This window comes from Pseudomonas viridiflava, from assembly GCF_003702045.1.
GTDB classification, from domain to species: domain Bacteria; phylum Pseudomonadota; class Gammaproteobacteria; order Pseudomonadales; family Pseudomonadaceae; genus Aquipseudomonas; species Aquipseudomonas viridiflava_C.
Window position 1 is genome coordinate 632,023 of the sequence record NZ_RBTP01000012.1, and the last position, 230,686, is coordinate 862,708.

The following is a 230,686-nucleotide window of genomic DNA, read 5'->3' on the forward strand; positions in this document are numbered from 1 at the left end:
TCGGCGTCGCGGCCGGTGAAGTATTCGGACAGGTGGACACGGTCGTAGGCACGCTGGGCCTCTTCACCGAATACATGAATACGATATCGCTCAAGCGCGCCGCCTGCGATCAATTGCTCGACGCAGTGGTGACCGACCATGCCATTACCGACGACGATCAGGGTTTTTACATCGTTGTGGGAGAAGACTGTGGTGTTCATAGCGAGTCCCGGCCGAGGCCAATCAGGTTTTTTAAGCAAAAAAAAGCGCCCGGAACCTTTCGGTTCCAGGCGCCTTTGCCTGTTCTCTTATGGGTGTTCCAGGGTGCGGATCGAGCCTCGTTGCCGGATGCACCTGAGTACCCCGTGGTCTCTCTGAGACTGGCGATCTGCGTCGATCGACCGGGGCAGCCCGACCACATTGAAGGTGGGGTTGTAGAGGCTAATGCAGGGGTTGTGCCAGCTTGGTGTCGATCACTGCTGAGTGACCGCGCGCCTCTTGTTTCCGGGCGTTTGGCGCGGCATCAGGGCTCGGGAGCGTGTGTCAGTGTGGTCGGGCAGGCTGCATTGCAATGGTGCGCAGCGGACGGATTGCGCTGTAAAGGTGTGCATGGAGGAGGATGGATGGCGGACGTGGAGCGTCCAGGCGCTCGGCTTACTGAGTCCGAGTTGCCCTTTGTAACGCGGAGCGTCACGGGATGTATGCCCACGCGGAGCGATGGGCACAATCATTACCTCTATGAAGCTGGCGCAGCTTTTGTATTACCCTGCGCTTTCATTTCTAAGGTCCGTTGCCATGAGCCTCACTATCCAGGAAGTCACCCGCGCCGAAATCCCAGAAACCATCGAGTTTGCCATGCATGCCCGGGCCGAGATTTTCCCCATGCTCGACGCTTCAGTGCTCCCCGCCGATCTCGCTGCATTTGAACAGGTGTACCTGAATGGCAACAGAGGCAAGTTCCTCACTGCCCGTCATGATGGGGAAATCATCGCTGCCGTCGGCTATCTGCCGTTCGATCATCGCTTCCCACAACTGGACTACACCGGTCGCGACACCGTTGAAATCGTGCGCCTTTATGTAATGCCCGATTTTCGCGGCGACGGTCTGGCCAGTCGCCTGTGTGAAGCGCTTTGGGCGCACGCCGACACCAGTGGGATAGAGGTGCTTTACCTGCACACCCATCCATTTCTGCCCGGCGCGATTCGTTTTTGGGAAAAGCAGGGTTTTGCAGTGACCGACATTGAAACCGATCCAGTGTGGAGCACCACGCATATGGAGTGCATTCGTCGGGAATAACCATCCGTATGCGTGGTGCGGGCAAGGAACGTGCATGATGAGTCGAGCGGGTGATGGCCAAATGGAATCTTGTGGATTCGCCTATTGGCCTGACGCAGGCGACACGGTTACGCAAATGCGTGACGGCCATGAACGAGGCTTGAAGGATTATGCTCAGAAATGCTCCGCTGCGAATCAAACTGCTGATGATATTGCTGTTCCCGCTGCTGGGTTTTTTGACGCTTGCGTCGGTGAATGTGTACGACAGTTACAAAACGCTGACGCAGATGAACCGGGCGGTGTCAGCCAGCACGGATGCACAGACGCTGAGTCGGCTCATTACCGATCTGCAACGCGAGCGCGGCGCGAGTGGCGTGTTTCTGGGTAGCCAGGGCAGGTCGATGCGTGACCGGCTTGCCGTCATGCGCCAGGACAGTGATCAGTCAGCCACGGCAGTGCGTGCGATCCCCGTGACGGGCAATCCTCAGGTCGAAAAGGTGCTGACCGCGCTGGAGCGTTTGAAGGCCACACGCGATCAGGTCGATCAGTTGACGATCACCAGCACCGAGTCCGGTGCGCGTTATACCGACATGATTCAGGCGCTGGTCGGTTACACGCACTCACTGGAAGCCAGCGTCGATGACGCTGCGCTGGTTCACGCACTGTCGGCACTCAATCAGTTTATCGAGATGAAAGAGCGCGCCGGACGGGAGCGCTTCATTCTGGGCATCGCATTCACCCAGGACCGTTTCGATGCGGCACTGTTATCAAGGTTCAGTCGTAACCTGGGCGAGTTCTTGGCGTATTCGGACGGGTTTCGCCGCAAGGCTTCCGAACGCTTCCTGCAATTGCTCGACAGCAAGATGCAGGACGCTTCGGCGTTGGAAGTCGGCAGGCTGCAGAGGCTGGCGGTCGAACGACCGATCGGCGATGCGCTGGGCGTGAAGCCTGAGGCCTGGTTTGAGGTCGCCACTCGCCGTATCGACCTGATGGGCGAAGTGGAAAGCGAGCTCAGTGGTAACGTTGCTTATCTGGCAGCACAGGCACGTGATGCCGCCAGCAGCAATCTATGGTTGACCCTGGGGTCGACTGTGGCTTCTTTGCTGATTGTTTTCGCGCTGGTCTGGATGATCGTGCGCAACATCAACTTTGCTGTGGGCGAGGTCAATCGGACCCTGTTGTCCCTGTCGCGCCGCGACCTGACCGCTCGCGCCGATTATGAGGGTCGTGACGAGTTCGGGCAGATCGTGAAGAACCTCAATGCCATGAGCAGCGAAATCAGGGGCATCGTGGAAGAGATCGGCAACGCCACAGCGCAGGTGGCGACGGCCGCGGAGCAATGTTCGGCAGTGACCCTGCAGACCAGCAAGAGCGTCGAGCAGCAGCGTCAGGGCACCGAGCAGGTGGCGACGGCTATCAACGAGATGAGCGCGACCGTCAAAGACGTTGCCCGCAGCACCACAGATGCTTCGCTGGCCTCCCAGCAGGTAAACCAGAGCACTCGCGAGGGGCGGACTGAAATCGACAACACCATCGAGTTGATTCAACAGCTTTCCGGTCAGGCCGAGCAGACCTCCGGGATCATTGCCGAACTCAAGCATGAAAGCGATGCGATTTCCTCGGTCCTGGAAGTCATTCGCGGTATCGCCGAGCAGACCAACTTGCTGGCCCTGAACGCGGCCATCGAAGCGGCCAGGGCAGGTGATCATGGTCGGGGGTTTGCGGTGGTGGCCTCCGAGGTGCGCACACTGGCGCAGAAGACTCAGGAGTCCACTGGCAATATCCAGCAGATGATCAGCACTCTACAGTCCGGCTCGGACCGTGCCACGGTTTCCATGCAGCTGACCCTCGACAAGGCCAAGGCTGGCGCACGTAATATCGTACGTGCTGGCACGCTGCTTTCAGACATAGCGGAAGGGGTTGCTAACATCAACGACCGCAATATCCAGATCGCAACCGCCGCAGAAGAGCAGACTTCGGTGGCGGAGGACATCAGTCGCAACGTCACCCACATCAATGACCTGGTAATTCAGGTCAGTGCCGGTGCCGAGCAGACGGCGATGACCAGTCTGGAGCTGGCGCGGTTGGCCGAGCATCAGCAGCAACTGGTCGGCCGTTTCAAGGTGGCGTGAGGGGGGGTTCTGGGCGCAACACGCTGCACGCTTTAATGGGCCTCACTGAGGGAGGCCCCACTACGATTTCGACGCAGCGCTCTCGCGCGGCAAGCTCCGGCCTGTGGGAGCAGACGTGTCCGCGAAAAAAAGCGGCTTGCCGGTGATACATCTATCAAGGCGACTGTTCGGTGGCTGATTCGATGTCGTCACCGAAAAGCCGCTCATGACAAACGGTGCTTCGTCAGCAAACGAGGTGCTTCATGAAGCGTCAGCGTGGCGCGCGTTGACGGGCGGTTTTCATCAGGTCTTCCGGCGTGATGTGCCCCACGACTGCTTTGGCCGCCGCACTGCCCGGCAGGGGCAGGTCCAGAATGTGGCCTTTCATCTTGCCCACCACATGCATTTCACACGGCTTGCAGTCGAACTTCAGGGTCAGCACTTCGTCGCCCTGAATCAGTTGCATCGGTGCCACCTTAGTGCGCACGCCGGTCACGCCCTTTGCCTGTTTCGGGCACAGGTTGAACGAGAAACGCAGGCAGTGCTTGGTGATCATGACCGGCACTTCGCCGGTTTCTTCGTGTGCTTCGTAGGCCGCATCGATCAGTTGCACGCCGTGACGATGATAGAAGTCACGTGCCTTCTGGTTGTAGACGTTGGCCAGGAATGACAGGTGCGACTCTGGGTAAACCGGTGGAGGGGTGGTTTCAGCCTTGCGACCGCCCTGCGGATGTGCTTTGAGGCGCGCTTCGGTCAGCGCTTCGATGGTGTCACGGCGCAGGGTCTTGAGCTGGGAGTTGGGCACGAAGAAAGCCTGCGGGGCGTCCAGCTTGATGTCCTGAGCGTGATACATCGTGGTGCCCAGTTGGGAGAGCAGATCGCGCAACTGATCCAACGCCTGTTCCGGCTTGTTCGCGGCGCCAAACGGGCCATCCAGATGAGTCGTGACACTGACGCCTTCTTCACTGGTTGCGGTCAGGTTCAGGCGCTCTTCATGCAATTCGACCTGCCATTGAATACCGATCCGGCGTTCGGCCGAAGTCTTCAACAGGGCTTGCTGCCAGTTATGGTCCAGGTTGCGGTTCAACGGGTGATTCGGACGAAGGCGGGAGAGGGCGGCCGGCATTTCGTTGGGCTCGACGCGATAGCGCCAGCGCTTCTCGCCGTCTTCCTCGAATTCGCCTTTGAGTTCGGCGACGTTGGCGCGGAAACCCACCACTTCACGTTTGATCAGCACGTTCAGGCCGTCACCATTGGACAGCGGCTCGTGAGTGACGGCAATCAGGTCGCGCTTGCCCAGCTTCTCGACGCTGCCTACCGACAGGCCGGTGAAGGTCGGCGTGTCGAATGCACCGATGTCGATCTTGCGGTCGCTGACGAAGTAATCGGTGCTGCCACGGTTAAAGGTCTTTTCCGGGTCCGGCACGAAGAAGTGCGCAGTACGTCCGCTGGAGGCGCGCGCCAGATCCGGGCGGTCTTCCAGAATGTCGTCCAGACGCTGGCGGTAGTACGCAGTGATGTTCTTGACGTAGCCCGCATCCTTGTAACGGCCCTCGATCTTGAACGAGCGCACACCCGCTTCAACCAGCGCACGCAGGTTGGCGCTCTGGTTGTTGTCTTTCATCGACAGCAGGTGTTTTTCGAAGGCCACGACGCGGCCCTGATCGTCCTTGAGGGTGTAGGGCAGGCGACAGGCCTGAGAGCAGTCGCCCCGGTTGGCGCTGCGGCCGTTCTGCGCATGGGAAATGTTGCACTGTCCGGAGAACGCCACGCACAGCGCGCCGTGGATGAAGAACTCGATGGCCGCGTCGGTTTCGTCGGCAATCTCGCGGATTTCCTGCAGGTTCAGCTCACGTGCCAGCACCAACTGCGAGAAACCGGCCTGATCGAGAAACTTTGCCCGGCCCAGCGTGCGGATGTCGGTCTGGGTACTGGCATGCAGTTCGATGGGTGGAATGTCCATGTCCAGGACGCCCAGGTCCTGCACGATCAGCGCGTCCACGCCCGCGTCGTAGAGCTGGTGGATCAGCTTGCGGGCCGGCTCCAGCTCATCGTCATGCAGGATGGTGTTGATTGTGGTGAAGATGCGCGCATGGTAGCGATGGGCGAACTTCACCAGTTCGGCGATATCGCTGACTTCGTTACAGGCGTTGTGTCGTGCGCCGAAGCTTGGCCCGCCAATGTACACCGCGTCGGCCCCATGCAGGATGGCTTCACGGGCGATGCTCGTGTCCCGTGCGGGGCTGAGCAATTCCAGGTGGTGTTTGGGTAGGGACATGGCTGCGGCATCCGGCGGCGGGCAAAGCGCGCATTGTAGTGCGCTGGGCCGCGCAGCGCACCTGCAGTGATCGCCAGGGCGCCAATTACTGACTGTCGGTGGGCGAGGGGCGTGTGTCAGCGTGAGCGCAGACGCAGAATGCGAGAGCCGTCGAACGGGTCGGTCAGCCAGCGGGCGATGACGCCGAAAGTGTCCAGCAGACGCTCGGGCGTCAGCACATCGGCCGGTGCGCCCAAGGCAACCATGCGGCCTTTTTCCATGACCGCCACCCGGTCGCAGTCCAACGCCTGATTCAGGTCATGCAGGGCGATGACGGTGGTCACCGGCAGTGCCTTGACCAGGCCAAGGATGGTCAACTGGTGCTGGATATCCAGATGATTGGTCGGCTCGTCCAGCAACAGGATCTCCGGCCTTTGTGCCAGCGCCCGGGCAATATGCCCCCGTTGCCGCTCGCCGCCCGACAACGTGTGCCAGGCGCGTTTGATGAAGGGCAGCATGTCCACATCCAGCAGTGCCTGCCGGACGATCCGGTCATCCGTGTCGCTCCAGGGTGCCAGTGCCGACAGCCAGGGCGTGCGGCCCAGTTCCACAGCGTCCAGTACCGTGATCGCGTCACTGGTTTCCGCCTGCTGCTCGACCACCGCCAGCGCACGGGCGATGTCGCGTCGGTTCAGGCTCGTCAGAGGGCGTTCGCCGAGCACGACCTGACCGCGTGAGGGTTTGTGGATACCGGACAGCAATTTGAGCAGCGTCGACTTGCCCGAGCCGTTCGGCCCCACGATGCCGAGTGTTTCGCCTTGGACGATGTTCAGGTCCACATCCTGCAGCAGTGTCGCGCCGCGAACCGAATAGCCAAGGCCTGTGCAGCGGAGCACTGACGTACCGACGCTCGGCGTGCAGGCGTTCATCGAGTCCTGTTCCCCTGAATGAGGATCAGCGCAAATACCGGTGCGCCGATCAGGGCGGTGATTACCCCGATGGGCAGCGCCTGGCCCTTGATCAGGGTGCGAGAAAGAATGTCGGCGGCAATCAGAAACAGCGCCCCGCTAAGGGCGCTCAGCGGCACCAGCCGGGCATGGCGCACACCCGTGAGCATGCGCACGGCGTGAGGAATGACCAGGCCGACAAAACCGATGGACCCGACAATCGAGACCATCACCGCCGTGACCAGTGCCGCCGTGGCGATCAGCACGATCTGCACCCGCCTAACGGCGATGCCGAGGGAGGCGGCCGAGTCGCTGCCAAAGGTGAACGCATCCAGCGCGCGCCGATGCCAGAGGCACACCAGCAAACCGAACAGTGCCGCCGGGACCGCCAGCCACACCGAGGGCCAGCGTACCCCGCTCAGATTGCCCAGCAACCAGAACATGATGCCGCGTGCCTGTTCGGAGCTGGCCGACTTGGTGATCAGGAACGAGGTGAGGGCGTTGAACAGTTGCGAGCCGGCGATTCCGGCCAGGATGATCTGCCCGGCTGCGGTGTTTCCCCGCGATGAATGGGCGAGCAGGGCGACCAGAGAGAACGCCACCAGCGCGCCGACGAACGCGCCGGCGGACATGGAAATGACGCCGGCACCGAAACCCAGTATCGCCACCATGACCGCGCCGGTCGAAGCACCGGCGGAAATGCCCAGCAGGTAGGGATCGGCCAACGGGTTGCGCAACAGCGATTGCAGCACCACGCCGCAGATCGCCAGGCCTGAACCGCAGGCAGCGGCGACGATGGCGCGGGTCAGCCGGTAATTCCAGACGATGCCCTCATCGATAGGATCAAGCGCGTAGCCTGCCGCCCACACTTTGTTGGCGAGCACCTGAAACACCACCTGCAGGCTGATCGAGGTTTCGCCAATGGCAGCGCCGACGATGATCGCCAGCACCAGCACCGCTGATACCCAGATCACATGGCCGAGCGCGACGGGCAATCTCATGGCGTGGCGTTGAAACGGTTGGCGGCGGCGGACAGCTCTTCGATGCCGGTGAAAAGGCGCAAGCTGGCCTGCATGCCTTCGGCATCAATGATCACAATACGGTCGTGCTTCACCGCGTCCATGTTGCGGGTCACCGGATCAGACTTGAGGAATTCGATTTTCTTGCGGTAATCGTCGGCCGGGAAGCGGCGGCGGTCCATGCGGGCGATCACCAAAATGCTCGGGTTGGCCTTGGCGATGGTTTCCCAGCCAACCGTGGGCCATTCTTCATCGGACTGGACGATGTTGCGCATCCCCAGGTTATTGAGCATGAAGTCCGGTATGCCCTTGCGGCCCGCGACGAACGGATCGGCCGCAAGGTCTGAACTGGAGAACCAGAACACTGCCGACACGTCTTTGTCGTGGTTCTGCCTGACGTTGGCAACCGCCGCGTTCAGGCGGGCCTTGAGGTCGGCAACCAGTTTGTCGCCGCGATCCTGCACGTCAAAGATCTGCGCCAGTTGCTCGATGCTCTTGTAGATGGTCTCGATGCGGAACGCCTCAAGGCGCGTGCCATCGGCGCCGACCAGATTGTCCTTGCCTTCACAGTCGGACGGCATCAGGTAGGTCGGAATTTTCAGGTCGTGGAACTGCTCACGGGTGCCGACTGCGCCTTGTTTGCCGACCATCCATTCCAGTTGCACGGCAACCAGTTCAGGGCGTTTGCCGATCACTGCCTCAAAGCTGGGTTCGTTGCTGGCCAGGCGCTCGACCTTGTCGTTCTGTTCCTTGAAGCGCGGCAGCACGTCGTTGAACCACAGCGAGGTGCCGACCAGTCTGTCGCCCAGGCCCAGCTCATAGAGCATTTCGGTGCCCGACTGGCCGATGGTCACGGCCTTGCCCGGCGCGTGGGCGAAGGTCAGCGAGTAGCCACAGTTTTCGAGGGTCAACGGGTATTGGGTCGGCGCGGCGAATGCCACACCGGACATGCAGAAACCGACAAGGAGTGAAGCAAGTGCAAGGCGGGGCAATGTCATGAGATGCGACCTCGGTTCAAACGTGTGTCAGGGCGCAAGCACAACAGGAAAATACATCCAGGCTCACCAACGGCGGCGGAGCGCGACGCAATAAGGCCTTGCGCGCAGATGTCCTTCCCGGACACCCCGCCGGTTAGTGATGGTTTCAGGTCGGCAGGTCTCCTGACTGGCACGTCATCGCCTGGCTCCGGCCTTCCCGGGTATCACCCAGTGGCAGTCGTGGAGCAGGCTCGATGCCTACAGTTGCGGGGGCAGTTTCGTTTTTGCTTCATGAGCCGAAGCGTGCGAATTCCCTGTTAGTTCCTCTCGGAAACCGACGGGGCGGCATGGTAAACGATAAGGCAGGGACCTGCTATGGCTTTGCGCGCAGGCGTTGCAGGCTGTTGATAAGGTGCAGTCGCATCGCCGCCCGCGCTGCGTCACGATCCTGATGGGCGATGGCATCGAAGATCTGCTCCTGCTCGCGCTGCTGGGCGTCCGGATCATCTTCGACCTGCATCGACACGATATTGCCAAACCCACTGCGTGAGCGCGGCAGAATGCTACTGCCCAACTGGTTCATGACATCGGTGAAGAAGCTGTTGGCCGTGCAGAGGGAAATGCACCGATGGAACTCATAATCGGCTTGCAGGGTGTCGCGACCGGTGCGTACGCAGCGGTGCAGGGCGTCGAGCGCCTGACGAATTGCATCCAGTTGCTCCGGGGTACGGCGCTGCGCAGCCAGCGCTGCGGCTTCAGGCTCAAGGCTCAGACGCAATTCGATGATCGCCACGGCATCGCCGGGCGTGCCGATTGACGGCCCATCCGGCTGGGCCGCATTAGAGGCGTAAGCATCGACCACGAAAGTGCCGATCCCGTGCCGGGTTTCGACCAGCCCTTCGGCTTGCAGGCGAGACATGGCCTCGCGGACGACGGTGCGGCTGACCCCGGTTTCACGAATGATCACCTGCTCGGTGGGCAGCTTTTCACCGCTCTGGATCTCGCCTTCGCGAATTCTGCGGGCGAATTCGGCAACCAGTTGCTGGGTCAGGCTGGAACGGCGGCCTTTCGGAGGTGCGGTAGGTTCCATAGCGGGATGATCAGGTCCGTGTCGGGGCGCTGAGTATAACCGCACTCAGGGCGTGTTTTGTGCGGGGATCGCAGCCTATACTCGGGTATTCGATAAAAATGAGGCTGCAATGTCGGACAACGCGCTTTCCTCGCAAAAGAATCATCGCCGCCTGGCTGAAACCCTGGTTGACCGCTTTGCCCAGCGCATGCGTGACGGTGTGCTTCAGCGCGGTGAAAAGCTGCCTTCGGAGTTGCACATCATGGAGGCCGAGGGCGTCAGCCGCACGGTGGTGCGTGATGCGTTGTCGAGGATGCAGGCGGCGGGGCTGGTTGAAACGCGTCATGGTGTCGGAACCTTTGTACTCGATATGCCGCCGCCGGAAGGGTTTTCCGTCGGGCCTGCCACCATTGCCACGGTGGCGGATGTCTTGAACTTGCTGGAGTTTCGTCTGAGCCTTGAGGTAGAGGCGGCAGGACTGGCTGCAGAGCGGCGCAGTCCCGAAGCGCTCCTGGAGCTCAAGCGTGCCTTCGATGCGTTGCTGGAAGGTCCGCAGAAATCCGGGACCACCATCAACGCCGATTTTCAATTTCACCTCAAGATCGCCAAGGCGTCGGGCAATGCCTACCTGATCGACATCATGAAGCACCTGGGGACCAAGCTGATTCCCCGCACCCGGATGAACTCGGCCTACACCGGGCAGAGCGACCGAAGTGCGTATCTGGCTGGCATCAACGCCGAGCACCGGCAGATCTACAACGCCATCGCCGAAGGCAACGTCGACGCCGCCCGTGCTGCGATGTACCTGCACCTCAACGGCAGCCGCATGCGCCTGCGCAGGACACAGGCCTTGTACAGCGACTGACATCGAAGGGACGCATGCCGACGCGGAGCATCGGCACAATCAGCTTTGTCAGCCCCACCCTGATCGTTCCTCACGCTCCAGCGTGGGAATGCCTCTTGGGACGCTCCGCGTCCCGGCAATCTAGGGCAGTGCCAGGCCAACCCTCAAAGAAAGTTGTACTGCACACCCACCCGCAACCTCAGTTGGCGTTTGTCATCCTCGGCGTTGACCTTGATGTCGCCCACTTCAAAAAACGGCACCCAGTTCTTGTCCCATTTGTACTTGAAGGCCGCGTTCTGTTCATAGTCGGTCTTGTCGTTGTCGTAGCGGATGTAGTCGGCGTCGAAATAGGTGAACTGATACTCGTATGACCAAGGACCTTTGGTGGCGTAGTTGACCCAGACGTCGTAGCGGTTGACCGACTGGTCGTTCATCTGATTGTCGGGCATGTCCCGGTCGACCCTGTCGCGATCCAGCTTGATCGAGTCGTAGCGGTAGCGACCGGAAATCGTCAGTTGATCGGAAACTTTGTAACCGAGCTTGAGGCCCATTTTGTAGGCGGTGGATTTTTCGATGCTTTCCAGCGCGAAGGAGGGCGTCAGCAGCCATTTGTCATTGAGCTTGTGTTGGTAACTGACCGTCAGTTCGTGCCCGTTGCCCACGGTGTTGTCGAACGCGACGTCCTGCCGGTCACCCGCTGTCTTGTATTTCAGTTCGCCTTCAAACCCCCAGCCGCTGTCCAGCCGCGTGCCGAACTTCACCCGGTCGGCGTGCATCCGCGTGCTTTCCGCGTATTGATGCCGATAGTTGATATACGCGCTGTCGGCATGGGTCCATGCGCTTGGAAACAGGGCGGTCAGGGAAAGCAATACGATTGATTTTTTCATTTTTTTATTCTTGTTCGTGTGAGAAAAAAGGTGTTTGAGGCAAATCGCACGCAGCCGGATCCGATGGCCGTTTCGGCCAGGGATCACGCTGTCAGCTGGGTTTGGTTGTGAGCAGGACCTTCAGCGGTCAGCCGCTCGGGCGCACGTCCATGTCGCGACTGGCCTGGATCAGCAGTCGGGAGTAGTCGTGCTGCGCCTGATCGTTGCTCAACTGGCTACTTTCCAAGGTTTCCACAACCTGACCTTGTTGCATGACCGCGACCCGGTCGCACAGGTGCGCGACTACGCCCAGGTCGTGGGTCACCATCAGGTAGGTCAGGCCCTGCTGCTGACGAAGGTCCGCCAGCAGATTGAGGATTTCAGCCTGAACCGAGACGTCAAGCGCCGAGGTCGGTTCGTCCAGCAGCAACACGCGCGGCTCCAGAATCAGCGCTCTGGCAATCGCAACGCGCTGACGCTGGCCGCCGGACAACTGATGCGGGTAGCGGAAGCGGAAACTCTCGTTGAGGCCGACGCGGTTCAACACGTCGCAGACGCGTCGGTCACGCTGGTCGATCTTGTGGATGCTCAGCGGTTCCTTGAGGGCCGCGTCAATGGTGTGACGCGGGTGTAACGATGCGTAGGGGTCCTGAAAGACCATCTGCACGGTGCGGTAATGGCTGGCATCGAGCTTGCGACCGACCTTCTGGCCCGCGATGCTCAACGCGCCGGTCCAGTGATGATATTGCCCGGCCAGACAACGCAGGACAGTGGTCTTGCCGGACCCCGACTCGCCGACCAGCCCGAACGACTGGCCCTGCTCGACCTGCAGGTTGACGTCGCGCAGCACCTGATTCAACGCAGCGCCTGTGCCGAAGCTCAGGTTCAGTGAATTGACTTCAATCATTGCCATGGGAGCGTTCTCAGTGAGTGAGCCAGAGGGGATCGCGCTGCAATACCGGCAGGCTGGCGCGTGGGCGGTCAAGGCTGGGCAGTGCCGCCAGCAGGCCTTGGGTATAGGGGTGACAGGCCTGATCCAGTTCGTCGGCCTTGAGCGATTCCACGACGCGTCCGGCGTACATCACCAGCACGCGATCACAGAAATGCCGCACCATGTTCAAGTCATGGCTGATAAAGATCAGCCCCAGATCCCGCTCGCTGACCAGCTCTTCGAGCACATTGAGGACCTGGCGTCGCACCGATACGTCCAGCGCGGACGTTGGCTCGTCGGCGATGATCACCTGCGGATCGGTGATCACCATCATGGCGATCATGATGCGCTGGCCCATGCCGCCCGACACCTCGTGCGGGTACAGCTCGTAGACCCGGGCGGGTTCGCGGATATGCACCTTGGCGAGCATGTCCAGCGTGCGTTCGCGGGCTTCCTTGCGCGATACCCTGTGATGTGCCAGATAAGCCTCGGCGATCTGCTCGCCGACTTTGATCACCGGATTGAGCGAGTATTTCGGGTCCTGCATGATCATCGACATGCGACGCCCGCGAATGCCCTGGATCTGTTTTTCACTGCAATCGAGCAAATTGATGTCGCCGAAACGCAGGGTTTTTGCAGTGATCCGCGCGCTGGCCGGGTGCAGGCGCAACAGGCTGCGCCCGACGGTCGACTTGCCCGAGCCGGACTCGCCGACAATCGCCAGCTTTTCGCGGCCCAAGGTGAACGATACGTCGCGAACCGCCGCCGTGGTCTTGCCAGCGTTATGGAACTCGACCCGCAAATCTTCTACCGCAAGCTTTATCTGAGACATGGTGATCGTCCTTGTTATTGTCATTCGCTGCGTGGATCGAGTACATCGCGCAGGCCGTCACCCAGCAGGTTGAACGCCAGGCTGACCAGCATGATCGTGGCGCCGGGTGCTGCCACCAGCCACCAGCTTTCCAGCATGTAGCGGCGACCGCTGGAGATCATCGCGCCCCATTCCGGCAGCGGTGCCTGCGCACCCAGGCCCAGGAAGCCCAGTGCGGCGGCCGTGAGGATGATGCTGGCCATGTTCATGGTCAGGCGAATGATTACCGAAGACAGGCACATCGGGATGATGTGGCGGCCGATGACCCTTGCCGACGAGGCGCCTTGCAGCTTCACGGCGACGACGAAATCGGCGTTGCGCAGCGACAGGGTTTCGGCCCGCGCCAGACGGGCGATGGGTGGCCAGGCGGTGAGGGCGATGGCGATCACTGCATGCTCAAGCCCTGGGCCCAGTGCGGCGATGAAGGCCAGTGCCAGCACCAGGCTCGGGAACGAGATAAAGATGTCGGTGATGCGCATGAACAGGCTGTCGACCCAGCCACCGAAGTAGCCCGACACCGTGCCGATCAGCAGGCCGATGGGGCCGACGATTACCGTTACCAGCATCACGATGTAGAGCGTGATGCGCGAGCCGTACACCAGACGGCTGAACACATCACGGCCGTACTCGTCGGTGCCGAACCAGTTTTGCGCACCAGGGCTGCGCAACGCAGCGGACAGGTCCTGAGCGAGCGGATCGTGGGTCGCGATCCAGGGGGCGAACAGGGCGACGATCATCAGCGTGCTGATCACGATCAGTCCCGCCAGGGTCATCGGATTACGCAGCAGGAAGCGCATCAGCTTGGCGCTGCTATTGGCGAAGGCCGCAAGGCTTGAAGTCGGGGCCTGGAACGTCGATTTGGCGCTGCTTGTCATGGAAGTCGTCATCAGCGGGTTCTCGGGTCGAAGACTTTGTAGAGGGCGTCACTGATCTGGTTCAGGACCACGAAGATCAGCCCGATCAACAGCACGCAGGCCATCACCGCATTCATGTCGCCCAGCAGGAGGCTGCTGGTCAGGTACTGGCCGAAGCCGGGCCAGGCGAAGACGGTTTCGATCAGCACCGCACCTTCCAGCAGGCCGCCGTAGGCGAGGGCGACGATGGTCAGCAACTGCACGCGAATGTTGCGAAACGCGTGGCCCCAAACGATGCGCCGTTGCGACAGGCCCTTTACCCGAGCGGTGATGATGTATTCCTGCGACAGCTGTTCGAGCATAAAGCTGCGGGTCATGCGGCTGATATAGGCCACGGAGTTGAAGCTCAGGATCACTGCGGGCAGCAGGATGTGGCGCAGCGCACTGCGAAACGCCTCCCAGTCGCCGGACAGTGCGGTGTCGATCAGTAACAGGCCGGTGCGGGTTTCGATCAGACCGTCGTAGGCCAGGCCGATGCGTCCCACGCCGCCTGCCCAGCCCAGCCAGGCGTAGAACACCAGAAACGCCATCATGCCCAACCAGAAGATCGGCGTTGAGTAACCGAACAGGGTGATGACCCGAGCGACGTGGTCCCCGGCGCGGCCCTGATGGGTCGCGGCGTACACGCCCAGCGGCAGGCCGATCAGCACGCCGAACAGGATGGCCAGGGTGGCCAGCTCCAGCGTGGCCGGGAACACCCGCACGATGTCGTCGATCACCGGGTGGCCGGTCAGCAGTGCCTTGCCCAGATCGCCGTGCAGCAGGTCCTTGAGGTACATGCCGAACTGGGTGATCAGTGGTTTATCCAGTCCCAGTTCCTGATAAGCCTGAGCGTAGGCGGCAGCGTCTGCGTCCGGTCCGACGATGGCCAGTACCGGGTCCAGCGGCATCACCCGGCCAATGAAGAAAGTGAGCAACAGCAAGCCGAACAGGGTCGCCGCCACTGATCCGCTGCGACGGGTGCCGTGGGCGACCCGACTGCTCCAAAATGAAATCGATGCACTCGACATGGTGTATTCCTGCCTTGGCTTGAGCGATTGAACGCGTGTGTTCAGCGTTGCTTGTAGACGTCACGCAGTCGCGTAGTGGCGGCGCTGTGCCCCAGGTATTCGCGCACATCGGCGTGAATCACCACCTCGTCGGTCATCTGCGACACCGGCATGATCGGCCCGGCTTTCTGGTCGTAGAGGGTCTGAATGCGCTGGTAATCCGCCAGCTGTTGCCTGGCATCGCGTTCACGCTCGGCCTGCTCGATCAATTGATTGATCTCGGCGTCGTAGAACGAGGTGCGCCAGCCCTGAAAGTTGCTCAGCTTGGCTTCTTCGCGGTTGTCGGGGTTGTAGATCAGTGCGCGCAGGCTGGAGTGAGGATGACGTTCGGCACCGCCGCCACCGCGACCGACCAGAATGTCGAAGCGCCGGTCGCGCATCGCACCGTAGATCTGGTTGCCGGTGCCCGTGATGATGTTGGCGTGAATGCCGGCCTGAGCGAGGGTCGATTGCAGACTGGTGGCGATGTTGATGAACGGCGAGTCGGTCAGCGAGCGGATAGTGATCTTGAAGCCGTCCGGATACCCGGCCTCGGCCAGCAGGCGTTTGGCGTTCGCAACGTTCAGCGTGTAGCCCGGATCGTCGAGGCGTGCAGGCAGGCCCAATTGCAACGGGCGCTGGTTGATCACGCCGTAATGCGGCATGACCACGTTATTGATGCCTTGATAGTCGATCAGCGAGCGAATCGCCTGGCGTACGCGGATGTCTTTGAACAGCGGCTGTTCCATGCTCAGTGCGATGTAGTAAATCGTGCCACGCGGGATGGTCTGCACATCGACCTCGTCCGAGCGGGTCAGGGCCTTGATGTCGGTGGCGGCCATGCCGCGAGCCACGTCCAGATCACCTCGCTCGACCATCAGGCGCAGGGCCTGGGACTCGGTCATGTTGCGCATGATCACCCGGCGCATCTTGGCCGGACCGCGCCAGTACGGCTCGAAGCGGCTCATCAGAATCACGTCGTTGGCGCGCCAGATGTCGAGCTTGAACGCGCCGGAACCTGCGGTGTTGGTGGTCAGCCAGCCTGCGCCGAGGTCATCGCCTTTGGCGTGTTGCAGGGCGGTGAGACGATCAATGATGAAGGCGCTTGGCGAGGTCGCCAGGGTGTTGAGCACCAGCATCGGGTCGGTGGCTTTGGGCAGATCGAGCACGAACGTCGACGGGCCTTCGGCGCGCATCAGTTCACCTACGTTGCTGGCGGTGTAGCCGTAAGCTTTCCAGGTCGAAGCCAGCGCCTTGTTCAGGATTACCACGCGTTGCAGCGACCAGGCGACATCCTGAGCGGTCAACGGGTTGCCGGAGTGAAACATCACGCCAGGGCGCAGGTGAAAAGTCAGGCGCATGCGGTCGGGACTGATTTCCCAACGCTCGGCCAGTGCGGGAATCAACTGGTCGGGTTTGGCCGCGTCCTGCTCCAGCAGCATGTCGTAGACGTTGGAATTGACCTCGGCCACTTCAAGGCCGGTCGCACCGGCCGGGTCAAGTGACAGCAGGTTGATCATGCTCATGCCGACCACCAGTTGATCCACCGGTGTTTCGCCCCGAGCCAGGGCGGGCGGGGTGTGCATGAGTGTCGCCGTCATGGCGACGCAAAGCAGCCAGGGCAGGTGCTTGGGCCAGAGCTTCATGAGTGCGGTCCTTTTTTATAGTTATTCAGACGCTTGTTTGTCGAAACGCTTTAGCGAGGGGGCCTTGAGACCCCTCGTCACGCCACCTGTCAGTAGCGCTGTTCGGTGTGGGTCTCGATGTAGCTGAAGTTGATGTCTTCGCCCAGACCCGGTTTCTCGCTAAGGTGCACGAAGCCGTCTTTGTCCATTGGGTCGACCAGGGTGTTGAGGTAGGCTGGCACGTCATCGTAGTCGAGAAAAGGATGCAGCAGGCCGCGTTCGTACCAGCGACAGTTGCTGATCGCACCGACCACGGCGAGGTTGGCAGCTCCGTTGCCGTGGACTTCGCAATCCATGCCGAACGACTCGGCCAGGTGCGCGACTTTCAGGCATGGCCCGATACCACCGACACCGGCCACGCCTGCACGCAGGATGTCACAGGCTTTATTGGCGACCCAGCTGGCGCGGCTGTGGTACTTGCCCGAAATGCTTTCCGGGCCAAGAACCGGAATGTCCAGGTTGGCTGCCAGCCAGGCATAGGATTCGGCGGAGTCTTCCATCATCGGCTCTTCGAACCAGGCAAAGTCGAGCTTTTGCAGTTCGCGCCCGATGTACAGCGCATCGGTGCGGCTGTACCAGTGATAACCGTCGAGCATCAGGGCGATGTCCGGGCCGACGGCTTCACGTACGGCGGCGCAGGCCTGAACGTCCATGCGTGGATCGGGGGCGAAGGAGATAGGCGGCATCCAGGTGTGTAGCTTGATGCCTTTATAGCCGCGCTGGACCAGTTTCTCGGCGAACTGGCCGTATTCATCCGGGGTAGACAGGCCGCCTGCCAGGTCATCGCCGCACATGGTTGAACCGTAGGCCAACACCTTGTCGCGATAACCGCCCAGCAGTTTGTGTACGGGCTGTTTCAGTACACGTCCCGCCAGATCCCACAGTGCCTGTTCCACCAGCGCCAGTGCACGGTCGGTGAACTGACTGGCGCTGCCGCGTTGCCAGTGGGCCAGTTCCTGCCAGATCTTTTCCCGGTTCATCGGGTTCTGGCCGACCAGTACCTTTTTGACGAACGACTCAATGATGTGAGGGCGAATCAGCTCGGGAGGACCGAAGGCAAAACCTTCACTGCCGTCGTCGCAGGCGATGCGCAGCATGGCCATCCTGACCGGTTTTTCTTCGCCGGGATGGGCGTGGCCTGCGCTGTCTACAGCACGTCGCGAGGGGAAGGTAAAGACGTCGACACTGACCGAGGTGATGTTCATGAGAGCCTTTAGATATATTGTCGTTATTTGAAATTCTAGTATGTCGTCATACAACGTTGGGCCGAGTATTCGTGCTTTTGTCGAACGATGTCAAGAGTCGTATGACGACTTTATACGATATAAGCGCAGATTATAGGGCGCTATCCGGAGCGGGAGGCACATAGGCCTTGGTTGGTGGCGTGATGAGACGGTTGTAAAGTCGTCATACCTTTATGAGGTTAAGCGATTAATCGCCTTGAAGAAGGCCCCACGACGTCTTCCATGGAGCGCTGTCTCACAGCAAACGCCGACCGGACTATTCGTGAACAAGTCCGTTTCCACGAAGGGTATTTTGTCAGCAGGTCATGTTGTCGGAACGCTGCAGCGCCCGCGAGAACAGTCTGGCGACGGTTGATCTCGATGTGCATGCGAATCAAGGACGGGCAGTCGCACGGATTCATGAGCAACCTAAAATAAGTTTCACGCCGCTGTGGAACAGTTAACTGTGAGGGGCGGCGATGTGCCTGAAAGCCCCGTGGGGCATGGCGTGTGCCGTGCATGAGAGGGCATGTGCAACGTGCATCCGTTGGCAACCACAACGTCTTTTTCACATCTTCTTCACCGTACCCGCACGAAACCGACCCTATCTTGGCCGCAACTGAAATCACGCTGAAGTCCAGTACAGGAGCGGCCCTGTGGCACGCAGTTCAACCGGCAGAGATGGGTCCATAAACAGGTTCTGGTTTTCCAGATGGAGAAACGGCACTCCGTTGTTAACCAATCGCCAAATTGCACTGATGCTTGTCGTGGTGGCCATCGCCGCCGTCGGTGTCTGGTTCATGACCGCGTTCAAGGCCACCCATGTCGCCGATCTGGGTGCCAGTGGCATGTTGAAGAAGTCAGGCCTCTATGCGCGCTGGAAACAGGGCGAGGTGGTGGTCATGATCCGCCATGCGGAACGCTGTGATCGCTCGACCAATCCCTGCATGGCGGATGCCCAGGGCATTACGCTCAAGGGCAGTGAGGCGGCCTTGGCGGTAGGCGAGGGCCTGAGACGGCTCGGGTTCGTCAATGCCCGGATGATCACCAGCCCAAGAATGCGCACCCAGCAGACCGCCGACCTGATATCCGGGCACGCCGTCGCCAATGAAGCCTGGCCCAACGACTGCAACGGCGGTTTCAACAAGGCGGTGCAAGCCCACAAGGTCAAAGGCGAAAACTTGATTTTGGTCACCCACAGCGGCTGTATCGACCAGTTCGAACGCAAACTGGGCGTGCCCTTCAATGAGCGGTCCAGCGCTTACGCTCAAGCCGTATTCGTGCAAGTGGACGGCATACATACACCCAAAATCCTCGGATCCCTGAATGCCAGGCAATGGGCAGACCTTGACAGCGAGCAAATGAATTGAAGACACCCGCCAGCGCCCGTTACACCTTCTACCGCAACAATCTGGCGTTCCCTTTGCTGTTCGGCCTGTTGGTGTTCGTCACCTTCGACCTGACCCGACTGGACATCATGATCAGCAACCTGCTTTTCGATCCGGTGGCAGGCCATTTCCCCATCGGAGAAAGCCATCTGTTCGAAAAGATCACCCACAACTGGGCGCGGATCATTCCGAACTGGACAGGCGAGTTTGCGATCATCGGCACGTTGCTGTCGTTCGTCTGGCCCGCGCTGCAATACCGTCCGAATGCCCGCCTGACGCGATGGGTCAGCCGCACGCGGGGTGCAGCGCCGTTGCAGTTCTTCAGTCGTTATCGGCTGGATTTTTTGTTCGTGGTCGTCGCGTTTGCCTTGAGCACCGGAATGATCCATTTCCTCAAGAGCCACACCAGTATTTATTGCCCGGTCGAAACTACGCTGTATGGCGGAGCGCAGGCTCATTTGGAGTGGTTCCGCAATTTCAACCTGTTGCATGAGGCCGGGGCAGGGCGTTGCTGGCCAGGGGGGCATGCGTCGAGCGGGTTCAGTCTGTTGGCACTGTACTTCGTTGCCCGTCGCTATCGCTGGGTGCATTCCAATCGCCTGCTGATCGGGGTGCTCCTGCTGGGCATGATGTATGGCACCACCCGCGTGCTGCAGGGCTGGCATTTCATGTCGCACACCTTCTGGGCCGGGCTCGTCGTGTGGCTGAGTACGCTGCTGGTCGCGCTGTGTTTCTATGGGCGCTCCAGGTTGCAGCAGCCCGTGCATGAGGCACATGAGCGCACGTCTGCTCTCGCAGGCTCAGGGCTGGTCAGGTAGACGAACAGGAACGCGCCGCCATGAATATTCTGGTCATTGAAGATCACCCTGACATTCACGATAACCTGCTGGAATTTTTCGAGCTCAGAGGGCACGCCGTCGAGGGCGCGCTGGATGGTCTGCGTGGGCTGCATCTGGCGGCCTCGAAACGTTTCGACGCGATCATCCTCGACATCATGCTGCCCGGCATCGACGGCAACCAGATCTGCCGAAGCCTGCGGCAGTATTCGCAATCGGAAGTCGCGATTGTCATGCTCAGCGCCCGTGATGAACTGGAGGACCGGTTAGTGGGCTTCAAGGTCGGCGCGGACGACTACATCACCAAACCGTTCGCCATGTCTGAAGTGCTGGCCAGGGTCGAGGCGGTGGTCAGCCGTCGTCAGCGCAAGGACAATCGCCTGATGGTGGTTGCCGATCTGGTCTTCGATCTGGACACCCTGGAAGTGTCGCGTGCCGGTCTGCCGCTGAAACTCAGTCCGGCCAATCTGAAGCTGCTGGAATTGCTGATGCGCAAAAGCCCGCACATCGTCAAACGTGTCGAGCTGGAGCAGATTCTGTGGGGCCGGGATGCGCCCAAAAACGACAGCCTGCGCAGCAACATCCACACCCTCAGGCGCACACTGGACAAAGGCTTCGACGTTCCGTTACTGCACACCGCCCACGGTCTGGGCTATAAGCTGTGCGAGCAGCGAGTGGTCGGTGACGTGCCTGGCACGCGGTCGCTCAATCGAAGCTGAACAGGCGCTGGATCAGGGTCGGCGTGCTGCCCGTCCAGCGCTTGAACGAGCGACGAAAATTGGCCGGGTCATTGAAGTTCAAGTACTCGGCCACCGCCTCATTGCTCATGCCTTTGATCTGATACAGAAACAGCGCGACGTGCTTGCGCGCCAAGTCATTGCGGGCCTGAAAGCAGGTGCCGTGTTTATGCAGCTTGCGCTTCAGGGTCGCCGGGCTCATGGCGAACGCCTGGGCCACCTGCTCCAGGCACGGCGCGTCGCGCACCGTGTCCGTCAGGTATTGATGCAGGCGGTCCAGCAGACTGGCGCACATGCCAAGGGCGGCCAGTTGCGCAACCGCTTCCTGTTGAGCAACCCTGGCTGCGATGGGTGAAGCGCCTGGCCAGGGACGGGTCAGAAACTGTCGGGGCAGACGCATCATGTCCAATGGGCGTTCGAACACCGTGGTTTCGCCAAGATGCACCCAGTATTGCTCGACGTAGCGAGGCTCCGGATGGTTGAAACTGCACTCCCACGGCAGGCGCTCGCCACTCAGTTGCTGACTCATGGCGACGATCGACGTCATGGTCGCCTCCAGCAGAAACACCTGTTGCTCGCCTGCGCCGCAACTGTCCAGCCAGTACAGGTAGACAAAATGATCGTCCAGTTCCAGGCGTGGCGTCAGCAGCGGACTGAGCAGGGCGCGTTGGTGAATCAGGATATTCAGCGCTTGATGCAGGTTTTGCGCGTGCCGCAAGGCGTGGCTCGCGGCACCATAGTGGCCGGGGAACAAGCGCTGGCCGAACAGAAAACTGGTGTCATCGGCTTCCATTTGCCGCTGTGCATTGCCGATCAGTACAACGTATTGCTGCGGGCTGAGCCGCGTCTTGCCTGCCAGAATATCTTCATAGAACAAGCCGGTGCCCTTCAGCAGGCGATGGCTGTCCAGCCCCCGGGACAGGGCCAGGTCAATGAGCGTGGCGGGCTGGTAATGGCCAGAGATGAAGCGGCTGTCGGCTTCGTACCAGTCACTTTTGAGGGTCACGGCAGGCCTCACGCAGTGCGGGTCAGCGGGCGTCTGGCCCGTGCCAGCGAGAGGTTCAGACGTCTGAGCAGGTTGTCCGGTGTCTCGTTGATGGCCATGACTACCGCGACGCTGGCCGACAGATGAATCCGCTCACCCTGCTGACGGGTCTTGTGCGCCAGACTGGCCACCGCCTGTTGCAATTCCAGCGCCAGCAGCCTGGCCTGGCTTTCTCCGGTATGGGGCAGCAGCACGACGAACCGGTCACCCGCCAGACGGCAGAGAAGGTCTTGACGGCGCAGATTCAACACCAGCAGGTGGCTTAACGCGGACAGCACTTCGTCGCCCTCGGCATGTCCGTAAGCCGTGTTGATGGCGCTGAAGTTATCGATGTCCACGGCCATCAGAGACAGCGGCTGTTGTTCGATGACGCTCTGCTCAAGGCTCAATACCAGTTGGCGCTTCAGGTAGTCTGCGCTGCCCAGCGGCGTGAGCTTGTCGTACAGCCGATGTTCGCGAAAGCCGCGCTCGCGTTTTTCCATCTGGGCGCTGATCGCCAGCTGTTCGCGGTGCCAGTGATAGATGCCGATGGTCAGCAGAATCAGGCCGACCGGCATTGGCCCGGACTCCAGCCAGTGGTCCCACTCGATCTCGCTGGGTAGGCGGATGAACTCATCCAGTGCGTCGATCCACCACGAAAAAAACACACAACTCAGGCCAATCGACAGGTAATTGGTAACCCGTCCCGCCGGGCGGCTCTTGAACACCAAAAACAGCCACACGAGGGACAGCAGCGCTGAGCCGCCTTCGCCGACGATGTCCAGCCACTGCCATTCGCTGAAGTGCTTGATGTCCCCAAACGCCAAAAACGCCAGCAGGCCGAGATTGGACGCGATCAGCAGAACAGCGAGCTTCCAGCGATGGGGTTGGATGATCCTGAACATGGCCAGTGGTACTCCTGAAGTGCTGATAGTCGGCCAGCAAAACAGATGCGCATGACACTTGCGTGACGCCTGTCCGCTCCGGGTTGAGGGTCGAATCAGCTCACCTCTGTTGCAGGTTATTTCGTCGAACCCATGCGTGCCGGGACTCGCCAGCCTGCACTTTCAGGGGCTGAACACGCCGTGACGGCAGGCAGGCAGAGAGGGTTGTGCTCTCGCCCAGTCTCTTGCCGAGGTCAAATCAGCTCATTTCCCGTCGCAGAGCCTACTGAAAACCGCCTTTACGCCCTGTCAGCGACGCGCCTGTCACAGAACCGTCATTGCGCGACTCTAGCGTGCGCCTCCAGTTGCCGGGCCGATTTGCCTGGCCCGTCGGGATTCTGGGAGGACTCACATGTACATGCGCCGCAGCAGGGCTCAACTGGTTGGCTTTACCTTCAGCGGGCTGGCACTGGCGATTGCCGGTGAGCGATTGCAGGCCGCTGAAACAGACGCCACCGAGCACGTCCAGGTGGTGGGACAGGCAGCGAGCATCGACAACGCCCTCAAGGAGCAACGCAGCGCCGACAGCATCAAGAGCGTGGTGCATGCCGACGGCGTGGCGCAGTTGCCCGACCAGAACGTTGCCGAAGCGGTGCAGCGTTTGCCGGGCATCAGTGTGGAACGCGACCAGGGCGAGGGACGCTTTGTGACGGTGCGCGGCCTGGCGCCGGACCTCAACAGCGTGACCATCAACGGCACGCTGGTGCCTGCTCCGGAAAGCGGTCGCCGCGCCGTGGCGCTGGACGTGCTGCCGGCCGAACTGGTGCAGTCGCTGTCGGTGATTAAGACCCTCACGCCAGACATGGACGCCAACTCGCTGGGCGGCACGGTGGATGTCGAAAGCCTGTCGGCGTTCGATCACAAGGGGCTGTTCTATACCGGCAGCAGCGAGGCCAGCTACGACAAGAACACCCGTCAGACCAGCCCGAAGTTTTCCGGCGCGGCAAGCAACCGGTTCAGTCTCGGTGACGGTATCGACAATTTTGGCGTTGCGGCGGCGCTGAGCTGGCAAAAGCGTGATTTCGGTTCCGACAACGTCGAGACAGGCGGGGCGTGGGACGGCGTGCGTTTGCAGGAGTTCGAGCAGCGCGACTACGACATCAGCCGCGAACGCGCCGGTGGCGGCCTTAACTTCGATTACAAACCTGACGACGTGAGCAAATATTACCTGCGCACGCTGTACAGCCGCTTCAAGGACGATGAAGTCCGTACCACGAACGGCTTCGAGTTCGCCGACGCGCAGGCCGCAGGTCAGACCGGCGATGCCGAAGGCACGCGCAAGTTGAAAGCGCGCACCGAAACCCAGGAAATCAAATCCTACGTGTTCGGCGGAGAACGCATGCTCGGGCTGTGGACCCTCAGCGGTCAGGCCGGTTACAGCGAGTCCAGTGAAGACAGCCCGGCCCACATCGCCGGAGCGACCTTCACCGGCAATGATGATTTTGCCGAGACGGGGTTTTATGACCGCGACAAGCCACGGCCCATCGTCAGCCCGGCGTTTTACGACAATTCCAGTTTCACCCTGGACAAAGTTGATTGGGAAAGGCAGTACACCAAGGACACGGAAAAGAACCTGCGTCTGGACCTGGCCCGCGACTACGACTTCAGCGGCTACGCCTCGCAATTCAAGTTTGGTGGCAAGGTCAGTCGACGCGACAAGACCAATGACCTTGAGGTCTGGAAATATCAGGACTTCGACGATCAGGGGCTGAGCGACGATCAACTGAGCCTGACGCGCTTCCAGAAGGGCAACATCGACTATCGGCTGGGCAACTTCGGCAGCGGCATCAGCCCTGGCGCAGTCAAGGGGCTGATTGGCGGCCTGGATGCAGCCACTGCTTACGACCCGGCGGAATCCCGCGCCAACGACTTCGGCATCAGCGAAGACATCAACGCCGGTTACTTCATGAATACGCTGGATGTCGACAAATGGCGCTTCATCGCCGGGCTGCGTTACGAAGGCACCGAGATGAATGCCAAAGGCACCGGCGTGCGCGACGGGCAGTTCGAAACCAGCGACACCGAGCGCCGTTATCACCACTGGTTACCCGGCCTGCATGCGCGTTATCAGGTGGACAAGAACACCCAGGTGCGTGCCGCCTGGACCAAGACGGTGGTACGCCCGACCTTCGGGCAACTGGCACCCGGTTTCGTGATCGATGACGACGAAGCCTCGTTTGGCAACCCGCAGCTCAAGCCGCTGGAATCCAGCAACCTGGACCTGGGCATCGAGCACTTCATGGGCCGTGCCGGTACGGTATCGGCGTTCGTGTTTTACAAGGACATTCAGAACTTCGTCTACAACACTGACCTGGCTGGCACCGGTCAATGGGCGAACTTCTCCGAAGCCAACACCTTCGCCAACGGCGACAAGGCCAAGCTGTACGGTCTTGAACTGGCGTACTCACAGAAGCTCGACTGGCTGCCTGCGCCCTGGAACGGTTTGCTGCTGGGCGCGAACGCCACCTTGAGCCGCTCCGATGCCAGCATCAACGGTTTTGACCAAAGCACCGGCACCAACCGCAAGCGCGATATCGACCTGCCGAGCCAATCGAAAACCGTGGGCAACGTGATGCTTGGCTGGGAGAACGACACGCTCAGTCTGCGTCTGTCGGCCAACTACAAATCGGCCTACCTCTACGAACTCGCCGCGATTGGCGACAAGGACCACGACCAGTACGTCGACGCGCAGACCTTCGTCGATTTCAGCGCCCGCTATTCGCTGACCAAGAACCTCAAGGTCAGCTTCGAGGCGCAGAACCTCACCGACCAGCCGTACTTCGTGTACAGCGGCCACCGCGCCTACAACGGCCAGTACGAAGAGTACGGCCCGACGTACAAGGTCGGTCTGACCTTTACCCACTTCTGATCAATTCGACCGCGCCGTCGTGGCGGCGCTGTCGTGCGGCTCATTCAAGGATTCGACCGTTGATGATGATTTCGGTGTTACCCAAGACCTTTTGCCTGGCATTGCTCTCGGGTCTGATGGCTTCGGCAGTGCAGGCCTCGCCGCCGCTGGACCTGAACCTGACGCGCTGGGCCGAAAACGAGCCCTTCAAGGCGCACTCACTGGCCTTTCTGCCAGGCAGTGACGGCACGCAGCGTCTGGCGGCGAGCATAAAAAACGGCCTGTTGATGCTCGATGCGCAGGGGCGTCAAGTGGCGCAATGGCCGGGCTCTTTTCAAGGGCTGGACAGCCGCGCTTCGGGTTCCCAGGTGCTGGTCTCGACGCTGGACAATGCTCGGCAGCAGGCGATGCTGACCCGGCTCGATGCTGACAAACACACTTGGTCGAAACCTGTGTATGTGCCGGTCCGTGACTATTCGGTCACCGGGCTGTGCCTTTACCGCGACGAGGCCAGCAACCTGTTCGTGTTTCTGGTCGGCGAGGAGGGCAAGGGCGAACAGTGGCTGGTGGGGGCGGGCGATCAGCTCAATGATGCGCCGCGTCTGGTGCGCCATCTGCCGCTGCCGCCCAATGCCGAGTTCTGTCAGGTCGACGACGCCGCGCATCAGTTGTATGTCAACGAACAGAACATCGGCTGGTGGGCCTATCCGGCGCATCCCGAGGCTCACGTTGCTCGCCAGCCGGTAGCACTGCGCGAGCCGTTCGGCGACATCAAACAGGCCGCCGGTGCGATGGCGATTGTACCCGGCGGTTTGCTGGCGCTGGACCCCAAGGGCAAGGCGCTGCACCTCTATCAACAGCAGGCACAGGGCTGGACGCCGGTGGGCGAACTGTCGCTGATGAACCTGAAAAAGCCCGAAGGGCTGTCGGTGAATCAGGGTAAGCAAGGCCTCCAATTGCTGGTCAATGACAACGACGGTGAGCGGCTGTATGAGGGCGCGCTGGGCTGGACGCCGACACCGTTTCCCGTCCAGGCGGCCTTGCCCGGCGTATTGCCAGTGGCGCAGACCCAACCGGTGGCTCGCCAGGGCGATGCCGCCGATGACCCGGCAATCTGGGTCCATCCCCAGACAACGGCATTGAGCCGAGTGCTGGGCACCAATAAGAAACAGGGCCTGCTGGTGTATGACCTCAAGGGCAAGCAATTACAGTCGCTGCCAGTAGGGCGCTTGAACAACGTCGATGTGCGTCCCGGCTTCATGCTCGGCAAGCGCAATGTCGATCTGGCGGTGGCCAGTAACCGTGATCGCAACAGCCTGAGTCTCTTCAGCATCGACCGAGCAACCGGCGAACTGCGTGAAGCGGGGGAGATCCCGACGCCATTGGCAGAAATCTACGGCGTCTGCCTGTTCAAGCCTGCCAGTGGCGAGCTGTATGCCTTCGCCAACGGTAAGGACGGCAGCTTTCTGCAGTACCGCCTGAGCGCGCCGAACGGCAAGGCGCAGGGCGAGTTGGTGCGTCGCTTCAAGGTCGAGACTCAGCCGGAAGGCTGTGTCGCGGATGACCAGCGTCAACGCCTGTTCCTGGGGGAGGAGGACGTGGGTGTCTGGGAAGTGGATGCCCGCGCCGATCAGCCTGTGACGCTGTCCAGCGTGATCAAGGTCGGCGACGTGCTGCACGCCGATGTCGAGGGGCTGGCGTTTTACCAGAGCGAACGGCACGACTATTTGGTGATGTCCAGTCAGGGCAATGACAGCTACGTGGTGGTGGATGCCGAGCCGCCGTATGCGCTGCGCGGCGCGTTTAGGGTCGGGCTCAATGCCCGTGCCGGGATCGACGGCAGCTCTGAAACCGATGGCATCGAGGTGACGTCGGTCAACCTGGGCGGTGCGTGGAGCCGCGGCATGCTGGTGGTGCAGGACGGTCGCAAGCGCATGCCCGAACAGGCGCAGAACTTCAAATTCGTACCCTGGGCCGATGTGGTGAAAACCCTGTCGCTGCCGTAAGTCGTTTGTCATCGAACGGTGATAGACAGTCGATTCATCCCGCGTGCCGACCGCAACCGGACGGCACTGCAAGACGAGGAAAGACCGATGCACGCAACCCTGGAACACATGACCTTGTGGAGCCTGATCAGTGATGCCAGCCTGCTGGTCAAGGCGGTGATGGTGACCCTGCTGCTGGCGTCGTTGCTCAGTTGGTATCTGATCATCCAGCGCAGCCTTGCGTTGCGTCATTACGAGCGCACGCTGGACCGTTTTCAGCAGCGTTTTCGAAGTGAGGGCGATCTGACGCCGCTGTATGCCGAGCCGGATCAGGACGATGGGGTCGGCCAGGTATTTCGCGCCGGTTACGCCGAGTACGTTCAGCTCAAGCAGCGTCCCGGTGCCGAACCGGAGGCCGTGTTGTCGGGTGTCGAGCGTTCTTTGCAGGTGGCGATCAGCGAGCAGGAATTGCAATTGGAAAAAGGCCTGCAATTTCTTGCCACGGTCGGCTCGGTCAGCCCTTACATCGGCCTGTTCGGCACGGTCTGGGGGATCATGAATGCCTTCATCGGGCTGTCGCAGGTGCAACAGGCGACGTTGTCCACTGTCGCGCCAGGCATCGCTGAAGCGTTGATCGCCACGGCCATCGGCCTGTTTGCGGCAATTCCTGCGGTCATCGCCTACAACCGCTTTGCCGCGCGCGGCCATACGCTGTCAGCGCGTTACTACAGCTTTGGCAACGAATTGCAGGTGCGTCTGAACCGCATCCTGCAGGCCACACCACGCACGATCGCCGCAGCGGCCTGAGGACTTGCCATGCTGGTCAAACCGCAACGCAAACACGGCCCGAAAGCCGAAATGAACGTGGTGCCCTATATCGACGTGATGTTGGTGCTGCTGGTGATCTTTATGGTCACGGCACCGATGCTCACCCAAGGTGTGAAGATCGAGCTGCCCAAAGTCGCCAGCGAGGCGCTTGCCAGTGATACCCAACAGCGCATCGTGACCCTGTCGGTCAAGGCTAAAGGCGGCTATTACTGGAACCTGGGCGACACCGTCGACACCCATGCGCAGACCGACACAGCCGCGAGCCTTGAGGACATGCAGAGCCGCATCGCACAACTGGTGACCGAGCGTCCGGATACTCAGGTGTTCATTCGCGCCGATGACAAGGCCGATTACGGGCGTGTGGTTGCGGCAATGGCGGCCTTGCAGCACAGCGGCGTTACACAGTTGGGACTGGTGACCGAGGCCCCGCAATGACCGCTATGGCGCTTCAGCATCCGGGCACCCGAATCGGTGTGTTGAACGGGCCTCGGTGGCGCAGTCATGGGCTGGCAGTGGCCGCTGCGCTGGGTGTGCATGCCATTGTGCTGGCGGCGCTGATGCAAGGGTGGGTCGCCGAGCGGAAGCTGCCAGAGCCTGTGAAAACCATGACCACGCAGTTGTTGATTCTGCCGCCTGCACCGGTACCCGTCGCGCCATCACCGGAGCCGGTCGTCGAACCTGTTCAGGTGGCTGCACCGGTTGCCACGCCCGAACCGATCTCGAAACCCGTTGAAGTGCCCGCACCGCAGCCGGACACGCACCGACAGGCGCGGCAGATCGAACAGGCGGCACTGGCACGCAAGCGCGTCGAGGAGCAGAAACACGACCTCGAAGAGCGCCGTCACGAGCAGCAGCAGAAGAAGGTGATCGAGCAGCAGCAACGGGTCGAGCAGCAGAAGCTGCAGGACCAGCAGCGCCTTGCCGAGCAGCAGCGTCAGCAAGCCGAACAAGCCAGGCAGTCCGCCGACCGCGCCCGCCCGTCGCAACAGTCCGCCGCTGCCGACAGCAGTCAGTATCAGCCCTTGAGCAAGGAGGCACCGGATTATCCCGAGCGTGCGCTGGACAAAGGCATCGAAGGCGACTGCACCGTAATTTATGACGTCTCGCCCCAAGGTCGTGTCGTCAACCCGCAGGTGCAGGGCGCTTGTCACCCATTGTTCATGCGTCCGTCAGTGGCAGCCGCCGAGACGTTTCGCTATCAGCCACGCATCGTCGACGGCAAACCGGTGACGGTGTCCGGGGTGAAAAACACGTTTCATTATCGGATCAAATAGCGGGGGAAGGCGCGGATGCGACCCTGTTGCTGACACCACGTCGAACGCATCGCCGGCAAGCCGCCTCCCACCGTTGTTTGTTCGCCGCCGGGCAGCGATACGGCAAACAATCCCAGACGCTGAATAGACGCGATTTTTTGTGAGAGGCACCATCTTGTCTTCGACGTAGCGCTGTTGCGCAGCAAACTTGGTGGGAGCGGACTTGTCCGCGAAAAAGCCTGTACGTCCGATGGATGTTTATCGACTGAAATACGGTATTCGCGGACAAGTCCGCTCCCACCAAATCGCGTTTATTCAGCGGCTTACAGGTCGTTCGATAAGAAAGGGCTTGCCCGCGATGAGGGCAACGCGGTGTGTCAGGACAATCACATTGCTGGCAAGCCGACTGCCGCAGTCCGATGTTCGCAGCGAGACAGCACAGGTTACAGATTAGCTGTCAGCATGAGCCCAGAGTGTTTCGCGTGTTCACGAAACACTCCGGACTGACTCCTGGATCAACTCACCTTGAAACGCCTGACCAGCGCAATCAATCGCGTGTTGGACTCTGCCAGTGCCGCGGTGCTGCGTTCGTTGCTGGAGCCACCTTCGACCAGTTCTTCCACGATGTGCTTGACCGCGATGATGTTGCGGCTGATTTCTTCGGACACTGCGCTCTGCTCTTCGGCGGCCGTCGCGATCTGAGTGCTCAGGTCGTTGATGCGCAGTACCGAGCTGGTCATGTCGTCCAGCCCGGCGGTGACGGCGGTGGTCTTGCCTGCTGTGGCCTGACAGCTCTGGCGGGTTTTTTCCATCGCGGCGACGGCAGCGCTGACACCTTGTTGCAGGCTGTTCAGCATTTCGTTGATTTCCGAGGTGCTGGCCTGGGTGCGGGCCGCGAGGGCGCGTACTTCGTCGGCCACGACGGCGAAACCACGGCCCTGTTCGCCCGCACGTGCGGCTTCGATCGCTGCGTTCAGTGCCAGCAGGTTGGTCTGTCCGGCGATTTCGCCGATCACGGCCAGCACTGCGTTGATGCGCTTGGCGTCCTGCTCCATCGACTGCACTTTGCTGGTAGCCGAATCCACTTCGCTGATCAGCGCATTCACGCTGTCCGACGCGTCGGACACCACCGTCTTGGACACTTGCGCGTTTTCGTTGGCGGACTGGGTGAAGCTGGCGGTCTGCGCGGCGCTGCGTGCGACTTCATCAGCCGTGGAGGACATCTCGGTGATCGCCGTCACCGCCTGATCGGTTTCGTTGGCGTGGCGCACCAGAATGGCGTTGGTCGTGCCTGCCTGACTGCGCAGTTGCTCGATGCCGATGGCGATGTCGCCGGTGGTCGTGCTGACCTCGACCATCATGCGTTGCAGGTAAGCAACGAAGCGGTTGACGGACTCGCCGACCTGATCGACTTCATCCTGGCCTTTTACCGCAATGCGGCGGGTCAGGTCAGCGTCACCGGCCGACAGCGTATCGATATTGGTCTTGAGTACTGCGAGGCGCTTCATCAGCGCACCCAGGGCAACGATCATCAGCACCAGCAGCACAAGCACCATCGGAATCTGCAGCCAGGCCAGGGCCTTGAGCACCGTTTCGCTCTGGGTTTTCAGCAGCGCGGTGTTCTGCGAGACGGCCAGCAGCCAGGGCGTGCCGACGACCGGCATGAGGAACAGGGTCGATTCTTCGCCATCGCTGTTCTCGTAGGTCAGGCGGGTGGTGCCGCCGCTCTTGAGGGCGAGCGCCGACTTGATGCCGTTGATGAACGGCGACTGACCTGCGAGTTCGGAGATGTTACGCAGCACGATTTTGTCGTTGCTGCCCGGCACGTTGGAGAGGATCTTGCCATCGGCTTCGATGATCATGATCCGGCCGTTGACTTCACGCTCCTTGGCTTCGACCAACTGGTTGAAGAAGCCCAGCGTCACGTCGATGGTCGACACGCCCCACGGCTTGCCATCCTTGGTGATGGCCATCGCGCAGTTGGTGCGTGGCTCGGGGCTGGCCGCGTCCTGATAGGCCGGTGCCCAGGCGCACTGACCGGCCGGGGAATTCAAGCCACCCTTGTGCCAGCCCTGCTCGAAATAATTGAGCGATTCAGGCGAGTTCCAGTGGGTATTGACGATCAGTTTGCCGGACGCATCGCGGTGGTAGAAGGTGCTGTGTTTGGCGCGGCCGGGCGTGCGTACCTCGGGCAACGGCCAGATACCGCCGCCAAATACCTTGGCCTCGCCATACTGGTTGACCATGAAGGGCAGCAGCCGGTCGATGTCGTCGCTGGACAACTGCGGCACGATCTCGGTGATGACCCTCGCCTGTGCCTGAACACGGGCCAGCTCGGTCTTGATTTCGTTGCTGATATCCGCTGCCTTGACGGTCAGCATGTTTTCATCGTTGGCGGTCAGTTGGGGTGTCACGAACTGGCCGATGCCATACACCGTGAGCATGATGACCAGCGCCATGAAGCCTATGAATGTAGCGGTGTAGCGTGCCTGAACGGTCTTGAGCGTGGCCATTATTGTTATACCTGCGCGAGAGGAAAGCTGTGTTGCCGAGGTGTCGGCATCGCGAGGTATTTCTTGATAGGGCGAAAGCGCCACATTCTGGTCGTGTGACGATGGCTTTTAACAGGGGTTGGCCGGTTGCCGACGACGGCGTTATCGTGTCAGCACTCGCAGTCAAGACGTCCAGCTTTCCTCATGAACACCTTGGATGTGCGTCATCGCCTGCGGGTTACAAGTGTCAACCCCTTTTCGATCACGTCAGAAGGCGCACGCCGCCTGAGCGGTGCGCGCCAGGTAGACCGGTCAAAAAATGTAGTCCGTCGTCAGGAAGCTCGACTCCCGGTTGCGAATGATGTCGCTGACCAGTTGCTTGTTGCTCTCCTGAAACTTCGTTGCGACCAGCGTGCGGATGGAGAATACGCGTAAGGCGTCGTGAACCGACAGGGTGCCCTCGGCCGAGTTCTTGCGCCCATTGAACGGGTATTTGTCCGGGCCGCGCTGGCATTGGGCGTTGAGGTTGATTCGGCCGACCTGATTGGCGAACGCATCCACCAACCGCCCAACCTGCGCCGAGTCGTTTCCGAAAATGCTCAATTGCTGGCCGAAGTCCGAATCCAGTACGTAATTGATCACGCTGTTCAGGTCACGGTAAGAGACGACGGGGACCACCGGACCGAATTGTTCTTCGTGATAAACGCGCATTTCGGGTGTGACGGGGTACAGCAGAGCAGGGTAGAAGAACGACTCGCTGACCAGCGCGCCATTGTTATTGATGATCTTTGCACCTTTGCCGAGCGCGTCGGCCACCAGCCCTTGCAGGTAATCCGTCTTGCCGGGCTCGGGCAGGGGCGTCAGTGCCACGCCATCTTCCCAAGGCATGCCGGGCTTGAGCCGGGCCAGCTTCTGCTCGAATTTCTCCAGGAAGCTGTCCACCACATCCTCATGCACGAAGAAGATTTTCAAGGCCGTGCAGCGCTGGCCATTGAAGGACAGCGAGCCGGTAACCGCTTCGCTGACCGCGTTATCCAGGTCCACATCAGGCAGGACGATGCCTGGATTCTTGGCGTCCAGGCCCAACGCGGCGCGCAAGCGGTGAGGGCGCGGGTGCAGTCTTTTCAGTTCGCTGGCGGCTCTGTTGGTGCCGATGAATGCGAACACATCGATCATGCCGCTGGCCATCAATGCGCTCACCGTATCGCGACCGCTGCCGTAGATCACATTGATGACCCCGGCCGGAAAGCTGTCCCGGAAGGCCTCCAGCAGCGGGCGAATCAGCAGAACGCCGAATTTGGCGGGCTTGAACACCACGGTGTTGCCCATGATCAGCGCTGGAATGAGCGTGGTGAACGTCTCGTTCAGCGGATAGTTGTAAGGCCCCATGCACAACGTAACGCCCAACGGCACCCTGCGGATCTGCCCCAGGGTGTCCTGCTCCAGCTCAAATCGACTGGAACGACGGTCGAGTTCCTTCAGCGCATTGATGGTGTCGACGATGTAGTCGCAGGTGCGATCGAACTCTTTTTCCGAGTCTTTGAGGTTCTTGCCGATCTCCCACATCAGCAGGTTGACCACCGCCGTACGCTGCTCCCGCATGCGCTTGAGAAACGTCTCGACATGCTGAATACGCTCGGCCACCCGCATCGTCGGCCAGCGACCCTGGCCCCTGTCCCAAGCGCTAACGGCGGCGTCGAGTGCGGTCATCGCAGTGGCGGCATCCAGCAAGGGCGTGCTGCCCAGCATCACAGGCTCCAGCCCCATGCTGCTTCTGATACACACCGGGCTGCGCACAGGTGCCAACGGACCATTCCAGGTCAGCAATTGACCGCCAACCAGATAGTCGCGCTGTTCGATGGGCGGCCCCGGGCGGTACTGTTCGGGAATACTGTCCGCAGTGGGGAATAGCGTTTCAAGATGGCTATTCAGGGGCATCGGTTTCACCTCGAAATGGGTTGCGTCAGGGAACGGGCAAATACACTACGCCACCTGATGTGCGGTGATGAACCCGTCTTGCGACGAGTGAGCGGTCTTTCGTCGGACTTGCAGTGAAAATTTTCAGGGCCTGGCTTGACTTCGTTTTGCGAATCAGTAACATAGCGCTCATTCCGCGATAGCTCAGTTGGTAGAGCAAGTGACTGTTAATCACTGGGTCCCTGGTTCGAGTCCAGGTCGTGGAGCCAGACAACGTTTCCAAAAGAGCAAGTCTTTGGAATCACACAAAAAACCCGCCTTGATGGCGGGTTTTTTTGTGCGTGCATGTTTTGTGTCGCTGAAAGACGCAAACGATACCCTTGCTCCACCAACCCGACTAGAATCCCCGCCTCGCTGAGCCTCCACCCGAAAGGCGCAGCCCCAGTCTGTTCAGGGGAGCGTAATGGCTGCAGCCAGCGCGACATTTACCGAAGGTTCCATCGCGCGGCACGTCAGGGTGACGGCCAGCACCAGCGCGTTAAGTCTGTTTGCCGTGTTTCTGGTGGACATCCTCACGCTGGTCTACGTCTCCATGCTGCACGACCCGGTGTTGCTGGCGGCGGTTGGCATCGCCAAGGTGATGATGTTCGTCAACCTGTCGCTGGCCAGCGGTTTCATCATCGCGGCCACGGCGGTGTTGTCCGCGCGTATCGGTCACCGGATGTCGAAGTCGGTGGCGCGGCTCTGCGCCAGCCTGATGCTGATGATCCTAGTGGTTGCAGGTTTTGCAGCGGCGCTTCAGCTAGCCCTGAGTGTGCCGATTACTCACTGGCTTGGCGCCGAGGCGGCTGTCTATGACGCGGCGCGCGGGTTTATCTGGCTGGCGCTGCCCGCGACGGTGTTGCAGGCGGTGATGCAACTGTCGGCGCAGATGCTCAGGACGGTCGGCGATAACCGTCGCGCGCTGGGCGTGGTGCTGTCGGGTGCTGCGACCCTGGCAGTGGCCGATCCTGTGTTCATTTTCGGGCTGGGGCTGGGATTGGAAGGCGCAGGGCTGGCGTTTGCGGTGTCCGGCTGTGTCTCGGCCTGCGTGGGTGTCTATTGGGTGCGTCACCGTATGGGCCTTTCGTTTTCGCGCAATCTCAAGTTGTTGCGCATTCATGCGAGCAGCACCTTCAGGCTTGCGCTGCCGGCGATGGCCGCCAATCTGGCGACGCCGATCGGACTGGCGTATCTGGTCGCCACACTGGCGACATTCGGCACGTCAGCGCTGGCTGCCATGAGCGTGATGGACCGTGTACTGCAATTTTCCTACTGTGCGTTTTTTGCTCTGCCCGGGGCGCTTGCGCCGATACTGGGGCAGAATATCGGCGCGCAGCGTGACGACAGGGTCCGCTCTGCTATCGTGTTTACCCGCAAGCTGGTGGTCGGTTACGGGTTGGCGGTCTGGCTGGTGCTGCTGTTGGGCAGTGCAGCCATCGCCGACCTCTACCAGCTTGAAGGCGAGGCGCGCACGGTCTTTCTGAATTATTGCAGGCTGGGTGGTGGATTATGGGTCATCATCGGTCTGGATTTCGTGGCCATCGCGGTGTTCATGACCATGAACAGATCATGGCTGGTGGCGGTCTTTGCATGGTTGCGTGCGACCGTGGGCACGGTACCGTTCGTGTACGCAGGCGCGCACTGGTTTGGCGGCATTGGCGTGTTGCCATCAATGTTCGCGGGTAACGCCATGATCGCCTTGGTTTCTATCGTCACCGCATCGCTGACCGCCAAGCGGTTTTTCACAAGCAGGGCCCAGGCTGTTAGCGCCGGGAAACAATGAACACTCGGGGTGTTATCAGGTTTTATGTCAGTAGAAGAATCAGGGAACGAATCCGAAGAGGTTGTGCAGCCCAAGCGCCGCCGCGCACCCAAGGGCGACCTGCGCAAAAAGGCGTTGCTGGATGCCGCTACGATCATCTTCGCCCGCAATGGTTATTCGAGCGCTTCGATGCGGGATGTGGCAACGCTGGCGGGTATTACCACGGTCGGGTTGCTGCATCACTTCCCCAACAAGGAAGCCTTGCTGAACGCGCTGCTGGAACGTCGCGATCAGCGCGTGGTGTCCAGGTTTCAGGACTTGATCACTGAGCCTACGCTGGAAGGCTTTGTGAAGTTCATCAAACTGAGCATGAGTTTCAGCATCGAGGATGCCGCCGAGTGTCAGGCAGCATTGCTGATGAACACGGAAAGCCTGTCCCCTGAGCATCCTGCCTGGTCCTGGCACAAGGAGCGGTTTCATCTGACCCACCAGCATGCGCGCGGTCATTTGAACGCGCTGAAGGATGCGGGGGAAATTCGTGCGGACGTCGACGTGCAAGCACTGGCTCAAGAGATTTTCTCGGTAATGGATGGCTTGCAGCTTCAGTGGCTCAGGTGCCCTGAAGAAGTGGACGTGATGGCGGTATTCGATGTTTACGCGCAACGATTGGGAAGGGATATCAAGGCTCGTCCCTGAGCCTTGATGTTTGCATCAGTATCGTTGCGACGCTGACACCTGCACGGCTTTGCGCAGCGGTAACGGCAGCGGGTTGCTGTCGCGGGTGGTCAGTTTTTCCGGAAACAGGGTCGTCAGGGTTCGGTTGAGCGTCAGGTTTTCCGAATCCGCACCGACCAGGATCTTGTACTTGCCTGCGTCAACATCCCAGCTTGCGGTCTTGTCGACGTAGTAGGCCAGCGAGCGCGAATCGATCGGAATGCTGACGGTCTTGCTCTCACCCGGTTGCAGGTACACCTTGGTGAAGCCTTTGAGTTCTTTCTCCGGACGGTCGACGGCGGGTTTCACCGGTTGCATGTACAACTGAGCCACTTCGAAGCCTGCCGTGTCACCGGTGTTGGTCAGGGTGAACTTCACGTCGATGGTAGAGCCCGGCGTCAGCACATGGGTCGACAGCTTCAGGTCGCTGTAACCGAAGGTGGTGTAGGACAGGCCGAACCCGAACGGATAGAGCGGCCTGGTGTGCTTCTTGTCGTAACCGCGATAACCCATGTACAGGCCTTCGCTGTAGGTCATTTCGGTCAGTGCCTTGTCGCCACGGTAAGCGGCCGGATCCGGGTACGACGCGTAGCTCGGGTTATCCTCGATCTTCTTGTCGATGGTGACGGGCAGCTTGCCCGACGGATTGACCTTGCCGAACAGAATCTCGGCCAATGCCTGACCGCCTTGCTGACCCGGGAACCAGGCCTGCAGGGTGGCGCCGACCTTGTTGGCCCAAGGCTGCATGTTGGCGACGCCGCCGCCATGCATCACCACGATGGTGTTGGGGTTGGCCTTGGTCACGTAGCTGACCAGTTCCGCCTGTTGATCAGGCAGATCGAAACCGTGGTCAGAGCCTTCGCCTTCGTTCTCGGACGTGGTGCCCGTGGCGACGACCACAGCGTCGTACTTCGACAGGTCCTTGGGCGGACGCAGCGAGGCCCAGCTCATCTGCACGCCGGTGACACCGCCCAGAGCCGGAATGAAGTTACCCTGCACGCGCTTGTATTCCAGCTTGACGGTGTACGACTTGCCCGCTGTCAGCGCGGCGGTCTTGCCGGACGTGGTCAAGGCATTGACCACGTCGGACGAGTACGGAACGCCGTCGCTTGCCACAATCAGTTCATCGTTGACCCAGAGCGTGTAAGGACCATCCGCACGCACTTTGAACACTTGAGGGCCGGACACCGTTGGCTTGATGACCGATGTGAAGCGCGCCGAGAACGAGCCGGGTGAGGGGCTGAAGCCGGAAACCGCCGTGCTGCCAGCGTCGGTGACGTTGGTGCCGGTGGTCCAGTTCAGGTTCACGCCGGGCTCGACTCGGGTCACGGCCGGCTCACCGGAGAAGCTGGTGTTGGAAAAGTATTCGGCCTTGACGCCCGAATTATTGATGCCGTTGTTGCCCGTTGCAGGCTGATACCAGGCCGAACTGGCCGGATTCAGGCTCAATTCCGACAGGTAAGTCACGTTCGTGCTGCTGGACGCCAGTTGTTGCAAGCCGCTCAGCTCGGTCACGTAGCTGTTGGGCGGCGAGTTGGCGGTGCCGAACGGCGACGCAGGCACGTCGTGAGCCCAGTTGCCGATGACGGCGATCTTGGCCGTGCGCGCCAGCGGCAGCAGCGGTTTGCCCGCAGCGGTGTTTTCGTTGCGCAGCAATACGATGGATTCACGCGCCGTATTCAGCGCTGCACGCATGCCGTATTCGGGGTGGTCCAGGGTCTTGGCGGTGTTGAGGTTTTCCTGGAAGTCGTAGCTGACAATCGCACGCAGGTTGCGTTTGACCTTGTCATCGATGACGTTCTGGGTGAGTTGCCCGCTCCACAGGTAAGGCAGCAGGTTGGCTTCGGTGAATTGCAGGCCGGATGGCATGTCGATATCGGTGCCGGCCCACGCGCCCTTGAAGGCATCATGAATGGCGTTGAAGTCGCTGATCACGGTGCCTTGGTAACCCCATTCACCCTTGAGCACTTCGGTGATCAGGTGATGGTTTTCACACGCGTAATCGCCGTTGACCTTGTTGAAGCCACACATGATCGACGCGACGTTGGCATTCTTGACCATCGATTCGAAGCCCGGCAGGTACAGCTCGCGCAGGGTACGTTCGTCAGCGATGACGTTGACGGCCTGACGGTTGGCTTCCTGTTCGTTGGCCAGGTAATGCTTGCCGCTGGCCTGAATGCCTTGCACCTGAATACCGTTGACGATGGCAGGTGCCAGCACGGCGCCGAGGAACGGATCTTCACCGCTCACGTACTCGGCAGACCGGCCGTTGTAGGGCGTGCGATAAAGATTCACGCCGGGCGAGAGCATCTGCTGACCGCCGGAAATACGGGTTTCGTAGGCGATCGCCAGGCCGAATTCCTTGGCGCGGTTGATGCTCCAAGTGGCAGCCAGTGCAGACTGCGATGGGTATTGCGCGCCGAACGTGGCGTTGTTGACGTGTACGCCCATCGAGGAGTCATAGGCGACCGTACCCTTGATGCCCCATTTGAGCAGGGAAGGGATCATGTGCCCGTCGTTCACGCGGGTGAAATTGATCTTTTCCGACGTGTTCATGTTGTCGAGGATTGAGCTGACACGCGCCTCGACTTCGTTGCCGGTGGCGGGCGTGACAGCGGCCAGCGCAAGGTTGGCCTGCATGATGCCGAAGGTCAGCAGGCTGAGGCCCAGTGTCTGTTTGAACGCTGACAAGGCAAATGTCCTCTTGGCGCAGAGCGGCGGCTGGAAATCGGAAGGGGTCATGGGCGTTGTTCCTGTGCGGTACGCGGCGCGTCATCAGTGATCACGGGCTCATCAAGCAAGGACGAGGCGCCTTTTTGTGCGGGTGTGGTGATTTTGTCAGCCCCGGAAATCTGGTCGCGCCTGGACTCGACCTGCAGTTTTATCTGCGCATCGGAAGTGCCGTTATTGGCAGCAGACGTGGAGTCCGCCGCCAGCGCGGACATACTTTGCGCGCACAGAAGTACAGCGCCAAAAACAGGCAGCATGAATCGGGTCATCAATGGCATCTCGATGGAAAGTTATCTGAAATATTCAACAGGCTATGGCAGCGGTAGTTCTACTTGCCCGACAGTCAGTCCAGAAAGAGCAATAGAAGTTCAGCGGTTTATAAAATATTCCTTGTTTGGATTTTATAAAATGCTATCAAAATGCCATGTGTGCAATTTTTTTCGATCCGAGGGTTTTTCGGCAGAGCAGAAAAGGAATAACGGCTCAATTAATGGTTATTTATGCCAATAAATATGTATTTATACGTAGATATTAGGTAATAAATGCTAATTATTGGCTATTAATAACCTTTTTGTTAAACCTAACTGTGGTTAGGTTTAATGCTCTGGTACCATGTGTGCCCTAGCGAAACCCACGAATGAATGAACATGGCGCTCAGGTTTTTAAACGCGCCTAGAAACCGGGTTAATGATCAAATAGCAGGTGGGATCGTTGCCATCTCGAAAAATACAGACGGCGTTAATCTGTGTGTCTGGCAGTTGCCTGATGGGACTGTTCATTAGGTTTAAAAGTGTATGGCAGGTAGTTAATTGAGGGCCTGATAATTAAAAGGCTTTTATCGCTTGCTGGCGAACATTTTCCTTTACTTGAAAATAGATGTGCCCAACATGATCTCAGAGAATGTCAGCCTCGCGTCCGATCGGATCGATGTGGCGATATTGAGCGTCGTCAGGCGCTTCAGCTCTGATCGTTCGCGACGGCTCACCTTCGGCCAGATTTACATGGAAGTGTTGAAACGCTCTGCGCACGTTTTTCCCATCATCGAGTGTGTGAACGCCGTGGATGTCCTTGTGAGGGAAGGGCTGCTGATCTCGGAAAGGACACTGGACGTTGATCAGTCTTTTCCTTACACCCAGCACATCATCAGCGGCCTGACAGAGGTCGGAGCGGCCTCGCTCTCGGTTCCTGGCTCCGACAGCGAGCCTGTTCAATCCGGCTCACTGGTCTGACTCAGCCGTAGCAGGCTGATTTCCCGCATCCGGAATTTCTGCACCTTGCCGGTCACGGTCATGGGAAAGTCGTCGACGAACAAAAAATGCCTGGGCACCTTGAAATGCGCGACGCGTGCGCGAAAGAAATCTCGCAGCGTTGCCTCATCACAACCGCGACCGGTGTGCAGCCTCACCCAAGCCACCAGTTCCTCGCCATAGCGCTCGCAGGGAATCCCCACGACGTAGGCTTCGGCGATGTCGGCATGGTGCAGCAACAGCTCTTCGATCTCGCGCGGATAGATGTTCTCGCCGCCACGGATAATCATGTCTTTGCTCCGGCCCACGATGGTCACGTAGCCGTCGACGTCCATGCGCACCAGATCCCCGGTATGCATCCAGCCCTCGGCATCGATGTCTCTCGCGGTGGCGTCCGGGTCTTGCCAGTAACCCAGCATCACGCTGTAACCTCGCGTGCAAAGCTCGCCCACCTGATCGCGCTCTACGGTATTGCCGTCGGCATCGATGACCTTGTGTTCCAGATGTGGCTGGGTGCGACCGACGCTGGTCACGCGTAATTCCAAGGGGTCGTCATTGGACGTTTGCAAGGAAACCGGGCTGGTTTCAGTCATGCCGTACGCGATCTGGACGCCGCTCATGTGCATCTGGTCGATGACCTGACGCATGACTTCGATGGGGCAGATGCTGCCCGCCATGATCCCGCCCTTGAGGCTCGACAGGTCCAGCGATGTGCGCTCGGGAAGGTCGAGTTCCTTGATGAACATGGTCGGCACGCCGTAGAGGTACGTCGCTCGCTCACGGGTAACGGCTTCAAGTGTCGCCAGAGGCTCGAACGAGGGCGCGGGATAAATCATCGTCGCGCCATGCGTCAGGCAGGCGAGGTTGCCCATGACCATGCCGAAACAGTGGTAGAGCGGCACGGGAATGACGAGACGGTCTGCCGACGTCAGGCCAAGGTTATGCCCGACCAAATAGCCGTTGTTGAGGATATTGCGATGGCTGAGGGTGGCACCTTTTGGAAAGCCCGTGGTGCCGGAGGTGTACTGAATATTGATCGGGTCATCCACATGCAGGCTGGCGGCGCGTTGTTCAAGGGCGTCTTGGCTCGTAGGCTCGGCAATCGATCGCAGCGTGCGCCACGCCAGCATGCCGGAAGGTGGACGGTCGGCCAGGCTGATGACACCACGCAGGCTTGGCAGCGCTTCGTTTGTCCAGTCCCCGGCGGATGAGGTCAGCAACTCGGGGATGACCTGCCCGAGCATGGCGTGATAGTCCGAGTCCTTGTAACGGTCTGCGGTCACCAGCCACGCACAACCTGAACGTTGCAGCGCGTAGGTGAGCTCCGACGTGCGATAGGCCGGATTGATGTTGACCAGCACCGCGCCCATCTTCGCGCTGGCCAATTGCGTGATACACCACTCGGCGCAATTGGGTGCCCAGATGCCGATTCGCTGACCCTTTTCAATGCCCAGTGCCATCAGCGCACGTGCCAGGGTATCGACCTCCTGCGCCAGATCACGCCAGCTGTAGCGCAGGTGTTGAAAGGGCACGACCAACGCATCCTGCTCCGGCCAGCGCGTAGCGGCCTCGGACAGGGCAGTACCAATGGTGTGTTCAAGCAGGGGCGGGTGCTGCAATCCGGCGCAATAGCTCAGCATGTCGCATCCTCAGTGTTTTTATTGTCGAGATGTGATGACTGCGAGTGAGGGTTGCCGCTTACGTTAACGTCACGCTGCGGTACTGTCCAGTTTCTGGTGGCGGCGATGCCGCACTTGCTTAGTGACAACCGTATTGGCCAGCCGATTATCCGCAGGTCGGTTTACGGATTGCCCGCTCCACTGCCATGAATGCCTGTTCCGATGCGCTGGCTTGAGGTAGGTTCTAAACCCTCTTCAACCCATTCAAGGACGGACCTCGCATGCGCTCATTTCCTCACTCGCCATTGGCCCTTCGTATCGGCCTCATGTTTGCACTGGCCACCCTGACGCCGATGGCTAGCGCCGAACCCCACCCGAAGATCCAGGCCGATGCCGAGCAGTATCAGGACGAGGCCCTGAAGTTGCTCGAACGTCTGGTGAACATCGATTCCGGCTCGGGCGACACCCAGGGCCTTGCTCGGGTCAGTGACATTGCCATCGAGGAATTGAAGAAACTGGGTGCCACCGTCGAGCTTGTGCCCAATACACCGGAGGCCAGCCACCACGTTGTGGCGACGCTCAAGGGCACGGGCACCAGGAAGATCCTGCTGATGGCGCACATGGACACGGTGTTCAAGGAAGGCACGGCCGCCGAGCGTCCGTTCCGCATCAAGGACGGCCGTGCCTATGGCCCCGGGGTGATGGACGACAAGGGCGGCATCGTCGCCGCCATCTATGCGCTCAAGGTGCTGCAGAACCTCAATTTCAAGGACTACGCGTACATCACCGTGCTGCTCGACGCCAGTGAAGAGACCGGTTCGACTGTCGGCACCGAGTTGATCAAGAAGACCGCCAAAGCGCATGACGTGACCCTCAATCTGGAGCCCGGTCGTCCGGCCGATGGTTTGGTGGTGTGGCGCAAGGGTGTTGCTTCGGCATTGGTTGAAGTCAAAGGCAAGGCGTCCCACGCAGGCGTTGCGCCAGAGCTGGGTCGCAACGCAGCCAGCGAGGTGGCCCACCAGATTCTGCAACTGGGCAAGCTGGGTGACGAAGAGAAGAAAACCACCATCAACTTCACCGTGCTCAAAGCGGGCGACCGTACCAACGTGATACCCGATCAGGCCAGTGCCAAGGCCGATGTGCGTGCGGTGCTGCCGGAAGAATTCGACCGGATCGAGCGGGACATGGCCAAGGTGTCCGCCAATAAGCTGATTCCCGAGACCGAGGTCAAGACCAGCCTGGTGCGTGGCTTGCCACCGATGCCGCAAACGCCCGAGTCCGACGCACTGGTGGCCATCGCGCAGGGCATTTACGCTGAACTGGGACGCACGTTGACCATTGAAGGCAGCGGCGGGGCGGCGGATTCCAGTCTGTCAGCCAGCGTAGGTACACCGACGCTGGATGGCTTCGGGATTGTCGGTGGCAATATCCATACGCCCGAGGAATACGCCGAAGTGGCCAGCGTTGCGCCGCGTATCTATCTGCTGTCGCGGATGATCATGAAGGTCGCTGGCGCCCAGTAGTCGGATGAGGTTCAGACCGGAATCAGCAGGCGGATCATTGAGCCGCCGTCCGGCCTGTTCTGCGCACTGATGGTTGCGTTGTGCTCAACGCAGATCGCTCGGGCGATGGACAAGCCGAGCCCGCTGCCGCCTGAGTAACGGGCCCTTGAACGTTCGGCACGCCAGAAACGGTCGAACACCTGTTCAAGGTTGTCGCTTCCGAACCCCGGGCCTTTGTCGGCAAACGTCAGTTGCACATGCGTGCGGGTGGCTTCAGCGATGATGCGCAGTTCACGGCCCTGTGACGCGTAGCGCAGCACATTGTCGACCAGAATGTTGACGACCTGGCCCAGCCGGTCCCGATCGGCTGTCAGGTGCAGGTCGGCCGGCATGTCGAGCAGAACCTGCATCCCTGCGTCTTGCAGTTGGGCCGCGAACCAGTCCAGGCGCTCGGTGATCAGTCTTTCCAGTGGAAAAGCAGTCTTGCTCAGGACCAGTTGCCCTGCGCTGGCCAATGACAGCAAGTGCAGGTCATTGACCAGATTGTTCAGTTGGTTGAGCTGTCGACTGACCATTTCCAACTGGGCAAGGTCTCGCGGAAACACCTCGTCAATCATGCCCTGCACACGGCCCATCGCCGCGTTCAGCGGCGTGCGCAGTTCGTGGGCGATCATGGCGCTGGACTCGCTGACGTCCAGTTCGTAACGCTCCAGCTGAGTGGTCATGATGTTGAAGTCGCTGACCAGCGACTGGAGTTCATCGGGGCCATGATCGCTGGCCGGAAGGCGGGTCTTGAAATCGCCTTGTGCGACCTGGCGCGCACCTTTTGCAATCTCGGAAAACTGGCTCGAGAGGGGCCGCGAGAACATAAACCCGAAGAAGATGATCACCGGAATCGCGACCCCGACCAGGCCTGCGAGCAGCCACCATTCCTGACTGGCAATGCCGGGCAACATGTAATAGGTCGGGTAATACTGCACGAACAGTTCGCGAAGCCTGGCGGTATTCAGGTTAGGTTCTGCCTGCAACTGTTCCAGCTCGGTGCGCACGCTTTCAGGGATGGCGTGCAGTATGTTCCAGTCGGTAACCGCGACATGCAGCCACATGCTGAACGCGATCACGATAACAGCGCCGATGGCCAGCATGCTCATGCGCATCCCGACCCAGTGCCACAGGGGTTTTGGTTTAGAGCCGAATCGACGTTGCATGGGGGTTACCTGAACCGATAGCCGACAGAGCGGACCGTGACCAACACGTTTTCGATACCGTGCACTTCCAGCTTGCGGCGTAGGTTGTGCACATGGGCATCGACCACTCGGGCCAGCGCTTCGCTTTCAGGCAAACAGATCTCCAGCAGTTCGTCACGGGTAAACGCCTTGGATGGGGTGTTGAGCAGCGTCGAGAGAATCTTGAATTCGGTCGGCGTGAGATCCAGCAGGGTGTCTTCATGCTCCGGTTTCTCGATACGAGCGGTTACCGCTTCGAGGTCCACAAGCAGGTTTTGATAGCGCAGGTGGCGTTCGTTGTTGCCTATCGGTTGTGAGCGACGCAGAACGGCGTGGACCCGTGCCACCACTTCCTTGGGGTTGTAAGGCTTGACCACGTAATCGTCTGCACCGTAACGCAGCGCGCCGAGTTTTTCCGGTTCGTCACCCATTGCAGTGACCATGATCACCGGCGTATCGCTGCACCGCCGCACCGCTGACAACACGTCCGTACCGCTCACCAGCGGCAGCATCACGTCCAGCAGTATGAGGTCCGGTTTCCATTGACGATGCATGTCAATGCCACGCTGGCCGTTCTCCGCGAGGCCGACGATGAAGCCGTCGCGAAGCAGGTAGGCCTCCAGAATGCTCGCGCTGTCGGCATCGTCTTCGACAACCAGAATACGTTTTCCTGACACAGAGCCGCCTCTTGATCAAATCTTGATAATTCACGAACCGTTTATTGATAGTCGACATTCAGGATTGTGTTCAGACCCCACTGTCGCGAACAGATCCTATGCCCACTCTCACGCTGCTGTCCAAGCCTATCCGCTTTTACCGGTACTGCACCCTGCGCGGGTGTCTGGGGTGGCTGATGGTGCTGGCCGTCTCGGGTTGTTCGCTGGCTCCGGACTACCAGCGGCCTGCGTTGCCGGTGCCTGCAACGGTGTCCGCAAGCGTTGTTTTCGGCGAGGCGAAACCTTCGCAGGTGGCGCTCACGCCTGACGAAGAACAGCTGACTGCCGAGTTGGACCCGAAGGGCCATTTGCACACGCTGCTGCTTTCAGCGCTGGCGTTCAATCGTGATTTTCGCGTTGCCGGGTTGCGTGTCGAGGAAGCCAGAGCGATGCGGGGTGTGACCGATTCGGATCGCCTACCGACGATTGCCGCAGGCCTGGAACGTGACCGTCAGCACTTCGACAACAAGGCGGCCAACGAGCGTTACGGGCAGGACATTTCGATTGCCTCACTGGGGATTTCCAACTATGAACTGGATTTCTTCGGTCGCCTGCGCAGCCTTTCCGATGCTGCGCGCCATGACTATCTGGCGACCGCTTATGGCCAGCAAGCCGCACGCAGTGCCCTGATCGCCGAAGTGGCACAGGGCTGGCTGGCCGAGCGTATGGCCGCGGCCATGCAGGCCGATGCACAGACGATCAGTGACACACGTTCGATGCTGCAGGGTTTGGCCGAAGGGCAGCAGCGTGCAGGCGCCATTTCACTCGACGACGTTGCCGTGCAACGCCAAGAGGTCCTGACAGCGCGCCAGCAATTGCAGGATGCAATCAGCGATCATTCCCGTGCGTCGCAGGCGTTGCTGTTGCTGACGGGCTATAGCGCACCTTTACCGGCCATGACCCTGGACGCCGCGCCATTGCAGTTGGCCGCAACGCAACTGCCTGCAGGGCTGGCGAATCTGCCGTCCCAACGTTTGCTGGAGCGTTTTGATGTGCGTCAACGCGAAGAAGCGCTGAAGGCCAGCAACGCCAATATCGGTGCCGCTCGTGCAGCGTTTTTTCCTTCCATCACGCTCAGCACCGGGATCGGTGTGCAAAGCGACAGCCTGAGCAGCCTGTTCAGCCACGGCAGCGGTGCCTGGCTGTTCAGCTCTCAGTTGAACTTGCCGTTGTTCGACGGCGGCCGCAATCGCGCCAACCTGGACCTGGCCCAGGTGCGTAAAGAGATTGCCGTGGCCGAATACGAAAAAACCATTCAAGCCGCCTTTCGTGAGATGGCCGATGTGCTGACCCGTCGTCAGCAGGCGCTGGATCATGTGCGTGATGACGTCGAGCGTGTTGCTCTGGTGCAGGAGAAGGTCCGGCGCATGACGTTCGAACTCGCGGCTGGTGGTGCGGATCGACGCGCGCCGCTGACGTCCGCGATCCGTGTCGCCGAAGCCGATGCCACCTTTCGCAAATCGCTCAATGAACTGCAGCAGAACCGTCTGGACATCTACCGCGTACTGCACGGCGCAGAGCCTGTCACTTCTTCCCCCCTGACTCAAACTGGAGTTGCCCCATGAATGTCATGAACCGTCGTATCCCGTCACGCCCTGCGTTTTGCAAGGTCTTGATCGCCTCTGCTGCCGTTGTTCTGGCGTGTCAGGCGCAAGCCGATGACCTTGCGACCAATCAATCACTGCTCGGCGACAAGGTCGACGTCAGCCTGGGACTGGGCTTGGGTGTCGTCCCGCGTTACATGGGCGCGGATGAATATCGCAGTCAGGTGGTGCCGATGTTTACCGTGCAGAGCGGCATTCTGTTCGCCGACAGCCTGCGAGGCTTGGGGCTGCAATACCAGTCGCCGTCGGGTTTCGGTGCCAGTGCCGCGCTCAACTATGACTTCGGCCGCACCGAGAAAAACAGCGGCAGCCGTCCCGGCTCCAACGAACTCAAGGGCATGGGCACTGTTGAGGGGGCCACGGTCGCTGACCTCACACTGTCGCAGCAATTGTTGCCTTGGCTGACAGTCAGTGGTGAAGCCGAACTGCGACTGGCGGGCGAGAAGCGAGGCAATCGCTACCGCTTGGGCTTCGAAGGCATTGCCTACCACAGCCAGTCGGACACGGTGGCCCTGGATATCGACGCACACGCCGGGGATGGTCGCTACAACCAGACCTATTTCGGCGTCAGCCCGATTCAGAGTCAGCGCACCGGGTTCTCCCGATTCACGGCAGACAGCGGCATTTATGCCTACTCGGCAGCGCTCAGTTGGCAACACAGCTTTGACGCCCACTGGTCGACGGTGACCAGTGTGGGGGTCACGCATTACACCGACCAGACCCGTGGCAGCCCGCTGGTCGAGACCGACGCCGAAGCGAGCGGTCTGCTCGCCCTGAACTACGCTTTTTGACGGCGAGAGGCTAGCCATGCGATTTCAACCCATTCCATCGCCCGGTTTGATGAGGCGTCTTGCGCAAGGTTGCGGCCCCGTCCTTTTGGCTTTGCTGGTCAGCGGCTGCGGCGACAAACCTGCCGCCGTGGCGCCGGCCGTGCGAGCCGTCAAAGTCGAAACCGTGCAGGCCGACAGGGGGGGCGACGTGCGTTTTTCCGGCGTCGTTCGTCAGCGTGAGAGTGCAGGGCTGGCGTTTGAGTCGGCTGGCACACTGGCCGAGTTGCGGGTCGATGTGGGCGATGCCTTCGAAAAAGGGCAGGTGCTCGCTGCACTCGATCGCCAGCCCGCTGCATTGCATCTTCAGCAGGCCCAGGCCAGCGTCAACACTGCAACGGCTCAGGCTGCAGAGCGCGCGCTGAATTACCAACGTCAGAAAATGCTGTTGGCCGCCGGCAGTGTCGCCCAGAGTGTTGTGGAGGGCGCGCAGGCAGCCAATGCACAAGCGGTGGCCGAGCAGGCGCGGGCGCAGTCGGAGCTGGCGCTGGCGCGTCGAGAAGTCGAGCGCAGCCAGATCATTGCGCCGTTTGCCGGGCGTGTCGTGGCACGTCGGGCCGAACCCCACAACCTGCTGGCGTCCGGGCAGGTTGTGCTGCAGGTCGAATCGCGTGGCCAGCAGCAGGTGCTGGCCGCCGTTCCTGTCGAGCAGGCCAGTCAACTGAAGGTGGGCGACCTGGCGCATGGCTGGAGCACGTCCGGACCTTCGGTCGGGTTGGGCATGGTGCTGGAAGGCATCTCCCCTCGCGCAGAGGACGGGTTGGTGCGCACCTGCCTGTTTCGCCTGAACGATCCTTCTGAAGCGGTGGCCAGTGGTATCACGCTGTTGGTGCAAATGGCGCCGGAACAGCGTGCGCAGCCTCTGACGATACCGATTCAGGCGTTGTGGATGGGCATGGCCAGGAGCAGTGCGCAGGTCTTCGTTTATCAGAGGTCCGGAACCGTCGCCTTACGGACCATTACGCTCGGCGCAATAAAGGATGGGCGGGCAGCGGTGACCGAGGGGCTTGCGGCGGGCGATCAGGTAGTGGTTGCCGGGGCCGCCTTTCTGCAGGACGGACAGCCCGTCAGTCTGTTTCACCCCACGACCCGTTTGACTGAGAACACCCCATGAACATTACCCGTAACGCAATGGGGGCCAGTCGCCTGACCCTGTTCGCCGCTGGCCTGATTCTCCTTGTCGGTGCCTGGACCTTCCTGGGTTTCCCTTCGCAGGAAGAACCCTCCGTCACAGTGCGGGACGCACTGGTCAGCGTTGCATTGCCCGGCTTGCCTGTCGAACGCGCTGAAGAACTGCTGGCCAAGCCGCTGGAAGAAAAGATCCGGGAGCTGGCCGAGGTCAAGGATGTGGTCACCACGATCAAACCGGGCCGGGTGATCGTCCAGGTCACGGCGTATGACAGCGTCAAGGACCTGGCCGCATTATGGCAACGGCTCAGGGCCAAGGTAGGAGAGTTGGCTGGTAGCTTTCCGCCCGGTACTCAAGGACCGCTGGTGAACGATGACTTCGGCCGTGTTGCCGTGGCATCGATTGCCGTGACGGCACCCGGCTTCAGCATGGGTGAGATGCGTGGCCCGATCAAACGGCTGCGTGACCGGTTGTATGGGTTGAGCGGGGTCGATCAGGTCGAGCTGTATGGCCTGCAGGATGAGCGTGTCTATATTGACTTCGATCACCAGACGCTCGGTGCTTCCGGGTTGGCGCCCCAGCAGGTGCTGCAACAGCTGCACAGTCAGAATGCAATTGCGCTGGGTGGCACTCCGGTGACAGGTCAGCAAAGCTCTACGCTTTCAGTAACCGGTGAAATTCGTTCGCTGGAGCAGCTGCGCCAGTTTCCCGTGCAGTTGGCAAGTGGCGAGCGTGTGCCGCTGCAGGCCTTGGCGAAGGTGTCGGTCGCGCCGGTCGATCCGCCCGAGACGGCGGCCATCTATCAAGGACAGCCAGCCGTGGTGCTGGCCGTTTCGATGCAGTCCGGGCTTAACGTTCAGGCCTTCGGCAAGGCGCTTCGCGCACGTCTGGGCGAACTTGAGCAGCAACTGCCCGCCGGCTTTGCCTTGCACATCGTGACGTTTCAATCCGATGTGGTGCAGCACGAGATGAGCAAGATGTACCACGTCATGGCCGAAACCGTGGTGATCGTCATGTGCGTGGTGATGTTGTTCCTGGGCTGGCGCACCGGGCTGGTGGTGGGGGCCATCGTACCGCTGACGATTCTGGCCACGCTGATCGTGATGCGCTCGCTGGGCCTCGAACTGCAAACGGTGTCGATTGCGGCGATCATCCTTGCCCTCGGACTGTTGGTGGATAACGGCATTGTGATTGCCGAGGATATCGAGCGCCGGTTGCACGCCGGTGAAGATCGCCGACAGGCCTGTGAAGACGCAGGGCGCACGCTGGCCGTTCCGTTGCTGACGTCGTCACTGGTGATCGTGCTAGCGTTTTCGCCGTTCTTTCTCGGGCAAACCAGCACCAACGAATACTTGCGTTCGCTGGCTATCGTGCTGGCCACCACCCTGATCAGTTCCTGGCTGCTGAGCATCACCGTGACGCCGCTGCTGTGCTTTTACTTCGCCAAAACGCCGACAGTTCACGAAAACGCATCAGGGGCAGACGACTACACGTCGGCCGTGTACCGCGGTTACCGAACGATCATCGAGCGATTGCTCAACCACCCGTTCGTTTTTCTGGGCAGCATGCTCGGTTTGCTGGCAGGTGCGGTCGTGGTGCTGACTCAGGTTCCCTATGATTTTCTGCCCAAGTCGGACCGGTTGCAGTTTCAGATTCCGCTGACCATGCAACCGGGCAGCAGCGCGACCGATACCCTGCAAACCGTGCGGGATATCAGCCAGTGGCTGAGCGATGACCGGGACGTGGTCGACAGCATCGGTTATGTCGCCGATGGCGGTCCGCGCATCGTGCTGGGGCTCAATCCACCGCTGCCAGCCCCGGATATCGCCTACTTCACCGTCAGCGTGCGAGAAGGGGCCGATGTGGATGCCGTGATCGCCAGAGCGCGGCGCTTTCTGTTGCAGCAACACCCGGAAGCCCAGGCGCAGCCCAAGCGTTTTTCAATGGGGACTACCGAGGCCGGTGTTGCGATCTACCGGATCATCGGTCCTGACGAGCAGGTTCTGCGCCAGGCTGCCGGTCAACTTGAAGAGGCGCTGTCGGCGCTGCCCGGTACTGTGGACGTGCAGGACGACTGGCGTACCCGGTTGCTGCGCTACGACGTGGTGGTCGATCCGTACAAGGCGCGCCTCGCTGGCGTCGGCAGCGAAGACATTGCTCAGGCCTTGCAACTGCGCAACGGCGAGCTTTCCGTGTCCTCGATGCAGGACGGCGAAACGACCGTGGCGCTGGTCGCCCGCGAAAGGGCGAACGGCAGTCTGGCTTGCACTGATCTGGACAGCAGCTATGTCTACTCTGCATCGGGTTCAGGCCCTTTGCCGCTGTCGGCCGTTGCGTCTCTGGAGCCCCAGTCGCAAGCCTCTACGCTGCTGCGCAGAGACATGGAGCGCGCTATCACGGTGATCGGACACAATCCGTCGATGACGGCGACAACGATTGTCGAGCGTCTGGCGCCACAGGTCGCGGCCCTGCACCTGCCGGCGGGTTATCGCATCGAACTGGGTGGTGAAATACAGGACTCCGCCGAGGCCAATCAGGCGTTGTTGCAGTACATGCCGCATGCGCTGGTGGGGATGCTGCTGCTGTTCATCTGGCAGTTCAATTCGTTTCGCAAGCTGTTGATCGTGATCGCCAGCGTGCCTTTCGTGCTGATCGGTGCGGCGTCAGCCTTGTTGCTGACCGGTTACCCGTTTGGCTTCATGGCCACGTTTGGCCTGCTGTCGTTGGCAGGCATCATCGTCAACAATGCCGTGCTGTTGCTGGAGCGGATCGATGTCGAACGACAACAGGGCGTGTCAGTGCGTGAAGCCGTCGTGAATGCCGCCGTGAAACGATTGAGGCCCATCGTGATGACCAAGCTGACCTGCATTATCGGCCTGGTTCCGTTGATGCTGTTTGCCGGCCCTTTATGGGAGGGCATGGCAATCACCATCATGGGCGGACTGGCCTTGGGCACCCTGGTGACCCTGGGCCTGATTCCCACGCTCTACTGGCTGTTGTTCGACAAATTGAAACCGGTCAGAAAAACCTCGGAAGCTTGAAACAGCGTCCTGCTCAGGACGGCGGTATCGTCCCGAGCAGGCCGATTGCAATCGTGAATGCCAGAAAAGCCAGTAAACCCAATGCCATCTTGCCCATGAGAACCTCTTCGTTGATCGGTGTGGATCGCAGGGCAATTATCGGACGCGGGTCAAATCTGGTACAGATTCAGAAAGCGTTAAAAAATAGAGATCAGTTTGCTGAGTAGGGTGTTAGAACGAGGCCAGAATCCGGCCCAGTGTCGCCATTGCCTGCTCACAGCGTTCGTCCCAAGGGCTGCCGTGGTTCAAGCGTGCGCAGTTGCGAAATCGCTGTGAGGGCGAAAAGATCGGGCCTGGAGCGAGGCTGATGCCTTGCGACAGCGCTTCTTGAAACAGCTGAAGTGAATCCACCCGTTCAGGAAACTCGAACCACAGAAAATAGCCGCCGACCGGTTTGGTCACGCGAGTGCCTGCCGGAAAATAGCGAGCGGCTGCGGCGAGCATGGCGCCCTGTTGAATTTCCAGCGTATCGCGCAGCTTGCGCAGGTGCCGGTCATAGCCGCCATGATTGAGGTAGTCGGCAATGGCGGCCTGAGCGGGGACGGAGGGTGAAAGGGTGGTCATGAGTTTCAGGCGATTGATCTGCTCGGCATAACGCCCGCCTGCTACCCAACCGATCCGGTAGCCGGGTGCAAGCGTCTTGGCAAACGAGCCGCAATGCATGACCCGTCCGCTACGATCCAGGCTCTTGACCGGCTGCGGCGCGGTGCTCCCGAAATAAAGCTCTGCATACACGTCGTCTTCGATGAGCGGGACGTCATGGGTTTCCAGCAATTGGTACAACCGCGCCTTCTTTTCCTGAGTCAGGCTGGCCCCCAGCGGGTTCTGAAAACTACTCATGAACCAGCAGGCCTTGATCGGCAGACGGTTGAGGCTGTCTTGCAGCGAATCGAGGTCCACGCCATCACGGGGGTGCACAGGAATTTCGACAGCCTTCAGTTTCAGGCGCTCCAGTACTTGCAGGCACGCATAGAAAGCGGGGGCCTCAATCGCGACCAGATCGCCCGGTTCGGTGACGCATTGCAGGCACAGATTCAGCGCTTCCATCGCCCCGTTGGTGATCACCAGTTCCTGTGTTGGCAGGCGCACACCGCTGATCATGTAGCGCAACGCGATTTGTCGGCGCAGTTCAGCGTTGCCTGTGGTCATGTCACTGATAATGGTTGCCGGGGTTAGCGTACGCACGGCCACGCTCATGGATTTCGCCAGGCGGGGCAAGGGGTAGAGGTGCGGGCTGGGAAACGCCGAACCGAACGGAACCGTCTCGGGATCCTTGAGTGAAGCCAGCACCGAAAAAATCAGATCGCTGACGCTCACTTCGGTGCCTTCGCTGACATGCCTGACCAGATCGGGCTCGGTCATGGTCTGAGGGCCATACTCGCGCACGTAATACCCCGAACGGGCGCGTGCCTGAATCAGGCCTTTGTCTTCAAGCAGGTAATAGGCTTTGAAAACGGTCGTAGGGCTGACCGAATACGTACGACTCGCGACCCGCACGGACGGGACCTTTTCGCCCGGCGGTAGAATTCCGTTGCGGATCATTTCAGCGATATCGGCGGCGAATTTTTCGTAGCGTTTCATAGGGGGCATCAAGACGGCGGCCGCTGCATGATGCGTGAAAGCGGACGCAGGTGACAGCGTTCCGCGTGCCTGAAAGCAAGCCGGCTCTGGCGGCTATCGTTGCGCGGGTAAGCGTGCCTTCGCCAGATTTGGCAAGGCCGGGCCTGTCTCGTTATCTGGAAAAATAGAAATAGGGGCGGCGCAGCCGATATTTCGTTTAGACACTAAAGCTTTTACGTTTTTCGCCGAACCCTTGAGAGGCCCGATCCAAAGCGGTCAGGACGTTTTTTCTCATGGAAGGCAGATGAAGACCTCGCTTTTTTTACTCACCGTTTCTGTGGTCTGTGTCTACAGCATGCCGGCCTGCTGCCCAACCGATCCGGTAGCCGGGTGCAAGCGTCTTGGGAAACGATCCGCAATGCATGACCCGCCCGCTGCGATCCAGACTCTTGACCGGCTGCTGCGCAGTACTCCCGAAATAGAGCATTGGCACTGAGAGGGCGATGGACGGTTACGGTTTTTGCGTAAATAAATCCTATTCGTTTCGGTACACCAAGGTTTTTTAAGGTCTCGGTAATAATCATTTGTACGAAATTGTACGAATATTTGACGCCAGATTAGTGGCGAATTAATATCGCGGCCGAATTTAATATCAATATGATGTCGCAGGAGCGCGCCGTGCATCTTTTCGCTTTAAGATCGGCCGTGCTGGCGCTGCTTGCCGTCGCACCACTGTTCACCTTCGCCGCCACCACACCCGGCGAGCAGGACCTCATCCGTGATCGTCAGGATCGTCTTCTTGAAGAGCAGCGCCGTCGACTTGAAGACCTTAAGGATCTGCCGGGCAAGCAGGCCGCACCTGCTGCTCCGGTCTCGCCTGCCGACACACGCTGTTTCACGATCGATCGCATCGAGCTTAAAGGCGCGAATTCGCTTTCAGCCGCTGAGCGCGACAACCTGATCAAGCCTTATATCGGTCAATGCCTGGGCGTTCCCCAGCTCAACGAGCTGCTCAAGGTCATCACCGATCGCTACATCGAAAAAGGTCTGGTGACCACGCGCGCTTATCTGCCGCAGCAGGATCTGTCCAAGGGCGACCTGCAGGTGCTGGTGATTGAAGGCAAGCTCGAGAAGCTGCGTGGCGATGCCGACAGCGGCCTGTCGGCGCGTGAGCTGGCGATGACCTTCCCCGGTGAGGAAGGCACGATGGTCAACCTGCGCGAGATCGAGCAGATGGTCGATCAGCTCAACCGCCTGCCGTCCAATCAGGCGCAGATGGAACTGACGCCCGGCAAGGCGGTGGGTGGCAGTGATGTGGTAGTCAAGAACTCGCCGCAAAAGCCGTGGCGAGCCACTCTGTCGCGTACTAACGAAGGTCAGCGCAGCACCGGTGAGCAGCAATGGAATGCGGGGCTTGAGTGGGATAACCCTCTGGGCTTGGCTGATCAGTTCAGCCTGCGCGGCGGACACGATGCCATCAGCGATCGCCAGAAAGCCTCTCGCAATGCCTCGCTGTCGTACAGCATGCCCTGGGGCTGGTGGACTTTCAGCTACCTGTACAGCACCAGTGAATATCGTTCGGTGGCCCAGGCGTCCAATATCGATTTCAAGCAGGACGGCTACAGCCAGAACCATCAGTTCAGGGCTGAACGGGTCGTGCATCGTGATGCATTGAGCAAGACGTCGCTCAATGCCGGTCTGGCGTACCTGCGGACCAACAACTATGTAGAAGACAGCAAGCTGGCACTCAGCAGCAACCGCATCACTGAGGCACAGTTCGGCATCAACCACGGCCGCCGGATAGGCTCTGTGTTCCTCAACATCGACCTGGGCATGCAGCAGGGCATTGGTGCGCTGGATGCCCAGGGCAATCATGATCCGGGGCCAGGCCAGGCCGATGCACGCTATCGCAAATACACCGGCACCCTCAGCTACCTGCAACCGTTTCAGTTATGGGGCGAGAAGCTGACGTTCACCAGCCTGGCCACCGGGCAGCGCAGTGAAGACGTGCTGTTCAGCCCGCAGCGCCAGAGCCTTGGCGGCTCGTCGTCGGTGCGCGGTTACAAGGATCAGTTTCTGTCGGGTGACAGTGGCGGCTACTGGCGCAACGAAGTGCGTCTGAGCCGTCCGGTCACTCTCGACTGGATGCGGCCGGTCTTCGCCGAGTATGGCGCTGCGGCTGGTTACGATCAGGGCGTGATTCGTGGCGACCGTTACAACGGCGATCAGCATGGTCGCCTGTCCAGCAATTCGTTCGAACTGTTTACCCGTGGTCAGCATGTCGCCGCATCAGTGACCTTTGCCCGCTCTCTGGAACGTCCCGACGTGATCGAGCGTGAATCGCCTATCTACTTCCGTGTGGATTTCTTCCTGTAACCCAGCCTTTTTCATCTTTCCCGTTTCGAGGTCACTTAAATGGACGTTCACCAGTTGGCTCTGCTCGCCCGTCAGCCCTCCGCGGCATTGACCGAGCGCCAGCATTTTTGGGGAATGCCCAAGCGTGGCCTTGCGCTGATTCTGGCTAATGCCCTGTTCTGGCAGCCGCTGCTAGTTCAGGCAGAAGGCATCGCGGTCAGTGGCACGGGGACCACGCTGGGTCAGGCGGGCAATGGCGTGCCCATCATCAACATCGCCACGCCCAATGCCAGCGGCCTGTCGCACAACCAGTTCCAGCAGTACAACGTCGACAGCCAGGGCGTGATCCTCAACAACTCGACCAACCAGACCCAGAGCACCCAACTGGGCGGGATCATCGTCGGTAACTCCAACCTGCGTGGCACCGCGGCCAATACGATTCTCAACGAAGTGGTGGGCGCCAATGCCAGCCAGCTCAGGGGTTACACGGAAGTGGCGGGGCAGGCGGCACGCGTCATCGTCGCCAACCCGTATGGCATCAGTTGCAACGGTTGCGGGTTCATCAACACGCCGCAGGTCACGCTGACCACCGGCAAGCCGATTCTGGATGGCAATGGTCAATTGCAGCGCTTCAACGTTCAGGGCGGCAGCATCTCGATTGACGGCGTGGGGCTGAATGCCGACAACGTCGACCAGTTCGACATCATCACCCGCAGTGCGAAGATCAACGCCGAACTGCACGCCAAACGCCTCAACGTCATCACCGGCCGCAACGACGTCGATGCACAGACCCTGAATCCGACGGCACTGGCAGACGACGGCAGCAGCAAACCGGAACTGGCGATCGACAGCTCGGCCCTGGGCGGCATGTACGCCGGTGCCATCCGGCTGGTCGGTACCGAAGCGGGCGTTGGCGTCAGGCTCGCCGGAGACCTGGCGGCCAGCGGCGGCGATATCCAGATCGATGCCAACGGCCACCTCAACGTCATGCAGGTGGCGGCGAGCGGGGCAGTAAACGTTCGAGCCAACACCGCAGAGGTCAACGGGCCGGTGTACGCCGGTTCCTCTCTGGCGATGACCACCGGCGGCGACCTTACAACGCGACAGAACGTCGCTGCCCGCGATGCACTGACCCTGTCCGCTGGCGGCCAATTGCGTAATTCGGCCGTAATCGAAGCGGGCGTCAATGCAGACAACAGCCGCAACGCTTCGGGCGATGTGACCCTGGCGGCCAACGACCTGACCAACAGCGGCAGCATCACCGCCAGCCGCGCCTTGCAGGCTACTGTTACTCAGACGCTGAACAACCAGGGCGCCACGCTTAACGGCCAGGCCAGCGCATGGGTTGCTGCGGGCGTGATCGACAACCGTCAGTCCGGGCGTATTCTGAGCCAGGGTGGCAACGCAGATATCAATGCCTCTCAAGTACTGAACGCACAGAGCGGGCTGATCAGCAGCAGCGGCAATCTGAACATCACCGCCCAAACGCTGGATAACAGCCAGCAAGGCAAACTGTCCAGCGGCGCTGTGTTGACTGCGCGCATCTCCGGCCAGGTGCTCAACCAGTTGGGCATCATCAACGCGGCAGGTGGCCTGCTGCTGAACACCGGCACCGTTGACAACCGCACCGGTGAAATCTCCAGCCTGGGCAGCCTGACAGCCACGGTAGGCCAGTTCGACAACAGCAGCAGCGGTCGCCTGTTGGCCAACGATACCCTGCAGCTGACGGCTGACACGCTGAACAACCAGAACGCTGGATCCGTGTCCGGGCAGCAGAACGTACAACTGACACTGGGACAACTGACCAACACCGGCAAGGGCAGCGTTTACGCTAGAAACAGCCTGGGCGTGAACGCCACCAGAGCCGTCAATAACGATCAGGGCGTGCTGCGCAGTGATGGCACCCTGAACCTGAGCGCGGCGAGCCTTGCCAGCAGCGGCGGCAGCGTCACCAGCGCCGGAACGGCCTCGATTACCACCACTGCAGCCGCCGTCAACCAGGGCGGACAGATTCTCAGTGATGCCAGCCTGACGTTGACCAGCGGTTCGCTGGACAACAGTCAGAGCGGTCGCATTGCGGCGAACGGCGTGACCGTCACCACGGGCGCATTCGACAACCACAAGGACGGCCGTCTTACCAGCACCGGCACCCTTGGGCTGACTGCCGCTCAGGTCAACAACACCGAGGCGGGCCGGATCGCCAGCGCCATGGCCCTGACGGCGGTGGTCACCGGCCTTGATCAGACCAATGATGGTCGGCTTTATAGCAACAGTGATGTCAGCCTCGATCTGAATAACGGTGTGCTGAACAACCAGGATGGATTGATCAACGCACCCGGTCAGTTGCTGCTGAAAAACCTCAATGTGGTGAACAACCAGAGCGGCGAAATTTCCAGTGCGAATGGTTTCTCGCTGGTGGCCACTTCGTTGGACAACACCGAAGGTTCGGTGCTAAGCGACAAGGCGTTGATCCTTCGCGTCAACCGGTTGCTGACCAACCTGCGCGGGATGGTATCTGCCAATGGCCTCGAGCTGCACGCGGCAACCCTGAACAACCAGAACGCGGAAATTTCCAGCCTCGGGGCGCTCACAGCAACGGTCGGCCAGTTCGATAATAGCCAGAAAGGCCGTTTGATGGCCAACGGCGCGTTGTTGCTGACGGCAGACAGTTTCGACAACCAGGCCAACGGCGTGGTCTCCGGGCAGCAATCCGTCCAGTTGAATCTCGGTGAATTGACCAATACCGGCAGCGGTCGGATTTACGGCAAAAACAGCCTGGGTTTCAACATTGCCGGTGCATTGAACAATGAACAGGGCGTAATCCGCAGCGATGGCACGTTGTCCCTGACGGCCGCATCGCTGAACAACACCAGCGGCAGTATTTCCAGTGCGCAAACCGCTACGATTACTGCCACCGGAGCTGCGGTCAATAACGGCGGTGAGGTGCTGAGCGACGCCAGTCTTAAGCTCACGACAGGTCGTCTCGATAACGCCCGCAAAGGGCGAATTGCCGGTAACGGCATTGAGTTGACCACCGGAACGTTTGAAAACCAGAACAGCGGAAGCCTCATCAGCAGCGGAGTCATGAGCCTGACTGCCGGCCAGGTCAATAACAGTGAGGCGGGTCGCATCGCCAGCGCGATGGCGTTGACTGCCGTGGTGACTGCCCTTGACCAGACCAATGATGGGCGGTTGTACGGCAACAGCGATGTCAGCCTCGATTTGAGTCACGGTGTATTGAAAAATCAGGGAGGTCTGATCACCGCACCGGGCCAGTTGATTCTGAAAAACCTGACCACCGTCAATAATCAGGACGGTGAAATCTCCAGTGCCAATGGCTTCACGCTTACGGCCAACTCGATGGATAACACCGATGGTTCATTAATCAGCGACAAGGCACTGATTGTGCGCGTCGATAAGTTGCTGAACAACCTGCGCGGATTGATTTCTGCCACAGGTCTTGAGCTGAATGCCGCGACGCTGAACAACCAGAATGCAGAAGTCTCAAGCCTGGGTACGCTGACGGCAACAGTGGGTCAATTCGATAACAGCCGCAAAGGCCGCTTGCTGGCCAACGAGGCTCTTTTGCTGACGGCCGACAGTCTCGATAACCAGACCGCAGGCGTGGTCTCAGGCCAGCAGTCTGTACAACTTAATCTGGGCCAGTTGACCAACACGGACAGCGGTCGGATTTACGGCAAAAACAGTCTGGGCTTTAACGTTACCGATGCGCTGAACAATAGTCAGGGCGTCGTTCGCAGCGATGGAACGCTGGAGCTGAAGGCTGCATCCCTGAACAATACCGGCGGCAGCATCACCAGCGCTGACACGTCCTTACTGACTGTTACCGGAGACGTCGTCAGCCAGGGCGGTGAGATATTGAGTAGCGCCGACCTGACGCTTGACAGCGCAAGTCTGGATAACAGCAAGAACGGCCGTATCGCAGGCAAAGGGGTAACGGTCGATACGGGAGCGTTCGACAACCAGCAGGGCGGTCGCCTGACCAGCACGGATGTGCTGAGTCTGACTGCGGCTCAGGTCAACAACAGTGAGGCAGGCCGTATCGCCAGTGCGAAAGCGCTGACGGCGTTCGTCACCGGCCTAGATCAGACCAAGGACGGTCGGCTCTACAGTAATAGCGACCTCAGCCTCGATTTGAACAACGGTGTGCTGAAGAACCTGGGCGGTTTGATCACGGCCCCTGGCCAACTGCTCTTGAAAAACCTGACCACAGTCGATAACCGGAATGGCGAAATCTCCAGCGCCAATGGTTTCAAGCTGTCGGCCACTTCGCTGGACAACACTGACGGTTCGGTTATCAGCGAGCAGGCACTGATCGTGCGCGTCGATAAGTTGCTGACCAACGTGCGCGGTCTGGTTTCCGGCAGGGGGATCGATCTTGGTGCGAGTGAACTGAACAACAATGGCGGCAGCGTTAGCAGTGACGCCGATCTGATCATTGATGTGAAGGACGCGCTGTCAAACCAAATTGGTGAACTGAGCAGCGCCGGCAAAACCGATTTGGCTTCTCTGACCCTGGACAATACCCAGGGGCAGGTCATGGCCGATAAGTTTCTGAATATGGTCGTTGGCAAGGCGATCAACAATCAGGCAGGCACATTGGGGGCGGGGCAGGGCGTCGATATTCACGCGGTGAGCCTGGACAACAGTCAGTCTGGATCGGTAGTGACCGACGGAAAGCTTTCTCTCGTGCTGACGGAGGCACTGGACAATCAAGCCGGGGGCAGCCTGCAGGCCAAGGGGCTGATGGAGCTTTCCAGCCTCTCAGTGGATAACCGTGGCGGCAGCATCATCGCCAAGGATCTGCTGATCGTACACAGCGACAGCTTCGCCAACCGCGGCGGAACCATCCGCGCTGAAAAAGGCGTGCAGCTGTTCGTCGATGAACTTGATAACAACCAGGTAGATCTGGCGGCAGAACAGAAAGGCGGTATTCACAGTAACGCTGGCCTTGAGTTGACAGGCACGTTTCTGGATAACCGGAGCGGCCTGCTCAATGCTGTTGACCTGATGAAATTGCAGGTGACAAAAGCGCTTAACGACTCGGGACGTATCGCCAGTCAGGCTGATCTTGTTGCTGAAATCGACAGCCTGACCCAGAAAGGCGGCGAGTTGGTTACGCAAGGTGACCTGACCTTGATTGGCAAGACGCTGGATAACCGGTCGGGTGGTCTGGTAGGTGCAACAAAAGCGCTGAAACTCAACGTGGACGATATCGACAACCGCAGCGGTGAGATATCCAGCCAGATCGGCGTAGACATCACTGCCAAGACGCTTGAAAACAGTGACGGCGGCAAGGTTCTGGCCGGTACTGCTCTGGAATTGGAAGTGGCGCGCGTCATCAACCTTAACAAGGGGCTGCTTTTCGGCAATACCTTGCATCTGGACGGCGCTCGCTTGGACAACGCGGGTGGCACGCTGGCCAGTCAGAACAATCTGACAATCCTGTTGACCGGCGCACTGGACAACACTGGCGGTCTGCTCAGCAGCGAGGCCGCGCTGAGTGTGACCGCCGATTCGTTGCAAAACGCTAAAGGCAGTCTGTCCAGTGCCGATGCATTGACGATTGATACAACGGGCGCGATGTTCAACCAGTCCGGTTCTGTCACCACGGGTTCGACGCTCACGACCTCCAGTGCCAGCCTGGACAATAGTCAGGGGGGAGCGCTTTCTGGCAAAGGCGCGACCAAGGTCACTGTCACTACCGGCACATTCGATAACAGCCAAAAAGGCCGCCTGACCAGCAGCGATACGCTTGAACTGATCGCAGGCAAGGTCATAAACCAGAGTGCCGGGCGCATCGCCAGCGCACTTGCGTTGACCGCCACGGTTACCAGTCTTGATCAGCAGGCAGGCGAGATGTTCAGCAACACCTCGTTGAGTCTGGACCTCAGCAAAGGCCAGTTGAACAACCAGGGCGGCCTGATCAATGCCTCCGGCCTATTGCTGCTGAAAAACCTCAAAGGCGTTGCAAACCAGAGCGGCGAAATATCCAGCAATCAGGCCTTCACCGTGAAGGCCGATAGCCTTGATAACAGTGGCGGCAAGCTGCTGAGCGGCCAGAAGTTGACGTTGGTTATCGACAAGGCACTTGCCAATGTCAAAGGCTCTATTTCCGCAGCTGCGCTGGATATGCATAGCGGGGGGCTTGACAACACCGCAGGCTTGATCAGCAGCCGCGGCGCGTTGGACCTGGCTGTCGATGACGTTCTGAACAATACGAAAGGCGTGGTGATTGCCGATGCTGACGTCGAACTGAATGCTGCTTCCGTCGATAATCTTGAAGGGCAGCTTGCCAGCAAGAAAAACCTTGTAGCGCATATAGGCAATCTGCAGCAGAAAGGCGGCCAGTTAATCGCGCAGGGCTCTCTGACGCTGACCGGTGATGCATTGACTAACAGCAACAAGGGCCTGATTGGTGCAACCCAGGTGCTGAGTATCAATGTCGCTGACATGGATAACCGTGGTGGCGAAATTTCGGGTCAGGACACGATCACACTGACCGGAGCCAAGCTGAATAACAGCGACAGCGGCCAGGTCCTTGCGCAGAAAGCCCTGAAACTGAACGTCGCCCGGACTGCCAATCAGAACGATGGCCTGCTATCCAGCACGACCGGCCTGTCGGTCGTCGGTACGGCTCTGGATAACACTGGCGGGACATTGAGTGGGCTGCAGGATATCAATATCGATTTGTCCGGGCTGCTCGATAACACAAAGGGGCTTGTCAGTAGCGAGGGTACGCTGACCCTGAAGGCTGGCAGCCTGACCAACACCGCTGGCAATGTTTCCAGTGCTGACACCCTGTATCTGCGTAGCGTCGGAGCATTCGGCAATCAGGGCGGCAAGCTGGTGACCGATGGTGCACTCGATCTGGGGAGCGGCGCCCTCGATAACAGCCAACGCGGCACCATCAGCAGCAAGGGCTTGCTGAAGCTCACTACGGGTGATTTCGATAACAGTCAGAATGGGCGTGTCAGCACCAGTGACCGACTGGAACTGACCGCCGCGAAACTCACCAACAGCAGTGGCGGCAGCATCGGCAGCAGTCAGGCAATGACCGCAAGCGTCAGCCGCCTGGATCAGCAGAAAGGCACTCTGTTCAGCAACACTTCACTCAGCCTTGATCTGAACAATGGCCAATTGGACAACCAGAGCGGACTTATCAATGCCCCAGGCACGCTGCTGCTGAAAAATCTGGGCGTGATGTTGAACCAGGGTGGTGAAATTTCCAGTGGGCAAGCGTTCACGCTGTCTGCAAACAGCCTTGAAAACGACGGCGGCAAGGTACTCAGCAATCAATTCCTCACTCTGCGGATTGCCAATGCACTGAATAACGTCAAAGGCATGATCGCCGCAGCAGGTGTGGATGCCAAGGCCGGCACGCTGGACAACACCGGCGGGACCCTGACCAGTCGCAACGATCTGGAACTGACCGTTACCGGGACGCTGACCAATCGCGAAAAAGGCCTCATCAACGCGAACCAGTTTCTTGAATTGGGTTCGGGCGTCCTTGATAACCAGACAGGCCAGTTACTGGCTAAAACGGGTCTGACGCTAGACGCAACAACGATCAATAACACCGCCAACGGCTTGATCAATAGCGGCAGTACGCTGGTTCTGACAGCCAACAGTCTGGACTCTGGCAACGGTGGTGAAGTTTCGGCATTGGGCGCGATGAGCGTCACGCTTGATGCGCTGTCACTCGACTCCGGACGTTTGATGGGTAACACCAGTCTGTCCATTGATCTGAAAAACGCTGATCTGAATAACCGTGGCGGACTGATTTCTACCAAAGGCCCTCTGACGTTCAAGCGCGTACGCGACTTCATCAACCAGTCAGGCGAAATCTCCAGCTCACAGAGCTTTGAGCTGAACGGCCGTGCGCTCGATAACACAAACGGCAAGGTCATCAGCAGCGACGTACTGACGGTCGCAACCGACAGCGTCAATAACCAGAACGGCCTGCTATCCGGTTGGCAGCGTCTGGACGTTCACGGCAAAAGTCTCGACAACCGCAACAACGGTACGCTGTCCAGTCGCAACGGCTCGGTCGGCGTTGACCTGAGCGGTGCGTTGCTCAACAGCGGTGGCGGGGCGCTGGTCAGCCAGACGGCACTGACTGTTACATCTGACAGCCTCAGCAACAGTGGAGGCATCCTGTCCAGCGGTGCTGGCCAGACTCTGACCGTTACCGGTCGGTTGGACAACAGTCAGAAAGGCTTGATTGACAGCGGAGCCGGACTGACTATCAAAGCCGATACGCTTGATAACACCGCTGGCAATATGATGGCCGCCCAGGCCCTGAGTTTCGAGGGCGGAACACTCGACAACAGCGCGGGAAACCTCAGCAGCAAAGGCGCGATGACCCTCGATCTGCTGGCTGCCCTGACCAACGCCAAAGGGAAGCTGGCCAGCGGCGGCGCGTTATTGCTGCGTCGCAGTACCCAGATCAACAACCAGGGCGGCCAACTGGTAGGCAAAAGCCTGTTGACGCTCAATACAGCCGGCCAACTGGATAACAGTAACCGAGGCACCCTCGCATCTGACGGTAAGTTGCATCTCATCGCCACCGGTGATGTCGTCAACGCTACAGAAGGTCTGATCTACAGTCAGGGCGGCGATGTAGAGGTGGACGCGGCAGGTCTCAACAACACGCTTGGCACGTTGCAAAGCCAGGGAGCGCTTCGCGTATCGGTTAACAAAGACGTCGATAACCTGAACGGCCGCATTATTGCCCAAGCGGGCGATCTGGGCGTTACCGCAGTAAACCTCAACAGCCAGGGGGGTGTGCTTTCCAGTTTGCAGGGCGCATTCACTTCGACTATTACCGGCGTGTTGAACAACGGTTATGACGGCAAGCGGCAAGGAGGTGTGATCCAGGCGCAGCGTCTCAACCTGACCGCGTTGGGCGGCTTCAATAACTACGGCGGTCGTGTTTCTGCCCGGACCGGCGAAGCGCTGATAACCACGTCGGATTTCGATAACCGTAATGGTGGTCTCTACGCGAAAGGGTTGGTGCTCGTCAAGGGTGTCAACTTCGATAACAGCGGTGATAACGACGGCCAGATTGCGGGCGGCCAGGTCGAACTCGATCTCGGCGGGCTGCTGAACAATCGCCTGGGCATCATCGAGAGTGACAGCACGCTGAACATCCGCGCCGCGAATCTGGACAACCAGACCGGCCAGCTTCGCGCGCTGGGGGCAGGTGGTTCGACACTCTTCCAGATCGGCAACCAGTTCGACAACCGCAGTGGCCGACTGGAAGTGGCAAGCAGCGACCTAGCTTCATCAATGGCAATGGTTCTCTGCTGCATACCGGAGAAGGCACCTTCGCGATCTCTACGCCCAATCTGACCAATGCTGGCGGCAGTGTCGTAACGCGCGGCGGACTGACGCTCGCCGCTGACAGCTGGACAAACAGTAGCGTGATTCAGGCAGGGCGATTGACGGTCAATGTCGGGACATTCAATCAGACGGCGAGCGGGCAGTTGCTGGCGTCGGATGCGTTTGTCGGGACGGGGGGTAATTGGATCAATGATGGGTTGATTGCAAGTGACGGGAGTGTGGATATCCGGATTGGAGGTGGTTTTTCGGGGAGCGGTCGGGTCAGCAGTCTAGGTGGGCTGGGGCTCGCCGCCAACCAACTTAAATTGGGTACTTCCGGCAGTATCGCAAGTGGCACGCTTACTGACTTGGATATAGCGGCCACTGCTATCAGTTATGGGCGTATTACATCTTCTGGTGACGTGTATCTTAATAGCGCTTTGTCTGAGAATTACGGCACATTAGGGGCAGCCCGTAGTCTCGTCCTGAACGTTGACTCGCTTACCAATAATGGAGGTTTTTTATTTGGAGGAGAGGAAGTTCAGATAAACGCTGGGTATTTTACTAACCTTAAAGGTGATTTATATGGTTTGCGTAATGTAGTGATTAAGGGGAATAGGGTGGAGCGAGCCACTTCTGTTTCAAATATATCCGGTACAGTGGAGAGTGGTAGTGATATTTCAATTAGTTCAAGTTCTTTTGAAAATCGTACGGAAGTTTCATTAGGTGCTGAAGGGTTTGGAGCTGGTAGGACTCTTGTTAAAGGTCTGCTGACGCTTCAGTGTTTGGATTGTGGTGGTAGTACTTTATCAGTAAATTTTGTTGCGAAAGAGTATTATGAAGGTGGGCAGGATACTGATGCTAGTGCATCATCGTTAATTACAGCAGGTGGAAATTTCTCTTTTAGTGGCGGTACTTTTATTAATAGTAAAAGTACTGTAGTTGCGGTTGGTGATATTAATATAAGCGCTGATAATTTTAAAAATTTAGGCGCTGTGAGCGGATCAATAGAACGTACGCGCACGTATTATTCTGGGAGATTGAATTATGAGGGGTTAGATGGAACTGCATGGTGGGTTTTGCAGTATAATAAACATAATAATCCGGATTTTCCTGGTTTTAATTATTTTGATGAGGCTGGCAATCTTAAGCTGGGAGTAATCACTCAGGAGTTTCTAACGTCTGATGAGAGCGGTGCACAGTATCCGATGTTTCAACTGAGGGATCCTGTTACTTATGCTGAGGTTAAAAGCTTTCCTTATTTTTATTTTGATTTGGCCTTGGTTTATGATCGGCCTTTGCCGGCTTCAGAATATAGCCGTGATGGTCTTGTGGACTTACCTTCCCAGCTCGCAAATTATAAGCTGGAGAGTGACGTTGAGGTTGCTACGGATGGCGGAGGTTTGGGTAGCGGCCGTAGTGCAGTAATTCAGGCTGGTGGTAACGTATCAATAGTAGCCAAGCAAGACCTGCAAAATAGCGTTATTCATCAGGATTACGCTGGCAGTGGTGGCGTCAGTAAAGTTCAAGATACGAGCACTTCAGGTGCAGGCACAACAGTTATTAGAATAAACGCCCAACTTCCCCCGGATCTTGCTCAACAACAAATCAACCCACTTGCCCTGCCAGGTTTCAGCCTGCCGACAGGCCAGAATGGCCTGTTCCGTCTTAGTGGCCAGTCAGGCAACACGAGTTCTATTTCCCAAGCCACCGGCACCCCGCAAAGCTGGACAATGGGCGGCGCGAGCATATCGCTGGCTCAGCGTGAGCAATCTGTTCCTGATGCGCAGCCTGGCATTATTCAACTCGGTGCCGTCGGACAGATCGACAGCGCCACTCGCCAGCTTGCGCAAACCACACGGCAGGCTGCCGGTGTGAGTGCCAATGCATCGACTTTCGACACCAGTGCTCCGGGTTTTTCGAACGCTGGTGGGTTCATCTTGCCGGGTCACAGCTCAGACGCCGCTGGCGTAACCTTGGTCGATGCAGTTGCAGGAGTGACAGCGAGCAATCAGGGCAATGGTGCTTTATTGCCTGTTCAAAGTAACGGCTCATCGACGGCAGTACCACTGATTACCGTAGCCTCATCCAGTGGTGGCACGATCCAGAACCCTGGGGCGGTGCAGGGCAGCGCGATCACCTCGGTTACACCAGTCATCGGTACGTCAGTAGCCAGTCAGATCCCGACTTCTGCCAGACCGTCAGTGATCGCTCAAGCCAATCAGGTCATCAGCGCAGCGCAGCCGGTTGTTGTCTCTCAGAGCAACGCTATCAGCCCTGTCGCAGGTGCCGCCTCGCAAACGGTCGCGAAGGTTCAGGGGCTGCCAAACAGCACATTCGTCTCCAAGCCTCAGAAATACCTGATTGAAACCAACCCGGTACTGACCGAACTCAAGCAGTTCATGAGTTCGGATTACCTGCTTGCAGGTCTCGGCTACGACCCGGAAGTCAGTGCCAAACGTCTGGGCGACGGTCTTTACGAGCAGCGTCTGGTGCAACAAGCGGTAGTCGCTCGTACCGGTCAGGCTTTTATTCAGGGACAGACCTCCAACGAAGCGCAGTTCAAGTACCTGATGAACAACGCTATCGCGAGCAAGCAACAACTGAACCTTGCCGTCGGCGTATCGCTGAGTTCGCAGCAGGTTGCCGCGCTGACCCACGACATCGTGTGGCTCGAAGAGCATGAAGTGAATGGCGAAAAGGTCCTGGTTCCGGTGCTGTACCTGGCCCAGGCGGATAACCGTCTGGGGCCAACCGGTGCATTGATCGCCGGTAACGACGTCTCGCTGATCGCTGGCCAGAACCTCGATAACGTAGGCACCTTGCTTGCCAGCAACAACCTCTCCGCGGTCGCGGGCAACAACCTTGTCAATGCCGGTTTGATAGAGGCGGGCAATCGCCTGGACTTGCTGGCAGGCAACGATCTGATCAACACGGCAGGCGGCATCATCAAAGGCCGTGATGTGTCCTTGACCTCGCTCAATGGTGACGTGATTAACGAGCGCAGCATCACGTCGATGGACAACGATGCTCGTGGACAGCGACACAGCGAGTTCGCCGATAGCGCGGCGCGCATCGAAGCTGCCAACGACATGAGCATTTCGGCTGGCCGTGACTTCATCAACCGTGGCAGCGTTCTGGAAAGCGGGCGTGATCTGAATATCGTTGCCGGACGTGATTTGAGTATCGGCACGACGGAAGTCAATAACAGCCTGTTCTTCGACAAAAACCACAACAGTAGCGACATCACCCAGCTGGGCTCTACGGTCACTGCTGGACGTGACCTGGGCGCCAAGGCTGGCCGCGATATCTCCCTGATTGCCAGCGACATCGATGCCAAGCGCGACATCGCAATGGCTGCCACGGCAAACATGACCATCAGCTCTGCGGCAGACGAAGAGCACTCCCTGTCCAAGAGCAAGAAACTGACCCGTCAGGAAGATCACGTCAGCCAGATCGCCACCGACCTCAACGCTGGCGGCAGCGTGGCCCTGCAAGCCGGTCAGAACCTCGCCGTGATCTCCAGCCGGATTACAGCAGGTCAGGAAGCGTACCTTATTGCGGGCGAAAACCTCGACATCCTCGCGGCGCAAGACAGTGACTACTCGCTGTACGACAAGAAGAAAAAGGGCTCGTTTGGTTCCAAGAACTTCAAGCGCGATGAAGTGACCGATGTGAAGAACATCGGAAGTGAAATCACGACTGGCGGTGATCTGGTTCTGGCGAGTGGTGGCGATCAGAAGTATCAGGTGGCGAAGCTGGAGAGCGGCAAGGACCTAACGATTCAAAGTGGCGGGGCGGTGACGTTTGAGGGGGTGAAGGATCTACACCAAGAAAGTCATGAGAAAAACAAAAGTGATCTTGCATGGAGTTCGGTAAAAGGCAAAGGCAGTACCGATGAAACACTGCGACAAAGCGAGCTCGTAGCTAAAGGCGAACTGGCCATTCGAGCGGTAGATGGGTTGAGGATCGATATTAAGCAAGTCGATCAGCAAAGCGTGAGCCAGACTATTGAAGCCATGGTCAAGGCTAATCCGCAACTCGCTTGGCTCAAGGATGCGGAAAAACGTGGTGATGTGGACTGGCGCTTGGTCAAGGAAATACACGAGTCCTTCGAGTACGGTAGTTCGAGCTTGGGTCAAGGAGCGATGCTCGCGATCATCATAATCGTGACGGCTTTGACTGCAGGTGCTGCCAGCACACTTGCTGCATCGGCAGGAAGTATGATGGGGGCGGGTGCGGGGAGCACAATGGCGGCTGCTACGGTTGGAGGTGCCACTTCTGCGGGACTTGGCAACGTAATAGCGACTGCCGCACTGACCTCGATGGCGAGCAATGCAGCTGTCAGTGTTATTAATAATCGGGGCGATATTGGTGCGACCTTTAAAGATATAACCTCTTCCAGCTCTCTGAAAGGGTATCTAACTTCCGCGGCTATGGCCGGTTTGATGCCCGGCTACAACCCTACCAATCTCGGTTTTAACATGGCAAGTGCGCAAGCAGTGTTGATGAAGTCAGCATCCGATGCGTTTGTTAATACTGTTATTAATGGGGGGAGTTATTCAGATAATCTTGGTAATGCATTGGCAGGGCAAGCCAGTAATATTGGTATGGCGGTCGGATTTAAATCAATTGGTGGGTGGGCTCTCGGTAAGTACGACGACGGTAGTATACAGAAAGTTTTGGCGCACGCCCTTGTAGGGGGGCTTGTTGCCGAAGCAACAGGAAGTGATTTTAAAACTGGCGCTATGGCTGCAGGTGCCAATGAGGCACTGATTAATGTAATTGGCAACATGGCAGGCGGTAACAAGGAACTTGAGCTAATGGCGTCTCAGCTCACAGGTATTGTGGCGGCAGCGGCTGTAAATGGAGATGTGGCCAAGGGAGCAGAGGTCGCTAAATATGCAACAACTTATAATAGGCAACTGCACTTTGAAGAACAGAAATGGCTGAATGAAAACGCCAAGGCTTTTGCTGAGAAAGAGGGCATTACGGAACAGGCAGCGATGGAGCGTCTGAGCCAGCAAGCCTTGAAGAATACAGACATGCTATGGCGTTCCCTGCTGACCGATGGTGATGATCCGAAGGCCATGTCTTTTCTGGCAGAATCTGGCAAAACGTTCGTGAATGACTTGGGGACGGACCAAAAGCTCTTTACCACCGACGGTAATCAACTGTTCCGGCCTGAAATGTTTGCCGATTCGGCCGATCCGGCTTTTTACAAGCAGTTCGTACAGAGTGGTATAAGCCGCAGTTTGAGCGACGGACTCGTCAAAGAATTGAAGGATTCAGGTGTCGCGTTGAAAAACGGCGCCGTTGATCTGGTAGAGGCTGCGCAGAAAAATCCTGGCGCTGTGCTTGACGCGATCATAAGCGGAATTGGAGAGCTGCCCCAAGGTTTGGTCGATAGCTTCAAGGAAAGCGGCCAAGCCATAGGTGAGGGAGCAGCAGTCGCCCTGAATACAGATATTTCCAGCAAGCTCAATGCGATCTATAGTCAGGATGTCGGGACCGCACAGAAAACCTTGCTGGCAATTCGGGTTTTTTCAGCATTGGTGGGAGCGAAGGGGATCGCCAGTGCAGGTGATGCATTGGCTGGGAAAGTTATTGGAAAGAAGCTGGATGAAGTACTTGAGCAGACGAATAAAGCTGGCGATAGTGAAAAACTACCACCTGATATTGAAGATGGTAAACACAGTTCAGATTCTCCATTGGATAATTCCGATTCGCCGGAAGATAATAGTTTTGTATCTGAATCGTTGGAGTTAAAGCCGAGGATTGACGTGACTTCATCATTCTCAATGAAGTCGTATAAGGATGGCTTGGTTACTTTGCGGTACGGGAACCCAGAGGAGGGTGGTGCCGGGCTTTCATTGAGCGTTGATAAAAGCGGTGTGTTAGGTTTTGATGTTCGTTCATCTAACAATGCGTTAAATCCCTCTGGGACTGATATGTTCATTAGCGCTATGCAGAGGTTGGAGCAGGAAGGTATTAAAGTTAACGCTGTTAGGGGGGCGTGGTTTGGCGGAACAGATAGCGTAAATACATCAGAGTACTTGGCTAATTTGGAGAAGGGTATGCTTCCCGCTGAGGCGGCTGCAAAAACTTGGACTGGACGCATAGCCGCAAAATATGGTTTTACAAATGTTCAGACCCCCGTCAAGGAAAGATGGAATGATGCGACTACAGTTATTTTTGAAAGGCCGTAATAGTTAAAGGAGGTTTTGTATGCTAGAAGGTATCAGTGAGGGTAAAAAGCCTTCTCATGTATTTAGAGATGTTATTAAAGCCGATCCTACTATTGGTAATATGCGTCTTAGCGAATTTTTTCATGAGGAGTTTATTGATGTGGATAGTTTGGCTATGCAGATTATATGGAACTGGCGCGGGCCGGGTAGGACTAGCGGGCTTAGTGATGAATCGCTAGATGAGAAGCTGTTAGACTTGCTGAGTGATGCTGGTTATTTGTAAGTAACCGCTCCATGAACCCCACATTCAAAGCGCTAAGCTAATGCCCGATGCTGGGCTCCCGATTCTCTCAGGAGCCCGCCGCCATGATGCGATCCGATGCCAAAGTCGAAAAAGTGTACCTCTACCCCAAACCTGTGGACTTTCGAAAACCATCGTTATGTTAATTGATGAAAAGACAAAGTTGGCCATCTGGCGCCCTTCAACGCAAAAGTCGGTTTTGGATACTTTGCAGCGTGTGAAATCTGCCGTTGATCAGAATCCCGGATATAAAGTTGCATATGAGTTTCCGAATCAAAAAGTTGAGGCACAGGCTAAAGCTTTCATTCGGTCCAATGGTTTCGATAGCGTTGTTAGTACTAGGACAAGAGCCCCATGAGTGCAGCGGATATAGAGCTATGGTTTTATGCGTGTCCTGATAAAACTCTATCTATAAAACAGCGACATGCTGAAATCATAGATAGGATGTCTCGATTGGTTCTCCTTTAAGGTTTGCGTGTGGCGGAAGATTTGATTGAAAAACTTGTGGGGCGTGATCCACTAGCAATGGTCGAGTTCTTAGAACGCATAAAAGGCTGATGGTGCAAAAGAGATTGGCGCTCCTGCGAAAGTCGATTATTCAAATGTTGAAAATCCGCCAAATATCGGCCCCGGTAAAGAATTTGCTTTGCGGCAAAAACAAGAGGCGTTGGGATTGAATAAAGCAGCCAACGACGGCGTAGTTAAATCCGATGCCGGTGGTGCTGTCTTAATCAAACTACAAAAAAGTCAGCGCGGTGTAACTCCAGATCCTAGCGAGTGGCCGTTTGACCACATAAAACCAAAAAATTGTAATGGTAAAATTTCAGTTCATATCTCCCAATCATATCTCCACAAGAGACTAGGGCTAAATCTGACAAATAGGCGGTCCTAGATGGATAGTTCAATTCTATACATAAACGAGCTACCTTCAGTTGAGCGTGTTAAATATGTGGCCCAAGGCCTTGCGCTGTTGGATGCCATAATCATGCCCGAGTGGGAGTATAGATATTTCTCATTCAACTGTAATTGGGATGGCGCGGGGCAAGAGATGATGGGCTCGATGAGGGACGGTTCGGGGGCTGAGTATTTTTTGCACTTTACCGATGTAGGTGTTGCGGGAAAAGTTATGTGTGGTTCTCCTCTATCTAATGTGTCTGAATGTTTGAATGCCATGCCCGAGGCGTTTCAGCGATTTAAAGTTGAGCCAGCGTTCTCTACGGGTAGTGCAAGTCTGTTTTTTTGGCGTGATCTCAAACAGCCATCGTGGTGTGCGTCGCCGGAAGGGTTGAAAGAGTATCCGCTGCTGGGTTTTTTAGCGGGAAGTATTGCGGCTTATAAAATTTTAGCTGAGGACTACTATGAAAAAAGCATCGATGCAATCGTACTTGAGGAAGTGTTTACATCGCTAGACGTTACCGCTGATCAGCTAATGGTGCTTAATCCTAATATAGAGTTAGCTGACTTGGCTGATGATGTTCAAGAGATTTTAGGTTGTACGCTTTAATTAGATTGTTAGATCGGAGCAAAAGGCATTCAGAAGGTTCCATGTTTGAGAGATGTGGATGATTTCTTTACACTGCAATCGACTAGTCTCAATAAAAGGCTGGGACAAAAATTGGTGAGGGCCGCTTACCGTATGAAGCAAGTATTGCTGTTGTAGAACGGTCTACGCAACGGTAGAAGAAACCCTAGGGAAACTTTGAAGTAAGGCTGCTTACGTCCTTAATTTGAATGGTAGTCTTAACCCTGAAAAAAAAGGCTGCATTCGGAAGGGCTATAAAAAATGACACGCATGAATGATGTGAAGAAAATAATCTCTGCTCTTATCTCAAAAAATAAGATAGATTTTTGCCGCGACGACTGGAGTGCTAACTATAGGCAGGGCTGGGATGAGGAACTTTCAAAAGATTTGCGCCTTGCTTTTGATGATGTTGAAAAATTGATTGCCGGTGTAGAAAATAATGATGATGTTTTGAGTTTAATGGCGCTGACGATGGCTCGCATTAGATTTTTAAGGCTTTCAGATTACTTTTTAAATATTCATGAGGACTTAGAAAAAATGCTTGTGATCTACAGGGATAAGAATATTGAAATTCCTAAGGATTATAAGTATTGATTGGAGGTTTTGGTCTGGCGGTCAGGCGCTTATGATTGGAGAAAAACATTAAAGCTCTCGTTTTTGTTGGGGGAATAGCGTTGTTGTCGCTTGTTGAGGAAAACGAAAGTACCGGGTCGAACACGGCAATCCTGATATCCGGTTCAACCAGCGCAGCCATGCCGTCAATGGATTTTCTAAAGTCGACGGTCTTGGGGTAGAGGTACACTTTCTCGACTTGAGCGTTGAGTCGCATCATGGTGGATGGGCTTCTGAAAAAAACGGGAATCCAGCATCCAGCATCCAGCATTAGCTTAGCGCTTTGAGTGGGGTTCATTGAGCGATTACTGTAGTTGATCGGAGCATCCCTAAACCCCCATTAATCCAAAAGCCCAACCACCTTCCTATACTCCTCACGCCCCCGACCCGCCTCCCGGGTCAATCGAATCTCGATCCCCTTGGGATTATTCTCCCTATTGCCATCCAGCGTATGCCAGCCGCCATTCTGTCTCCAGATTCGGACCTGCAGCTCCACGACGCCTGCAAGCACAGCAACCCCTTCCTTGGGCGCAGGCAGCGGGTAACGATCGCTTGGCAAGCCCATTGCCCGGTACAACGTCCCGTCCTTGAGCCACCAGCGCACGCGTTGCAAACCTTCGCCCGATACGGCGGCACTGCGAATCACGTCCAGACGAAAGTCGCCTGTGTCAGCGGCACGCACGCTGACCGCTGCCGGGGCCTGAGGTCGGTCGTTCTGATCGCCGTCCAGGTCCGGCTCCTGCATTTCGATGCTGGCGCGCAGGGCCACGTCACGTTCCAGTTGGTTGAAGGCGCGCAGCAGGGACTCGGTCTGTTCGGTGTTTTCACGCAGCCGGGCATCGGTGCGGGTCACGCTGTCCAGGCCGCGCCAGGCAATCAGGCTGACGATGGACATCAACAGGATCGCTACCATGACCTCAAGCAGGGTAAAACCACGCTGACGGTTCATGGCGCACTGACCACGCTCAGTTGTCCCAATGCCGTGCGCTGCACGTCCAGCGAGTGCTGGCCGTCTGAGAGCCGGATAGACAGCGCCGGGTTGATCCACTCGGCATTCAGTATCACCGCTTGCCTGGGCCGGGTTTGCACGCGCATCGACGGCGTTTCCCAGTGACGAGGACGCAGTTGCGGGTCGTTGGCGAAGTGGTCGTAACCGGTGCCTTGTGTGTCACGCCGTCTGAACGAAAAGCCCTTTTCATCGGCCAGCCAGGTGATCGGGCGGCCGTCGGCCCTGGCCTCGGCCTGGGCGATTTGCAGCAGGTGTGCCAGGCGCTCGCTGTCCTTGCGCAGCAGCGCATGGGCATCGGGTTTGATGCTGAGGCTGACCGCCGCGCTGGCGATGCCGATGATGACCAGCACCACCATCAGTTCTATCAAGGTAAAGCCGTCTTGCCTGTCCGTGGTCATGAAAAATGCGTTCCTTCGGTGGGCCTCTGTGCCGACGTGCCGTCTGATGTAGACTCCCAGCCAGGACGAACAGGAGGTTCAGTCATGGCATTTGCTTTTGGTGTATCGGCTCCGCGATTGTTGCAGTCGGCGGCCTTGCTGGCAGCGTTGGCTGGCGTGGTGACTTGGTCGTCGCTGTTGTTGACTTCGGCATCATCCCATATGCCTGCCGAGGCGTTCGTGACGCAGGAGGCGAAGTCGGCAAGTCCGGCCGAACAATGGTTCGCCAATCAACCCTCTCAGGTTCAGGTCAGTGTTTCCGGCGTGATGGCGGGTGCGCAGGGTGCAGTGGCAATCATCCGGCTCAACGATGGCCCGGCACGCAGTGTGATGGCCGGTGAAAAGCTTGCCCGAGATGTGCGTCTGGTAAGCATCGAAGCTGACGGAGTGGTCATTGAACATGGCGCCCAGCAGAGCCGGATCAAGGTCGCCATGTTGCCCCAGGTCCCCGGGTTGCCAGGCCTGATACGTCATTGAAAGGTTCACTGGGGCCGGACCCAGGGTCGCCCCAGCACGGTTTCAAGACGGGCTAGCGGAGGCGCCTGTTTACCGCGTTCCGATACCCGTACGTTGACGCGAATCAATGCTCCACCGGTGAGGGCGACCAAGGTCTGATCGCAGCGCAGCAGCAGACGTCCCTGATCACAATCGAGGGTTTTCGCGCCAGCCTTGAGCTGTCCTTCCAGACGCAATTCAGCGAGTCGGTTCTGCGCGGCAAGCAGGGCGATAGCACGATCACGCAGCAGCCCGTTGCTCTGCGTCATGCCCCCTGCAACACGCACCGCTGCGGACATGGCCACGGCAATGATCGCCAGCGCGACCAGTACCTCGATCAGGGTAAAACCACGGTCCTTGTCTCGCTTTCGCATGGTGCCTCCTGGCCGACGACAGAGGCGCAGAATAGCACTGCCGCGTGGGCTGGACGCGAATGCAAATCGCCGGATAAATTCCGTCGTCCCGCTTTATAGTTTTGTTACACTGCGACGCTGATAAGGATTATCAAGGGAAATAGATATGGAAGTCGCGCGCGTCAAGCAGCGGCCTGCAGGCCATCGCGCCCAGGCTGGTTTCACCTTGATCGAGATCATGGTGGTGTTAGTCATTCTGGGCATTCTGGCAGCCATCGTGGTGCCTAAAGTGCTGGACCGCCCTGATCAGGCCCGTGCCACTGCCGCCAGGCAAGACATTGGCGGTCTCATGCAAGCGCTCAAGCTGTATCGCCTTGATCACGGCAGCTACCCCAACCAGGCGCAAGGCCTCAAGGTTTTGGTGGAGCGTCCGGCGAACGTCAATAAAAGCAACTGGCGCTCCTATCTTGAGCGGTTGCCCAACGACCCTTGGGGCCGTCCTTACAATTACTTGAATCCGGGCGTCAACGGCGAGGTGGATGTCTTTTCCCTCGGTGCCGACGGCCAACCGGATGGCGACGGCGTGAACGCCGATATCGGCTCCTGGCAGCTTTAAGCGCTGCCATGAATAAGGTCTTTTTCAACGCGCTCAGCCAGCGTGGCTCGGCGATTATCAGCGCCTTGCTGATCGCCGCAATCGTTGCGGTGATCGCGGCCGGAATGCTCACCCGTCAAGGCGTGCTGACCCGAAGTATCGAGGCCGAACAGTCCCGCGTGCAGGGCAGCAACGCGTTGATGGGCGGCCTTGAAATCAGCCGCCAGTTGCTGTGGGAATCACGGCAGCAGGACCCTTCGACCCGCCTTGATCAGCCTTGGGCCAGGCCCATTACAAACGATGTCTCGCATGCCGTGCCGGGGGATTTCGAGGGGCAGTTGCAGGATCAGCAGGGCAAATTCAATTTGCGTAACCTGCTCACCAACCAGCAACTGGACGCCGGCCAACAGCGCAGTTTCGAGCGATTGTGCGCGATGATCGGCATTGACGGCGCGCTGGCTCAACGCATCAGCCAGCGGGTGATTGCCTCCTATCCACGGCTGCTGTCGCTGCCTGTGGCCAGCGGTGACACAAGCCGTCTGGACAGTGGTCGAGCGACGTCGTCCACCCCTGCGCAAACCCTTTTGCCCGCGACGCAGCCGATGTTGCGCAGCCTCGACGATCTGCGTGGGCTAGCCGGTCTCAGCGAAGCGTCCCTGGCGCGGCTGGATGATTACGTCAGTGTGTTGCCGGGCAATACCTGGGTGAACGGCAATACCGCCAGCCCCGAAGTCCTGGCGGCGGTCATTCCCGGCCTGTCGCTGTCCAGGGCGCAAGCGGTGGTGTCCGAACGTGACCGGGGGCTGTGGTTCGTCAATCGTGGGGATCTGGTCAATCGGCTTCGTGTGCCGACGTTGACCGTCGACAACCTCAAGGTGGGCATTACCAGCGAATGGTTCATGTTGCGAGGGCAGGCGCGGCCTCAGCAACGTCAGGTCAGCATCCAGGCTTTGTTGCATCGTGTCGGCGAGGCAATACCGCGTGTCATCTGGTCCCGGGTGGGCATATGAACGGTCTGCGCATCGCCCTGCCACCCTTGGCTCAATTGACCGAAGTCAGCGAGCTTGCCTTCGTACGACTGGATCGTGCCGGCCATATCATTGAAAGCGGACGCAGCACATTGTCAGTGCTCGGCGCGAACAAAAAAACGCGTGCCGTGGAGTGCTATCTGCACCCGCTGGACAGCATTTCGACCCGCCTCGATCTGCCGCCATTGTCAGGATCACGCCTCCATGCCGCTGTTATCTGCGCCGCGCAAGCACTCCTGCTAGGCCCTGTCGATGAGATGCACATTGCCCACAGCACCCGTGACGCACAGGGGCGTGTTCATCTGGGCTGGCTGGCGAAAAGCGCCCTGCATCAGTTGATCGATGTGTTGGACCGGATGCGGCTGTCATTGCGCGGACTGTACCCGGCGTCGTTCGGCCTGCCGGTTCCGCTGGCGGGGCAGGTGAGCGCTTGCGTGCTGGATGAACACTGGCTGCTGCGTTACAGCGTTGATCAGGCCGTGGTGCAACCCTGTTCCGATGACAGCGCCGAAGAGAGGAACGGCAACAGCCTGGATGGGCGTCTGGTCTTCGGCCATGAGGTGTGTCGGCTGGATGACAACGGACCTGATGCGTCGGCGCTGAGCCTGAGTGGTGCTGCGCCGGGGTGGAGCCTGCACGCGGGGTTGATCCGCGGCACACGTCAAACGTCCAGTTGGACACCCGCCGTGGCGTGCTGCGCGCTGGCTGTTGTGGTGTGGGCCTTGGGGCTGAATTTCTACGCCGCCCGTGAGGCCGCGCAGGGGCGGGCGCTGAAAGCCGGAATGAGCCAGCGCGTCAAACAGGCCTTTCCCGAACTGCCGGTGATTCTCAACCCGCTGCAACAGGCCCGTCAGCAATTGGCCGCGCGCACTCAGGCAGCTGGGTCCGATTCCGGTCAGCGCTTCAATCATCTGTTGCAACACGCTGCCGAAGGCATGCCTTTCATGGCAGGCAGCGTGCAGAACCTGACGTATCACGAGGGCCGCCTGCAACTGCAAATGCTCGCCGAAACACCGCTGGTGCCCCTCGACGCGGCTTGGCAGGAGACACTGAAACAGGCCGGGGTGAGTGTCAATCGCGAGGACCGTCTGTGGATCCTGAGCCCGCTGGCCGAGTCTGCGGTGAGCGACACTGAGGGCGCTCAGGGTGACAAAAATGAATAGTGCGACGCTCAATCGTGTGAAAACACGCTGGGTGTTCTGGCGGGGTCGCGCAGCGGTTGCCTGGTCAGGTCTTACGCGCAGAGAACGGCAATTGCTGGCGGGTGCCGCGCTGGTGTTCTGCGGATTGCTGGTGTGGCTAGTGTTGATCCAGCCGCCGTTGCAGACAATCGCTTACTGGCAAACCGAACTCCCCAAACTGCGAACTCAGAACCAGACGCTGGAAGGTTTGCTGCAACAGATGCCAACCCCACGCTCGCGGGCAACGGGGCAGAGCCTGGAGCACGCATTGCGCGCAAGTCTTGAAGAGGCCGGGCTTGAGGGCCGCTATCAGTTGCAGACTGAAAGCGGGAACCGCGAGTCGGCCTGGCAACTGACGTTCGACAGCGCACCGGCTGACGGTGTCATGAGGTGGCTGTTGGAGCAGCCAGGACAGCTTTCGTTACAGGTTATCGAAGCCCGTCTGCAACGCGCAGACGCGCTTTCCGCACAGGTCTCGGCAGCTCGCCTGTCCGGGATGGTTAGCATGGATCGGGCGCCCAGCGTCATCAAGGAAGCTTTATGAAGGGATCAGGCTTCAATTATGCGCGCCAGTGCCGTAAAGCGTTACCGTTCATGCTGCTGGCGCTGGGGGCGTGCAGCAGTTCATCACCGACAACTGCGTTGCGGGTGGACAGCGAATTGGGGCAGCCGCTGGCCAGCACACATCGCACAGGCGATGCGCTACTCGACAGGCCGCGTGCTCAAGCGGCCGTTGTGAACACGTCCAGCGTTCAGCACCCGATTACATCATCGCGCAGGCAGGCAAGTGTCCGCAGTCCCGCCCCGGCGCGCAGCGTGCTGGGCAATCAGCCGGTGCAACTCAACTTTGTCGAGGCCGACATTCAGGCGGTCGTACGGGCGCTGTCTCGTTCGACCGGCCAGCAGTTCCTGTTGGACCCCCGCGTCACCGGGACTTTGACGCTGGTCAGTGAGGGCCAGGTGCCCGCGGTTCAGGCCTACGATATGTTGCTGGCTGCGCTGCGCATGCAAGGCTTCAGTGTGGTCGATGTCGGCGGCGTCGCGCATGTGGTGCCCGAAGCGGATGCCAAGCTGCTGGGCGGCCCGCTGTACAACCCCGACAAGCCTGCCGCCAATGGCATGCTGACCCGCACGTTTCGTCTGCAATACGAAAACGCGGTCAATCTGATTCCGGTGTTGCGGCCCATCGTGTCGCCGAACAACCCGATCAACGCCTATCCCGGCAACAACACCATTGTGGTCACCGATTACGCTGAAAACCTGACCCGGGTGGCGCAAATCATCGATGGCATCGACACGCCCAGTGCCATCGACACCGACGTGGTCTCGGTGCGCAACGGGATTGCCGTGGACATCGCCAACATGGTCAGCGAGCTGCTGGACACACAGGGCGGCGATCCGACACAAAAAATCAGCGTGATCGGCGATCCGCGCTCCAACGCCATCATCATCCGCGCAGGCAGCCCCGAGCGCACCGAACTGGCACGCAACCTGATCTACAAGCTGGACAACGCCCAGAGCAATCCGAGCAACCTGCACGTGGTCTATCTGCGCAATGCTCAGGCCGGCAAGCTGGCCCAGGCCTTGCGCGGTCTGCTGACGGGCGAAAGCGACAGCGGTATGCCAGACAGCGCACGTGCGATGTTGAGCGGCATGGGGGCAACAGGCAGCAAAAATGACGGACAGGGCAACCTTGGTTCCGCCGCCGCCACCAGCGGCACGGCAAGCAGCGCAGGCGGCAGTGGCTATGGGCAGGGCAGTGCCACGACGGGCAGCACCGGACTGAGCGGTCAGCAGGCCGGTCAAAGCACCGCGTTCACCGCTGGCGGCGTGACCATTCAAGCTGACCCGACCACCAACACCTTATTGATCTCGGCACCCGAACCCCTCTATCGCAACCTGCGTGAAGTGATCGACCAACTGGATCAGCGGCGTGCCCAAGTGGTGATCGAAAGCCTGATTGTCGAAGTCGGTGAGGACGATGCCAGCGAGTTCGGCGTGCAATGGCAGACCGGCAATCTGAGCGGCAGCGGCGTGTTCGGTGGTGCTAATCTGGGCGGCAGCGGGCTGGTCAGTAATCCGGCTGGCGGCACGACGATTGATGTGCTGCCGTCGGGGTTGAATGTCGGCGTGGTGAAAGGTGCGGTGACCATTCCGGGCATCGGCGAAGTGCTGGACCTCAAGGTGCTGGCGCGAGCGCTGAAAAGCAAAGGCGGCAGCAACGTGCTGTCCACGCCGAACCTGCTGACACTGGACAACGAAGCGGCGAGCATCTTCGTCGGGCAGACCATTCCCTTCGTCACCGGCAGTTACGTGACGGGCGGGGGCGGCACCAGCAACAACCCGTTCCAGACCGTGGAGCGTGAGGAAGTCGGCCTGAAGCTCAACGTGCGTCCGCAAATTTCCGAAGGCGGCACCGTCAAACTGGACATCTATCAGGAGGTCAGCAGCGTCGACCAGCGTGCCTCTGTCGACGCGGGCACGGTCACCAACAAGCGCGCCATCGACACCAGCATTCTGCTCGACGACGGGCAGATCATGGTCTTGGGCGGGCTGCTTCAGGACGGTTACAACCAAAGCAATGATGCGGTGCCTTGGTTGTCGAGAATCCCGGTGTTGGGCGTACTGTTTCGTAACGAACGCCGCCAGCTCACCAAAACCAACCTGATGGTGTTCCTGCGTCCCTACATCATTCGTGACATTGGCGCCGGGCGCAGCATCACCCTCAATCGTTACGACTACATGCGTCGTGCCCAAGGCGCCCTGCAGCCTGAGCGCAACTGGGCATTGCCGGACATGCAGGGGCCGCAACTGCCTTCGGCGGCCAAGGCGATCCCTGAACCGATGCCGGTGCGTGAACAAATGCCGCGGGCGACCATTCGCGCCGTTCCAGTACCGGCCCCCTCGCCATGAACGCCTTGCCGTACGCCTGGGCCAAGGCGCAACGCCTTCTTTTGCGACACAGCGAGCAGGGTGCGGTGCTGGTCTTGTGCCAGTCTACGCCCGGCTGGGCAATCAACGAGGCACGACGCCAGTTCGGTCCGGCCCGTCTTGAACGTGTCGATGATGCGCAAATGGACGGGCTGCTGACAGCGGCGTACGCCGATACCGGCAGTGCTGCGGCGGTGGTCGGCGCGGCGGAGAGCGAGGCTGATCTGGATCGCCTGATGCAGGACATCCCGGAAATCACCGACCTGCTGGATGCGCAGGAGGGTGCGCCCGTCATCCGCATGATCAATGCGCTGTTCACTCAGGCCGCTCGGGATGAGGCGAGCGACATTCACATCGAGCCCTATGAAAGCCATTCGGTGGTGCGCTACCGCGTCGATGGCACGCTGCGCGATGTGGTGTCGCCGCGCAAGGCGCTGCACGGCTCGCTGGTGTCGCGAATCAAGATCATGGCGCAACTGGACATCGCCGAGAAACGCCTGCCCCAGGACGGGCGAATCGCTTTGCGGGTGGCCGGACGTCCCATCGACATTCGTGTCTCCACAGTGCCCACCGGTCACGGCGAACGCGTGGTGATGCGTCTGCTGGACAAGCAAGCCGGACGTCTGCGACTGGAAACCCTGGGCATGGACCCGGACCTGCTCGCCAGGCTCGATCACCTGATTCGCCAGCCCCACGGCATCGTGCTGGTCACAGGGCCAACCGGCAGCGGCAAGACCACCAGCCTGTACGCGGCGCTGGCGCGACTGGACGCCAGCACCAGCAACATCCTGACGGTTGAGGATCCGGTGGAATACGACCTGCCGGGTATCAGCCAGATTCAGGTCAACGCCCGCATCGACATGACATTTGCCTTGGCCCTGCGCGCCATCCTGCGTCAGGACCCGGACATCATCATGATCGGCGAAATTCGTGATCTGGAAACCGCACAGATCGCGGTGCAGGCCTCGCTGACCGGGCACCTGGTGCTGGCGACCCTGCACACCAACGATTCGGTGTCGGCCGTCAATCGGTTGATCGACATGGGTGTCGAGCCGTTTCTGCTGGCGTCGTCACTGCTGGGCGTGCTCGCTCAACGTCTTGTGCGTCGCCTGTGCCCGCACTGCAAACAGCCAGACCCGGCCGTCGTTGGCAGTTGGCGACCGGTAGGCTGCGCGTCCTGCAATCAGATCGGGTACAGCGGCCGAACCGGCATTCATGAGCTGTTCTGTGTCGATGACGATGTCCGCAGCCTGATCCACAGCGGGGCCGACGAGCAGGCATTGCGCGTGGCGGCACGTCGCGCCGGGATGTTGAGCATGCGCGAGGATGGCGCACGCTGGGTGCGTGGCGGCTTTACAGCGCCGGAAGAAATTCTGCGTGTGACACGGGACGTCTGATGAATCGTTATCGCTATGAAGCTGCCGATGCGCAGGGCAGGATCGAATCGGGGCATCTGGAGGCCGATAGCCAGAACGCTGCGTTCGCGGCTTTGCGCGGTCGCGGTCTGACGGCATTACAGGTCGACATCGAGGCCGTCCGGGCTGGCAGCGGCGGACGAGGGTTATTCAGCGCCCGGCTGTCGGACACCGACCTGGCCTCAGTCACTCGCCAACTGGCGAGCCTGCTGGGTGCCGGGTTGCCGCTGGACGAGGCCTTGAGCGCCACGCTGGAACAGGCCGAGCGCAAGCACATTATCCAGACCCTGGGCGCGGTGCGCAGCGACGTGCGCAGCGGCATGCGCCTGACCGAAGCCCTGGCGGCACGCCCGGGTGATTTTCCAGACATTTACCGGGCCTTGATTGCGGCGGGGGAGGAGTCCGGTGATCTGGCCCACGTTATGGAGCGCTTGGCGGACTACATCGAGGAACGCAACGGCCTGCGCAGCAAGATTCTCACCGCCTTCATCTACCCCGGCGTGGTTGGGCTGGTCTCGATTGCGATCGTGATTTTTCTGTTGAGTTACGTCGTGCCTCAGGTGGTCAGCGCGTTCTCACAGGCGCGTCAGGACCTGCCCGGGCTTACCCTGGCCATGCTCAATGCCAGCGATTTCATCCGCAGATGGGGCTGGCTCTGCCTGCTCGGCTTTTTGACGGGTGTGTGGGGCTGGCGCCTGTATCTGCGCAATCCTGCGGCGCGTCTGAGCTGGCACGCTCGTGTGTTGCGTCTGCCGCTGATCGGTCGCTTCGTGCTAGGGCTGAATACCGCACGCTTTGCCTCGACCCTGGCGATTCTGGGCGGTGCCGGCGTGCCTTTGCTGCGCGCGCTGGAGGCGGCGCGTCAGACCCTATCCAATGACCGTCTGAGCCAGAGCGTCGCCGAAGCCACCGCCAAGGTGCGCGAAGGCGTGAACCTGGCCGCCGCCTTGCGGGTGGAGAAGGTCTTTCCGCCATTGCTCATCCACCTCATTGCCAGCGGCGAGAAAACCGGTGCGCTGCCGCCCATGCTGGAGCGCGCTGCGCAGACGTTGTCGCGGGATATCGAGCGCCGTGCGATGGGCATGACCGCGTTGCTCGAACCCTTGATGATCGTGGTGATGGGCGGTGTGGTGCTGGTGATCGTGCTGGCAGTGCTGCTGCCCATCATCGAAATCAATCAATTGGTGGGTTGATGCCTCATGCAAAAGGCCCTCGATCAGGAGGGCCTTCAGTTAAAACGATCAGCGTCAGATCTTGCCAGCGCCTGCCTTGGCCTTGACGTCCGCCGCCACTTTGTCGGCGCTCAGCGGGCTGTAGCTGTAAGGCGCAGTCCAGCCGATGTTAGTGCCCCAGTCACATTTCAACACCGTGCCGTTCAGTCGCGAGCCGCTGTCACGATAGACGCTTCCACCGTAATCACCGGCAATCTTGTCGCAGCCGCTGATACCGCTGATCTCGAACGCGTTCTGCTCCGAGAAAATCTTCGAATTCTTGCCAACGCCATGCGCGTAGGAGAACGGGTAGATTTTGTGGCTGGTGCTGCCCACGTGATAGTTGTTGTACAGGTGTACCTGGCCGAAGCGTACACGCGGCGCACGGGCCGAAATGTTTTCGAACAGCGTGTTGTGGATAGTAACCTTGAGCTTGCCCTCGTCGGTGGTCTTGCTGTCGCTCGATCCGATCAGGTTGTTCTTTTCGTGATTCTTGAAGATTGAATACGAGATGGTTACGTAGTTGGCGCCGTTCTTGACGTCCAGAGCACCGTCATGGTGCTGCTTGGGCCGACCGTTGGCGGTGCCGTTCTGGTCGTCGGTGCGACGTCCGTCGGAGAAGGTCACGTGGTCGACCCACACATTGTTGGCGCCTTCGACCGTCAGGCTGTCGTACTCGGAGTTCCAGTTACCGTCGCTGCCGTCATCGGCGTCCCAGATCGGCTCCGGGTCCCACGGGTTCTCAATGGTGAGGTTGCGGATGATTACATCGTTTTCCTTGGCATAGAAGAAACCCTCACGGATCTCCGCACTGCTACTGGTGCCCACAATGGTGGTCTTGCCGGGTATGTCCAGACGGCCTCGGGATTTCATGTCTGATGTCTTGGTGTAGGGCTTGCCTTCGCTCACATCGATCAGGCCAGTGATCTTGATGATACGGCCGTTGCTGCCCACCGACGCCGCCAATGCAGCTTTGAGCTCAGCGGCATTCTTGACGGTGTAGATATTGTTCGACGCCGCTCGCGAGCCACCTTTAGTGCCCCCGTTCTGAGTGGCCCAGCCCGTGGTGGCTACATCGGTTGCAATATCGGCGTGGGCAGACAGCGTGACCAGCATCAGCGATCCGAACAGACCGCTTGCAAGCGTGAGCGACAGGTGTTTTTGAGACTTAACCATTTAATCGGATCCTTGATTAATTTGAGTTACAACCCGCAGCAGACAACTGCGTGTCTCACCAGCAAACGTCCATTTGCTCTTGATGCCGTGCAAACAACCGTTTGCTGTTTGGCGAATATAGATCACAGTTTGATAAATGATTAATGTTGTATGACGACATATATCGTAATAGATAATAAATCTCATTTGTGCAGCATGGATGTGACATTGATTGAAAGGGATTTACGGCAGGGTCAGTCGGCTGTGTATGTTAACTAGCTGAAATAGAGAGTTTTAAAAGGTTTTTTCGCTTTCTTGCGGAAAAAAGTAGGTACAGAAGAGCTGTACGTACGTCCCATTTTATGTATGACGTCAGGTCTTTTATTGCGCTTAAACCGACTGAGAGAAAAGGTTAATGGCAGCGAGGGTTTATTGCGGGCAGGTGGGAATGGGTCAAAAAACTGGCAACTTGCTAACGGCACCCGAGGGTGATGGGTTCGCAGTTTCATGAATAAACAGGCCAATTATCCATGCCTTCGAAAAGTGAATGATCGACCATTTATTAGATGAATGATGCGATGGGAGACGTTCTTCAGAACGTTGCCTTAAAACACCTTCGCCCAGCGGTCATTGCAGGGCATGTAAGCGAACAACGAAGGGAAGTGAAGATCAGACGAAGTGGGCCTGAGCGGTGTCGATGCGCCCCAGGATTCTCAGGTAGAGTTTCATGCAAGTGCCGTTGCCGGGTGCCGTCTCGACCCGCACGCCGCCACCGGCGTTCACGGCGAACTCCTGAACCTGAGCCAGGCCCAGTCCGGTACCCAATCCGGTCTTTTTGGTGGTGAAAAACGGTTCGAAGATTCGTGATGCCAGCTCTGCGGCCATGCCCGGACCATTGTCGGTCACGCTGATGACCAGGTAATCGCCTTCCGGCAATCGCAGGTCGTCTGTGACGGTTTCCATACGCGTTGCTATGCGGGCGTTGCCAGGCCCGGACATGGCGTCTCGTGCGTTGGCAAGCAGGTTCAGAATGGCCGCATGCAATTGAGCCTCGACACACAGCACACCCCAGCCTTTGGCGGCGAGATCGAATGACAGCTCCATCTCGTTACCCACCGAACGCAATAGCAAATCATGGGCTGCTTCCAACCGCTCGCTCACGTCGATGCAGATCAATTCCGGGCCGTCCTGACGAACGCTCGACAGCAGACGGCTGACCAGCTGACGGCCATGCTCGACCGCCTGCAGACCGGTTTCGCTGAGGCTTTCCACATCAGACGGGCGCCGCGCTCGCATGCGCACCAATTGCAGGCTGGCGCTCAGTGCCTGCAGCAGGTTGTTGAAGTCATGGGCGATACTTGCCGTCAGCATGCCCAGCGACGATACCCGCTGGGAATGGCGCAGGTTCTTTTCTGTGGCACGGTTGTGGCCCTGGGCGTTCTCAAGCTCTTGGGTCAGCGCTGCTGCACGTTGTTCATGCTGCTCGCCCAGCATGCGCAATTGCATCAGGGCGGCTGTCTGGCGCGCCAGGGCTTGCAGTGCCAGACGTTGCGAATCGCTCAGGCTGCGTGGTTTCGTATCGATGACACAAACAGTGCCCATCGGCAGACCCGTATCGCTGCAGATCGGCGCGCCGGCATAAAAGCGGATATAAGGCGGGCCGAGAACCAGCGCACTGTGTTCGAAGCGAGGGTCGAGCGTGGCGTCCTCGACAACCAATACCTCTGTCGGTGCCAGAATTGCATGGGCGCAGAACGCGAGGTCGCGGTGGGTTTCGCGCACGTCCAGGCCAAGACAGGCCTTGAACCATTGGCGCTCACGGTCCACCAGCGATACCAGTGCGATGGGGGCGTCGCACAGCGTCGTTGCCAATCGCACGACATCGTCGAAACCCTGCTCAGGCGCGCTGTCGAGAATCCCCAGATGCTCCAGCGACAGGATTCGATCTGCCTCATTGGCCGGGAAGGGGGCGGGGCGGTGGGTCATCGGAAAGCATCGCGGCGAGGGCAAAATGTGCCGGTATGATGCCTGTAGAGTCGAGACGACAGCAAGGTACTTGCGAGGTCTGTTTTGGGGCTTGCGGCTTTGGTTAAGGTCTGGTTACCTCGACGGCCAATCTGTCTGGAGGCTTCAGCATGTCGTCCAACGTCGCAACCCGTCCACCACTGCCACCGTTTACCCGCGAATCCGCCATTGAAAAGGTTCGCCTGGCCGAAGATGGCTGGAACAGCCGTAACCCTGAAAAGGTGGCGCAAGCCTACACAGCGGACACCCAGTGGCGTAACCGTGCCGAGTTCATTACCAACCGCGAGCAGGCGCAGCGGTTCCTGGAACGTAAATGGGCGAAGGAGCTGGACTATCGCCTGATCAAGGAACTCTGGGCCTTCGACGGTCATCGCATTGCCGTTCGCTACGCCTATGAGTGGCATGATGATTCGGGAAACTGGTTTCGCTCCTATGGCAACGAGAACTGGGCGTTCAATGACGATGGGCTGATGGCTAACCGCTTTGCCTGCATCAACGATCTGCCGATCACGGAGTCTGAACGCAAATTCCATTGGCCGCTCGGGCGTCGCCCGGATGATCATCCGGGTCTTTCCGACCTGGGGCTCTAAGCCATCTGTTCACCCAGCGCAGCCAGCGGGGCCGGGTCATCGCCATCGAGATCAATACCATGATCGAACACCGTGAATTCAGCGCAGGCATAAAGGGCAAGCCTCTTTCCACGCTGCACGATCCCCAACCCGAGCCTGTGCGCCAGACACGCGCAGGTTTCCTGTTGCTGGAGCATTTTTCCCTGCCGGCATTCACCCAGGTGCTGGACACGCTGGTGACTGCGAACCTGCTGAGGCCGGCGTTGTTCGCGCCGTGTACATTCGGCCTCGAAGACGGCGAGGTCATGAGTGACCTGGGCCTGGTCATCCGGCCTGACAGGCGTCTGGACCACCCATCCATTGCGGATCTGGATATCTTGTTTGTGTGCGGAGGTTACAGGACGGCACTGAAGGCAGAGGCGCGTCTGACGTCCCTGCTCAAGGGCGCAGCCGAGCATCGGGTAACGCTGGCAGGGTTGTGGAATGGCGCCTGGTTTCTGGGCTCGGCCGGGCTGCTTGAGGGCTACCGTTGCGCACTCCATCCGGAACACCGTCCAGCACTGGCTGAGCTGTCCAGAGACGCTAATGTCACCAGTGAAGCGTTCGTCATCGATCGCGATCGCCTGACCGCCTCCAGCCCGTCAGGAGCGTTTCACATGGCACTGGAATGGATAGGGGCGCTCCACGACAAGGCTTTGGTCGAGGGCATCGAGGATATTCTCTCGTTCGAAGAGTCCCGTTATAGAAGGATCAAGGTGACCGCGCACAGCTCGGTCAGCGCTCCGTTGCGTGAAGTCATCACGCTCATGGACAACAATCTCGAGGAGCCGCTTGAGCTTGAACAGCTGGCGGTTTACGCAGGTCGCTCGCGTCGTCAGATAGAGCGGCTGTTCAAAGAACAGTTGGGCACCACGCCACAACGGTATTACCTCGAGTTGAGGCTCAAGGAGGCCCGCCGCCTGTTTCAGCATACGGAGATGTCGCAGGTGGAGGTCTTGGTGGCGTGCGGGTTCGTTTCGCCCAGCCACTTCAGCAAATGCTACAGCTCGTTTTTCGGTTACCGCCCTTCGAAAGAGAAACGGCTGGTTCGTTGACGGGGAAGGGCAGCCCGGCTAGACAGTGTTCAAACGGACCCGTTGACGCTGCCGCGACTCAAAGCAGCGCGCCTCCCTGGCGCTGCTCCTGATGGCATAAACGCGGTTTTGACGGGATCAGCCGACCGCTATGTCGTGCGCGCTTAGGCTGTTGACGCCCACCATTGCGATTTCGAAGTCCGCATGCAAATCGGCGTTGACGTTGCCGTACAGCACGTGGTCGACGAAGCGCAGCTGGCCTGCGCCGGTGAACTGTTCGCTGCCCACGAAGGTAAAAGCGTCCAGCGCTTTGGTATCCACATTGGCGTCGAGCTTGAGGAAGCTCAGCTTGTCGCCTTCCTGGCTGTTAAAGTCGGTGATGACGTCCCGCGCTTGACCTTTGCCCATTTCCGCCACGTCGTTGAACACGAAGCGGTCGGCACCGGCGCCGCCGATCAGGGTGTCAGTGCCCAGACCACCGACCAGTTTGTCCTTGCCGGCACCGCCATCAAGGACATTGTTCGCATCATTGCCGGTCAGGGTGTTGCTGCGGTCGTTGCCCAGCACGTTGAAGGCACCTTCTCCACGCAAATGAACGTTTTCGAAGTTCGAGAGCGTTTCAGAATTGAGGTCGATTAACGTCGCGGTCGGCGAGGTGTTGTCGAAGGTGATTTTGAGCGAATCGATGCCTTCATCCTTGAGTTCTTTCACCAGCCCCAATTCAGCCGCCTGGTCGATGACGTAGGTGTCATTGCCCAGCCCGCCGATCATGGTGTCTACGCCACCCCGGCCATCGAGCACGTTGTCCAGTTTGTTGCCGATCAGTGTGTCGTTGAAAGCCGAACCGATGGCGTTCTCAATGTCCGCGCCGTACGCGATGGCCAACCCGGAGTCCATGACCGTCGGGCTGTCAGGGGTGTGGTTGTAATCCAGAAACGCCTTGCCGATGGTGCTGAATTCGCCTGGATTGAGGTTGATCCTGACCGACGCCTCCTGATTGCTGGCATCGATGGTGTCCTTGCCACCCGCATCCCAGATGGTTTCGAACACTGACTGACCCGCGGCCCACTTATACACGTCGTTACCGGTGTGATACGTCGTGTTGGCACCGTAGATGTACTGCATGGTCAGAACGTCCAGCAGCATGGGTGTGGTCGGTTTGAAGCTGTATTCGTTGGTGTAGCTCATGATCGTGTAGCGAGCGTCTTCGTATTTGGTGTCTAGCAGCACATCGTTGTACTGCGACCCCTCGAACGGATGCTTCAAGCCCAGTGCATGACCGATTTCGTGAATGAAGGTCAGGTAATCCAGCGAGCCCTTTTCAGGTGTGGAAGCCTTGACGTCCGGTCCGATCCAGACATCGCCGGAGCGCGCCACGTCGCCCGGGATATAAGCCTGGCCCATCTCTTTGCCGCTGAGTCCCTTGAAGCCGCCAAAACGCAGGTCACCGACGTTGTCAGCAGTGTCTTCGACCTGAGTGAAGCTCAGATCCGCCACGGCACTCCAGGCTGCCAGTGCGCTATTGGCCGCTGCCATCTGACCGTCAGTGAGCGAATACGCATCATTAGGCTCCATGCTGCGGCTGTAGTTGTCGGCATACAAGGAGTTTGCGGTGTGGAAGCTGTAGGTCAGGTGAGTGCCTTGAACTTCGGATGTCCAGTAAGGACCGGCCAACAGGCTCGTGACTCGTTCATCAGGCGCCTCTTCGGTCAACAGATCGACTGGCGTAAAACCACTGGGTGTAGGCATCGCGGCACGGTCCTTTGAGGGGAAAGACGAAGGGTCGGTATCGTGTCGGAGAATGTACGGAATTGCAGCGCGGTGACTATTATCTATTTCTTCATTTGACGCTCAGTGAGTCCCGAGGAAGAGCGTTCGCAATCTACATTCCGAACGCTCTCGGGTCTGCAGCGATTGGGCTTACAGCTCTTTTTTCAGATGCTTTTCGATCTGCTCAAGCGATTTGCCTTTTGTCTCGGGCAGGCACAGGAAGACGAAGATCAGCGAGCCGATGTTGATGGCTGCGAACACGAAAAACGTCGGGTTGCCGATGACGTCCACCGCAATGGGGAAGGTGAAGGCGACCGAGGCGTTGAACAGCCATTGCATCGACACCGCGACCCCTGTCAGCAGGCCTCTGACTTGCATCGGGAACAGCTCCGACATCAGCAACCAGTAGACCGGCGAAATGCACATTTGCATGAACAGCAGAAACACCAGGATGCAGGCCAGGGCGGCATAGCTCTGGGTCAGGTTTTGCGGCATGAATTGCAGCACACAGCCCAGCGCCGCCTGCATCAGGATCACCATGACCAGGCCCGTCATCAGCAAGTGCCGACGCCCGTAACGGCCAATGGCCCAGATGCCCAGCAAGGTGGCGATGACGGACACCACGCCATTGCCGATGGTGGCGGTCAGCGCGGCGTTGGTGCCCATGCCAGTGTTCTTGAGGATGATCGGCGTGTAGTACATGAAAGCGTTGACGCCGGTGAACTGCGCGGTAAAGCCCAGGCCCACGCCAATCAGTAACAGCTTGATCACCCAGCTCTGGCGCAGCAGATCCTTCACCGCCGGACGGTTACGCGCCTGCTTGTCCTGGGCTTTCATCTCGTCGACTTCGCGCTGCGCGTCTGCTTTCGTATCGCGCAACTGCTCCAGAACATCCTGAGCGTCGTCGAAGCGGCCTTTCGAAGCCAGCCAGCGCGGGGAGGGCGGCACAAAGAACGTCCCGACCAGCAACAGCACACCCGGAATCATCGCGATGGCCAGCATGTAACGCCAGATACCCGGCGTGTGCAGCAAGGCCGCCATGACGGCACTCAGTACGTAGGCCAACAGTTGACCGCTGACAATCATCAGTTCGTTACGGCTGACCAGCCGAGCGCGACGTGACGGGCCGGCGATCTCGGCAATGAACACCGGTACAGTCGCCGAACCTCCGCCCACGGCAAAACCGAGCACAAAGCGCGCGGCGATCATGAATGAAATGGAGGGCGCTATCGCTGTGCCCAAGGCGCCGAAGATGAACAGGATCGACAACAGGCGCAGCGTCACGCGGCGTCCATAACGGTCCGAGATATAACCGCTGGCGAGCGACCCGAAAGCCGCCCCCACGATGAGGGAGGCGGTGACCAGCCCTTCGGTATAGGCATTGAGCCCCAATCCGCCCTGATCCATCGGCAGCGTCATGAACGGTAGCGCGCCGGCAATGATGCCGGTGTCATAACCGAAGGCGAGCGCCCCCATCGTTGCGACGAGTACTGAAATGAAGATCAATCGGCCGGGTGATGCCTGCTTTCGACCCGGCTGGCCAGCCGCCGTCGAGGTGATGCTTGAAGACATGAATATAAAGTCCTTCACGTAGAACCAGCGTCGTGCCAGTACAGATGTGAGGCTTAGGGCGGTGTCGGCTTCATGAGTTCCCTAAGAGAGGAAAATCGATTCAGCTTGTTAAGATTTCAGACGTTGTCAGCAAGGCGCCGTTTATTCGCCGTTACGTCAATTCGCTTGAGTGCATGTCTTTGGAGCCGATACGGACTGCTACCTACCGAGAGCCTGATTCGGCGTGGACGTAAACCTCAGCGCCAATATCCCCAACATTGGCGTGAGCGAGACAACCCGAACGGTTCAGGTGACCCGGGCCTGCGGAAACCTTGGCGGTGACCATCTGTTCAAGAGGGCCTTGCACCGTGTACAGGAAGTCGGCTTGGACAGGGTTGACCGGGTGGAGTACCTGTACAGCTGCAACGTCTCGAAAAACGAAGCGGTTGCAGCCGTTCGAAACACTCTATCCGTGCGCACGTGCTCTGAAGACCAGACTCGGTGCCTGGCCTGGGACTTCGTCAAGAACGCCGATGCGCTGCATGCCGATTTTTTCCAGCACCTTGATCGACGCCGCATGTGCCGGTCGAACCAGCCCATAGACCTGTGGCAAGTGAAGCGATTCGAAGGCATGGGCCAGCCCTGCTTTCCCCAGTTGTGTTGCCAACCCCTTGCCCCAGGCGTGTTCTGCAAAGCGATAACCCAGATTGACGCGTTGTTCGCCCAGATAATCGTGCAGCGCGATGCCGCCAAAGCCTATTACCTGGTCCGGCGCTTCGTCAGTAGCGACCGCCCACCAGCCGTAGCCGTGGACAGACCAATGCTCGAGCCATCGGCTCAATACCGATTCGGCCTGAGCCAGGCTGGTCAAGGGCCCCGCCGGGTTGAACAGATGGGTTCGCGGATCGCCATAGATGTCGAACAGCCTTGGCAGGTCCGCAGGTGTAGGTTTTCTATAAATCAAACGCGAGCGGTGTTCAGTCATTGTTCTGTACCTTCGTCAGCGTAACGGGTTGATGGGCTGAGGGCTGATGAGCCTGGACGAAATCCACAAACGCCCGCAAGGGAGAGGGCAAGTACCGGCGCCCGGGGTAGTAAAGGTACGGCCCCGAGAAACTGGGCCACCAGGATTCGAGTACCGGTTCCAGCTTGCCAGTGTCGAAGTACGGCTGTAGCCATTGATCGAACAGGTAGATGATGCCAAGCCCATCGATTGCCGCTTGTACTGACAGCTCGACACCGCCGCCGATGCTGAAGACCATCGGGCCGGACGGGTCTACTCGCAGGGTCTCGCCCTGTTTTTCATAATCCCAGAGCGGCATCGAGCCACTGGGAAATTTTCCGCGCAGGCAGGCATGGTTGAGCAGATCCCGAGGGTGTTGGGGATGGCCTCGGGAGGTCAGGTACTCCGGTGAAGCGGCCGTGGCGAAGCGCTGAGTGCGTGGTCCGATAGGCACGGCAATCATGTCCTGTTCGAGGCGCTCCTCGTAACGGATACCGGCATCACAGCCCGCGGCCAGCACGTCGACGAAGCTTTCCTCAATGATCAGCTCCAGGCGGATGTCTGGGTAGGTCTGCAGGAAGGGCGTGATGATCGACGGCAGCACCAGGCGAGCGACGCTCAGTGGCACGTTCAGCTTCAAAGTGCCTGAAGGCCTGTCGCGAAAGTCGTTGACCACATCAAGCGCCGATTCGACTTCGCCGAGCGCCGGCACGATGCGCTCCATGAGTTTCTTGCCAGCCTCTGTCGGCAGCACACTGCGGGTCGTGCGGTTGAGCAGCCGGACGCCCAGCCGACTTTCCATGCGGCGAATAGCGTCGCTGAGACTGGACGCGGACTGCCCGCTCAAACGCGCCGCTTCGCGAAACCCCTTGGCATTGACGACGGCCACGAAGGCCAGCGAGTCTTGAATATCGTTTTTCATTGTTCTCTATACCGTACAACCTGTGCAGATTGCACCTGATTATCGCGACAGTGCTCAACGCCTATAGTCCGACTCATCCTTAGGAGCGAGACGCATCTGATGAGTACTTCGAGCCACGCAAACACATTTTCATTGGGAAACCTGCGCGTCAATCGCATGGGGTACGGCGCGATGCAGTTGGCGGGCCCGCAGGTCTTCGGCCCGACAAAAGATCCGGCGGCCGCCGTTGCTGTCCTTCGCGCAGCCGTCGCTGCGGGCGTCAACCATATCGACACGGCGGACTTCTACGGTCCGCACGTCACCAACCAGCTCATTCGCCAGGCACTGCATCCTTATGCGGACGAGCTTGTCATTGTCACCAAGGTTGGCGCTGTGCGGGGTGCTGATGCGTCGTGGAATCCGGCACAAAGCCCCGACGAACTGATCCGCGCCGTCCATGACAACCTGCGCAATCTGGATCTGGAGGTGCTGGATGTGGTTAATTTTCGGGCGTGGGGGGCTCATCAGGCACCCAGCGAGGGATCGATTGAAGCGCCTTTCACGGCGCTGGCAGAGCTGCAGCGTCAGGGGCTTATTCGTCATATGGGCCTGAGCAATGTCACGGCCTCGCAAATCATCGAAGCTCAAGGCATCGCCGATATTGTCTGCGTGCAAAATCACTACAACCTGTCCCACCGGGTTGACGAGCCACTGATCGCCGAACTGGGCAGGCAAGGTATCGCCTATGTGCCGTTCTTCCCGCTGGGCGGCTTCACGCCGCTTCAATCCGCGACGCTCTCACGCGTTGCGGCCGGGTTGGGTGCATCACCTCTGTGCGTGGCGCTTGCCTGGCTGATGCAGCGTGCGGACAACCTGCTGCTGATTCCTGGAACGTCATCAGTGGCGCACCTCAAGGAGAACCTCAGCGCCAGTGGTCTGGTAATCCCCCCTGAGAGTCTGGAAGAGCTGGATCAAATTGCCTGACACTTCGTCATGGGCATTTATAGATGCCTATCTGGCGCGAACGTCCCAGGCGTGTCAGGAGCGAATGATCATCACCTCCTGGTATTCTGCCGGGACGACAAGGGCGTTCGTACCCGAGCGATTCATTCGGTTGAGCAATGCGTGCAGATCATTCGTCAGCTTCTCGACCTGATCGTCGGGCAATGCATTGACGCTTTTTGCATCGGGCCGTACCAGCGGCTAAAGACGTCGATGAAGTGCTCGGGTGATCGGTAGCGAAAGTTGAACACTCTGGGGATGGCTCGAATTTCGCTCGAACAGTGGGCGAAGAGCTGGTGCAAGTAGCCTTTGACGCCCCAGTCCGAAGGTTTCGCAGCGGCTTTTGGCAGCGCGATAGAGCGTCTCAATGTGGAAAGCATCTGACCGACAAAGCCTTCGGGTGTCCAGCAGGTCAGGCCGATGCGGCCTTTGGGGCGGCACACCCGCGCCAGCTCTGACGCCGCTTTTTTCTGATCTGACGTGAACATCACGCCAAAGGTCGACAACACCGCGTCAAAGGTCTCGTCTTCAAAGGGAAGCGCTTGCGCATGGGCTTCCTGGAACGCGACATCGAGGTGTTCTGCGCGTAATTGTTCGCGGCCGCGCTCCAAAAGCGCGCAAGCGTAATCAGTGGATACGACCTTACAGCCGCGACGCGCGGCAGAGGGCGTCGCATTGCCATTTCCGGCGGCCACATCGAGTATTTTTTCGTCGTAGTTCAGGTCGCAGGCTTCACCCAGACGTTCGCCTGAGATGGAGAGCGTGGTGCCGATGACGGTGTAGTCCGGTCCGGTTTTGTAACCGGGCTCTACAACCTACCTCAATCTGGCGGTCATGTAGATGAGGCGCACGGTCGCAATCGTGATCGCTTCGGCGTCCCCCTTGATGGTTTCAAGATGAGAAGCACCCAGCGTGTCCACTTCGGAACGCGCCTCGACCAGTCGGGTAACGTGATACAGGTTCTGCATTACCTCATGCAGGCTGCCGTGCAGGCGGCCAATCACTCGGTTCAGTCGTTCCGAATCGCTGTTTGCGTGGCCTTCGATCTGGGGAGTAGAGCGTTCCAGGCTGAACCCGGTAACCACGTAACTCACATCGATTCCAGCATCTGCAATGCGCGACAGGTAATCGGCTCGGGGGGAGCGTATACCGTTCTCATAGTTGCCCTGAGCGTTGGTTTCTACTCCCCCTATCGCACCCAGTGCGCTTTGAGAAAGCTTCAAACGCAGTCGCTCTCGTTTAAGGCGTGGACCAATGCCTGGCATAAAACTGTCCTCAAGAAACTGCCTGCCGAGGATCTCCAGGCAGTACTGCAAGAATAAGGGTGCCAAAAAAGCGTATATGGCAGCGACTGAAATAGGTTTCAGATCCAATACGCCGCAAAGCATGCGCGCAAGGCTCGGGCAGGTACCCGAAGTGCTGGCACATTCTAATGGATGGTTTGAACGGTTTGATACTGTTTTGTACTAACTTGAACGAATTTGCGGGCGTTAGCGACGGTGCTGACTTGATCAGACCGGGTGGATAGCCCCGGTCGACGCCTCGAACCGTCTGCTTTCAGAGGCAGCGAGCAGTGGGTTGCTGCGTCCAGCGCTCGGCTGTGCCCGCGATTTTTTCGGCCAGTCGGGCTACCGCTTTCTGATGCGCGACGATCAGGCTTTCCATCCCTGTTCCCGCTTGTTCACGAATCACGCTGCTGCAGGTCAGGTTGGTACGTTTGCTGCCCGCAGTCGTGTCTCGCTGGGTCAGGGTCCACACCACATCGATCAAGGCATAGCTACCGGGTACCGACTCGAATCGCCGCACGTCGGTGCGAATCGACAGGATGGGCTGATCGCTGTTCTTGGGAATCCCAGCCATGTCGCGGCTGCCGAAACGACGTTCAAGCTGAGGTGTCAGTGCGTCATGGAACTCGTCGCCCAGCGGAGAGCCCCAGCGCTCGGTATCCAGGATTGCCAAACTGCCGTCACCCTGACGTACCACCAGCGGTGGCTGGTCGACCTGAACGGGCATGATCACCGGAAGCATTTCGAACTGAAATGGCGCGGGCTGACTGGCTGGCGCTGAATTCGACGCCATTGGCGCGATTAGCGTGTAGTAATGCGTCGGCGTCGAGGTGCAGGCGCTGATACCCAGCGCTGCGGTCAGTACTGCCAGTTTCAGGCGCAGGGTCATTGGTTGGGCTCCGCAATGGCTCGGGATGAAGAGGGGGCGTTGAACGAGCGTGGGGCAGCGTCGCCCGTACGGCCGCGTATCAACGATTCAGGATGGCGGCTGAGGAAGTCGGTCAATACACGTACCGAACGCGCAGTGCGTTGTACCTCATCCATTGCCTGGCCCAGTTGCTGACGTGCCGGCGAGTCTTCGGCAAACGAATCGTTGGCCGTACCAAGGGTTTTTTCGGCCTGCTGCAAAGTGCCACGCATTTGCGGCAATATGCTGCTGTTAACCTGCTTGAGCGTTTTCTGCAGTTCGCTCAAGCTGCCATTGAGGTTGTTTGCCAGTTGGTCGATGGGCAACTTGCTGAGTTTTTCGACGAACGCCTGCAATTGTTCCTGCAGTTTGTCGAAGCTGCCCGGCACGGTCGGAATTTCCAGCGGGCGCGCCTTGGCGTTAAACGGGACCTTTGGTGATTTGGGGTCAAACTCCATCGCGATGTAAAGCTGACCGGTCAGCAGGTTACCGTTACGGACCTGAGCGCGCAGCCCATTGGCCACGAAGGCGCCCAGCACTCTGGCCGATTGCTCTTCTTCGTCTCCCTTGCCGCCCAACTCCTTGAGCTTGGATTCGGCCGCGCCCAGACGCTTGGGATAGATGACCGCGCCGACAATGCCCGGGAAGCTCTTTGTGGCAGGGTCATAATCCAGGTCCACCGACACCACCTTACCGATGTTGACGCCCAGGAAGTCGACAGGCGAGTTGACCGTCAGACCGCGCAGCGATTGGTTGAAGCGCATGCGAATGTAGCGCGGCTCACCGTCCGGCGGTGCCAGCGCCGTGGCCTGGTCTTCGAATATCTTGAATTCGGCATTTTCGTCTGCCGGCTTCGACTCGGGACTCCAGTTGGGTTCGCGGAAGGCGACACCGCCGGAGATGATCGAGGTCAACGACTGGGTATTGATTTTGAGGCCCGACGCGCCCACGGTCACATCCACACCGCTGGCATTCCAGAAGCGAGTATCAGTGGTGATGTACTGGTCGTTGGGGGAACTGATAAAAATCTGGATGTCGACGCCACGGCCATCTTTGGACAGCTCATAACCCACCACCTGACCGACCTGAATGCGACGGAAATAGACGGGCGAGCCGATATCCAGCGACCCCAGGTCGTCGGTGTGCAGGGTGAAGCGCTTGCCTTTCTCGCCAAATGTCACTGGCGGCGGCGTCTCGAGCCCGGTGAAGTCAGTCTTGGTGTCTTTGGCGCTGCCAGCGTCTGCGCCGATGAACGCGCCTGACAGCAGCGTGTCCACACCCGATACCCCATGTGCGCCGATGCGCGGCCGTACGACCCAGTACTGGCTGTCGATACGGGTGAACGGATGCGCGGTGTTATTGAGTTCGATGGTGGCCAGCACGTGGGTGCGGTCGTCGCTTAGGGCGATGTCGGTCACCATGCCAATGACCACGTTCTTGTACTTGACCTGGGTCTTGTTCGCTTCAAGGCCTTCTGCGGTGAGAAAACTCACGGTTATCCTTGGCCCGATGTTCATCCAGTCGTGGAAGGCCATCGACAGGCCGATCAGCCCTGCCACGATGGGCACCAGCCAGATCAGTGAAATGCGCACTCGCCGACGCTGGACCTCGGGACGAGGCACCGAGGCAGAAGGGGGGAGGGTATTGTCAGACATCTTCAACCTCTGCGTCCCAGATAAGCCGGGGATCGAAACTCATGGCGGCGATCATCGTCATCACCACAACCAAACCAAAAAACAGGATGCCGATCCGGGGCTCGATGGTGCTCAGCTCACGAAACTGCACAAGGGATGCCACGAGGGCGACAACCAATACATCGAGCATCGACCAATAGCCGATCAGTTCAATGAACCGGTAAAGACGGGCGCGCTCGCGCATGGCCCAGCGGCTGCGGCGCTGGCAGGTGATCAGCAGCATGCCGAGCACCAGAAACTTGATGCACGGCACGACAACGCTGGCCACGAAAATCAGGATCGCGATGTCCCATGAGCCGCTTTCGAAAAATTCGATCACGCCACTCATGATGGTGTTCTGGCTGCTGTTGCCCAACAGGCTGGTGTACATAACCGGCAAGGTATTGGCCGGAATGTAGAAGATCAGTGCAGCGATCAGATAGGCCCAGGTCCGCTTGATGCTATTGGGCTTGCGTCGATGCACAGGCGAATCGCAACGCGGGCAACGGCTGGCGTCTTCCTGACAGGCATAGCCACAGGTGTGGCACAGGCACAGCTTGTGCTCGTGGGCGAAGGGAATGCCGTTCATTCAGGCTCGACTCCCAGTTCGTTCCACAGATCGCGGATACCCTTATTGGCTGTCAGCAGAATCAGCACCATCAGCATGGCCATTGCCCACAACCCCACGCCTGGGTGTACATCGAGCATGCCCGCCAGTTTGATGATCGCCACCAGAATGCCAAGCATGCAGACTTCCAGCATGCTCCACGGGCGCAGATGCTCCAGCGCGCGCATGCAGGCCTTGAAGCCCGGAGCGATGATGCCTCTGTTGGCATGCAGCAGCACCCAGAACAGCAGCGCGATTTGCAGTAATGGCGCAAAGATAATCGATATGCCCGCCACCAGCGCGATGATGGTAATACGCCCTTGGGCCAGCGCTTCGACCGACTGCCAGAGCGTAACCTCGTTGGTCAGGCCCTTCATGCTGATGCTGATGACTGGAAAAATATTGGCAAAGACGAAAAATATCGCGGCGGCAACGGTCAGGGCCAATAACTGCTCGACGGACATTCGTCGTCCCCTGCCCAGTACGGCTCGACAGCGGAGGCAGAATGCAGTTTCTCCGGGTTTCAGGGGCTGAGCTTCATACAACGAATCGCAGTGTTCGCAGATGATCAGATCCGTGGGATGGCTGGGGGAATGCACAGTACTCATCGACGCCGTTGATGCAGGTGTGTGGGTTGAAAATCAGAGGCTCGGAAAGATACCTCTTTATTGGTCTTGCAGTGTTTTTTTCTGTGCGCACTGCGGTGTTCATGCATGGCTGCAAGATTGACCATTGAGTTCAAGAGTGGTTCAGATGTCATCGGGCCATTATCTCGATAATGGCATTTGCAGCCAAGCCAGCGGCGGTCAGCGCGGTAGGTTGCTGAGCCACCCACCGTGCTGACCTTTACATTTCAGAGCTTTCCAGGCCGTGCCCGTTGTTTGAGGTAACCCAACAGTTGACGCGCTGCCTGGGGGACGTTGTGTTCATCGAAGGTCATGCAAATGGCTTTTGCGTCGTCTTCGATGGTGATCTCGTACTGATTCAAGTCTCGTCCGTCCTCGTTGAAGGCCTCGCCTGACTGATTCAACCCGCTGTCACTCACCAGCTTGTGCAATTGCTCCGCCTCAGGTTTGTCGAGGGTGGCGGTATCCACTTCACATCGCTTGATTGCACCTGCAAAGCCACCTGATTGCACCAGACAAACCTTCATCGCACCACCTCTTCAATGATTAGACCTTGACCCCGACCTTTTTCCAGGCTGCCTGAACGGCTTTTTTGGCGCTGGCACCGAAACGAGGGTCGCTGGCGACTTTGATGCTGATTCGGGCACAGTCGGCAAACTGGCTGTCCGAGGCCAGCTCCAGCATCGTTTCATACCAGATTCTGCCTGCCACTTCCCAGGCATTTCCGCCAAGCGCCTTGGCCACCAGGACGAATGCCCGGTTGGGAATGCCTGAGTTGATGTGTACGCCACCCCGGTCCTTGGCTCCGGTATACAGGTCGGCCATCGTCGCAGGTTGTGGGTCGTCGCCCAGATCCGGGTCATTGGCGTAGGCGGTGCCTGGTTTTTCCATGTCGCGGATGCCTCGACGGGTCGGGGCCGGGACCAGCAATTCCTTGCCCACCACCCAGTCGGACTCTTCGGCGCTGGTGCCTTCTTTCCATTGGCGAACCAGCATGCCGAAGACATCGGCAAAATGTTCGTTCAGGGCGCCGGACTGTCCGCGATAGTCCAGATTGGAGGTGAAGCTTTGCACGCCGTGGGTCAGCTCATGGCCAATGACTTCAAGGCTGCCTGTAAACCGCTTGAACACCAGGTCATCGCCGTCGCCATATGCCATCTGGCTGCCGTTCCAGTAAGCGTTGCTCAAGGGTACGTAATCGCCCTGAAAGTCGACTTCGGCAACATGCACGGTCGACACCAGCGCCATGCCCGCATCATCCAGGGAGTTGCGCTCGAACAACTGCTCATAGAAATCGTAGACGTCACCCGAGCCGTCATAGGCTTCATCGGTGGCCTTGTCACCAGTGGCTGGCTGGCCTTCGGAGCGCACTACCTTGCCAGGAAGCTGATCCGTGCCTTGGGCGTCGTGAATCATTCGATGCTTTGTGCCGCTCGGCGACTTCACTGCGTGCATGGAAGGCATGGTTCGGGCCGTCAGGCGTGAGGCCAGGAATGCGGAACTGCCGGTCAGGTTGGCAATGGCGCGGGCACTGATGCTTGCTTGGGGCGACTGCGCCATATGCTCAAGCATGTAAGGCGGAATGAAGCATTGCAGGGGATGTCTATCGCACATGTGAAACTCCTGTAGTAATGCACCGATGGCGGCAAGCTATCGATCAACATGGTCGCAGGGGGTTTGACAGGTGGATGGCGGCTTTTATGCAAAAGAAATATTTGATTACATGATGATCGGTATTCGGGTTCTCGATCCTGATCGCTGATACTCAGCCGGGCCGGGCGTTTGCTGGCTATCGGGCGGGCCTGCGTCACCTCGACACAGTTGCTCGATTCGCGAACCGGGAGTGCTAGACTCGCGCCACTTCAGACGAGGAGCAGACTTTCGTGCGCAAGACGGTAATGATGATGGCAGTGCTGGCACTTGCCGGATGCGATGCAGGCAACTCTCGGGCGCCTGCCAGGGAAAAGACGGCGGATACGGTCCAGACCGCGCCGGTTTCAGGCCCTCAATGGTTCATCCAGATGAACTCCAGAGAGGCTGTCAGCGACACCAGTGCCTGGCTTCTTGAGCGTCACTACTCGCCCATCATCGTGACGATAGACGCAAAGCAGCAGATGCTGATCGGTCCTTTCCAGAGCGAGGCTGAGGCCGAAGAACAACGGGTGGCGTTGCAAGCCAAGGTCAGTAAATCGCATCGTTTTGCCGAGCCGTCCGTGGTGCAGTACAGCCGCTGATCCCGGATCGAACAAAAAGGGCGTGTTCGCTATGCAGCGATCACGCCCTTTTAGTTATGCGGTAACGATCAACGACGACCCAGCAGCAACCCTACCACCAGGCCAAAGCCTGCGGAGATGGCAACGGTCTGCCAAGGGTGACCGCCGATGTAGGTTTCGGTCGCGTCCACCACAGGCTTGGTGCGGTCGCGCACGCTTGCCATCGAATCCAGTGCCTGCTTGAGCTTGAGGCTCAACTGCGCACGCAGCGTCTCTGCGTCTTCGCCCACCAGTGCTGCGCTGTCCTTGAGCAGCTTGTCGGATTCTTCGATCAGTGCCTGCAAATCGCTGAAAGCCTGATCCTTGATCTGATCGGCAGCATTTTGGGCAGAGGTCTTGCGAGCCATGGCATTTTCCTTTCAAGTGATGGCAATAGTGATCAATGGAGTCTCCGCCTTTGTGAAAAGTTGCACCGGCGTGAACGACCTGACGCAGGGCTCTGCAAAAAAAGTCCCTTGCGGGTGTAAGATGCAGCCGTTTTTAGTCGTAGGTGAACGTTATGAGTTTCAATCTGGCCAATCGGCCCCTTCCTGAACGCGCCGCTATCGAAGATGAAAAATCCCGTCTGTTCGATCTCTGGCAGAGCAATCTGGGCAAGGCCAAAGGCGAGGCGGCTCGACTGATGGGCGAGCGTGCCAAGCGCAAGGGCAAATGGTCCGAGTGGGTTCGCTCCGAGCTGGATACGATGAGTCCGCCGGAGTACGCCAATATGGTGCGCAGTGAGGTCAATCGTTTGATGGCCGCTGCGAAGTAACACGCCTCATCCAGCTTTCGCCCTTACCAGGGATCGCCTTCTGCCTGCCTCAGGTCCAGCGTGCCGCTGTCCCTGAAACGCATTGTTCCGAACAGCCCGCCGGCCAGTTTGCCGCGCAGGGTGTAAGGCAGGTTGTCTAGGCGCTGCGTCTGGCTGAGACCCAGCGCCTGGCGCAGTGCCGCAAAGGCCGAAACGCTGACTGGCACGACCAGCACTGCCTCCGAAAACGAGCCGATGGAGCCGTGCTGGTTGCTGACGCCTGATGCCAGCAATCTACCGTTCACATCTAGGTCCAAGGCCACGCCGCTGTAGTCAATGGCCGTCTCGTTCGGATTCTGCAGACGCAGCTTGACTGCCATGCGCAACTCAAGCCCCTGACCCGGCAACGGGTCTATGCCCACGACGCTGATCGTCAGCGGATCGCGATTGGGCAGCAGCGTGCAGGCGCTCAATGCCAGTATCAGCAGGCCCGAAAGCACCAGGCGTAGGGGATGTCGCAACATTATCGGGTTCCTCGTTGGCGCTTCAGTCACCTTCAGACCGCAGGCCCGTCAAGAGATTCGCAGGCCTGTGCAAGGCCTGCCCGATGGCCTTGCTGATCCAACGCCTGTGTGGATACCCGCTAATCTGCCTGTTTCAACCATTGCGTCGTCCTGCGCGGAGGTTGATGATTTCAGCCATCCAATAACAACAAGACTGGAGATAGCCATGTCCATCGATAGGACACCCCCTCAGAAAGACCCTGTCGTCATCGTCAGCGCTGCCCGCACGCCTATGGGTGGCTTCCAGGGCGATTTGCAAAGCCTGAGTGCCACCCGCTTGGGCTCATTGACCATCGGTGCCGTCGTGGAGCGTGCCGGTATTGATCCGCACGATGTCGACGAAGTGCTGTTCGGTTGCGTATTGCCGGCAGGCCTTGGTCAGGCCCCGGCCAGGCAGGCCGCGCTGGGTGCCGGGCTTGGTAAAGGCACGCTCTGTACCACCGTCAACAAAATGTGCGGCTCAGGAATGCAGACCACCATGCTGGCCCACGATCTGCTGATGACCGGCAGTGCCACTGTGATCGTGGCGGGCGGGATGGAAAGCATGTCCAACGCGCCTTATCTGCTGGACCGCGCCCGAGGCGGCTATCGCATGGGGCACGGCCGGGTGCTGGATCACATGTTTCTCGACGGCCTGGAGGACGCCTATGAGCCGGGTCGACTGATGGGCACGTACGCCGAAGACTGTGCGCAAAAAAACGGCTTCAGCCGGGAGGCTCAGGACGCGTTTGCCATTGCGTCGCTGACGCGCGCCCAGCAGGCCATTTCGGATGGGCACTTCGACGCCGAGATCATTCCTGTCGAGGTGACTGTCGGCAAGGAGCAGCGCCTGATCACCCATGATGAACAGCCTCCCAAAGCGCGGCTGGACAAGATTCCTCTACTCAAGCCTGCCTTTCGCGAGGGCGGAACCGTGACGGCGGCCAACGCCAGTTCTATTTCCGACGGTGCCGCCGCGCTGTTGATGATGCGCGAGTCTGAAGCCAGGCGTCGGGGTCTGAAATCATTGGCAATCATTCATGGGCATAGCGCCTTTGCCGACGAGCCGGGCCTGTTCCCTACGGCACCCATAGGGGCTATCAAACGCTTGCTTGGCAAGACAGGCTGGACGGTGGACGAGGTTGATCTGTTCGAAATCAACGAGGCCTTTGCCGTCGTGCCGCTGATCGCGATGAGCAATCTTGAAATCCCTCATCACAAGGTCAACGTCAATGGCGGCGCGTGCGCTTTGGGGCATCCGATCGGTGCGTCTGGCGCGCGCATCATCGTGACCTTGTTGGCAGCCTTGCGCCGACGGCAGCTCAGGCGCGGTGTGGCCGCCATCTGCATCGGCGGCGGAGAAGCAACTGCGATAGCGGTTGAGCTAGTGAATTAGCGTTACAGAACAGATAGTCATGTGATTTTGTTAACTTGATCTATAAAGTATTTGGGTTTTTAACTTATAAAACAAAAAGGATATTAATCAATGGATTACGAAACAATCCTGAGAGAGGTTAGAGGTAAGGTTGGACTGATTACGCTGAACAGGCCGCAGGCGTTGAATGCGCTGAATGCCCGGTTGATTGACGAATTGAACCACGCACTCGACGCGCTTGATGCCGACCCGGCCATTGGGTGCATCGTGCTGACGGGCTCCGAAAAGGCCTTCGCCGCCGGGGCCGATATCAAGGAAATGGTCGACCTGACGTACCCTCAGATCTATCTGGATGACCTGTTTCGCGAAAGCGACCGGGTGGCCGCTCGGCGTAAACCGATGATTGCGGCGGTGGCCGGTTTTGCCTTGGGCGGCGGCTGTGAACTGGCGCTGATGTGCGATTTCATTCTGGCGGCCGACAATGCCCGATTCGGACAGCCGGAAATCAATCTCGGCGTATTGCCAGGCATGGGCGGCACCCAGCGGCTGACGCGTGCGGTCGGCAAAGCCAAGGCGATGGAGATGTGCCTGACCGGCCGCCTGATCGATGCTCATGAAGCCGAGCGTGCAGGGATGGTGTCGCGGGTTCTGCCATTGGCTGAGCTACTGGACGAGGCGCTTAAGGCAGCCGCCAGCATTGCCGAGAAGTCCTTGCCCATCGCCATGATGGTCAAGGAGAGCGTCAACCGTGCCTTTGAGGTCAGTCTGGCCGAAGGCATCCGTTTCGAGCGCCGGGTCTTTCACGCGGCCTTTGCAAGCCGCGATCAGAAAGAAGGCATGCAGGCGTTCATCGAAAAGCGGCCTGCCGTCTTTACGGACGGCTGAGGGTCAATGCGTCGCGCTGCTGCTGCGTCCAGTTCTGCTGGAAGTAGGCGTGCAGCGCAACGCACTCGCCAGGGTGTACCAGCCACAGGTGGTGCGGCGTTTTGCGGTACTCCTCTGCCAGTCGCTTGCGGTCGGTTTCGCACAGACCCAGGTAACCCAAGTCATCAGTGGTTCCGTCGAACAGGAAATGTTCCGCTTCCAGACGAGCCAAGTGATGCAGCCCCGGTTCGCGCATCCGCACGATGTACCAGATCCGCCCGGCCAGTGGCTCGCCTTGCAGCCCTGGCAGGCGGGTCAGGCGCAGATCGCCAATCGCCGTATCCATTCGATCCGGGACCTGTGGAGAAATTACCTGGCGTGTGGCGTTGCCCAGCACCGAAATGCTGTGCGCCATCAATTTCGGCTCAGTCTGCCCCCCTGTGATCTTTAGACCCTCATCTGATTCGATACGCAATTGTTGGCCGGAACGCAGGTGGACATAGACCGGTGATTCGATCGCTATGCCCTCAAGGTGCACCTGCGTTCCGGGCGTTGGACTGGTTTTTCCCAGAGGGCCGCAGATGACCGGTCGGTCTGGATCATTGTCCAGGTGTGCGACCACGACCCGAGTGCCTGCCCGCAGCCGGGCGACCGGTCGGGCATCGCTGCACATCACTTGGGCCAGAGGCCAGCGCTCCAATGGCGGGCTCGACACCGATGTTTTCTGCCAGTCGAACCGGATTGGCCGCAATCCCTGCACGTCGGCATCAGCCTCGACGACCAGTGCCTGGGGCATGAGCGTTGCGCTGTGCAGGCCGTAGATCTTCGGTTTGGGGTGTTTGATCGAGGGGCGGAAGGCCATCGCCCAAGGCATCATCTTCATGCGGTTCATGTAGGCAGTGCCGGGTTTATAACCGACATGAGACGACCAGTCCTCCTCGGTAGGCAACGCGTCGATGATTGCTGCGATGTCGTGCGGGTCCACACCTTCCAGCGCCTGCAACTGTCTGCTCGCGTGGCGTACCTCGATCAGCAGCCACTGATCATTGAGCAGCGGCTCGGGGTGATCGAGTACCTGCATGATTTCGCCGCTGCACAGCCCCGGCTGATGGCTGTAACCCCGAAAGTCCCGTTGCTCGCAGCGCAGGCGCTCCAGCTGCCGTGCGCTGCGTTGCTGCCGCCAGACCGCCGTCTGATCGGTGGTGCGCTGGGAGGCATGCGCCTCTGAATCGTTGGTTGCACCTGCATCATGTGGCCTGCGTCGCTCGATGTTTTTGCAAAGGCGTGTGCTGGCCATCAGCCGGCGTCGGTCCGGCCGTGGAATCCGGGCGGATCGCTGTTCAGCGAAATGCGCGAGCGTGGGCGAGTGGGTGTGCGAATCCTGCCCGGCGCGGAAATGCATGGGCGCCTGCTGCTCGGGAAAACTGACCGGATCATCGGAAAACACCAACACATGACGATCGGGCGTGTGCTCGAACCGAAAGTGAATGCCTTCTTCCTCGCACAGGCGCTGCAGAAGGTGCAAATCGCTTTCATCGTACTGGATACACACTGCTCGAAGGGGATAGACCCCTGTCATGTGCTCAAAACGGTAAGCGTCGGTATCCAGGCCGTGACTTTCAAGCAATTGAACGATCAACTGTGGCGCGCTCATCTCATGGTAAGCCCGGCGGCGGACGTGGAGTGCCAGCGTCTGCAGTGCAGGCATCAGCACCAGACGGCAATGCTTCACACCTCGGCCGGTGTAAATCTCGATTGCATGCTGAATCAGGCCGTGTATGCCCTGGCCGCAGGAACACATGCTCAAAAAGGCACTGCGGCCAATCAGGTTGCTTGGGTCAAGCGCCGCGTCGGTGCTGATCAGATCGATGTCGAAGCTGTACACTTCGTTCAAGGCGTCCAGCCCGGTGAAGCGGATGACACGCAGATCCATCTGGCTGTCGGCAATCGCCAGTGTCACTGGCATTTGCGGGTCATTGCACATCTTCAGGCGCTCCCACCTTGAGGTTCAAGAGGGGAAGGGTACGAAATGCATGGGGGCAATAGCATCGTTGCAAGGTTTTTCAGAAAAGGACTACACGACGAAGTGTGAGCCAGATCATTGTTCGATGCCGAATCAGCAGGCATGGTAACCGGTTCAATCCTGGGTCCAGGTTCCGGCGGGGGTTTCATCTGGCGAGATCGGGTATAAAATGCGCCGCGCCGGAGGTGTCGTCGCCGGTCATCCTATTTTTAACGTCTTGCCAGGTCGTGCCTGTTTGCGGGCCACCGGGCGAAACGCACATTGAATCAAGAGAGCAGACATGGGCGCACAGTGGAAGGTCAAGCATAAAGAAGCGGCAGCCAACGCCAAGGGACGTACGTTCGGCAAGCTGTCCAAGGAGATCATGATCGCTGCCCGTGCAGGCGCCGACCCGGACATGAACTCGCGGCTGCGACTGGTGGTTGAGCAGGCCAAAAAAGCCTCCATGCCGCGTGAAACGCTTGAGCGTGCCATCAAGAAGGGCGCGGGCCTGTTGGGCGAAAGCGTCAACTTCGAACGCTTGACGTACGAAGGCTTCGCCCCGCATCGCGTGCCGGTGATCGTCGAGTGCCTGACAGACAACATCAACCGTACCGTGTCGGAAATTCGTGTGTTGTTTCGCAAAGGCCAGTTGGGCGCGGCCGGTTCGGTGTCGTGGGATTTTCATTACCAAGGCATGATCGAAGCCGTGCCAGTGTCGCCAGACGCAGACCCGGACGAAGCGGCTATTGAAGCCGGTGCCCAGGACTGTGAAGCGGGCGAAGAGGGTGCAACCCTGTTCCTGACCGAGCCTACCGACATGGACGCTGTCTGCAAAAAGCTGCCCGAATTCGGTTTTACCGTGCAGTCCGCTCAATTGGGCTATCGCCCGAAAAGCACGGTGGATGGCCTGAGCGAAGAACAGATGGCAGAAGTCGAGGCCTTTCTTGAGGCCATCGACAACCATGACGACGTTCAGAACGTCTATGTAGGTCTGGCGGGCTGACCCTCGCAGTTGTGCGGCAGGGGCGCCTCAGGCGCTCCATGCCACTAAGGCTTGATGCACCTCTTGAAGTAGCGGTCTGCTACTGCAATCAGCCTGGGTGCAGCGCTCTGCCAGTGTTTTCAGTGCATCGATGAGCGCCAGCTCTTCGCCGGATGCATCACAACGCTCCAGCAGCTCCCCCAGCAAGATACCGAACGCCCGTGTTTCGATGCGCTCCAGCGCCTGTGCGACAGATGCCGAGGGATGGAAAGACGCCGCTCCGAAATCGCTGAGCAGGCAGTTGCCGTCGCTCTGCCAAAGGATGTTGTGGCCGTACAGGTCGCCGTGCGTAATGCCGAGGGCGTGCAGGTGGGCCATGACGGACGCGATACCGGTGGCCAGGCGTAACAGGACGGGCGGCGTGAAGCGAGTGCGGTCGGCATAGACATCGCGGCTGCACGAATCCAGGCTGGGTGGGCCCGCGAGGTTGGTGAATTGCGGCGCTATCAACGCCATCACCAGGCCCCGTTGTTGCGCAGGGTGTTCGGCGATTTGCCCCAGCACCTCAATCAGGTGCGTATGACGACCGGCTGCAATGCAGGCGGCCATTTCATTGAGGGGGGATCCATCGCTGGTCACGCTGCCTTTGTACAGCTTGACCGCAACCGTTCGCGTCTGTCCCTCGTGCTGCCAGTTCGCTTGCTGAATGACGCCGGACGCACCTTCTCCCAGGCGCTGCTGCAAGTCGAGGTGCTGCCAGGGGATTTGTAGGGCTGGCAGGTCGCTGCGCGCCAGGCAAAACGGGTTGTCCGCGTAGGCGAGCCAGGCGAGGGCGGGCAATTGCAATAGCCACTGGGGCAGGGCTTGCAGCCGGTTCGCTGCGATGCGGATCAGTTCGAGCTTGTGGCAGTCGGCTAGCGTCAAGGGCAGCGTTTGCAACCGGTTGCCCGCCAGCATCAGCTTTTGCAGATCAGGACGACGGCCCAACTCATCGGGCAGGGACTCGATCCGGTTATCGGTCAGAATCAGCCAGCGCAGACGTGGCGGCAATGCCGAGGCGCTGACCTGTTCGATGCGATTGGCTTTGAAGCCGACGATGCGCAACTGTTCGCATTGGCCGATGCACTCCGGCAGCTGCGTGAAGGCGTTATCGGACCCGAACAAGACTTGCAGGCGGCTCAGTCGATGCAGATCGTCCGGCAGGCTGCTCAGCGCGTTGCCGCTCAGGTTGAGGACTTCCAGCGTGTCGGCCAGATCGAAGATCTCTGGCGGAAACTCGCTCAGTGCGCAGGAGAGATCAAGACGCCGGATGCCCGCCAGTTTGCCAGCGCGCAGATCTGCGAGGGTATGCATGAGAGTCGATTCAATCAGTAGCCAGACAAGGCGCGCATCATAGCGAGAGTTCGTGCGGCTGGCCGCAGATATCGGCGCTTACGGCAGGCAACGTTCTACCCATCGGTGCACGGCGGCGAGGGTTGGCGGCGATTCGGAGTACAGAATCCGGTAAATCATGGGCGCGACGATGGCATCGATCAACTCATCGGCTATGGGTGACGGCTCGTGGCGACTCGCGGCGCGGTCGATGATGGTCTGCAACTGGTCGCGCACGATCGACGCGCACTTTCCGGAGCAATTGGACGTGCTCGCGGCGACGTCGCGCATCATCTCGCGGCCTGGAGCCGACGACATTTCATCCAAGTACATTTCGCTCCAGGTCATCAGGTCCTGGCGCAAGCTGCCGCGATCGATGGGCTCGTCCGGGCGCAAGCGCTCGACGGCGACATCGGCCAACAGGCTGGTCAGGTCGCCCCAGCGTCGATAGATCGTGGAGGGTGTCACGCCAGCGCGAGCGGCGATCATGGGCACACTCAACGACGCGCGCTCCAGTTCGAGCAATAGGTCGCGAACGGCGCGGTGAATCGATTCCTGCACACGGGCGCTGCGGCCTCCGGTGCGTACTGCTTCTTTGATAGCCATACGGCGGACCTTAACACAAAGTATTTGCTTTAAGAGGTGGTCGGTAGCACACTCCGCAAAAGCTAATTCGTTGCTTTAAAAAGATGTATCAGTGGAGAGTGTACCCATGTCCCTTCCGTTACAGAACCCGCAGCCCGATAGTCGGGCGCACAGTCATCTGGGTTTTCTGGCGTTCACGACCCTGTGTTTTTTCGCCGCTTCCAGCACGCCTACGCCGCTTTACCACCTGTATCAGGAAGCGTGGGGTTTTTCTTCGGGGGTGCTGACGCTGATCTTTGCCGTGTATGCATTCAGTCTGCTTGCGGCGTTGCTGATGGGGGGATCGCTGTCCGACCACCTGGGGCGTCGCCCGGTGATTCTCGCCGCATTGCTGATGCAGATTCTCTCGATGCTGTCGTTCATTTTCGCCGTGGATGTGACCTGGCTGGTCATGGCGCGCCTGTTACAGGGTTTCGCAACCGGGCTGGCCGCCAGCGCGCTCGGTGCTGCGCTGCTGGACAGCGATCAGGCAAAAGGGCCGTTGATCAACAGCATTTCCCCGATGCTGGGCATGGCGGTTGGTGCGCTGGGCACCGCGCTGCTGGTGCAATTCGCGCCGCATCCCCTGTTGCTCGCGTATTGCGTACTGCTGGCCGCGTTTGTGGTTCAGGTGCTTTATCTGAAACGAGTCCCCGAAACCGTCAGCCCGCAACCAGGCGCGTGGCAATCCCTTAAACCGTCGCTGCATGTGCCGGCACAAGCCCGGCGAATGCTGTGGCTGGTGCTGCCCGTTGATATCGCGGCGTGGGCGTTGGGCGGCTTCTTTCTGTCATTGAGCCCGTCATTGCTGGCGGCTGCCACCGGCTCGACGTCGCCGCTGGACGGAGGGTTTGCGGTCGCGGCGCTGACGCTCAGCGGTGCCTTGGCCATTCTGACCTTGCGTCAAAGGGCACCTGAACTCGGCCTATGGGTGGGCGCAAGCTTCATGGCGGCGGGCGTTGCGATCATTTTGCTGGCCGTCAACACAGGCGTGCTCTGGCTATTCTTTGGCGGCGCGGTGGTGGCGGGAATTGGCTTTGGATCAAGTTTTCTCGGGGCGCTGCGCATGCTTATGCCGCTGGCCCATGCTCACGAGCGCGCAGGCCTGATGTCGGCCTTTCTGGTGCTCAGCTACCTGGCATTCTGCATGCCGGCACTCGCCGCTGGATTCGCTGCCCGTTCGTACGGTCTGGTGATGACCAGTAATGTTTACGGCGCGGTCGTTATCGTGCTGGCGCTGATGGCGTTGGCAGGGTTAGGGGTGCGTCGTTCTTCCAGCGTGGTTTGTGCCGCCGCACCTTGAGCATGTGCCACGTTGAGCAGTAAAAAGGCCCTTTGCGTGATGCACGAAAGGGCCGTGCGTCATCGGTCAGCGCAGGTCCTGCACCATCTCGGTCAGTACGCTCAGCACGTCCTTGCCCAGTTGCGCCGAGCGCTTGCCGGACCAGCCGGTGACCGGGTCAGGGGCGTTGTCGTTGTCCTTGAATGGCATCTCCAGGGTCAGCGACAGGCATTTGTAGCGTTCGCCGACACTGTTGCAGGCCAGGTTCATGTTGGCCTTGCCCGGTGCGCTGCGTGGGTAGCCGTACACACTCTGGAAGTCCACGGTGATTTCGCCCAGCCGGCGGCGGAATTGTTCTTCCAGTTGTTGTTGCTTTGCCGTGTAGCCAGGGTTGCCTTCGCAGGCTGCGGTGAAGACGTAGGGAATCTCTTCATCGCCGTGCACGTCCAGGAACATGTCGACCCCGTATTGCTCCATCTGCTGTTTGACGAAGAACACCTCAGGGCTGAGTGCGTCGGTGCTGTCCTGCCAGGCGCGATTCAGGTCTTTGCCACTGGCATTGGTGCGCAGATGGCCGTGGAAGGCACCGTCCGGATTCATATTCGGCACCAGATACAGATCGGCGTAGGCCAGCAGCTGGTCCAATGACGCATCGCCCTGTTGTTGAAGGCGCTCGATCACCCCTTCCATGAACCACTCGGCCATGTGCTCACCCGGATGCTGCTGGGCAATGATCCATATGTTGTGCTTGCCCTCAGCACCATCGCCCTTGCGCAGCAGCTGAAGGTCGCGGCCTTCGACGCTTTTGCCGGTCGCCAGCAGTTGCATGCCAGCCTCGCCCAAGGCTTGCTCAATAAGTACCTCGTGACGGTCGCGGCTGTAAGGTTCGAAGTAAGCGAACCAGATCTGCGTTTCGCTCGGCGAAAGCCCGAAGTTCAGTGCCTTGCCGTCAAAGTTCGACGCCACGCGGAACCAGTTCTGGTGGTCGTAGGAGGCGACTGCGTTGTAGCCGGTCCACGCGCTGTTGAACGTCGACTCGCTGGCGTTGGTCAGGCTGAATTCATGGTGGGCACCCACTTGCATGCCTTCAACCTTGAAATGAAACCACTGGAAGTGAGGGCTTTGGGTGTCTGGCCGGATCGCCAGTTTGAGGGCGGACGAATCGCTGGCATCCAGCACCTGAATGTTGCCGCTGTCGAAGTCTGAACTGATGGTAAGGGTCAAGGTGCGTTCCTGCGTCCGTGAATGCGTCAAGGCAGCTACTTTACACCCATCACTCTGACCCGGACTTCTCTGAAACGGTCATTCAGCGTCAGGAAAACGCCTCGGCCGTGACCATCAGGCTGCAAATAAATGCAGTGAGCAGGCACCAGGCTAGATAGACGCGTCGTTTGCGTCGATGCCAGCCGTTGGCACCCATCAGGGAGGCGGGTGCCTGCAAGTCGCGCCAGATGCGTTCACTGTTCTGGAAAGCGACCAGGTGTCGGACGTCTTCGTCGAGCCAGTGGCGAAATTCGATCCGTTCACTGGCCGTTGCCGCAGGGCTTTGCAAATGCACGTACCAATGGCTGGCCTGCTCCTGAATCGCCTCGTCTTTCACGGTAATAAACCGATGAGCCTTTCTGAGCGCACGGGCCATTGCGCGCTCTACCTTGGCAAGGTCCACTTCCAGAAAGCAGGCAATATCGGCGTAGGGGAGGCCGTCCAGGCGGCTGAGCAGGAAAATCTGCCGGGTTCTGCGCGAGAGGCGGCCGAGCGTTCGGCTAAGCTCAGTCGTGTGGCGCGTCGGGCTCCGGTCAGGCAGACCGGTTTGAAGAGGGAGTGAAGACGAAAGCTGGCTACTCATGATGAATCGCTCGCAGGTCTTTCATAGATATTCTTCCGTGGGCCTATAGATTTCATCCATGAGACGGTGCGTCTGTTGAATGCGAGAATCGTTCTCGGGTGTAAAAGGGCTGCAATTACCGTTTATGTGCATGGCGAAGTGATTTGAGGCGCGAAAAACTGACCCTGATCAATGCAGGTTTGATAGTATCCGCGCCATCGCGTCTAACCAACGCAGCGTTGATCGTTTGTTCTTAGCGCATCAACGCACAACCAAGACTTCATTAGCCTGAAGCAGCGAAAAAACCAAAAAAATACCCGGCAATAAGCCGGGTCAAGAACCGTGATTAGCCTGATGAGGAGATAATCTGGAAGCCGACCTAAGACTTCCGGGTTATCCAGCAAGTCTCGCGACCAGCTGATGCAATAGTAATCATTATCATTTGCAAGTCAAATGTTTTTCTTGCCCTCATTGATATAAATAACCCCTCAGTGCCGCTGATGGGCTATTTCCCCCGTCTGCATTCCTGCGCTTTTCCCCTCAATTCAGTGGTAATTCCGTGGTGCGCTTGACGGTGCTCATGGCGATGTTGGAGTGTGCTTCATGCACATGGGGCAGTTGCAGCAGGTGATCCCGCAGAAAGCGTTCGTAGCTGGCGATGTCCTGTGCAACGACCTTGAGCATGAAGTCCATGCCTCCCGCCATCGTGTAGCACTCCAGCACTTCCGGATGTCCGATGATGGCTTCTTCGAATTCCGCCAGATAACGCCTGCCGTGGCCCGACAGCTTGACCTCGACGAACACCGTCATGCTCAGGCCCAGTTTTTTTGCGCTTAGCAACGCCACGGTGCGCTCGATAACACCGTCTTCCTGAAGTCTGTGAATGCGGCGCCAGCAGGGCGATTGCGACAGCTCGACGCGCTCGGCGATTTCCGCAGCCGAGAGATCGGCGTCATGTTGCAACAAGCGAAGAATCTTGCGATCGATGGGGCTCAATTTAAGTTGCATGAATTGACCTTGTTTTTTGTTTTTTTCGAAAAGGACATGCTCAATCTCAGCAGATATTTGTCAATTTAGAAAGAAAAAGCCTCTTTTCTACAGGCAGTCTAATGACAAGGCCGCCGGGCTGGACCGACTCGGCGAGATGGACCTTACTCATAAGAAAGCCTGAATAAAAACAAGAGAGGTAATCGCATGTCCCTGGCTGATATTCGTCTGGACGATAAATACCGGCTCGCCACCGGCAACCTGTACCTGACCGGTACGCAGGCGCTGACCCGGCTGCCTATGTTGCAAAAGCAGCGTGACGAAGCGCGCGGGCTCAACACGGCAGGATTTATTTCCGGTTATCGCGGCTCACCTTTGGGCAATCTGGACAAGAGCCTCTGGGACGCCAAGGATTATCTCCAGCAGAACGCCATTCACTTTCAGCCGGGCATCAACGAAGAGCTGGCGGCTACGGCAGTGTGGGGCAGCCAGCAGGTCAATCTGTTCCCCCAAGGCAAATACGACGGCGTATTCGCGCTCTGGTACGGCAAAGGGCCGGGTGTCGACCGCTGCGGTGATGTGTTCAAACACGGCAATTCGGCGGGGGTGGCGGCCAACGGCGGTGTGCTGATCCTGGCGGGGGACGACCACGGCTGTAAATCGTCGACCATCGCTCACCAGAGCGAACATGCGTTTATTGCCTCGATGATCCCGGTACTCAATCCCAGTAACGTTCAGGAAATTCTCGACTACGGCATCATCGGCTGGGAACTGTCGCGCTACAGCGGGTGCTGGGTGGCGATGAAAACCATCGCCGAGAACGTCGACTCGTCGGCCGTGGTCGAGGTCGACCCGCTGCGCATGCAGACGCGAATTCCCGATGATTTCGTGCTGCCCGAAGGTGGCTTGCACATTCGCTGGCCAGATCCGCCCCTTGCGCAGGAAGCGCGCCTCAACACCTACAAAATCTATGCTGCGCGTGCCTTTGCCCGCGCAAACCAGCTCAATAAAGTCGTGGTCGATTCTGCGCAGCCGCGCCTGGGCATCGTCACAACCGGCAAATCCTATCTGGATGTACGTCAGGCGCTTGAGGAGCTGGGCATCGATGAGCAATTGTGCGATCAGGTCGGTATCCGGGTGCTCAAGGTCGGCATGAGCTGGCCACTGGAACCGGTTTCGGTTCACGACTTCGCCCAAGGGCTGGACGAGATTCTAGTGGTTGAGGAGAAGCGCAGCGTTATCGAGGATCAACTGACCGGCCAGCTCTATAACTGGCCGGTGGATCGTCGTCCCGTCGTGGTGGGGGAGTTCGACGAGCAAGGCCGCTCGCTGCTGCCCAACCTGAGCGAGTTGACGCCAGCGATGATCGCTCGGGTCATCGCCAAGCGGCTGGCTCCGTTCTATAGCAGCCCGCAGATCGAAGCGCGCCTGCAGTTTCTAAGCGACAAGGAAAAAGCCCTCCAAGCGCCGTTGTTCAACACCCAGCGCACCCCGCATTTCTGTTCCGGCTGCCCGCATAACACCTCCACCCGCGTGCCTGAGGGCAGTCGCGCGCTGGCGGGTATTGGCTGCCATTACATGACCATCTGGATGGATCGGGCCACCGACACCTTCACCCAGATGGGGGGCGAGGGCGTGACGTGGATTGGTCAGGCGCCGTTTACCGAAACGCCCCACGTGTTCCAGAACCTGGGGGATGGCACCTACTTTCACTCCGGGCACCTGGCAGTGCGGGCTGCGGTCGCCTCCAAGGTCAATATCACTTACAAGATTCTCTACAACGATGCCGTTGCCATGACGGGCGGCCAGCCCATCGACGGTGTGCTGCGTGTCGATCAGTTGAGCCGTCAGGTGTTCAACGAGGGCGTGCAGCGCATTGCGCTGGTGTCCGACGAGCCGGACAAATACCCGAGCAGAGAAGGTTTTGCACCGATCACCACGTTCCACCATCGTCGGGACCTGGACAGCGTGCAGCGTGAACTGCGCGAGTTCAAAGGTGTTTCGGTGATCATTTACGACCAGACCTGCGCCACCGAGAAACGCCGTCGCCGCAAGCGCGGCACCATGCCCGACCTGGAAAAACGCGCCTTGATCAATCCGGCGGTGTGTGAGGGCTGCGGTGATTGTGGCGTCAAATCCGGTTGCCTGTCTGTGTTGCCCAAAGAAACCGCTCAGGGCCGCAAGCGGGAAATTGATCAAAATGCCTGCAACAAGGATTTCAGCTGCGTCGAAGGTTTCTGCCCAAGCTTCGTCACGGTTCATGGCGGCAAGTTGCGCAAGCCAACGCTGCCCAAGCAGGTCGATGCGTTCGCCACATTGCCGGAGCCGACCCTGCCGTCGCTGGAACGGCCGTTCAACATTTTGTTGCCTGGCGTAGGCGGTACGGGTGTGACCACTGTCGGTGCCATGCTCGGTTATGCCGCCAACCTGGAAGGCAAAGGGTGCAGCGTGCTTGATCAGGCCGGGCTGGCGCAGAAATTCGGTCCGGTGGTCAGCCACATCCGCATCGCTGCCCGTCAGCAGGACCTGTTCGCGGTGCGCATTGCGGCCGGTGAGGCGCATCTGTTGTTGGGGTGCGACCTGTTGGTCGCAGCAGGTCCCGATGCGATCGCCAAACTCGACAGCGCGATATCTCACGCGGTGGTCAACAGCCAACAAACGCCCACAGCAGAGTTCACCCGCAACCCGGATGCGGTTTTCCCGGTCGATGCCATGAAGCAGACCATTATTGATGCGGTAGGCGCGCACAAGACTCATTTTGTCGAAGCGACTTCGCTAGCCACCCGACTGATGGGCGACAGCATCGCCAGTAACCTGTTCATGCTCGGCTACGCCTATCAATTGGGGTTGATTCCACTGACTTCGCAGGCTATCGAAAAGGCTATCGAGCTCAATGGCGTTTCGGTGAGCCTTAACCAGCAGGCGTTTGTGTGGGGACGTCGCACCGCACATGATCCGGCCGCTGTCGAAGCCTTCGTCAATCCGCAACAGCAGCCTGTGCAACCCCCGCAACTGACGCTGGAGCAGCGTATCCAGAGCAACCTGGACACACTGGCCCAGTATCAGACCCCAGACTACGCCGAGCGCTACCTGAAGCTGGTTCAACAGGTTCGCGATGCAGAATCAACACTGTTCCCTGGCCAGCAGCCCATGTTGACCGAGGCGGTGGCGTTCAACTACTTCAAATTGTTGGCCTACAAGGATGAATACGAGGTCGCGCGGCTTTACAGCAACGGCGATTTCACCAGGCAACTGGAGGCGCAGTTCGAAGGCGATTACCGTCTGGAGTTCCATCTGGCACCTTCATGGCTGGCCAAGCGCGACCCGCACACCGGGCAGCCGCGCAAACGCAGCTTCGGTCCGTGGATGCTACGTGCGTTCGACGTACTCGCGAAATTCAAGTTCTTGCGTGGTACAGCCTTCGATCCCTTCGGCTACAGCCTGGAACGGCGCCAGGAGCGTGAGCTGATCGAGCGCTACGTGAGTGACGTCGAGCTGATCCTCAAGCACCTGCAAGCGGGCAATCGTCATACAGCCTTGAGCCTGGCGCGTCTGCCTGAGCGGATTCGTGGCTACGGATACGTCAAGGAAAGCGCCATGAAGGCTGCTGCCCTGCAGGCCAATGTGCTGCGTCGCAGCCTGGAGAGCGGGGAGGTCGCAGCGCCGAAATTATACGAGGTGGCTGCATAACGACGGATTTGTCACACCTTGGCAGTGGCCTGCTGATTGCGCATTCTCAGCGGATGCGCAATCCCTGGCCACCGCAAGGTCCGCATACTTTACGTTGAGCTGACGCGCAATGCGGGTCAGTCGATCAATACCATCACACTGTTGATCTCGATCATCGAGACAATGAACCTCCAGATTGCCGCGCCATCCGGTATGCATGAACACTGCGTGCCGGATCAACGTCCCCATACCTGCATCGCGTAATCGACAAAGCTGCGCAGCTTCGGCAAGCGATAGCGATCCTGCACGTACAGCAGGTTCATCCGCCGCCTGGGCAGTTGATAATCTGGCAGCAACGCGACCATCTTGCCGTCCAGCAGGTCGCGGTGTACCAGCGCATCGGGCAGCATCACGATACCCATGCCCGCGCGAGCGGCCTGATACAGGCCGGACGACGTGTTGATGACCATTGAGCCGTTCACGTCCACCAGCACCTCTCCTTCAGCACCGGTCATGCGCCAGCGCTTGCCTGCATCGCGCCATTCGTCGCCCTCCGGGTAGGCGAACGCCAGGCAGTTATGGGCGCGCAAATCCTCGGGACTGGTCGGCGTGCCGTAACGTTTAAGGTAGTCGGGTGACGCACAGATAGTCAGGGTGTAGTCCTGCAAAGGTCTGGCAATCAACGGTGATGACTCCGCCACCGCGCCCAGGCGAATAGCAATGTCGAATCCGTTGTCGACCAGGTTCAGCAATTGATTGGTCAATACCAGATCGAACCGGACATCCGGAAAGCGTCGGGAAAATTCACATAACGCGGGTGCGAGTACTTCTGAGCCGAAGGTGAGCGGTGCGGTGATCCGCAAGGTCCCGGTCGGCTCGCCCTGCGCCTGCTCGGCAAGCTGCTCGGATTCGGCCACCAGCCCCAAAACCACCAGGCAGCGCTCGTAATAGGCCGTGCCGAATTCGGTCAGGCGCTGACGACGCGTGGTTCGGGTAAGCAGGCTCACGCCCAGACGTTGCTCCAGCGAACGAAGGTGATTGCTGACCATCGTGGTGGAGATCGAGCACGCCTGAGCCGCAGCCGTCAGGCTTCCGGTTTCAACGACTTTTACATAGACCGACATCGCTTGGAACAGGTCCATTATCAACTCCAGCTTTAAGATGTTTGAAGTGTTTGGCTGTTTATCCATTAAGGGTGGTTAACCATACTTCAAAAACACCTATGCACCTATGGAGCTTCACGATATGACCGCCGCCTGCCTGATGACCACGTATCCACCCTCGACCTTGAGTTTCACCCACGGCCTGGGGACACGCATGTGGGATAAGGCGGGCCGCGAGTATCTGGATGCGGTGGCAGGCGTGGCCGTTACTAACGTGGGCCACTCTCACCCTTGGCTGGTCGAAGCGATTCGTGACCAGGCCGGCTTGTTGTTGCACACCTCCAATCTCTACAGCATTGACTGGCAGCAGCGTCTGGCCGTCAAACTGGCGGAGCTGTCAGGCCTGGATCGGGTGTTTTTCAATAACTCGGGGGCCGAGGCCAACGAAACCGCTCTCAAGCTGGCGCGTCTGTATGGCTGGCACAAGCACATCGAGCAGCCGTTGGTGGTGGTGATGGAGAACGCGTTTCACGGGCGCACGCTGGCCACGCTGTGCGCCAGCGATGGTCCGGCGGTGCGTCTGGGCTATGGCACCTTGCCGGGGGACTTCATCAAAGTGCCGTTTGGCGATCTTGCCGCTTTTGACAAGGTTTGTGTCACGTACGGTCATCGGATCAGCGCTGTGCTGGTCGAACCGATTCAGGGCGAGGGCGGAGTTCATGGCGCGCCTGCCGGCTATCTGAAGGCCCTGCGTGAGCGCTGCACGCGGCGCGACTGGCTGCTGATGCTCGATGAAATTCAGACCGGTATGGGACGTACCGGCAAGTGGTTCGCCTTTCAGCACGAAAGCATGGTGCCGGACGTCATCACCCTGGCTAAGGGGCTGGGCAATGGTGTGCCCATAGGTGCCTGCGTGGCGCTGGGCAAGGCGGCGCAGTTGTTCACGCCGGGCAGTCATGGCAGCACGTTTGGCGGCAACCCGTTGGCATGCAGGGCCGGGTGTACAGTCATCGACATCATCGAACGGCAAGGGCTGGTGGACAATGCCCGGCAACAGGGAGCGTTGTTGCTAAGCAGGCTCAAAGACGTGTTGCAAGGGCACCCTCAGGTACTGGACGTCCGGGGAAGGGGGCTGATGATCGGTATCGAGTTACGTCACGCCATACCCGAACTGACGCGGCTGGCAGCGCAGCATCATGGCCTGTTGATCAACGTGACCAGGGGTAAGGTCATCCGCCTGTTGCCGCCTCTGGTGCTGGATGGCGTCGAGGTGGAGATGATTGTGCAGGGGATTATCGCAACGCTCGACAGCGCTGCCGCTCAACCGGTCAAGCGGCTGGCCTGAGATGAAGGTTTGAGGGCAGGGGCTATCCTGGGCTATACCGACATGACCCATATGCGGTAGAACAGGGGCGCATTGCGTGTGTCGACGCAATGGCTACCCCAATGGATTTGAAAGGAGCCCACCATGCTAATCCGGTCCCTGACCCTCGCCAGTCTGTTTGTCGCAGCCGGGCTTGCCGCTAGCGGCCCCGCGCTTGCCGCCGACAGTGGCAGCCCCTTGGCGCAGGAGCGCGGCAAGACGCGTCCCTTGATAATCATCGCTCCGAGCACAGTCGATCCGACGCTTGTCAGCATCAAAAAGGCGCTGGACGAGCCCGCCAACCGCGAAGCGTTTGCGCAACGCAATATGGTGCTGTTCACGGTGGTCAATACCATTGGCGAGCGCAACGGCAAAACGATGGACGCTCAGTCGACCATGTCCCTGATCCGCGAATTGAAACTGGGGGCGGGTGCGAAAACCAAGGTCATTCTGGTGGGCAAGGACGGGGAGAAGAAGATCGAGAAGGAAGGTGTGGTCGACCCCAAGGAGATTTTTGCGACCATCGATCAGATGCCGATGCGTGAGCGTGAGGCTGCCGCTCCGCCGCCCGAGCCGGAGCCCAAACCGGCACCTGCCGAGAAGAACGCTAAACCGGGCAAGGCCGCACCGGCAGGCAAAACGCTTGACGACTGATCGTGATGCGTGGAGATGTTGATGGGTCAGAGGCACAGCGGCATCTCCCCGTGACCGTCACTCGCCGCGAATGTATTGCTCGAGTTGCTGGATCAGACTGGCCTGTTCATCGATGGCTTCCTTCACAAGGTCGCCGATGGACAGCAGGCCCAACAGTTCGCCGTTTTCCACGACCGGCAGGTGGCGCAAGTGGCTGTCGGTCATGATGCCCATGCAGGCTTCGACGGTTTGCTGCGAGTCCACGGTAATCACCTTGCTGCTCATGATGGCGCTCACGGGGGTGCCCACGGACGAACGCCCCATGAGAATCATCTTGCGTGCATAGTCGCGCTCGCTCACGACGCCTACCACTCTGCCATTTTCGACCACCGGCAGAGCACCGATATTCTTTTCGGCCATCAGCCTGAGCGCATCGAGCACCATCTGATCGGGACCGATGGTATGCACCTGCTGGTTCTGTTCCGCTTTCAATTTCAATAACTGGGCGACGGTTTTCATGGTGCTCTCCGGGGTGTGAATGACGCCGTGTCTTGGCACAAGGCTGTCTTCTGCAGAATCGTGCAGTCCGTGCGATCCGGCAAGTGGTAAAGCGACATCCAGTAGTCCGGAACCCGACAGTCAGCTTTGCAACTCGAGTGTCTGAGTCTGAACGGCCTCTAGAAATGACGACAGCGGCATAGGCCTGTTCAAGTAATAGCCTTGGGCTTCGTCACACGCCAGCGATTGCAGGCACGCGAGTTGCTGCGCGGTTTCGACGCCTTCGGCGGTAATGGTCATGGACAGGCTGCGGCCCAGCTGGATGATGGCCTGCACAATCGACAGGCTCTGAGTATTTGAGTCGATCTCGTTGATAAAGCTGCGGTCGATCTTCAGTGCGTCGAACGGGAACATCTTCAAATAGCTCAGCGAGGAGTATCCGGTGCCGAAATCATCCATCGACAGCCTCACGCCCAGCGTCTTGAGTTCGTTGATCAGCTTCAGGGCGGCTTGTGCGTCCTGGATCATGACCCGTTCGGTCACTTCCAGCTCCAGGCGATGGCTGGGTAAGCCGGTAGTGGCCAAGACCTGACGCACACGTTCCACCAGGCCTGGGGTTCGAAACTCCACGGCAGAGATATTGACCGACACACGCAGCGTGTCCTTCCAGCCCGCCGCATCGCTGCAGGCCCGGTGCAGAACCCAGTCACTGAGCGACAGAATCAAGCCGTTTTCTTCGGCCAGACCGATGAACTGATCGGGCATGCACAGGCCAAGAGTAGGGTGTTCCCAGCGGATCAGCGCTTCGGCACCGGAAATCCTGCCGGTCTGGATGCAATAGCGCGGCTGATAGCGCAATGTGAACTCATCGTTCTTGATGGCCACACGCAGGCTCTTTTCCATTTCCCGCAATTGAGCGATGCGCGAACTCATGATCTGTTCGTAGAAGCGCCAGGTGTTGCGTCCGTCCTTTTTGGCCTGATACAGCGCCAGGTCGGAAAAGCGGATGAGGTCCTGGCTGTCTTGTGCATGAAGCGGGCACCGCGCGATCCCGATACTCAAGCCAATGAACACTTCCTGGTTGTTGACGGTGAAAGGACGGCCAATGTGGCGTATCAGGCGTTCACACAAACGCTCGACGTCAGCAAGGCTGGTCGTGACCATCAGAAACTCGTCACCACCCTGCCTGGCCAGCAGGCTGTCAGGCGGCAGACAGAACGCCAGTCGCTCCGCGACCTCTCTGAGCACACCGTCTCCGACACTGTGGCCGAAGATATCGTTGACGGGTTTGAAGCTGTCCAGATCCATGTTCAGCATCGTCAGGGCGAAGGTCGGCTCATGACGCTGTTCGAGGGTCCGATTGAGGAAGGCTTGCATCTGCGTGCGATTAGGCAGGCCGGTCAAGGCGTCATGCTGAGACAGATGGAACAGCCGCGACTGGTTTTCCACTTCCTGCGTGATATCCGAGGCGATGCCCAGATAGCCGACGATCAGCGCATCGCGCACGATGGGCCTGACCGCGATGTTGCTCGTGCGAACCGTGCCCTGTAGCGAACGGTGCGTGCAGCGCAACACGGCGCGTTCTTCGAGGGGGCGCTCATGCCGAACCCAGTGGGTCAAAGACTGGGTCTGACAGTGCAGCAACTGGTCCAGGTAGCGGCCTATCCAAGGGTGTGCAGCATGCCCCGTGACACGGGTAAAACGTTCTGACAGGTAGGTGATGCGCAAGTCGACATCGGTTTCCCACACCCAGTCCGAGGCCGTTTCGGCGACGTTTCGAAAACGCTCTTCGCTGCTGGCCAGGGCCGTACGGTTCTGAGTGATGAGTTCAAACTGCCTGTCCATCAGTTCGGCGGTCCTGATGGTCTTTCTGGCCACGCGTCGAGCAATGAAAATCAGCGTGATGAGAAAGACGATCAGCACCGGCAGCAAGCCGCTGATCAGCTTTAAACCCGGCTGCTCGGGGTCCCAGCGCAACAACATTCCGGTTTCGACCTCCGCAGAGGGAAAGCGTCTTGCATCCTCGGCGTCTGCGGCTTTGCGCAAGCCCTGGATACCGTAGAGCGAACCCATGTCCTTGAGTTTTTCGGGGGTGAGCTTATACGCCAGGACGAGTATCGACTGAGCGGACTCGGTTTCCTGCACCTGCTCATCGCCGCCCGTAGTGAGGGGGGCTGCGATCAGCAGTACCGGGACATGATTGACCTTGCGTATCTGCGTGAAGACTTCATCGGCATCACCGCGCTCGCGGGCCTGGCTAATGATCTGATCCTGGCCACTGTCCAGCCAATCGGTCAGTTGCAGGGTGGCCAGTTCACCATTATTGACGGCATAAGAGGTCTGATCCTGACCGTCGACAACAAAGACCCCTTCGAAGCCGAAGTCGGTGTACAAGGAAGCGCCCAGGTTATTGCGTGTATAAGCCCAGTCCTTGTCGACCTGTATATGCAAATGCTTGTAGGCGTCGCCCCAGTAGGCGTTGTCCTTGAAGGTCGCGATCAGGGTCTTTTCCCGGGACTGCCAGACGTTCTCGACCAATTGCTGACTGTGCAGCCCGGCGTTGCGATTCAATTGATAAGCGATATAGAGAAGGGATACGAGCATCACGAGCGAAAGCGCGCCCAGCAGCCCGGTCATGGTCATGAGGGTTCGGCGTGCCAGAAAAGTGTTACCTGCAACGGCCTTTGGCGCAGGGTCGAAAGAGTCGAGCGATTTCATTACAGCTATTCCATGGTCGATGACGTCAACACGGCGGGTTGAAGGCAATGGCTGTCGTCTGCGACACCCTTGCTTCACTCGCCCAGGCCTGGAGCGCTCACTCTGACGTTCAGTCCATGATCAGGTACTTATATCGGGATATCGGCATCGGTATATGTTTCTTGAACCGACCATCAGGCGCGCCTTTACCGCGATAGCCACGTAGAATCGGCCTCTGAGTCGTCTGATCGAGGTTGCAACGTTGGATTTACAGCAAGGCTTCATCCTGAGTCGGCACTGGCAGGACACGCCGGCGGGGACTGAAGTCGACTTCTGGCTGGCGACCGATGACGGCCCACGTCATCTCCGCCTGCCATGCCAGCCCTCCGTCGCGTTCATCCCCGTTGAACAGCAAGAGCGCGCCCGCTCATTGCTGCGCGGCGAACGTGGTGTGGAGTTGCGGCCTCTGCAACTGAGCGATTTTCGCCATCGACCGGTGCTGGGCGTTTACTGCCAGCAGCATCGGCAACTGATGAATATCGAAAAACTACTGCGCAAAGGCAACGTGGACGTCTACGAAGCCGATATTCGTCCGCCCGAACGCTACCTGATGGAGCGTTTCATCACCGCCCCCGTGCAGTTCAGTGGCACAGCGAATGCCGAAGGCGTGCTTTGTGAGGCGCAGATCAAGCCTGCTTCAAGCTACCGACCCCGGTTGAAGCTGGTGTCTCTGGACATCGAAACCACTGCGCGTGGCGAACTCTATTCGATTGCACTGCAAGGCTGTGGTCAGCGTCAGGTCTACATGCTGGGACCGGCCAACGGGAGCGACGAAGCGCTGGATTTTCAGCTCGATTACTGCGACACCCGAGCCCAGTTGCTGGAGCGCCTGAACGACTGGCTGGTCCTGCATGACCCTGACGCGATCATTGGCTGGAACGTGGTGCAATTCGATCTGCGGGTCCTGCATGAGCACGCGCAACGCTTGAATGTGCCGCTCAAACTGGGGCGTGGTGGCGAAGCGATGGGGTGGCGGGAGCATGGCAGCCGAAACAATCATTTCTTTGCCGACATCAGTGGTCGCTTGGTCATCGACGGGATCGAAGCGTTGCGTTCGGCGACCTGGAGCTTTCCCTCGTTCAGCCTTGAGAACGTCGCGCAGACGCTGCTGGGCGAAGGCAAGGCCATCAGCACGCCTTACCAGCGCATGGATGAAATCAACCGCATGTTCGCCGAGGACAAGCCGGCGCTGGCACGTTACAACATCAAGGACTGCGAGCTGGTGACGCGAATCTTCGCCAAGACCCAGTTGCTGACCTTCCTGCTGGAGCGCGCCACGGTGACCGGGTTGCCCGCCGACCGCAGTGGCGGTTCAGTTGCGGCTTTCTGCCATTTGTACATTCCGTTGATGCACCGCCAGGGGTTCGTCGCGCCCAACCTGGGCGAGCGCCTGCCGGAGGCCAGCCCTGGCGGCTTTGTGATGGACTCGCAACCGGGGCTGTATGAGTCTGTGCTGGTGCTGGACTACAAGAGCCTGTATCCCTCGATCATCAGGACCTTTCTCATCGACCCGGTCGGGCTGATCGAGGGCCTGCGTCATCCAGAGGACAGCGAGTCGGTGCCGGGCTTTCGCGGCGCTCGGTTTTCCCGCACCCGACACAGCCTGCCCGCCATCGTCGAGCGGGTGTGGCAGGGGCGCGATACGGCCAAACGCGAGCAGAACGCGCCGCTTTCCCAAGCGTTGAAAATCATCATGAACGCATTCTACGGGGTGTTGGGTTCCAGCGGCTGCCGGTTCTTCGATCCCAGGCTGGCCTCGTCCATCACCTTGCGCGGGCATGAAATCATGCTCAAGACCCGCGAGCTTATTCAGGCCCAGGGTTACACCGTCATCTACGGCGACACGGATTCCACGTTCGTCTGGCTGGGCCGTCCACACGGTCAGGAGGAAGCGGCCGGCATTGGCAAGTCGCTGGTTCAGCAGGTCAACGACTGGTGGCATGAGCATTTGCAGACCACTTATGGGCTGGAGAGCGCCCTGGAGTTGCAATACGAAACCCACTTCAAACGCTTTCTGATGCCGACCGTTCGCGGCGCGGAAGAGGGCAGCAAGAAGCGTTATGCCGGACTGGTCACGCGCGCCGATGGCACCGAAGAGATGGTTTACAAGGGGCTGGAAACCGTTCGCACCGACTGGTCACCGCTGGCCCAGCGATTTCAGCAAGAGTTGTACCTGCGCATCTTCAAGCGTCAGCCCTATCAGGACTATGTGCGCGATTACGTGCAGCGTACGCTGACAGGCGAACTGGATGACCTGCTGATCTACCGCAAGCGCCTACGCCGCAAGCTGGACGACTATCAGCGCAACGTGCCGCCCCATGTGCGCGCAGCGCGCATTGCCGATGATTACAACGATCAGCAGGGCCGTCCACGCCAGTATCAGAGCGGCGGCTGGATCAGCTACGTGATGACGGTCGCAGGCCCCGAGCCGCTGGAAATCCGCACGGCACCCATCGATTACGATCACTACGTGACCCGCCAGCTGCAACCGTTGGCCGATGCGATTTTGCCATTTGTGGATGACGATTTCGGCACCTTGATCGGCGGGCAGTTGGGACTGTTTTAATATTTTGGCATTCGTCGGGCAGGCATTCGCTCGCCTACCGAACATGATGGCGCCCTAAGGACTCAGTGTGAGCAGAGAACAGCTGGAACAGCAGCAAATTCCGATCTATTTCGTTGCCGTGCTTATGGCGGCTGTCGGTGGACTGCTCGCCCCTGTCGCCGCGCAGACGCTGGGTGTGCTGGTGATGCCGGCAATTGCCGTGCTCATGTATGCAATGTTTCTGCAGATCCCGTTTCTGGACCTGCGCCAAGGGCTTGGCAACAAGCGTTTCATGCTTGCGCTGCTGGTCGCCAATTTTGTCGTGATTCCGGCGCTGGTGTGGGTCCTGACCCGAGGACTGAGCGGGCACACGGCGATTCTGGTGGGGGCCTTGCTGGTGCTGCTGACACCCTGTATCGATTACGTCGTGGTGTTCACGCACTTGGGTAAAGGCGATTCACGGTTGACACTGGCGGCCACGCCCTTGCTGCTTCTGCTCCAACTGGTGTTGCTGCCGCTGTATCTGGCGCTGATGCTGGGGAGCGAGTCGGCGGTTGCGATCTCCATCAGCCCCTTCGTCGAAGCGTTTTTGGTGCTGATCGTTTTGCCGCTGGTGCTGGCGGTGGTGACGGCCGCTGGCATCAAGCGATCCGTTGTCATTGCGCGCTGGAGCGATGCCTGGGCATGGATGCCTGTCCCAGCGATGGCTGCGGTCCTGGTCGCGGTGATCGGTTCGCAGATCGCGTCGGTTGTGAACAGCCTGGACCAACTGCTACCCGCCATTGCGGTGTACCTGGCGTTCATGGTTCTGGCACCGCTGGCCGGTGCGCTGGTGGGCAGGGTCTTTAAGCTGCCTGCAGCCAGCGTCAGGTCGGTGGCCTTCAGTACGTCTACACGCAATTCTCTGGTGGTGCTGCCATTGGCCTTGGCGTTGCCAGAAGACATCCGGGCGCTCGCCGCTGCGGCCGTCATCACCCAGACGCTGATCGAGCTGGTGAGCGAATTGGTTTATATCCGCGCGATTCCGGCGTTGATCCGCAACACAGGGCAGGCGGCAACCATGCGCTGATCCGTCAGTCGGGCAGGCCCAGCGCTTCTGACAGCAGCGGCAGTAACTGCTCGCAAGACGCTTCGATCTTCATGTCCAACAGTTCATCGGCGCGGGTCTTGCCGTGATTGATGGCAACGACCGGTTTACCCTGTTCGGCCATCGCCTTGCACAGGCGAAAGGCCGACCAGGCCATCAGCGACGTGCCCACCACTAACAGACCCTCTGCCTGTTCGGCATGGCGCATGGCGCTGGCTGCGGTGGGTGGTGCTACGTTTTCGCCGAAAAACACCACATCCGGCTTGAGCCGTTCGCCTCCACAATGAGGGCATTGCGGCACCTTGAAGCCCATCTCGAAGGCGGGGTCCAGCAGGGTGTCACCATCGGGTGCTTGTATGGCGTGGACGCCCAGCAGGTAAGGATTCTGCTCCAGCATCACGTCCTGGATCGCCGCACGGTCATGACGGTGATGACATTCCAGGCACAGCACCCGATGCAGGCTGCCATGCAGCTCGATGACCTCAGGGCTTCCAGCCTGGGTGTGCAAGGCGTCGACGTTCTGAGTGATCAACCCTGTAATGACGTTGCCGTTTTGCAACCGGGCCAGTGCCTGGTGCGCGGCATTGGGCTGTGCCACCCGGATTCTTGGCCAGCCCAGCATGGCGCGCGCCCAATAGCGCTGGCGGGCTGCCGGGTTGTTGACGAATTCCTGATACATCATGGGCTGTTTGCCGCGTCTTACGCCGTCCTTGTCGCGGTAATCGGGAATGCCGGATGCGGTGCTGATACCGGCACCTGTAATCACCAGAAACGGCCGCCCGGCCATGTCCTGAACAAGGGTGTCGAGCTGTTTGCGGGCAGGGCTGTCCAGCATGTCAAACCTCGGATGGTCGGCAGATCATGAATGTGACAGTACCACCGACTGTATTGTTCGTCGGCGCAAAGGGTGAACGGGCTGTTGTCCTCCCGGGCCATTGCATGCGACCTTGCAGGCTGACCCACAACCAGGAAGCTTTGAATGCGTTCGTTCGATTTCAAACAGGTCGATGTCTTCAGTGAACACCCTTTGCTCGGCAACCCGTTGGCCGTGGTGCTCGGTGCTGACGGTCTGAGCGATGAGCAGATGGCAGCCTTCGCTCGCTGGACCAATCTGAGCGAAACCACCTTCCTGCTCAAGCCCACCGACCCGCGTGCCGACTATCGCGTTCGAATTTTTACCACGCTTCATGAACTGCCGTTTGCGGGGCATCCAACGCTGGGCAGTTGCCATGCATGGCTTGAGAAAGGTGGCGTTGCGCAGGGCGAGGAGATCGTTCAGGAGTGTGGCGTCGGCCTGATCAGAATTCGTCGTGATGGTCAGCAGTTGGCATTTACTGCGCCGCCCTTGCTGCGTTCCGGCCCGGTAGAGCCGCATCTGGTCGAGCAGGTTCGCGATGGCTTTGGTCTGGAGAAAGGCGCGATTCTGGAGGCGCGTTGGGCAGACAACGGCCCGGGCTGGTTGGTGGTAAGACTGTCAGATCGTGCCAGCGTGCTTGCGCTGCAGCCGGATAACGCAAAGCTTGATGGACTGAAGATTGGCGTATTCGCACCCTGGAACCCGGCAGTGGATGGCGACGAGGCGCAGTTTGAAGTGCGCGCGTTCTTGCCGGGAGATGGCATGGCCGAGGATCCTGTCACCGGCAGCCTGAATGCCGGTATTGCACTGTGGGTTCTAGAGGAGGGTCTGGCGGCGGACAGCTATGTCGCGAGCCAAGGTGCCGCGCTGGGTCGCAAGGGCAGAGTACACGTCAAGCGCGTAGGCGATGACGTATGGATCGGTGGAGCGACGGTAACCTGTATTGATGGGCGTGTTTCGCTTTGATCGACGCATAGGCCTGCGGGCGGTTCCACCTTGTCGTGGGAGCGGACTTGTTCGCGAAGAGGCCGGTAAATCCGATGCCGATACAGTGGTTGAAGTTCTGCATTCGCGGAAAAGTCCGCTCCCACCAACCGCAATGAATAGCCTGATGTCATCACTGAATTCGCAACATGTCAGTCCCGATGCGCGATCTTCTTGCCACGTCGGACGGCGATGTCGTTTGCTTGGCCGTCGCGCTGTTTACCGGTTCGGGCCTGGGTGATGAGCGCCGGAATCAGCGGACCTTCCGGCAGGTTTTTCCAGAATCTCGACGGGAAGTGACCTTCCATGACCTTGGGATTCAGGCGCGCCGGGTTGAAGATGTGGCTGTAGTAGGTCAGCCACAGCTCGCCATGCGGGTCATCGACCTGACGCGCCAGGGTCTTCCAGGCTTCCGGGCAGCGGCGCTCATGAATCAGCTGTTTACCGTCGTAATAAACGCCATCCTGCGGCGTCGCGATCATCCAGCGGTGCTGGCCCATACGGCCGATGAAGTGTTCGCTGGCGCTGTGCAGGATGTCGTGGGCCGGTTCGTGCCAGGCCACGTATTCCGGGCGCATGAATTCGTCGTCCTGTTCGGGCGCGGGCAATGCCACGAAGCGCAGAAAGGCATGCAGGTGATGGGCCTCGCGGCGAATCGACTTTAGCCGCCGATGCAGCTCGCTGCCCAGTTTGTCGCCAGCCATCATGGCAGTCCGGTCGCCGTGGCTGACGCGCCAAAGCACTTCGTACAAAAGGCTCCAGCGTTGCTCGCCACGATAACGGGAGGCACTGTCCAGCAGGTGCAGCAGTTCGAGCGGCACGCGCGCCTGGAAGGGGCCTTGCTCCTTCGGGCAGTCCTGATCGCTGCCGAACAGGTCGGCCGCATCGGGTGACTTCCAACTGACCTGGCTGGGGTCGATTCCGTGGCTGAGCAGCCAGCGGGCCTGCTGCCGCCAGGTGTCGAACAGGTCATCGCAATCGAGACAGATCATCCCCACAGTCCCATTTGCTGAGGTTGCGGGCGGTCACGCAGTTGATGATGCAGGAACTCGCTGGTGGTTTCGGCCTGGGGCGGGTGGTAGTCGCTGGTGATGATGAAGGGCTTGGCTTTGGCCAGCACGCAGCGCATGCGGGTCAGGTCTTCGTAACGGATACGCCGCTGCCGCCGCAGTTCGACCAGACGCTGGGTGGTGCGAATGCCGATGCCAGGCACCCGGGCGATTAGCGCAGGGTCGGCGTTGTTCAGGTCCAGCGGAAACACCTGGCGATTGCCCAGCGCCCAGGCGAGCTTCGGATCGATGTCCAGCGCCAGGTCACCGGGGCCGTTGAGCAGTTCGCCCGCCGTGAACCCGTAGCCGCGCAGCAGAAAGTCCGCCTGATACAGCCGATGCTCGCGCATCAGAGGCGGTGCGGCCAGCGGTACGCTGTTCGGGCTGTTGGGGATCGGGCTGAACGCCGAATAATAGACGCGGCGCAATTTGAAGTTGCTGTACAGCGATTGAGCGCTGTGCAGGATAGTGCTGTCGTCAGTCGCGTCGGCTCCCACGATCATCTGCGTGCTTTGCCCGGCTGGCGCGAATTTCGGCGCGCGAGGTTCGTTGCGCACGGTCTGCTCGCCGGTGTAGATGGTCTGCATCGAGCGCTTGATCGAAGCCACATCCTTTTCCGGGGCCAACGTCTGCAGGCTCGCATCAGTAGGCAATTCGATGTTCACACTCAACCGGTCGGCATAGCGACCGGCTTGTGCGATCAGCGCAGGATCAGCGTCAGGAATGGTCTTGAGGTGAATATATCCTCGAAACTCATGCACCTCGCGCAGCAGCCTGGCGACTTCGACCAGTTGCTCCATCGTGTAGTCCGCCGAACGGATGATGCCCGAACTCAAGAACAGCCCGCTGACACAATTGCGGCGGTAGAAGTCCAGGGTCAGCGTGACCACTTCTTCAGGCGTGAAGCGGGCACGGGGCACATCGCTCGAACGTCGGTTGACGCAATACTGGCAATCGTAGAGGCAGAAGTTGGTCAGCAGGATTTTCAGCAGGGACACACAGCGCCCGTCGGGCGTGTAGCTGTGACAGATGCCCATGCCGTTGGTCGAGCCAAGGCCGGACTTATCCTGCGAACTGCGCTTGGGTGCTCCGCTGCTTGCGCATGACGCGTCGTACTTGGCGGCGTCCGCCAGAATGCTGAGCTTGTCGATGAGCTGCATGGAATACCCCATTACTGTTTGCATGTACAGTATCGGGTTGCCGGGCAAGACTCAAGCCGTGAGGCATGAAGTAGACCGAAGGTCGGCGAAGTTTAAATAGATGGCTAATGTGAATGTTATTTTATAACGACGAGATGATGGCTTATGTAATACTGTAACGAATAGTTTCAGGTTGCTTGTCGTGAAAACACCCCCCCCTTCGTCCATCGCAAGCTCGGTCCTGGCTCAGTCGGCCTGGAAGCGAATTCTGTTTTCCCTGTTTGTTCTCGCGTTGCTGTGGCTGGCGATTGGATGGTCGGTGGCCATTCCGTGAGCGCCGCCATCGCGCTGGAAAACCTCACTGTCGCTTACGAGCGCAGGCCTGCCGTTCATCACATCAGCGGTCGCTTCGAAGCCGGAAGCCTGACGGCCATCGTGGGCCCTAATGGTGCAGGCAAATCCACCTTGATCAAGGCCATTGCCGGGACCATGAAGCCTGCACAGGGCAGGGTAGATCGCGGGCGTCTGGCCATTCGCACCATCGGCTATTTGCCTCAGGCGGCCGAGATCGACCGCAGTTTCCCCTTGAGCGTTGCTGACACCGTGGCGATGGGGGCTTGGCACAGCATCGGGCCGTTTCGTAGCCTGACCCGCAAACATGCTGACCTCACGCGGCAAGCGCTGCTCACCGTCGGCCTGGAAGGCTTCGAGGCACGCAGCATCGGTTCGCTGTCGTCTGGGCAGTTTCAGCGTGTGTTGTTCGCCCGCCTGCTGTTGCAGGACGCCTCGGTGATTCTGCTGGACGAGCCGTTCACGGCCATCGATGCACGTACCACCCGTGACCTGCTGGAGCTGGTGCGGGTCTGGCATGGGCAGGGTCGCACTGTGATCGCGGTGCTGCACGATATCGATCAAGTGCGCCAGCATTTCCCCCAAACCCTGCTGATGGCCCGCGAAGCCATCGCCTGGGGCGAAACCGCTGAGGTGCTAAGCGTCGCGAACCTGCGCAAGGCCCGCAATATGGCCGAGTACTGGACCGCAGATGAGTCGATGTGCGACGTCGAGGACGAACCGTCATGATGCTTTACACCTGGGTGATCGAGCCCTTCGTCGAGTTCGGTTTCATGCGCCGCGCGCTGGTGGCGTGCCTGGCGTTGGGCATTGGCTCAGGACCGGTTGGCGTGTTGCTGATGCTGCGGCGCATGAGTCTGGTGGGCGATGCCATGAGTCACGCCGTGCTGCCGGGCGCTGCGGTCGGCTTCATGGTGGCGGGGCTGTCGTTGCCGGCGATGGGCTTCGGCGGGCTGATCGCCGGGCTTGCGGTTGCGCTGCTGTCCGGATTGGTCAGCCGGCTGACGGCGCTGCGCGAAGATGCCAGCTTCGCCAGCTTCTACCTGACGTCGCTGGCGGCCGGGGTGCTGATCGTTTCGCTGCATGGTTCCAGTGTCGATCTGCTCCATGTGCTGTTCGGCACCATTCTGGCCATCGACAGCGCGTCTATCTACATGGTCGGCGGCATTGCTTCGTTCACCCTGATTCTGCTTGCCGTGATCTACCGTCCGCTGGTGCTCGAGTGCTTCGATCCGGGTTTTTTGCGGGCGGTAGGCGGGCGCGGATCGCTGTATCACGTACTGTTTCTGCTGCTGGTGGTGCTGAACCTGGTGGCGGGCTTCCAGGCGCTGGGTACCTTGATGGCCGTCGGCATGATGATGCTGCCAGCAACGGCCGCGCGTTTCTGGGCCAGCTCACTGAGCGCACTGATGCTGATTTCAACCCTCTTGGCCACCTTGGCGGGTCTGATCGGGCTGATCGTTTCCTACCACCTGGGTGTCGCTTCCGGGCCTGCCATTGTGCTGACCGCCAGCACGTTTTACGTCTTTTCTCTGTTGTTCGGACGCACGGGCATCCTGCGTCGACTGTTTCCCCAACCTCACCTGGCTCACTGAAAAGGTATGTCATGAAACGACTGATGTTGTTGAGTTCAATGGCGGCGCTGGCGCTGTCTGCCTTTGCGTCCATCGCCCAGGCCAAGCCGCTGGAAGCGGTCGCATCGTTCACCGTGATCGCCGATATGGTGAGCACCGTGGGCGGCGACCGAGTGCATGTCACTTCCCTGATTGGTCCAAACGGCGACCCGCACGTCTACGAGCCGACGCCGACCGATGCGCAAGCGTTGAAAAACGCCGACCTGACGTTCGTCAGCGGTTTGCACCTGGAAGGCTGGATGGACCGTCTGATCAAGGCGTCGGGCTACAAAGGTAAGCCGGTCGTGCTTTCTGAAGGCATCAAGACCCGCAGCATGGATGAGGACGGCAAACGCATCACCGACCCGCATGCCTGGAACAGCGCTGCCAACGGCGTGATTTATGTGCGCAATATCGTGGCTGCACTGAAAAAGGCCGATCCCGACGGCGCGCCGGTCTACCAGGCCAACGGCGACCGTTACATCGTTCAGTTGCAGCAACTGGACCTGTATGCGCGTGATCAGATCAAGGCCATCCCGCAAGCCAATCGCAAGATCCTGACCTCCCATGATGCGTTTGGCTATTTTGGTGATGCCTACGGCGTGACGTTCCTGTCGCCGCTGGGTCTTTCCACCGAATCGGAAGCCTCGGCAGCAGACGTTTCGAAACTGATCCGTCAGATCAAGGCCGAGCACGTCAGCGCTTATTTCTTCGAGAATTCAGGTGACCCGCGTCTGGTCAAGCAGATTGCCGAAGCCAGCGGTGCGCAGCCAGGCGGTGAGTTGTATGTCGAAGCCCTGTCGCCACCAGACGGCCCAGCGTCGACTTACGCCAAGATGTTTCGCTACAACGTCGACACGCTGGTTGCAGCGATGAAAAACCATCAATAATCGCTATCGACGTTCAGCGGGGTGTAGCGGGTCGACGATGTCCAGTCGCCGTGCACCTCGTTGAGGGGCAGGTAATCGGCAAATTGCCCGCGTCCAGTGTCCTTTCGGATGATTGACGCTTCGTTCTGCTGGCGGGCGTCGTCAGACGCTCTGGCCGGCGGAATCACCTGGAATCCACTGAAACCCTCGGCGGCAATGTCTTCGGTTCTGACCGTCTCGATGAAGTCGTCCAGCGCTACTCAGCCAATCGCTGCGTTGTAGTGCCCGACAAAGGCGCAACGGGGAAGGGGAGTTGCAGGGTCGCCCTGTCGGCGAAGACCAAGCCTGACCAGTAATGGGCGAGAGGGGGTAGGCGATAGGGGGCAATCTGAGCAGGCGTGTCGTCATCCTCAATGTTCGGAGGGTGGAGGTATGCCGTACTCCTTCACTGCGCGACTCACTGAGAATAACGCGCAACCCTCGTTCAACAAGGGCTGCGCGACAGGCTGGGTCAGTGATTGAGGAATTTGAACACGGTGGTCTGGGTGTACGCCTTGCCTGGATCGAGACGGGTGCTCGGGAATTTCGGCTGGTTAGGCGCGTCCGGGTAGTGCTGGGTTTCCAGTGTGAAGGCACCCCAGTGCGGGTAGACCTTGCCGCCTTTGCCGTGAATGCTGCCATCCAGGAAGTTGCCGGTGTAGAGCTGCACGCCGGGCTCGGTGGTGAACAGCTGCAGTTTACGGCCCGACTGCGGGTCGCTGACTTCAGCCGCCAGCTTCTTCACGTCGCCCTTGGTGTCGAGCACCCAGTTGAAGTCAAAACCGCCTTGTTTGGGCTCGGCGTACTTGAGCTGCTGATGATCATCCTTGATGTGCTGACCAAAGGCGGTCGGCTTGAGGAAATCCATTGGGGTGCCTTTCACGGCGGGCAGTTCGCCGGTCGGAATCAGCTTGTCGTTGACCGGGGTGTAGTGCGAGGCGTGCAAGGTGGCGACCTGCTTGAGAATGTCGCCGCTGCCCGCACCCGCCAGATTGAAGTAGCTGTGGTTGGTCAGGTTCAGTACCGTCGACTTGTCGGTGGTTGCGCGGTAGTCGATCTTCAGCTCGTTTTTCTCGTTCAGGCTGTAAGTGACGACAGTGGTCAGCGTACCGGGGAACCCCATCTCGCCGTCGGGTGAAACGTAGGTCAATTTCACACCGACCGAATCGCCGGTCTTTGTTTCTTCAGCTTTCCAGAGTCGCTTGTCGAAACCCTGACTGCCGCCGTGCAGCGCGTTGGTCTTGTCGTTGAGAGGGACCTGATAGGTCTTGCCATCCAGCGTGAACTTGCCGCCCGCAAGGCGATTGCCGAACCGACCGATGGTTGCCCCGAAGTACACCGTACCGTTGTTCTGATAGCCCTGCACATCGTCGAAGCCCAGCACGATGTCTTCCACTTTGCCGGCTTTGTCGGGAACCATCAGCGACTGAAGGGTGGCGCCGTAGGTGATGACACTGGCTTCGATGCCGTGGCTGTTGCGCAGGGTGTACTTTTCGACGGCCGTGCCATCCGGCAGTTGGCCGAAGCCGCTGTGTTCGCTGGAGAGCGTCGCAGCGTGCGCGGTTAACGTGCTGATCATGAGAGACAGTCCAAGGGTGCTGAGAAGAGCATGCTTTTTCATCTGATCTACCCGCTTTTATTTTTATTGGTAAGACTATTTGATCGGATTTCTATCCGATGGAAGGATTTATAGCCCAAAAAATGCTGCTTGAAAAATTAATTGTAATACTATTTAGTAATGCGGGCGGTGAGTATGCTCTACAGCACACTGCGGCCCGTTTGACAGGCATTGGTATGATGATTAGCCTCGGCTCGAACAGATCGCGACACGAGGCATCGGGACATGAGCAGTAATTTCCACGCGTCAACGGTGGATTGGCTGGGTGCCTGGATTGCCGCAGGCAATGTTCTGCCGGGTCAGACGCTGAAAGTGGAAGCCGCGCTGTGCGAAGAGCTGGGTGTCAGCCGTACGGTGTTGCGTGAGGCCATAAAGACGCTGGTGGCCAAAGGGTTGCTGGAGGTCGGGCCCAAGGTGGGCACACGCGTACTGCCGTTGCGAAGCTGGAACCTGTTCGATCCTCAGGTGGTCGGCTGGCTCGCACGCAAAGGGCTTCCGGAAGCGTTCGTGAAGGACCTGCTGGACCTGCGCAGAACCATCGAGCCAATGGCGGTGCGCTGGGCGTGCGACAGGGCCACCGGACAGCAGATTGAAGAGATTCGTGAGGCGTACCGCTTGTTGGAGGCGTCGGTGACCGACAAGGGGGATTACAACCTGGCGGATCGGCGTTTTCATGAGGCGGTGCTGGCGGCCAGCCATAATCGTTTCATCGAGCAGATGTTGCCCGCGCTGGGCGCATTACTGGCCGTGTCGTTCGAAGTGACGTCGGGAATGCCGGGCCAGTTGGGCAAGACCCTGCCGCTGCACCGGGATCTGGCTGAAGCCATTGCCACCCGTGATGCCGGCCGTGGTGTGTGGGCCTGCATGAGCCTGATCGAGCAGGCGGCTGAGGTGATCGACACGTATTTTTCGCGTCAGAAGGAAGCCGCTGACGCGTTACTTTGAACACATGGAAATGCGCGTGACCGATTGATTGCTGCATCACACTGAAAAGTACCTTTTACAACAATAACAAAGGACATTTTCATGAACTGGCTGCCCGTCTCCGAGCACCGTTTCAAGCTGGGCGAAGGTTCCTTCTGGGACGTCGAACAGCAGGCCCTGTATTGGGTCGATATCTCAGGCTTTCTGGCTTGCAGGCTCGTCAACGGCGAATACCGCCACTGGCGCATGCCCGAACCTATTTCCGCGTTTATCCCCACCAAGCAAGGCGATGCGCTGGTGACGCTGGCCAGCGGTGTTTACCGCCTGGACGTGACAGCATTCAAAACGTCCCTCTCGTTTTTTTGCGTGGCCGACCCGGTGTCCGGCAACCGCGCCAACGAATCGCGCTGCGACGCTCAAGGTCGACTCTGGCTGGGCAGCATGCAGAACAACATTGATGCGCAAGGTGGCGACGTTCCGCTGGTTCGCCGTTCCGGAGGGCTGTTTCGAGTCGATGCCGATGCCAGCGTCACGCGCCTGCTGGACCGCCAGGGGATCGTCAACACGTTGCTGTGGAACGCCACTGGCGATGTGCTGTACAGCGCCGACACGCTGGACGACGTCATTTATCACTACCCGATTCTTCCGGACGGCAGCCTTGGCTCGCGCACGGTATGGGCTGCCGAGCATTCGCGTGGTTCCCCTGACGGTTCTGCGATGGATGCCGAGGGTTACGTCTGGAATGCCCGCTGGGGCGGCAGTTGCCTGATTCGATTCGCACCTGACGGCAGCGTGGACCGGGTGATTGATCTGCCGGTCAGTCATCCCACCAGTTGCGTATTCGGTGGGCCTGACCTCAAGACCTTGTACGTGACGAGCGCCGCACCTGCTGACGCACACGGTGAGTTCGACGGCGCGGTCGTCACCGCTGATGTTGATGTAAAAGGGCTTGAATGCACCCGGTTCGCCGGCTGAACGAGGTTGCTGAAGGATTACGCCTGATGTTGTTTCTGGGTCTGTACTTCCTTAGGTGACATTCGGTTACATTGCAGTCAATCATAATATGGTATGACTATTGAACCGGTTTCAAACGCATCTGCGTTCATGAGCCGCCACCTTTGCTGAACGCTCTAGCTATTCAATAAAAATAAGGAGTTAGCTATGTTGAGTCGTCACGGGATCCGTTCCCTGTGCTGTGCTGCTGTCACCACCGCCATCATGGGCATGAGCGGTATCGTCTCTGCTGCCGATGAAGTCAAAATCGGCTTTCTGGTCAAACAAGCCGAAGAACCCTGGTTCCAGACCGAGTGGGCCTTTGCCGAAAAAGCAGGCAAGGATCACGGCTTCACCGTGCTCAAGATTGCCGTGCCGGACGGTGAAAAAACCCTGGCTGCCATCGACAACCTCGCGGCCAATGGCGCCAAGGGTTTCGTGATCTGCCCGCCTGACGTGTCTCTCGGTCCTGCCATTGTGGCCAAGGCCAAGGCGCTGGGCCTGAAGGTCATGGCTGTGGACGACCGTTTCGTCGACGCTCAGGGCAAATTCATGGAGGACGTTCCTTACCTGGGCATGGCCGCCTTCGAAGTTGGCCAAAAGCAGGGCGCGGCGATGGCCACCGAAGCCAAGAACCGCAAGTGGGATGAGAACGAGTGGAAGGGCACCTACGCCATCATCAACACTTACAACGAGCTGGACACTGGTAAGAAGCGCACCGACGGTTCTGTCGATGCCTTGAAAAAAGCGGGGCTGCCTGAAAAGAACATTCTGTTCACTGCACAGAAAACCCTGGATGTACCAGGCAGCATGGACGCCACCAACTCGGCCCTGCCCAAGCTGCCGGGCGATGCTAAAAACCTGATCATCGGCGGCATGAACGACAACACCGTACTGGGTGGCGTCCGTGCTACGGCGAGTAACGGGTTCAGCGCAGACAACGTGATCGGTATCGGCATCAACGGCACTGACGCCATCGATGAGCTGAAGAAAAAGAAAAGCGGCTTCTTCGGTTCGATGCTGCCCAGCCCGGACAAAGAAGGCTACAACACCGCCAAGTACATGTACGAGTGGATCAAGGATGGCAAAGAGCCTCCGAAGTACACCGCGATGGACGACGTGACACTGATCACCCGCGCCAACTTCCAGGAAGAACTGACCAAGATCGGCCTTTGGAAGTGAGCTGAAAAGAGGGGCCTGACTGAAGGCCCCTCTCATTGAGGAGGTTGGTTGCATGCAACAGGCTATCGAACAACATTCGGCAGGCGGTGCCTTGCGCTTCAATGGCATTGGCAAGGTCTTTCCCGGCGTAAAAGCGCTCTCGGATATCAGCTTTGAAGCGCGTCCCGGCAGCGTTCATGCGCTGATGGGCGAAAACGGCGCGGGCAAGTCCACGCTCTTGAAGATTCTGGGCGGCTCTTATCAGCCCAACAGCGGCGCGCTGCAAATCGGCGAGCAGACTTACCAGTTCAAATCCACGGCCGACAGTATCGCGGCCGGGGTAGCGGTCATTCACCAGGAGCTGCATCTGGTACCGGAAATGACCGTCGCCGAGAACCTGCTGTTGGGCCATATGCCCAGCCGTTTTGGTTTGATCAATCGGGGTGCCATGCGCCGCCGTGCGGCAGAATTGCTTAAAGGGCTGGCCGACGAGATCGATCCGGGCACGCGCCTGGGCGATTTGTCTCTGGGGCAGCGGCAATTGGTGGAAATCGCCAAAGCCATGTCGCGCAATGCTCATGTGATTGCCTTCGACGAACCGACCAGCAGCCTGTCAGCGCGTGAAATCGACCGATTGATGGCAATCATCGTCCGTCTGCGTGACGAAGGCCGGGTGATTCTTTACGTGTCGCACCGCATGGAAGAAATCTTCCGCGTTTGCGACGCCGTGACTGTCTTCAAAGACGGGCGTTTTGTGCGCACCTTCGAGCAAATGGCGGATCTGGATCATGACCGTCTGGTGACCTGCATGGTCGGTCGCGATATTCAGGACATCTACAACTACCGTCCCCGCCAGCACCAGGGACCGAGCCTGCGGGTCACCGGCCTGATGGGACCGGGGTTGCAGGAGCCGGTCAGTTTTGCGGTCGAGAAGGGCGAAGTGCTGGGCTTTTTCGGCCTGGTCGGTGCCGGTCGCACCGAGCTGTTTCGTCTGCTGTCCGGCATGACCCGCAGCACGGCAGGTTCGCTGCAACTGGACGGCAAGCCGCTGACCCTCAAGTCGCCGCGTGATGCCATCGCTGCTGGCATTCTGCTGTGCCCGGAAGATCGCAAGAAAGAGGGCATCGTGCCGCTGTCCAGCGTCGCCGAAAACATCAACATCGGTGCGCGTCCACGCCACGTCAGCCTTGGCTGCCTGATTCAGGGCCGCTGGGAGCGCGACAACGCGAAGGGCCAGATTCAAGCGATGAACGTCAAGACGCCATCCCCTGAACAGCAAATCATGTACCTGTCCGGCGGCAACCAGCAGAAAGCCATTCTGGGGCGCTGGCTGTCGATGCCGATGAAGGTGCTGCTGCTCGACGAGCCAACCCGCGGTATCGACATTGGGGCCAAGTCCGAGATTTACCAGATCATCCACAACCTGGCCGCCGACGGCATCGCCGTGATTGTGGTGTCCAGCGACCTGATGGAAGTGATGGGTATTTCCGACCGCATTCTGGTGATGAGCGAAGGTGCCATTACCGGTGAACTGAACCGCGACGAGGCTGAAGAGCCGCGTCTCCTGCAACTGGCTCTGCCACGCACGCGCGGCTGAACAACTGGTCCCTGACCATGAACAATAAAAAAGAGGTGCGTATGTCTACCGAATCCAGCCTGCGGGCTCCCCGTCAGGGCTTGAACCTGCGCCGTTTTGCCGATGAGTGGGTCATGCTGCTGGCCGCCGTGGGCATCTTCCTGCTCTGCGCCGTGTTCATCGACAACTTCATGTCACCCTTGAACATGCGCGGCCTGGGCCTGGCGATTTCCACCGTGGGCATTGCCGCCTGCACCATGCTCTATTGCCTGGCCTCCGGCCACTTCGACCTCTCGATCGGTTCGGTTCTCGCGTGCTCCGGGGTTATCGCCGGGATCGTGATCCGCGACACCGACAGCGTTTTTCTGGGCGTATCGGCCGCGCTGGCGATGGGACTGGTGGTGGGCCTGATCAACGGTATCGTCATCGCGAAACTCAGGATCAACGCCCTGATCGCGACGCTGGCGACCATGCAGATCGTGCGCGGTCTTGCCTACATCTTCTCCAACGGCAAGGCGGTGGGCGTTTCCAACGAAGACTTTTTCGTGTTCGGCAACGGCCAGCTGTACGGCGTACCGGTCCCGATTCTGATCACGATCGTCTGCTTCATCTTCTTCGGCTGGCTGCTCAACTACACCACTTACGGTCGCAACACGATGGCCATCGGTGGCAACCAGGAAGCAGCGTTGCTGGCAGGCGTACACGTTGATCGCACCAAGATCATCATCTTCGCCGTGCATGGCCTGATCGGCGCACTGGCAGGCGTTGTGCTTGCTTCGCGCATGACCTCCGGCCAGCCGATGGTGGGGCAGGGCTTCGAGCTGACGGTGATCTCGGCCTGCGTACTGGGTGGCGTATCGCTCAGTGGCGGTATCGGCATGATCCGCCACGTCATCGCCGGCGTGCTGATTCTGGCGATCATCGAAAACGCCATGAACCTGAAGAATATCGACACCTTCTACCAGTACGTCATTCGCGGCACGATCCTTCTGCTGGCTGTGATCATCGACCGGATGAAGCGTCGCTGAAGTCTGCACACAGCGTCGCATCCACTTGCTTTTGCCGGTTGTTCAGGCAGAGGCGAGTGGATGTCATCACGTAAAGCCCCGACGTTTATCCATTCTAAAAACGACCCCTTGCCGACTCGCTATATTCGGCCATGCCAACTAAGATCCTTGCCACATGCTGTTCTCCAGCCACGGCAGTTCATGTCCAGCTTACTGTTCAGGCTTTTGCGAAAGTGATGTATGGAAGGCTCATGAGTGCTGACTTGATTTGCTGGATGCCCTATGCAAATGCCTGCTGTTTCAGTGCAAGGTCGTTCAACTGTCGAGAAGCTGGTCGCCTGTTTTGTTGCGATTGTGGTGTTTTCGATACTCTCGGTACTGGTCTGGGTCAGTTGGCAAAGTTACAACCAGCACATTCGTGAGGGAGAGGGTAATGTCGCCAACCTGGCGCGGGCGGCTGCCCAGCACGCGGAGGATGCGGTCAAGCAGATCGACGCGGTTTCAGCAGGTGTTCTGGAGCGCATAGAGTGGTACGGCGTTGACCGTATGGATAACGGCAGGCTGCGCCTGCTCTTCAAGAAACGCGCTGAGCTGATGCCGCAAATTCACGGCTTTTTTGTCTATGACAAAGAGGGCAACTGGCTGGTGACCGACAAGGAGTCTTACCCTGCGTCAGCCAACAACTCGGATCGGGATTACTTCATCTATCACAGGACCCATCCTGGCGATCGGGAAATGCACCTCAGCAAAGTAGTAAAGAGCCGCTCGACGGGCGACTATGTCGTTCCCCTTTCAAGGCGTATCAACAACCCTGATGGCAGCTTCGCCGGCGTATTTCTGGTGACGATGTCGATCAAGTATTTCAACCGGTTTTATGCGGGCTTTCATCTGGACGATAACGGCATCTTTCTGCTGACGCTGGATGATGGCACGGTTCTTACACGCAGACCTTTTTTCGACGACGTGATCGGCACCAGTGTTGCGAAGGGGAATGTATTCAAGGATCACCTCCCTTACGCGAAATCGGGCGTCGCGCACATCAAGTCAGTGATTGATAACGTCGAGAGAATAAACGGATACGTCAGTATTGGCCGATACCCGTTGGTGATACAGGCGGGTGTATCTAAAGGCGGCATTCTTTCGCCTTGGTACCATCAACTGTATACATCGTTGTCGTTTGTCAGCCTGGTCATCATCGGTCTTCTGGTTTTTGCTTACGTTCTCTTGCGTCAAATCCGGCTGGGCGATGCTTTGCAAACGCAGTTGGAAGGCACTCGGGCCGTTCTGCGTAAAATGGCTGCTGAAGACAGCCTGACCGGACTGCTTAACCGGCGAAGTCTGGATGAAATACTGCCCCTTGAGCTTGTACGGGCCGAAAAAGATAGAACGCCGATCAGCCTGTTTATGATGGATATCGATCACTTCAAGTCTTACAACGATCGGTATGGTCATCCAGCGGGCGATGCCTGTATCAGAGAGGTCGCAGGTGCGATCCGGTCTGCTGTCAGGCGGCCCCAGGATCTGGCTGTGCGTTACGGCGGTGAAGAGTTCACTGTCCTGCTTCCCAACACCGACCGCGAAGGCGCAATGCGCATCGCCGAAGACATCACTCGGCAGCTCGGACTGCTTCGCATCGAGCACGCAGGCAATGCGACGGGAGTTGTCACGATCAGCATTGGCGGCATCACGCTCGATAATGCGATCGGTGTGACACCTCAGAATGTGCTCGCGGCAGCCGACGACGCACTGTATGAAGCCAAACGTATGGGACGTAATCAAATTCGGTTTTCAGGCGACTGAACGATGGTCAGGTGCCAATGGAGAGCGCTCGCAGATGCGTTACACCAGAACAGCCAGGCTTTCCCGGTGCCGGCTTTGGTCGACTGCCGGATCAGCGTCAGAGGGTGGCCTCTCGTAAACGGCTTCAGGATTTCTGCAAACTAGTCACTGAGTGGCGAAACTGCCCCAGGTTTGGCCATTCGCGCCAAGCCATACAGCACGGCACCTACCACCAGCATCACGCCCGCACGCAACCACGTTTCCGGCCCTTGCTGAGTCAGCAGCAACAAGCATGACAGCACCCCAAGAACGGGAACGACCCAGTGGACCTGAAAGTGCCCAGACTCCACTTTGTCGCGCTTGAGCACCAACACGGCAACGTTCACGCTCAGGAACACGAACAGCAACAGCAACACAACCGTTTCTGCCAGCGTGGTCAGCGTGCTGGTGAAGGACAGCGCGATGGCGACCAGCGTTGTCGCCAGGATGGCGAACCCGGGTGTCCGCCGGCGTGGCAGCACAGAACCCAGGACAGAAGGAAGCAGGCCTTGGCGCGCCATGCCGAAGGTCAGTCGACTGGCCATGATCATGGTTAATAGCGCGCCGTTGGCCACTGCAATCAGAGCGATCACTGCAAACCACGGTGACGGGATGCCCAAGCCAGACGCCTTGACCACATCCAGCAGCGGCGCTTGCGAATCCTTCAATTGCTCGACCGGCAGCACCATTGCCGCGCCGACACCTACCAGCACATACACCGCGCCGGCAATCAGCAGCGCGCCGAACAGCGCACGCGGGTAGACACGGCGTACGTCCTTGATTTCTTCGGCCAGATTGGCCGAGGTTTCGAAGCCGACGAACGAATAGAAGGCCAGCAGCGAGGCGGCCAGAATGGCCGTGGCGGGCGCCGCGGTATCCAGCTCGAAAACCCGCTGTGGTACGCCGTGGCCCTGACCTACGAACCACGCGGCGGCGGCAATCACCATCGCCAGGCCGCTCAGCTCGATCGTGGTCATCACCAGATTGGCTCCCAGTGACTCCTTGATACCCCGCGCATTCAACAGGCCGACGATGATCAGAAAACCGACGCAGACCCACTGGGGTGGCAGGGCGATCAACGCTTGCAGGTAGTCGCCGGCAAAAGCCACGGCAAGTCCCGCGGCACTGGTGACGCCCGCTGCAACCATCGAGAAACCCACCAGAAACGACAACAGTGGCTTGCCGAAGGCTTTCTCGGCATAGACGGCGGCGCCACCGGCACGTGGGTATTTGGTGACGAGTTCGGCGTAGGACGCGGCGGTGAGCAACGCAAAACACAGCGCAATCAGCAGCGGTGCCCAGATCGCACCGCCGACACGGCCTGCGATGGTCCCGGCCAGCGCATAGACGCCCGCACCCAACACATCGCCAAGAATGAACAGCATCAGCATTGGCGCGGTAATTGCGCGTCGTAGTGAGGTTTTGTCGTGACTGGCCATGTGAAAGAGTCCTTTCCGAATCTGCGGCGTATGAGTGTCAGAGCGTCGCTGTGCCGGTTGGTTCTGAGTTTCGGTCAGGTCTAGTCAATGGCTCGTCTGTATCAATCTGCGCCATTCACGAAACGCTGGGTAGCAGACAGGTCGATCTGGTATTGCAGCTCGTTCGCGTCGTGGCTACAGAAGATGCGCAAGTCGCGCCCCGCACTAAGAGACAAGTTGCGTAAGCGCACCTGATTGGCGACACGCGCCTGGTGGTCGGTGTCCATCATGCGCTGGTAAAGCCGCAGGCCGGGTGTGCAATGGCGCTCGGGCGAGCCTACTTCGCCCCGGTAGAAATACGCGTCCCCGGCGTGCAGCATCCAGCCTTGAGGCGTGCGTATCGCAATGCCCGCATGCCCGCGGGTATGACCGCGCAGCGGCACCAAAAGGATGTCGTCATCGCCTGCACCCAGCAGGGCACGTACCGCACCGAACCCGTTCCAGCGATCTGCGCCATCGTCGTACAGCTTCCAGTCCGTGACGCCTTGCCATTGCTGCGAGCGGAACCTGCGTGAATCGCGCCATCCCGCAGCGTTGCCGGCGGCCGACATTTCATCGCGCATCACATGCACGGTGGCGTGGGGAAAGTCTCGCAAACCGCCTGCGTGGTCGAAATCCAGGTGCGTCAGAATGATATGGCGGACATCCTCGGGATGAAATCCCAACTGCCGGATCTGGTGCAAAGCGGTGTAGCGATGCTCCAGCCGAATATTATTGAACGTGCGAAAGAACCTGCTCAGGCGCCTCTCAGGGTGTTCAACGTCTTCGGTTCCAAAACCGGTGTCCACCAGCACCAGTCCATCGCGGTGCGTTTCGATCAAGAGGCAGTGGCACACCAGCCTTGCGGTCAACCCGCGGCTGAAGCCGTCGAAAAGCGCCCCGCCAACAGGGCACATGCACCCGCAGTTCAAATGATGGATTCGCACACGGGTTTCCTCTCGCCAAAGGTTGATATATGCACTCGGGCTTCAAACGTTTGCTGTGCGTTTCAGTCGTCTTCGCGCCGTTTTCGGCAACGCTCCAGTAGACGCCTGCGGGGCGCTTCGGGGCGAAGCTCGCGAACGATAACGCGTATTGCCTGTTTCAATTGCTTGGCGATATCGCCGATGAACGAAGGTTTTGCACCCCGTTGTCGTTCAGTGAGCGCTGCTATCAGTTGCTTCATTCATCTTTCCCATCGCTGATCATCCGCACCGGTATCTGCGTGGCCGGTGCCTCCTTTAAAAATGCCTCTCAAAAAAATGATCTTTCAGCTATCGGGAAATTCAAAACGATCGTCAGTGGCCCTGACAGGCGGCGCGATGATTCAATGTGGCAATGCTTCAGGAGCATTTGTGTTCCACGTTGTCAGACTCTGCGTATCGGATTCAATCGCGAGGGCGCTACCTTGAACATTGCATGCCTGGGTTGGGGATCGCTTTTATGGGAGCCGGGGTCGCTGCCGTTGGCAGGTGAGTGGTATGGAGACGGCCCGGCCTTGCCCATCGAATTTTGCCGGGTGGGCGACGGTGGAGAACTCTCGACCGCGATATGCATGAATGCCTCAGCCGTGAAAGTGTCTTGGGCCCTGTTGGATGCACCCACTGTTCAGGCGGCGTGCGCGGCATTGCGCGCACGGGAACAGATACCTGAGCAACGAGAGGGCGCGGTTGGCAGCTTGCTGGTGTTGCGCACACCGATCGGGCCGTTGATGCAGTGGGCTGCTGAGCGGCGGATAGACGCGGTGGTCTGGACGGCATTGCCACCGCGATTCGCCGACATTGAAGGCCGTATTTTGTCTGCCGATGATGCGGTGGCCTATCTCTCGGGGCTGACCGGCGATACACGCGAGCATGCTCGCAATTATTTCATGCGGGTCCCTGAGCAGATCGACACGCCCTATCGTCGGATTATCAAACGCCAGTTGGGATGGCATAGCGAATGAGCGTTCTGAAATCTGGCAGGGCGTTGAACCGGATGATAAACGCCTGTCTTCTGACGATCCTGGAGGGGCAGCGTGGAACATGAAAGCCATGAGCGTTTCGACGCCGTGTGGGTAACGCTTGAGCGCTTGAGAGCGGATCTACAGCTCCTGGAGCGCACTGAGCTTGAGCGGGTGGCGCATTTGCGCGGGCATCAAACGGTCGACGATCTGGAGGCGTTGCAGCAATCGTTTGTCAGACTGGATCAGGCTGTACTGGACATCGAGCAGACGCTCGCCAGCCTGGGTGAAGCCACGGGAGAGATCGGCAAGCTTTGAATCCACACAGCGGACAGTTCGCAGCGTGAACCTTGTGGGGCGTGGGCGGTCTTATTCGGGCCCTGAAAACGGGGTGCCGTAACACTCCCTCTGTTCCCATCCCCTTGAGCCTGTGCCCACCATGCGTGAATCTCTCCGTTCTTCAGGACGTGTCTGGCGATGCCTGAGCATGCTGTTGCCGTTGCTCTCGGGTCACGCGGCGGCCGGGCAGGAGCGCCAGCTGGTTGAAGCCATCAACGCCTACCGTGCTCAACCGCAGCGCTGCGAAGCGCGGACACCCAAGGCCGCCAGACCCTTGGTGCTCAACGGCAACGTCAACTTGCCTGTCGAATTCAACGGCAGCTCCCGCGACGCCCTCAAAGCAGCGGGTTACCAAGCCGTGACCGTACGCTCCATCCGCCTGGTGGGTGCCCGGAGTACCGACGAGGCCTTCGGTCAGCTTAAAAATCGATATTGCACCGCGTTGCTGGATGCCCGGTACGTCGACATTGGCATCACTCAGGATCGCGATGACTGGCGTATCGTTTTGGCGCGTCCATTGATCGACAGCAAACTGGGCGATGCTCGCTCCACCGGCACGTTGTTGCTCGATCAAGTCAATGCAGCGCGGGCCAAACCGCGCATGTGCGGCAAGCGTCCTTTTGCAGCGGCGCGGCCTGTGGTCTGGAACGCAACGCTGGAAATGGCGGCTCAAGGGCACAGCCAGTCGATGGCCAGTGAAAACTATTTCCAGCACCGAGGCTTCGATGGTGATTCACCCGCTGATCGGGCACGCGCTGCCGGCTATGCAGGGCGGCAAATTGGCGAAAACATTGCAGCCGGTCAGAGTTCCGCCAGCAAGGCGATGGCCAGTTGGCTGGCAAGTCCCGGACACTGCGCAAACCTGATGAACCCCATGTTCACCGAAATGGGGGCCGCTTATGCAACGGGCACCCAGACGGATTACGGCGTGTACTGGACAATGCTGTTCGGCGCGCCTTGAACGGTTGCCGCTGACTACCGTTTGTCGCATGTTTGAGCGGATCGAACAAACCCCTGACCGGTCCTTAATGTCTGCTCAGGTGAAGCGCGACGCTATATAGGTGTCGACGCGTTCCAATGCATCACGGTAATCAGGAGTACTCACATGAACAAGCCAGCCATCTGCCTAGGGTTTTTCTGCCTGCTGACCTTGCACGGCTGTTTCGATAACTCGGGTAACGAAACCAAGGACAACACCGACGGCAGCAAGTCTTCGGTGCAAATGCAGCAGGGCAAGTCCGAACAGAGCCAATAACGGTCATGAGTCAGTCCATCGGCGCCTTAGACCTGCAGATCGACTTCAGCGCAGACAAGGAAAAGGCGCTGTTCAAATGGCTGATCGCCAGTTTTCTGATGGGAAAGAGGATTCAGGCTCCGATTGCCTGCGAGGCTTATCGGGTCATCGTCGAGCAGAACGGTCGTGATACGCCTCGCAAACTTGTGCATTGCACCCATCGGCAGCTGGTAGGTTTGCTGGGCGAGGCGCATTACGTGCGTTACGACGAATCCACTGCCGACCGGCTGCTGACGCTGTGCAGGAAACTGAATGAAGAATACGGCGGCAGAGTGCTCTGCATTCAGGAACAGAGCGAGGGAAGGGCGGACTTTGAGAAGCGCCTATTGGCCTTCGAAGGCGTAGGTCCTAAAACGGTCGAGATCTTCATGCGCGAGGCGTCCGGAGTGCTGTATTGAATGTACCCCCGCCGGCTTACGTGGGATGTGCGGGCTGGAGCCTTGCACGTCAGTACTGGCCAGTATTTCCTGCAGGCGGCAGCCATTTGCAGCGTTATGCCGAGCGCTTCAACACCGTGGAAATCAACAGTTCGTTCTATCGCCCCCATCGGCCGCAGACGTACGCCCGATGGGCCGATGCGGTGCCCGAGGATTTTCGCTTTTCTGTCAAGCTGCCCAAACGGATCAGCCACGAACTGCGCCTGGTTGAAAGTGAAGCCCATCTGGACGAGTTTCTAAGTCAATGCCTGGCGTTGGGGCGGAAAATGGGGTGCCTGCTGATTCAGCTTCCACCCTCATTTCGCTATGAGCCAGAGGTCGCCGAACGCTTCTTCCAAGCCTTGCGACAGCGATACACAGGGTATGTGGTGCTTGAACCGCGTCATGAATCCTGGCTGGACGCGCAGGCGCTGTTGATCGAGCAGCGGATTGGACAAGTGGCTGCCGACCCATCACCCATCACGGGAGGCAATAAGCCAAGAGGCTGGCAAGGCATGCGCTACTGGCGGCTGCACGGTTCACCGCAGGTCTATCACACGCCTTACGGCGCAGAGCGCTTGGCCGAATGGGTCGACCCGATACGCCAGTCGGCGCAGGAGGGCGCGCCGACGTGGTGCATTTTTGACAACACCGCCAGCGGTTGGGCAGTGGGTGATGCGCTGGCTTTACAGGAACAGCTAGCGCTGCACACAGCCCCGCGCGCTTGACTCGGCATTGTCCCGCAGCAAGCACCGGCTCGCAGGCGTTCATTCGCCCGCGACCCCGGCTCAGCCCAACTGATGCCTGTAAGGCAGGTCCGGGCCGACCCGCGTGCAGGTCAGCGCGGCTGCCGATACGGCAAAAGTGAGCAATTCGTTCAGATCCTGCTTGCTGACGGCGGACAACGCCTGAGGCGTGTCCAGCTGACGTTCACCCAGGAACGTCAACAACGCAGCCTGGAACGTGTCGCCAGCCCCCACGGTGTCCACCGTCACGACGTTCTTCGCCGGGACCGACCACGTACCGTGTTCGCGGGTGAAAACGCTGGCGCCCTCGGTGCCACGGGTCACGATCACCAGATGCGTGTGGCGAGTCAGCCAGCCTTCGGCAATGCTCTGCACATCGCTGTCGGGGTAAAGCAGGTGCAGGTCTTCGTCACTGACCTTGATCACATGCGCATGCTCGGCGAACGCGGCGATCTGCGTGCGCCAGCGCTGAATGTCCGGTGCCGGGTTGAGGCGCACGTTGGGGTCGAGCGAAATCAGGCGTCGGCCGCTTTCCCGGGCGACGAGGGCCAGCAGGGTGTCCGCAATCGGTTGCACCGCCAGCGAGAAGGAGCCGACGTGGATGCCGCGAACCCTGTCGTCGAGTCTGGGCAAATGTTCCAGACGCAGCTGGCGATCAGCACAGCCGTCGCCCCTGAAGCTGTAAGTAGGGGAGCCGTCGGCCCCAACCGCGACCATTGCCAGCGTGGTCGGAGCGTCGAAGTCGATCAAGTGTTCGGCGCTGACCTGCTCTTGCGCGAGCACAGCGCGCAGTCGACGCCCCAGGTAATCGGTCGACAGGCCAGCGAAGAGCGCAGACTCGGCCCCCAGTCGACGCAAACCGATGGCAACGTTGAATGGTGAGCCACCAGCGATGGCGTCAAACCCGAGTTTATTGAGCGCGCTGCCGGAGTCGGCGCGGGTGAAAATGTCGAACAGGGCTTCGCCGCAAACCAGAAACATAAGTGCTCCGTAAAAAAGAGAGTCAAACTGCTCGTAGATGGTCTTGATAGCGCTGATAGACCTGTTGGTAAGCGACCACGTTCTGTGCAATGGGGTGCGTTTCACTGGCGGAGTCCAGACTCACGCAGCGTTCGCACAGCGCTTGCAGGGTGTCGGATTCACCCGTGGTCGTCGACCAGCACCAGGCGGCCTGAATCGCCGCGCCCAGGGCTGCGGCTTCAGCGAAGCTTGTGCAGACCACTGGCGTGTCCATGATGTCGGCCACTATCTGCCGCCAGACTGCGCTCTTCGAGCCACCGCCGATCAGGCGAATACGCTCGCTCTTGATGCCGCTGGCGCGCAACAGGTCCAGTCCGTAACGCAGTCCGAAGGTCGTGCCTTCCACCACCGCACGGCACAGATTGGTCTGGTTCATATTGGTGCTGTCCAGACCGACAATACTGCCGGTCGCGTCGGGGAGGGCGGGTACGCGTTCGCCGTTCAGAAACGGCAGCATCAGTACGCCCTCGGCACCGATAGGCGCGTTGGCAACCGCCGCGTTGAACCCTGCGATGTCCAGCGCGAACAGCTCGCGTACGGCGGTCGTGGCGTTGGTCAGGTTCATCGTGCAAATCAGCGGCAGCCAGCCGCCGGACGACGAACAGAACGTCGCAACCGAGCCATGTTCACTGACCGCAGGTTGATCAGCGAACGCATACACCGTGCCGGAAGAGCCCAGGCTCATGGTGATCAGTCCCGGCTGGATATTGCCCGTACCGATTGCGCCCATCATGTTGTCGCCGCCGCCGCTGGACACCAGTGCCTGAGGGTTCAGGTCCAGCAAACGAGCGATTTCCGGCAGCAGCGTGCCGACCGACTTTTCGGCGTCCAGCAACTGCGGGAGTGCCTTTTCAAGGCGGCCGCTCGGGTCGATGTGGGCCAGCAGCGGCAGGTCCCACTCCCGCGTGCGGACGTTGAAGTAACCGGTGCCCGAGGCGTCGCCATAATCAGTGCAGCAACGGCCGGTCAGCCAGTAGTTCAGGTAGTCATGGGGCAGGAGAATCTTGTCGATCTGCTCGAATACTTCAGGGTGTTTTTCCAGGGTCCACAGCAATTTCGACACGGTATAACCCGGTGCGATGACCAGCCCCAGGCGTTCCAGAGAACCTGTTTCACCGCCGAGGTAGTCCAGCAGACGCTGATTTTCCGGCGCGCTTTCGGTGTCGCACCAGAGTTTGGCCGGTCGCAGCACCTGGCCCTGGCTGTCGAGCAAAACCAGCCCATGCTGCTGGCCGGACACACCGACGCCTTTCACCTGCTGTCCTGAAACGCCAGCCTGCGCGAGGGCATCGCCGACCGCCTGTTGCAGGGCCTTGAGCCATTGCTGAACGTCCTGTTCGCGACGTCCATGATGGTCGCTGATCAGGCTGTGGGGGGCAGAGCCCTCGCCCAGTACACGGCCTGTCCGTGTATCGAGCAGCAAGGCTTTGGTGCCTTGGGTACCGCAATCGATTCCAAGAAACATAGGTGTCCCTCAGGGGCGCTTGGCCAGAAGTTTTTCCAGGGTGCCGCTGACGCCCAGCGTACGCAGGTCGGCGAGGTTCTGCTCGAACGCTGCCACGAAGGGCGCAGATTTCGGGATGGCCACACCGAAGATCTCCTCGACTTGCAGCAGACGTTTGGTGATCGATTCATCGTCCGCGACCAGGCCCTGACAGAACGCGGCGCGTGGGTCCGGTATGCCGTAGGTCGTGCCGTTTTCATCCACGCCTTTGAGGTAAAGCGCCCACGCGGCCACCACCAGTGATGCACGTTCCAGATTGCCTTGATCGACGATCAACCGGTTGATGGTGGGGATCGTGAATTTCGGGAATTTCGAAGAGCCGTCCGAGCAGACACGCTCCAACTGATCGGCAATCGCCTGATTGGAGAAGCGTTCGATCAGCGTGTCTTTGTAGCTTTCCAGATCGATGCCAGGCACCGACGCCAGTTGCGGCGTGACGTCGAGGTCCATGTAGGCGCGGATGTAACGCACGAACAGCGGATCGTTCATGGTTTCGTGTACGAAACGATAGCCCTTGAGAAAACCCAGATACGTCAGTGCCAGATGGCTGCCGTTGAGCAGCTTGATCTTCATTTCCTCGTAAGGCGTCACGTCATCGGTGAACTGCACGCCGACCTTTTCCCAGGCTGGCCTGCCATTGACGAACTTGTCTTCCAGCACCCACTGCACGAACGGCTCGCAGACCACCGGCCAAGTGTCATCGATGTGCTTCTCGTCGGCCAGTTTCAAGCGATGAGCGGCGCTGGTCATGGGGGTGATGCGGTCAACCATCGCATTGGGAAAGCTGACGTTTTCAGCGATCCAGTCATGCAGATCGACATCTCGCAGCGCGGCGAACGACAGCAAGGCCTTGCGGGTGACCGCGCCATTGTGCGGCAGGTTATCGCAGGACATCAGCGTGAAGGCGGGCGTGCCTTCGACGCGGCGTCGGGCCAGTGCGGCGCACAAAAAGCCGAACACCGTTTTCGGGCTGTCGGGATTGGCGAGGTCATGCTGGACCTGTGGCAGATGCGCCATGAACTGACCGTTGCTGTCGTCGATGCAGTAGCCACCTTCAGTGATGGTCAGGGAGACGATGCGAATATCAGGGCTGGACAGCTTGTCGATCAGGGCCTGCGGGCTGTCCTCGGCCAGCAGCATGCCGCTGATCGACGCGATGACGCGTGTCTTGGTGTCAGGCGTATCGCCCAGTTCATAGAGGGTATACAGGTAGTCTTGCTGAGCGAGTGCATCACGTACCGCCCGGTCTTCCGGACGCAGGCCCACCCCGCAAATGCCCCAGTTCAGGCCTTCGCCGCTGTTCATCAGTGCATCGGTGTAAAACGCCTGATGGGCACGATGAAAGCCGCCAACGCCGATGTGGGCGATGCCTTGGCGGGTGTCTTCGGCCGAGTATTCAGGCACGTCGATGTCGGCACCCAGATGCGACAGATTCTGTTTGTTCAATTTCATGACAGGACTCTCCAAGACTCAGGCGGCAACGGTCTGCAGGGCTTTGGGAATGACCAGGCCGTCAGCATCGAACAGGTGGCAGTGGGCACTGTCCAGGTGCAGGTTCAGTGTCTCGCCATATTGGCTGGCCAGATCGCCACGAATCCGCATGGTCAGCGACTCGCCCGAGCGGGTGCGCACGTGGCAAAAAGTATCGCTGCCCAAGCGTTCGCTGACATCGGCAATGACCTGAAGCTGGCAGTCGCCACTTTGGGCGAGGTCCAGGTGCTCGGGCCGTATGCCGAGCGTGACGGGCGCACCGACCGCAAGGCCCGCGCGGCTGACCGGCAAGCTGACGGTGGTGCCTGCATCCAGCTCCACCTGGCAACTGCCCGTGTCGATCCGGCTGATCTTGCCTTTGAGAAAGCCCATTTTCGGCGTCCCGAGAAAACCGGCCACGAACAGGTTGGCCGGATGGTGATACAGGTCCAGCGGCGAGCCGACCTGCTCGACCTTGCCGCCATTGAGCACCACCACCTTGTCGGCGAGTGTCATGGCTTCGACCTGATCGTGGGTGACGTAAATCATGGTCGCCTGCAGCTCCTTGTGGAGTCGCGACAGCTCCAGACGGGTCTGCACGCGAAGTGCCGCGTCGAGGTTGGAAAGCGGTTCGTCGAACAGGAAGATCTTCGGATTGCGCACGATGGCGCGGCCAATCGCGACGCGCTGACGCTGTCCGCCTGACAGTTGCTTGGGTTTGCGCTCCAGCAGCGGACCCAGCTCCAGGATGCGTGCGGCCTCATCGACTTTCTTCTTGATGTCCGCCTTGTCGCCGCCTGCCAGATCCAGCGCGAACGACAGGTTCTTGCCGACGGTCATGTGCGGGTACAGCGCGTAGGTTTGAAACACCATCGCCAGGTCGCGCTTGGCCGGGGTGACCTGGGTGATGTCGCGGCCATCGAGTTCGATGGTGCCGGAGGTCACTTCCTCAAGCCCGGCGATCAGACGCAGCAGGGTGGATTTGCCGCAACCCGACGGACCGACGAAGACCACGAATTCACGGTCTTTCACATCAAGGTCGATGCCTTTGATGATCTGATGACCGTCGAAGCCTTTTTGAAGATTTCTGATGCTGAGGTTAGCCATGATGGACTCCTTTTTATTCTGTAGGCCGGGGCTATTTGACGGCGCCGAACGAAAGACCGCGAACCAGTTGTTTCTGGCTGATCCAGCCGAAAATCAGGATCGGCGCACACGCCAGTGTCGAAACCGCTGACAGCTTGGCCCAGAACAGGCCTTCAGGGCTTGAGTAGGAGGCGATCAGGGCCGTCAGCGGTGCGGCGGCGGACGAGGTGAGGTTCAGGGACCAGAACGCTTCGTTCCAGCACAGGATGAGCGACAGCAGTGCGGTGGACGCCAGGCCGCCTTTGCAGATCGGCATCAGGACGCGAAAGATTTCCTGGCGGGTACTGGCGCCGTCCAGTCGCGAGGCTTCGAGAATCTCACCCGGAATGTCCTTGAAGTAGGTGTAAATCATCCAGACCACAATCGGCAGGTTGATCAGCGTGTAGATGATGATCAGCGCCAGACGCGAGTCCAGCAGGCCAAACGTCTTGGCCAGCAAGTAGATCGGCATCAGCACGCCCACCGGTGGCAACATTTTGGTCGAGAGCATCCACAGCAGCGTCCCACGGGTACGCTTGGTCTCGAAGAAGGCCATTGAGTAAGCCGCAGGGATGGCCACCAACATGCTCAGGATGGTCGCGCTGAATGAAATCAGCACGGAGTTCCAGGCAAAGTGGAAGTAGTCACTGCGCTCCTGAATGTGCAGGTAGTTTTCCAGCGTCGGCGTGAAAAAAAGTTGCGGCGGCGTGGCGAAGGCATCGATCTCGGTCTTGAAGCTGGTCAGCACCATCCAGAAGATCGGGAAAAAGATCAGCGCAGCGACGAGCCAGGACAGAGTCCCGAGCAACAGGCTTTGCAGGCGGCGTGATTGTTTGAGCGTCATCATGGCAAGGTCCTCATGACTTGTCGGTGAGGTTTTTGCCGATCATCCTGATCAGGATGATCGCTGCGATATTGGCGATGACCACAGCGATCAGGCCGCCCGCAGAGGCCATGCCGACATCGAACTGCAGCAGCGCCTGGATGTAGATCAGGTAGGCAAGGTTGGTCGAGGCAAAACCCGGGCCGCCGTTGGTGGTGGTGAAGATTTCTGCGAACACCGAGAGCAGGAAGATGGTTTCGATCATCACCACGACCGCGATGGGCCGGGCAAGATGCGGCAAAGTCAGGTGCCAGAAGATGGCGATGGGGCCTGCGCCATCGAGACGCGCCGCCTCTTTCTGTTCCTGATCCAGCGATTGCATGGCAGTCATCAGAATCAGAATGGCGAACGGCAGCCACTGCCACGACACGATGATAATGATCGACAGCATCGGGTAATGGGCGAACCAGTCGATGGGCTCGGCACCAAAGAACTTCCACACCGCCGCCAGCACACCGGACACCGGGTGGAAAATCAGGTTTTTCCAGATCAGCGCGCTGACGGTGGGCATGATGAAGAACGGCGAAATCAACAGCACCCGCACAATCCCGCGGCCAAAGAACTCGCTGGCTTCCAGCAGCGCCGAGATCAGCACGCCGAGGATCACGCTGATGGCCAGCACACTGCCCACCAGCAGTAAGGTATTGCCGGCACCGGGCAGAAAGCCGCTGTCGGTCACGAAATATTCGAAGTTTTCCAGCCCAACGAATTCGTTTTCGCCGGGAGACAGCAGGTTGTAACGGATCAGCGAGAAGTAGATGGTCATGCCCAGCGGGACGATCATCCACACCAGCAGCAGGACCACGGAAGGGCTGACCAGAAACCAGCCCGGTTTGAAGCGACGGCTTTTGACAGAGGGCAATGGGCCGGACGTGTCCGTACGATCAGGTATGGCTGAGGTTTTCATGGGGGCTCCAACCGGATGTCACTGTTTCTGAGAGCAGGGGCGGAAAACCTCGGTTTCCCGCCCCGGCAGCAGGCGGTTACTTCTTTGGGTAACCGGCGCGCTTCATGTCGCGCTCAGTGGAGGTCTGAGCGGCTTTCAAGGCGTTGTCTACCGTCGTCTGGCCAATCAGGGCGGCCGAGAACTGCTGGCCCACGCTGGTGCCGATGGCCTGGAACTCAGGAATCGTCACCAACTGGATGCCCACATAAGGCACAGGCTTGAGGGTAGGGGACTTGGGCGTGACGGCCTTGAGTGATTCCAGGGTGATGTTGGCGAACGGCGCGGCTTTCTTGTAAGCGTCGCTGTAGGTCGAAGCACGGGTGCCTGGCGGCACATTGGATACACCGTCTTTCTCGGCGACCAGTGCGGCGTATTCCTTGGAAGTGGCCCACTGCGTGAACTCGGCGGCGTCCTTGGCATTCTTGGCGCTGGCAGGAATTGCCAGTGACCAGGAGTAGATCCAGGCCGAGCCCTTGTCGGTCACTTCATGAGGCGCGTAGGTAAAGCCGACATCATCGGCAACCTTGCTCTGGGCCTTGTCGGTCACGAACGAGCCCGCCACGCTGGCGTCCACCCAGATGGCGCACTTTCCACTGTTGAACAGCGCGAGGTTCTCGTTGAAGCCGTTGCTCGACGCGCCCGGAGGGCCGGACTGCTTCATGGTGTTGACGTAGTAGTTGAGGGCGTTCTTCCATTCTGGCTGGTCGAATTGCGGCTTCCACTGCTCATCGAACCAACGAGCGCCGTAGGCGTTGGCGAGGGTGGTGATCAGCGCCATGTTCTCGCCCCAGCCGGCCTTGCCACGCAGGCAGATGCCGTATTGCTCTTTGGACTTGTCCGTGAGCTTGCCGGCAAACTCGGCGATCTGCGTCCAGGTCGGACGCTCGGGCATGGTCAGGCCTGCGTTCTTGAACAGGTCCTTGCGGTAGTAGGTGATCGAGCTTTCTGCGTAGAACGGCAGGGCGAACAGCTTGCCATCGACCGACAGGCCGTCACGCACCGAGGGGAACACGTCATCGAGTTCGTAGCTGGCGGGCAGGTCTTTCATTTCTTGCAGCCAACCCTTGGCGCCCCACAGTGAGGCTTCGTACATGCCGATGGTCAGCACATCGAATTGACCACCCTTTGTGGCGATGTCGGTGGTCAGGCGCTGGCGCAGGACGTTTTCTTCGAGCACCACCCAGTTGAGCTTGATGTCCGGGTGTTTTTCTTCGAAGGTCTTGGAGAGGCGTTGCATGCGGATCATGTCGCTGTTGTTGACCGTGGCGATGGTCACGGTGCCGGCCGTGGCGGTGCCACTGACCATGAAACAGGTGCTGAGGACGGAACTGGCAAGCAGAACTTTTGCTGAGGTCTTCATTGATCACTCCTCTTCCACGCCCAGAGAGCTGCAGAAGACAGGTTATTGTTTTTGTCTCTTCCGGAGGTAGGAAGATGTGGGCTGATTACAACGGCGTTCGGGATGAAAGACAAATCCTGCACCGCACTCCAACTGATACTTTTTTGCAGTGGGCTTGCAAGGGTGCCCAAGACGCAAACGCCTTGTGACAGGCGTTGGCGAAGTTTGAGCGTAGACGATGAGCAGGGAGGAGGGGCGAATCAGTACAGGTTTTGTTCGGTCAGACGCTGGACGGCCAGGCGGCGATAGTGCGACGGCGTCATGCCTTTGAGTTGCTGAAAACGGCGATTGAAGTTGGAAATATTATTGAAGCCGGACTCGAAACACACATCCGTCACCGGTTTGTCGCCATCGGCCAGCAGCTCGCAGGATTTGCTGATACGCAGCCGATTGACGAACTCGACAAAGCAGCGACCTGTGGCCTGTTTGAAGACCCTGGAGAAATACGTCGGCTTCATGCCCAGGTAGTCCGCCACTTCCTCAAGGGGCAGCTCCCGGCTGTAATTGGCAAAGATGTAATCCACCGCCCGGTTGGTACGGTCCACGCTGTGCTCGTCAGCGGTGTGGGTGACCGCCGTACCGGACAGCAACTGATAATCGTCGCTGGCCGCCAGCAGTTCCAGCAGGATGAAGAAATGACCCAGTCGCGTGATGCCGGTGGAGTCTGCGATTTTCTGCATCAGCTTCATCGCCTGACGGATCGTGCGCTTGCAACGAAACTCGATCCCGTACTGAGCGCGCTCCAGCAGAGGGGCCAGAGTTCTGAGTTCGGCGAAGACCTGATTGCCGCTTTCCAGCAGCTCCTCGGTGAAATTGACCAGCATGTCGCGTTTGGGCACGACCTCGTTTTCATCGATCTGGCTGATCCAGTTATGCGGCAGGTTGGGGCCGGTCAGGAACAGGCTGGCCGGGTTGAAGTTGCCGATATAGTCGCCGACGAACACCTTGCCTGAACTGGCCACGATCAGGTGCAGTTCGTACTCCTTATGAAAGTGCCAACGCACCAATGGACACGGAAAACCGTGCTCGCGGTAGATAATCGACAGGCCGTTATGGTCGTCCATCAACTCGTAGGAAGGGTCTGCGATTCTTGTTGTTTTGTTCATGGCGTAGCCGTTTGCAGTGGTTGCCAGTGCATTAATGTGCCTTATTTTTTAGATCATTGCCCGGCCGAAACCGAAAAAAACGCTTAGGATCAGCCCTTCCACAGCGCGGCAGCGACACGGAGCGGTGACACGATGAAACAGATTTTTCTGATCGGCATGGGGGCCGGTGATCCCGAGCAGATCACCGTGCAGGCCATCAATGCCCTGAACCGCGCTCGCGTTGTGTTCATTCTCGACAAGGGTTATGCCGACGATGATCTGCTGCAATTGCGTAAGGCGATCTGCGAGCGCTACATCAGTCACATCGATTATCGGCTGGTGCAGGTCCAGGATCCGCGCCGTGAGGACGATCCCCACGGCTATGAGTGCGGCGTCGAGCACTGGCACGAGCAGCGCGCTGTTCTGTTCGAGCGCTTGATTGAAGATGACCTTGGCGAGGATGAGGTGGGTGCGTTTCTCGTCTGGGGCGACCCCGCGCTCTACGACAGCACCATGCGTATTCTCAACCGAGTGCTGGCACGGGGCAGGGAAGTCTTCGAGTACCAAGTCATCCCCGGCATCACCAGTGTGCAGGCACTGGTCGCCAGCCACCGTGTCCCGCTGAACCGGATCGGTGAACCGGTGCTGATCACCACTGGACGCCGCATGGCGGCAGGTCCGCCACAAGCACCGGATAACGTGGTCGTGATGCTGGACGCCCATTGCACCTTCGAGCGCTTCATGGGGCAGGGACTCGACATCTACTGGGGCGCGTATTTAGGAACAGCGGACCAGATACTGGTGTCCGGCAAACTCGATGATGTATGCGAACAGATCAAGCAACTGCGCGCCGAGGCCCGTGAGCGCAAAGGGTGGGTGATGGATACGTATTTGTTGCGCAGACCCTGGACAGAGAAGATCGAGTGATAAACCGTTCCACCCAGCCGCTTTGGCACGCAGTTGAAAAACTGATGTTTTGTTTGATGGAAATGTGCAAGTCGTGGAGCAAAATACATGGATCTTATAACTGAGCAGGCGGTTGCAAAGGCTGAAGAGGGTATGTGTGAACGTCTTAAATCAGGCGCCTGTGCCGTCAAGGCTCACTGCGACCGCAGGGTATCGCGAGTCGTGATCATGCATGCTGAATTCAGGAGTCGAGTTGGCCATTTCACCACGGTTGGTTGAAGGTTTGAGTGAGGCGCGTCCGGATCAACTGGACCAGATTGAGGTGAGTCCGAGTGGATTGGGGCTGCACTTTCCTAAACTGGACGCTGACCTTTATGTACCCGCTCTGTTGGAATGTGTATTGGGCAGTCGTTCTTGGATGGCCAGTCGCATGCGGTGCCAACGGCAAAGTTGCCATTGGCACCGCTGGAAAGACGTCGGGGAAAGGTCCCCAAAAGAAACCGGTAAAAGCGAGCTAAGACGCCTGCTTTATAACGCCTTCCGATTCTTCGCCTCGATCCACTGAGCCATGTACTTGGTGCTCTTGTGGTGATGATGCCGCAACATCGCGCCGGTGAAGTTCGCCAGCCGGTGGCTTTTCAGGTTGTGTCGCAGTGTGTCGATGCGTTCCATCAGGCTGGCGCAATGCTGAGCGTGTCGGTAGCGGGCGCTGAGTAAAGCCCAGCCAGCCGTCTGCGCCTCGGACCACAATGCCTGATCCTGATACAGGCGAACCGCAGCCTCGGCTATTTTGACTGGTTTGCGCTCAATCAGCCCTGGCCAAGGCATGCCACCACTCATGGCTTCGGCACCGATCGGCGTGGTGATCGACGGGGTACCGCAGAGCATGGCGTCAATGAGTTTGCCCTTGATGCCCGCCCCGAAGCGCAGCGGCGCCAGGCACACGCGTGCGCTCGACATCACCTGCAGCGCATCCTCGGCCCAGTTCATGACATGAAAACCTTGCGCCGCGTTGTGCAACGCCGTCGCCTTGGGGGGCGTGTAGGCACCGTAAATGTGCAGTTGGGCCTGAGGAAGCTGCTGGCGAATCAAAGGCCAGATGGCGTTTTTCATCCAGAGCACCGCATCCCAGTTGGGCGCATGACGAAAGTTGCCGATGCTCAAAAAGTGCGCTCGCCGATCGAACGGCGTTGCATTCTGCGATGGCTTATCGAGCATCAGCGGGCACCAGTGCAGCAGCGACTCAGGCATGCCGAACGAGCCCGTGAGCAGGTCGATTTCCACATCCGAAGTCATCAGGCTCAGGTCGCATCGGTACAGCGATGCCAACTCGCGCTGCGCCAGATCGCCGCCCGCCATGAGCGTGAAAAGCTCTCCGTCGCAAGGGTCGAACAGGTCGGTAGGGACGTATGACGGCTCGTCATTCAAGAGATTCTTGAGCCGTTGGTGGCGTGCATGCCGCAGGCTTTGCAAGTCAGAGGTTTCGAGTACGCGTAACGCATGGGGGCACTGCTGCTCGACACGCCAGCCAAATTGCTCCTCGATCATAAACTGGTCGAACAGCACGACATCGGGTTGCAGCTCATGGACAAAGGTGTCGAAGCTGCTGTTGTTGAGTTCGATGTGGACTTCATCAATGCCGAGGCTGACCAGATCAGCCCGGTTCTCACCTTCTGTTGCGGGACTGGCAAATGTGATCTGCCAGCCATGCTCCAGAAAACAACGGATCAATTGCATGATGTGACCGCTGGCCGCCGATGATCGCGGCTCGGGCCAGACGTACCCTATGATCAACAGGCGTTGTCCGGGTTGCTCTTTGTATAAGGGGTAAGGGCAGGGTGTGTTGCTGTCAGTGCTGGTCAAGAACGCTTTTTACCTTGTCACGCAGGTCATCGATGGAGAACGGCTTGCCAATGGAATGCATGCCTGCCGGCACTTCGATGTTCTCCGAATAACCGCTGGCGAACAGCACGGGCAGGTTGGGGCGCACTTCGCGGGCTTTCTTCGCAAGCTCAGTGCCTTTCAGGTCAGGCAGGCCCTGGTCGGTCATCATCAGATCGATGTGAGTGGTGCCGTCCTTCAGGATGCCAAGCGCCGTCATGGCATCTTCGGCTTCGAGTACCTTGTATTCCAGCTCTTCAAGAACGTCGACGATCAACATACGCACAATAGAGTCGTCCTCGACTACAAGAATGGTGCTGGTTGCGTCCGGCATGGTTGACTCCTTAAAGCCCGAAAATAATAGTGATACAAGCCGCGCAGAATATTCCGCGCCTTGCCGAAGGCTCAAGGTCTGCAACCTCGACGCCTTCGCTTTTAATACAGTCCCTGTATCAGTAAATAAAATGCCCGAAGAAGTTCAATCTGTCGCCGTTTCCCCGAAGTGCAGCATAGCAATCCTGGGGCTGAATGCACCCTCGACAGCTGGGCAGGAGCTTATCGCCGATTTATGTGTGAAATTTCAATCCTCTATGTCAGAAATGAGAGTGTTTTTCACCGCTTTACGGCAAACTCTATGGTTTTGATCCAACCGTCAGGGATTTTTCATGAATCGGACGTCTGTCGTCGATGAACAACGCTTTCGCAAACTGCTTGGGCGTAACGTCGGTCTGCCTCTGGGTGTCGGCGTATTAAGCGCGGTTTTCTTCATTCTGCTGATCAGCTATTTGCTGTCTGCCATCCAGTGGGTAGAGCACACGGATAGGGTGATCAATAACACCAATCGCTCGATGAAGCTGTCTATCGACATGGAAACCGGCATGCGCGGTTATCTGCTCACCGGCGACCAGCATTTTCTTGACCCCTATGAGGTGGCCAAGCCGCTGCTGACGGCGGAACTGCAAGGGCTCAAGGTCTTGGTGGATGATAATCCGACCCAGCTGGACCGTTTTCGGCGCTTGCTGACCCTGCAGGAAGAATGGAACAACTTTGCCCAGGAAATGATCAAGTTGCGTCGTGAAAACGGTGACTATCAGACGCCTGTACTGGCCGGGCGGGGCAAGCGCATTACCGACCAGATCCGTACCGAGTATGACCAGGCGGTGGAGATGGAGCAGCAACTGCGCCTGACCCGTAACGCCGAGGTCACGCGCAGCACCATCCTTTCAGTTTCCCTTTACCTGATTTTCGTGATCATCGTCAGTGGCATCCTGGCCTGGATCGGCCGCCGTGATCTGATGGCCTTGTCGGACACCTACAGCGAAAATCTCAGGCAGCAAGAGGTCAATGCCGAACGCCTGCAAAAGGTCGCCTGGCTGCGCAACGGTCAGAGCGAACTGGCCGAGCAGGTGTTGGGTCAACAGACTTTGAATTTGCTGGGCCGCAATATTCTGCAGTTTCTGGCCCGCTATCTGGGTGCCGCCGTGGCAGCGGTTTACGTGCGCCAGGAACATGGCGGCCTGGTGCGCGTGGCGTCCTACGGTTTTTCCCGTGAACAGGAAGAGCGCGAGCAGACCATTCACAGCGACGAAGGCATCGTCGGCCAGGCGGCGCGACAGGATCGGGTCATCAGTCTGAGTGACGTGCCGGTCGACTACTTCAAGGTCAGCTCCGGGCTGGGCGAAGGGTCGCCACGCAGCGTGATCGTCGTGCCGACCAGCAACGACGATCAGGTCAACGGCGTGATCGAACTGGGTTTCCTGCACGCACTGACCGAGCAGGATGTCGAGTTCCTTGAACTGATTGCTGACAATGTTGGCACTTCAATCGAAGCGGCCCGTTATCGCCAGCGTCTTCAGGAGGTGCTGGCTGAGACGCAACAGCTCAATGAAGAGTTGCAGGTTCAACAGGAAGAGTTGCGTACCGCCAACGAAGAGCTCGAAGAGCAATCACGCATCCTCAAGGAATCCCAGGTGCATCTGGAAACCCAGCAGGCTGAACTTGAGCAGACCAACGAGCAGTTGGCCGAGCAGAGCCAGGCGCTGGAAGATCAGCGTGACGCGCTGGATCGTAATAACGAAGAGTTGAATCAGGCCCAGGTCGAGTTGCAGGCGCGCGCCGATGAGTTGCAGCGTTCCAGCAAATACAAATCCGAGTTTTTGGCCAACATGTCTCACGAGCTGCGCACGCCGCTCAACAGCTCGCTGATTCTGGCCAAGCTGTTGGCCGAGAACCCGACTGAAAACCTGACGGCCGAGCAGGTGAAGTTTGCCGAGTCTATCTATTCAGCAGGCAACGACCTGTTGAATCTGATCAACGATATTCTGGATATTTCCAAGGTCGAAGCCGGCAAACTTGAGGTGCGCCCGGAAAACAGCAGCGTATCGCGCCTGGTCGAAGGTCTGCGGACAATGTTCCAGCCACTGGCTGCCGAAAAGCGTCTGGCGTTCACGGTGGACATGCAGGCCGGTGCGCCCACCATGCTGTTCACCGACCGCCAGCGACTGGAGCAGATCCTCAAGAACCTGCTGTCCAATGCCATCAAGTTCACCGAGACGGGAACGGTCAGCATGATCGTGTCGCGCCAGCCCGGTTCAGGCATCGCTTTCACGGTTCGCGATTCCGGGATTGGTATCGCACCCGAGCATCAGCAAAGCATTTTCGAGGCGTTCCGCCAGGCCGATGGCACCACCAATCGCCGCTACGGCGGCACTGGGCTCGGTCTGTCGATTTCCCGTGACCTCGCAGCGCTGCTCGGAGGCTCGATCAGCGTCACGAGCGCGCCAGGTCAGGGCAGTATTTTCACGCTGGTATTGCCAGAGCAGTACATTGAGCAGGTGGAAGACCAGAGCGGCATGAGTATGCAGGCTGCTGTTTCCTTGCCGGTTCCGTCGGCTCCTGTCATTGCGCAACCGATTGCAGAGCTGCCTGCGATGCGGGATGAGTCCATCCCGGTATTTGACGACGACCGCGACAAGGCACCGTTCGACAAGCGCTGCATTCTGGTCATTGAAGATGAGGTGCGCTTCGCGCAGATCCTCTTCGATCTGGCCCATGAACTGGGGTACAACTGCCTGGTGGCCCATGCGGCCGACGATGGCTTCAACCTGGCTGCACAATTCACCCCGGACGCGATTCTGCTGGACATGCGCCTGCCCGACCACTCGGGTCTGACGGTGCTGCAACGCCTCAAGGAACTGGCGCCTACCCGCCACATCCCTGTTCATGTGATCTCGGTCGAGGACCGCCAGGAAGCGGCCTTGCACATGGGCGCTATTGGTTACGCCGTGAAGCCGACCACCCGTGAGGAGTTGAAAGACGTATTCGCCAAACTGGAATCCAAGCTGACGCAGAAGGTCAAGCGCATCCTGCTGGTCGAAGACGATGCCTTGCAGCGTGACAGCATTGCGCGTCTGATCGGTGACGACGACATCGAGATCAGCGCGGTAGGTTTCGCTCAGGAAGCGCTGGACCTGCTACGTGACAACGTCTATGACTGCATGATCATCGACCTCAAGCTGCCGGACATGCTGGGGGGTGAATTGCTCAAGCGCATGGCCACTGAGGAGATCTGTTCGTTCCCGCCAGTCATCGTTTACACCGGGCGCAACATGACCCGTGATGAAGAAGCGGAGCTGATGAAGTACTCGCGCTCGATCATCATCAAGGGTGCGCGTTCGCCGGAGCGCCTGCTCGACGAAGTGACGTTGTTCCTGCACAAGGTCGAATCACAGCTTTCCAGCGAACGTCAGAAAATGCTCAAGACCGCGCGCAGCCGCGACAAAGTGTTCGAAGCGCGCAAGATTCTGGTCGTCGACGATGACGTGCGTAACATCTTCGCCCTGACGAGTGCGCTGGAGCACAAGGGCGCAGTGGTCGAGATCGCGCGTAACGGGCTTGAGGCGATTGCCAAACTCAACGAGGTCGAAGACATCGATCTGGTGTTGATGGACGTCATGATGCCGGAGATGGATGGCTACGAGGCGACCATCGAGATTCGCAAGGACCCGCGCTGGCGCAAGCTACCGATCATTGCGGTGACGGCCAAGGCGATGAAGGATGACCAGGAGCGCTGCCTGCAGGCGGGCTCCAACGACTATCTGGCCAAGCCCATCGATCTTGACCGGCTGTTCTCGCTGATCCGCGTCTGGCTGCCAAAAATGGAACGTATCTGAATGAAGGTGGCCAAACCGAGCAACTTCGCACGCACATCCGGGTTTATCCATGCATCTTGACCGTAACGCCGAGATTGAGTTGAGGCTGCTCATTGAGGCTATCTACCTCAAATATAGCTACGACTTCAGGGATTACTCCGGGGCTTCGATCAAGCGCCGGGTGGTTCATGCGCTGCGTCAGTTCGATTGCAGCACCATTTCCGCGCTTCAGGAGCGGGTGCTGCATGATCCGGCTGCCTTCATGCAACTGCTGCAGATCCTCACAATTCCGGTGAGCGAGATGTTCCGCGATCCCTCTCACTTCCTGGCGATTCGCCGGGAAGTCGTCCCGCTGCTGCGCACCTATCCCTCCATCAAAGTCTGGATTGCCGGGTGCAGTACGGGAGAGGAGGTTTATTCAATGGCCATTCTGTTGCGCGAAGAGGGCCTCTTGGAACGCACGATCATCTATGCCACCGACATCAATCCCAGTTCGCTGGAAAAGGCCAAACAGGGCATTTTCTCGATGGAGAATGTGCGCGCATACGCGGAAAACTATAGAAACTCCGGCGGGCTGCGTGATTTTACCGAGTACTACACCTCGGCCTATGACTACGCAATCTTCGATAAAACGCTGCGCGAAAACGTCACATTTGCCGATCATAGCCTGGCGACGGACAGTGTATTTTCCGAAACTCAGCTGATTTCATGTCGTAACGTATTGATTTACTTTAATAAAAAGTTGCAAGATCGCGCTTTCGGATTGTTTCATGAATCATTGTGCCATCGCGGTTTTCTGGCGCTCGGCAGCAAGGAGACGCTGGACTTCTCCGCCTATGGCAACGCCTTCGAAACGCTGGTCAAGCCTGAGCGGATCTACCGTAAATCATGAAGACCACGTTTACCCGTGCAGCGCCCGATGAGGGCCTCCCTGCCGTGGAGGCCATCGTGGTCGGCGCGTCCGCAGGTGGCGTCGAGGCGCTGCTGAGGATATTCAGTGGGCTGCGGCCAGGGTTCAGTTTGCCGATCCTGACCGTTTTGCACCTGCCGGATGATCGTCGCAGCCAACTGGCCAGTGTGTTCCAGAATCGCTTGTCGATACCGGTCAAAGAGGCCGACGACAAGGAAACTATCGTTCCCGGCACGTTGTATTTCGCACCGTCGGGCTACCATTTATCGATCGAGGCGGATCGCACCCTGTCGCTGAGTCAGGAAGACCGGGTGTTTTATTCAAGGCCCAGCATCGACATTCTGTTCGACTCGGCTTCTGACGCTTACGGTGAGCGCCTTGCGGGCGTACTGCTGACCGGTGCCAACAACGACGGAGCACAAGGATTGTTGCAGATCAAAAAGTATCGTGGTTTTACGGTCATTCAGGACCCTCGGCTGGCCCAGGCGAGTACCATGCCCGAGGCCGCCTTGGCGTTGCAGTCTCCGGATTACCTTCTGTCTTTAGACGAAATTGGCCAGTTGCTGGTCGAGCTGGAACGAATCGCATGCTGAATGAAATCCAGGCAAAACTGCTGATCGTGGATGATTTGCCGGAGAACCTGTTGGCCCTGGAAGCGCTGATCAAGCGTGAAGACCGCCAGGTGTTCAAGGCGCTGTCGGCGGACGAAGCGCTGTCGCTGTTGCTGCAGCACGAGTTTGCGATGGCCATTCTCGACGTCCAGATGCCGGGCATGAACGGTTTCGAGCTGGCGGAGATGATGCGCAGTACCGAGAAGACCAAAAACATCCCTATCGTGTTCGTCAGCGCTGCCGGCCGTGAACTCAATTACGCGTTCAAGGGTTACGAGAGCGGAGCGGTGGACTTTCTGCATAAGCCGCTGGACATCCATGCGGTCAAGAGCAAGGTCAACGTCTTCGTCGACCTGTTCCGTCAGCGCAAAGCCATGAAGATGCAGGTCGAGGAGCTGGAGCGCAGCCGTCAGGAGCAGGAAACGCTGCTCAAGCGCCTGCAAGCCACTCAGGGCGAGCTTGAGCACGCCATACGCATGCGCGATGACTTCATGTCGATTGTTTCCCATGAGGTGCGCACACCGCTCAACGGCCTGATCCTCGAAACACAGCTGCGCAAGCTGCATCTGGCCAAGGGTAATGCTTCGGCCTTCACCCTCGACAAGCTGAGCGCAATGGTCGACCGCGACGAGCGCCAGATCCAGAGCCTGATCCGGCTGATCGAAGACATGCTCGACGTATCGCGGATCCGGACGGGAAAATTGTCGATCCGCCCCAGCCCCTTCGATCTCAGCGAGCTGGTCGCCCAGTTGCTGGAAAACTTCTCCGCACAGATCGCCGCTGCAAACTCCAGCATCAGCTTGCTTGTCGATGAGCCTGTGATCGGGGTGTGGGATGAGTTCCGCATCGAGCAGGTCATCGCCAACCTGCTGACCAATGCGCTGCGCTATGGCGCTCGCAAGCCGATCGAGGTTCGTGTCTACAGTGAGGGCAGTCAGGCCTACGTAGAAGTCAAGGATCAGGGCATCGGTATTACACCGGAAAACCAGAAGCGCATTTTCCAGCAGTTCGAGCGTGTCTCGGCCAACCACGCGGTTGCCGGGCTCGGGCTGGGGCTGTTCATTTCCGAGCAGATCGTCATGGCCCACGGCGGGCGAATCGAAGTGGAGAGCGAAGAGGGCAACGGTTCGATTTTTCGCGTCTGCCTGCCCCTTTGATTTGTCTTGTAACCTATAGGCAGATGGCATTTAGGAATTATCGTATTTGAGTCGCAACCTCCGATGCGCGCCGTGGTCGTATGGGCAGCTATCTATAAGACCAAAGGCAGTTCAATGAGCGCTGATGCAGAAAACGTCGTACTTATCGTCGAAGACGAACCCCTTATCCTGATGCTGCTGGCTGACTATCTTTCCGGCGTGGGCTATCGGGTCCTGCAGGCCGAGAATGGCGAGCAGGCTTTCGAGATTCTCGCCACCAAGCCGCACCTGGATCTTATGATCACTGACTATCGCCTGCCTGGCGGCATTTCGGGGGTGCAGATCGCCGAGCCGGCCGTCAAGCTGCGTCCGGAATTGAAAGTGATTTTTATCAGTGGCTATCCTGCGGAAATCATTGATTCCGGCAGTCCGATCGCCGCCAAGGCGCCGATTCTGGCCAAGCCGTTCACGATGGAAACCCTGCAGTCGCAGATCCAGGACCTGCTGGCCTGAGTGATCGCGTACATGAGGCCTGACTGTGGTCTCAGGCCTCGATCATTTCCCGTACTTTTGACGTCAGGTGATCAAAGGCAAACGGCTTGGTGATCAACTGCATGCCAGTGTCCAGAAAACCTGCGCGTGCTGCCGCGTGCTCAGCGTAGCCGGTGATGAACAGCACTTTGAGGTCGGGCCGCAGCTGTCGTGCAATTTCAGCCAGTTGACGGCCGTTCATGCCCGGAAGCCCTACGTCGCTGATCAGCAGGTCGATGCGCTGACCCGATTCCAGTACGGGTACGGCGGTCAGTGAATCGCCGGCTTCTATGAACGCGTAGCCAAGCTCGCTGAGCACTTCGCTGACCAGCGCCCTGACAGCCGGGTCGTCTTCGACGATCAACACGGTTTCGCCATCTTTGGCGTAGATCGCATTGCTCTGGAAAGTCTGTTCGTCTTCGTCCTGATCGCCTTTGAAGCGCGGCAGGAACAGCTGCACTGTGGTGCCTCGGCCCACTTCGCTCTTGATCGCCACATGCCCATGCGATTGCTTGCTGAAACCGTAAATCATCGACAGGCCAAGCCCGGTTCCCTGACCGATGGGTTTGGTCGTGAAGAAGGGATCGAATGCGCGGCTGATGACTGCTTCAGGCATGCCGCAACCATTGTCGCTGATGCTCAGGACCACGTAATCGCCTGGCAGCAGATTCTCATGGGCGTTGGTGAATGACTTGTCCAGATGCTGATTGTACGTCTCAACCGTTAGCAAACCGCCGTCCGGCATGGCGTCGCGGGCATTGAGCACCAGGTTGAGCAAGGCATTTTCCAGCTGGTTGGGGTCGGCTTCTGCCGTCCAGAGGTCATCGCCAAGGCGCATGGTCAACTGCACGCTTTCGTTAACGCTGCGTTGAATGAGTTCACCCATCGCGGTAATCAGATGATTCATCTCAACCGGCTTGGAATCCAGCGACTGGCGCCGTGAAAACGCCAGCAGACGATGGGTGAGGGCGGCTGCACGGTTGGCAGACGTCACACCCAGATCGATCAGATTATCCAGACCTTCGGTGCGGCCACGGGCCAGACGCCTTCTGATCAACTCCAGGCTGCCGATAATCCCGGTCAGCATGTTGTTGAAGTCGTGCGCGATACCGCCGGTCAACTGGCCTACCGCTTCCATTTTCTGCGACTGACGCAGCACTTCTTCCTTGTGTCTTAGTTGTGACGTGCGTTCTTCGACTTGCTGCTCCAGTGTCTCGTTCAGGCGTCGCAGCTGCGATTCAGCCTGTTTGCGCTCGGTGATGTCAGAGGTCACGCCAACCAACGAGTTGACCCGTCCAGCATTGTCGCGGATGGCGCGAGCCCTTACGTCAACCCAATTGACAGAACCGTTCGGCCAGACGTTGCGGTATTCGATGATGAAATCAACGCCGGTGTCCAGGCTGCGCTGAAGCGCCGATTGCATGCGAGGCTGATCTTCGGGATAGACGACGCTCAGCCAGTCTTCGTACGTAAACCGGTCATGCTCTTCGCGGCCGTAGTGGCCTCGTGTGATTGAGGAGCATGAGAGTTGCAGGCGCCCCGATTCCAGCTCCCAGGAACCGAGCCTTCCGGCCTTGAGCGCGTTTTGCAGGCGCTTTTCACTTTCGAGCAGATCTTCCAGTCGGGCCCTGGCTTCGTATTGACGTCGCCGCCCCCGCACCGCGGTCGTTACCAGACTGACCAGCGTCACCGGGTGAAAGGGTCTTTCCAGAAACGTCACATTGCCCAGCAAACTGCCCAGGCGCGCCGATGGGTTCTGCTCGGGTCCGCCATGATGGGTCAGCAGCACGATGGGCAGGTCGGACCACGCAGGCTGTTGTCCCAGCAGGTCGAGCAGCGGGGTGACATCAACCGTGCGCAAAGCTTCGTCGGCGACGATTGCAAGACCTGCACCGTTCTGTAACTCCGTGATCAGTTCGCCGAGATCCCGTGCGATGATTGCTGGGTATCCGGCTTCCTGAAGAATCATCAGGGCAATCTGACTGTCCCGTCCACGGGGCGCCAGAATGATCGCCCGTTCTGAAAGTTGCCCCTGAATACTCACAAGTCTTCGTCCGTCAGCAGCGGTTTGCTCTCGCCCAGGTAAGTCGGAACTCCGCGTAGCACACCTTGGAACGCCTCCAGCGGTGCGCCTATCTTCAAGCCTTTGTGGCTGATCCGGTACTCACGAATGGTCGACTCATGCGTGCCCGTACGCTTTTTGATGATAGAGATCGCCCTGCGCACCTGGCCGAGTGCTTCGAAGTACCGCAAAAGGATCACGCTGTCTGCCAGATAGGTGATGTCGACGGGCGAGCGCATGTCGCCGACCAGTCCATGTTGGGCAACCGTCATGAAGGTCGAGGCGCCACGGCGGTTAAGATAGAGCAAAAGCTCATGCATATGCAGAATCAGCGAATTTTCTTCCGGCATCGACGCTTGATAGCCGTTGATGCTGTCGATAACCACGGTCTTGATTTGCTTCTGATCAACCGCGCGTCTGACCCGATGAGAGAACTCGCCAGGCGACATTTCAGCGGCGTCGGTCTGCTCGATCAGCAGGTTGCCGGTTTCCTGCAGGGCACGCAGGTCGATACCGATCTTGAGCATGCGCTCGAACAGCAGCCCCATTTCCTCATCGAAGATGAACAGCCCGACTCGCTCGCCACGGGCCACCGCTTGTGCCGCGAAGACCATTGTGATCAGCGATTTGCCGGTGCCCGCAGGGCCAAGAATCAGCGTGCTGGAGCCGCTCTCGATACCGCCGCCCAGCAGATCGTCCAGCTCCTGAATGCCGCTGGTGAACTGGGTGCGTGAATAGTCGGAACGATGTTCGGCCGCCACTAGCCGCGGAAATACCTGGATGCCGTCCTCTGCGATGGTGAAATCGTGATAGCCGCCACGGTATTTCTGGCCCCGGTACTTGACGATCTTCAACCGTCGGCGTTCGGCACCGTAGGCGGGCGTCAACGCTTCAAGGCGGATGACGCCGTGAGCGACGCTGTGCACGGTCTTGTCCAATGCCTCGGTGGTGAGGTCGTCCAGCAGCACCACGGTAGCGTCGTAGCGCGCAAAGTAGTGCTTGATCGCCAGAATCTGCCGACGGTAGCGCAACGAGCTTTGCGCCAGTAGGCGGATTTCAGAAAGGCTGTCGATGACCACCCGGGTCGGCTTGACGCGTTCGACCACTTCAAAAATCTGCCGTGTGGCCTCGCCCAGCTCCAGGTCGGAGGAGTACAGCAGGCTCTGATGGTGGTCTGCATCGAGCAGGCTTTCAGGCGGCGTCAGTTCGAAAATCTTGATGTGATCGTCCAGCTCCCAACCGTGGGAGCGGGCACCGTCACGCAACTCTCGCTCCGTCTCGGAAAGCGTAATGTACAGGGAAGTTTCACCCGCTCGCGCACCTGCCAGCAGAAACTGCAGCGCTACGGTTGTCTTGCCGGTTCCGGGTTCTCCTTCGAGAAGGAAAACGTGACAGCGTGAAAGACCTCCAGAGAGGATGTCGTCCAGACCTTCAATGCCGGTTGCCGCTTTTGACGTATTCAAGTATTGCCCTCTGATAACTGACGGAGCAGTAGTGGTATCACCCAATACTGGACATCATGGCACTACGACGGTTCAGACTATTTGGCTCGCGGCCCCCTGTCCCTTGCTGTCAAAGGATAGCGGTCCGGCAAATGTCACAACAGTCGCCTTACAAGAGCGCTGCACGGATTGTTATAGTTCATCGATCCACTGTCCTGTGCCCGAGGGTCTTCTTTTGCGTGAATATCAAACCTTTCTGGTTGAATTGAACGACAACATCGCCCATGTGCAGATCAATCGCGCCGACAAGGTCAACGCGATGAGCGAAGCGTTCTGGACCGAAATCATCGACATCTTTGAATGGATCGAGCAGGAGGACGCCGTTCGCGTCGTGGTTCTCAGTGCTGTCGGGAAGCACTTCTCGTCAGGCATCGACCTGAAGATGCTGGCGGCGGTCGCCAACCGGATGGGTGAAGACGCAGGGCGCAACGCCAGGGTGCTCAGGCGCACCATCCTCGACATGCAGGCTTCATTCACCGCGGTCGATGAATGCCGCAAGCCGGTGCTGGCCGTCATTCAGGGCTACTGTCTGGGCGGGGCCATCGATTTGGTGTCGGCGTGCGACATGCGTTACGCGGCAGCGGATGTGCAGTTCGCGATTCGTGAAATAGACATGGGCATGGCGGCCGACGTCGGGACATTGCAGCGCCTGCCCCGCATCATTCCCGATGGCATCATGCGCGAACTGGCTTATACCGGGCGCACCGTCGAGGCCGATGAAGCCCTGCGCATCGGTTTGATCAATCGCAGCTTTACCGATAAAGCCACATTGCTGGACGGTGTGATGGCCATCGCTCGCCAAATTGCCGAAAAGTCGCCGATTGCCATCGAGGGCACCAAGGCAATGATCGGCTACATGCGCGATCACAGCGTGAATGATGGCCTTGAGCACGTTGCTATCTGGAACGCAGCCATGCTGCAATCACCGGACCTGAAGCTGGCGATGGTTGCCCAGATGAGCAAACAGAAGCCGGTTTTCGATAATTGACACGCTTGCGTTCGAACAGAGGAGTTTTGCCATGACGCGCCCGGTGCGTTGGACGACCGCAGTGCTTGACCCAGAGGCCAGCGGGGGCTGGGCCGTAGTGCATGGCGACCAGGGTTTTTTGCAGGACAGCAATGGGGTGATGTTTCCCAGAGCCTGGCTCATGGGGCAGGATTTGCCGGTGCAGAGCGAGCACGGTATTGGGCACTTCGATGGCGAGCCCGTATACCTGTTGGTGCTTGAGCGATCCGTGGCGGTCGAAGGGTGTTCATGGCAGGGCTTGCGGCAGTTCATGCTGGAAGGCGACTTCGCGGTCTTTCAGAAGCTTGGCTATGCCGCGCAGATCAGCACTTGGGCCAGAGAGCATCGGTTTTGTGGCGCCTGTGGTCGTCCGACGGTTCAGGTGCCCGGCGAGCGCGCCATGTACTGCGCCCACGACAACCTGCGCTTCTACCCACGCATATCGCCCAGCATGATCGTGTTGATTACGCGAGGCGATGAAGTGCTTCTGGCACGCTCTCCGCGTTTTGTGACGGGTGTCTACAGCACCCTGGCAGGCTTTGCCGAGCCTGGCGAGTCGGCGGAGGACTGCGTGCATCGGGAAGTCATGGAAGAAGTGCAGATCCGCATTAAGAACCTCACGTACATGGGCAGCCAATGCTGGCCGTTTCCCCATTCGATGATGCTGGGTTTTCACGCCGAGTACGAAAGCGGCGAAATCGTGCCTCAGGCCGACGAGATTGAAGACGCGCAATGGTTTCGCATCGACGATCTGCCGCCGCTGCCTGCCAACCGATCCATCGCGCGCTACTTGATCGAAGCCTATCTGGCCCAGCGATCAGGCGCCCCCGAACCAGTGCTGCCAGGCTAGGCGGACGGTCAGGCCCAGCACCACGGTGATGAACACAGGGCGGATGAATTTTGCACCGCCCTTGATTGCTGTGCCAGCCCCGAAGTAGGCCCCCAGCATCACCGCCAGGCCCATGCACAGGCCGATCACGTAATCCACTTGACCGGAAAACATGAATACGGACAACGCAACGGCGTTGCTGACGAAATTCATGCTGCGCGCAACGCCGCTGGCTTTCACTAGGTCGACCGGATAAAGCAGCAAGGTGCTGACCGTCCAGAAGGCACCGGTTCCGGGACCGGCAACCCCGTCGTAGAAGCCCAGGCCGAAACCTTGCGGTGCCTGCCAGGTCTTCCTGATCGGCGCATTGCTGTCCAGCGGCGCCTTGGGCGTACCGCCGAACAACAGGTAGAGGCCACAGCCGAACACAATGACCGGCAACATTTGGTTCAGCCACTCAGCGGGCAAGTAATGGGCGACCACCGCGCCTATCGCAGCGCCCACCGCCGTGCCGACAATGGCGTGAATCCACTGCTTGGGATCGAACAGCTTGCGTCGGTAGAAGGTGAAGCTTGCGGTCGCCGAGCCGAATGTCGAGCTGAGCTTGTTGGTGCCCAGCACCAGATGGGGTGGCAGCCCGGCGGTCATCAGGGCAGGGGTGGTTAGCAGTCCGCCGCCGCCCGCAATGGCGTCGATGAATCCGGCGATAAAGGCAACCACGGCCAGAATGGCGAGCGTGGTCAGGTCGACGCTGAGTTCGAAAGGCATGGGCGATGGGCTTATGGCAGAGGGGCAGAATGGGGCGCATTCTAACCCTTTGCCGGATGTTGCAGGAAGTCTGTCAGATATCCGAGAGCGCAATCCAGCGTTGCTGTTCATCTGCCAGGCGGATAGCTGCGGCAAGCCGTTCTATTTGCCAGGCCTCCTCGAAATCAGGGCCCCGACGGCCCTGTCCGCACATCGACAGAACCAAGGCCTGAACCTCAAGTGCCTTGAGTTCGTTGTAGCCCAACTGATGGCCCGGCGCGGGACAGAACGCGGCGTAGCCGGGCAGTGAAGGACCCGCCAGCAAACGTTGAAAACCGTCTCGTCCCGGTGCGCCAGGGCGATACAGGCGCAGTTCGTTGAGCCGTTCCTGATCGAACGCCAAGGTGCCCTTGGTGCCGCTGATTTCGAAACCGAGGTGATTCTTGTAACCGTGCTTCAGCCAACTGCTGCTGAAAGTGCCGCGCGCTCCGTTGGCGAAACGGAGCAGGGCGTGGGTCTGGTCATCCACGGCGATATCGCGCAGTTCGTGGCTGCCAGCGCTGACAGGGCGTTGGCGATGGACCGTGCTGACATCCGCGCACACGGCTTCAATGTCGCCCAATAGATAGCGCGCCATTGCCAACAGGTGGCTGCCCAGATCGGCCAAGGCGCCACCTGCGTGACCGGCCTCGCAGCGCCACGACCAAGGGGATTGCGCGTCGGCCATGAAATCTTCGCTGAACTCACCCTGGAAGCTGATGATGTCGCCCAGTTCGCCTGCGTTGATCATGTCGCGGGCCAGGCCGATCATCGGGTTGTGCTGGTAGTTGTAACCGACCTGAGTCACTACGCCTGCGACTTTGGCGCTGCGACGCATCTGATCTGCCTGAGCCAGGCTGACTGCCAGCGGCTTCTCGCAGTACACCGCCTTGCCCGCAGCGATGGCGGCCATCGCCATCGGAAAATGCAAATGGTTGGGGGTGGTGATCGCCACGATATGCACTTGGGGGTCTTCAATCAGTTGCTGCCAGTCGGCATGGCTGCGATCGAAACCCCACGCCTGTGCGCACTGCGCTGCACGTGTGGCATCGGCGTCGGCCAGCGCGACCAGGCTGAGACGTGCGGGAAGATCAAGCGCAGCATTGGCGTTGCCGAAGGCGAGGGCGTGAGCACGGCCCATGAAGCCTGTACCGATCAGACCGATGCCGTACGCCGGCAACGTGGAAGAAGAGGTTTCCCGCATGACAGTCTCCAAAAAGGATCGTTGTTATGCGGAAAATATATTCCAAATAATTAACTAATGGAAAATTTAATTCATATTTGTCTTTGCCAAGTCCTATTCGTGACAGATCAAGACAGGAACCCACCGTCGACGTTGAGCGCCACGCCTGTGGTATAGCTCGACGCTTCACTGGCGAGATACAACACGGCGCCTGCCATTTCGCTCGGTGCCGCGACTCGCTTGAGCGGGATCTGCGCGAGCGCCATGTTCAGGATGGCGTCATTTTTGACCAGCGCCGATGCAAACTTGGTGTCAGTGAGTCCGGGCAGCAGCGCGTTGCAGCGAATGCCGAATTCCGCGCATTCCTTGGCGAACACCTTGGTCATGTTGATCACTGCGGCCTTGGTCATCGAATAAATGCCTTGGTAAGCGCCCGGTGACACGGCGTTGATCGACGCCACGTTGATAATGCTGCCGCCGCCCGTTTCACGCATCAGCTTGCCGGCTTCCACCGACATGAAGAAATAACCACGGATATTGACGTCGACGGTCTTCTGGAACGCGCTCAGGTCGGTGTCCAGTACGTTACAGAACTGCGGGTTGGTAGCGGCGTTGTTAACCAGAATGTCCAAACGTCCGAACTGCTCGCGAATCTGGGCGAACACGCTGTTGATCTGTTCCATCTCGCCAATGTGACACGCGATTGCAGTGGCTTTGCCGCCCTCGGCGTTAATGGCGTCAGCCACGACCTGACAGCCATCGATCCTGCGGCTGGACACGATGACGTGAGCGCCTTGTTGTGCTAGCAATCGGGCAATCGCTTCACCAATTCCGCGGCTGGCACCTGAAACGAAGGCGATCTTGCCGTCGAGGTCGAAGAGTTGGGTTCTGGACATGTCGTTTCCTTGTAATGAGGGCATCAAAGGCTGGACTTGGCGATGACGTTCAGGCTCATCTGCTCAAGCAGTTTGTTCATATGAATGAACGGGGCAAAGCGCTTGTCTTGAGTCTGGCCATGATAAAACCGGTAGTAAATCTGCTGCACGATCCCGGCCAGGCGGAACAGCCCGTAGGTGTAATAAAAGTCGAAGTTGTCGACGCGGATGCCCGAACGTTCTGCGTAGTAGTCGACGAATTGCTGACGGGTCAGCATGCCTGGCGCATGGCTGGGCTGGCGTCGCATCAATTGCACCGTCGCCGGGTCGTCGGCCTGGATCCAGTACGCAAGGGTGTTGCCCAGGTCCATCAGCGGATCGCCCAGCGTGGTCAGCTCCCAGTCCAGCACACCAATAATGCGCATCGGGTTTTCGGGATCGAGGATGACGTTGTCGAAGCGGTAATCGTTGTGCACGATGCTGGACACCGACGAGTCGGCCGGCATCTTGGCGGCCAGCCACGCCTTGACCTGCTCCCAGGCGGGCGCGTCAGGGGTCATGGCTTTCTCGTAGCGCTCGGTCCAGCCCAGAATCTGGCGCTGAACGTAGCCGTGCGGTTTGCCCAGATCAACCAGGCCGCAGGCCTGATAATCAACCCGGTGCAGATCGACCAGTTTGTCGATGAAGCTCTTGCAAAGGTCTTCAGTCTGCTGGGCGTCCAGACCCAGTGCGGGGGGTAGATCCGAGCGCAGGATGATGCCCTTGACGCGCTCCATCACGTAAAACTCCGATCCGATCACCGTTTCATCGGTGCAATGCAGGTAGGCTTGCGGGCAGTACGGAAAGGCGTCCTTGAGCTGATTGAGAATGCGGTACTCGCGCCCCATGTCATGCGCCGATTTGGCTTTGTGCCCGAACGGCGGCCGACGCAGCACCAGCTCCCGCCCGGGATACTGAATGAGGTAGGTGAGGTTCGATGCGCCCCCCGGGAACTGACTGATAACCGGGGCACCCTGCAGGTCCGGGATGTGGTTTTTGAGATACGGATCAATCAGCGCGACGTCGAGCTCTTCGCCGCTACGAATCTCGGTGGACTGGTCAGTCAACGCCATGCTTATCCCTTTTGCTTATTATGGTCAGCCCGAATCACTGAGTAATCTAATGACTGGACGGCTCGCTCACAACGGTCAAACCGCGTTATAGGTTAGCGTGTTGCCGGCTGATCAGCGGCCTTGATTGCTGCTTGTCAGTTCGCAGGCCAAAAAAAAACCGAAGCCGGCGGGCTTCGGTTTTCGACATCTGTTGCAGACCGCCTGGTACTTAAACCGGGAACAGTTCGCTCAGTTTCATGGCCAGCATCATGTCGCCTTCGGCGCGCAGCTTGCCGCCCATGAAAGCCTGCATGCCGTCGGTTTCGCCGCTCACGATACCTTTGAGGGTCTGGCTGTCCATCACCAGTGTGACGTTGGCATCAGGGTTTTCACCTTCCTGCAGGTCACAGGTGCTGTCTTTGACGATCAGCGCGTAGTACTTGTCTTCGTCGGTAATGTGGAAACCGAAGACCAGGTCCAGGCCTGCAGCGGCGCTTGGGTTGAACTTGGCTTGCATGGTTTTCACGGCGTCGGCTGTTGAGGTCATGTCTTGATCCTTTTGTGGTGGTCCGGTTTTGGTAATGCTGTGCCTGCCGGGCACGATGGGCCGGGCTCAGCGATAAGTGATGAGTTCCGGCGCCTTCAGCAGTTGCAGGTGCGTATAACTGTTGAAAGAAGCCAGCGTGACTTCGTTGCCCCTGAATCCAAGCTTGTGCAACGAAGTATTGACGATGTGCCAGTTGAGCTCGAACGCCTGTTGCGCAGGCATTCCTGTGATCAGATGCAGCAGTGCAGTAATGGTGCCGCCGGATGTGAACACGGCGATTCGCTCGTTTGCAGCTGCGCTTTCGATGATCCTGTCCAGCCCGGCTTTCACTCTGGCGACAAAACCCAGCCAGCTTTGCAGGCCGAGGGTGTCATGCCGACCAGCGATCCAGCGGCCGATGATCAGTGAGAATAGCCGCTGAAATTCTGCACGGTTATTGGCTGCGTCCCGCAGGATATCCAGTGCGGTGGGTTCTTCAGCCAACATGGCAGGTATCAGCGCACGCATGACACCTTCGGCGTCGAACTCATCGAACGCGCTGTCGATGTGCAACTGCGGAACGTCCAGGCCCGCTTCGGCAAATTGCGCCATTGCATGGTGTGCGGTGTCTTTCTGGCGGTGCAGATCTCCTGATATGCAGCGATCGAACCTGATACCCAGATCGGCCAGGTGGGCACCGACAATGTGTGCCTGACGAATGCCCACTGGCGACAGGACGTCGTAATCGTCTGCACCAAATGAGGCCTGGCCATGTCGTATCAGGTAGATGCTGCCCACGTCCGTGTCGTCTCGGTACGTTGAAGGTCTGGCGAGGTTATGAGGGATGCCGGGGAGCTGTCAATAAAAAACATACGCTCGTTTGAAATCACCGTTTTAATGGCTTGTAACCCTTGTCGCTGGTGATCGCAAGTGTGCGTCGGTATGCTGGCGACATCGCGGCCCTTGATTGGTAAGGGCGCAATGCAAGTGAGGAATATCCGTGGAGTTCGTTGTCGATTACGCCAGTTTTCTGGCCAAGACCGTCACGCTGGTGATTGCCATCGTGGTGGTGCTGGTTGCCATCGCGTCAATGCGGGGCAAGGGACGTCGCAAAACGGCCGGGCAACTTCAGGTCACCCGGCTCAATGATTTCTACAAAGGGCTTCGCGAGCGCCTTGAGCAATCCCTGCTGGGCAAGGAGAGCCTCAAAGCGTTGCGCAAGGAGCAGGCCAAAACCCTGAAAAAAGAAAAGAAGAACAAGCAACAGGCCGAGGCAAAAGCCCGCGTCTATGTGCTGGACTTCGACGGTGACATCAAGGCCTCTGCGAACGAAAGCATGCGTCACGAAATTACGGCCTTGCTGACCCTGGCCACCGACAAGGATGAAGTGGTGCTGCGCCTTGAAAGCGGTGGGGGTATGGTTCATAGCTACGGCCTGGCCTCTTCGCAATTGGCGCGCATCCGGCAGGCGGGTATTCCGCTGACCATCTGCATCGACAAGGTTGCGGCCAGCGGCGGCTACATGATGGCGTGTATTGGCAACAAGATCATCAGCGCACCGTTCGCGATTCTGGGGTCCATCGGCGTCGTTGCGCAGTTGCCCAACGTGAACCGTCTGCTGAAGAAGCACGACATCGATTTCGAAGTGCTGACGGCGGGTGAGTACAAGCGCACGCTGACCGTGTTTGGCGAAAACACCGAGAAGGGCCGGGAGAAGTTTCAGCAGGATCTGGACATCACTCACGACCTGTTCAAGAACTTCGTTGCCAGCTATCGTCCGCAACTGTCCATTGATGAAGTGGCGACCGGTGAGGTCTGGCTGGGCATGGCTGCGCTGGACAAGCAACTGGTCGATGAACTTAAGACCAGTGACGAGTACCTGGCCGAACGCGCCAAGGAAGCGGACGTTTTCCACCTGCATTACGTGCAGCGCAAGAGCCTGCAGGAACGCATGGGTATGGCGGCGGCGGCATCGGCAGACAGCTTGATGGCCAAGTGGTGGGGGCGATTGACGCAGCAGCGGTTCTGATAACAGCCCGGTTCTGCAAATGAAAAGCCCGGACCTTCAATGAAGGCCCGGGCTTTTTGGTATCACCGGATCAGCGTAATCAGCGGCGACGGAACAGGGGCAGCGGCTCGTCGGTGGCGGCCTGATAAGTCACTGAGAAATCCTTCAGGCCCTCCAGCGCTTCGTACGGGTCTTTGTCGGCACGTACCGCAAACGCATCGAAGCCGCAGCGGCGCATGTAGAACAACTGGTCACGGAGCACATCGCCAATGGCGCGCAGCTCGCCCTTGTAGCCGTAACGGTCGCGCAGCAGGCGGGCGTTGGAAAAGTTGCGCCCATCGGTAAACGCCGGGAAATTCAGGGCAATGACCTGAAACTGATCGACGTCGTCACCGATTTCTTCGGCTTCTTCGTCGCTGTCCAGCCATACACCCAATCCGCCGTCGCGAGCCTTGAGGGCGTGACCGTGCTCGCGCCACAGCACCAACGGCACAATCAGGTCATCGCAGTTGGACAGGCTGTCGAAGGTCGTATCCTTGGGCAGCAGGTGCCAGGTTTCGTCGATGACTTCGTTGTTCTTAATGATTCGCTGCATAGACGCGCTCCTTGAAAGGGTCAATGCCAATTCGCTGATAAGTGTCGATGAAGCGCTCGTCTTCGTTGCGTTTCTCGACGTAGACGTCGATCAGCTTCTCGATCACATCGGGCATGGCGTCCTGAGCGAACGACGGGCCGAGGATCTTGCCCAGGCTGGCGTCGCGGCTGGCGCTGCCCCCCAGCGAAACCTGATAAAACTCTTCGCCTTTCTTGTCCACGCCCAGAATGCCGATATGGCCAACATGGTGGTGGCCACAGGCGTTCATGCAGCCGGAAATGTTCAGGTCCAGTTCGCCGATGTCGAACAGGTAGTCCAGATCATCGAAGCGACGCTGGATCGATTCTGCAATCGGGATCGACTTGGCGTTGGCCAGCGAGCAGAAGTCGCCGCCCGGGCAGCAGATGATGTCGGTCAGCAAGCCGATGTTCGGTGTCGCGAAGCCGTTTTCACGCAGCTCGTTCCACAACGTGAACAGTTCGGTCTGCTCGACGTCCGCCAGAATGATGTTCTGCTCGTGGGAGGTACGCAGTTCGCCAAAGCTGTAGCGATCGGCCAGATCGGCGATGGCGTCCAACTGTTTGTCGGTCACATCACCCGGTGCAACGCCGGTCGGTTTGAGCGACAGGGTGACGGCCACATAGCCAGGCTTCTTGTGCGCGAACACGTTGCGTTGACGCCAGCGAGCGAAGCCTGGGTGCTGGCCATCCAGCGCGGCCAATTCGGCGTGCTGATCGGCCAGAGCCTTGTATTGCGGGTCGATGAAATGCTTCGAAACGCGCTCAACCTCGGCTTCGGTCAGTGTGGTCTGGCCGCCGCGCAGGTGAGTCATTTCCGCTTCGACTTTCTCGGCGAACACTTCAGGGGTCAGCGCCTTGACCAGGATTTTGATCCGCGCCTTGTACTTGTTGTCACGACGGCCATAGCGGTTGTACACACGCAGGATGGCGTCCAGATAACTCAACAGGTCCTGCCACGGCAGGAATTCATTGATGAAGGCGCCGACGACCGGCGTACGGCCGAGTCCACCGCCGACCAACACGCGAAAACCCAACTCGCCGGCTTCGTTGCGCAGCGGCTCAAGGCCGATGTCATGCACTTCGATGGCTGCGCGGTCGCCGCTTGAACCATTGATCGCAATCTTGAACTTGCGCGGCAGGTAGGCGAATTCTGGATGGAAGGTCGTCCACTGACGCACGATTTCGCACCACGGACGAGGATCGACCAGCTCATCTGCGGCAACGCCGGCAAACTGATCGGTGGTCACGTTGCGCAGGCAATTGCCGCTGGTCTGGATGGCGTGCATCTGCACGGTGGCCAGTTCAGCCAGAATGTCCGGTACGTCTTCCAGGGCAGGCCAGTTGAACTGCACGTTCTGGCGGGTGCTGATGTGGGCGTAACCCTTGTCGAAATCGCGGGCAATCTTCGCCATCATGCGGGCCTGGCGCGACGTCAGTTGGCCATAAGGAACGGCCACACGCAGCATCGGTGCGAAACGCTGGACATACAAACCGTTTTGCAGGCGCAACGGTCGAAACTCTTCCTCGCTCAGTTCCCCGGCCAGGTAGCGTCGGGTCTGATCCCGGAACTGCTTGACGCGGTCCTCGATGATCCTCTGATCGTAATCGTCGTATACGTACATATAGGTCCTGTTCTCAGGCTTCGTAATGAAGCCGTGCCTCTAATGGGCATTGCTTCATCTGATCAATTCTGCGCGCACGGTCGCGCACTCCCTACGGAGCGGAGGCGAAGATAGCAGTTCGCGGATATCGATAAAAGTGATGTTTATATATATGCAAATCACTAAAAGCGATAAGCAATGAGGCACGCCAGGCAAGACCCTGCTTGCTGTGTGGGCAAGTATCGGCTTAACTGGTTTCTGACCGATGCCTGAAGATCCTGCTTCAGTCTTTTCATGTGCAATCACCCATAAGACCGACAAGAGGCGATGCGATGAGTAAGCACCCTAAAACGACTAAACCCGACAGCTCCGTTGATGCCTGGGCGATTCTTTTCATTATCCTGTTGGCTGTCGGTGCGGCTGTGTTCTGGATCAGCGGAAGATAGGTGGCGCACAAAGAATTGTCTGCGCGCCCTCCAGCACCCTGCAGTTGCAGCCGATAGATCTGCCATAGCGCAATCATTCTGTTGCTCAAGGTCTGGATATATGAAGGTGTCAGTGGTCCGTCTGGCAGTCCTGCTGGGCTGCATGTGGGCGAGTTCGGCGTGGGCAGCGACGGTCGTATTTATCAGCCCCGGCACGGAAAGCGACGGCTATTGGCGCAGCTATGTCCGTGTCATGCAGTCGGCGGCTCGCACGACGGGCATGACATTGACCGTGCTGTATTCCGATCGGGACACCCGCAAATTGCTGGCGATGGCGCGCGAAACGTTGCAAGGCAGTTCGCGTCCCGACTATCTCGTGTTCTCAAACGAGCTCAACGTCGCGCCTGAGATTCTCAGGTTGTCGTTGGGCAGTCGCGTAAAACTGTTTGCCGTCAATAACACCCTGACAGCGGATCAGGTACGCATTCTGGGTGATCTTCCCACGCGTTATCCGGACTTCATCGGCAGCCTGGTCGGTAACGATGAAGAGGGCGGTTACCTGACGGCCAAACGCCTGATCAGCCTGTATCCGCACCCTGCGCCGGGTGAAGTGATCGAGATGCTGGCTTTTTCCGGCACCAGTACCACGCCGGTTTCTCTGTACCGTGAGCAAGGCTTGCGCCGTGCGCTCTCTGAGCACCCCGAAGTCCATTTACGGCAGATTGTGTTGGGAGGCTGGCAGCGACATCGCGCGCTGGAGCAGGCGCGCGTGCTGTTCAACCGTTATCCCGATATTCGCCTGATCTGGTCCGCCAATGAGCAAATGGCCTTTGGGGCTATGGATGCGTTGCGGGAGCGGGGTGGCCAGCCGGGCCGGGATATGCTCTTCAGCGCCATTAATGGCACATCAATGTCGCTTCAGGCGCAACTGGAAGGGCGTCTTAGTGTGGTTGCCACTGGCCATTTCACGCTGGGTGGCTGGGCGATCATCCTGCTGCATCGCTACGACACGGCGCATCGGCAAACCCGCATGCAGACGGGGGCCAGAACCGTTGAAGTGCTGCATCTGGTTGAGCGAGAGGATGCTAAACGGTTTCTGGAGGCCACTCGCGGCGAAGGCTACCGGCTCGACGTTCAGGCGTTCAACGTGAACGCGTCAGGCGAAGACTCGCCGTTTTCCCTGAAAAACATGCTGCCGACCGGTCAGCCCAACGCCAGATAAAGCAATTCGTCGCCGGATTGCCCGGCGACGCTCTGACGTTGCGCGGTTACTCGTCGTAGCCCAGGTTCGGGGCCAGCCAGCGCTCGGTCACGCTCAAGTCCTGGCCTTTACGAGCGGTGTAGCTCTCGATCTGATCCTTGTCGATCTTGCCGACCGCGAAGTACTGCGCCTGCGGGTGGGCAAAGTACCAGCCGCTGACGGCCGCCGCAGGGAACATGGCGTAGTGCTCGGTCAGGAACACGCCGCTGCGGCCTGGTGTATGTTCAGGCGTACCTTCAGGCAACGGGTCTAGCAGGGTGAACAGGGTGCCTTTTTCGGTGTGGTCCGGGCAGGCCGGATACCCCGGAGCAGGGCGGATGCCCATGTACTGCTCTTTAATGAGCGCCTCGTTGTCCAGCGCCTCGTCCTTTGCATAGCCCCAGTAATCCTTGCGTACCTGCTGGTGCAGCCATTCGGCGCAAGCCTCGGCAAGGCGGTCGGCCAAGGCCTTGACCATGATCGAGTTGTAGTCGTCGCCGTTGTCCTGGTAAGCCTTGGCCACTTCTTCGGCACCGATGCCGGCAGTGGTGATGAAGCCTCCGATGTAGTCGGTCAGGCCGCTGCTCTTGGGTGCGACGAAGTCCGCCAGCGAGAAGTTCGGCTTGCCGTCGGGCTTGATGGTCTGCTGGCGCAGGTGATGCAGCTTTGCCAGCGGCTTGCCGTCGTCGCCATAGACTTCCAGGTCGTCGTGATCGACCTGATTGGCGGGCCAGAAGCCGAACACGGCGCGAGCGCTGATGAGCTTTTCGTCGATCAGCTTGCGCAGCATCTGCTGGGCATCGGCGAACAGCGCGGTGGCGGCCTCGCCCACGACCTCGTCGGTCAGAATGCGCGGGTATTTGCCCGCCAGGTCCCAGGAGATGAAGAACGGCGTCCAGTCGATATAGTCGGCCAGTACGTTCAGGTCGATGTCGTTCAGCACGCGAGTGCCGGTAAACGTCGGCTGGGCAGGGGTGTAATTTTCCCAGTCGAACTGTGGCTTCTTCGCCACCGCGGCACCGTAGCTCAGGCGCTCTGTGCGCGAGCTGCGGGCCGAGGTGCGCTCGCGCACTTCGATGTATTCCAGGCGCGTCTTCTCGATGAACGCAGGCTTGAGCTCCTTGGACAGCAACTGAGTGGCAACGCCCACGGCACGGGAGGCGTCGGTGACGTAGATCACCGCATCGTTGCTGTACTTGGGTTCGATCTTGACAGCAGTGTGCGCCTTGGAGGTGGTCGCGCCGCCGATCATCAGCGGCAAGTGGAAGTCCTGACGCTGCATTTCCCGGGCGACATGGACCATTTCGTCAAGCGACGGGGTGATCAGCCCGGACAAACCAATGATGTCGCACTTTTCTTCGCGGGCCACCTGCAGGATTTTCTCTGCGGGGACCATCACACCCAGGTCGACGATGTCGTAGCCGTTGCAACCCAGCACCACGCCAACGATGTTCTTGCCGATGTCATGCACGTCACCCTTGACCGTGGCCATCAGGATCTTGCCCTTGGCTTCCGGCTTGTCACCTTTTTCCAGCTCGATGAACGGGATCAGGTGCGCCACGGCCTGTTTCATCACGCGGGCGGATTTGACCACCTGCGGGAGGAACATCTTGCCAGAGCCGAACAGATCGCCGACCACGTTCATGCCCGACATCAGCGGGCCTTCGATCACCTCGATAGGACGGTTGAACGACTGGCGAGACTCCTCGGTGTCTTCCACGATATGCGTGGTGATGCCTTTAACCAGAGCATGTTCCAGGCGCTGATTGACCGGCCAGTTACGCCACTCTTCGGTTTCCGCTTCCTTGACGCTGCCATCGCCCTTGAATTTGTCGGCAATCGCCAGCAACGCGTCGGTGCCGTCGGCTGTGCGGTTGAGTACCACGTCTTCCACGCAGTCGCGCAGCTCTGCCGGGATCTGGTCGTAGATTTCCAGCTGCCCGGCGTTGACGATACCCATGCTGAGGCCGTTGCGGATCGCATGCAGGAGGAACACCGAGTGAATCGCCTCGCGCACCGGGTTGTTGCCCCGGAAAGAGAACGACACGTTGGACACTCCACCCGACGTCAGTGCATAGGGCAGCTCGTCGCGGATGTAGGCACAGGCGTTGATGAAGTCGACCGCGTAGTTGTTGTGCTCTTCGATGCCGGTGGCAATGGCGAAGATGTTGGGGTCGAAGATGATGTCTTCAGGCGGAAAGCCCACTTCGTTGACCAGAATGTCGTAGGAGCGTTTGCAGATTTCCTTCTTGCGCGCCTCGGTGTCGGCCTGGCCCTGTTCATCGAAGGCCATGACCACCACGGCAGCGCCGTAACGTTTGCACAGCCTGGCGTGATGAATGAACTGCTCGACGCCTTCCTTCATGCTGATGGAGTTGACGATGCCCTTGCCCTGAATGCATTTGAGGCCCGCCTCTATCACTTCCCATTTGGAGGAGTCGATCATGATCGGCACGCGAGAGATATCCGGCTCGCCTGCTATCAGGTTGAGGAAGGTCACCATCGCCTTCTTCGAATCCAGCATCCCTTCGTCCATGTTGATGTCGATCACCTGGGCACCGGCCTCGACCTGCTGCAAGGCGACTTCAAGCGCTTCGGTGTAGTTGTCTTCACGAATCAGGCGGGCGAAGCGGGCTGAGCCGGTGATGTTGGTGCGCTCGCCGACGTTGACGAACAACGACTGGCGATCAATGGTGAAAGGCTCAAGGCCTGACAGGCGACAGGCTTTGGGAATGTCCGGAATCTGGCGCGGCGCATAACCGGAAACCGCCTGGGCGATGGCCTTGATATGAGCAGGCGTCGTGCCGCAGCAGCCGCCGACGATGTTCAGAAAACCGCTTTCGGCGAATTCCTCGATGATTTTCGCGGTCTGGCTCGGCAGCTCGTCGTATTCGCCGAAGGCATTGGGCAGGCCGGCGTTCGGGTGTGCGGACACATGGGTGTTGGCCTTGTTGGCCAGTTCCTGCAGATAAGGACGCAGTTCGCTGGCACCCAATGCGCAGTTCAGACCCACCGAGATTGGCTTGGCGTGGCTGATAGAGTTCCAGAACGCCTCGGTGGTCTGTCCGGACAGGGTGCGGCCGGACGCATCGGTGATGGTGCCGGAAATCATGATCGGCAGTTCGAAGCCCACTTCTTCGAACACACCTTGCACGGCGAAAATCGCGGCTTTGGCGTTGAGGGTATCGAAAATGGTTTCGATCAGGATCAGGTCTGCGCCGCCCTCGATCAGGCCGCGGGTGGCTTCGGTGTAGTTTTCCACCAGTTCGTCGAAGGTGACGTTGCGATATCCGGGGTTGTTGACGTCGGGCGACAGCGAACAGGTGCGGCTGGTCGGGCCGAGGACCCCGGCCACGAAGCGCGGCTTGTCCGGGGTTTCCAGAGTCTTCGCATCCGCCACTTTGCGCGCCAGGCGAGCGCCTTCGACGTTCAGCTCATAGACGATGGATTCCATGCCATAGTCGGCCTGAGAAACCTGAGTGGCGTTGAAGGTGTTGGTCTCAAGGATGTCGGCCCCGGCATCCAGGTATTCCTTCTCGATGGCGCCGATGACGTCGGGGCGGGTCAGGATCAACAGGTCGTTGTTGCCTTTGACGTCGCTGGGCCAATCGGCGAAACGCTTGCCGCGATAGTCCTGCTCTTCAAGCCTGTAGCTCTGGATCATGGTGCCCATGCCGCCATCAAGGATCAGGATCCTCTGTTTCAGAGCGTTGAGAAAGGCTTGATGGCGGGCGCTGCGGTCAGACATGAGGGCTACCTTGAGAAGGTCGATACGTAAAGAACGGGATAATAGCAAACCGGAACGGATTTAGTGTTGATCGTGGTTTTGCATGAAAATCGTTCATGTTGGTGGCAGGTACACCCTTGTAGAATTGCGCCATTTTACTATCAAGGCTCAGGTGCTATGCCGTACCGCTTGTTGGCAGGCATCCTCCTGCTCGTATCCAGCTGCGCCCTTCAGGCCCAGACGCCCCCACCGGAGTCGTTGCCCGCCGTTTCCTATGTGCGTGATGTTGAACCTATCCTCACCGAGAAGTGTGTGGCCTGCCATGCCTGCAACGACGCGCCATGCCAGTTGAATCTGGGCAGCGGTGAGGGCGTCAGCCGTGGCGCGAACAAGGTGCCGGTCTATCAGGGCGACCGCACCCAGGCGGTGGCGCCCACGCGTTTGTTCTATGACGCACGGGATACCGAAGCATGGCGCGGCAAAGGCTTTTATTCGGTGCTCGATGCGCAGGGCAGTCAGGCTGCCCTCATGGCGCGCATGCTGGAATTGGGACGCAGTGCGCCGTTGCCCGACAACAGCAAGATCCCCGATTCCATCGCGCTGGGTATCAACCGTGAAAATGTTTGCCCGGCACCTGGTGAGTTCGATGCCTATGCGGCGGCGCATGCCCAACAGGGCATGCCGCTGGCAGTGGCAGGACTGACTGGCGCTGAATACCAGACCCTGCAACGCTGGCTGGCGGCAGGCGCTCCGGTGGAGCCGCATGCCATCACGCCAACCGTCACCGAGGCGAGCCAGATTCTGGCTTGGGAAAACCTGCTCAATCAACCGGGTGCCAATCAGGCACTGGTCGGTCGCTGGCTGTTCGAGCATCTGTTTCTGGCGCACATCTACTTTCAGGACGGCGAGGCGGGGCACTTCTACCAATGGGTGCGTTCACGCACGCCAACGGGCAAAGCTGTGGACCTGATCGCCACGCGCCTGCCGAACGACGACCCTGGCAGCGATTTCTACTACCGGCTGGTGCCCGTGCAAGGCGTGATTGTTCATAAGACCCACATCACGTATGCATTGAGTCCGCAGAAGATGGCGCGGGTGAAACAGCTGTTTTACGCCAACGACTGGAAGGTCAACGCGCTGCCGGGCTACGGTCCGGGGCACCGCAGCAATCCCTTTCTGACGTTCGAGGCCATCCCTGCGGCTGCCCGTTATGAGTTCATGCTCGATAACGCCGAGTACTTCGTGCGCACGTTCATTCGTGGTCCGGTGTGCCGGGGGCAGATCGCAACCGACGTGATTCGCGACCAGTTCTGGGTGATGTTTCAGGACCCCGCTCACGACCGTTACGTGACCGATGCAGTGTACCGAGGAGAGGCGACACCGTTGCTGGCCATGCCGGGGCAGAACGACAGCGTCGGCAGTGTCTTGAGCCTGTGGTTGTCATTCCGTGATCGCCGTAACGCTTATGAAGACCTGCGCCGCGATACCTACGCGAAAAAACCGCCGCCGGGCTGGAGCGATCTGTGGGCGGGTAATGACAATGCGTTGCTCACCGTTTTCCGTCATTTCGACAGCGCGTCGGTCACCAAAGGGCTGATCGGCGATGTGCCACATTCGATGTGGCTGTTCGATTACCCGCTGCTGGAGCGCACCTACTATCAGTTGGCGGTCAACTTCGACGTCTATGGCAACGTCTCCCATCAGGCTCAGACGCGGCTTTATTTCGACCTGATCCGCAACGGCGCCGAGATCAATTTCATGCGTCTGATGCCTGCCGATCTGCGTGAGGGGCTGCTCAGCGACCTCTATCAAGACAGCGGCAAGGTCAAGATGTGGCTGGATTATCAGAGCATCGACGACGATACCCCCACCGGGATAGGCCTGGACAAGAACAGTCCAGTGCGCGATTTCGCCAACAAACTGATCAATCGGTCGACCGCTTTCAACGCCTCACCCGATCCGATCAATCGTTGTAACGGCGCGTATTGCTCGCGTCCGGGTATAGGCAGCGAATTCGCTCAGGCCGAACAGGCACTGAGCCACCTGACCTCGCGGCCTGCCGCTGGCCTGAAGGTCATCGATCAATTGCCCGAAGCGACGATGCTGCGCATTCAGGACAGCACCGGCAAGCGGGTGATGTACAGCATGCTGCGCAACCGTGCGCACACCAACGTGGCGTTCCTGCTGGGTGAGTCGTATCGCTATATTCCGGGCCTGGACTCCCTGAGTATTTACCCCGGCGTACTCAGCAGCTACCCCAATTTCATGTTCAACGTGCCGGCTGTCGAAGTTCCGGCGTTCGTGGAGGCGATGCAGCAGAGCAAGGATCAGGCAAGCTTCGAACAGATCGTCCAACGCTGGGGGGTTCGACGGACTCACCCCCTGTTCTGGACGTACTTTCACGACCTGAACCGTTATCTTCAGGAAACCGACCCGCGTGAAGCCGCAGTGCTCGACATGAATCGCTACGAGAACCTCTAAGCCGGCCTTTTTTAGCCGCAAGCCACGTAATACATGGCTTGCGGCCATCTCTGCAAACCTGAACGAATCACGTTTTCTACGATCTTTTTTTCAAAAAAGCGGTCCCACAGGGGCGCGTCATGAAACAAGCGGCGTTACCCAACGTTTGATTCATGGCTGAAAAGTCAGGCAGTAGAGGTTTTTTGGATGTTGATTTCGGTACAGGCCCTACGGGCATTCGCGGCGTGGGTCGTGGTGTGTCATCACTTCATGCAGATTTTTTACGACTTCAAGGCCAGTGGTCCCATTGGCGAATTCTTTGTCTCCAAAGGCGCGGTTGGCGTCGATATCTTTTTCGTCATCAGCGGGCTGGTGATTTTCCTTTCGACTCAAAAAAGCGACATGCCCGCCGGGCGTTTTATCCTGCACCGTCTGATTCGCATCGTGCCCGCCTACTGGCTGTACACCGCAGCAATGGCACTGCTATTGCTGGCGGCGGCACCGATGCTGCCGCACCAGGTCATCGGCTGGCAGAACTTCCTGCTGTCGCTGGTTTTCATCCCTTCGGAAAATCCGGGCGGCTACGGGCTGTACCCCACGTTGAACGTGGGCTGGACCTTGAATTACGAAATGTTTTTCTACCTGCTGTTTTCTATGGTGTTCCTGTTCAAGCAGCGCCACCGTCCACTGATCATTGCAGCAGCGTTGTTTGGCGTCAGCGAGGTGCTGGCACGTGCGGGTTTGATCAGCCGCTTCTATGGCAATGACATCATTTACGAATTCCTGCTGGGCATCGGCATCGGTATTCTGTACCGCCGTGGCTGGATCAAGGAGGCGTTATGGCTGCCCCTCGCCGGCATCGCGATGGGCCTGTATGCGATCAATCACCTGACCAATGAAGAGCGTCTGTTGAACTGGGGCCTGCCCAGCGCGTTGATCGTGTTGTCCTGCATTTCGCTGGAGCCGTATTTCCGCGGCAGTCGTCTGCTCAAGGTGCTTGGGGACTGCTCGTATTCGGTCTACCTGCTGCATGTGCTGGTGCTGTACGGCGGCCTGCTGATGGCTCAGCGCTACGGTTTGAGCCCGTACGTGGTCTTTGCCTTCTGCGTACCGGTCATCGCGATGGGTGCATGGCTCAGCTATGAGTGGATCGAGAAAGGGCTTTATCGTCGGCTCAAGGACTGGCTGGATGCGCGTCGCGCCGTGCAGCCTGCCAGGGCGCTTTCCTGATGAGCGCTTTTCCGGGACGCTCTTTCCCGACTGGCTCTTTTCCGACAAAAATACTAGGACTTTGTGTGGCGCTCTCGATTGGCGTAAACTGCTGGCACGTCTGCGAGGAATTTTCATGACCGCTATCACTATTACCGATGCTGCCCACGATTACCTGGCCGATCTGCTGGAAAAGCAGAACACTCCAGGCATCGGCATCCGCGTGTTTATTACCCAGCCTGGCACTCAGTACGCCGAAACCTGCATCGCCTATTGCAAGCCGGGCGAAGAGAAGCCGGAAGACAAGGCCATTGGCCTTAAAAGCTTCACGGCCTGGATCGACGGTTTCAGCGAGGCCTTTCTGGACGACGCCGTCGTCGATTACGCCACTGACCGCATGGGCGGCCAGCTGACCATCAAGGCGCCTAACGCCAAAGTGCCGATGGTCAATGCCGACAGCCCGATCAACGAGCGTATCAACTACTACCTGCAAACCGAGATCAACCCGGGTCTGGCCAGCCACGGCGGCCAGGTCACGTTGATCGACGTAGTAGAGGAAGATACGCAGAACATCGCCGTGCTGCAGTTCGGTGGTGGTTGCCAAGGCTGTGGCCAGGCCGATGTCACCTTGAAGGAAGGCATCGAGCGCACCTTGCTGGAGCGTATTCCAGAGTTGTCCGGTGTGCGTGATGTGACCGACCACACCCAAAAAGAAAACGCCTACTACTGAGCCTCTTCCTTTTGCAGAAAACGCCCTGACGTGTTCGGGGCGTTTTTGTTTCTGGTGTTTGATGCATCTGGCACGTTGCTGCAGGGCCATCGCCCCGCGAAATGTCGCGTCATCAAAGGATGCTCATGCGGGCCAATGGTTGGAACAGGGCGTGCGGCCAGAAAAATTGTACAAAGTTGTACGGTTATCACTTCAGTTTTCGTGATTGCTGACGATTCAGTTGCGATGAGCCAGGGAGGAGGCACGTAACGTCTACCAAGTGAGTGATCAATGTCCTATTTTCCTTTCTGGCGCCGCGACCGTGTTGCGCTGAAACAGCTGATTTCAGCCGTCGTGAACGGCAGCAAGCCCAATGTGGCGGGCTGTGCCGAAGCCGCAGGCGTGACCGAGGCCTGGCGTCACCTTGAAACCACCCAGATGCACACGCAATCTCGTATCCAGGTGCTGGAGACGGAGCTTGAGCAGGCTCGTCTTATGCTGGGAGAGGCCGCGTCCAGCGCCGCTGCTTATGAAACCCGGTTCGACCTGGTGAATCTCGCGTCCAGTGAAGGGCTGTGGGACATGGAGGTGGTGGCGGGCGATCCTGTGAACCCGAAGAATCGGTTCTGGTGGTCCCAACAACTGCGCAACCTGTTGGGTTTCAACGACGAGCGCGATTTCCCCAACGTGCTGGCGAGCTGGGCCGACAGACTTCATCCCGAAGACAAGCAAGCCACGCTGGATGCCTTTGCCCGGCATTTGAACGACAAGACGGGGCGTACGCCCTATAAAATCAAGAACCGCTTGGCCATGAAGAATGGCACCTACCGCTGGTTTTACGCCCAGGGCGAAACACTGCGCGACGACCGTGGCGTTCCCATACGTGTAGCCGGCTCGCTACGAGACATCCAGGACGAGCTCGAACGTGACCGCGCCCACGACGTCATCATCACGCGCTTCGAACTGGCGCGTGAAATGCTCTCCGACGGCTTGTGGGACATGGAGGTGATCGCGGGCGACCCGGTCAATCCGCGCAACCCCTTCTGGTGGTCGCCGCAGTTCAGAAGGCTGCTGGGTTTTGAGACGGTTGAAGAGTTTCCTGACGTTCTGGACAGTTGGGCCTCCAGGCTGCATCCCGACGACAAGGAGCGAAGCCTCAATGCGTTTGGTGCCCACCTTAATGATCGCAGTGGCAAGACGCCCTTCGACATTGAGTACCGGCTGAAGATGAAGAGCGGAGAGTACCGCTGGTTCAGGGCTCGGGGGCAGACGCGGCGTGATGCTGGCGGCGCTCCCGTGCGCGTGGTAGGTGCTTTGGTCGACGTGCATCTCTTGCATGAGCAGGAGTCGCTTCGTGAAACCGAGTCCCAGCACCAGCGCAACCTTGAGGAGAACCTGGCCCAGCTTTCACACATCGTGAGCACCATCCAGAGTATTGCGAGCCAGACCAACTTGCTGGCGTTGAACGCCGCCATCGAAGCCGCCCGCGCCGGTGAGGCGGGGAGAGGGTTTGCCGTCGTGGCTGATGAAGTGCGCAAGCTGGCGACCCGGACCACGGATGCCACCCAGCAGGCCGTGAGCATGATGAGCCGATAACGCTTCCCTTGCCTGCCGTACAGTGGCCCACGTGATGACTGGGCCTGAGCGGCCACGATCGGTTGATGATCGTGGCCGCCGGGGTCAGTCGAGCCTCACGGCCTGTGGGGGTGATTGGCAACCGGCTCGCTGAGCGTCTGCGGGTCCAGCGTCACCAGTACGGCGCCTTCGCTGACCATATCGCCCTCGCGACAATGCAGGGCTGTTACCACACCAGCGCTGGCGGCACGGACGCTGTGTTCCATTTTCATGGCCTCCAGCACCACCAGCAATGTTCCCGTCTCGACCTGTTGGCCTGATTCCACCAGCACCCGCACGATGCTCCCGTTCATGGGCGCAACCAGACCGCCATGCACGTGTTGGCTCGATTCCACTTGGGTGACTGGATCGGGCTGGGTGATGGTGTACAGCTCACCGTGCCATTTCAGGTACAGGCTTGCACCCCGACGAATGGCCACATGCTGACGCCTCACGTTGTCAGTCTCGATACTCAGCGTGTCGGCGCTCCACCCAAACGGTGAGGCGCTGTCGTGTCGCAAACGAATCCGTTTGCCATCCCCGTCGCCGTTGCACTTAAGGCACAAGTCGATTTCGGCGGGCAGGCCGGCACGAAAGCCTGTGTTTGAACTCCAGGGTGAATGGAGATCGTCCTCGCGAATTCGCCTAGGTTCGCTCTGGCGGAAGGCCTCGGCAGCGGCCTGCCAGAAGTCGTCGGTCAACGGTTGTGGCTCTGGCAGCAATTGCGCCTGATAGCGGGGGATGAAGCCGGTGTCCAGCTCTGCAGCGGCAAAAGCGGGGTGGGCGATGATGCGGCGCAGGAAGGCCAGGTTAGTCTTGACGCCTCCGACGGCGAACTCATCCAGCATGCCCAATAAACGCAAGCGCGCCTCTTCACGATTTTCGCCCCAGGCGATCAACTTGCCCAGCATCGGGTCATAGAACGGCGAAATGCTGTCGCCTTCAGCCACGCCGCTGTCAACGCGTCTTCCGTGACCCGCAGTGGACTCCCGATACAGCTCAAGCCTGCCGGTGGCGGGCAGAAAATCATTGGCCGGGTCTTCGGCATACAGCCTTACTTCAATGGCATGACCGATCAGCGGGACCTGTTCTTGTGTGATGGGCAGCGGTTCGCCACGGGCCACGCGAATCTGCCATTCCACCAGGTCGAGCCCGGTGATGTACTCGGTGACCGGATGTTCGACCTGCAGGCGGGTGTTCATTTCCATGAAGAAGAACTCGCCGCGTGCGTCCAGCAAAAACTCTACCGTGCCTGCGCCGACATACCCGATGGCTTGCGCCGCCTTGACCGCAGCTTCCCCCATCGCCCGTCGCAGTGCTGGAGAAAGACCGGGGGCGGGTGCCTCTTCAACGACTTTCTGGTGGCGACGCTGAATCGAGCAGTCGCGCTCGTTGAGGTACAGGCAGTGGTCGTGCTGATCGGCAAACACCTGAATCTCCACATGGCGAGGCTGGAGCACATACTTTTCGACCAGCATGCGCGAGTCGCCAAACGAGGACAGGGCCTCACGCTGAGCCGACGCCAGGGCTTCGGCCAGCTCACTGTCCTGCTCGACCACCTTCATACCTTTACCGCCCCCTCCGGCCGTGGCCTTGAGCAGGACTGGGTAGCCGATGCGTTCGGCTGCTGCACGGAAGGTTTCTACATCCTGCGCCGCGCCGTGATAGCCCGGCACCAGAGGTACACCGGCGTCTTCCATCAGCGTTTTGGCCGCCGATTTGCTGCCCATCGCGTCGATGGCCGAGGCGGGCGGGCCAAGGAAAATCAGGCCGGCGGCTTCAATGGCGCGAGCGAAACCGGCATTTTCCGAGAGGAAACCGTAGCCGGGATGAATCGCCTGTGCACCGCTGGCCTTGGCCGCCTCGATCAGTTTGTCGATCACCAGATAGCTTTCAGCGGCCTTGCTGCCGCCCAGATCGACACACCTGTCCGCTTCGCGGCTGTGGCGTGCCTGTCGATCAATTGCGCTGTGCACGGCGACCGTGGTCAGGCCCATTTTTTTTGCAGTGCGCATGATGCGGCAGGCGATTTCGCCCCGGTTGGCGACCAGTAGCGTGTTCAGTTCGGTGATGCTCATGACTGCGAGTCCTGTTCGTGGGCAGCGCCTTGTCGAGGTTGAACTTGCCAACTGGGCGAGCGCTTGCCCAGAAACGCGCGCAGGCCTTCCTGGCCCTCGGGGCTGGTTCGAATGCGGGCGATGGCGCTTTCACAGTAACGGCGCAGGGCAGGGGTCAGCTCGCCATTACCCACTTCACGCAACAGGTCCTTGCTGGCGCGCATGGCTTGCGGGCTGTTCAACAGCAGGTTGTCGATCCAGTGGTCCGTCTGGCTTTCAAGCTGCGAAAGCGGGCAATGCTCGGCAATCAGACCGATCTGCTCTGCGCGCTGGGCACTGAAGCGCTCCGCCGTTAGCGCGTACCGCCGTGCGGCACGTTCGCCAATGGCCTGAACCACAAACGGGCTGATAACCGCAGGAGCCAGACCAATACGCACCTCTGACAGGCAGAACTGCGCGTCTTCAGCCGCGATTGCCATGTCGCAGCAACTGATCAGGCCCAGCGCACCGCCAAAGGCGGCGCCTTGCACTACGGCCAGTGTGGGGATTTTCAGTTTGGCAAGGTTGTACATCAGCTCGGCCAGTTCGCGCGCATCGTCCAGATTGGTGTTGTAGTCCAGATCGGCAGCCTGTTGCATCCAGGCAAGGTCTGCACCCGCGCTGAAGTGCTTGCCTCTGCCGCGCACCAGCAGAAAGCGTAACGCCGGATTGCCTTGTACCTTGTCCAGCGCCAAAATCAGTTCTCGGATCATCTGGGCATTGAACGCGTTGTTCTTGTCGGCGCGATTGAGCCACAACGTGGCGAATCCGCGTGGGTCGTCGATCAGTTCTATTGTCGCGAAGGCAGTCATGGTCATTTCCCGGCTTACATTCGGAACAGGCCGAACGTGGTGGGTTCGATGGGAGCATTGAGCGAAACGGACAGGGCGAGCGCGAGTATGTCCCGGGTTTGCGCAGGGTCAATGACACCGTCATCCCACAGGCGAGCGCTGGAATAATACGGATGGCCCTGATGCTCGTACTGGTCGAGAATCGGTTGTTTCAGCTCGGCCTGCTGCTGTGCAGTGAATGCCTGACCGCTGCGTTCTGCCTGTTCGCACTTGACCTGGACCAGCACGCCCGCAGCCTGCTCGCCACCCATCACGCCAATTCTGGCGTTGGGCCACATCCACAGAAAGCGCGGGTCATAGGCGCGCCCGCACATGCCGTAATTGCCCGCGCCGAAACTGCCGCCAATGATCACCGTGAACTTGGGCACCTTGGCGCAGGCCACTGCCGTCACCAGCTTGGCGCCGTGCTTGGCGATACCGCCTGCCTCGTACTTCTGGCCGACCATGAACCCGGTGATGTTCTGCAGGAAGAGCAGGGGAATGCCGCGCTGGCAGGCCAGTTCGATAAAGTGCGCACCTTTCTGCGCCGCCTCGGCGAACAGAATGCCGTTATTGGCCAGGATCGCGACCGGATAGCCTTTCAGATGAGCGAAACCGCAGACCAGCGTGGTGCCGAACAGGGCCTTGAATTCATCGAACACCGAACCGTCCACCAGCCGGGCGATGACTTCGCGTACGTCAAAAGGCTGCTTGGTGTCCGTGGGGATGATGCCGTACAGCTCGTCACTGGCGTACAGCGAGTCAATGGGCGCGATCACGTTCAATTGACCTTGCTTGCGCCAGTTCAGGTTGGCAATGCAGCGCCGGGCTAGCGCCAGGGCGTGCTCGTCGCTGTCAGCGTAATGATCGGCCACACCCGAGGTCCGGCAATGCACGTCGGCACCGCCCAGGTCTTCGGCGCTGACCACCTCGCCTGTGGCGGCTTTCACCAGTGGAGGGCCTGCGAGAAAGATGGTTGCCTGCTCGCGCACCATGATCGCCTCGTCCGCCATTGCCGGTACGTAGGCACCGCCTGCCGTGCAGGAACCCATGACCACGGCAATCTGCGCAATACCCTGGGCGCTCATATTGGCCTGATTGAAGAAAATCCTGCCGAAGTGCTCACGGTCCGGGAAGACTTCGTCCTGACGCGGCAGGTTGGCGCCGCCGGAGTCCACGAGGTAAATGCAGGGCAGACGATTCTGTTGGGCGATGGCTTGGGCCCGGAGGTGCTTTTTGACCGTCAGCGGGTAGTACGAGCCACCCTTCACGGTGGCATCGTTGGCGACGATCATGCACTCGACGCCTTCGACGCGGCCGATCCCTGCGATCACGCCCGCTGCAGGAACGTCTTCGCCATAGACATCATGGGCAGCCAGTTGGCCTATCTCCAGAAACGGGGAGCCGACGTCCAGCAACTGATTGATGCGCTCGCGGGGCAACAGCTTGCCCCGAGAGGTATGTCGTTCCTGGGCTTTTGGACCACCGCCTTGCTGAACCTTCGCCAGCAAGGCGCGCAGTTCGCGGACCTGCTCCAGCAGCGCCGCATGATTGAGGGCGTATTGCGGGTCTCTCAGGTTGATTCGGGTATGCAAAATGGCCATGAGGACTCCGGTATCAACGGGTTTCGTTGAACAGTTCGCGGCCGATCAGCATGCGGCGTATCTCACTGGTGCCTGCACCGATCTCGTAAAGCTTGGCGTCACGCAGCAGGCGGCCTGCGGGGAATTCGTTGATGTAACCGTTGCCACCCAGAATCTGAATGGTGTCCAGCGCCATCTGAGTAGCGCGCTCGGCGCTGTATAAAATCACCCCGGCGGCATCCTTGCGGGTAGTCTCGCCGCGATCACACGCCTGCGCGACGGCGTAGAGGTAGGCTCGGCTGGCGTTGAGCTGGGTGTACATGTCAGCCACCTTGCCTTGAATCAGTTGGAATTCGCCGATGCTCTGGCCGAATTGCTTGCGATCATGGATGTAGGGCACCACCACATCCATGCAGGCTTGCATGATCCCGGTGGGGCCGCCAGACAGCACGACGCGTTCGTAATCCAGACCGCTCATCAAGACCCTGACGCCGCCGTCGAGTTTGCCAAGCAGGTTCTCTTCAGGCACCTCGACGTCATCGAAAAACAGTTCGCAGGTATTGGAGCCGCGCATGCCGAGCTTGTCGAACTTGTTGCTGCGGGAGAAACCCTTCCAGTCGCGCTCGACGATAAACGCACTGATACCGTGGGCGGCCTTTTCCAGGTCTGTCTTGGCGTAGATCACGTAGGTATTGGCGTCCGGGCCATTGGTGATCCAAGTCTTGCTGCCGTTGAGCACATAGCGATCGCCGCGTTTGTCGGCACGCAGCTTCATCGACACCACGTCCGAGCCTGCATTGGGTTCACTCATGGCCAGTGCGCCGACATGCTCGCCACTGATCAGCTTCGGCAGGTAACGCGCCTTCTGCTCAGGATTACCATTGCGATTGATCTGGTTCACGCACAGGTTCGAATGCGCGCCGTAGGAGAGGGCGACCGAGGCCGAGCCGCGACTGATTTCTTCCATTGCCACGACATGAGCGAGATAGCCCAGGCCAGCACCGCCGTATTCCTCGCTGACGGTGATACCCAGCACACCCATGTCACCGAATTTGCGCCACATATCGGCCGGAAACAGGTTGTCCTTGTCGATCTGTGCAGCGCGAGGGGACAGTTCTGCGCTGACGAAGGATCGCAACTGATCACGCAGCATGTCGATGGTTTCGCCAAGGGCGAAGTTCAGGCTGGGGTAACTCATGGGTAGCGTTCCTGTTTTATTCTTGGCGGATTGGCTATGACCTTTACGTTAACGTAAACCTGTGGCGTGCGAGTGTCAACGCAGGTTTTCAACGGCCGTGCTTGAGAGACGGAGGTGGGCGAGGGCGGATCAAAACCCGGAAAGCACGAAGGGGAGCCTGGGCTCCCCTTCAAGGTTTTTTCACATGCTCTTTTTTGTTTTCAGGCGGCCTGTTGTTGTTTTTGTCAGCCTTGTCCTTCACATCTTTTTTGAGCGATCCCTATGCGGGACCAAGAGCAAACGTATTTTTTTGAGCGCTGATGACACTTTTATCGTATTGATCCAACCAGTCCGGTAGCCGCATTGAGGCAGTTTTATTGTTCTCTGTCTGGCTGCGAACGGCTTGCGTACAAGCGGTTCAGAAAAGCTATCCACTCCAAAAAAATCTGTTAGCTACGCCTCTGTCCGTGTTGTTCTTGTTGTGTCAGAGCCGGTACGTGTTGTTTTTATTGGATTGCTGCGTGTTTTTTTATTTTTGTTGTGCCGGAGATATAGCAGGACCCGTGCCAGTTTCTGCAAACCCTTTAAATACGGGGATTTGAGATTTTTATTGTTCACAAGACCTTTGAAAATGGTCGCCGATTGTTTCCGTGTTACCCGTTTGTCTCGACAGAACGCGACGGAGGGTAACACTCTGTGACAAGTTGTCGCACGTGGCGCCCGACAGGTGACACCTCATGCGGACAAGCGTGCTTTGGCGACCCGAGAGCCGTTGGCGCGCTCAAGCACGTCGCAGATACGCTGGCCCGCCTGGATCACCCGATCAAGATCGACGCCTGTTTCAATGCCCATGCCTTCAAGCATGTACAGCACATCTTCGGTGGCGACATTGCCGCTGGCGCCCTTCGCATAGGGACAGCCGCCCAGACCTGCGACCGAGCTGTCGAACACGTGGATACCTTCTTCCAGGCTCGCGTAAATATTGACCAGCGCCTGGCCGTAGGTGTCATGGAAGTGACCGGCCAGCTTGCCGCGTGGAATCTGACCGGCCACTGCATTGAACAAGGCGCGTGTCGCACCGGGCGTACCGGTACCGATGGTGTCGCCCAGCGAAATCTCGTAACAGCCCATCGCGTGCAGTTCGTTGGCAACTGCCGCCACCTGCTCGGGGGACACATGCCCTTCATACGGGCAACCCAGCACGCAGGATACGTAGCCTCTGACCCGCAGCCCGTGCAGGCGAGCGGCTTCCATGATCGGCGCGAAACGCTCAAGACTTTCGCTGATCGAGCAGTTGAGGTTGCGCTGGGAAAAGGCCTCGGACGCGGCTGCAAACACGGCCACCTCCCGAACACCTGCAGCCAGGGCATCTTCGAAGCCCCTGAAGTTGGGCGCCAATGCCGAATAGATAACGCCCTCGCGCCGCTGGATCTGCTCGAAGACCTGCGCCGACCCCGCCATCTGGGGGACCCACTTGGGCGATACGAAGCTGCCGACCTCAATGTGTCCCAGGCCTGCAGCGGTCAGGTCATCGACCAGGCGAACCTTGTCCTCAATACTGATTGGGCGTGATTCATTTTGCAGTCCGTCCCGGGGGCCGACTTCAACGAGGCTGACGCGCTGGGGTAAAGGCATGGAGTGGCTCCCTGAATCGGTCTGAAATCAATGTGAAGGGGCAGCGGTGCGATCCAGCGCAGCGCGGCAACGCTCTTCGGCAGTATCCAGTTCAAGCTGCATTTGCTGAATATCCAGCAACTGCTGCTCCAGCTGGACGCGACGCTCGGCGATCTTGCCAAGCATGGTGTGCAATTGCTTTTGGTTGTCGCCACTGGGGTCGTAGAGCGATATGAGTTCTTTGCACTCGGCCAGTGAAAAGCCGATCCGCTTGCCCCGCAGGATCAGTTTGAGCGTGACCTTGTCACGCGCCGAATAAATACGCTCAAGGCCTCGCCGCTCAGGGCAGAGCATGCCTTGTTCTTCGTAAAAACGGATGGCGCGGGTGGTGATGTCCAGCTCGCGAGCGAGTTCTGAAATGCTGTAGGTCTGGCTGCTCATGGCGGGGCTCGACGGAAGGTATAGCGGCTAACCTACGACCTGCTTAACGTTTACGTCAAGCAGGTGTGCGCGTAGCGAGGAGCAGTCATCAATCGCCGCAAAATCTAGAAATTACTTTAACGTTATTTGTTTAGCTATTTAATTTCAAGGGTATACGACATTAATGTGAAGTCTTTTCTAGTGCCTGTTCCTGCGCCGCAATACGCTGTGATAGCTCGATGATCTGCTCGCGCATCCAGCGATTCGCCGGATCCTGATCGGTGCTTTCGTGCCAATACAGGTGCGTTTCAACCGACGGTACGTCATTGACCGGCAGATAAACGAAGCGCAGGTCGTTACGACGGGCGAAGCGTTCGGGCACCGTCATCACCATGTCTGTCTGCTGCAACACCTGAATGGCCATCAGGTAGTGTTGGGAGCGCAGGGCGATCTTGCGCTGGATACCCATTTTGCCCAGCGCCAGATCCACGTGCCCCAGTCCGCTGCGGCGGCTGGAGATATGAATGTGTGCCTGAGCCAGGTAATCGTCCAGCCCGACCCCCGCCTTGGCCGCCATCGGATGGTCCTTGCGCATCGCACACACGTATTTGTCTTCCATCAGTTTGACGTGACGCACCTGAGGGTCGGTGTTCAACGGCGCGTCAACGGCAAAGTCCAGACGCCCGGCCGCCAGCTCTTTGGTGGTTTCCCGGCGCTTGGAGAGAAAGCTCTCGATCGTCACCGCAGGGGCCAGACGCCGCAGACGCTGAAACAGGAGTGGCAGAATCACCGCCTCGGTCAGATCAGTCATGCTGATGCGGTAGTTCTTGATGGCCTGCTGAGGATTGAAGATCCGGCTTTCCTGCACCGATACCCGCAGCAGTGACAGGGCATTGCGCACCGGGCCGATGATGTTCTGCGCCATCGGCGTCGGCACCATACCTTGTGCGGTGCGCACGAAAAGCGCGTCGTTGAAGGTTTCGCGCAAACGTGCCAGGGCATTGGAGACGGCGGGCTGGGTGATGCCGACGATCTGTCCGGCGCGGGTCAGATTGGCCTCGGTGTAGATGGCGTCGAAGACAATGAAAAGATTGAGATCAACCTTGCTCAGGTTCATTGATGGAGCGCCTCGTGCTGTTTTTATGGTCGCTGCTGATTGTGCAGCGCGGCCAGATCATATATCGGTTATGAATGTTTATACACGCTGAGAATAGATTAGATAAATGTCTGGGCGTTCTCTAGCATTCGTTCATCACCTCGACGCCCAGAACCAAAAGGTAGCTGCTCATGGATTTTGCGTACTCCCCGAAAGTGCAGGCACTGCGTGAGCGCGTGACCGCGTTCATGGATGCCTACGTGTATCCCGCCGAACCGGTGTTCGAGAGGCAAGTAAGCGAAGGCGACCGCTGGCAGCCCACCGCGATCATGGAGCAGCTCAAGGCGCAGGCGAAGGCCGAGGGCTTGTGGAACCTGTTCCTGCCGGAGTCGGAGCTGGGGGCGGGGCTGACCAATCTGGAATACGCACCGCTCGCAGAAATCATGGGGCGCTCGCTGCTGGGGCCCGAGCCGTTCAATTGCTCGGCACCTGACACAGGCAACATGGAGGTGCTGGTGCGCTACGCCAGCGAAGCGCAGAAGGTCCGCTGGCTGGAACCGCTGCTGCGTGGCGAGATCCGTTCAGCCTTCGCCATGACCGAGCCGGAAGTCGCTTCGTCCGACGCCACCAATATGGCTGCCCGTGCTGAGCGCGAAGGCGATGAATGGGTGATCAATGGCCGCAAATGGTGGACATCGGGGGCCTGTGATCCGCGCTGCAAAATCCTGATCTTCATGGGGCTGAGCAACCCCGATGGCCCGCGTCATCAGCAACATTCAATGATCCTGGTACCCGTCGATACGCCCGGGGTAAAAATCGTCAGACCCCTGCCGGTGTTTGGCTATGACGATGCGCCGCACGGCCACGCCGAGGTGCTGTTCGAGAACGTCCGGGTGCCCTATGAAAACGTTCTGCTGGGTGAGGGACGCGGCTTCGAGATCGCTCAGGGGCGGCTCGGGCCAGGTCGCATTCACCACTGCATGCGTTCGGTCGGCATGGCTGAACGAGCATTGGAGTTGATGTGCAAGCGGTCGGTCGACCGCATCGCGTTCGGCAAACCTTTGGCGAGACTGGGCGGCAATATCGACAAGATCGCCGACTCGCGCATGGAAATCGACATGGCGCGTCTGTTGACGCTCAAAGCCGCGTACATGATGGATACCGTGGGCAATAAAGTGGCAAAGAGCGAGATCGCGCAGATCAAGGTCGTTGCACCGAACGTGGCGTTGAAAGTCATTGACCGCGCGATCCAGATGCACGGTGGGGCGGGCGTTTCCAACGATTTTCCTCTGGCCTACATGTACGCCATGCAGCGCACCCTGCGCCTGGCCGACGGACCGGACGAGGTCCACCGGGCGGCGATTGGCAAGTTCGAATTGGGCAAGTACGTGCCTGCGGATGGGTTGCGCAGTCGTTTCTGAGTCCTCTGCCGCGCCCCGATTGGGGCAGGTGGCGGCGTGTCGTTTGCCAAGGCGTCACCTGACTGATTGTGCCGAACTCATCGCCGGCGCGATTCGTAAAGCACAAGTGGCCGGGCAACTGGCGGCTACTCCACCCAGACTTCCACCCGACGGTTCTTGATGCGTCCGTCATCCACGTCATTGGCAGCCACAGGCATTTCATCGCCGAGCCCCAGAATCTCCCGGAACGTCACGCCGCTTTTCTGCAGTTCGCGGCGCACGGCCATTGCCCTCAGTCGTGATAACAGCACCGCTCGCTCAGGATCGCTCTTGGCATCGCCAAACCCGACCAGAGTGACTTTCTGCTCGAGCTTGTCGTTGGCCTTCAAATAGTCCACCACCCGTTTAAGGTCCGTTCGAGCCTTGTTGTCCAGCTGCGCACTGCCTTGGGCGAAGCGAAAGTTGACCGACAGGCGCTCGGCCTTGCGCGTGAGTGCCTGATAGTCGACCGGCATCCGGCTTGTGGTCGGCACCTTGATCGCCTGTACGGTCTGTGCCACAAATCCGTTCTGCGCCACGATGGCCTGACCTTCCGCACTCTGGGCGAATTGCACCAAGGCCTCAGCCCACGGTTGTTGAGCCAGTGGCGGTACGTAGAAGAACAGGCGTCTAGACAGCGGATAATCCTCGGTAGCGATCAGATTGACGGTGGGCAACATAGGGCTGGAATCACCGTCGACAATCGCAATGGCTTTGGCATGTCGGACATAAGGCAAACCGATGAACCCGATGCCATTGCGGTCTTTGGCGACCTCATCCGACAACTGTTCGCTGGACTCGAACCGCAGCGCGGCCTTGGACAGGCTCTTGCCTTGTTTGGCCAGTACCAATTCCTTGAAGGTTTCCCAGGTCCCGGATTTTTCGTCCCGTGCATACACATGAATGGCCCCGGACACCCCGCCGACCTCTCTCCAGTCCTTGACCTCGCCCGAGAAAATGCGGGCCAGTTGCCGGGTATCGAGCTGGCGTATCAGGTTGGACGGGTGAAGAATCACCGCAACACCATCGATGGCGATGACCTGCTCGCCATTGGCACCACTGAGATCACCCAGGCGTGCCAGTTGCGAGACTTCTCCAGCCTTGATCGGGCGTGAGGAGGCGGCCATATCCGCCGCACCGGCATTAAGCGCGTCGAAGCCCGTGCCCGAACCATGCGCGGCAACCTCCACCCGTACCACCTTTCCACTACCGGGTGCAGTGCCGATGACCCGTTGCTCATTGAGGGCCTCGGTGGGCAGGGTTTGCACCGCTTGAAGCCCTTGCTGGCGCATCAGACCCTCGACAAGCGCTGGCCCCAGCCCTGCGTTGATGGTGTTGGAGCCCTGGATGCGCAGCGCCGGTGAATCATCAGCGGGCACGGGCAGCAGGGAAGCTGCCATGCAGGGCAGGGTGGCGCTCGACAGGAGCACCGCCGCAAGCAGAGCGCGCAACATCGGCGGCACCTTGAATAAATGGAAGTGCCGAGAGAATAAGACAGGGACGTTACTAAAAAATGACGGTTTTCATGTCGCGTGAGGTGTGGCCTGCCCGCGGCTGCGGGCAGGTGGCTCAACAATGGGGGTTCAATGCAGTTCCAGCCAGATCGGCGCGTGGTCCGAGGGCTTTTCCATGCCGCGCAGGTCGTAATCGACTCCCGCAGCCTTGATTCGAGGTTGAAGTCCGCTGGAGGTCATGATCAAGTCAATCCTCAGGCCGCGTTTGGGCTCGTCCTCAAAGCCGCGGCTGCGATAGTCGAACCAGCTGAACCGGTCAACGACCTCTGGATACAGGTGCCGAAAGCTGTCCACCAGCCCCCAGTTCTTCAAGCGCTCCATCCATTCGCGCTCTTCCGGCAGAAAGCTGCACTTGCCCGTTTTCAACCAGCGCTTGGCGTTGTCGGGACCGATGCCGATGTCGCAATCCTGCGGCGAAATGTTCACATCGCCCATTACGATCAGCGGCTGATCTGGAGTGAAACGGGTTTCCAACAGCGTCTGCAGGTCGTTATAGAAACGCTGCTTGGCGGGGAACTTGGTCGGATGGTCACGACTTTCTCCCTGAGGGAAATAGCCGTTCATGATGGTCACCGCCTGGCCGTCGGCGTCGGCATAGGTACCCCATATGAAACGCTTCTGTGATTCTTCATCATCACTGTCAAAGCCTTTATGCAAGGCCTGCGGCTTGTTGCGCGACAGCAGTGCAACGCCATAGTGGCCTTTTTGTCCATGAAAATGAACGTGATACCCCAAGGCTTCGATCTCTGCCTGAGGGAACTGCTCGTCCGAGACCTTGGTTTCCTGAAGGCCGATCACGTCAGGCTGATGTTTCTCGATCAGCGCCGCCAACTGATGAGGCCGAGCGCGCAGACCATTGATGTTGAACGAGACGATTTTCATAAAACGGCAGTCCTGGAGAAAACAAACCGCGATGCTAGCTGACCTGCAAGCTCAGGGCCAGCATGCCGTCCGGCGGCCTCGCCCAAGCCTGTCAGACAATTTGTTTGAACTGTCGCAACGTGCCATCACTCGAAACGATGCTTGCCCAGTACTGCTTCAAGCAGTTTCGTTCATGTGAGGTCCCTTTATGTCCCAACCTGCTGCCATCGTGGGCGAAATCCGCCAGCTCGACAGTGGTTATTCCCGTGAAACCCGCTCGCTGCTGTTTCAGGCTTATCGCAAAGACCCGACCTTTGGCTACCTGTTCAATAACCAGCGCTCGGGGTACGAAAATCGTATTCGTGAAACCATACGGCAACTGGTCAAGCAGCACTTTCTACAGAACCAGCCAGCACTGGGCCTGTTCATGGAGGATCGTCTGGTCGGCGTGGCACTGATCGCACCGCCTCAGCGTCGTCTGGGTATTACCGAAAGCTGGGCATGGCGTTTGAGAATGGTGGTCGGTACGGGCCTGAGCTGCACGCAGCGCTATCTGGCCTACTACAACGCGGTGCTGGCCTGTGTGCCGTCTGAAACCGTGCATGTGCTGCCGTTGATCGGTCTCGATCCTGAATTTCAGGGGCAGAAAACCGGCCAGGCGCTTAGTGAGCAATTGCTGCAGGCACTGCACGATTGGTGCGCAGAAGATGAGAATTCTCAAGGCATCGTCCTCGATACGGGAAATCCTCGTTATCTGGAGTTCTATAAGCGACAGGGTTATGAGGAAATTGGTGAGATTGCTGTAGGGCCTGTCCGAGAGCATGTCTTTTTTCACCCCAACCCTAAGGTTCCACTGGCAATCCATGATGTAACGGTCTGATAGACCGTTGTTTTGGTGCGTTCAGCGTCGCCCCCGGGTCGTGCTAGCATCGCACCCATGAAGTTTTTCAGAATATTTAGCAGCAGCCTGCTTCTGATGTCCCTGAGCTCGGTGGCACTCGCCGCCGCGCGTCTCGACGTCCGGATAACGCCTGCCAATCCCGATCTCAAGGCCAATGTCGAAGGTTATATCGGCGACTTGGGCGAGCGTGACGCCAAGGCGTTGCGCAACTTCAGCCTGGGGGCGGAGCAACAGGCGGAAAAGGCCGCGCAAGCGCTTGGTTACTATCAGGCGCAGATCGACAGTGAGATAGAGGACGGAGAAAACCCGCGCCTGATCATGAAAATCCTGCCTGGCGAGCCGATTCGCTTGCGCAACGTCGTCATCCGGGTCAACGGGCCTGCGGCTTCGATGAAAGCGTTCAAGGTGCCGAAAAGTGATGCCCTCAAGAGCGGGGCGGTGCTGAATCATGGCAACTATGAAGATGCCAAGCGGCTCATTCAGAACCAGGGATCCCGTTACGGGTTCTTCAGCGGTCGTTTCAGCCAGCAGCGTCTCGCCATCGACCCACGAGCGGGGGTGGCGGATATTGACCTCGTCTACGACAGCGGCCCGCGTTATTCGCTGGGCAAGGTCGTGTTCAGCGGCGATGCCCCTTTTGACGAGGACCTGCTCAAACGCATGGTGCCGTTCAAGGAAAACACCCCTTACGATTCGCAACTGATTGCAGAACTCAATCAGGCGATGCAGGCGAGCGGGTATTTTGAAGGCGTGCGCGTGGATGCCGCACCCACCGCAGCGGTGAGTGACGTCATCCCGGTTACGGTGCAACTGGAAACCCGCAAGCCGCGCACGATGGGTCTCGGCCTTGGCTACTCGACCGACGTCGGCCCACGCGGCAGGGCCAACTGGACCCGTCACTGGGCCAATCCGCAAGGTCACAGTTACGGTTTTGAATCGGAAATTTCGGCTCCCCGGCAAAATATCGGGCTGTGGTATGACGTGCCGCTCGATCCGCCCTTGACCGATAAACTGCGCTTCGCTGGCGGTTACCAATACGAAGAGATTGCAGGCACTGACAGCCTGAGCAAGCTGCTGACAGTCGGCCCCGAGTGGCACAGTAAATTGCCCAGCGGTTGGGAGCGGGTCATTTCGCTTAAATGGCAGCGCGAGGAGTATCGACTCGGTGACGACTCGGGCCTCAGTACCCTGCTGATGCCCGGCATCAGCTATTCCTACCTGCGCAGCGATGACCGTATCGACCCGCATCACGGTTACCGCCTGCAGTTCGATGCCCAGGTGGCAAAGGAGGGCATGCTGTCCGACGCCAACCTGGTGCGCGGCAACGTGTTGCTCAAAGGGTTGACCACTGTTGCGCAAAACCACCGCTTTCTCGGTCGCGTGCAGTTGGGTGGCAACTTCACCGATGGCTATACCTCGATACCCCCTTCGCTGCGCTTCTTTGCCGGCGGCGATCAGAGCGTACGGGGTTACGATTATCAGAACCTGTCGCCGACCAACTCGGATGGCGACCGTATCGGGGGGCGCTATATGGTGGCTGGCAGCGTCGAGTACCAATATTCCATTGCTGAAAAGTGGCGTCTGGCGACTTTCATCGATCAGGGCAACTCGTTCAACAGCCTGGATATGCCCAGCCTGAAAACCGGCGTCGGGTTTGGTGTGCGTTGGGTTTCACCGGTCGGCCCCCTGCGTCTCGATCTTGCTCATGCGCTGGACGATGACGGCGGTGTTCGTTTGCACTTTTCGATGGGGCCGGAGCTTTGACGAGGATGGACATCAAGCATGGCCTGAAAATCGCCGGATTGAGCCTGCTCGCACTGTTTCTGCTGCTTGTCCTGAGCGTCTGGCTGTTGTTGGCCACCGAAAGCGGGAGCCGATGGTCGCTGGCTCGTGTACCTGGCTTGCAACTGGAGAACTTCCAGGGGCGTCTGGGCGGGCAATGGAGCGCTGACCGTCTGCTGTGGCAGCAGGGTGACGATCGCGTGGAAGTCCGCTCATTGGCGCTCGACTGGGCGCCGGGCTGCCTGCTTAAAATGACGTTGTGCATCGATCGATTGAACGCAGAACAGGTCCTGTTGCACTTCGCACCCGGCGCAGAGCCGGCCAGTGATGGGCCGATCACGCTGCCTGATCTTAAATTGCCATTGGCCGTCCAGGTCAAGGACGTCCAGTTGAGCAGTTTGCAACTCGACGGCGTCGAGCAACTGCGCGACCTCAAACTTGCCGCGCACTGGACCGTTCAAGGCCTGCAAATCGACAGTGCGCATCTTCAGCGTGACGCGCTGGTGCTTGACCTCAATGGAGTGCTCAACCCCGAGGGTGACTGGCCGCTGACCCTCAAGGGGCAATTGCAATTACCGCCGCAAGACGGCAAACCCTGGACGCTGGCACTGGATATCCAGGGCGACTTGCTCAAATCGTTACGCTTGAACGCCGACAGCAGTGGTTATCTCACAGGTGTGTTGAGCGGGGAGCTGCAGCCGTTGGCGGAGCACCTGCCCGCGCGGTTGAAGCTGACCTCCGAGGGCTTCAAGCCCAGCGCAGGCTTGCCGGAAACCGTGCAGCTCGATCAAATGCTGCTCACCGCCGAAGGCAACCTGGACAGCGGTTATGAAATCGACGGAACCGCAAGCCTGCCCGCTGAGATGGGCCCTATGACATTGGCCTTGCAGGGGCGTGCAGATGCGAAGGGAGCCATCATCACTGCGCTGAACCTTGCGGCCAGTGAACAGCAGCGTTTGTTGATCAGCGGCACGCTGAACTGGGAAACGGGTTTCAAAGCTGACGCCACGGTCGATTGGCTGGATTTCCCTTGGCAGCGGTTGTATCCCGTCGCGTCAGCGCCCCAGGTCGCGCTGCAAGCGTTCAAGGGGGAAGTCTCGTATACCGATGGCAAATACCTCGGTCATTTCAACGCCAACCTTAATGGACCGGCAGGTGCGTTTAGCGTAGGCAGCCCGTTCAGCGGCGATCTGCAAAACGTCTATCTGCCGCAGTTGGATGTGGTGGCCGGGCAGGGTAAGGCCAGTGGTCACCTGAGCTTGCAATTCGCCGACGGCATTGGCTGGGATACCGCGCTGGACCTGAGCGCGCTCGACCCCTCGTTTTGGGTGGCCGAGCTGCCGGGTACGCTGGCCGGTCCGCTGCGCAGCACGGGGCAACTCAAAAACGATCAGCTGGATCTGACCGCTGACCTGGATCTGAAAGGCCGGCTGCGCGGCCAGCTTGCGTTGTTGCAGATCAAGGCAGAGGGTCGATCACAGCAGTGGAACCTGGCCAGCCTCAACGTCCGGCTCGGTGATAACCGCGTTCAGGGCAATGGCAATCTGAATCAGCGTTTGCAAGGGCAACTGGACCTCAATCTGCCTCGCCTTGGCCAACTGTGGCCGCGCTTGCAGGGCCAGGCCAAAGGTCGGCTGGACCTCGCAGGAACGCTTCAGGCACCCCAAGGGCAGCTCGCCTTGCAGGGCAGTCAACTGGCCTATCAGGATAATCGGCTGCAATCGCTGATCATGAACGCCAAGCTTGATCAGGCCCAGCGTGCAACGGTCAGTGTCAAGGGCGTGGGTATCCAGGCAGGGGACACGAGCCTTGGAACATTGACCCTGGACGGGCAAGGCACGATCAAGGCTCAACAACTCAAGCTGAACCTGCAAGGTCCGTTGTTGAAGCTGGCACTGGCACTGGACGGCAACCTGGAGCAAGGCAACTGGCGGGGTCGTCTGGCCAGTGGCGAAGTTCAGAGTGGTGGTCAGGACTGGCGGTTGCAGGCTCCGGCGAAGCTCGAACGGTTGGCCGACGGTAAAATCAATTTTGGTGCCCATTGCTGGCTGTCCGGAGCCGCGAGCCTGTGTGGCGAAGACCAGCGCCTGATGCCTGACCCACGCTTGCGTTATCACCTCAAGAACTTTCCTGTCGCAAGCCTGGCGCAATGGATGCCCAAGGATTTTGCCTGGAAGGGCACGCTGAATGCTGACGTTCAGCTCGACGTGCCTGCCGCGGGGCCTAGTGGCCAGATCACGGTCGATGCGAGTGGCGGGCTGTTGCGTGTGCGGGACAAGGAGCAGTGGCTGGATTTCCCTTACCAGACCCTCAAACTGACCAGCACCCTGACCCCTAAAAAAATTGATTCTCGTCTCGATTTTGACGGGGCGAGGCTTGGGCGTCTCTTGCTCACCGCACAGATCGATCCGCTGTCCAGCAACAAGGCTCTTTCTGGCGAGTTCAATCTGTCAGGCCTCGATCTGTCGATTGCGCGTCCCTTTGCGCCAATGGTCGAAAAGCTCAACGGTCGGCTGAATGGTAGCGGCCGTCTTTCCGGCGGTTTGTTGGCGCCGCTGGTCAACGGCAGCGTGACGCTGCAGGGCGGTGAGGTGTCCGGGCCGGAACTGCCGATGGAGTTGCAGGACCTGAATGTCCAGGCATTGATCGCGGGGGAAAGCGTGCAGGTGAACGGCGGCTGGAAAAGCGGTGCCGTCGGCCAGGGATCTCTGATCGGGCAAGTGGCTTGGGGACAGGCACTGCTGGTAGACCTGAGCCTGAAAGGTTCACGGCTGCCGATTCATGTAGAGCCGTACGCAGAGGTCGAGGCTGCGCCTGATCTCAAGATATCCATGAAAGGCGAACGGCTGGCGGTTTCAGGCAAGGTGCTGATTCCCAAAGGGACAATCACCGTGCGCGAACTCCCACCTTCGACCGTCAAGCTGTCAGGCGACACGGTCATTGTCGGGCAACAGACCGAGGAGGGTGCGTCACCGCTTGCTGTGGCGATGGATATCGATGTAGAGGTCGGGCAGGAAAAGCTCAGCTTCAATGGCTTTGGCCTGACGGCTGATCTGGTCGGACGTGTGCACATTGGCGACAACCTCGACACGCGAGGGGAGTTGAACCTCAACAATGGGCGCTATCGCGCTTACGGGCAGCGGCTGACCATTCGCAAGGCTCGGCTCCTGTTCGCCGGACCCGTTGACCAGCCTTATCTGGATATCGAAGCCATTCGCCAGACCGATGATGTGATTGCCGGTATCCGTCTGACCGGCAGTGCCGAGCAGCCGACCACCGAAGTGTTTTCCGAACCAGCCATGAGCCAGGAACAGGCGCTGTCTTATCTGGTAATGGGTAGACCGCTGGGCAATTCCGGGGAGGACAACAACATGGTTGCGCAAGCGGCGCTGGCGCTTGGCGTTGCGGGGAGCGCATCGACCACGGGCAAGCTGGCCGATGATCTGGGGATCAAGGATTTCGAACTGGACACTACCGGCACAGGCGACAAGACAAATGTGGTGGCCAGCGGCAAGATCACGGACAAGTTGAGCCTGCGTTATGGGGTGGGCGTTTTCGAGCCTGCCAATACCATCGCGCTGCGTTACCTGCTCAGCAAACGGGTGTATCTGGAGGCGGCCAGTGGCATTGCCAGCTCGCTGGACATTTTTTACAAGCGCGACTTTTGATATACATCTTGGAAGCGGGTAAGAAAGCAGGTTGTTCTCGACAGCGCATGCAATAACCCGCTAAAACGTTTCTTCTCAGTGTATTGCATCAGCATACGGGCTCTCTGTAATCATGGATCGATTCAACGCCATGCGCGTCTTCACCCGCATTGTCGAGCTGGGCGGTTTCGCCAGAGCCGCTGAAAGCCTGCAAATGCCTCGTGCGTCGGTTACGGTCCTGATCAAGCAACTGGAAGCCCACCTGGGCGTCCAGCTGCTTCAGCGCACGACCCGGCAGGTCAGTGCTACCCCCGATGGCAACGCCTACTATCAGCGCTGCGTCAGCTTGCTGGCCGACCTCGACGATGCCGAATCGGCGTTCTCATCCGCCAGCACCGGCCCCAAAGGACTATTGCGTGTCGATGTGCCGATGAGTCTGGGCTGCATGATCGTGATGCCGGCGCTGCCTGAATTTACCCGCCGTTACCCTCAGATCGAACTGGAGATCGGCATGAGCGACCGTCAGGTCGACCTCATACGCGAAGGTGTGGACTGTGTTCTGCGCGCTGGCAGCTCGCATGACGAGGCACTGGTTGCAAGGCCGCTGGAAAAACTCACACAGATCACCTGTGCCAGCAGGGGGTACCTGAACAAAAACGGCTCGCCCCTCGATCTTGACGATCTGTCGCAGCACCAAGTAATCGAATATTTCTCACCCGGAACCAACAAGCGCTACGGACTGGAGTTCATGGTACGCGGACAGCTCTACGAACCGCGTCTGGTCCGGTCGATTGCCGTCAACAGCGCCGAAGGTTACGTCGCGGCCTGCGAATCGGGTTTCGGCCTCATCCAGGCGCCGCGCTATCACGTCGCTGCCCAGTTGCGCAGTGGCACGCTGGTCGAAGTCTTGCGCGACTATCGTCCCCCCGCATTGCCGCTCATGGCGTTGTATCCGCCGCATCGCCAGCTATCCCGACGTGTCAGGGTCTTTGTCGATTGGCTGGCGGAGCTGTGCGCGCGGCCCGAAGTCAAGGACAGGCTGATTTCATGAGAAAATTCGGAATTATCCGATATAGGTCGTGATGCACTTTCGTGTTTAACTTCCGTGTTCCACACATACCTCCACTGAAAAAGGACCTCGTTTCATGGCTCAAGTAACTCTCAAAGGCGGCCCCGTCCAAGTCAATGGCGAACTGCCTAAAAACGGTAGCGCAGCACCTGCCTTTACACTGGTGGGTGAAGGTCTGGCTGAAGTGAATCTGGAAACATTCGCCGGCAAGCGCAAAGTCCTGAACATTTTCCCAAGCGTCGACACCCCGACCTGCGCCACGTCGGTACGCAAGTTCAACGCCCAGGCAAACGATGTGAGCAACGCAGTCGTGCTGTGCATCTCCGCTGATCTGCCGTTCGCCCAGGCTCGTTTCTGTGGTTCCGAAGGCCTGGAAAACGTCAAGAACCTGTCCACTTTCCGCAGCCCTGATTTCAGCCAGAACTACGGCGTTGCGATCGCCGATGGCCCGCTCAAAGGCCTGACTGCACGTGCTGTCGTCGTTCTCGATGAGAACAACCATGTGTTGCACAGCGAACTGGTTTCCGAAATCGCTGAAGAGCCTAACTATGACGCCGCTCTGGCGGTGTTGAAGTAACCATTCTGTAACCTATAAACGGCCTGAATCCGTTCAGGCCGTTTTTATTTGTGCTTCAACCGTTTAACAAGAGTAAGCGCTTGGTAAAGGTGCTTTGCTTGCAGCTCGTCTGTACTTATTGTTCAGCCTCCGAAGAAACCCTCACCTGTAATGGTTGATTTATTCATGCAATCGTCTGGCCCCCGTAAATCCCGTCGCTGGTTGATCAGTTTGTTGGTCCTGGTGGTCATTGTCGGCTTGTGCTGGTGGTTCTGGCCGGGTTCCGCGTCGGCACCCGGCCCTGACGCTGCTGGCAAAGGCACGCATACCAGCAAATCCAGCGGCATGGCCAGGCCCGGGTTCGGCGGTTCGGCCGCTGCAGTTCCGGTACGCGTCGCGCCAGTGACCCTGGGTGACTTTCCGATTTATTACAAGGCGCTGGGCACTGTTACTGCCACCAACACCATCAATGTGCGCAGTCGGGTAGCCGGAGAACTGATCAAACTTAATTTTCAGGAAGGCCAGAGAGTGAAAGCAGGTGATCTGCTGGCGGAAATCGACCCGCGCAGTTACCAGGTTGCGTTGCAACAGGCCGAAGGCACTTTGGCAACCAATCAGGCACTGCTCAAGAACGCTCAGTTGGATGTTCAGCGTTACCGTGGGCTGTATGCCGAAGACAGCATCGCCAAACAGACGCTCGACACCGCCGAATCGCTGGTCAATCAGTACCAGGGCACTATTAAGAGCAATCAGGCCGCCGTGAACGAGGCAAAGCTCAACCTGGACTTTACCCGCATCCGCGCCCCGATAGATGGACGCGTGGGCCTCAAGCAGCTGGACGTCGGTAATCTGGTGGCCGCCAATGACACGACTGCGCTGGTTGTCATCACCCAGACCCAGCCGATCTCGGTCAACTTCACACTGCCCGAAAAAGACCTGTCCAGCGTGATTGCGCGCTATCGAACAGGCGACAAGCTCCCCGTCGAAGCCTGGGATCGGGGCGATGTGAAAATGCAGGCAATGGGCGTTCTCGCCAGTCTGGACAACCAGATCGACGTCGCCACCGGCACCTTGAAGTTCAAGGCTCGTTTCGAGAACCGCGACGAGGCGCTGTTCCCCAACCAGTTCGTCAATGTCCGGCTGCGTGCCGACACGCTCACCCAGGCCGTTCTGGTGCCTACCGCAGCGGTCCAGTTCGGGACCAACGGCACATTCGTTTACGTTCTGGACGGTGAAAAGAAGGTCAAGATTAACCTGCTCAAGACCGGACCGAGCAACGAGACGTTCACTGTCATCACCGAGGGCCTGGCCGCCGGGGACCGCGTTGTGCTCGAAGGCACTGACCGCCTGCGAGACGGTGCCGAGGTTGAAATCGTCAGTGACAGCAAGGACGTACCGGCAGGTCCGGGCCAGAAACTTCAAGGCAAGCCTAACAGTGGCACCGACAAATCGGCGTCGGTGCTGAAGGCGGACAAAACCCGCGTATGAATATGTCTCGCCTGTTCATCCTGCGCCCGGTCGCCACGACACTGAGCATGCTGGCGATCGTCCTCGCGGGTTTGATCGCCTACGGCTTGCTGCCGGTTTCAGCGCTGCCACAAGTGGACTACCCGACCATCCGCGTGATGACGCTGTACCCTGGCGCAAGTCCGCAAGTCATGACCAGTGCCGTGACGGCTCCGCTGGAGCGTCAGTTCGGGCAAATGCCGGGACTGACCCAGATGGCGTCCACCAGTTCGGGCGGTGCTTCGGTAATTACGTTGCGCTTCAGCCTGGAAATCAACATGGACGTCGCCGAGCAGGAAGTGCAGGCCGCCATCAACGGTGCTACCAATCTGTTGCCCAACGACCTGCCTGCGCCGCCGGTCTATAACAAGGTCAACCCGGCGGATACCCCGGTGCTGACGTTGGCCATCACCTCGAAAACCATGCTGCTGCCCAAGCTGAACGATCTGGTCGATACGCGCATGGCGCAGAAGATTTCCCAGATCAGCGGCGTCGGCATGGTCAGTATCGCGGGCGGTCAGCGTCAGGCGGTGCGAATCAAGGTCAACCCCGAGGCGCTGGCTGCCAACAGCCTGAACCTCGCCGATGTGCGGACCCTGATCAGCGCCTCGAACGTCAATCAACCCAAAGGCAACTTTGACGGGCCGACCCGGGTGTCGATGCTTGATGCCAATGATCAGCTCAAATCGCCCGAGGAATACGCGAATCTGATTCTGGCTTACAAGGACGGCGCGCCGCTGCGCCTGAAGGATGTGGCGCAGATTGTCGACGGCGCGGAGAACGAACGCCTGGCGGCCTGGGCCAATCGCAGCCAGGCCGTGCTGCTGAATATTCAGCGTCAACCGGGTGCCAACGTCATCGACGTGGTTGACCGGATCAAGGCGATGCTGCCGGGCATCACCGACAACCTTCCGGCCGGACTCGACGTGACCGTGCTGACTGATCGCACCCAGACCATCCGTGCGTCGGTCACTGACGTGCAGCATGAGCTGCTGATCGCGATCGTGCTGGTGGTGCTGGTCACGTTCCTGTTCTTGCGTCGCCTGAGCGCAACCATCATTCCGTCCATTGCCGTGCCGTTGTCGTTGATCGGCACGTTCGGTGTCATGTACCTCGCTGGCTTCTCGATCAACAACCTGACTCTGATGGCGTTGACGATCGCCACTGGTTTCGTGGTGGACGATGCCATCGTCATGCTGGAGAACATTTCCCGCCACATCGAAGAGGGCGAAACGCCGCTGCAGGCCGCTCTGAAAGGCGCCAGGCAGATCGGCTTCACCCTGATCTCACTGACCCTGTCGCTGATTGCCGTACTGATCCCGCTGCTGTTCATGGCCGATGTCGTCGGACGGTTGTTCAGGGAGTTCGCCATCACCCTGGCGGTTGCGATCCTGATTTCCCTCGTGGTGTCGCTGACCCTGACGCCGATGATGTGCGCACGTCTGCTCAAGCGTGAACCGAAGGAAGAGGAGCAAAGCCGTTTCTACCGTGCCAGCGGCGCCTGGATCGACTGGCTGGTCAACGTCTACGGCGGCGGTTTGCGATGGGTGCTGAAACATCAGCCGCTAACGCTGCTGGTCGCCATCGGCACCCTGGGGTTGACGGTTGTGCTTTATATGATTGTGCCCAAGGGCTTTTTTCCGGTGCAGGACACAGGCGTTATCCAGGGCATTTCCGAAGCGCCGCAGTCGGTGTCTTTCAAAGCCATGAGTGAGCGTCAGCAAGCGCTGGCCGACATCATTCTCAGGGATCCAGCGGTGGTCAGTCTGTCGTCCTACATCGGCGTGGACGGCGACAACACCACACTGAACAGTGGACGTTTGCTGATCAACCTCAGGCCCCACAGTGAGCGCGACCTGACCGCAGCCCAGATCATTCAGCGCCTGCAGCCTGAAGTCGACAAACTGTCGAGTATTCGTCTGTTCATGCAGCCGGTACAGGACCTGACCATCGAGGACCGGGTGAGCCGCACCCAGTACCAATTCAGCATGTCTTCACCTGACGCCGACCTGCTCAGCCTGTGGAGCGGCAAGCTGGTGGATGCGCTGGCTCGGCGTCCTGAGCTGACCGACGTCGCCAGTGATCTGCAGGACAAGGGGTTGCAGGTCTTTCTGGTGATCGACCGGGATGCGGCCAGCCGTGTCGGGGTCAGTGTCGCCAATATCACCGATGCGTTGTATGACGCATTCGGCCAGCGGCAGATTTCGACCATCTACACCCAGGCCAGCCAGTACCGTGTCGTGCTGCAATCGGCTGATGCGAGCGTGTTGGGACCTGAAGCGCTGGAACAGATCCATGTGAAAACCACCGATGGCGCGCAGGTCAAGTTGTCCAGTCTTGCGCGGGTTGAACAGCGTCAGGCGCAATTGGCCATCACCCATCTCGGACAATTTCCGGCCGTAATGATGTCGTTCAACCTGGCACCCAACATTGCATTGGGCCATGCGGTCGAGGTCATCGAGCAGGTGCAGAAAGACATCGGCATGCCGATTGGGGTCCAGACCGAGTTCCAAGGGGCGGCGCAGGCGTTCCAGGCGTCGTTGTCCAGCACGTTGCTGTTGGTGCTGGCGGCAGTGGTCACCATGTACATCGTGCTGGGCGTGCTGTACGAGAGCTACATTCACCCGATCACCATCCTTTCGACGCTGCCCTCGGCAGCGGTAGGGGCCTTGCTGGCGTTACTCATCAGCGGTAACGACCTGGGGATGATTGCCATCATCGGCATCATTCTGTTGATCGGCATCGTCAAGAAGAACGCCATCATGATGATCGACTTCGCCCTCGATGCAGAACGCAATCGGGGTGTCGATCCGCAGACGGCGATCTACGAAGCGGCCTTGCTGCGTTTCCGTCCGATCCTGATGACCACGTTGGCGGCGCTGTTCGGTGCCATTCCCTTGATGCTGGCCACTGGCTCCGGCGCGGAACTGCGTCAGCCGTTGGGTCTGGTGATGGTTGGCGGGCTGCTGCTGAGCCAGATTCTGACCCTGTTCACCACGCCGGTGATCTACCTGTATTTCGACCGGCTCGGCCGTCGCTGGAGCCGCAAGCCCGGTGCCCCGGGCCGAGTGGAGCAGGCTGACGCATGAACCTGTCTGCGCCTTTCATTCGTCGCCCGGTCGCCACTGTCCTGCTGAGCCTGGCAATCATGCTGCTGGGCGCGGTGAGTTTCCGTCTGCTGCCTGTGGCACCGCTGCCGAACATGGATTTCCCGGTGATCGTGGTGTCGGCGAGTCTGCCGGGGGCCAGTCCGGAAATCATGGCGTCCAGCGTAGCGACGCCGCTGGAACGCTCGCTGGGGACCATCGCCGGGGTCAACACCATGTCCAGCAACTCGAGCCAGGGCTCGACGCGGATCATCTTGCAGTTCGATCTGGATCGCGACATCAACGGTGCCGCCCGTGAAGTACAGGCGGCGATCAACGCGTCTCGCAACCTGTTGCCCAGCGGTATGCGCAGCATGCCGACCTACAAGAAGGTCAACCCGTCCCAGGCGCCGATCATGGTGCTTTCGCTGAGGTCGACGGTGCTGGAGAAGGGCCAGCTATATGACCTGGCCTCGACCATCCTTTCACAAAGCCTGTCTCAGGTCACCGGGGTCGGGGAAGTGCAGATCGGCGGCAGTTCGCTGCCCGCCGTGCGCATCGAACTGGAGCCGCAGTTGCTCTCCCAATACGGTGTCTCGCTCGACGACGTACGCACGGCGATCACCGGCAGTAATGTCCGCCGTCCAAAAGGCGCGGTGGAAAATGATCAGCATAGCTGGCAGGTGCAGGCCAATGACCAACTGGAAAAAGCCAAGGATTATGCCCCGCTGATCATCCGCTATCAGGATGGCGCAACCCTGCGGCTCAAGGATGTCGCCAAGGTTTCCGATGCGGTCGAGAATCGCTACAACAGCGGGTTCTTCAATGACAACGCAGCGGTTCTTCTGGTGATCAACCGGCAGGCGGGCGCGAACATCATTGAAACCGTTGCGCAGATCAAGGCTCAGTTGCCAGCCTTGCAGGCCGTGCTGCCTGCCAGTGTCACGCTTGATATCGCGATGGACCGATCTCCTGTGATCACGGCAACGCTGCATGAAGCGGAAATGACCCTGCTGATTGCGATCGTGCTGGTGGTGCTGGTGGTGTACCTGTTTTTGGGCAGCGTTCGCGCCTCGCTGATTCCGACGCTGGCGGTGCCGGTGTCGCTGGTGGGCACGTTCGCCATCATGTACTTGTGCGGCTTCTCCTTGAACAACTTGTCGCTGATGGCGTTGATTTTGGCGACCGGGCTGGTGGTCGATGACGCCATTGTGGTGCTGGAAAACATCTCCCGCCATATTCACAACGGTCTTGATCCGATGAAAGCGGCGTTTCTCGGTGCCAAGGAAGTCGGTTTCACGTTGCTGTCGATGAACGTCTCGCTGGTGGCGGTGTTCGTGTCGATTCTGTTCATGGGAGGGCTGGTCGAAAGTCTGTTTCGCGAGTTCTCCATCACCTTGTCGGTGGCCATTGTCGTGTCGCTGATTGTCTCACTGACGCTTACGCCCATGCTATGCGCCCGCTGGTTGAAACCCCATGAAGCTGAGCGAGAGAATGCCTTCCAGCGCTGGAGTGAGCGACTCAACGACCGCATGGTTGCAGGCTATGACCGCACGCTGGGCTGGGTACTGCGCCATCCACGGCTTACGCTGTTCAGCTTGTTGATCACCATCGTCGTCAATGTCGCGTTGTACGTGGTGGTGCCCAAGACGTTCCTGCCCCAGCAGGACACCGGACAACTCATGGGCTTCATACGTGGCGATGACGGCCTGTCGTTCAAGGTGATGCAGCCGAAAATGGAAATTTACCGGCGCGCCGTGCTGGCCGATCCTGCGGTCCAGAGCGTTGCGGGCTTCATTGGCGGTAGTGGTGGAACCAATAACGCGTTCATGATCGTGCGCCTCAAGCCCATCAGTGAGCGCAAACTGTCGGCTGAAAAGGTTGTCGAGCGGCTTCGCAAGACGCTCCCGCAGGTGCCCGGCGGCCGTCTGTTTCTCGCTCCTGATCAGGACCTGCAATTGGGCGGCGGACGAGAGCAGACCAGCTCGCAATACCAGTACATCGTGCAGAGCGCCGACCTCGATAGCCTGCGAGCGTGGTACCCGAAAATCGTCGCAGCGCTCAAGTCATTGCCGCAACTGACGGCCATTGATGCACGGGAAGGGCGAGGGGCGCAGCAGGTGACCCTGATCGTCAATCGTGACACGGCCAAACGGCTGGGTATCGACATGAACATGGTCACGGCGGTGCTGAACAATGCGTACAGCCAGCGCCAGGTGTCTACCATTTACGACAGCCTGAACCAGTATCAGGTGGTAATGGAGGTCAATCCGAAATATGCGCAGGATCCGGTTACCCTGGAGCAGGTGCAGGTGATCACTGCCGACGGCAAGCGAGTGCCGTTGTCCAGCATCGCGCATTACGAGCGCAGCCTTGAAAACGACCGTGTGTCCCATGATGGTCAGTTCGCGTCGGAAAACATCTCTTTCGACCTGGCCGAGGGCGCCAGCCTGGATCAGGCCACCGTCGCCATCGAGCGGTCCATCGCCGCCATCGGCCTGCCTGCCGATATCATCTCGAAGATGGCTGGCACGGCGAACGCATTCGCGGCGACTCAGAAAAGCCAGCCGTGGATGATCCTAGGCGCGTTGCTGGCGGTGTATCTGGTGCTGGGCATTCTTTACGAAAGCTACATCCATCCGTTGACGATTCTGTCGACCTTGCCATCGGCAGGCGTGGGCGCATTGTTGAGCATTTATGTGTTGCGCAGTGAATTCAGCCTGATTTCCCTGCTGGGCATATTTCTGTTGATCGGGGTGGTCAAGAAAAACGCCATCATGATGATTGACCTGGCGCTGCACCTGGAGCGCGATCAGGGCATGTCGCCTCAGGAATCTATTCGCAGCGCCTGCCTGCAACGCCTGCGTCCGATTCTGATGACGACGATGGCGGCTATCCTGGGCGCCTTGCCGCTGCTGCTGAGCACCGCCGAAGGGGCTGAAATGCGCAGGCCGTTGGGCCTCACCATCATTGGCGGCCTGATCTTCAGTCAGGTGCTGACGCTTTACACCACCCCGGTGGTTTACCTTTATCTCGACCGCTTGCGTCACCGCTTCAGCCGGTGGCGGGGCACTCGAACCGATGCCGCTCTGGAAACCCCGTTATGACTGATTGCCCGGCTTTCAAACTCAATCGTCGATGGCTGGTTCGCCCGCTCGGCCTGGGCCTCTGCATCGCGCTGCTGAGTGCTTGCGCGGTGGGCCCGGACTATCAACGACCATCAATGGCTGCGCCTGCCCAATTCAAGGCTGTCGAGGGCTGGAAGCAGGCCACGCCCCGTGATGAAGCGCGGGCCAGAGGCGCCTGGTGGGAGGTTTATAACGATGCTGTGCTCAATGCGCTGGTGGAGCGGCTCAACACCTCCAACCAGACCGTTGCGCAGTACGAGGCCCAGTACCGTCAGGCCCAGTCGCTGATTCGCAGCTCCCGGGCCGCCTTTTTCCCAACCCTTGATCTGTCGGTCGGCAAGACCCGTTCCGCCCAGGGCACCGGCAGCAGCACCTCCGGCAGTACCAACCTCAACTCCGGTATCCGTGAGACTCATAACGCACAGCTGGGCGTCAGCTGGGAGGCGGATGTCTGGGGGCGTTTGCGTCGCGGGCTTGAGGCTGATACTGCCAACGCCCAGGCAAGCCTCGCCGATCTGGCGGCGATGCGCTTGAGCCTGCAATCGGAGCTGGTGCAGAACTACCTGCAACTGCGCGTCATCGACGAGCAAAAGCGCTTGCTGGAAGCGACTGTCGATGCCTATCAACGCTCGCTGACGCTGACCCAGAATCAGTACCGGGCCGGTATTTCGGGACGCGATGCGGTCGCGCAGGCGCAAACCCAGCTGAAAAGCACCCAGGCTGACCTGATCGATCTCGTCTGGCAACGCGCTCAATTCGAGAACGCTATTGCCGTGCTGATGGGCATGGCACCCGCCGAGTTCAACCTGCAAGCGACAACCTCCATCCCCGCACTGCCGCAGATTCCGGTCGGATTACCGTCGCAATTGCTTGAGCGCCGCCCGGACATCGCCGCGGCGGAGCGCTCGGTAATGGGGGCTAACGCCAATATTGGTGTGGCAAAGGCCGCTTACTATCCAGACTTCACCTTGAGCATGACCGGTGGCTACAGCAGCAGCACGTTTGCCAACTGGATCAGCCTGCCGAACCGCTTCTGGTCGGTCGGACCGCAACTGGCCCTGACACTGTTTGACGGCGGGCGCCGTTCGGCAGAGGTGGACCGCACCGAAGCTGCGTACGACCAGACCGTCGCGCAGTACCGGCAGACAGTGCTGGACGGTTTTCGGGAAGTTGAGAACTACCTCGTCCAGCTCAACGTTTATGAGCAAGAGGCGTGGGTACGTCAGGAAGCGCTGGTCTCGGCCCGTGACTCACTGCGCCTGACCAGCAATCAGTACAAAGCCGGGCTCATCGGTTACCTGGATGTGGTCAATGTGCAGGCCACTGCATTGAGCAACGAGCGTACGGTGTTGAACATTCTGCAAAGTCGTCTGATCGCCAGCGTACAGTTGATCGCGGCCTTGGGCGGTGGATGGGATGCCCAAGAGGGGTTGGTACTCAAGGATAAGCAGTAAGGCCGGGCGGCAGCGGCGAATGAGCTGAAAAACGGCGATGGCGCCGCCGCTCAAATGCTGGCAGGATCATCGCTCACTCAGGTACGAGCCCAGTGTCAGGCACACGCCTGCGCTCTGTCATTGCGAGACACGAGACACCTCATATGGAAAAAGTCCTCATCATCACCGGCGGCTCCCGAGGCATCGGCGCTGCCACGGCGATTCTTGCTGCATCTGAAGGCTATCGTATCTGCATCAACTACCTGTCTGATCATGCGGCAGCCGAAAAGACCTGCGCGCAGGTGAGGGCGTTGGGTGCTCAGGCGATTACGGTGCAAGCCGATGTCAGCAACGAGGATGAGATCATTCGGCTGTATGCCAGGGTCGATGCTGAACTGGGACCTGTTACCCACCTGGTCAACAACGCGGGCACCGTGGCCCAGGCCTGTCGTGTGGAGGAGATGTCGGAATTTCGCATGCTCAAGATGATGATGAGCAATGTGGTGGGTCCGATGCTGTGCAGCAAGCATGCGTTGCTGCGGATGTCGCCGCTTCATGGCGGGCAGGGCGGAAGTATCGTTAACATCTCGTCAGCGGCTTCCCGGCTGGGTTCGGCGGGCGAGTATGTCGACTATGCAGCGTCCAAAGGCGCGCTGGATACGTTCACGATCGGGCTGTCCAAAGAGGTCGCTCAGGAAGGTATTCGGGTCAATGCGGTCAGACCGGGGTTCATTTTTACCGACTTCCACGCCCTGAGTGGCGATCCGTTTCGCGTCAGCAAGCTTGAAGGTGCGTTGCCGATGGGGCGCGGAGGGACGGCCGAAGAAGTGGCCGAAGCCATTCTCTGGCTGCTGTCAGACAAGGCGTCTTATGCCACGGGTACGTTCATTGATGTGGCCGGAGGCCGCTGACAGGCACTCTGCCAATAACCGGTGGTCAACAGTGTCGATCCCGGTTTCAAGGAGCGACAATGGACGCATGGTGGCAGGAGGTCGTGGCAACGCTGCAGTCAGAGTTCTCGGACGTTGTCGACGCCTCGCAAATGACACGCGTAACGGTTCGACTGGTGGTGGCCGCGCTCCTGGGCGGCATACTGGGTTTCGAGCGCGAGAACCGAGGCAAGGCGGCGGGTGTGCGCACCCACATGCTGGTGGCGATGGGCGCCGCATTGTTCGTTCTGGCGCCACATCTGACCGGGGCCCATGATGCGGCGATCAGCCGGGTCATTCAGGGGCTGGTCGCTGGCATCGGTTTCCTCGGCGCCGGCACCATTCTTAAAGACAATGCTAGAAACGCTGCGCAGGTCAAAGGCCTGACCACCGCCGCCGGCCTGTGGATGACCGCCGCCATCGGGGTGGCGGCTGGCATGGGGCGCGAGATGATGGCGATACTCAGCACCTTCCTGGCGCTCGGTATTCTTCGCCTGGTGCCTCACGTTGTAGAGCGTGCCGACCCGCCCCGAGACAATCCTGCCAAACGGAACGGGTCAGAAGATCCGTAGTTCAAACAGAGAACCCGGTTCAGACAACGAGAGGCGGCTCTTGAACCGGCGGATCGCCTGCGGGCGGATCGGTAACCGGCGGTGTCTCGGGCGGTGGCTCGTCGTCAGGGATTGGATTGGGTAGTGTCGGGTCGTCGATATTCGGATCAACAGGTTCTGGCGGAGTGGGGAGAGACATAGTCCTGGCTTCCTTTTTAGGTCTGGTGACGTGTCTTGGACTGCCTCGCTTTGCCGATGATTCAATCCTATCGCCGTCCTGCCGTGGCCTGTGGGGCAATTGCATTGTGACGTTCGCTCGGCTGGGGCTGCGCTATGCTGAGAAACGGTATCGCCCTCTGCTCAAAACCTTTGAACTTTCGTTTCGCAGACCGCTCGGAACCTTAGCAGCCGAATCAGGCGAGTTCTCAGCGCGTGGGGGATTTGTGCTGCCGTATTGTTAATTTTTTCAATTGCACGGATTGCACAGGAGCGTCCCTGGGGCGTGAAGGAGTGATGCTCGATGAATGAACAGCCATACGGCCCGGATTCCCAGGCCTCGGAAATTCCGCACCCTAGTCGTCCCTTATCGTTGACCCAAGCTTTGCAGTTGCCACGCATCGTGATCGAAGACACGTTGCCGGTCATTGACGGCGGCCTGTTTGCGGCGAAAGGCATCGTTGGTCAGCCGGTTACCGTGACCAGCAAGGTCTACGCGGACGGGCACGACAAGATGGCCGTCAATATCCGTTGGCGCGCCGCAGATGAAGAACATTGGCACACTGCACCGATGACCGAGCTGGGCAACGACAGTTGGACCGGTGAGTTTACGCCGACGTCCGTGGCACGTTACGTGTTCCGCCTTGAAGCCTGGATCGACCAGTTCGGCAGTTACCGTTACGAGCTCGAAAAAAAGTTCGGTGCCGGTGTATCCATCGAGCTGGAGCTTGAAGAAGGCCGTATCCATCTGTCTCAGGCGGCCGAGCGCAGCGAGGGTGAGCAACGTCAGGCCATCGAAAGCGTAGTGCAGCGTCTGGGTCAGCTGGACAGCGATGAAAAAGTCGCTTTGCTGCTGCACAGCGAAACGGCCGGTCTGATGAAGCAGGCTGACAATCATGCGTACCTCAGCCGCAGCGCTGAATTCCCTATGGATATAGAGCGTGAGCTGGCCCAGTTCGCCAGTTGGTACGAGCTGTTTCCGCGTTCCATCACCGATGATCCGGCGCGTCACGGCACCTTCAACGACGTGCATTCGCGTCTTCCGATGATCCGGGACATGGGTTTCGACGTTCTTTATTTTCCACCGATCCATCCGATCGGTCGTGCCCATCGCAAAGGCCCTAACAACTCCCTGACCGCAGGTCCCGATGATCCGGGCAGCCCGTATGCCATCGGCAGCGAGGACGGCGGTCATGAGGCCATACACCCGCAATTGGGCAGTCGCGAAGACTTCCGTCGGCTGGTTGCAGCGGCAGCGGATCACGGGTTGGAAATCGCGCTGGACTTCGCTATTCAGTGTTCCCAGGACCATCCGTGGCTCAAGCAGCATCCGGGTTGGTTTTCGTGGCGTCCGGACGGGACGATCCGTTATGCGGAGAACCCGCCGAAGAAATACCAGGACATCGTCAACGTCGACTTCTACGCTGCGGACGCTGTTCCTGGCCTGTGGCTGGAGTTGCGTGACATTGTGCTGGGCTGGGTCGAGGAGGGCGTGAAGATTTTCCGCGTCGACAACCCGCACACCAAGCCGCTGCCTTTCTGGCAGTGGATGATCGGCGAAGTCCGCAGCCAGCACCCTGACGTGATGTTCTTGGCTGAAGCTTTCACCAAGCCTGCGATGATGGCGCGTCTGGGCAAGGTTGGGTATTCGCAGAGCTACACCTATTTCACCTGGCGCAACTCCAAGGCCGAGCTGTCGGAATACTTCGCGCAGTTGAACGACGTACCGTGGCGCGACTGCTACCGACCGAATTTCTTCGTCAATACGCCCGACATCAATCCGCGTTTCCTGCATGAATCCGGCCGCCCCGGCTTTTTGATTCGCGCAGCGCTGGCGACGATGGGCTCGGGCTTGTGGGGCATGTATTCAGGTTTCGAGTTGTGTGAGGCAGCGCCGATTCCTGGCAAGGAAGAGTACCTGGATTCCGAAAAGTACGAGATCCGTGTCCGCGACTTCACGGCCCCTGGCAACATCATTGCCGAGATCGCCCAGCTCAACCGCATTCGTCGCCAGAACCCGGCGCTGCAGACGCATTTGGGCATGAAACTGCTGAGCGCCTGGAACGACAATATTCTGTATTTCGGCAAACGCTCGGCCGATGGCAGCAACTTTGTCCTGGTGGCGGTCAACCTCGATCCGCACAACGTTCAGGAAGCGCACTTTGAACTGCCGCTCTGGGAAATGGGGCTGGCGGATGATGCGGTGACCTCAGGCGAAGACTTGATGACCGGGCACCGCTGGAACTGGTACGGCAAGGTGCAGTGGATGCGTATCGATCCTGCGTACCAACCGTTCGGTATCTGGCGTATCCAGGTCGCGCAGTAAAACTGCAAGGAGTCAGCTATGGCAAAAAAGCCCGATGACGCGGCATTCATCAAAGATCC

General features: G+C 59.0%; 180 protein-coding genes, 1 tRNA gene, 6 pseudogenes and 1 riboswitch (2 of these 188 running past the window's edge). Of the genes and pseudogenes, 96 read left to right on the forward strand and 91 right to left on the reverse strand.

Annotated elements, in window-relative coordinates; translation table 11 throughout:
- Positions 1-200, reverse strand: partial view of a nitrite reductase large subunit NirB gene (gene nirB / locus ALP40_RS04970; RefSeq protein ID WP_122207156.1) — the beginning only. It extends 2,362 nt beyond the left edge of the window; the window shows 200 of its 2,562 coding nt (coding positions 1-200); its start codon is at positions 198-200; the stop codon falls past the left edge of the window.
- A gap of 574 nt (positions 201-774) precedes the next feature.
- On the opposite strand from nirB, the gene ALP40_RS04980 reads away from it, so the two are divergent.
- Positions 775-1,275 carry a GNAT family N-acetyltransferase gene (locus tag ALP40_RS04980; RefSeq protein ID WP_122207157.1) on the forward strand — a complete coding sequence of 167 codons (501 nt, stop codon included), beginning with the start codon at positions 775-777 and terminating at the stop codon, positions 1,273-1,275.
- 185 nt (positions 1,276-1,460) lie between these two features.
- Positions 1,461-3,386 (forward strand): methyl-accepting chemotaxis protein, encoded by a 1,926-nt coding sequence (locus tag ALP40_RS04985; protein WP_409077504.1) that lies wholly within the window; start codon positions 1,461-1,463, stop codon positions 3,384-3,386.
- Between the two features lie 250 nt (positions 3,387-3,636).
- On the opposite strand, the gene ALP40_RS04990 is transcribed toward ALP40_RS04985, so the two are convergent.
- The 5 genes from ALP40_RS04990 to ALP40_RS05010 all read right to left on the reverse strand — a co-directional run bounded on the left by ALP40_RS04990 (position 3,637) and on the right by ALP40_RS05010 (position 9,655).
- Positions 3,637-5,643 (reverse strand): U32 family peptidase, encoded by a 2,007-nt coding sequence (locus tag ALP40_RS04990; protein WP_122207159.1) that lies wholly within the window; start codon positions 5,641-5,643, stop codon positions 3,637-3,639.
- 116 nt (positions 5,644-5,759) lie between these two features.
- A complete protein-coding gene (locus ALP40_RS04995; RefSeq protein ID WP_122207160.1) occupies positions 5,760-6,551 on the reverse strand; it encodes an ABC transporter ATP-binding protein in 792 nt (263 codons plus the stop codon).
- Positions 6,548-7,570: an iron ABC transporter permease gene (locus tag ALP40_RS05000; RefSeq protein WP_122207161.1), complete on the reverse strand. Its 1,023-nt coding sequence runs from the start codon at positions 7,568-7,570 to the stop codon at positions 6,548-6,550. Before ALP40_RS05000 ends, ALP40_RS04995 begins: the two co-directional genes overlap by 4 nt.
- Positions 7,567-8,586, reverse strand: coding sequence for an ABC transporter substrate-binding protein (locus tag ALP40_RS05005; RefSeq protein WP_122207162.1), 1,020 nt, complete (start codon positions 8,584-8,586; stop codon positions 7,567-7,569). The genes ALP40_RS05000 and ALP40_RS05005 overlap by 4 nt, the downstream gene beginning before the upstream one ends.
- A 134-nt stretch (positions 8,587-8,720) precedes the next feature.
- Positions 8,721-8,919, reverse strand: a riboswitch (cobalamin riboswitch).
- A gap of 19 nt (positions 8,920-8,938) precedes the next feature.
- On the reverse strand, positions 8,939-9,655 hold the full coding sequence (locus ALP40_RS05010) for a FadR/GntR family transcriptional regulator (RefSeq protein WP_122207163.1): 717 nt from the start codon (positions 9,653-9,655) through the stop codon (positions 8,939-8,941).
- Positions 9,656-9,764: 109 nt separating this feature from the next.
- Between ALP40_RS05010 and ALP40_RS05015 the strand changes: the two genes are divergently transcribed.
- Positions 9,765-10,499, forward strand: a complete 735-nt coding sequence (locus tag ALP40_RS05015) for a FadR/GntR family transcriptional regulator (protein ID WP_122207164.1) — start codon at positions 9,765-9,767, stop codon at positions 10,497-10,499.
- 143 nt (positions 10,500-10,642) lie between these two features.
- Here the strand turns inward: ALP40_RS05015 and ALP40_RS05020 are convergent, their stop codons facing one another.
- The 7 genes from ALP40_RS05020 to ALP40_RS05050 all read right to left on the reverse strand — a co-directional run bounded on the left by ALP40_RS05020 (position 10,643) and on the right by ALP40_RS05050 (position 17,978).
- Complete coding sequence (locus ALP40_RS05020) at positions 10,643-11,365, reverse strand: oligogalacturonate-specific porin KdgM family protein (protein WP_122207165.1); 723 nt, start codon at positions 11,363-11,365, stop codon at positions 10,643-10,645.
- 127 nt (positions 11,366-11,492) lie between these two features.
- Entirely contained in the window at positions 11,493-12,257 is a 765-nt protein-coding gene (locus ALP40_RS05025; protein ID WP_122207166.1) for an ABC transporter ATP-binding protein, read from the reverse strand.
- A gap of 10 nt (positions 12,258-12,267) precedes the next feature.
- Positions 12,268-13,107 (reverse strand): ABC transporter ATP-binding protein, encoded by an 840-nt coding sequence (locus tag ALP40_RS05030; RefSeq protein ID WP_122207167.1) that lies wholly within the window; start codon positions 13,105-13,107, stop codon positions 12,268-12,270.
- Between the two features lie 20 nt (positions 13,108-13,127).
- A complete protein-coding gene (locus ALP40_RS05035; protein WP_122207168.1) occupies positions 13,128-14,033 on the reverse strand; it encodes an ABC transporter permease in 906 nt (301 codons plus the stop codon).
- Positions 14,033-15,070: an ABC transporter permease gene (locus ALP40_RS05040; RefSeq protein ID WP_122207169.1), complete on the reverse strand. Its 1,038-nt coding sequence runs from the start codon at positions 15,068-15,070 to the stop codon at positions 14,033-14,035. The genes ALP40_RS05035 and ALP40_RS05040 overlap by 1 nt, the downstream gene beginning before the upstream one ends.
- Before the next feature lie 41 nt (positions 15,071-15,111).
- A complete protein-coding gene (locus tag ALP40_RS05045) occupies positions 15,112-16,734 on the reverse strand; it encodes an ABC transporter substrate-binding protein (protein WP_122207170.1) in 1,623 nt (540 codons plus the stop codon).
- A gap of 89 nt (positions 16,735-16,823) precedes the next feature.
- Complete coding sequence (locus tag ALP40_RS05050; RefSeq protein ID WP_122207171.1) at positions 16,824-17,978, reverse strand: mandelate racemase family protein; 1,155 nt, start codon at positions 17,976-17,978, stop codon at positions 16,824-16,826.
- Positions 17,979-18,754: 776 nt separating this feature from the next.
- Between ALP40_RS05050 and ALP40_RS05055 the strand changes: the two genes are divergently transcribed.
- Genes ALP40_RS05055 through ALP40_RS05065 form a run of 3 tightly spaced genes read left to right on the forward strand, consistent with a single transcriptional unit; the run spans position 18,755 to position 20,939 of the window.
- A complete protein-coding gene (locus tag ALP40_RS05055) occupies positions 18,755-19,366 on the forward strand; it encodes a histidine phosphatase family protein (RefSeq protein ID WP_122207438.1) in 612 nt (203 codons plus the stop codon).
- Positions 19,363-20,202: a phosphatase PAP2 family protein gene (locus tag ALP40_RS05060; protein WP_122207172.1), complete on the forward strand. Its 840-nt coding sequence runs from the start codon at positions 19,363-19,365 to the stop codon at positions 20,200-20,202. Before ALP40_RS05055 ends, ALP40_RS05060 begins: the two co-directional genes overlap by 4 nt.
- A 20-nt stretch (positions 20,203-20,222) precedes the next feature.
- Positions 20,223-20,939: a response regulator transcription factor gene (locus ALP40_RS05065; protein ID WP_122207173.1), complete on the forward strand. Its 717-nt coding sequence runs from the start codon at positions 20,223-20,225 to the stop codon at positions 20,937-20,939.
- Here ALP40_RS05065 and ALP40_RS05070 read toward each other — a convergent pair.
- Together ALP40_RS05070 and ALP40_RS05075 are read right to left on the reverse strand one after the other, a co-directional pair.
- Complete coding sequence (locus tag ALP40_RS05070) at positions 20,926-21,963, reverse strand: AraC family transcriptional regulator (protein ID WP_122207174.1); 1,038 nt, start codon at positions 21,961-21,963, stop codon at positions 20,926-20,928. The genes ALP40_RS05065 and ALP40_RS05070 overlap by 14 nt on opposite strands.
- Positions 21,964-21,971: 8 nt before the next feature.
- Positions 21,972-22,886, reverse strand: coding sequence for a GGDEF domain-containing protein (locus ALP40_RS05075; protein ID WP_122207175.1), 915 nt, complete (start codon positions 22,884-22,886; stop codon positions 21,972-21,974).
- A gap of 391 nt (positions 22,887-23,277) precedes the next feature.
- Here ALP40_RS05075 and ALP40_RS05080 point away from each other — a divergent pair, with 391 nt between their 5' ends.
- The 5 genes from ALP40_RS05080 to ALP40_RS05100 all read left to right on the forward strand — a co-directional run bounded on the left by ALP40_RS05080 (position 23,278) and on the right by ALP40_RS05100 (position 29,860).
- Positions 23,278-25,794: a TonB-dependent receptor gene (locus ALP40_RS05080; RefSeq protein WP_122207176.1), complete on the forward strand. Its 2,517-nt coding sequence runs from the start codon at positions 23,278-23,280 to the stop codon at positions 25,792-25,794.
- 62 nt (positions 25,795-25,856) lie between these two features.
- Positions 25,857-27,779 (forward strand): phytase, encoded by a 1,923-nt coding sequence (locus tag ALP40_RS05085; protein WP_122207177.1) that lies wholly within the window; start codon positions 25,857-25,859, stop codon positions 27,777-27,779.
- Positions 27,780-27,866: 87 nt separating this feature from the next.
- A complete protein-coding gene (tolQ, locus tag ALP40_RS05090; protein ID WP_122207178.1) occupies positions 27,867-28,565 on the forward strand; it encodes a protein TolQ in 699 nt (232 codons plus the stop codon).
- 9 nt (positions 28,566-28,574) lie between these two features.
- Complete coding sequence (gene tolR, locus ALP40_RS05095; RefSeq protein ID WP_122207179.1) at positions 28,575-29,021, forward strand: protein TolR; 447 nt, start codon at positions 28,575-28,577, stop codon at positions 29,019-29,021.
- A complete protein-coding gene (locus ALP40_RS05100) occupies positions 29,018-29,860 on the forward strand; it encodes an energy transducer TonB (RefSeq protein WP_122207180.1) in 843 nt (280 codons plus the stop codon). Before tolR ends, ALP40_RS05100 begins: the two co-directional genes overlap by 4 nt.
- A gap of 494 nt (positions 29,861-30,354) precedes the next feature.
- Here the strand turns inward: ALP40_RS05100 and ALP40_RS26045 are convergent, their stop codons facing one another.
- The 3 genes and pseudogenes from ALP40_RS26045 to ALP40_RS05115 all read right to left on the reverse strand — a co-directional run bounded on the left by ALP40_RS26045 (position 30,355) and on the right by ALP40_RS05115 (position 34,269).
- On the reverse strand, positions 30,355-31,200 hold the full coding sequence (locus ALP40_RS26045) for a methyl-accepting chemotaxis protein (RefSeq protein WP_375139990.1): 846 nt from the start codon (positions 31,198-31,200) through the stop codon (positions 30,355-30,357).
- 63 nt (positions 31,201-31,263) lie between these two features.
- Positions 31,264-32,352 (reverse strand): annotated as a pseudogene (locus ALP40_RS26050) (cache domain-containing protein); the annotation flags it as partial.
- Positions 32,353-32,643: 291 nt separating this feature from the next.
- Entirely contained in the window at positions 32,644-34,269 is a 1,626-nt protein-coding gene (locus ALP40_RS05115) for an NADP-dependent glyceraldehyde-3-phosphate dehydrogenase (RefSeq protein WP_122207183.1), read from the reverse strand.
- A 172-nt stretch (positions 34,270-34,441) separates the two neighbouring features.
- Between ALP40_RS05115 and ALP40_RS05120 the strand changes: the two genes are divergently transcribed.
- The 3 genes from ALP40_RS05120 to ALP40_RS05130 all read left to right on the forward strand — a co-directional run bounded on the left by ALP40_RS05120 (position 34,442) and on the right by ALP40_RS05130 (position 36,748).
- Positions 34,442-34,517: transfer RNA gene (locus tag ALP40_RS05120), tRNA-Asn, on the forward strand.
- 194 nt (positions 34,518-34,711) lie between these two features.
- Positions 34,712-36,073, forward strand: a complete 1,362-nt coding sequence (locus tag ALP40_RS05125) for an MATE family efflux transporter (RefSeq protein WP_122207184.1) — start codon at positions 34,712-34,714, stop codon at positions 36,071-36,073.
- A 24-nt stretch (positions 36,074-36,097) separates the two neighbouring features.
- Positions 36,098-36,748 carry a TetR/AcrR family transcriptional regulator gene (locus tag ALP40_RS05130; protein ID WP_122207185.1) on the forward strand — a complete coding sequence of 217 codons (651 nt, stop codon included), beginning with the start codon at positions 36,098-36,100 and terminating at the stop codon, positions 36,746-36,748.
- A gap of 15 nt (positions 36,749-36,763) precedes the next feature.
- On the opposite strand, the gene ALP40_RS05135 is transcribed toward ALP40_RS05130, so the two are convergent.
- Entirely contained in the window at positions 36,764-39,508 is a 2,745-nt protein-coding gene (locus ALP40_RS05135) for a glycoside hydrolase family 3 protein (protein WP_183135993.1), read from the reverse strand.
- Positions 39,505-39,753: a hypothetical protein gene (locus ALP40_RS05140; RefSeq protein ID WP_122207186.1), complete on the reverse strand. Its 249-nt coding sequence runs from the start codon at positions 39,751-39,753 to the stop codon at positions 39,505-39,507. Before ALP40_RS05140 ends, ALP40_RS05135 begins: the two co-directional genes overlap by 4 nt.
- Before the next feature lie 630 nt (positions 39,754-40,383).
- Here ALP40_RS05140 and ALP40_RS05145 point away from each other — a divergent pair.
- Positions 40,384-40,725 (forward strand): hypothetical protein, encoded by a 342-nt coding sequence (locus ALP40_RS05145; protein WP_122207440.1) that lies wholly within the window; start codon positions 40,384-40,386, stop codon positions 40,723-40,725.
- Here ALP40_RS05145 and ALP40_RS05150 read toward each other — a convergent pair.
- Complete coding sequence (locus ALP40_RS05150) at positions 40,704-42,383, reverse strand: AMP-binding protein (RefSeq protein ID WP_122207187.1); 1,680 nt, start codon at positions 42,381-42,383, stop codon at positions 40,704-40,706. The two genes, ALP40_RS05145 and ALP40_RS05150, sit on opposite strands and share 22 nt — an antisense overlap.
- 260 nt (positions 42,384-42,643) lie before the next feature.
- On the opposite strand from ALP40_RS05150, the gene ALP40_RS05155 reads away from it, so the two are divergent.
- Entirely contained in the window at positions 42,644-43,885 is a 1,242-nt protein-coding gene (locus ALP40_RS05155; RefSeq protein WP_122207188.1) for a M20/M25/M40 family metallo-hydrolase, read from the forward strand.
- A gap of 11 nt (positions 43,886-43,896) precedes the next feature.
- On the opposite strand, the gene ALP40_RS05160 is transcribed toward ALP40_RS05155, so the two are convergent.
- Positions 43,897-45,072 (reverse strand): cell wall metabolism sensor histidine kinase WalK, encoded by a 1,176-nt coding sequence (locus ALP40_RS05160; protein WP_122207189.1) that lies wholly within the window; start codon positions 45,070-45,072, stop codon positions 43,897-43,899.
- 5 nt (positions 45,073-45,077) lie between these two features.
- On the reverse strand, positions 45,078-45,767 hold the full coding sequence (locus ALP40_RS05165; protein ID WP_122207190.1) for a response regulator: 690 nt from the start codon (positions 45,765-45,767) through the stop codon (positions 45,078-45,080).
- Positions 45,768-45,865: 98 nt separating this feature from the next.
- Between ALP40_RS05165 and ALP40_RS05170 the strand changes: the two genes are divergently transcribed.
- Genes ALP40_RS05170 through ALP40_RS05185 form a run of 4 tightly spaced genes read left to right on the forward strand, consistent with a single transcriptional unit; the run spans position 45,866 to position 52,407 of the window.
- Positions 45,866-47,371: an efflux transporter outer membrane subunit gene (locus tag ALP40_RS05170; RefSeq protein WP_122207191.1), complete on the forward strand. Its 1,506-nt coding sequence runs from the start codon at positions 45,866-45,868 to the stop codon at positions 47,369-47,371.
- Positions 47,368-48,201: a MipA/OmpV family protein gene (locus ALP40_RS05175; protein WP_122207192.1), complete on the forward strand. Its 834-nt coding sequence runs from the start codon at positions 47,368-47,370 to the stop codon at positions 48,199-48,201. The genes ALP40_RS05170 and ALP40_RS05175 overlap by 4 nt, the downstream gene beginning before the upstream one ends.
- A gap of 16 nt (positions 48,202-48,217) precedes the next feature.
- Complete coding sequence (locus ALP40_RS05180; RefSeq protein ID WP_122207193.1) at positions 48,218-49,351, forward strand: efflux RND transporter periplasmic adaptor subunit; 1,134 nt, start codon at positions 48,218-48,220, stop codon at positions 49,349-49,351.
- Complete coding sequence (locus ALP40_RS05185; RefSeq protein WP_122207194.1) at positions 49,348-52,407, forward strand: efflux RND transporter permease subunit; 3,060 nt, start codon at positions 49,348-49,350, stop codon at positions 52,405-52,407. Before ALP40_RS05180 ends, ALP40_RS05185 begins: the two co-directional genes overlap by 4 nt.
- A gap of 210 nt (positions 52,408-52,617) precedes the next feature.
- On the opposite strand, the gene mapR is transcribed toward ALP40_RS05185, so the two are convergent.
- Together mapR and ALP40_RS26055 are read right to left on the reverse strand one after the other, a co-directional pair.
- Positions 52,618-54,027 (reverse strand): GntR family transcriptional regulator MpaR, encoded by a 1,410-nt coding sequence (mapR, locus tag ALP40_RS05190; RefSeq protein ID WP_181112718.1) that lies wholly within the window; start codon positions 54,025-54,027, stop codon positions 52,618-52,620.
- Positions 54,028-54,358: 331 nt separating this feature from the next.
- A pseudogene (locus ALP40_RS26055) lies at positions 54,359-54,490 on the reverse strand (hypothetical protein); the annotation flags it as partial.
- A gap of 176 nt (positions 54,491-54,666) precedes the next feature.
- Between ALP40_RS26055 and ALP40_RS05195 the strand changes: the two are divergent.
- The 6 genes from ALP40_RS05195 to ALP40_RS05215 all read left to right on the forward strand — a co-directional run bounded on the left by ALP40_RS05195 (position 54,667) and on the right by ALP40_RS05215 (position 74,311).
- On the forward strand, positions 54,667-56,382 hold the full coding sequence (locus ALP40_RS05195) for a ShlB/FhaC/HecB family hemolysin secretion/activation protein (RefSeq protein WP_183136002.1): 1,716 nt from the start codon (positions 54,667-54,669) through the stop codon (positions 56,380-56,382).
- A gap of 39 nt (positions 56,383-56,421) precedes the next feature.
- A complete protein-coding gene (locus ALP40_RS05200; protein ID WP_259640673.1) occupies positions 56,422-65,736 on the forward strand; it encodes a filamentous hemagglutinin N-terminal domain-containing protein in 9,315 nt (3,104 codons plus the stop codon).
- A gap of 89 nt (positions 65,737-65,825) precedes the next feature.
- On the forward strand, positions 65,826-71,915 hold the full coding sequence (locus ALP40_RS25490; RefSeq protein WP_259640674.1) for a DUF637 domain-containing protein: 6,090 nt from the start codon (positions 65,826-65,828) through the stop codon (positions 71,913-71,915).
- A gap of 19 nt (positions 71,916-71,934) precedes the next feature.
- A complete protein-coding gene (locus tag ALP40_RS05205; protein ID WP_122207197.1) occupies positions 71,935-72,177 on the forward strand; it encodes a hypothetical protein in 243 nt (80 codons plus the stop codon).
- A 910-nt stretch (positions 72,178-73,087) separates the two neighbouring features.
- Positions 73,088-73,699 carry a hypothetical protein gene (locus ALP40_RS05210; RefSeq protein ID WP_122207198.1) on the forward strand — a complete coding sequence of 204 codons (612 nt, stop codon included), beginning with the start codon at positions 73,088-73,090 and terminating at the stop codon, positions 73,697-73,699.
- Between the two features lie 288 nt (positions 73,700-73,987).
- Positions 73,988-74,311 (forward strand): hypothetical protein, encoded by a 324-nt coding sequence (locus ALP40_RS05215; RefSeq protein ID WP_122207199.1) that lies wholly within the window; start codon positions 73,988-73,990, stop codon positions 74,309-74,311.
- On the opposite strand, the gene ALP40_RS25725 is transcribed toward ALP40_RS05215, so the two are convergent.
- The 3 genes from ALP40_RS25725 to ALP40_RS05230 are packed head-to-tail and all read right to left on the reverse strand — an operon-like array spanning position 74,292 to position 75,736.
- Positions 74,292-74,627: a hypothetical protein gene (locus ALP40_RS25725; protein ID WP_259640675.1), complete on the reverse strand. Its 336-nt coding sequence runs from the start codon at positions 74,625-74,627 to the stop codon at positions 74,292-74,294. The two genes, ALP40_RS05215 and ALP40_RS25725, sit on opposite strands and share 20 nt — an antisense overlap.
- A gap of 42 nt (positions 74,628-74,669) precedes the next feature.
- On the reverse strand, positions 74,670-75,278 hold the full coding sequence (locus ALP40_RS05225) for a type II secretion system protein GspJ (RefSeq protein ID WP_122207200.1): 609 nt from the start codon (positions 75,276-75,278) through the stop codon (positions 74,670-74,672).
- Entirely contained in the window at positions 75,275-75,736 is a 462-nt protein-coding gene (locus tag ALP40_RS05230) for a GspH/FimT family pseudopilin (protein ID WP_122207201.1), read from the reverse strand. Before ALP40_RS05230 ends, ALP40_RS05225 begins: the two co-directional genes overlap by 4 nt.
- 84 nt (positions 75,737-75,820) lie before the next feature.
- On the opposite strand from ALP40_RS05230, the gene ALP40_RS05235 reads away from it, so the two are divergent.
- Positions 75,821-76,252, forward strand: coding sequence for a type II secretion system protein N (locus ALP40_RS05235; protein WP_122207202.1), 432 nt, complete (start codon positions 75,821-75,823; stop codon positions 76,250-76,252).
- A gap of 5 nt (positions 76,253-76,257) precedes the next feature.
- On the opposite strand, the gene gspI is transcribed toward ALP40_RS05235, so the two are convergent.
- A complete protein-coding gene (gene gspI / locus ALP40_RS05240; RefSeq protein ID WP_122207203.1) occupies positions 76,258-76,644 on the reverse strand; it encodes a type II secretion system minor pseudopilin GspI in 387 nt (128 codons plus the stop codon).
- A gap of 145 nt (positions 76,645-76,789) precedes the next feature.
- Here gspI and gspG point away from each other — a divergent pair, with 145 nt between their 5' ends.
- The 7 genes from gspG to gspF are packed head-to-tail and all read left to right on the forward strand — an operon-like array spanning position 76,790 to position 84,966.
- The gene (gspG, locus tag ALP40_RS05245; RefSeq protein WP_122207204.1) at positions 76,790-77,239 is read left to right on the forward strand and encodes a type II secretion system major pseudopilin GspG; all 450 of its coding nucleotides are present in this window, start codon (positions 76,790-76,792) and stop codon (positions 77,237-77,239) included.
- 8 nt (positions 77,240-77,247) lie between these two features.
- Positions 77,248-78,228: a type II secretion system minor pseudopilin GspK gene (gene gspK, locus ALP40_RS05250; RefSeq protein WP_122207205.1), complete on the forward strand. Its 981-nt coding sequence runs from the start codon at positions 77,248-77,250 to the stop codon at positions 78,226-78,228.
- Complete coding sequence (gene gspL / locus ALP40_RS05255; RefSeq protein WP_122207206.1) at positions 78,225-79,409, forward strand: type II secretion system protein GspL; 1,185 nt, start codon at positions 78,225-78,227, stop codon at positions 79,407-79,409. Before gspK ends, gspL begins: the two co-directional genes overlap by 4 nt.
- A complete protein-coding gene (gene gspM, locus ALP40_RS05260; RefSeq protein ID WP_122207207.1) occupies positions 79,402-79,971 on the forward strand; it encodes a type II secretion system protein GspM in 570 nt (189 codons plus the stop codon). The genes gspL and gspM overlap by 8 nt, the downstream gene beginning before the upstream one ends.
- A complete protein-coding gene (gene gspD / locus ALP40_RS05265) occupies positions 79,968-82,340 on the forward strand; it encodes a type II secretion system secretin GspD (protein ID WP_122207208.1) in 2,373 nt (790 codons plus the stop codon). Before gspM ends, gspD begins: the two co-directional genes overlap by 4 nt.
- Entirely contained in the window at positions 82,337-83,755 is a 1,419-nt protein-coding gene (gspE, locus tag ALP40_RS05270; protein WP_122207209.1) for a type II secretion system ATPase GspE, read from the forward strand. The genes gspD and gspE overlap by 4 nt, the downstream gene beginning before the upstream one ends.
- On the forward strand, positions 83,755-84,966 hold the full coding sequence (gene gspF / locus ALP40_RS05275; protein WP_122207210.1) for a type II secretion system inner membrane protein GspF: 1,212 nt from the start codon (positions 83,755-83,757) through the stop codon (positions 84,964-84,966). The genes gspE and gspF overlap by 1 nt, the downstream gene beginning before the upstream one ends.
- Positions 84,967-85,020: 54 nt before the next feature.
- Here the strand turns inward: gspF and ALP40_RS05280 are convergent, their stop codons facing one another.
- Positions 85,021-86,160, reverse strand: coding sequence for a polysaccharide lyase family 1 protein (locus tag ALP40_RS05280; RefSeq protein ID WP_122207211.1), 1,140 nt, complete (start codon positions 86,158-86,160; stop codon positions 85,021-85,023).
- A 648-nt stretch (positions 86,161-86,808) separates the two neighbouring features.
- A complete protein-coding gene (locus ALP40_RS05285) occupies positions 86,809-88,125 on the reverse strand; it encodes a sensor histidine kinase (protein WP_122207212.1) in 1,317 nt (438 codons plus the stop codon).
- A gap of 149 nt (positions 88,126-88,274) precedes the next feature.
- Here ALP40_RS05285 and ALP40_RS05290 point away from each other — a divergent pair, with 149 nt between their 5' ends.
- Positions 88,275-88,754 carry a nuclear transport factor 2 family protein gene (locus tag ALP40_RS05290; RefSeq protein WP_122207213.1) on the forward strand — a complete coding sequence of 160 codons (480 nt, stop codon included), beginning with the start codon at positions 88,275-88,277 and terminating at the stop codon, positions 88,752-88,754.
- Positions 88,755-88,813: 59 nt separating this feature from the next.
- On the forward strand, positions 88,814-89,827 hold the full coding sequence (locus ALP40_RS05295) for a GlxA family transcriptional regulator (RefSeq protein WP_122207214.1): 1,014 nt from the start codon (positions 88,814-88,816) through the stop codon (positions 89,825-89,827).
- Positions 89,828-89,944: 117 nt separating this feature from the next.
- Here ALP40_RS05295 and ALP40_RS05300 read toward each other — a convergent pair whose 3' ends face one another.
- From ALP40_RS05300 to ALP40_RS05315, 4 genes are all read right to left on the reverse strand, one after another.
- A complete protein-coding gene (locus ALP40_RS05300) occupies positions 89,945-91,555 on the reverse strand; it encodes a M10 family metallopeptidase (RefSeq protein WP_122207215.1) in 1,611 nt (536 codons plus the stop codon).
- Between the two features lie 171 nt (positions 91,556-91,726).
- Positions 91,727-93,148 (reverse strand): sugar porter family MFS transporter, encoded by a 1,422-nt coding sequence (locus tag ALP40_RS05305; protein ID WP_122207216.1) that lies wholly within the window; start codon positions 93,146-93,148, stop codon positions 91,727-91,729.
- Between the two features lie 445 nt (positions 93,149-93,593).
- Positions 93,594-94,112, reverse strand: a complete 519-nt coding sequence (locus ALP40_RS05310; protein ID WP_122207217.1) for a GNAT family N-acetyltransferase — start codon at positions 94,110-94,112, stop codon at positions 93,594-93,596.
- Positions 94,105-95,052: a LysR family transcriptional regulator gene (locus ALP40_RS05315; protein WP_122207218.1), complete on the reverse strand. Its 948-nt coding sequence runs from the start codon at positions 95,050-95,052 to the stop codon at positions 94,105-94,107. The genes ALP40_RS05310 and ALP40_RS05315 overlap by 8 nt, the downstream gene beginning before the upstream one ends.
- Positions 95,053-95,151: 99 nt before the next feature.
- On the opposite strand from ALP40_RS05315, the gene ALP40_RS05320 reads away from it, so the two are divergent.
- Positions 95,152-96,015: an aldo/keto reductase family oxidoreductase gene (locus tag ALP40_RS05320; protein ID WP_122207219.1), complete on the forward strand. Its 864-nt coding sequence runs from the start codon at positions 95,152-95,154 to the stop codon at positions 96,013-96,015.
- 54 nt (positions 96,016-96,069) lie between these two features.
- Here the strand turns inward: ALP40_RS05320 and ALP40_RS05325 are convergent.
- From ALP40_RS05325 to ALP40_RS05360, 8 genes and pseudogenes are all read right to left on the reverse strand, one after another.
- Positions 96,070-96,818, reverse strand: a pseudogene (locus ALP40_RS05325) (class I SAM-dependent methyltransferase); the annotation flags it as partial.
- A gap of 30 nt (positions 96,819-96,848) precedes the next feature.
- Positions 96,849-97,298 (reverse strand): helix-turn-helix domain-containing protein, encoded by a 450-nt coding sequence (locus tag ALP40_RS05330; protein ID WP_122207220.1) that lies wholly within the window; start codon positions 97,296-97,298, stop codon positions 96,849-96,851.
- Between the two features lie 292 nt (positions 97,299-97,590).
- Positions 97,591-98,208: a membrane integrity-associated transporter subunit PqiC gene (locus ALP40_RS05335; RefSeq protein ID WP_122207221.1), complete on the reverse strand. Its 618-nt coding sequence runs from the start codon at positions 98,206-98,208 to the stop codon at positions 97,591-97,593.
- Positions 98,205-99,881, reverse strand: coding sequence for an intermembrane transport protein PqiB (locus tag ALP40_RS05340; RefSeq protein WP_122207222.1), 1,677 nt, complete (start codon positions 99,879-99,881; stop codon positions 98,205-98,207). The genes ALP40_RS05335 and ALP40_RS05340 overlap by 4 nt, the downstream gene beginning before the upstream one ends.
- Positions 99,874-100,488 (reverse strand): paraquat-inducible protein A, encoded by a 615-nt coding sequence (locus ALP40_RS05345; RefSeq protein WP_122207223.1) that lies wholly within the window; start codon positions 100,486-100,488, stop codon positions 99,874-99,876. The genes ALP40_RS05340 and ALP40_RS05345 overlap by 8 nt, the downstream gene beginning before the upstream one ends.
- Positions 100,485-101,114 carry a paraquat-inducible protein A gene (locus tag ALP40_RS05350; protein ID WP_122207224.1) on the reverse strand — a complete coding sequence of 210 codons (630 nt, stop codon included), beginning with the start codon at positions 101,112-101,114 and terminating at the stop codon, positions 100,485-100,487. Before ALP40_RS05350 ends, ALP40_RS05345 begins: the two co-directional genes overlap by 4 nt.
- Before the next feature lie 245 nt (positions 101,115-101,359).
- Positions 101,360-101,659 carry a protealysin inhibitor emfourin gene (locus ALP40_RS05355; RefSeq protein WP_122207225.1) on the reverse strand — a complete coding sequence of 100 codons (300 nt, stop codon included), beginning with the start codon at positions 101,657-101,659 and terminating at the stop codon, positions 101,360-101,362.
- Between the two features lie 19 nt (positions 101,660-101,678).
- Positions 101,679-102,746 carry a M4 family metallopeptidase gene (locus tag ALP40_RS05360; RefSeq protein WP_122207226.1) on the reverse strand — a complete coding sequence of 356 codons (1,068 nt, stop codon included), beginning with the start codon at positions 102,744-102,746 and terminating at the stop codon, positions 101,679-101,681.
- Positions 102,747-103,015: 269 nt separating this feature from the next.
- Here ALP40_RS05360 and ALP40_RS05365 point away from each other — a divergent pair, with 269 nt between their 5' ends.
- The gene (locus ALP40_RS05365; RefSeq protein WP_181112757.1) at positions 103,016-103,366 is read left to right on the forward strand and encodes a hypothetical protein; all 351 of its coding nucleotides are present in this window, start codon (positions 103,016-103,018) and stop codon (positions 103,364-103,366) included.
- A 68-nt stretch (positions 103,367-103,434) separates the two neighbouring features.
- Here ALP40_RS05365 and ALP40_RS05370 read toward each other — a convergent pair whose 3' ends face one another.
- The gene (locus ALP40_RS05370) at positions 103,435-103,752 is read right to left on the reverse strand and encodes a YqjD family protein (protein WP_083180928.1); all 318 of its coding nucleotides are present in this window, start codon (positions 103,750-103,752) and stop codon (positions 103,435-103,437) included.
- Positions 103,753-103,904: 152 nt separating this feature from the next.
- Here ALP40_RS05370 and ALP40_RS05375 point away from each other — a divergent pair, with 152 nt between their 5' ends.
- Positions 103,905-104,159, forward strand: a complete 255-nt coding sequence (locus tag ALP40_RS05375) for a hypothetical protein (protein WP_004882073.1) — start codon at positions 103,905-103,907, stop codon at positions 104,157-104,159.
- Between the two features lie 23 nt (positions 104,160-104,182).
- On the opposite strand, the gene ALP40_RS05380 is transcribed toward ALP40_RS05375, so the two are convergent.
- Positions 104,183-104,662: an LEA type 2 family protein gene (locus ALP40_RS05380; protein WP_122207227.1), complete on the reverse strand. Its 480-nt coding sequence runs from the start codon at positions 104,660-104,662 to the stop codon at positions 104,183-104,185.
- A 205-nt stretch (positions 104,663-104,867) separates the two neighbouring features.
- Between ALP40_RS05380 and ALP40_RS05385 the strand changes: the two genes are divergently transcribed.
- Together ALP40_RS05385 and ALP40_RS05390 are read left to right on the forward strand one after the other, a co-directional pair.
- Positions 104,868-106,076 (forward strand): acetyl-CoA C-acyltransferase, encoded by a 1,209-nt coding sequence (locus ALP40_RS05385; RefSeq protein WP_122207228.1) that lies wholly within the window; start codon positions 104,868-104,870, stop codon positions 106,074-106,076.
- A gap of 90 nt (positions 106,077-106,166) precedes the next feature.
- A complete protein-coding gene (locus ALP40_RS05390; protein ID WP_122207229.1) occupies positions 106,167-106,940 on the forward strand; it encodes an enoyl-CoA hydratase in 774 nt (257 codons plus the stop codon).
- Here the strand turns inward: ALP40_RS05390 and ALP40_RS05395 are convergent.
- Positions 106,927-108,885, reverse strand: coding sequence for a type VI secretion system Vgr family protein (locus ALP40_RS05395; protein ID WP_183135994.1), 1,959 nt, complete (start codon positions 108,883-108,885; stop codon positions 106,927-106,929). The two genes, ALP40_RS05390 and ALP40_RS05395, sit on opposite strands and share 14 nt — an antisense overlap.
- Positions 108,886-109,222: 337 nt before the next feature.
- On the opposite strand from ALP40_RS05395, the gene ALP40_RS05400 reads away from it, so the two are divergent.
- A complete protein-coding gene (locus tag ALP40_RS05400) occupies positions 109,223-109,927 on the forward strand; it encodes a YebC/PmpR family DNA-binding transcriptional regulator (protein WP_122207231.1) in 705 nt (234 codons plus the stop codon).
- Between the two features lie 27 nt (positions 109,928-109,954).
- Here ALP40_RS05400 and ALP40_RS05405 read toward each other — a convergent pair whose 3' ends face one another.
- Both ALP40_RS05405 and ALP40_RS05410 read right to left on the reverse strand, forming a co-directional pair.
- A complete protein-coding gene (locus ALP40_RS05405; protein ID WP_122207232.1) occupies positions 109,955-111,259 on the reverse strand; it encodes a leucine-rich repeat-containing protein kinase family protein in 1,305 nt (434 codons plus the stop codon).
- Between the two features lie 78 nt (positions 111,260-111,337).
- Positions 111,338-111,883, reverse strand: a complete 546-nt coding sequence (locus ALP40_RS05410; protein ID WP_122207233.1) for a TetR/AcrR family transcriptional regulator — start codon at positions 111,881-111,883, stop codon at positions 111,338-111,340.
- A 106-nt stretch (positions 111,884-111,989) separates the two neighbouring features.
- Between ALP40_RS05410 and ALP40_RS05415 the strand changes: the two genes are divergently transcribed.
- Entirely contained in the window at positions 111,990-113,204 is a 1,215-nt protein-coding gene (locus ALP40_RS05415) for an MFS transporter (protein ID WP_122207234.1), read from the forward strand.
- Positions 113,205-113,270: 66 nt separating this feature from the next.
- Here the strand turns inward: ALP40_RS05415 and ALP40_RS05420 are convergent, their stop codons facing one another.
- From ALP40_RS05420 to ALP40_RS05430, 3 genes are all read right to left on the reverse strand, one after another.
- Positions 113,271-114,407, reverse strand: a complete 1,137-nt coding sequence (locus ALP40_RS05420; RefSeq protein ID WP_122207235.1) for a M14-type cytosolic carboxypeptidase — start codon at positions 114,405-114,407, stop codon at positions 113,271-113,273.
- Positions 114,408-114,495: 88 nt separating this feature from the next.
- Positions 114,496-115,029 (reverse strand): sigma factor-like helix-turn-helix DNA-binding protein, encoded by a 534-nt coding sequence (locus ALP40_RS05425; protein ID WP_122207236.1) that lies wholly within the window; start codon positions 115,027-115,029, stop codon positions 114,496-114,498.
- A gap of 519 nt (positions 115,030-115,548) precedes the next feature.
- Complete coding sequence (locus ALP40_RS05430) at positions 115,549-116,016, reverse strand: Lrp/AsnC family transcriptional regulator (protein ID WP_122207237.1); 468 nt, start codon at positions 116,014-116,016, stop codon at positions 115,549-115,551.
- A gap of 186 nt (positions 116,017-116,202) precedes the next feature.
- Between ALP40_RS05430 and ALP40_RS05435 the strand changes: the two genes are divergently transcribed.
- Entirely contained in the window at positions 116,203-119,685 is a 3,483-nt protein-coding gene (locus ALP40_RS05435; protein WP_122207238.1) for an indolepyruvate ferredoxin oxidoreductase family protein, read from the forward strand.
- A gap of 215 nt (positions 119,686-119,900) precedes the next feature.
- Here the strand turns inward: ALP40_RS05435 and ALP40_RS05440 are convergent, their stop codons facing one another.
- The gene (locus ALP40_RS05440; RefSeq protein WP_122207239.1) at positions 119,901-120,806 is read right to left on the reverse strand and encodes a LysR family transcriptional regulator; all 906 of its coding nucleotides are present in this window, start codon (positions 120,804-120,806) and stop codon (positions 119,901-119,903) included.
- A gap of 103 nt (positions 120,807-120,909) precedes the next feature.
- On the opposite strand from ALP40_RS05440, the gene ALP40_RS05445 reads away from it, so the two are divergent.
- Together ALP40_RS05445 and ALP40_RS05450 are read left to right on the forward strand one after the other, a co-directional pair.
- The gene (locus tag ALP40_RS05445; RefSeq protein WP_122207240.1) at positions 120,910-122,112 is read left to right on the forward strand and encodes an aspartate aminotransferase family protein; all 1,203 of its coding nucleotides are present in this window, start codon (positions 120,910-120,912) and stop codon (positions 122,110-122,112) included.
- A gap of 123 nt (positions 122,113-122,235) precedes the next feature.
- On the forward strand, positions 122,236-122,784 hold the full coding sequence (locus ALP40_RS05450) for a DUF4174 domain-containing protein (protein ID WP_122207241.1): 549 nt from the start codon (positions 122,236-122,238) through the stop codon (positions 122,782-122,784).
- A gap of 57 nt (positions 122,785-122,841) precedes the next feature.
- On the opposite strand, the gene ALP40_RS05455 is transcribed toward ALP40_RS05450, so the two are convergent.
- Positions 122,842-123,282, reverse strand: coding sequence for a CBS domain-containing protein (locus ALP40_RS05455; protein ID WP_122207242.1), 441 nt, complete (start codon positions 123,280-123,282; stop codon positions 122,842-122,844).
- A gap of 120 nt (positions 123,283-123,402) precedes the next feature.
- Positions 123,403-125,979, reverse strand: coding sequence for an EAL domain-containing protein (locus tag ALP40_RS05460; RefSeq protein ID WP_122207243.1), 2,577 nt, complete (start codon positions 125,977-125,979; stop codon positions 123,403-123,405).
- A 241-nt stretch (positions 125,980-126,220) separates the two neighbouring features.
- On the opposite strand from ALP40_RS05460, the gene ALP40_RS05465 reads away from it, so the two are divergent.
- Positions 126,221-128,584, forward strand: coding sequence for a DNA polymerase II (locus ALP40_RS05465; RefSeq protein WP_122207244.1), 2,364 nt, complete (start codon positions 126,221-126,223; stop codon positions 128,582-128,584).
- A gap of 67 nt (positions 128,585-128,651) precedes the next feature.
- Complete coding sequence (locus ALP40_RS05470; protein WP_122207245.1) at positions 128,652-129,632, forward strand: arsenic resistance protein; 981 nt, start codon at positions 128,652-128,654, stop codon at positions 129,630-129,632.
- A 4-nt stretch (positions 129,633-129,636) separates the two neighbouring features.
- Here ALP40_RS05470 and ALP40_RS05475 read toward each other — a convergent pair whose 3' ends face one another.
- Positions 129,637-130,485 carry an NAD-dependent protein deacetylase gene (locus tag ALP40_RS05475; protein WP_122207246.1) on the reverse strand — a complete coding sequence of 283 codons (849 nt, stop codon included), beginning with the start codon at positions 130,483-130,485 and terminating at the stop codon, positions 129,637-129,639.
- A 144-nt stretch (positions 130,486-130,629) separates the two neighbouring features.
- On the opposite strand from ALP40_RS05475, the gene ALP40_RS05480 reads away from it, so the two are divergent.
- Positions 130,630-131,472 carry a PhzF family phenazine biosynthesis protein gene (locus ALP40_RS05480; protein ID WP_122207247.1) on the forward strand — a complete coding sequence of 281 codons (843 nt, stop codon included), beginning with the start codon at positions 130,630-130,632 and terminating at the stop codon, positions 131,470-131,472.
- A 170-nt stretch (positions 131,473-131,642) separates the two neighbouring features.
- Here ALP40_RS05480 and ALP40_RS05485 read toward each other — a convergent pair whose 3' ends face one another.
- Both ALP40_RS05485 and ALP40_RS05490 read right to left on the reverse strand, forming a co-directional pair.
- Entirely contained in the window at positions 131,643-132,482 is an 840-nt protein-coding gene (locus ALP40_RS05485) for a TIGR03915 family putative DNA repair protein (RefSeq protein ID WP_122207248.1), read from the reverse strand.
- Positions 132,479-133,699, reverse strand: a complete 1,221-nt coding sequence (locus ALP40_RS05490; protein WP_004882143.1) for a putative DNA modification/repair radical SAM protein — start codon at positions 133,697-133,699, stop codon at positions 132,479-132,481. Before ALP40_RS05490 ends, ALP40_RS05485 begins: the two co-directional genes overlap by 4 nt.
- A 181-nt stretch (positions 133,700-133,880) precedes the next feature.
- Between ALP40_RS05490 and ALP40_RS25730 the strand changes: the two genes are divergently transcribed.
- The 4 genes from ALP40_RS25730 to ALP40_RS05505 are packed head-to-tail and all read left to right on the forward strand — an operon-like array spanning position 133,881 to position 136,532.
- Positions 133,881-134,012, forward strand: coding sequence for a hypothetical protein (locus ALP40_RS25730; RefSeq protein ID WP_259640676.1), 132 nt, complete (start codon positions 133,881-133,883; stop codon positions 134,010-134,012).
- Positions 133,991-134,758 (forward strand): metal ABC transporter ATP-binding protein, encoded by a 768-nt coding sequence (locus ALP40_RS05495; RefSeq protein ID WP_181112781.1) that lies wholly within the window; start codon positions 133,991-133,993, stop codon positions 134,756-134,758. Before ALP40_RS25730 ends, ALP40_RS05495 begins: the two co-directional genes overlap by 22 nt.
- On the forward strand, positions 134,755-135,624 hold the full coding sequence (locus tag ALP40_RS05500; protein ID WP_122207249.1) for a metal ABC transporter permease: 870 nt from the start codon (positions 134,755-134,757) through the stop codon (positions 135,622-135,624). Before ALP40_RS05495 ends, ALP40_RS05500 begins: the two co-directional genes overlap by 4 nt.
- A gap of 11 nt (positions 135,625-135,635) precedes the next feature.
- On the forward strand, positions 135,636-136,532 hold the full coding sequence (locus ALP40_RS05505) for a metal ABC transporter substrate-binding protein (RefSeq protein ID WP_122207250.1): 897 nt from the start codon (positions 135,636-135,638) through the stop codon (positions 136,530-136,532).
- On the opposite strand, the gene ALP40_RS25495 is transcribed toward ALP40_RS05505, so the two are convergent.
- The gene (locus ALP40_RS25495; RefSeq protein WP_183135995.1) at positions 136,526-136,699 is read right to left on the reverse strand and encodes a hypothetical protein; all 174 of its coding nucleotides are present in this window, start codon (positions 136,697-136,699) and stop codon (positions 136,526-136,528) included. The genes ALP40_RS05505 and ALP40_RS25495 overlap by 7 nt on opposite strands.
- 323 nt (positions 136,700-137,022) lie before the next feature.
- Complete coding sequence (locus ALP40_RS05510; protein WP_122207251.1) at positions 137,023-138,171, reverse strand: aldose epimerase family protein; 1,149 nt, start codon at positions 138,169-138,171, stop codon at positions 137,023-137,025.
- A 222-nt stretch (positions 138,172-138,393) separates the two neighbouring features.
- Here ALP40_RS05510 and ALP40_RS05515 point away from each other — a divergent pair, with 222 nt between their 5' ends.
- From ALP40_RS05515 to ALP40_RS05540, 6 genes are all read left to right on the forward strand, one after another.
- Positions 138,394-139,113: a FadR/GntR family transcriptional regulator gene (locus ALP40_RS05515; protein ID WP_122207252.1), complete on the forward strand. Its 720-nt coding sequence runs from the start codon at positions 138,394-138,396 to the stop codon at positions 139,111-139,113.
- 81 nt (positions 139,114-139,194) lie between these two features.
- Positions 139,195-140,067 carry an SMP-30/gluconolactonase/LRE family protein gene (locus tag ALP40_RS05520; protein WP_122207253.1) on the forward strand — a complete coding sequence of 291 codons (873 nt, stop codon included), beginning with the start codon at positions 139,195-139,197 and terminating at the stop codon, positions 140,065-140,067.
- A 186-nt stretch (positions 140,068-140,253) separates the two neighbouring features.
- Positions 140,254-141,267, forward strand: coding sequence for a substrate-binding domain-containing protein (locus ALP40_RS05525; protein ID WP_122207254.1), 1,014 nt, complete (start codon positions 140,254-140,256; stop codon positions 141,265-141,267).
- Between the two features lie 52 nt (positions 141,268-141,319).
- Positions 141,320-142,843, forward strand: coding sequence for an L-arabinose ABC transporter ATP-binding protein AraG (gene araG, locus ALP40_RS05530; RefSeq protein ID WP_122207255.1), 1,524 nt, complete (start codon positions 141,320-141,322; stop codon positions 142,841-142,843).
- Between the two features lie 41 nt (positions 142,844-142,884).
- Positions 142,885-143,850, forward strand: coding sequence for an L-arabinose ABC transporter permease AraH (gene araH, locus ALP40_RS05535; protein WP_004882171.1), 966 nt, complete (start codon positions 142,885-142,887; stop codon positions 143,848-143,850).
- A gap of 261 nt (positions 143,851-144,111) precedes the next feature.
- Positions 144,112-145,629, forward strand: coding sequence for a sensor domain-containing diguanylate cyclase (locus tag ALP40_RS05540; RefSeq protein WP_122207256.1), 1,518 nt, complete (start codon positions 144,112-144,114; stop codon positions 145,627-145,629).
- 140 nt (positions 145,630-145,769) lie between these two features.
- On the opposite strand, the gene ALP40_RS05545 is transcribed toward ALP40_RS05540, so the two are convergent.
- Together ALP40_RS05545 and ALP40_RS05550 are read right to left on the reverse strand one after the other, a co-directional pair.
- A complete protein-coding gene (locus ALP40_RS05545) occupies positions 145,770-147,086 on the reverse strand; it encodes an APC family permease (protein ID WP_122207257.1) in 1,317 nt (438 codons plus the stop codon).
- 101 nt (positions 147,087-147,187) lie between these two features.
- On the reverse strand, positions 147,188-148,051 hold the full coding sequence (locus ALP40_RS05550; RefSeq protein ID WP_122207258.1) for an MBL fold metallo-hydrolase: 864 nt from the start codon (positions 148,049-148,051) through the stop codon (positions 147,188-147,190).
- Between the two features lie 203 nt (positions 148,052-148,254).
- Between ALP40_RS05550 and ALP40_RS05555 the strand changes: the two genes are divergently transcribed.
- The 6 genes from ALP40_RS05555 (at position 148,255) to ALP40_RS05575 (ending at position 151,823) form a co-directional block, all read left to right on the forward strand.
- A complete protein-coding gene (locus ALP40_RS05555; RefSeq protein ID WP_259640677.1) occupies positions 148,255-149,049 on the forward strand; it encodes a hypothetical protein in 795 nt (264 codons plus the stop codon).
- A 72-nt stretch (positions 149,050-149,121) separates the two neighbouring features.
- On the forward strand, positions 149,122-149,364 hold the full coding sequence (locus ALP40_RS05560) for a hypothetical protein (protein ID WP_122207259.1): 243 nt from the start codon (positions 149,122-149,124) through the stop codon (positions 149,362-149,364).
- A 169-nt stretch (positions 149,365-149,533) separates the two neighbouring features.
- Positions 149,534-150,346, forward strand: coding sequence for a CAP domain-containing protein (locus ALP40_RS05565; RefSeq protein ID WP_409077505.1), 813 nt, complete (start codon positions 149,534-149,536; stop codon positions 150,344-150,346).
- A 144-nt stretch (positions 150,347-150,490) separates the two neighbouring features.
- Positions 150,491-150,640 carry a hypothetical protein gene (locus ALP40_RS25500; RefSeq protein WP_181112794.1) on the forward strand — a complete coding sequence of 50 codons (150 nt, stop codon included), beginning with the start codon at positions 150,491-150,493 and terminating at the stop codon, positions 150,638-150,640.
- Positions 150,641-150,645: 5 nt separating this feature from the next.
- On the forward strand, positions 150,646-151,077 hold the full coding sequence (locus tag ALP40_RS05570) for a DNA methylase (RefSeq protein WP_122207261.1): 432 nt from the start codon (positions 150,646-150,648) through the stop codon (positions 151,075-151,077).
- A complete protein-coding gene (locus ALP40_RS05575; RefSeq protein WP_122207262.1) occupies positions 151,074-151,823 on the forward strand; it encodes a DUF72 domain-containing protein in 750 nt (249 codons plus the stop codon). The genes ALP40_RS05570 and ALP40_RS05575 overlap by 4 nt, the downstream gene beginning before the upstream one ends.
- Positions 151,824-151,883: 60 nt before the next feature.
- On the opposite strand, the gene ALP40_RS05580 is transcribed toward ALP40_RS05575, so the two are convergent.
- The 8 genes from ALP40_RS05580 to ALP40_RS05615 form a co-directional block, all read right to left on the reverse strand.
- The gene (locus ALP40_RS05580) at positions 151,884-152,822 is read right to left on the reverse strand and encodes a carbohydrate kinase (RefSeq protein WP_122207263.1); all 939 of its coding nucleotides are present in this window, start codon (positions 152,820-152,822) and stop codon (positions 151,884-151,886) included.
- A gap of 22 nt (positions 152,823-152,844) precedes the next feature.
- Positions 152,845-154,326, reverse strand: coding sequence for a xylulokinase (gene xylB, locus ALP40_RS05585; RefSeq protein ID WP_122207264.1), 1,482 nt, complete (start codon positions 154,324-154,326; stop codon positions 152,845-152,847).
- 9 nt (positions 154,327-154,335) lie between these two features.
- Entirely contained in the window at positions 154,336-155,817 is a 1,482-nt protein-coding gene (locus ALP40_RS05590) for a mannitol dehydrogenase family protein (protein WP_122207265.1), read from the reverse strand.
- Positions 155,818-155,835: 18 nt separating this feature from the next.
- Positions 155,836-156,942: an ABC transporter ATP-binding protein gene (locus ALP40_RS05595; protein ID WP_122207266.1), complete on the reverse strand. Its 1,107-nt coding sequence runs from the start codon at positions 156,940-156,942 to the stop codon at positions 155,836-155,838.
- Positions 156,943-156,973: 31 nt separating this feature from the next.
- The gene (locus ALP40_RS05600; RefSeq protein ID WP_122207267.1) at positions 156,974-157,807 is read right to left on the reverse strand and encodes a carbohydrate ABC transporter permease; all 834 of its coding nucleotides are present in this window, start codon (positions 157,805-157,807) and stop codon (positions 156,974-156,976) included.
- A gap of 10 nt (positions 157,808-157,817) precedes the next feature.
- Entirely contained in the window at positions 157,818-158,750 is a 933-nt protein-coding gene (locus tag ALP40_RS05605; RefSeq protein WP_122207268.1) for a carbohydrate ABC transporter permease, read from the reverse strand.
- Positions 158,751-158,826: 76 nt separating this feature from the next.
- Entirely contained in the window at positions 158,827-160,149 is a 1,323-nt protein-coding gene (locus ALP40_RS05610; protein WP_122207269.1) for a sugar ABC transporter substrate-binding protein, read from the reverse strand.
- Between the two features lie 239 nt (positions 160,150-160,388).
- The gene (locus tag ALP40_RS05615) at positions 160,389-161,294 is read right to left on the reverse strand and encodes an AraC family transcriptional regulator (RefSeq protein WP_122207270.1); all 906 of its coding nucleotides are present in this window, start codon (positions 161,292-161,294) and stop codon (positions 160,389-160,391) included.
- A 132-nt stretch (positions 161,295-161,426) separates the two neighbouring features.
- Between ALP40_RS05615 and cobF the strand changes: the two genes are divergently transcribed.
- Together cobF and ALP40_RS05625 are read left to right on the forward strand one after the other, a co-directional pair.
- Entirely contained in the window at positions 161,427-162,200 is a 774-nt protein-coding gene (gene cobF / locus ALP40_RS05620; protein ID WP_122207271.1) for a precorrin-6A synthase (deacetylating), read from the forward strand.
- A 211-nt stretch (positions 162,201-162,411) separates the two neighbouring features.
- Entirely contained in the window at positions 162,412-162,744 is a 333-nt protein-coding gene (locus tag ALP40_RS05625; RefSeq protein WP_122207272.1) for a DUF2442 domain-containing protein, read from the forward strand.
- Here the strand turns inward: ALP40_RS05625 and ALP40_RS05630 are convergent.
- Both ALP40_RS05630 and ALP40_RS05635 read right to left on the reverse strand, forming a co-directional pair.
- On the reverse strand, positions 162,708-163,916 hold the full coding sequence (locus ALP40_RS05630) for a glycosyltransferase family 4 protein (protein WP_147478295.1): 1,209 nt from the start codon (positions 163,914-163,916) through the stop codon (positions 162,708-162,710). The genes ALP40_RS05625 and ALP40_RS05630 overlap by 37 nt on opposite strands.
- Before the next feature lie 112 nt (positions 163,917-164,028).
- A complete protein-coding gene (locus ALP40_RS05635; protein WP_122207273.1) occupies positions 164,029-164,394 on the reverse strand; it encodes a response regulator in 366 nt (121 codons plus the stop codon).
- A 331-nt stretch (positions 164,395-164,725) separates the two neighbouring features.
- On the opposite strand from ALP40_RS05635, the gene ALP40_RS05640 reads away from it, so the two are divergent.
- The 5 genes from ALP40_RS05640 to ALP40_RS05660 all read left to right on the forward strand — a co-directional run bounded on the left by ALP40_RS05640 (position 164,726) and on the right by ALP40_RS05660 (position 171,381).
- Positions 164,726-168,232 (forward strand): response regulator, encoded by a 3,507-nt coding sequence (locus ALP40_RS05640; protein ID WP_122207274.1) that lies wholly within the window; start codon positions 164,726-164,728, stop codon positions 168,230-168,232.
- 49 nt (positions 168,233-168,281) lie between these two features.
- Positions 168,282-169,103 (forward strand): protein-glutamate O-methyltransferase CheR, encoded by an 822-nt coding sequence (locus ALP40_RS05645; RefSeq protein WP_122207275.1) that lies wholly within the window; start codon positions 168,282-168,284, stop codon positions 169,101-169,103.
- The gene (locus ALP40_RS05650; protein ID WP_122207276.1) at positions 169,100-169,714 is read left to right on the forward strand and encodes a chemotaxis protein CheB; all 615 of its coding nucleotides are present in this window, start codon (positions 169,100-169,102) and stop codon (positions 169,712-169,714) included. Before ALP40_RS05645 ends, ALP40_RS05650 begins: the two co-directional genes overlap by 4 nt.
- Positions 169,708-170,889 (forward strand): hybrid sensor histidine kinase/response regulator, encoded by a 1,182-nt coding sequence (locus ALP40_RS05655; RefSeq protein WP_122207277.1) that lies wholly within the window; start codon positions 169,708-169,710, stop codon positions 170,887-170,889. The genes ALP40_RS05650 and ALP40_RS05655 overlap by 7 nt, the downstream gene beginning before the upstream one ends.
- Positions 170,890-171,003: 114 nt before the next feature.
- Positions 171,004-171,381, forward strand: coding sequence for a response regulator (locus ALP40_RS05660; protein WP_004884919.1), 378 nt, complete (start codon positions 171,004-171,006; stop codon positions 171,379-171,381).
- A gap of 31 nt (positions 171,382-171,412) precedes the next feature.
- Here ALP40_RS05660 and ALP40_RS05665 read toward each other — a convergent pair whose 3' ends face one another.
- Complete coding sequence (locus ALP40_RS05665; RefSeq protein WP_122207278.1) at positions 171,413-173,443, reverse strand: PAS domain-containing sensor histidine kinase; 2,031 nt, start codon at positions 173,441-173,443, stop codon at positions 171,413-171,415.
- Complete coding sequence (locus tag ALP40_RS05670; protein ID WP_122207279.1) at positions 173,440-174,924, reverse strand: ATPase domain-containing protein; 1,485 nt, start codon at positions 174,922-174,924, stop codon at positions 173,440-173,442. The genes ALP40_RS05665 and ALP40_RS05670 overlap by 4 nt, the downstream gene beginning before the upstream one ends.
- Positions 174,925-175,138: 214 nt before the next feature.
- Here ALP40_RS05670 and ALP40_RS05675 point away from each other — a divergent pair, with 214 nt between their 5' ends.
- Positions 175,139-175,951, forward strand: coding sequence for a crotonase/enoyl-CoA hydratase family protein (locus ALP40_RS05675; RefSeq protein WP_122207445.1), 813 nt, complete (start codon positions 175,139-175,141; stop codon positions 175,949-175,951).
- Positions 175,952-175,982: 31 nt separating this feature from the next.
- Positions 175,983-176,819, forward strand: a complete 837-nt coding sequence (nudC, locus tag ALP40_RS05680; RefSeq protein WP_122207280.1) for an NAD(+) diphosphatase — start codon at positions 175,983-175,985, stop codon at positions 176,817-176,819.
- Here nudC and ALP40_RS05685 read toward each other — a convergent pair.
- The 6 genes from ALP40_RS05685 to ALP40_RS05710 form a co-directional block, all read right to left on the reverse strand.
- On the reverse strand, positions 176,787-177,566 hold the full coding sequence (locus tag ALP40_RS05685) for a TSUP family transporter (protein WP_122207281.1): 780 nt from the start codon (positions 177,564-177,566) through the stop codon (positions 176,787-176,789). The genes nudC and ALP40_RS05685 overlap by 33 nt on opposite strands.
- Positions 177,567-177,639: 73 nt before the next feature.
- Entirely contained in the window at positions 177,640-178,788 is a 1,149-nt protein-coding gene (locus tag ALP40_RS05690) for a Gfo/Idh/MocA family protein (RefSeq protein ID WP_122207282.1), read from the reverse strand.
- Between the two features lie 107 nt (positions 178,789-178,895).
- Positions 178,896-179,663 (reverse strand): SDR family oxidoreductase, encoded by a 768-nt coding sequence (locus ALP40_RS05695; RefSeq protein ID WP_122207283.1) that lies wholly within the window; start codon positions 179,661-179,663, stop codon positions 178,896-178,898.
- Positions 179,664-179,686: 23 nt separating this feature from the next.
- A complete protein-coding gene (locus ALP40_RS05700; protein WP_122207284.1) occupies positions 179,687-180,754 on the reverse strand; it encodes a phosphotransferase family protein in 1,068 nt (355 codons plus the stop codon).
- A 208-nt stretch (positions 180,755-180,962) separates the two neighbouring features.
- Complete coding sequence (locus ALP40_RS05705) at positions 180,963-181,280, reverse strand: SCP2 sterol-binding domain-containing protein (protein WP_004884937.1); 318 nt, start codon at positions 181,278-181,280, stop codon at positions 180,963-180,965.
- A 66-nt stretch (positions 181,281-181,346) separates the two neighbouring features.
- The gene (locus tag ALP40_RS05710; RefSeq protein ID WP_122207285.1) at positions 181,347-182,057 is read right to left on the reverse strand and encodes a histidine phosphatase family protein; all 711 of its coding nucleotides are present in this window, start codon (positions 182,055-182,057) and stop codon (positions 181,347-181,349) included.
- A 202-nt stretch (positions 182,058-182,259) separates the two neighbouring features.
- On the opposite strand from ALP40_RS05710, the gene sohB reads away from it, so the two are divergent.
- Positions 182,260-183,288, forward strand: a complete 1,029-nt coding sequence (gene sohB, locus ALP40_RS05715; RefSeq protein ID WP_122207286.1) for a protease SohB — start codon at positions 182,260-182,262, stop codon at positions 183,286-183,288.
- 79 nt (positions 183,289-183,367) lie between these two features.
- Here the strand turns inward: sohB and ALP40_RS05720 are convergent, their stop codons facing one another.
- Together ALP40_RS05720 and ALP40_RS05725 are read right to left on the reverse strand one after the other, a co-directional pair.
- Positions 183,368-183,862, reverse strand: coding sequence for a DUF934 domain-containing protein (locus ALP40_RS05720; protein WP_122207287.1), 495 nt, complete (start codon positions 183,860-183,862; stop codon positions 183,368-183,370).
- Positions 183,846-185,504 carry a nitrite/sulfite reductase gene (locus ALP40_RS05725; protein ID WP_025995614.1) on the reverse strand — a complete coding sequence of 553 codons (1,659 nt, stop codon included), beginning with the start codon at positions 185,502-185,504 and terminating at the stop codon, positions 183,846-183,848. Before ALP40_RS05725 ends, ALP40_RS05720 begins: the two co-directional genes overlap by 17 nt.
- A 525-nt stretch (positions 185,505-186,029) precedes the next feature.
- On the opposite strand from ALP40_RS05725, the gene ALP40_RS05730 reads away from it, so the two are divergent.
- Positions 186,030-187,130, forward strand: coding sequence for an ABC transporter substrate-binding protein (locus ALP40_RS05730; RefSeq protein ID WP_122207288.1), 1,101 nt, complete (start codon positions 186,030-186,032; stop codon positions 187,128-187,130).
- A 46-nt stretch (positions 187,131-187,176) separates the two neighbouring features.
- On the opposite strand, the gene metH is transcribed toward ALP40_RS05730, so the two are convergent.
- Positions 187,177-190,896 carry a methionine synthase gene (gene metH / locus ALP40_RS05735; RefSeq protein WP_122207289.1) on the reverse strand — a complete coding sequence of 1,240 codons (3,720 nt, stop codon included), beginning with the start codon at positions 190,894-190,896 and terminating at the stop codon, positions 187,177-187,179.
- A 156-nt stretch (positions 190,897-191,052) separates the two neighbouring features.
- Between metH and ALP40_RS05740 the strand changes: the two genes are divergently transcribed.
- The 5 genes and pseudogenes from ALP40_RS05740 to ALP40_RS26065 all read left to right on the forward strand — a co-directional run.
- A complete protein-coding gene (locus ALP40_RS05740) occupies positions 191,053-193,356 on the forward strand; it encodes a fatty acid cis/trans isomerase (protein ID WP_122207290.1) in 2,304 nt (767 codons plus the stop codon).
- Positions 193,357-193,542: 186 nt separating this feature from the next.
- Positions 193,543-194,565 carry an acyltransferase gene (locus ALP40_RS05745; RefSeq protein WP_122207291.1) on the forward strand — a complete coding sequence of 341 codons (1,023 nt, stop codon included), beginning with the start codon at positions 193,543-193,545 and terminating at the stop codon, positions 194,563-194,565.
- A 115-nt stretch (positions 194,566-194,680) separates the two neighbouring features.
- Positions 194,681-195,274 (forward strand): Fe-S biogenesis protein NfuA, encoded by a 594-nt coding sequence (nfuA, locus tag ALP40_RS05750; RefSeq protein ID WP_004884435.1) that lies wholly within the window; start codon positions 194,681-194,683, stop codon positions 195,272-195,274.
- Positions 195,275-195,835: 561 nt separating this feature from the next.
- Positions 195,836-196,567 (forward strand): annotated as a pseudogene (locus ALP40_RS26060) (PAS domain-containing protein); the annotation flags it as partial.
- A gap of 9 nt (positions 196,568-196,576) precedes the next feature.
- Positions 196,577-196,843: pseudogene (locus ALP40_RS26065) on the forward strand (methyl-accepting chemotaxis protein); the annotation flags it as partial.
- A gap of 101 nt (positions 196,844-196,944) precedes the next feature.
- Here ALP40_RS26065 and ALP40_RS05760 read toward each other — a convergent pair.
- From ALP40_RS05760 to ALP40_RS05775, 4 genes are read right to left on the reverse strand one after another with little or no spacing between them, the layout of a single operon-like run.
- Positions 196,945-198,945, reverse strand: coding sequence for an acetyl/propionyl/methylcrotonyl-CoA carboxylase subunit alpha (locus tag ALP40_RS05760; protein ID WP_122207293.1), 2,001 nt, complete (start codon positions 198,943-198,945; stop codon positions 196,945-196,947).
- Complete coding sequence (locus ALP40_RS05765) at positions 198,942-199,781, reverse strand: gamma-carboxygeranoyl-CoA hydratase (RefSeq protein ID WP_122207294.1); 840 nt, start codon at positions 199,779-199,781, stop codon at positions 198,942-198,944. Before ALP40_RS05765 ends, ALP40_RS05760 begins: the two co-directional genes overlap by 4 nt.
- A gap of 8 nt (positions 199,782-199,789) precedes the next feature.
- Positions 199,790-201,397, reverse strand: a complete 1,608-nt coding sequence (locus ALP40_RS05770) for a carboxyl transferase domain-containing protein (protein ID WP_122207295.1) — start codon at positions 201,395-201,397, stop codon at positions 199,790-199,792.
- Positions 201,398-201,410: 13 nt separating this feature from the next.
- Entirely contained in the window at positions 201,411-202,574 is a 1,164-nt protein-coding gene (locus ALP40_RS05775) for an isovaleryl-CoA dehydrogenase (RefSeq protein ID WP_122207296.1), read from the reverse strand.
- 184 nt (positions 202,575-202,758) lie between these two features.
- On the opposite strand from ALP40_RS05775, the pseudogene ALP40_RS25745 reads away from it, so the two are divergent.
- Positions 202,759-203,006 (forward strand): annotated as a pseudogene (locus ALP40_RS25745) (hypothetical protein).
- 282 nt (positions 203,007-203,288) lie between these two features.
- Here ALP40_RS25745 and ALP40_RS05785 read toward each other — a convergent pair.
- The 3 genes from ALP40_RS05785 to ALP40_RS05795 all read right to left on the reverse strand — a co-directional run bounded on the left by ALP40_RS05785 (position 203,289) and on the right by ALP40_RS05795 (position 205,704).
- Entirely contained in the window at positions 203,289-204,188 is a 900-nt protein-coding gene (locus tag ALP40_RS05785) for a hydroxymethylglutaryl-CoA lyase (RefSeq protein ID WP_122207297.1), read from the reverse strand.
- Positions 204,189-204,215: 27 nt separating this feature from the next.
- On the reverse strand, positions 204,216-204,608 hold the full coding sequence (locus ALP40_RS05790) for a MerR family DNA-binding transcriptional regulator (RefSeq protein ID WP_122207298.1): 393 nt from the start codon (positions 204,606-204,608) through the stop codon (positions 204,216-204,218).
- A 160-nt stretch (positions 204,609-204,768) separates the two neighbouring features.
- Positions 204,769-205,704, reverse strand: a complete 936-nt coding sequence (locus tag ALP40_RS05795) for a LysR family transcriptional regulator (RefSeq protein WP_122207299.1) — start codon at positions 205,702-205,704, stop codon at positions 204,769-204,771.
- 170 nt (positions 205,705-205,874) lie between these two features.
- Between ALP40_RS05795 and ALP40_RS05800 the strand changes: the two genes are divergently transcribed.
- On the forward strand, positions 205,875-207,104 hold the full coding sequence (locus ALP40_RS05800; RefSeq protein WP_122207300.1) for an acyl-CoA dehydrogenase: 1,230 nt from the start codon (positions 205,875-205,877) through the stop codon (positions 207,102-207,104).
- Positions 207,105-207,229: 125 nt separating this feature from the next.
- Here the strand turns inward: ALP40_RS05800 and ALP40_RS05805 are convergent, their stop codons facing one another.
- Together ALP40_RS05805 and xthA are read right to left on the reverse strand one after the other, a co-directional pair.
- A complete protein-coding gene (locus ALP40_RS05805) occupies positions 207,230-208,576 on the reverse strand; it encodes a substrate-binding domain-containing protein (protein ID WP_122207301.1) in 1,347 nt (448 codons plus the stop codon).
- 129 nt (positions 208,577-208,705) lie between these two features.
- Positions 208,706-209,518 carry an exodeoxyribonuclease III gene (xthA, locus tag ALP40_RS05810; RefSeq protein WP_122207302.1) on the reverse strand — a complete coding sequence of 271 codons (813 nt, stop codon included), beginning with the start codon at positions 209,516-209,518 and terminating at the stop codon, positions 208,706-208,708.
- A 187-nt stretch (positions 209,519-209,705) separates the two neighbouring features.
- Here xthA and ALP40_RS05815 point away from each other — a divergent pair, with 187 nt between their 5' ends.
- The 13 genes from ALP40_RS05815 to treS all read left to right on the forward strand — a co-directional run.
- Positions 209,706-210,377 carry an N-acetyltransferase gene (locus ALP40_RS05815; RefSeq protein WP_122207303.1) on the forward strand — a complete coding sequence of 224 codons (672 nt, stop codon included), beginning with the start codon at positions 209,706-209,708 and terminating at the stop codon, positions 210,375-210,377.
- Between the two features lie 57 nt (positions 210,378-210,434).
- Positions 210,435-212,162, forward strand: a complete 1,728-nt coding sequence (locus tag ALP40_RS05820) for an autotransporter assembly complex family protein (RefSeq protein ID WP_122207304.1) — start codon at positions 210,435-210,437, stop codon at positions 212,160-212,162.
- A gap of 5 nt (positions 212,163-212,167) precedes the next feature.
- Entirely contained in the window at positions 212,168-215,848 is a 3,681-nt protein-coding gene (locus tag ALP40_RS05825; protein ID WP_122207305.1) for a translocation/assembly module TamB domain-containing protein, read from the forward strand.
- A 112-nt stretch (positions 215,849-215,960) separates the two neighbouring features.
- Positions 215,961-216,878 carry a LysR family transcriptional regulator gene (locus tag ALP40_RS05830; protein WP_122207306.1) on the forward strand — a complete coding sequence of 306 codons (918 nt, stop codon included), beginning with the start codon at positions 215,961-215,963 and terminating at the stop codon, positions 216,876-216,878.
- A 94-nt stretch (positions 216,879-216,972) separates the two neighbouring features.
- Positions 216,973-217,473: a thiol peroxidase gene (tpx, locus tag ALP40_RS05835; protein WP_122207307.1), complete on the forward strand. Its 501-nt coding sequence runs from the start codon at positions 216,973-216,975 to the stop codon at positions 217,471-217,473.
- A gap of 150 nt (positions 217,474-217,623) precedes the next feature.
- Complete coding sequence (locus ALP40_RS05840; RefSeq protein WP_122207308.1) at positions 217,624-218,940, forward strand: MdtA/MuxA family multidrug efflux RND transporter periplasmic adaptor subunit; 1,317 nt, start codon at positions 217,624-217,626, stop codon at positions 218,938-218,940.
- A complete protein-coding gene (locus tag ALP40_RS05845) occupies positions 218,937-222,047 on the forward strand; it encodes an MdtB/MuxB family multidrug efflux RND transporter permease subunit (protein WP_122207310.1) in 3,111 nt (1,036 codons plus the stop codon). Before ALP40_RS05840 ends, ALP40_RS05845 begins: the two co-directional genes overlap by 4 nt.
- Positions 222,044-225,151 carry a multidrug efflux RND transporter permease subunit gene (locus ALP40_RS05850; RefSeq protein WP_122207312.1) on the forward strand — a complete coding sequence of 1,036 codons (3,108 nt, stop codon included), beginning with the start codon at positions 222,044-222,046 and terminating at the stop codon, positions 225,149-225,151. Before ALP40_RS05845 ends, ALP40_RS05850 begins: the two co-directional genes overlap by 4 nt.
- Complete coding sequence (locus ALP40_RS05855) at positions 225,148-226,626, forward strand: efflux transporter outer membrane subunit (protein ID WP_122207314.1); 1,479 nt, start codon at positions 225,148-225,150, stop codon at positions 226,624-226,626. The genes ALP40_RS05850 and ALP40_RS05855 overlap by 4 nt, the downstream gene beginning before the upstream one ends.
- A gap of 143 nt (positions 226,627-226,769) precedes the next feature.
- Positions 226,770-227,516, forward strand: coding sequence for an SDR family oxidoreductase (locus ALP40_RS05860; protein ID WP_122207316.1), 747 nt, complete (start codon positions 226,770-226,772; stop codon positions 227,514-227,516).
- 59 nt (positions 227,517-227,575) lie between these two features.
- Complete coding sequence (locus tag ALP40_RS05865) at positions 227,576-228,106, forward strand: MgtC/SapB family protein (protein WP_122207318.1); 531 nt, start codon at positions 227,576-227,578, stop codon at positions 228,104-228,106.
- A 499-nt stretch (positions 228,107-228,605) separates the two neighbouring features.
- A complete protein-coding gene (locus tag ALP40_RS05870) occupies positions 228,606-230,627 on the forward strand; it encodes an alpha-1,4-glucan--maltose-1-phosphate maltosyltransferase (protein ID WP_122207320.1) in 2,022 nt (673 codons plus the stop codon).
- 18 nt (positions 230,628-230,645) lie between these two features.
- On the forward strand, positions 230,646-230,686 hold the beginning of the coding sequence (gene treS / locus ALP40_RS05875; protein WP_122207322.1) for a maltose alpha-D-glucosyltransferase. The gene runs 3,298 nt beyond the window's last position; the window shows 41 of its 3,339 coding nt (coding positions 1-41); the start codon lies at positions 230,646-230,648; the stop codon falls past the right edge of the window.

What these genes read in the sequence shown, in the direction of transcription:
- ALP40_RS04980 (WP_122207157.1), top strand. Translation starts at nt 775, where the DNA reads ATGAGCCTCACTATCCAGGAAGTCACCCGCGCCGAAATCCCAGAAACC.
- ALP40_RS04985 (WP_409077504.1), top strand. Translation starts at nt 1,461, where the DNA reads ATGATATTGCTGTTCCCGCTGCTGGGTTTTTTGACGCTTGCGTCGGTG.
- ALP40_RS04990 (WP_122207159.1), bottom strand. Translation starts at nt 5,643, where the DNA reads ATGTCCCTACCCAAACACCACCTGGAATTGCTCAGCCCCGCACGGGAC.
- ALP40_RS04995 (WP_122207160.1), bottom strand. Translation starts at nt 6,551, where the DNA reads ATGAACGCCTGCACGCCGAGCGTCGGTACGTCAGTGCTCCGCTGCACA.
- ALP40_RS05000 (WP_122207161.1), bottom strand. Translation starts at nt 7,570, where the DNA reads ATGAGATTGCCCGTCGCGCTCGGCCATGTGATCTGGGTATCAGCGGTG.
- ALP40_RS05005 (WP_122207162.1), bottom strand. Translation starts at nt 8,586, where the DNA reads ATGACATTGCCCCGCCTTGCACTTGCTTCACTCCTTGTCGGTTTCTGC.
- ALP40_RS05010 (WP_122207163.1), bottom strand. Translation starts at nt 9,655, where the DNA reads ATGGAACCTACCGCACCTCCGAAAGGCCGCCGTTCCAGCCTGACCCAG.
- ALP40_RS05015 (WP_122207164.1), top strand. Translation starts at nt 9,765, where the DNA reads ATGTCGGACAACGCGCTTTCCTCGCAAAAGAATCATCGCCGCCTGGCT.
- ALP40_RS05020 (WP_122207165.1), bottom strand. Translation starts at nt 11,365, where the DNA reads ATGAAAAAATCAATCGTATTGCTTTCCCTGACCGCCCTGTTTCCAAGC.
- ALP40_RS05025 (WP_122207166.1), bottom strand. Translation starts at nt 12,257, where the DNA reads ATGGCAATGATTGAAGTCAATTCACTGAACCTGAGCTTCGGCACAGGC.
- ALP40_RS05030 (WP_122207167.1), bottom strand. Translation starts at nt 13,107, where the DNA reads ATGTCTCAGATAAAGCTTGCGGTAGAAGATTTGCGGGTCGAGTTCCAT.
- ALP40_RS05035 (WP_122207168.1), bottom strand. Translation starts at nt 14,033, where the DNA reads ATGACGACTTCCATGACAAGCAGCGCCAAATCGACGTTCCAGGCCCCG.
- ALP40_RS05040 (WP_122207169.1), bottom strand. Translation starts at nt 15,070, where the DNA reads ATGTCGAGTGCATCGATTTCATTTTGGAGCAGTCGGGTCGCCCACGGC.
- ALP40_RS05045 (WP_122207170.1), bottom strand. Translation starts at nt 16,734, where the DNA reads ATGAAGCTCTGGCCCAAGCACCTGCCCTGGCTGCTTTGCGTCGCCATG.
- ALP40_RS05050 (WP_122207171.1), bottom strand. Translation starts at nt 17,978, where the DNA reads ATGAACATCACCTCGGTCAGTGTCGACGTCTTTACCTTCCCCTCGCGA.
- ALP40_RS05055 (WP_122207438.1), top strand. Translation starts at nt 18,755, where the DNA reads ATGCTTGTCGTGGTGGCCATCGCCGCCGTCGGTGTCTGGTTCATGACC.
- ALP40_RS05065 (WP_122207173.1), top strand. Translation starts at nt 20,223, where the DNA reads ATGAATATTCTGGTCATTGAAGATCACCCTGACATTCACGATAACCTG.
- ALP40_RS05075 (WP_122207175.1), bottom strand. Translation starts at nt 22,886, where the DNA reads ATGTTCAGGATCATCCAACCCCATCGCTGGAAGCTCGCTGTTCTGCTG.
- ALP40_RS05080 (WP_122207176.1), top strand. Translation starts at nt 23,278, where the DNA reads ATGTACATGCGCCGCAGCAGGGCTCAACTGGTTGGCTTTACCTTCAGC.
- ALP40_RS05085 (WP_122207177.1), top strand. Translation starts at nt 25,857, where the DNA reads ATGATGATTTCGGTGTTACCCAAGACCTTTTGCCTGGCATTGCTCTCG.
- tolQ (WP_122207178.1), top strand. Translation starts at nt 27,867, where the DNA reads ATGCACGCAACCCTGGAACACATGACCTTGTGGAGCCTGATCAGTGAT.
- tolR (WP_122207179.1), top strand. Translation starts at nt 28,575, where the DNA reads ATGCTGGTCAAACCGCAACGCAAACACGGCCCGAAAGCCGAAATGAAC.
- ALP40_RS05100 (WP_122207180.1), top strand. Translation starts at nt 29,018, where the DNA reads ATGACCGCTATGGCGCTTCAGCATCCGGGCACCCGAATCGGTGTGTTG.
- ALP40_RS26045 (WP_375139990.1), bottom strand. Translation starts at nt 31,200, where the DNA reads ATGATGGTCGAGGTCAGCACGACCACCGGCGACATCGCCATCGGCATC.
- ALP40_RS05115 (WP_122207183.1), bottom strand. Translation starts at nt 34,269, where the DNA reads ATGCCCCTGAATAGCCATCTTGAAACGCTATTCCCCACTGCGGACAGT.
- ALP40_RS05125 (WP_122207184.1), top strand. Translation starts at nt 34,712, where the DNA reads ATGGCTGCAGCCAGCGCGACATTTACCGAAGGTTCCATCGCGCGGCAC.
- ALP40_RS05130 (WP_122207185.1), top strand. Translation starts at nt 36,098, where the DNA reads ATGTCAGTAGAAGAATCAGGGAACGAATCCGAAGAGGTTGTGCAGCCC.
- ALP40_RS05135 (WP_183135993.1), bottom strand. Translation starts at nt 39,508, where the DNA reads ATGACCCCTTCCGATTTCCAGCCGCCGCTCTGCGCCAAGAGGACATTT.
- ALP40_RS05140 (WP_122207186.1), bottom strand. Translation starts at nt 39,753, where the DNA reads ATGCTGCCTGTTTTTGGCGCTGTACTTCTGTGCGCGCAAAGTATGTCC.
- ALP40_RS05145 (WP_122207440.1), top strand. Translation starts at nt 40,384, where the DNA reads ATGATCTCAGAGAATGTCAGCCTCGCGTCCGATCGGATCGATGTGGCG.
- ALP40_RS05150 (WP_122207187.1), bottom strand. Translation starts at nt 42,383, where the DNA reads ATGCTGAGCTATTGCGCCGGATTGCAGCACCCGCCCCTGCTTGAACAC.
- ALP40_RS05155 (WP_122207188.1), top strand. Translation starts at nt 42,644, where the DNA reads ATGCGCTCATTTCCTCACTCGCCATTGGCCCTTCGTATCGGCCTCATG.
- ALP40_RS05160 (WP_122207189.1), bottom strand. Translation starts at nt 45,072, where the DNA reads ATGCAACGTCGATTCGGCTCTAAACCAAAACCCCTGTGGCACTGGGTC.
- ALP40_RS05170 (WP_122207191.1), top strand. Translation starts at nt 45,866, where the DNA reads ATGCCCACTCTCACGCTGCTGTCCAAGCCTATCCGCTTTTACCGGTAC.
- ALP40_RS05175 (WP_122207192.1), top strand. Translation starts at nt 47,368, where the DNA reads ATGAATGTCATGAACCGTCGTATCCCGTCACGCCCTGCGTTTTGCAAG.
- ALP40_RS05180 (WP_122207193.1), top strand. Translation starts at nt 48,218, where the DNA reads ATGCGATTTCAACCCATTCCATCGCCCGGTTTGATGAGGCGTCTTGCG.
- ALP40_RS05185 (WP_122207194.1), top strand. Translation starts at nt 49,348, where the DNA reads ATGAACATTACCCGTAACGCAATGGGGGCCAGTCGCCTGACCCTGTTC.
- mapR (WP_181112718.1), bottom strand. Translation starts at nt 54,027, where the DNA reads ATGAAACGCTACGAAAAATTCGCCGCCGATATCGCTGAAATGATCCGC.
- ALP40_RS05195 (WP_183136002.1), top strand. Translation starts at nt 54,667, where the DNA reads ATGTCGCAGGAGCGCGCCGTGCATCTTTTCGCTTTAAGATCGGCCGTG.
- ALP40_RS05200 (WP_259640673.1), top strand. Translation starts at nt 56,422, where the DNA reads ATGGACGTTCACCAGTTGGCTCTGCTCGCCCGTCAGCCCTCCGCGGCA.
- ALP40_RS05205 (WP_122207197.1), top strand. Translation starts at nt 71,935, where the DNA reads ATGCTAGAAGGTATCAGTGAGGGTAAAAAGCCTTCTCATGTATTTAGA.
- ALP40_RS05210 (WP_122207198.1), top strand. Translation starts at nt 73,088, where the DNA reads ATGGATAGTTCAATTCTATACATAAACGAGCTACCTTCAGTTGAGCGT.
- ALP40_RS05215 (WP_122207199.1), top strand. Translation starts at nt 73,988, where the DNA reads ATGAATGATGTGAAGAAAATAATCTCTGCTCTTATCTCAAAAAATAAG.
- ALP40_RS25725 (WP_259640675.1), bottom strand. Translation starts at nt 74,627, where the DNA reads ATGAACCCCACTCAAAGCGCTAAGCTAATGCTGGATGCTGGATGCTGG.
- ALP40_RS05225 (WP_122207200.1), bottom strand. Translation starts at nt 75,278, where the DNA reads ATGAACCGTCAGCGTGGTTTTACCCTGCTTGAGGTCATGGTAGCGATC.
- ALP40_RS05230 (WP_122207201.1), bottom strand. Translation starts at nt 75,736, where the DNA reads ATGACCACGGACAGGCAAGACGGCTTTACCTTGATAGAACTGATGGTG.
- ALP40_RS05235 (WP_122207202.1), top strand. Translation starts at nt 75,821, where the DNA reads ATGGCATTTGCTTTTGGTGTATCGGCTCCGCGATTGTTGCAGTCGGCG.
- gspI (WP_122207203.1), bottom strand. Translation starts at nt 76,644, where the DNA reads ATGCGAAAGCGAGACAAGGACCGTGGTTTTACCCTGATCGAGGTACTG.
- gspG (WP_122207204.1), top strand. Translation starts at nt 76,790, where the DNA reads ATGGAAGTCGCGCGCGTCAAGCAGCGGCCTGCAGGCCATCGCGCCCAG.
- gspK (WP_122207205.1), top strand. Translation starts at nt 77,248, where the DNA reads ATGAATAAGGTCTTTTTCAACGCGCTCAGCCAGCGTGGCTCGGCGATT.
- gspL (WP_122207206.1), top strand. Translation starts at nt 78,225, where the DNA reads ATGAACGGTCTGCGCATCGCCCTGCCACCCTTGGCTCAATTGACCGAA.
- gspM (WP_122207207.1), top strand. Translation starts at nt 79,402, where the DNA reads ATGAATAGTGCGACGCTCAATCGTGTGAAAACACGCTGGGTGTTCTGG.
- gspD (WP_122207208.1), top strand. Translation starts at nt 79,968, where the DNA reads ATGAAGGGATCAGGCTTCAATTATGCGCGCCAGTGCCGTAAAGCGTTA.
- gspE (WP_122207209.1), top strand. Translation starts at nt 82,337, where the DNA reads ATGAACGCCTTGCCGTACGCCTGGGCCAAGGCGCAACGCCTTCTTTTG.
- gspF (WP_122207210.1), top strand. Translation starts at nt 83,755, where the DNA reads ATGAATCGTTATCGCTATGAAGCTGCCGATGCGCAGGGCAGGATCGAA.
- ALP40_RS05280 (WP_122207211.1), bottom strand. Translation starts at nt 86,160, where the DNA reads ATGGTTAAGTCTCAAAAACACCTGTCGCTCACGCTTGCAAGCGGTCTG.
- ALP40_RS05285 (WP_122207212.1), bottom strand. Translation starts at nt 88,125, where the DNA reads ATGACCCACCGCCCCGCCCCCTTCCCGGCCAATGAGGCAGATCGAATC.
- ALP40_RS05290 (WP_122207213.1), top strand. Translation starts at nt 88,275, where the DNA reads ATGTCGTCCAACGTCGCAACCCGTCCACCACTGCCACCGTTTACCCGC.
- ALP40_RS05295 (WP_122207214.1), top strand. Translation starts at nt 88,814, where the DNA reads ATGATCGAACACCGTGAATTCAGCGCAGGCATAAAGGGCAAGCCTCTT.
- ALP40_RS05300 (WP_122207215.1), bottom strand. Translation starts at nt 91,555, where the DNA reads ATGCCTACACCCAGTGGTTTTACGCCAGTCGATCTGTTGACCGAAGAG.
- ALP40_RS05305 (WP_122207216.1), bottom strand. Translation starts at nt 93,148, where the DNA reads ATGTCTTCAAGCATCACCTCGACGGCGGCTGGCCAGCCGGGTCGAAAG.
- ALP40_RS05310 (WP_122207217.1), bottom strand. Translation starts at nt 94,112, where the DNA reads ATGACTGAACACCGCTCGCGTTTGATTTATAGAAAACCTACACCTGCG.
- ALP40_RS05315 (WP_122207218.1), bottom strand. Translation starts at nt 95,052, where the DNA reads ATGAAAAACGATATTCAAGACTCGCTGGCCTTCGTGGCCGTCGTCAAT.
- ALP40_RS05320 (WP_122207219.1), top strand. Translation starts at nt 95,152, where the DNA reads ATGAGTACTTCGAGCCACGCAAACACATTTTCATTGGGAAACCTGCGC.
- ALP40_RS05330 (WP_122207220.1), bottom strand. Translation starts at nt 97,298, where the DNA reads ATGCCAGGCATTGGTCCACGCCTTAAACGAGAGCGACTGCGTTTGAAG.
- ALP40_RS05335 (WP_122207221.1), bottom strand. Translation starts at nt 98,208, where the DNA reads ATGACCCTGCGCCTGAAACTGGCAGTACTGACCGCAGCGCTGGGTATC.
- ALP40_RS05340 (WP_122207222.1), bottom strand. Translation starts at nt 99,881, where the DNA reads ATGTCTGACAATACCCTCCCCCCTTCTGCCTCGGTGCCTCGTCCCGAG.
- ALP40_RS05345 (WP_122207223.1), bottom strand. Translation starts at nt 100,488, where the DNA reads ATGAACGGCATTCCCTTCGCCCACGAGCACAAGCTGTGCCTGTGCCAC.
- ALP40_RS05350 (WP_122207224.1), bottom strand. Translation starts at nt 101,114, where the DNA reads ATGAGTACTGTGCATTCCCCCAGCCATCCCACGGATCTGATCATCTGC.
- ALP40_RS05355 (WP_122207225.1), bottom strand. Translation starts at nt 101,659, where the DNA reads ATGAAGGTTTGTCTGGTGCAATCAGGTGGCTTTGCAGGTGCAATCAAG.
- ALP40_RS05360 (WP_122207226.1), bottom strand. Translation starts at nt 102,746, where the DNA reads ATGTGCGATAGACATCCCCTGCAATGCTTCATTCCGCCTTACATGCTT.
- ALP40_RS05370 (WP_083180928.1), bottom strand. Translation starts at nt 103,752, where the DNA reads ATGGCTCGCAAGACCTCTGCCCAAAATGCTGCCGATCAGATCAAGGAT.
- ALP40_RS05375 (WP_004882073.1), top strand. Translation starts at nt 103,905, where the DNA reads ATGAGTTTCAATCTGGCCAATCGGCCCCTTCCTGAACGCGCCGCTATC.
- ALP40_RS05380 (WP_122207227.1), bottom strand. Translation starts at nt 104,662, where the DNA reads ATGTTGCGACATCCCCTACGCCTGGTGCTTTCGGGCCTGCTGATACTG.
- ALP40_RS05385 (WP_122207228.1), top strand. Translation starts at nt 104,868, where the DNA reads ATGTCCATCGATAGGACACCCCCTCAGAAAGACCCTGTCGTCATCGTC.
- ALP40_RS05390 (WP_122207229.1), top strand. Translation starts at nt 106,167, where the DNA reads ATGGATTACGAAACAATCCTGAGAGAGGTTAGAGGTAAGGTTGGACTG.
- ALP40_RS05395 (WP_183135994.1), bottom strand. Translation starts at nt 108,885, where the DNA reads ATGCCAGTGACACTGGCGATTGCCGACAGCCAGATGGATCTGCGTGTC.
- ALP40_RS05400 (WP_122207231.1), top strand. Translation starts at nt 109,223, where the DNA reads ATGGGCGCACAGTGGAAGGTCAAGCATAAAGAAGCGGCAGCCAACGCC.
- ALP40_RS05405 (WP_122207232.1), bottom strand. Translation starts at nt 111,259, where the DNA reads ATGCATACCCTCGCAGATCTGCGCGCTGGCAAACTGGCGGGCATCCGG.
- ALP40_RS05410 (WP_122207233.1), bottom strand. Translation starts at nt 111,883, where the DNA reads ATGGCTATCAAAGAAGCAGTACGCACCGGAGGCCGCAGCGCCCGTGTG.
- ALP40_RS05415 (WP_122207234.1), top strand. Translation starts at nt 111,990, where the DNA reads ATGTCCCTTCCGTTACAGAACCCGCAGCCCGATAGTCGGGCGCACAGT.
- ALP40_RS05425 (WP_122207236.1), bottom strand. Translation starts at nt 115,029, where the DNA reads ATGAGTAGCCAGCTTTCGTCTTCACTCCCTCTTCAAACCGGTCTGCCT.
- ALP40_RS05430 (WP_122207237.1), bottom strand. Translation starts at nt 116,016, where the DNA reads ATGCAACTTAAATTGAGCCCCATCGATCGCAAGATTCTTCGCTTGTTG.
- ALP40_RS05435 (WP_122207238.1), top strand. Translation starts at nt 116,203, where the DNA reads ATGTCCCTGGCTGATATTCGTCTGGACGATAAATACCGGCTCGCCACC.
- ALP40_RS05440 (WP_122207239.1), bottom strand. Translation starts at nt 120,806, where the DNA reads ATGGACCTGTTCCAAGCGATGTCGGTCTATGTAAAAGTCGTTGAAACC.
- ALP40_RS05445 (WP_122207240.1), top strand. Translation starts at nt 120,910, where the DNA reads ATGACCGCCGCCTGCCTGATGACCACGTATCCACCCTCGACCTTGAGT.
- ALP40_RS05450 (WP_122207241.1), top strand. Translation starts at nt 122,236, where the DNA reads ATGCTAATCCGGTCCCTGACCCTCGCCAGTCTGTTTGTCGCAGCCGGG.
- ALP40_RS05455 (WP_122207242.1), bottom strand. Translation starts at nt 123,282, where the DNA reads ATGAAAACCGTCGCCCAGTTATTGAAATTGAAAGCGGAACAGAACCAG.
- ALP40_RS05460 (WP_122207243.1), bottom strand. Translation starts at nt 125,979, where the DNA reads ATGAAATCGCTCGACTCTTTCGACCCTGCGCCAAAGGCCGTTGCAGGT.
- ALP40_RS05475 (WP_122207246.1), bottom strand. Translation starts at nt 130,485, where the DNA reads ATGCTGGACAGCCCTGCCCGCAAACAGCTCGACACCCTTGTTCAGGAC.
- ALP40_RS05480 (WP_122207247.1), top strand. Translation starts at nt 130,630, where the DNA reads ATGCGTTCGTTCGATTTCAAACAGGTCGATGTCTTCAGTGAACACCCT.
- ALP40_RS05485 (WP_122207248.1), bottom strand. Translation starts at nt 132,482, where the DNA reads ATGATCTGTCTCGATTGCGATGACCTGTTCGACACCTGGCGGCAGCAG.
- ALP40_RS05490 (WP_004882143.1), bottom strand. Translation starts at nt 133,699, where the DNA reads ATGCAGCTCATCGACAAGCTCAGCATTCTGGCGGACGCCGCCAAGTAC.
- ALP40_RS05495 (WP_181112781.1), top strand. Translation starts at nt 133,991, where the DNA reads ATGGTCGGTGGCCATTCCGTGAGCGCCGCCATCGCGCTGGAAAACCTC.
- ALP40_RS05500 (WP_122207249.1), top strand. Translation starts at nt 134,755, where the DNA reads ATGATGCTTTACACCTGGGTGATCGAGCCCTTCGTCGAGTTCGGTTTC.
- ALP40_RS05505 (WP_122207250.1), top strand. Translation starts at nt 135,636, where the DNA reads ATGAAACGACTGATGTTGTTGAGTTCAATGGCGGCGCTGGCGCTGTCT.
- ALP40_RS05510 (WP_122207251.1), bottom strand. Translation starts at nt 138,171, where the DNA reads ATGAAAAAGCATGCTCTTCTCAGCACCCTTGGACTGTCTCTCATGATC.
- ALP40_RS05515 (WP_122207252.1), top strand. Translation starts at nt 138,394, where the DNA reads ATGAGCAGTAATTTCCACGCGTCAACGGTGGATTGGCTGGGTGCCTGG.
- ALP40_RS05520 (WP_122207253.1), top strand. Translation starts at nt 139,195, where the DNA reads ATGAACTGGCTGCCCGTCTCCGAGCACCGTTTCAAGCTGGGCGAAGGT.
- ALP40_RS05525 (WP_122207254.1), top strand. Translation starts at nt 140,254, where the DNA reads ATGTTGAGTCGTCACGGGATCCGTTCCCTGTGCTGTGCTGCTGTCACC.
- araG (WP_122207255.1), top strand. Translation starts at nt 141,320, where the DNA reads ATGCAACAGGCTATCGAACAACATTCGGCAGGCGGTGCCTTGCGCTTC.
- araH (WP_004882171.1), top strand. Translation starts at nt 142,885, where the DNA reads ATGTCTACCGAATCCAGCCTGCGGGCTCCCCGTCAGGGCTTGAACCTG.
- ALP40_RS05540 (WP_122207256.1), top strand. Translation starts at nt 144,112, where the DNA reads ATGCAAATGCCTGCTGTTTCAGTGCAAGGTCGTTCAACTGTCGAGAAG.
- ALP40_RS05545 (WP_122207257.1), bottom strand. Translation starts at nt 147,086, where the DNA reads ATGGCCAGTCACGACAAAACCTCACTACGACGCGCAATTACCGCGCCA.
- ALP40_RS05565 (WP_409077505.1), top strand. Translation starts at nt 149,534, where the DNA reads ATGCTGTTGCCGTTGCTCTCGGGTCACGCGGCGGCCGGGCAGGAGCGC.
- ALP40_RS25500 (WP_181112794.1), top strand. Translation starts at nt 150,491, where the DNA reads ATGAACAAGCCAGCCATCTGCCTAGGGTTTTTCTGCCTGCTGACCTTG.
- ALP40_RS05570 (WP_122207261.1), top strand. Translation starts at nt 150,646, where the DNA reads ATGAGTCAGTCCATCGGCGCCTTAGACCTGCAGATCGACTTCAGCGCA.
- ALP40_RS05580 (WP_122207263.1), bottom strand. Translation starts at nt 152,822, where the DNA reads ATGTTTCTGGTTTGCGGCGAAGCCCTGTTCGACATTTTCACCCGCGCC.
- xylB (WP_122207264.1), bottom strand. Translation starts at nt 154,326, where the DNA reads ATGTTTCTTGGAATCGATTGCGGTACCCAAGGCACCAAAGCCTTGCTG.
- ALP40_RS05590 (WP_122207265.1), bottom strand. Translation starts at nt 155,817, where the DNA reads ATGAAATTGAACAAACAGAATCTGTCGCATCTGGGTGCCGACATCGAC.
- ALP40_RS05595 (WP_122207266.1), bottom strand. Translation starts at nt 156,942, where the DNA reads ATGGCTAACCTCAGCATCAGAAATCTTCAAAAAGGCTTCGACGGTCAT.
- ALP40_RS05600 (WP_122207267.1), bottom strand. Translation starts at nt 157,807, where the DNA reads ATGATGACGCTCAAACAATCACGCCGCCTGCAAAGCCTGTTGCTCGGG.
- ALP40_RS05605 (WP_122207268.1), bottom strand. Translation starts at nt 158,750, where the DNA reads ATGAAAACCTCAGCCATACCTGATCGTACGGACACGTCCGGCCCATTG.
- ALP40_RS05610 (WP_122207269.1), bottom strand. Translation starts at nt 160,149, where the DNA reads ATGAAGACCTCAGCAAAAGTTCTGCTTGCCAGTTCCGTCCTCAGCACC.
- ALP40_RS05615 (WP_122207270.1), bottom strand. Translation starts at nt 161,294, where the DNA reads ATGAACAAAACAACAAGAATCGCAGACCCTTCCTACGAGTTGATGGAC.
- cobF (WP_122207271.1), top strand. Translation starts at nt 161,427, where the DNA reads ATGAAACAGATTTTTCTGATCGGCATGGGGGCCGGTGATCCCGAGCAG.
- ALP40_RS05625 (WP_122207272.1), top strand. Translation starts at nt 162,412, where the DNA reads ATGCTGAATTCAGGAGTCGAGTTGGCCATTTCACCACGGTTGGTTGAA.
- ALP40_RS05630 (WP_147478295.1), bottom strand. Translation starts at nt 163,916, where the DNA reads ATGCAATTGATCCGTTGTTTTCTGGAGCATGGCTGGCAGATCACATTT.
- ALP40_RS05635 (WP_122207273.1), bottom strand. Translation starts at nt 164,394, where the DNA reads ATGCCGGACGCAACCAGCACCATTCTTGTAGTCGAGGACGACTCTATT.
- ALP40_RS05640 (WP_122207274.1), top strand. Translation starts at nt 164,726, where the DNA reads ATGAATCGGACGTCTGTCGTCGATGAACAACGCTTTCGCAAACTGCTT.
- ALP40_RS05645 (WP_122207275.1), top strand. Translation starts at nt 168,282, where the DNA reads ATGCATCTTGACCGTAACGCCGAGATTGAGTTGAGGCTGCTCATTGAG.
- ALP40_RS05650 (WP_122207276.1), top strand. Translation starts at nt 169,100, where the DNA reads ATGAAGACCACGTTTACCCGTGCAGCGCCCGATGAGGGCCTCCCTGCC.
- ALP40_RS05655 (WP_122207277.1), top strand. Translation starts at nt 169,708, where the DNA reads ATGCTGAATGAAATCCAGGCAAAACTGCTGATCGTGGATGATTTGCCG.
- ALP40_RS05660 (WP_004884919.1), top strand. Translation starts at nt 171,004, where the DNA reads ATGAGCGCTGATGCAGAAAACGTCGTACTTATCGTCGAAGACGAACCC.
- nudC (WP_122207280.1), top strand. Translation starts at nt 175,983, where the DNA reads ATGACGCGCCCGGTGCGTTGGACGACCGCAGTGCTTGACCCAGAGGCC.
- ALP40_RS05685 (WP_122207281.1), bottom strand. Translation starts at nt 177,566, where the DNA reads ATGCCTTTCGAACTCAGCGTCGACCTGACCACGCTCGCCATTCTGGCC.
- ALP40_RS05690 (WP_122207282.1), bottom strand. Translation starts at nt 178,788, where the DNA reads ATGCGGGAAACCTCTTCTTCCACGTTGCCGGCGTACGGCATCGGTCTG.
- ALP40_RS05695 (WP_122207283.1), bottom strand. Translation starts at nt 179,663, where the DNA reads ATGTCCAGAACCCAACTCTTCGACCTCGACGGCAAGATCGCCTTCGTT.
- ALP40_RS05700 (WP_122207284.1), bottom strand. Translation starts at nt 180,754, where the DNA reads ATGGCGTTGACTGACCAGTCCACCGAGATTCGTAGCGGCGAAGAGCTC.
- ALP40_RS05705 (WP_004884937.1), bottom strand. Translation starts at nt 181,280, where the DNA reads ATGACCTCAACAGCCGACGCCGTGAAAACCATGCAAGCCAAGTTCAAC.
- ALP40_RS05720 (WP_122207287.1), bottom strand. Translation starts at nt 183,862, where the DNA reads ATGCAGCGAATCATTAAGAACAACGAAGTCATCGACGAAACCTGGCAC.
- ALP40_RS05725 (WP_025995614.1), bottom strand. Translation starts at nt 185,504, where the DNA reads ATGTACGTATACGACGATTACGATCAGAGGATCATCGAGGACCGCGTC.
- ALP40_RS05730 (WP_122207288.1), top strand. Translation starts at nt 186,030, where the DNA reads ATGAAGGTGTCAGTGGTCCGTCTGGCAGTCCTGCTGGGCTGCATGTGG.
- metH (WP_122207289.1), bottom strand. Translation starts at nt 190,896, where the DNA reads ATGTCTGACCGCAGCGCCCGCCATCAAGCCTTTCTCAACGCTCTGAAA.
- ALP40_RS05740 (WP_122207290.1), top strand. Translation starts at nt 191,053, where the DNA reads ATGCCGTACCGCTTGTTGGCAGGCATCCTCCTGCTCGTATCCAGCTGC.
- ALP40_RS05745 (WP_122207291.1), top strand. Translation starts at nt 193,543, where the DNA reads ATGTTGATTTCGGTACAGGCCCTACGGGCATTCGCGGCGTGGGTCGTG.
- nfuA (WP_004884435.1), top strand. Translation starts at nt 194,681, where the DNA reads ATGACCGCTATCACTATTACCGATGCTGCCCACGATTACCTGGCCGAT.
- ALP40_RS05760 (WP_122207293.1), bottom strand. Translation starts at nt 198,945, where the DNA reads ATGAGCATCACCGAACTGAACACGCTACTGGTCGCCAACCGGGGCGAA.
- ALP40_RS05765 (WP_122207294.1), bottom strand. Translation starts at nt 199,781, where the DNA reads ATGACCATGACTGCCTTCGCGACAATAGAACTGATCGACGACCCACGC.
- ALP40_RS05770 (WP_122207295.1), bottom strand. Translation starts at nt 201,397, where the DNA reads ATGGCCATTTTGCATACCCGAATCAACCTGAGAGACCCGCAATACGCC.
- ALP40_RS05775 (WP_122207296.1), bottom strand. Translation starts at nt 202,574, where the DNA reads ATGAGTTACCCCAGCCTGAACTTCGCCCTTGGCGAAACCATCGACATG.
- ALP40_RS05785 (WP_122207297.1), bottom strand. Translation starts at nt 204,188, where the DNA reads ATGCCTTTACCCCAGCGCGTCAGCCTCGTTGAAGTCGGCCCCCGGGAC.
- ALP40_RS05790 (WP_122207298.1), bottom strand. Translation starts at nt 204,608, where the DNA reads ATGAGCAGCCAGACCTACAGCATTTCAGAACTCGCTCGCGAGCTGGAC.
- ALP40_RS05795 (WP_122207299.1), bottom strand. Translation starts at nt 205,704, where the DNA reads ATGAACCTGAGCAAGGTTGATCTCAATCTTTTCATTGTCTTCGACGCC.
- ALP40_RS05800 (WP_122207300.1), top strand. Translation starts at nt 205,875, where the DNA reads ATGGATTTTGCGTACTCCCCGAAAGTGCAGGCACTGCGTGAGCGCGTG.
- ALP40_RS05805 (WP_122207301.1), bottom strand. Translation starts at nt 208,576, where the DNA reads ATGTTGCGCGCTCTGCTTGCGGCGGTGCTCCTGTCGAGCGCCACCCTG.
- xthA (WP_122207302.1), bottom strand. Translation starts at nt 209,518, where the DNA reads ATGAAAATCGTCTCGTTCAACATCAATGGTCTGCGCGCTCGGCCTCAT.
- ALP40_RS05815 (WP_122207303.1), top strand. Translation starts at nt 209,706, where the DNA reads ATGTCCCAACCTGCTGCCATCGTGGGCGAAATCCGCCAGCTCGACAGT.
- ALP40_RS05820 (WP_122207304.1), top strand. Translation starts at nt 210,435, where the DNA reads ATGAAGTTTTTCAGAATATTTAGCAGCAGCCTGCTTCTGATGTCCCTG.
- ALP40_RS05825 (WP_122207305.1), top strand. Translation starts at nt 212,168, where the DNA reads ATGGACATCAAGCATGGCCTGAAAATCGCCGGATTGAGCCTGCTCGCA.
- ALP40_RS05830 (WP_122207306.1), top strand. Translation starts at nt 215,961, where the DNA reads ATGGATCGATTCAACGCCATGCGCGTCTTCACCCGCATTGTCGAGCTG.
- tpx (WP_122207307.1), top strand. Translation starts at nt 216,973, where the DNA reads ATGGCTCAAGTAACTCTCAAAGGCGGCCCCGTCCAAGTCAATGGCGAA.
- ALP40_RS05840 (WP_122207308.1), top strand. Translation starts at nt 217,624, where the DNA reads ATGGTTGATTTATTCATGCAATCGTCTGGCCCCCGTAAATCCCGTCGC.
- ALP40_RS05845 (WP_122207310.1), top strand. Translation starts at nt 218,937, where the DNA reads ATGAATATGTCTCGCCTGTTCATCCTGCGCCCGGTCGCCACGACACTG.
- ALP40_RS05850 (WP_122207312.1), top strand. Translation starts at nt 222,044, where the DNA reads ATGAACCTGTCTGCGCCTTTCATTCGTCGCCCGGTCGCCACTGTCCTG.
- ALP40_RS05855 (WP_122207314.1), top strand. Translation starts at nt 225,148, where the DNA reads ATGACTGATTGCCCGGCTTTCAAACTCAATCGTCGATGGCTGGTTCGC.
- ALP40_RS05860 (WP_122207316.1), top strand. Translation starts at nt 226,770, where the DNA reads ATGGAAAAAGTCCTCATCATCACCGGCGGCTCCCGAGGCATCGGCGCT.
- ALP40_RS05865 (WP_122207318.1), top strand. Translation starts at nt 227,576, where the DNA reads ATGGACGCATGGTGGCAGGAGGTCGTGGCAACGCTGCAGTCAGAGTTC.
- ALP40_RS05870 (WP_122207320.1), top strand. Translation starts at nt 228,606, where the DNA reads ATGAATGAACAGCCATACGGCCCGGATTCCCAGGCCTCGGAAATTCCG.